The organism is Yersinia fenwicki (assembly GCF_043099325.1).
Lineage (GTDB): Bacteria > Pseudomonadota > Gammaproteobacteria > Enterobacterales > Enterobacteriaceae > Yersinia.
In genome coordinates this window covers 1,729,859-1,960,544 of sequence record NZ_CP170755.1, presented here as the reverse complement: position 1 = coordinate 1,960,544, position 230,686 = coordinate 1,729,859, and the positions used below count along the sequence as shown (strand labels likewise).

Genomic DNA, 230,686 nt, shown 5'->3' with positions numbered 1-230,686 from the left:
AGAAAGAGATGTGAGTATAATCTCTATTTTTTCAAATTCAGTACAATTATCGGATGGAGTTATCGTTAAAATTAATAATTTATATTTCCGCGTTAATTTAAGTGTTGATCAAAAAACTTACAGACTAGTAGAGGTCTCCTTAATAAATCCAGAAATAGAAATCATAAAAAATTAAGGCATAAAATGATTATTTATACACCTATTATCATAAAGTTGGGGTTAGGGATACTGTGTTTAATTGTCCAAATAAATCTCATGGGAAAAGGAAATCTGGCTCCGTCATCTGCAATGGATCAGGTTCAAAACTATGTCTTAGGCGGGATTATTGGTGGCGTAATTTACAATGAGTCGATAACTGTACTACAATTTGTGTTGGTGTTAATCATCTGGACCTTGCTTGTTTTTGTTCTGAAATTTGTAAAAGAAAACAATCGCTTCGTTAAACGAATTATTGATGGAAAACCTATTACTTTGGTTCATAATGGCAGCGTTAATGTCAAAGAGTGTTTAAGAAATGGTGTTTCTGCAAATGATTTGATGTTTAAATTGAGAGCAAATAGTATTTATGAAGTAGAGCAACTAAAACGCGTAGTTCTCGAACAGAATGGACAGTTGACTATTATTCAAAGTGGTGATGAAAACATACGCTATCCAATTATAGTCGATGGATTAGCTAACCATGACCTGCTTGAAATTATTAATAAGGACAGTGAGTGGTTAGAAGGTGAGATCGCGAAGCAAGGCTTCAATAAAATCAGTGAAGTCTATTTGGGTGAATATTTGTCAGGTAGGATTAATTTATACGGATATGAAAAATAATACCCAAATTTCACTCTCTCTTACTCGCTAGATGCAATTAATATGGTTTTTTTTCGAAATATTTGAATATAAACAGACAGTATTTCCACCAATGCCACGGTCAAGGATACTGACATGAACGCTGGCTTCTGGCACAGGGCTGCTATAGCAGCCCTGATAACCCTAGACTTCAATCGATTCTGCACGAAAAAACAGGATGGGGAGATTTGCCCCCACCCATGATAGATGCCTTGTATAGGAGATGCAGAATAACAGTCTATTGCCAACCCAGCTCCTCTCCACCACCGCCGCAATTTCATCCAGCACATCATGCATCAGTTGCACATCATCAATGGTGTAAGTGCCATCCAGCATATCTGCCCACCTTGCCAGTGACGATTTCTCTTAATTACTCGGTGTTGTGCCGCCAGCACCAATCAATAAGCTTGTCTGTTTTTATGATTCCACTAACATTTAAGCTCAAATCCCCCTTTCGCGTAACTCTTTACGCAATAGCCTTTTTATCCACGTCGCAGGGGAATCATCACCATCTTTATGGGCTTATTCTTCCAACTTCGCCACGCATGGTAGTGATATCGATAGCTGATATAGGGCGGGGTTTCCGTTAGGCATAAAAAAAACACTAAAGCGTGGGGACTTGCCCTCTTTGGGTAATTTAGCGCGTTAATTACTCAGTATTAATGGATATTGGATTTTTCAACTTTGTTCATCTTGACCAACAAAGTATCCAACAGGGATACCTATCAGTTGGACATATTAGTAATCTTCGATACTGTTCTCTGTAATCCAAAGATTATGGATAAAGAAAGATCACTTACAATACTCTATTAAATAAAAATTATTTAACGCTTAATTTACAAACTATATTTACCTCCATTTTATTTTCTTATAAAAAACAATAACTAACTTAATGGTTTTATTGCAAAAAATTATTGCACACAAATGTATGATTAATTATTTAACGGAAATAGGTATTGACATGCCATATATTCCCTATCAAAATAAAAAATTGCATATAATGTGCATCTTTTATTTTTGTTATCTCATCGATTGATGAAAACCATTATGAGGTTTTATACCTGCTTATATTCTTTTTAATTCAGGAGTTTATAAACATGTATCCTTGCTTGGCTACATCTAAATTATTTAAGCCGTTAACTTTATCTTTACTCGTTAGCAATATTTTATGGTCTGGGTATAGTCTTGCCTCCGATCGAGAACTATTTTACTCATCGAGCTCTTTACAACCTTCATCAGTAAACTTATCAGAAGCTATAGCTGGCGATGGCAATTACAATACAATGGTTAATGTAAATAACCCGGGCAGTCCCCTTGAAGTTTACATTGGCCAAACGGAAATCAGCAAAAAAACATATAATATCGGAAGTTATTCCGTTGATATTAGTGGGAAAGATACTACTGATAGTTCCTATACTGCTTTTTTTGGGTTAGCTGCCGACAAGAAAAATAACATTTTATTAAACAGCTTTAGTTATAAGAATAACATGACTATTGGCGGTAATAGCCATCATCATAATAGCACTGCAATGATGGTTTCCAATGGTTCAGGAGTGACTATTAATGGTGGGGTTTATATTAATTCACTTGTTGAATTAGATAATAACGATACCGGAACTGCTTCAATTGCAAACAATGGATTGTACGCAACAGGAGTAGGTTCGACAATTACTGCTAATAATGGCAATGTTTATATTAACACCTACGCAAAAAACTTTTTGGAATTATTGGGTGAAAATGCTTCCTACATTGGGGGGGGGGGCAAAAAGTGATGCTGTTAGTGCTAAACGTGGTGGTCATGTAACTATTAATGATACAGGTAATTATCAAGTTAATTTATTAGGGAATCTGGACCTAGGTAATGCATTTGGCGTAGGCAGCAGCATTACGGCCATATTAAAGGGTAGTAATTCATATTGGCATGGCACAGAGGTAAATGAATATGATAAGGATAGCAATACCTGGGCAGGTATATTGGATGTAACCTTAATGAATAAAGCTCAGTGGATACCTGATGCAATTAATGCTGAAATCAGTGCATTAACACTACAGGATGGCGGCACAGTAAATCTTCACGGCTTTAATCTTCATACTAATAAAAGCCAGAATGAAGGCGTCAAAATTTTTGATCTAAAAGGCAATAATGGTATTTTTCTAGTTGATGTTAACACCAATAAAACTGATGAAAGTCGTAAAAATGGTAGTGACTTTATTGAAGTGGTCAGGAGCAGTACCGGTGGTACTCACTATATTGAAGCTTTAAATGCCAATAAACTTGCTGATCTCAGTGAAGATATTTGGATTGCAGACGCGTCAAGTAATGTCAGCTTTAAAGCTTATGATCAGATTGATATTAACAACGAATATGTCTACGACTATACACCTATTCTTCGTTCAGATATTAAAGATGGTGACCCTGCCAGCCAGTATGGCACCAACTGGTATATCACAAGTGTCGAGAAAAAATTAAGTGCCGCTAGTGATACTGCGATGGCAAATGCTAGTGTCAACTATGTGACCGCCACTGCACGTATTGAAATTGATAGTCTTAATAAACGTTTAGGTGAATTAAGAAGTGACCAGCAGGAAAACGGAGTTTGGTTGCGTTATAAAGGTGGCGAAATGAAAAGTGACGAAGGGAGTTATTTTAAAAATCGATATAACTTCTATCAATTAGGTTATGATAATAAAGATGAATATGAGAACGGAATCTGGACGAAAGGTCTTGCCGTACATTATCTGAATGGTAGGTCAACCTTTGATCAAGGCTCTGGTGAAAATAAAAGTTTCGGTGGAAGTATTTATGGTTCATGGAATCGACCAGAGAAGCAAGACTATGTAGATTTGGTATTGAAATATAGTCACCTGAAAAGCGATTTCGACTATCAAAATACACTGGGTACTACTGGGCATGGTTCAACAAGTCATGGGGCTTGGAGCGCGAGTGCAGAGTATGGTCGTGAGTTCTCGATAGATAGAGGTAATTTCATCGAACCACAAGGACAACTGGTTTACACTCATATTAATAAAGCCAACTACACCACTAATAGTGGGTTACAGGTCAATCAAGGCAATGTTAACAGTGTTATTGGCCGCGCCGGAGTACGTGTAGGCCATCGGTTTGAGGAAAATAGCAACAATGACATTTATCTGAAAGCCGACTTACTACACGAATTTTCGGGTGATCGTAATGTAACTGTTCGAGGCAAAGATACCGTTCTGGTAAAAAACCAAGATGGGAAAGATAGCTGGATAACCTACGGTATTGGTACCAATATTCAATTATCAGAAGACAAAAACTCTCGCTTCTATCTCGATCTAGAGAAATCTTCAGGCGGAGATATCAACACTAACTGGCAAGTAAATGCTGGTATGCGTTGGGAGTGGTAATCTCCACTAACAAAACCGGGTAATTAAGCCCGGTTTTGTATTTTATACTTCTGCCGTTGGTGGCTCTATGTATTCAATCTATGGCATCTGAACTCGCAGATTAATAAAGTGCTCTGTTGGGATATCAATTGGAATATACCGTGGAATTTTTCTGGGTAATGAACCTATATTGGCGTAGCCCTTCTGATGGTCATCCGAATGCCAGATAATTATAGGTGCTTAGACCAAAGAATTATCGGTGAGCATTAAACCGGTGGAATACGATTGCAGCAGAATTATTACCGTTCGCTTTTTCTGATGGCGGCCTCGGTTAATTTTTAGAGAGAAGTCTGCGAACTCCAAATTTTCACCGCAACCCGCCAACTTCTCATAATCCACGGTTGAGTGTTTAGAGAGTTTATGGCCGTTCTGCATTTCCACTTCATCACCGTTCTGCTTTTACAGATCTGTGATACGAACAACCGGAGCATTGTGGCTGGTCTAGGTTGTCGCCCCCCGCTCTACCAGATTACTGACGGCAACCCTACTAGATTGATACTCCCCCCAGACACTCCAGCGCTGGGCGCGAATATCGGGTACAGCCAGGTGCGATTTATATTCAGCCTAAAAGTTATCGACTGGCAAAAGAAATACTTAAAACATCCCCAAGCACAAGTTCGTCACTGCTAGAGAGAATTAATCATGGCATCAAGGCCAATACGATATGATATGATGCCAATTTACCCCGCAACCTTACCTATCCTCATGCACGCAAATCATTTTATTGGCGCAATCCTATTACCGGAGAAGAAATAACCCTCGGACAAATTACCCGGAGGGATGCAATATCCCAAGCTATTCAGGCCAACAACTATATTGAATCAAACTTTCAGCCAGTAGCCCTCCTTGATAGTCAAGAGTAAAACCAAGATGCAGATAGCGAGATCGCTATCCCTGCGGCTGGAAATAATGAATACCACGGTTGACGAAATTATAGAAAAGTGCCTGAATAATAGTAAAAGTGAATATCTCATCAGCTCATCCAATAAAAGTTCAGACCGAGAACCCGGAGCTTTAAACGCGGACTCGCTTACCAAAGCATTTGTTAAAGCATTGAAGGCAACCGATCTGGTTTATGACATTTCCCCTCCCAGCTTTCACAAGATCCGCAGCTTGACGTCGCGTCTTTATGAAGCGGAATACGGTAAAGAATTTGCGCAGAAATTGCTTGGCTACAAGTCGATGAAAATGACGAATGTATATCTGGATTCACGTAAAAATGAGTGGGTTGAGATTTAGGCCGAGTACAGGATTTCGTGAAAATTTCGTTTACTTTCGTTTGCCTTAAAATAAACCATTTAAAATCAACAAGTTAAAAAGAGACCGAATACGATTCCTATATTCGGTCTAGGGAAATGGCTCTTGGGAGAGAGCCGTGCGCTAAAAGTTGGCATTAACGTAGGCTTGTTCAGCCATACTCTTTAAGAGTAGTCGAGGACATGTGTTTCGCCAACTTAGCAACAGAAGTAATTAATAACGGTTGCAAACTAATTTAATTGATACAAATTAGCCCACCAGTTAAGAAAGGTAATTATCTGTTAAATAGTAAATAAAGGCCGTAGCAACGCTTAAATTGTTGTGCTTACTTTTCGCATAAGGTCATCGCGCGCTGTTGAAAAGGTAGCAAATTCATTTTTTGACCAGGATTCTCACTATCATCTAATAATAAAATATCTAGCGGTTTCGCAAGGACATGGCCTGCTTTCATTTGTCCAGATGCAACATCGTTAAGTGGATATTGTGCTAATGTACTGGGATTTATCACAAACAAAGCACCGCCTGAACGACATTCCAACATCACCTCTTCTCGGGTAAATGCCCATTGCTTGCCAAACTCAAACTTACTGACAGTCACTATTTTCCCAGCGGCAAAAGCATTCACGGATAGCATCAGTAACGATAACGTCAGCACTAAACCTTTCATTTCAATCATCCTCAATTAACCGATTGTTTTAATTTTCTCGCATAAAGAGGAAGCGATGCAAGCTTAACGACAATAACTATTATGTATAATTTTGCACTATACTGGTGCCATCGTGGCAAAAATACTCACTAAAAGTAATACCGCAGCGCCAAGGACGATTTCAGCACAGCTGTTTACCACTAACCAATAGTGGGCTTTTACTGGCAATTTGCGCAGCATGGGAACAATCAGATAGCGGTTAATGATCGCTACAACAATCATAAACAGTACCAATATTGCCTTACTGAGTAATAGCATCTGATAGACAGATGTCAGCGTTAGAGAGGTCTCACGCAATATAATAATGCTGTTAATCATACCTGTGACCAATACCAACGCGACTGCCAAATGTCCCCAACTTGAAAACCGAATCAACGTCGTGATGGCTTCACGTTTAACATCATCACGACGTGTATATGCAAGGCAAACAAGTAACGGGGGCAAGCATCCCAACCAGTAGCCCGCACTGAGCAGATGTATGATTTGATTAGTCTGATGAATCCATCCCAGTGCGCCATCGTGCATTGCGGCATGCCCGGTAAATGCCAAACTAGCCAGTAGCAAGGTTGAGCAACCCACCATCAACTGATAGTAAAAACGGGTTGCGCCGAGTAATACTACCCACATGCTCAATATGGATAAGCCGAGATGCCATTGCCATATCTCGCCAAAACGAGTCCCCAACACTGCCCACCACACACTCAGCCTGTAAGTGTCAGACCAACCATCGCCCATCATGCCAGCTTGAATGGCTAAAAGCCCAATAGCCGAGGCTAGCCCCAGAAAGGTGCTGAACAGAAGGAGTGGCGATAAACGGTTTTTGAGTCTTGAAGAAAAGCAGTCTGGTGCGAGTAAGGCGGTGAAAATACTGATACCAAACATCAGCATCACCGCCAAAAAATGCAGAAAGCGACACAGAACGAATAGAGTCGCCAGTGACATATTATTTCACTGTGAAGCTGTATGTGCCTTTGGTTTTATGACCATCAACAGACACAACATGCCATGAAACATGATATTTACCTGCTTTCAATGCACTATCGATCGGCAAAATTAATTGCGTATTATTGGCTGGATCCAATTTGAGTTCGCCGGTTTTCACCACATCGTTATCTGGGCCTGTGACTTTCACGCCACTGAAATTCAACTCAATACCTTCAGAAAAACCCAGTGTCACGGCTTCAGGCGCTGAACCGATGGTGGCATCAGCAGCAGGAGATTCAATTTTCAGATGCGCGTGAGCCAGTGCTTGCTGGCTAGATAGCCCGACAAATAACACAATAAGTGCCGAAAGCATGCGGCAAGAAGAACGTACTTTATGAATAAACATAATATCCCTTAATCGATGGGGAGAAGAATCAATCTGCTACCAACCATATCCTATATTGGCAACGCGAACCCCTATCACTTCCAGTCAATTGCACTACCTGTGAGGTAGGGCACAAAATAAAACGCCGAATTATGAGTGGCGATTGAAATATAACCAATAGCTGAGCAGTAATTAACCTCACCCTGCCCATCACCTTTATCATAAATGATAACGATTTGAATATAGCAAGACAAGAAACCATAACTAAACAATATGTTATTAGCACAAAACAATAAAATTAAGGGGAAACGGTCGCGGTGAGTATGGCGTATATACAATAAAAAAACCGCAGTTTCCGGCTCCACTAAGCAGTGGATAGAAACTGCGGCAAGTTCAAATCAATCTCAAATATTAGGCCTGAACGTGGTTCTGTGCTGCCATTGTTTTTAAATCTTTATCGACGAAGAACAATGAATTGCCGCTATTACCCACCAATGCCAATTTATCCAGGATAGATTTGAACAGTTTTTCTTCTTCATGCTGTTCAGCCACATACCATTGCAGGAAATTGAATGTGGAGTAATCGTGTGTGGTCATTGCAACATGAGCGAGTTCATTAATTTGAGTCGTGATGAGTTGCTCGTGTTCGTAGGTCAGTTTGAATACATCAGCCAGTGATGCAAAATTGACCGGTGGTGCACTGATAGTGCCTAATATCGGCATGGAGCCAGTTCCACTCAGGTATTCAAACAGACGCTGCATATGCTGCATCTCTTCTTGAGAATGTTCTTTTAAAAATGCAGCAGCCCCTTCAAAGCCTTTATCGCTGCACCAGGCACTCATCTGCAAATAAAGATTGGCAGAGTAAAATTCCAGATTCAACTGCTCATTAAGCTTCTGTGCCATTTCTGTTTTCAACATAATAATTCCCTAAATTTTTACAATGCAGGTAAGCAACGATTAACTCTCGTATTATGCCAAGATAAAAACAAAATAAGAACACCCTATTCACATTAATATGTGACAAAAAATCAAATAACTTAGTTATCTGATTTTTAATGTAAAAACAAAAGATTAAGTCTTTAGATTAATTATTATAAGAATCATTAAGATTAACGTTAGAATACTAAAAAGAATGATTATTATTTGAGGTTTCCTTCAATAAATAACAACCCTAAATTTTGAGATTTATATTATTTCACAGAAAAAATATAATTAGGTATTGCTGGGCCGCATTACCCACTTGCCAATATCTACCCGCTGCATTACCTTTTGCACCATAACTGCCGCGCAGCACGAAGGAGAAGACAATGGGATATAATCTGGCTGAGCTTTCTGACTCAGAAACAGCAAAAATGAATGTTGATCTGGCCGCCTCTGGTGTCGCATTTAAAGAGCGCTACAATATGCCAGTCATACCTGAAATGGTTGCACGAGAACAACCTGAGGGGCTACGGGAGTATTTTCTGCAACGGCTGGCCCACTACCGTAGTGAATCTAATAAATTCTCTCGCTTGCCGTATGAGCCCAAAATGAAATCATGAGTAAAAAGGCTCCCGCACAAGGTCTGCGGGAGTTTGCCGCCGATAACGGCTAGAGTTTTCGGGCAAACTTGTCGGTTGTAAGAATCAATTGATGCAAGATACCCGGTTCGTCAAACGAGTGCCCTGCGCCTTCGACAATATGCAATTCAGCTTCCGGCCATGCTTTTGCTAAATCCCATGCATTCTGTAGCTGACAAGCCATATCATATCGCCCATGAATAATTACTGCCGGGATATGGCGAATACGCGTGACATTATCCAGCAATTGGTTATCGCTATCCAAAAAACCCAAGTGGGTAAAATAGTGATTTTCAATGCGGGCAAATGCCAGAGCAAAGTCATCTTCACCGAAGGATGCCGCGCTTTTAGTTGGCAGCAATGTGACAGTTTCGCCCTCCCATAGACTCCAAATTTTAGCCGCCTCTAATTGTACAGTCTTGTCGGGTGAAGTTAACCGCTTGCGATAAGCTGCAATAACATTGCCCTGCTCTTCTGGCGATAAGATAGATAACACGCGCTGCCATTTCTCAGGAAAGAAACGAGAAGCTCCGTCCTGATAATACCAATCCAACTCTTTTTTACGCAGCGTAAATATCCCGCGTAAAACCATCTCACTAACCCGTTCTGGATGGGTTTCGCCGTAGGCCAGTGCGAGAGTTGAACCCCACGACCCTCCGAATATCAACCAGTTATCGACATCGGCCATTTTACGTAGCCGTTCAATATCCTCGACTAAATGCCAGGTAGTATTGTTATCCAGGCTGGCATGAGGTTTGGATCGCCCACAGCCACGTTGATCAAACAGTAATACTTTGTATGAAGTGGTCAACAAAAATTGGCCACGGCTTTAGAGCTTTCCCAAAACAATCTTTCTGATTCATTGGGTGTTAATCCACCGTTATATTGGTGGGGTCTGAGCCGGCTGTAATAGCCAATGATATAACTCGTTATCGCTATGTTTGCGTCGCTAAAATTAGCGTAACCACTTTTCGGTACCCATTCTGATTTCAGGCTTCGGAAAAAGCGTTCCATTGGACTATTATCCCAACAATTTCCCCGCCGGCTCATGCTTTGCTTTATACGATATCGCCACAGTAACTGTCTGAATTTCCTGCTGGTATAGTGACTGCCCTGATCTGAATGGAACATAATACCCGCGGGTTTACCTCTTGATTCCCAGGCCATCGTTAATGCCTTTCCCGTCAGCGCACTGTCAGGTGAAAACGACATCGCCCAGCCGACTGGTTTGCGGGAGAATAAATCCAAAACCACCGCCAGATAAGCCCACCGTTTACCCGTCCAGAGATACGTCACATCACCGCACCATACCTGATTAGGCTCGGTCACCGCGAACTGACGCTCCAGATGATTCGGGATATCTACATGCTCTTTGGTGGCCTTTTTGTAGCGATGCGCGGGTTGTTGGCAACTGACGATATTCAGTTCTTTCATTAGCTTAGCTGCCCGCCAACGACCTAAAGGCATTCCCTTTGCGCTGACCATATCGGCAATACTTCGCGCCCCTGCGGAACCTTGACTGGCGTGGTGAACTTCACGGATCAACCCCAGTAAAAGGACACGCTCCGCATCAGGTAAACGTGGCCGATTGAACCAGTATCGATAGCTGCTGCGATGGATCCCGAACACCTTGCAAACAGTGGAAACAGAAAACCGCGTCCTGAGTTTCTCAACTAGCGAGAATTGTTCAGGGAGTCCGACATCAAGAGCGCGGTAGCCTTTTTTAAAATATCGTTTTCCATTTCAATACGTTGAAGTCGTTTCTTTAGCTCGCGGATCTCTATCTGTTCAGGCGTTATCGGTGAGGCTTTTGGGGATTTACCGATGCGTTCTTCTTTAAGCTGACGGACCCATTTATCCATGGTGGACTTACCGACATTCATTGCCGTGGCAGCAGCGGAAACGGTGTAATGCTGATCGAGGACCAACTGTGCGGCTTCAAGTTTGAACTCTGGGCTGAAATTACGTCTATTACTTCTGGTCATTATGTCACCTGTTTTGACTATGAGGCGATGATATCACCTCTATTCAGGTGGCCAAATTTAGTGTGCCACTTCAGTATTTCTTTGGGTTGAAAAGTTGTCGATGATAAGGCGCGATCCCACCACCAGGGCCGCCATGAATAAATACCGCGGGTTTACCCTCAGGATTACCACAGAGTTCCCAGTAAATCTGGTGGCCATCTCCCGTGTCTAGAAAACCACTATCGTAAGGTTCATACGCTGGATAAAGTCCACGTAATTGTTCCATTATTTTTCCATGTTTGTTAAGACACTAAAGTTATCAAAGCCTATACGGCCCTCAGGGTCAACGAGAAAGCATGACATTTACGCCAATCAGTCCATTAATTCCATCAACAGATGATAAATGCACCATAAGTTAATTGATTTTGGGGGGCTACGTCACAGCCATTAAGCAGTAATAAGGGCTATGAGTATTTAATAATTTGCATATTAAACAATAATCTAACCAGTTCTGCATTTTCTTCCCTTGCAACTCACCCTGATTAGGTGGTTAATGGGTGGGCATACCAACCTAACCAAAGGTAAAGAGAGGCAAGCCATGAGTAAGGGAATGGACAGCAAAAAGAACGCGAAGAAAAAGCCACTAAAAACGCCAGCTGAGAAAAAAGCTGAGAAACGCGCTAAAAAGTCATCTTCTACTAGCGCAGAATAACGGACTTTTCGTCTCGTCAGTCAACCCGCCACGCCAGGCGGGTTTTTTGTTGCTAAGATTTAAGGCGTCGTAAGGAGAATAAGAATGTATTTTCGTGTCATCGATACAGAGACTTGTGGCTTAGACGGAGGCATTGTCGAAATCGCGTCCATCGATGTGGTAGATGGCGCATTGAGTAACCCAATGAGTGACTTGGTTAGCCCAGACCGGCCAATCAGTTTCGATGCCATGGTGATTCACCATATCACGGAAGAAATGGTGGAAGGTAAACCACGTATTGCTGTTGCTGTGAGAAAGTATCAAGGCAGCCCTTACTATGTCGCCCATAACGCCCCCTTTGACCGTGGTGTATTACCAGAGATGGACGGTCAATGGATTTGTACGCTAAAACTGGCCCGCATGCTTTATCCAGATATTAAGCACAGTAATCAATATCTACGTTACGCTTTACAGCTCAATGTTTCAGTGCCAGATAATCTTTATCCACATCGAGCTTTGTATGATTGCTATGTCACTGCAGCACTGTTGCAACGTATCATACGTGACTCTGGGTGGAGCGCTGAGCAAATGGCGGAAATCACGCAGCAACCACAGTTGTTATCAACATTTAAGTTCGGCAAGTATCGTGGAAAAAGTATTGAACAGATAGCCCGACAAGATCCGGACTATCTGCGTTGGATGCTGGCCTCAATTACCGACCTTACATCTGATATGCGCCATACCCTGACACATTATCTGACCGAGTAAGCCTGTATTAATCAAGCCAGAGAGAGAATGAAGGCATATTCCAAAGCAATATCTTCATAAGCTTTGAAACGACCAGATTTACCTCCATGCCCCGAATCCATATCGGTATAAAGCAATAACTGATGGTCATCAGTTTTCATTTCCCGCAATTTCGCGACCCATTTTGCCGGTTCCCAATATTGAACCTGGGAGTCGTGCAACCCAGTGGTTACCAGCATGTGTGGGTAATCCTGAGCTTTAACCTGATCGTAGGGGCTATATTGCTTGATGTAATCGTAATAAACCTTATCGTTTGGATTACCCCACTCATCATACTCACCGGTCGTCAGGGGAATAGACTCATCCAACATGGTGGTGACGACATCAACAAATGGCACCTGCGCCACAACACCTTTGTATAATTCAGGAGCCTGATTAATTACCGCCCCCACCAGCAAGCCACCCGCGCTGCCGCCCATGGCGAAAACACGTTTCGTATCACCATAGCCCTTGGCAACTAATGTTTTGGTTACATCAATAAAATCATTGAATGTGTTGAATTTATTAAGCAACTTACCATCTTCATACCATTGCTGCCCCAACTCACCACCACCACGAATATGGGCCAAGGCGAAGACAAAGCCACGGTCTAGCAGACTTAAACGACTGCCACTGAATGCGGGATCCATACTGCTGCCATAAGAGCCATAGCCATAGACCAGCAACGGATTACCCCCGTGGGTAAAGTAGTCTCGGTGATAAACCAATGAAACAGGCACTTTGGCACCATCCGATGCAGTGACCCAAATCCGCTCACTACGGTATTTTTCTGGCGTGAAATTTTTGACTTCCTGTTGCTTGAGCAACTGACGAGCACCGGTATCCATATTCAACTCATACATTGAGCTTGGCGTGGTCATGGAAGAATAACCGTAGCGCAACAGTTCAGTTTCCGGCTCTGGGTTATACGCCAGCCAGGTCACATAGGTAGGGTCATCAAAAGTAATTGATTTTTCTTCGCGTGTGGCCCAGTGAATTTGGCGCAAATGCGTCAACCCTTCACTACGCTCTTCTACCACCAGCCAATCGCGGAATAGGCTGAATCCCTCTAACATAACCTCTGTTCTTGGCGCAATTAATGATATCCACTGAGATTCATCAGCGAAATCAGCTGTTGCTTTCCCGGCTTCAGCGACTTTATATAGGCCGAAGTTTTTGCCGTCTTTATTCGAACGAATGTAAAAATGCTGTTTATAGTGATCCAATCCGTATTCATGGTCTTTGCGGCGTGGTGCGAACATTTGCGGCAGCGGCTGATGCTGATCGGCATCCAACAGTAAAATTTCAGAGGTTGTGGTGCTACTAAGATGGATAACAATAAAGCGCTCAGACGTGGTTTTTTCCAAACCAACATAGAACGTATCGTCAGTCTCTTGATAAATCAGTAGATCTGTTGCCGGATCTGTTCCCACCACATGGCGATAGACCTGATAAGGTAGTAGCGTCTTTTCATGCTTACGCACGTAATACAGTGTTTTCGAATCATTCGCCCACTCAAAGCTGCCCGAAGTATTGCTGATCACTTCCTCCTGCCAGGAGTCGCTTTGTAAATGCTTTACGCGGATATCATATTGACGACGTGATAAAAAGTCCTCAGCGACAGCCAGTAGTTGATTATCCGGACTGACATCCAGCCCCCCCAAAGTGTAAAACTCGCTGTCAGTAGCACGTTGGTTGCCATCCAATAATGTTTCCCAGCTGCTATCAGCCCAAACCGGCTGACGCACGTAAATAGCATATTCATTACCTGGTTCGAAACGCGTTTGATAGCGGTAGCCATTACGGGTGTAGGGGACGGACTCTTCTTGTGGCGGAATACGGGAAACCATTTCCTGATACAAGGTTTCACGTAGCGGTTGCTGCGGCTTTAATACTGCCTCAGTGAACTCATTCTCAGCTTGCAAATAGTTCAGAACATCAGCGTCAGTACGCTCATCATCACGTAGCCAATAATAATCATCTGTACGGATATCACCGTGCATCGTCATCGGATAAGGGCGTTTATCTGCCTTTGGAGGTGTGGTCATTAGTTGAAGTATCCATCTGTGTTCGTTACCGCGAGAGTGACACGATTACATGGCGATGCCAAGCAGCGGCATAGGCTTATTATTGAGTTGAAGAGAGCTTATTCAAGGGGAAACAGAATGATAGGCAGGTGCAGGATATGTTATTACCAGCACCTGTTGGGCGTGATTATTAATTCCAGAGTTGCTGGGTCACGTTGGCAGGGTATAGGTGATAGTGCCTGCCTTGCAGTCGAGCACTACTTGGTAGGTTTTATCCCCTTTCTTGCCCCGAGCGGTCAGTGGTATCTGCCAAATATCATCTTTGCCAGTAATGTCTACCGTGCTAATCCAAACCACCGGACTATCAGTTCCTAACGTTTTTTTATCCGCTTCCCAACGCGTTATTCGGTTTTGTAGGAAATCCCGTTTAACTTGTGTGGCAACTTGTGATCGGTCTAACCCGGTACAAGCAGGGACTTTTGCTACCCGCGGTTCCTGAGCCTGTACATGACTGATGACACCAAGCAATCCGCTAACCACTATCAAGGCGAGTCCTGTCTTTCTCATCATTCCTCCAGATATTATTATTTCTATCCTATGGCTGGAACAATGACTGAAAAGGCGCTTACAGAGTGGATAGCGCTACGTAATCAAAGCATTAACACTCTTTAATTAACACCGAGTAAATTCAATCACGTAAAACTGCTCCAGCCCCGGATAGATATCCTTAATCACTTTTTTCAGTTCATCCAACAACATATTTTCTTGCTCAGCATGGCGTTCTGTCAGCGAATCCAAAGTGATTGGCGTGACCGACTTAACCAATATATTGCAGAAAAACACACCGTCTTCATTACGACATACGCGCAGGACTTCCCCTGGGCGAAAATCGGATTCACTGCTATCCCGGATGGTGATCGTTTTACGATCAGCCAGAATATCCGCCTCAAACCGGCGGAAGAAGGTGATTTCACGATTCATTTTAGATCCTTTTTTCACTTTCTGCCGAAATCAGGCAGATTAAGCTGCTTGATTTTCTTCAGATTTGGATTTTTTCTCTGCAGCGATTTTTTCAACTTTCGCTTTTGGCTGCCCCTCGGCGGAGGCCGCAGGATTGCCGCCACGTAGAATTTGCCCTAATGCGTCTTTGTTCTCTGCAAGGAAGAAACTCAAAGCCTCGCGTTGCTCTTCTTCAAGTGTTAAAGGTGACTGCGACAACCACTCAGACAGAGTGTCAGCCAAATCCAGCATTTTATCGTAGGCATCGGCTTCTTTTTTGGTTGTGAAAGTCATTTTTTCCTCACCCTGTCTTACCACGACGAATTTTATTTCAACGGCCATTGATACGCGTCCTTTTTACTTACAGATTACTGTACATAAACACAGTGTAGTGTGATTTATTTGAGCGATGCAACCACCATCGCTCTCCACTGCGATTATTTTAATAAACGAGCTTTACAGTTTTTGCCTTTGATTTTGCCTTGCTGTAACTGCTGTAGCGCGCGTTTAGCACTGGCCTTGCGAATAGCAACATAAGCATGGACGGGGAACATATCGATTTTACCGACGTCCGCAGCAGTCAGACCGGCTTCACCGGTTAACGCACCCAAAATGTCGCCAGGGCGAATTTTAGCTTTACGGCCACCATCAATGCATAACGTGACCATTTCAGGTTCCAACATGGTGTTGGCACTGCGGCTTACCTGCTCGGCTGGCGTCCATTTCAATTTCATTTGTAGATAATCTTCGATGGCATGAGCACGCGTCATTTCTTGTGGCGTGCACAGACTCACGGCAAGACCACTCATCCCTGCCCGACCAGTACGGCCGATGCGGTGCACATGCACTTCTGGATCAAACGCCAATTCGAAATTGACTACCAGTTCCAAGTCTTTGATATCCAGACCTCGTGCGGCAACATCCGTTGCAACCAGTACTCGACAACTGCGGTTGGCAAAGCGTACCAACACTTGGTCACGGTCACGTTGTTCTAAGTCGCCGTGTAATGCCAACACACTGATACCACGGGACTCCAAGGCTTCGTAGACGCTCTGGCAATCTTTTTTGGTATTACAAAACACCACGCAAGAGGCGGGCTGATAGTGACTAAGCACCGAGATCAACAACGGCAAACGTTTTTCACGAGTGGTTTCGAAAAATACCTGCTCGATAGTCGGTACTTCATCGCCATCATCAACTTCAACATTCACGGGTTGTCGCTGAACCCGCGCACTGATTTGTTCAATACCGGCCGGATAAGTGGCAGAAAATAGCAACGTCTGACGTTGTGGCGGGGTATAGGCAATCACATCATCAATGGCATCGGTAAAACCCATATCCAACATGCGATCGGCTTCGTCCAGCACCAGAATTTTGAGGTCATCCAGTACCAGCGTTTTCTTGCGCAAATGCTCCTGAATACGCCCAGGTGTGCCGACGACGATATGCGGGGCATGCACCAGAGAATCCAACTGATGGCCCATTGGCTGTCCGCCACACAGAGTTAGGATTTTAATGTTCTGAGTAAAGCGCGCTAATCGGCGTAACTCTTTGCTGACCTGATCAGCTAATTCGCGAGTTGGACACAGCACCAAGGCCTGAGTTACAAACTCACCGACGGCAATTTTGTCCAGCAAACCAATGCCGAATGCCGCAGTTTTACCGCTGCCGGTTTTGGCTTTTGCCCGAACATCCTGCCCATTGAGGATGGCCGGTAATGCTGCGGCCTGTGCCGGTGTCATCTCGGTATAGCCAAGTTCATTAAGATTGGACAACTGCTCAGCAGGCAGAGTCAGGGAAGAAAAGGAAGTTGTGCTCACGGCAGTAACTCTTATAACTGGATGGAATGGCAGCGATGGCCTGAAGGCGAGCGCAAGATTTTGCCGCGATAATACCAGAGATAGGGCGATTGCCGGAACTATACTGCATCGATACCGGAAAAATGACCTAACACTCTACCTCATCGCTTACACGCAATCGTTTTCGTCACTATTTTACCGTATACTTATGCCCGTAAAATTCACCAAGCAATAAGTGACATTGTCACTTATACATTGATATAGGTACCTAACTATGCTGACTATTGGAACCGCCCTGCGTCCGAACGCCACCCGTGTTATGTTGCTTGGCTCCGGTGAGCTGGGCAAAGAAGTGGCGATTGAATGCCAGAGACTGGGGCTGGAAGTGATTGCAGTTGATCGCTATGCCGATGCGCCCGCGATGCATGTTGCTCATCGTAGCCATGTGATTAACATGCTGGATGGCGCGGCACTCAAACAGTTGGTCGAGCAGGAAAAACCGCATTATATCGTGCCAGAAATTGAAGCTATAGCCACCGATATGCTGGTTGAATTAGAAAATATGGGCCAGAAAGTTGTGCCCTGCGCTGAAGCCACTCGCTTGACCATGAACCGTGAAGGTATTCGCCGACTGGCCGCAGAAACACTGCAATTGCCGACCTCCAGCTACCGTTTTGCGGATACCGAGAGTACATTTCGTCAGGCGGTCAGCGAAATTGGCTATCCGTGCATTGTCAAACCGGTAATGAGCTCTTCAGGTAAGGGTCAGAGTTTGATTCGCAGTGAACAGCAACTTCAGGCTGCATGGGATTACGCACAGCAAGGTGGCCGTGCCGGTGGCGGTAAAGTGATTGTCGAAGGATTAGTGTATTTTGATTTTGAAATCACTTTGCTGACCATCAGTGCTGTTGATGGCATCCACTTCTGTGCCCCTATTGGTCACCGCCAGGAAGATGGCGACTACCGTGAATCCTGGCAGCCGCAGACGATGAGTGATGTTGCAGTGGTACGGGCGAAAGAGATTGCCTCACAGGTTGTCAAAGCGCTAGGTGGCTATGGGTTATTTGGCGTGGAATTGTTTGTCTGTGGTGATGAGGTTATTTTCAGCGAAGTTTCGCCGCGCCCACATGATACCGGCATGGTGACATTGATTTCGCAAAATATGTCTGAGTTTGCCTTACATGTGCGGGCATTTTTGGGCTTGCCTATCGGCACTATTCGTCAGTATGGCGCGGCGGCATCGGCAGTTATTTTGCCTGAATTGACCAGCCACAATATTGCTTACCATGGGTTGGAAACTGCCCTGGTCGGTGACACGCAAATTCGTTTATTTGGTAAGCCTGATATTGCCGGTAAACGGCGGTTGGGCGTGGCGCTGGCGGTAGCGGATGATATTGACACCGCGATTGAAGTGGCAAAACGTGCAGCAGGCGCGGTCGTCGTGACAGGCAAGTCGTTATGACCGCTAAGTCGTTATGACAGTAAAGTCATCCATCATATTTGAATAACCCGCCATTTCGGCGGGTCAGACAGCTAACAAACCTCGATAACTCGATCTTACAAGGTGAAGACGGGTAGAAAAGTAAAGCGTCCGCGCCAAGGATGCTTGTTTTAACAAAAGAAGTACGGCGTCTTTACGATCTACCTGTTTTCACCGATACGAGCACTTTGTTATTAACCTCATCCGCCATTTAAGTGGGTTTCAGAGAATAGAACAGTTAAACGCTGGGGTTTACCCCTCGTACGGGTCTTCTATTTCGTCAGCATCCTGTTCATTATCGCGACGATAATCAGACTCATCATGTTCATCAAAGTCAGTATCTTCAAAGATAGCCATGGCTTGTGGATCATTTTGGTGCCGCTCACGGATCTCTGCGGCTACTAAGGCGATCGCCTCGCCACTACTCATCCCTTCCGACATGAATTGGTGAATACGTTCGACAGCTTCTTGCTGTTCCTCATGAGAAAGTGAAGGCATACCCGCTAACATTGATTCATCTCCTACATATAATTGATTCAGTATACCTGTTTATTGTTGCCTGAGGTGAATTGAGTGCCGCTGATCAGCGGCCACAAACATAGGGTAATTTATGCTAATCTTCCCCTCCGCGGATGGCGAAAGCGAAAATACCATTGCGTTCCCTAATATGGCTACCAGAAAGAAAAGAATAGTGACTCATGAGCGTGAAATCCCTGACCTTCAAAACCTTGCCTTATCAGCCGGATACCCTGATTCAACACTTTGCCCCGCTGGCTCATCAGGCCTGGGCCATGTTGTTGCATTCCGGATTTGCTGAACATACCCATAACCGCTTTGATATTCTGGTCGCCGATCCGCAAGTTACCCTCACCACGCGGGGCCAGCAAACAGAGATAATCAGTGCACAAGGCCAGGAATTCTCCTGTGAAGACCCTTTTTCTTTATTACAGCAACAGTTGGACCAATTTCTCCGCCCGATATCACCCCACCCTGACCTGCCGTTTTTGGGCGGAGCATTAGGGCTATTTGGGTATGATTTAGGGCGGCGGGTTGAAGTATTACCGGTGCTGGCCGAGCAAGATATCACCTTGCCTGATATGGCTGTCGGACTGTATGACTGGGCATTAATTGCCGATCATCATTTGCAAAAACTGACGCTGGTGTGTCACGGCGATCCAGAGCAGCGCCTACGTTGGTTACAGCAACAAAAATGTGCTGAAGTCACTCTGCCATTTAAATTAACCCGCCAGTGGCAAGCTAACATGTCGCGTGCGCAATATGGCGAAAAATTCCGTCAAATTCAGGAATATTTGCACAGCGGCGACTGTTATCAAATTAATTTAACCCAGAGATTCAGCGCAGAATATCAAGGTGACGAATGGGAGGCTTTCCTGTCATTGAGCCGCAGCAATAGAGCGCCCTTTTCGGCCTTTATTCGTTTACCACAAAACACCATTCTGAGTGTGTCACCAGAACGCTTTTTATGGCTGGAAAATCGTCGCATTCAAACTCGCCCTATCAAAGGCACCTTGCCGCGACTGGATGACCCTGAACAGGATAAGTTGCAAGCACAGCGGTTAACCAACTCTGAGAAAGATCGCGCTGAAAACCTGATGATTGTTGATTTGCTACGCAATGATATTGGCCGGGTGGCGCAAGCGGGAACCGTGCGCGTGCCTGAGTTGTTTGTCGTCGAGCCTTTCCCTGCGGTACATCACTTGGTGAGTACCATTACTGCGACTCTGCCCACCGAATCGTCGCCTACAGCACTATTGCGGGCCTGCTTCCCCGGTGGTTCGATAACCGGCGCGCCGAAGATTAGGGCTATGGAAATCATTGAGCAACTGGAACCCCAGCGCCGTAATGCCTATTGTGGCAGCATTGGCTATATTAGTTGCTGTGGCACAATGGACACCAACATCACCATCCGTACACTGCTGACTGAAAACGGCAAAATATATTGCTCAGCTGGCGGTGGCATTGTGGCCGACAGCCAGGAACAGGCTGAATATCAGGAAATATTTGATAAAATTGCCCGAATACTGCCTTTACTGGAAAGTGATGAATAAGTGAGCGATTTTGTGAGCGACCAATTTGTGAGTCAATCAGGGCAAACTTTGTCTGAATTTATCAGCCGATTCCAGCTACAACAGCCGCAACCTGGCAGTTTCTCTGCCAATAGCCACCATGCCGCGGTATTAATTCCTATTGTTTGTCGGCCTGAACCTACATTGCTGCTAACCCGGCGCTCAGACCATTTACGGAAACATGCCGGTCAGGTCGCCTTCCCCGGCGGTAAAGCTGATCCACAAGATAGCTCGCTGATTGAAACGGCTTTGCGGGAAGCCGAGGAAGAAGTGGCTATTCCGGCCTCCTCTGTACATGTATTAGGGCAACTGGCTCCACTGGACAGCTCCAGTGGTTTTCAGGTCACCCCGATTGTCGGTCTGGTTCCTGACAATATTACCTTTCATGGTAATGAAGAAGAGGTCGCAGGGCTGTTTGAAATCCCGTTGTACGAAGCACTCAGACTGTCGCGCTACTATTGGCTGGATATTCATCGTGGGGGAGTCAATCACCGGATCTATCTCTCATGGTATGAAAGCCAATTCATCTGGGGTTTGACGGCAGCCATCATTCGCCGTCTGGCACAGCAGGTCAATATTTGACGCTAAAGGCGTATGGTAAACATGGGAATGAGTGACCAGCCTCACAGCCTTAGGCTAAAAAAGCAGAATTACAGCATAAAGCGATCTCTATCACCCCACCACATCGATTTTTACTCTATTTTCCCCGCACAAGCATTTTAAAAAAAACTGTAAATTGCTCTGTCAGCGTTATGAAATACCTGTAAAATATCTTTCATCACTATAAACCACTAAAAATGTAAGGTTAAAATCCGGTAGTGATAATCATAAATTGATAGCGTTATGTCATTGTTGCGGTATCAAATTAATACCGCCAACACCAGTAGGACCCGAATTAACAGGCTCTGTGATAGCAATACTCAATACGAAGTAACCTGCGGCTATCAACAGAGTTCTTATACTTAATACAAATATTCTTTGGCGCATTCATATGCACCGAGAATAACAAAAAGCTTTGTTAAGGAGTTTTAGCGTGATTAGTGTTTTTGATATGTTCAAAATTGGCATTGGCCCATCCAGTTCTCACACGGTTGGACCAATGAAAGCCGGCAAAGAGTTTGCTGATTTACTGGTAACTCAAGGGTTAATGCCATCAGTCACGCGGGTAGCCGTGGATGTTTACGGCTCACTGTCACTGACCGGGAAAGGTCACCACACCGATATCGCTATTATCATGGGATTGGCTGGCAATATGCCGGATACCGTGGATATCGACAGCATTCCCGCTTTTATTCGTGATGTAGAATTACGCCAAAAACTGATGTTGGCCAATGGCTTGCACGAAGTGGATTTCCCCCGCGAAGGTGGGATGGTTTTCCGTAGTGATAACCTGCCATTGCACGAGAATGGTATGCAGATCCACGCCTTTGCCGGTGATGAGAAAGTACTTAGCAAAACCTATTATTCCATTGGTGGCGGTTTTATCGTGGATGAAGAGCATTTCGGCAAAGCTGCGGTGAACGCCGTTAGCGTCCCTTATCCTTTCCATTCAGCTGAAGAAATCTTGGCTAACTGCGAGCAAACCGGCATGTCTATCTCCGGTATGGTGATGCAAAATGAGCTGGCGATGCACAGTAAAGAAGAGATTGAATCCTACTTTACGGCAATTTGGCAGACAATGCGGGCCTGTATTGATCGTGGTCTGAACACTGAAGGCGTGTTGCCAGGCCCACTGCGGGTACCGCGTCGTGCCTCAGCATTGCGCCGTCTGTTGGTTTCATCGGATAAACTGTCCAGCGATCCAATGAATGTCATTGACTGGGTCAATATGTTCGCACTGGCGGTTAATGAAGAGAATGCCGCAGGTGGTCGCGTGGTGACGGCGCCGACGAACGGTGCTTGTGGCATCGTGCCCGCGGTTCTGGCTTATTACGACCACTTTATCGAGCCGGTTACCCCTGAAATCTTTATCCGCTACTTCCTGTCATCAGGGGCTGTCGGGATTCTGTATAAGATGAATGCTTCTATTTCTGGCGCTGAAGTGGGCTGTCAGGGTGAAGTGGGTGTGGCATGCTCAATGGCCGCCGCAGGTCTGGCTGAATTACTGGGTGCCAGCCCGGTTCAAGTCTGTATCGCTGCTGAAATTGGTATGGAGCACAACCTGGGCCTAACCTGTGACCCGGTTGCAGGTCAGGTGCAAGTGCCATGCATTGAACGTAATGCGATTGCCTCAGTAAAAGCGATTAACTCTGCTCGCATGGCAATGCGCCGCACCAGTGAGCCGCGTGTTTCACTCGATAAAGTTATCGAAACCATGTTTGAAACCGGCAAAGACATGAATGCTAAATACCGCGAAACATCTCGTGGTGGCCTGGCCATTAAGGTGCAATGTAATTAATTTATTGCATTGAAAGAGATATGATCATCAAGGGGAGCCGAAGCTCCCCTTTTTTATGATGCCGAATGCTACATTCAAATATAGTGAATCAAGGTTGACCACGCCTACGGATGTTCCGGCGGCTTACATCGCTTTCACCCCCAACGGCGTGCTCCCCTTGATTAAGCTTTCGCCACCCAATTCTTACTCTTCTAACTCATCATTCAGCTTGGTGATACGCACTAACTCAATACGGTAATCTGACACATCCATAATCTCGAAGCGTAAGTTATGCAGTTCAATCACATCACCCGCGGTTGGCATATGACCTGAATGTGAAAGTAGCATACCCGCTAATGAAGCATAGTCTGCCGTCGGGCTGACCAACTCCTGACAATCCAGCGCCTGCTCCAGAGAATGCAAATCTGCCCCCCCTTTCACCAACCAACTATCACCATCGGCAATAATATCTGGCGTTTCATCTTCATCAGGGAACTCCCCAGCGATAGCTTCCAGCACGTCCAGCGGTGTCACCAACCCTTGCACCACACCAAATTCGTCATTAACTACTACTAAGCGGCCTTTCGCTTTACGCAAGACACCCAACAGATTAATCACGTCCATGGTATCAGGCACGACTATGGGTGGTGTCGCCGCAGCAAACTCACAAATAGAATCTCCTCGTTCAATCGCCACTAACAGATCTTTGGCGCGAACCACACCGATTATCTGATCCAATGAGTCACGACAAACCGGGAACAAGCTGTGTGGCGTATCTAACAGTTGCTCACGGATCTCTTCCTGTGAGCGATGGCAATCTACCCAAGAGATTTCCGTGCGTGGTGTCATCACGCTACGCAATGAACGGGATGCCAATGTCAGCACACCACTTATCATATAGCGCTCTTCTTCCGCAAAAGCCTCTGCTGGCATGGCCAACTGCGGGTCACCGTTTTGTGGCTCCTGCTGCTGACGCCCCCCCATAAGGCGGATGATAGCTTCGGCTGTGCGCTGGCGTCGCGGCAAGCGAGACTCATGCTTAATAAAGTTACGACGCGCAATCTGGTTAAACAGCTCTATCAGGATAGAGAATCCGATAGCGGCATACAGGTAGCCTTTCGGAATATGGAAACCAAAACCTTCAGCAATTAAGCTCAAGCCAATCATCAGCAAGAAGCTCAGACACAGCACCACCACAGTTGGATGTGCGTTAACAAACCGCGTCAATGTTTTTGATGCCAACAGCATCACGCCCATAGCAATCACGACCGCGGTCATCATGATGGCCAAATCATTGACCATCCCCACGGCAGTAATCACCGCATCGAGAGAGAACACGGCATCCAACACCACTATCTGTGCAACAACGGCCCAGAAGCTGGCATAACCTTTGCTCGCACTGTCATCGTGCTGGTTTCCCTCAAGCCGTTCATGTAACTCGGTGGTAGCTTTAAACAGTAGGAACAGCCCCCCCACCAGCAAAATCAGATCTCGCCCGGAGAAGCTAAAGCTACCAACACTAAATAGCGGTGTGGTCAGCGTGACCATCCAGGAAATCACCGACAGCAGCCCCAAACGCATAATCAATGCGAGAGACAAGCCGATAATACGAGCTTTATCCCTTTGTTTTGGCGGCAATTTATCGGCCAGAATGGCGATGAATACCAGGTTATCGATACCCAGAACAATTTCCAGTACCACCAACGTCAATAACCCTGCCCAGATTGAGGGGTCCATTAGAAATTCCATGTCAGACTCCGATAATAGGAACACGATTCAGATGATGTGCGACCTGCAACCGACACAGCAAAACGCCGCAGTACGGTTGTCAGTATAGATACGCAGAAAGATCGGGTGAAATTATACGCAGCAACTGTGCGTGATTGGATAACCAGATGTAAACCCACTGGTGAGGTATTAACACTAGAGAAACAGTAACTTCGGTGACAGTCCATAGGGAGAGCTGAGGCCCTTAACTCCTGACAATTAATATAGCCGCTAACTTTATCAGGAATTTTTTTATCAGCATAGTCAGATTTATTACTCTACTGGCGATAAAGCGCGATCTCATCAAATTACACGCCTCAATAAACAGCATGCTTATTTTCATGACTAAAATTTGTTTCCTGCCCAAAGTGAGTTATCAGTCAATTTACATACAAATCGCGCAAATTTTAAACCCGAGAATCATATTCTAATGAATATGTTAGCGTTAAACTCATCAATATTACTCATATAAGTGCCCGTTTATTATCCAATTAAGCAAAATCATTTATAACATGTCCCAATAAATGAGCAGCGTCACATAATTTATTTTTTCACTGACTAAAATAAATCACATCCAGCACATTGCGATATGTACCTGAATCGATTCATTGGCATTACGAATAAATCATCAGCAGTACGCTGACATTGTGACTATCATAATAGATTCAATATGTACCGAAATGTGATGGAGAATTACTGGTTTTATGTTACGTGCGAGAACTCAATTCTGAGTTAACTGAGGGGGTAGCGAGTGAGTATAGCTATTATCATTGGCACACATGGGGTTGCAGCAGAACAACTGCTAAAAACTACCGAAATGCTCATAGGCGAACAAGAAAATGTCGCCTATATCGATTTCGTCCCAGGTGAGAATGCCGACACGCTAGTTGAGAAGTACACAGCTAAACTGGAAGGGTTGGAGACCAGAGAGGGAGTGATCTTCTTGGTTGATACCTGGGGTGGTAGCCCGTTTAACGCTGCTAGCCGAATTGTTTCTGACAAAGAAAATTACGAAGTCATCGCTGGCGTTAACATTCCAATGTTGGTGGAAACCTTTATGGCCCGTGATGATAATCCATCATTTGCCGAATTGGTTGGTATCGCATTGGAAACAGGTCGTGCGGGTGTTAAGGCTCTTAAAACATCTCAAGCCGAGTCCGAGACAAAACCTGCTGCTGTACGTAAAGCGGCTGCGGCTGCAGCTCCTGCCGTCGCTTTAGGCCCGAATGATCATATGAAGATCGGGCTGGCGCGTATTGATGACCGTCTGATTCATGGTCAGGTCGCGACTCGCTGGACCAAAGAAACTAACGTAAGTCGCATTATTGTGGTCAGTGACGAAGTCGCTGCTGACAAAATGCGTAGCACCTTGCTCAAACAGGTTGCTCCTCCGGGTGTCACCGCACACGTAGTTGATGTTGAGAAAGCTATCCGTGTTTACAACAACCCGAAATATGCCAAAGACCGAGTTATGTTGTTATTTACCAACCCAACCGACGTGGTGCGTATGGTTGAGGGGGGCGTAGATATTAAGTCAGTCAATATCGGTGGGATGGCCTTCCGTCAGGGTAAAACCCAGGTGAATAACGCCGTCTCCGTTGATGAAAAAGATGTTGAAGCCTTTAAAAAATTAAATGCTCGCGGTATTGAACTGGAAGTCCGAAAAGTGTCTTCGGATAGCCGGCTCAAAATGATGGACTTAATTAGCAAACTTGATAAATAGCTTTACTAAAAACTACGTAGCAAGGTTATGCCCTGTTCTGTTTTGGAACTTGGTTATTTTTACTCAGCTTTTTTGGTCATAGGAGAAGTACAATGGAGATCACAACTCTTCAGATTGTGCTGATTTTCATAGTTGCCTGTATCGCCGGGATGGGTTCCATTCTGGATGAGTTCCAATTTCACCGTCCCCTCGTCGCCTGTACTCTGGTAGGTCTGGTTTTAGGTGATATGAAAACCGGTATTATTATCGGTGGTACCTTAGAAATGATCGCGCTTGGCTGGATGAACATCGGGGCTGCTGTAGCGCCTGATGCCGCGCTGGCGTCAATTATTTCGACCATTCTGGTTATTGCTGGTGGTCAAGACATTGGCGCTGGTATCGCTCTGGCAATTCCGTTGGCAGCAGCCGGTCAGGTGTTAACCATTATCGTCCGTACAATTACCGTGGCCTTCCAGCATGCCGCAGATGGTGCAGCCGAACGTGGCAGCCTACGAGCGATAACCTGGATCCACATTTCTGCCTTGTTCTTGCAGGCGATGCGTATTGCTATCCCTGCCCTGATCGTTGCCCTGTCTGTTGGGACATCTGAAGTTCAGATGCTGCTCAGTTCGATTCCTGATGTGGTTACCAGTGGCTTGAATATCGCCGGTGGTATGATCGTCGTAGTCGGTTACGCCATGGTTATCAACATGATGCGTGCTGGCTACCTGATGCCATTCTTCTATTTAGGTTTCGTCACTGCCGCATTCACCAACTTCAACCTGGTGGCCTTGGGTGTTATTGGCGTGGTTATGGCCCTGCTGTATATCCAGCTCAGTCCGAAATACAACAAGTCCCAAGTTGTACAGTCTGGCCCGTCAAATAACGATCTTGATAACGAATTAGACTAGGAAAAGGTGAGAGAAATGGTTGATACAACGACTGTTGATAAAACAACTACTGGTGAAAAGAAACTCACGCCCGCCGATATTCGCGGTGTGTTTATCCGCTCAAACCTCTTCCAAGGGTCGTGGAACTTCGAACGTATGCAGGCGCTGGGTTTCTGCTTCTCTATGGTACCGGCAATTCGTCGCCTGTATCCGGAGAACTCGGAAGAGCGTAAGCAAGCAATCAAACGCCATTTGGAATTCTTCAATACCCAACCCTTCGTTGCTGCCCCGATTTTGGGTGTCACGCTGGCGATGGAAGAGCAGAAAGCCAACGGTGCTGAGATTGACGATGCAGCAATCAACGGGATTAAAGTCGGTCTGATGGGGCCACTGGCCGGTGTCGGTGACCCCATCTTCTGGGGTACTGTGCGCCCGGTATTGGCTGCTCTTGGTGCCGGTATCGCGATGAGCGGTAGTTTGCTCGGCCCGTTGCTGTTCTTTGTTCTGTTTAACCTGGTTCGTTTGCTGACCCGTTATTATGGTGTTGCTTACGGTTATTCAAAAGGCGTCAATATTGTCAGCGATATGGACGGTGGCCTGCTGCAAAAACTGACGGAAGGGGCGTCTATCCTCGGCCTGTTTGTTATGGGGGCCTTGGTTAACAAATGGACGCACGTCAATATACCGGTTGTAGTGTCCAAAATAACCAATCCGGCGGGTGAGACTACGGTCACCACAGTGCAAACCATTCTGGATCAGTTGATGCCTGGCTTGGTGCCGTTGCTGTTAACCTTCGGCTGTATGTGGCTGTTACGCCGTAAAGTTAACGCGCTGTGGATTATAATGGGCTTCTTCGCCATTGGTATCTTCGGCTACTGGATTGGCTTCCTGGCACCGTAATTTTCTGGTTAGATTTGGCCAAAACCGGGGGGTTACTCCCGGTTTTGGTTAAGGGCAAAGCTGCTGATAGCACAGAGAGTGAAGAGTTTACCGCACCTAGGGGCACTCCGGTCGCTAACGTGACTACGACCCCAACGGCACGATTCCCCCTTCATTTGATTTATCAGTAGTCTGAAACCGGGGGATTACTCCCGGTTTTTTATTTAGGAGTAAGTGCATGTCGGTTACTGATATTGTCTTAATTGTTTTTATTGCCCTGTTACTGGCTTATGCCATCTATGATGAATTCATCATGAACATGATGAAAGGTAAAACCCGGCTGCAAATTCAACTTAAACGTAAAAGCAAAATCGACTGTGCTATTTTTGTCGGGCTGATTGCTATTCTTATTTACAATAATGTCATGGCAAATGGCGAACCCTTAACCACTTATTTATTAGTGGGTTTAGCATTAATTGCGTTTTATCTCTCTTATATTCGCTGGCCGAAATTGTTGTTTAAAAATACAGGTTTCTTCTACGCTAATGCTTTTATTGAATATCGGCGAATAAAAAGTATGAATTTATCTGAAGATGGAATATTGGTGATTGATTTAGAGCAGCGCAGATTACTTATTCAGGTTCGACAATTAGATGACTTAGAAAAGATTTATAATTTTTTCGTTGAAAATCAATCATAAAGTAAAATTCAGGGAAATGAATCTATTGATTGTTCAGTTAATTGATTAATTTTCCAACACCTTCTCTCATCTCTCCCCTACTTATTTCCACACCATTGCTGATGCTTATATAGGCTATTTTTTATTAAAAATTCCGATAATGAAAATCATTATCAATAGCATTGACTTACCATATTATTTTTGGGGTTGCCGTTCCTGGAATTTATATGTTAAGGTTGCGCCGTTCATGGGGAGTAGCCGGTTTCTATCCGTTATATTGAATTGATATATCGATATATAGAGACGCTCGTATCAACATACTCGTTTCATTTATTGGAACGTGGTGCGAGTAGCCAGGTAAGGTTGGCGAGACCATAGACACGTAGCTCCGTCGTTAGGTTGGGGGTGGGTTACGTGTATATGGAGCCGCCCGGCCGAGACTATTTCTATGAATCTATCTGCAACATTAGTGCTTGCTTTTGCTATGTCTATGGATGCCTTTGCTGCATCTATTGGTAAAGGTGCCAGCCTACATAAACCCCGTTTTAGAGAAGCTATCCGCACCGGTCTTATCTTTGGTGTGATTGAAGCTATTACTCCACTAATTGGCTGGTGCATTGGCCTATTCGCTAGCCAATATGTTCTGGAATGGGACCACTGGATTGCTTTCAGCCTGCTGTTCATTCTGGGTTGCCGCATGATTTTTGAAGGTGCAAAACAGCAAGTCGAAGAAACCGAAAAAATGCGCAGTCACAGCTTTTGGGTTCTGGTGATGACAGCCATTGCCACCAGCCTGGATGCTATGGCAATTGGCGTTGGTTTAGCATTCCTGCAAGTGAACATTGTTCATACCGCAATGGCGATTGGGTTAGCCACCATGATTATGGCGACACTCGGGATGCTGATTGGCCGCTATATTGGCCCGCTGCTAGGTAAACGCGCTGAAATAATCGGGGGTATTGTGTTGATAGGTATCGGTTTTAATATCCTTTACGAGCACATCTATCGCGTCGCCTAAGCTGATAACCCTATCGTTAGTGCTTTTATTCTCGCCGTAAAATAAAGCGCGTAAGAAGAGCAAAAAGAAACCCCGCATTCGAGATGAATAGCGGGGTTTTTATTCTATCAACTATCAGCAAAGGTCAATTCAGTATTAGAAATCCATTGAGACTGATAACTTCAACGCCCGTGGATCGCCCTGATAGATGTAAGTGCCAGAATCTTCAACTGATTCCCAGTAACGTTCGTTAGTCACGTTCTCGATATTCGCACGCCATGTCAGGCTAGTATCTTTCATTGGCATGGTATAACGCACCCCCAGATCCAGACGCGTCCAAGGTTTCAGTTTCAAGGTATTGGCTTCGTTGGCATATTGGGAACCAGAGCGCACTACCGTACCGGTGGCGGTTAGGCCTTCAACAACAGGAATATCATATTCACCGCCAAACACTAACTGATAGTTGGCAACACCGACGGCATCATTACCATTATTGGCGCTGTCAGCCGCTTTGGTCAGTTTAGGGTCTAACCAAGTTGCGCTCGCTAACAGACGGGTACCAAATACCGGCTCGCCGAAGACATTCAGTTCAATACCGCGGTTACGCTGTTCACCATAGAAACCATAGACGTTAGACGCGGGGTCAACCATACCCGTTGGCCGAGTGATTTCAAACAGAGCCAACGTACCACCATAGCGTTGGTTATCAAACTTCACCCCAACTTCATTCTGTTTGGAATGAATAATGCCAGGAATTTGACCAGCATTAACCACTGGTTTGCCATTAAATTGATAAGGTGCAGACTTACCCGGCCCCAACGCTTCAATGTGGTTAGCATACAGGGAGACTTTCTCCCACGGCTTCACCATGATGCCGTAAATAGGTGTCACTTTCATCGCATCCAGTGAGCCGGCACTGTTGGGTACCCCACTGTCGAAGTTACGAATAGTGACATCCTGCCGACGAACACCCAGCATCAATGACACTTTATCGTCCATTATTGACAAGGTATCAGACAATGAGAGACCAGAAGCACGGACCTGACTATTCAGTTGAGGATCCTGACTGGTACTGCCCATTGTTGTTGCTGGGAAGCCAATCACGCCTGGATTATAGATATTAGTATCAACTGGATTCGACATATTCCAGGCTGATTTAGCCGTGCGATAATTGGCGGCATAACCCAGATTGACTTTATGGGTGATTGGGCCAGTATCAAAATGACCACGAATACCGCCCAGCCCCGCCACAGAGTCAGCGACATACGGCACATACAGACGAGAAATAGTGGCATCGCCATTATTCGCACTGGTCAAGGTCGGTGAACCATATTGACCGGTTTCTTCATTACGGCTGGCACCGACAGAGCCATAAATAGTCCAGTTCTGGCTGACATCATACTCACTACGCAGCATACCGAAGGTTGTTTCCATATCGGTATAAACCCACGACTGCCCATAGTTAAGGGTTGAAGATGGCGGTTCAGGAATGACAGTTGCACCGCCAATCGCCACATCAGTGCGCATATGATGAATAGTTTGCTTCTGGTAGCCCACATCTAATGAGGTACGGGCACGATCGCCACGGTAATCTAAACCGGTAGAAACTGCGGTCGTGCGCTCTTTCTGATCATGAATAGCTGAGTCACCTTCGCGGTGCAGGACATTCACTCGCACGCCGAACTGATCGTCATCACCATAGCGACGGCCGACATCCAACGCCCCACCCACTTGAGAAGCTGAACCATAATCTACCGTAACGCGAGTTAACGGAGTATCACCGGCACGTTTAGGCTCGAGATTAATCATCCCGCCCACACCGCTACCACTTGGTGAAATACCGTTAATGAAAGCATTGGCACCTTTGAACACCTCGACTCGCTCAACCATGCTGGTTGACACGATCTGACGCGGTAAAACACCGAATAGGCCACCAAAGGAGATATCGTCGCCGTCAAGGTTGTAACCACGAATACGATAGTTCTGTGACGGGTTGCCGTAACCGCGTACGTTTTGCACGGAAGCATCATTTTTTACGACATCAGCAATCGAGTTAGCTTGCTGGTCTTCAATCATTTTGGAGGTGTAGCTAATGACGTTAAATGGCACATTACGCGCGTCCTGCTGCCCGAGGAAGCCGATACGACCGCCATTCGCTACCTGACCATCTAAATAGGTTGGAATTAAATCATTACCACCGGCACGGAAAGTATCTTGCGTTCCGACAACGGTGATGGTGTCATTTTTTTTGCTGTCTTCAGCTTCAGCTGTAGCCGCTGTCGCGCTGGTTTTTTTGGCGTTTTCAGCGGTGCTATCTGTGGCCGTCGCTGCCCATGAGGAAGCGGATAGTGTCCCTAATGCGGCACCGATCATGACGCACAACAGGCGCGGAGCCAGCCGTTTCTGATGTGCGCGAGAAGAAATAGTTTTATTCATCGTGTTGATGCCCCTGAATTTCACAAAATGATTACAAATGAGAATGCTTATTATAAGGATTCGAAATTATCCGGATAACATCTACCGATGCAAGCATTTCTGCACTTTCAGAGGATTATTTTTCGTGTCGTGAATAAATTAGATGGGTTATGTAATAGACATGATCGATGGCAGTAACGTTATTGCCTGAGGAGATGCAAAAGAAACTAAAGTAAAATTATTCTAAAAATGTATTTATACAGCCCGAGATTAATTCCGCACTCCCCACTTAAGTCATTTATTTATACATTTCACCTTCACCTACCCATTTACCCTTATCATTAATAAGGTGAACTATTATTACTTATCCATATTGATCTCACCACGCCAGAAGCCCTGTAAACAGTGGTATTACTGCAATAACTAATCCTATAATTAGGCTTTTGAATTCTTTCACTTTATTACTGATAATAAAAATCTTATTACCTTATTTTCGGTGTTAGCGATAAACTAGCACATTACATTTATCGCGATAACAGATTTAAACCATCTGGGTTTAGTTCTGCGTAGCGCACAGTTTACTGAATAAAAATTCAAGGAACACAGGAATGGCTTTGCATCCGGCATCATTTGATGATCACATTTTTCGGCTATTAATTGAAGCCGTAGATGACTACGCCATATATATCATTGATGCCCAAGGACATATCCTTACCTGGAACAATGGTGCTGAGCGCAATACTGGCTACAACGCCGATGAAATCATTGGCCAATCTTTCGAGCTGTTTTACACCCCTGAAGATTTAGCAACCCAATTGCCAGCCAAAGGCCTGCTGCATGCCAACCAACTTGGTCACTATGAGAATCAGGGCTGGCGAGTTCGCAAAAATGGTAAACGCTTCTGGGGCCATATCACCCTTAGCGCATTGCATGACTCAGACCATAATTTGCAGGGTTTTGTGCAAGTTACCCGTGATCTTACCGACAAATGGCAGCGGGAAAATGCTTTGCGCAAAAGTGAAGAGCAGTTTCGCCATCTAATAAGTGAAGTCGAAGATTACGCTATCTACATGATAGACACTCACGGGCGCATTTTGACCTGGAATAAAGGCGGTGAGCGCAATGAAGGTTATACCAGTGACGAAATCATTGGCGAACATTTTGCTGTGCTGTTCACGTCAGAAGACATTTCCGCAGGTCTGCCAGAGAAATCACTGGCAAAAGCCATTGCCGAGGGTAATTTCCAGACCGAAGGCTGGCATGTGCGCAAAAATGGTATTCGTTACTGGGCCAGTGTGACCATTAACCCCATGCATGATGATAGCGGAAAGCTGTTGGGGTTTACCAAAATTGTCCGTGACCTGACTGAACGACGCCAGCGCGAAGAAGCATTACGCATCAGCGAAGAACGTTTTCGCCTGATGGTCGATACCGTCGAAGATTATGCCATTTTAATGTTGGATCCCTGGGGCCGCGTCAATACTTGGAACCACGGCGCAGAGCGTAATATGGGCTATGCCAGCAATGAAATAATCGGCCAACATTTTGGCTGATTCTTTCTGCCTGAAGATATCGCCGCCGGGCTACCCGAGAAATTACTGAAAACCTCCGCTTCGGCCAGTCGGGTGGAACGTGAGGGCTGGCTGGTGCGTAAAGATATGACCCGCTATTGGGCTATCGCCATTATTACCGTTATCCATGATAACAGCGGCAAACTGCTGGGTTATGCCAAAATAATCCGCGATATGAGCGAGCGAAAACAACGGGAAGACGCGCTGCGGGCTAGTGAAATTGCACGCTATGAAGAGCGGGAGCAACTGCATCGGGTGCTATCATCTATTCAAGAAGGAATTATCTCTCTTGATACTGAAGGTCGCATTGTATTAATGAATCCTAAAGCTGAAGAAATGACGGGCCGCAGTCAGAATGAATCTTGTGGTTTGCCCATTGAAGAAGTTTTTATTTTGTGGTCTCCGCTACAGGATAAAAACCAATTAGTTGCCATTAATCAGTGCCTGACCGAAGGCCGTCAGACCTTATTGCCCGAAGGCAGTCAGCTGTTATCGAGCCAGGGAGAGCGCCAAGAAATTCGTTGCTCCGCCTCACCAATTCGTGATCGTGACAATCTGCTTACGGGGGCTGTGGTGGTTTTCCAGGATGTCACACGCGCGCGCCATGAGCAACGAGAGTTACAATACCAGGCCAATCATGACATGTTGACCGGTTTGATAAATCGACGGAAATTGGAAGAACGCCTCAATCAGGCTATCAGCCAGTTGGGCCAGGATGAGCAGCATATCCTCTGTTATGTCGATTTAGATTACTTTAAGGATGTGAATGACAGCGCTGGTCACGAGGCTGGGGATATGGTGCTTCGAATGGTAGCGCAAACCATGCAGCAAGCTGTACGCGAAAATGACATAGTGGCACGTTTAGGCGGTGATGAATTCGCTATCGTACTGTTTAATTGTCAGAATAAACCCGCAACAGAAGTGCTGGAAAGAGTCGTCGCCGACATTGCCTCAATTCAATTCCATTGGCACGGTCAATCCTATTCCTTTACCGCAAGCCTTGGGGCGGTATCATTGAATCGGCAAACAGAAACGGCAGCACAAGCTATGCGTCAGGCCGATATTGCTTGTTACGCAGCAAAACATGCTGGCCGCAACCGCTTATCACTGCCGCTATAGCTCAGCCTCTCTTTTAGCAGGTGACTGTACTGTCACCTGCGCCCTTAATACACAATTTGTGTAAGGTTATACTGATAGCATGCCCAGCAATTAGACCCCGGTCAAAATATCGATTTCAGTAGTGTGATATACAAATATGATTACCTGATTAAATGGAAAATTAACTATGCCATACTTTACGGTCAGTATCGTTTTGCATAACGCCGTAGAAGGCGATTACGATTCTCTTAATAAGAAAATGATTGATGCCGGGTTTACATGCCTTATCGGCAGGGAGAAAGTCTATAAATTACCAGAAGGCGAGTTCAATTACGGCAGTGGCACATTAAATAAACAGGAAGTTGCTGATTTAGCACTGAAAGTTGCAGAACAGATACGATTTATTCCCTCTATTTTAGTCACTGAATCCGGTGGAAGAACCTGGCGAAACTTAGATATTAAATAAAAATCTCCATTATAAAAATAACACACTTAAAATTTAACTTAAGTTAATTGCTAATCCTCCACCAGGGATTATAACACTATCTAATTAAGATAATAATGTTTATCCCTAATGGAAATTATGCGCTCGACAGTTATTTAGGTATTATTAAATAACGAACAATCACTTATATTAGTTTCTCATCACGGCTTAATACAGCACGCTCAAGATCTTCTCTACGGCGATGAACGGCGATAACAAAATCGGTTTCACAGGTGAAGGACTGCCGGGCAGCGAGTTCTTGTCCCGTTTCAATGGAAGCACGCCAGGCAAAAGGCGTCATCTGCAATAAGTTGAAGCTTTGTTTACCGCTTAACTTCATTTCGTAGGCCAATTTTTCACTGCTGACCAGATCAAACCCATCCAAATGCTCTGCCGTATCGTCGTGAAATTGTACTTGAGCATAAATCAGGGCTTTTAACTGATAGAGATGACGTGGGCCAGGCGCAACAGTAACTACAATGCCACCGGGTTTCACAGTGCGAGCTAATTCAGTTGCCTTACATGGGGCATAAATACGTAATACAGCATCAAGAGCTTGATTAGCAAAAGGTAACCGATGGCTTGACGCCACACAGAAACTCACTTGAGGATAGCGCTTTGCTCCGTATCTGACGGCGATCTTAGCGACATCTAACCCGAAAATGGCCATCTGACGTTGCCGATTTAATCGGTCAGCCACTGCAGCGGTGTAATAACCTTCGCCACAACCGATATCCAACAACATAGCAGCATCCAGTGGTAGCGCCTTATCCAGAATATCGCAAACCTGCTGTTGCAAGGGTTGATAATAACCCGCATCCAGAAAAGCCCGCCGAGCTTGCATCATCTCTGGGCTATCCCCTGGCTGTTTCGAGCCTTTATGTTGCACCGGCATTAAATTGACGTAACCCTCTTTGGCGCAATCAAACTGGTGATTATTGCTGCAACGCCACTGTTGCGGGCTTTGCTGCAAGGCCTGATGACAAAGGGGGCACTGATAAGACATGGTTAAATCCCAGGTAACTGATTAATAACCGCCAGAAATACCGGCAGACGCGGCGTTAGTCTAAAGAAGCGCAGATACTGTTGCAAGCCACGGTTTCCCTTTGTGAATCAACCGAGATTAACTATGCCGAATCACATCGACGGGAATCGCATCGGGCTTCACATTCATGGTGCGTAAGATTTGTCCCATAATATCGCTAAATACCGGTGCGGATACTGCGCCCCCATAGTATTTGCCCCCCTGAGGGTTGTTAATCACCACCACCAAAGCAAAACGAGGCTGACTGGCGGGAGCAACACCGGCGGTATACGCCACATATTTATCAATATACTGACCATTTGGCCCAATCTTCTTAGCTGTCCCGGTTTTCACCGCCACCCGATATCCCCGCACTGCGGCTTTCACCCCACCGCCTCCAGGCAATGCCACACTCTCCATCATATGCTCAACCTGACGTACCAGCTCTTCGGGGAATATTCGCTGACCCAATACCGGTGGATCAACCTTAGTAATCGACAATGGCCGATAAATGCCGAAGCTGCCGATAGTGGCATAGACCCGAGCCAGTTGCAGCGGTGTCACCATCAAGCCATAGCCGAATGAGAACGTCGCGCGGTCTAAATCGCTCCAACGCTGCCGATTTGGCATTAACCCACTGCTTTCACCGGTAAGCCCTAACAGAGTTGGCTTGCCCAAGCCAAAAGCTGAGTAGGTTTGCATCAAAGCAGAAGCAGGCATCGCCAGCGCCAGTCGCGATACGCCAACATCACTGGATTTTTGCAACACACCGGTCAGTGACAAAGCCGGATAAAGCGCCACATCTTTAATAAGGTGCCCACTCAATATATAGGGGTGGGTATCCAACACCGCATCAGGCTTGACCAACTGACGCTGTAGAGCCGTCATGACCACCATCGGTTTCACTGTTGAACCGGGTTCAAAGATATCGCTGATCGCCCGATTGCGAAAATTCTCCTCAGGAGTGTCTACCCTATTATTGGGATTAAAAGTCGGATAGTTAGCCATCGCCAGTACTTCGCCAGTGTTCACGTCAATAACTACGGCAGAGCCGGAATCTGCTTTATTGAATATAACGGCATTGGTCAATGCATGGGAGGCTTCTACTTGCAGCCGCTCATCAATGCTGAGTTCAACATTTTGGCCCGGATGACTGTCGGTCGAGGAGATATCTTCAACCACGCGACCGAAGCGGTCTTTACGCACCACTCGGCTGCCGGCGGTACCACTGAGAAGCGCATTAAAACTTTTTTCTACTCCCTCAATACCCTGATCATCAATATTGGTGAAACCAACCAGATTTGCGGCAATATCTCCCGAAGGATAGAAGCGCCGTGACTCCTCTTTTATGGCAATACCAGGTAACTTCAGCCGTTGAATATATTCAGCAACATCGGGCTCCACTTGCCGGGCAAGGTAGATAAAGCGGGCATGCGGGTTTTGGTGGATACGGCTATTGAGTTGGTCGAGGGGGATATTAAGTTCCTGAGCCAATGCCTGCCAGCGCTCCGAAATACCGATTCCCCCTTTCTCCAATACCGTTGCTGGATCAGCCCAGATAGCCTCAACCGGCACACTCACCGCCAAAGGATGCCCATTTCTGTCGGTGATCATACCGCGCGTATTCGGGGTGGCGACCACGCGTACTGAACGCATATCCTCTTCTTTTACCAACGGATCAGGTTCAATAATTTGCAACCAGGCAACTCTGGCTATCAGACCAATAAATGAAATTAAAATACAGCCACATAGCAAACTAAAACGCCAACGGATAAAGCTGGAATAATCATTTTTTGGTTTAGAAATCACAAAGTTCATTCCTGGATGGTCGCTTGAATAACAGCAGCCATTAAAACCTATCCACTGTATCAATGGGTGCCAAAACAGTGATACAAGATGCGTTATTTTGCAACAATTCACTAACGGCGATTTAAAAGAAAAGGTGACTGGTCAATAAGTTAAAAAACGGCTTACACTGGATAGCGTCTTTTTTCTTCCTTAGGTAAGTCCCATGACTGATTTTTCACCTCATCTCAGCCGAATTAACACTATTTGCCATGGTTTTGGCAATAAATCTGCCCTATTACCTGACTGCCTCCAGCCTTATCAAGCATCACAAGCCAATAAGAAACAGGTTCATGGCACCACAATTATCGATGTAATAATACCGGGGCAAGAATGTCGCGAAGCAGATGGCCTGTATACCACTCAATCTGGCATTTTATTAACTGTCTTGACGGCGGATTGTCTGCCGGTGATTTTCAGTCAACGGGATGGAAAAGGTATTGCAGTGGTTCATGCCGGTTGGCGCGGTTTATTAGATGGCATTATCTTAAGGATGGTCGAACGCATTGCCCGCGATGATAATCCGGAAAATTGGGTGGCAGCCATCGGGCCAGCAGCCCGCTCCTGCTGTTATGAAGTCAATGAAGAACTGGTGGAACGGTTTATTAACGAATTACCGCTGGCAAAAAATATTATTTCGCCTCGTTTTCGCCACCTGAACTTAGCAGCCATAGCTGAGCACCAATTACGAGCTGCGGGCATTCATCAAGTTGATAGGGTCGGCAGTTGTACAATATGCACCACAACGCCAGATGGCGGGGATAATGCTCAGCCTGGTTTCAAATACACCAGTTTTCGCCGAACCAGCCAACAGCAAGCGATTGATCCAACCCATCCCGGCATTAAAGGCCGTAATCAGTATTCGGGGTTAATTATCTTGCCTTAACGGCCAGATTGAATTGATGTTGTTGCAGACACAAAAAAACCCGCACAAAGGCGGGTTTTTAACAGCAAAAGAGCTGATTAGATTGCAGTAACGTTTACTGCAGACGGACCTTTCTGACCGTCTTGGATTTCGAACTCTACGTTCTGGCCTTCAGCCAGGGTTTTGAAGCCATTACCCTGGATTGCAGAGAAGTGTACGAACACATCTTTGCTGCCGTCAGCTGGAGTGATGAAACCAAAACCTTTAGACTCGTTGAACCACTTAACTTGACCTTTGATCTTTGCCATCTTGAGTATTTCCTTTGGATTGTTTAACTCGCCCGTAGGCGTTTACATAGACAAACTAGAGTCGTTACTGCTTGAGGCACTAAGATAAGGATCGGCAGAGAAGCGGTATTCAACGCTAACGTCTTTACTCAGAACTTCTTTACTGAAAATGCCACACATATACAGAACTGTACCTCGTTTTACCCATATGCGTTATCACATACTCTGTATTCGATGGCAAGCCATTTTTAATCAAGGGTGAACCTGTCGCACATATTTGAAACGGTTGCTCATAAAGAATGCTTAAATATGCTAAAATTTGTTGAAGGTCATCGTATTTTCTGCTCTATTTTTTTATACTGTCCTATCCCGCTTTCTTACTGGTTTTTAACATTTAAGCTAACTCTTTTTATAATAATTCTTACGCAAACCCTTCTTGGTTTCCATCTCGAATGGATCGCTCAAAGCAGTACTGGTATAAAATTTATTGGTATTAAATATATAATAATTGAATATATCCCATGCTCAATCGCCCTCGTAGCATCCTTTCATCTAGAGGTTGTGACTTATCGATTCGTAAGACTAACCCCTTAGTTAACCTCAGATTATGTACGGAGAAATAATTGATCTAAAAATTAGAGAAATGATATTTCTCGATTTGAGATCAAGTGAACTCTCGCACGGTAAAACAAGCAGGAAAAGATCGATTTTCTCTTCGAGAAAAACCATTAAAAATATAGAACGCAACGATTAAATAATAACCCAATAAATAATGACTTAATGTGTCATATAGATGCAATAGGTTATCCATGTGAGAGAAAATGCATCATTTAAGTGCAATACCACTATATTTATTGTGTATAAATATACTAAAAAAAACGTCATCTTAGTCAGTTTAAGGTAATGAAAATGTCACTCATTTTGCCCACGAATTGTGCTATAGAAAATAAAATAAGACATTTCTTGATGCTCTATAATTAAATTTTTATTACTCTGACGCGCAGTTTAAAACTCTATATTACTTTCTCGTTATAGATTCGTTTAAGTTTGCGGTTATACTCTTTTCCTCATTTAAATATGCAGTATTAGTCATTAATTTTGATAGGTTTGAAGATTATCTGGTGCAAGGAAATCTTATTTCATCTTATCAGCATCAGAGAGCTATACCATGAGTTATAAACACCTTATTTCCGCATGTATTTTCAGTAGCCTGTGGCTGGGCCAAGCTAACGCGGTTCAGGCAGAAGACAAATCATCATCGAGCAATACCTCTACTGGCCAACAAAGCGAGCTGTCTGTAGATAATGACAACTTATGGCAACGGCTGTTGCGTAATATTTCGCTCGCGTGGGACTCGCCCAACCAAGAGCTGTATATTCCGCTGAACACGTGGCATAACCGTTGGACCTATGATGATGACAAGATAGAGTCATACAATGAGCGTCCTTGGGGTATCGGCTACGGCAAGTATCGCTATGATGAGAACAATAACTGGCACGCAGTCTATGCGATGGCCTTTATGGACTCACACAATGAAGTTGAGCCGATTATAGGTTATGGCTATCAAAAGATGTGGATCCCAGGAGAGATGGACGGCTGGCGTTTTGGGGTAGGTTTTACGGCCAGTATTACCGCACGCCATGAATACCATTACATTCCAATTCCATTACCATTGCCGCTTATCTCTATTGAATATAATAAGTTTGCACTACAAACCACCTATATTCCCGGCACTTATAATAATGGTAATGTACTGTTTACCTGGATGCGCTGGCAATTCTAATTGGATATATTATTCAATATATTTAACCATAATATAAAAGTGGTTATATAGGGTTGTTAAGAATAAATCTCAATTAGCGTTAATCACTTCAGAAAAAGACTATAGTCCTCACCTATTATAGAGCGGGAATTATCTTTCTTATTTATTGCTGATGATGTAAACGATGGATTACTTTTTAAGTAAAAAATAGCCGGTTTTCGCTGTTGCTCTCCGGCTATTTTTGCCCATATAACAATCTAATCAGACGGCGCTGGAATCCTTTAATTTCGATTGGTTATTCTTGCTTTTCCGGCGAGTCAGCATAAAGCCGCACCACAATAGTGCAATCCATGCCGGCATCATCAGTACTGAGATCTGAATCCCATCGGTAAGGTACATGATGACCAGAATCAGCATCAGGAATACCAGACACAGATAATTACCGTATGGATACCAAAGCGCTTTGAAACGTGGTTCTACACCTTCTCGCACTTTAGCGGCGCGGAATTTCAAGTGCGCCAGACAGATCATGACCCAATTGATAACTAATGTTGATACCACCAGTGCCATCAGTAATTCAAACGCCTTACCCGGCATGACATAGTTAATGACAACACCGGCAGAAGTCGCCAAGGCTGAAAGCGCAATTGATAAAATTGGCACTCCGCGCTTATTAACTTTGGTCAACACTTTAGGCGCGTTGCCCTGGGATGCCAGGCCGAACAACATGCGACTATTGCAGTACACACCGCTGTTATAAACCGACAGTGCCGCAGTCAACACGACTACGTTCAAGATTGTGGCGACCAGATTGCTATCCAAGGCATGGAAAATCATGACAAAAGGACTGCCGCCCTCCACTACCTTGCCCCACGGATAAAGTGATAAAAGCACGGCCAGTGAGCCGATATAAAAAATAAGGATACGATAGACAACCTGATTAGTTGCTTTAGGAATACTGTGATGTGGGTCTTCTGCTTCTGCGGCAGTGATGCCCACCATCTCTAGCCCGCCGAAAGAAAACATAATCACCGCCATCGCCATCACTAATCCGCTAAAGCCATGAGGCATGAAACCTCCCTGTGCCCAGAGGTTAGTGACTGAAGCATTTGGCCCGCCTGAACCCGATGCCAACAGATACGCACCGAATACAATCATACCGATAATGGCGGCGACCTTGATGATCGCGAACCAAAACTCAGTTTCACCATACATACGCACATTAACAAGATTGATGGCATTGATCAGAACAAAGAATATGGCGGCTGACACCCAGGTTGGAATTTCTGGCCACCAATACTGAATATAAATGCCTACTGCAGTCAATTCAGCCATTCCGACCAAGATAAACATGGCCCAGTAGTTCCAACCAGATAAAAATCCGGCGAAATCGCCCCAATATTTATAGGCAAAGTGACTGAATGAACCGGCAACAGGCTCCTCAACAACCATTTCACCTAGCTGACGCATAATGAGAAAGGCAATAAAACCACCGATGGCATAACCCAATATCACTGAGGGGCCAGCCATTTTAATAGTTTGCGCTATCCCCAGAAATAGCCCGGTGCCAATAGCTCCACCCAGAGCAATTAGCTGAATATGGCGATTTTTTAAACCGCGCTTTAATGTTGAATCCTGCAACTGCTGTTCCATCCTATCCTCTGCCGCACTGTTTCACACTAGCGTGGTAAAAAGCGCCTTTCGTAAATGAATCTGCGGCGGTTTTTTAACACTTAAACCTGCTTGCGGCAAGGATTAAGGTCATTAGTGGGTAGCAGGATGAAAATCCATCGGCTAGCGTTATATATGCCGAGTGTTCAATTAGCTGAGGCTCTGGATATCTCTCAGACATGTAACGCAGATATACTACATAGTTTGCTCAAATTTCGAGCGCCGATCATTAATGTAGCGACATAAGATTGACGCCGGGTGACAACTTCGACTGCAACTCGATTATTTTTATAGCGGATCAGATAAGTTGATGGCCAGCCTTGGCGGCGTTCACCATAGGACTTTTGATGGTGGTCAATTGCAGCGTGAGCAATAACCAAATGTGACAAATTTGAATCACCTTTAATGATACGTTTCATCATCAACTCCACGAAAGCAATCAAAAAACGCCTTACCGTTTGTCATTCCCGAGATTCGAGTTTCACAGAACATTCACTATTACTGAAAATTACTGGGGGATGATCACGCTTCCTGGCTGAGCAAATAACAGATCATCGCCGCGCGCAGCGGACTTTGGCTATAGGCTTGCCATTCTCCTTGCGGATTAGTAATTCTGGCATTCCACTGATTATTGTTATTAATTTCTGGGGAATAGAGACCAATTTTGTTGGCATAGATGATAGGCCATGCATCGGAAGGGTTCTTACAGTAATCTTTGCCTTTAATGCCGCCATACGGATACCACTTGTCGGGATCTTCACCGCTAAGTAACGCAATGCTTCTATTCACTTCGCTATCACTTTCTTCATACCATTTAATCATTTGAATCACCCTTCGCCTATAAAGTTCAGGCTACATTACGGCGAAATTAAGACAAATTTATGACAATCAACACGTTTGTTTTAGCCCAGTAAAAGAGTGATCAGGCGCCAGGGCGTAAAGCAGAACATCGGAGAAAGTGAAAGAAAAGAGGTATGAATATCACTCTGACACTGTCAACCCACAGCGCCAGAGTTGGTGAATTTATCTCTCCGGAATAACACCTTTAAAATCAAGAGGAGAAACGATGTCACTGTCACTTTGAAATTCACTGGTACCTGTTGCATTAGCCAGTAATGCTTTGAGTAATTCTGTTTGCTGTTTCTGTTGTTCGGAGATGTCTTGTAACAAGCGAATTTGTTCGTTTGCTCGCACGCTGGCACGGCTCAAAAAGAACCAAACTATCAAGAAAAAAATGACGGTAAACAGCGAAAAAGCGATTGGGACAATACCCATTGTGCCCATATTTGTATCTAACATTGACTACCCTATTACATGCGTGACGAAGGCACTATCTTATCACTCTCCTCATCACAAAGGTTAATCCGAGCAATCGATTAATACTTAATAACGATAACCATCAGAAATAGTTTTTACTAGTTATTATATAAATAGAAAATAGGTTATCCTTACCATGGAATAATCGAAGTAATGCTGCAAATGCCGGTAGAGAAAGTTCCCCCTTGGTCACAATAACTATCAAGGGCTAACAGATAAAACAAGCAACAAACGGCAATGATCCCTACCGTTGCAACAAGTTTCTTAATGTTCAAATCAGGCACCTTATCCAACATTTTCTTTTAATTATACTTTACTAAACATCAACCATTTATAGCCAAGATGTAATTACTCATGTTTGTCATCACGTTAGCTCCCCATTTTAGTGGCTATTTTACAATTTCACTCTATAAATCAATAGAGCTTAGGATTTTTGCTATTAACCCCCCTCATTATTACAAGTTAAACTGTTAAAATTATCTATTATATAATAAGTAAAACTAATTACAGGGAGTGACAATATGAGTTTATTCAGAATTCTCTTAGTAGTGGCAATCATATACTTAGGATTGCTCTTTTCAGGCTATGGCGTATTGATTGGCAGCGAGAAAAACGCCGCAGGTATCGGTTTGCAATGCAAATATCTGACGGCCAGAAGTATATCAACCGCTCAATTTATAAATGGAGAGAATGGCATCATCGGTGTTAGTAACTGCCCCTTAGTGAAAAAAATTGGCAATAATGTTTTTGAATAATCTATAACGAGTTTGTACTCATCCGCAGTTTGTCCAGCTCACGAGTTTTGGTCTGTGCTGAATGTACAGACCAAAACACAACCGATAGTGCGTTATTTCTGCGTGAACTTCATATCAATCAATGCAATAGCTTTCTCAATTGCACGCTTGGTTACCGGATCAGTTCCCGCAGGATGTGATGCAAAATCAATAGATTTAAGTTGATGAGACATTTTATCCCGCACTTCGGTCGGTGCAATAATATCAATCACATCAAGAATTTGTTTGATAACCAATTGGCAAGCAACCAGATCGGAGACCAGTTCTTGGTCATTAGTGAACATTTCAGACATGAATAATTCCTTCACAATAATATTGTACAAGGATATCACGCCCCTGGGCATATATCTTTAGCCGGCAGTGTCATACTCACGATTTTATCAGTAACAATTATCTTCGATTAATGAATAACCTACAGAGATAACGCGATGCATTAAGTCATTAACTGAAGCGTTTGTTGGGGGATAAAAAAGATCGGTACGAGGCGAGGACAGGGTTAATGATACCAAAGGCTAAAAATAGGTGTAAAAAAACCAGGTTTGATAGTTATCAATCGCCTGGTTCGGAAGATAAGTTATTACATATCTATTGATCACAATATTTCTAGTCTCACAGTTTATCACCCCCTATGCTTTTACCTTTGTGCAGAACCATTACTGGCATCTTTAGAAAGACGGTCACACCCACAACCGCTATCAGAGTCATAATCACTGTTATCAACATGCGATCACCTCATCGTTTTTAATTTCTATTTTTCCAAACTCAACCTTTTATCCTCGGGATATCCCCCTTTCAGATGACACTACCCTTTTACTATGGCACCAGAAAGTTCTTTTGCAAACACATCTTGAAAAGCCTCTATGATATATTTGCTACAATCAAAGCCAATTTGGTGTTTTGTGTTGTTAGATTCAACTTGTGTATACTGCACTTCTCCTAACCAGAAAAAACAGACTAAATAATGTCACAAGAAAATCATCTCGCGTTAGTCTGCGCCCTCAGTAAATGGGTAGAAACCCATCTGGGGAGAGTCATTTACCTTGAAGAGTTAGCCGCGTACTCAGGCTATTCTCTCTGGCATATGCAGAAAATATTTAAGGAAGTGACCGGGGTATCATTAGGTAAATACATTCGAGAAAGGCGCTTAGCGGGTGCTGTCTATCAGCTGCGTAGCAGTGACAGCACTATTTTTGATATTGCTTTAGATTTTGGCTTTGGTTCACAGTCACACTTTACTTACATGTTCAGAAAACGTTACGGCATAACCCCGTATGACTTCCGGCAAAATACCGATATTGACCTCAATATCGCTTTGCCCTTGCATACCACTCACCAGAAACTGGCGTAATACGCACAATACCATTATTCGCCTGAATGCTTATCGACGCTAACCGGCGAATATATTCTCAGTTTTTTTTGTAGCAATTCTGCACATCAATGTTTTGTATTTCATTACGCTGGCGATCCGCCACATAGGTCATCACAAACATAGTACTCACCACAATAAGTGCCGCCAGCAGTAAACCAATCAGTGCAATGACTTTATTGTCATCAAACAAGCTCTTGTCCATATATTCTCCCTAATGTCTATGGCACATCAAATTAACCATAGGATCACAATCAGCGTTATTGCGATCAGCAAACATGATGTTGTCAGTAAAACCACAAGCGCAAATTGCGCGTCGCCAATTCCCGTTGAATAATCGCTATTCTGGGTAATATTTTCTCGTTTTTTCAAAACAATACCTACTGGCAAAAAACCACCAGCCGTAACTCTGCATAAGAAAAATCGCGTTTTATTGGCGTATTTTTATCAAAAATCATACTAGCGCTAGCCTGACAGCTAGCTTTTCCAACGCGATCCTGTCGTAGTCTGTGTTATATATCAAGCCCACCCATTGTAAAGATAGGGAAATACTCCAAACACATTAAGATTGATAATGTATTTCACCTCATAGCCCCAGACTGAAGTTCACAGTCTATCCGTACTTAATATCGTCAAGCTTATCACACGATGATAATACCTGTCGCAAGGCTGTAGAGCGCCGCGACCGCAGCAATGAGTGCGACGACAAAAGCACATTTTTCAATAACCGAGAAGACTAGTTTCTTCTGCTCGCGTTTAGCGATAATAAACAACAAGGTTCCTGGACCGTATATCACTGCCGATAATAATATGTACTTCAAACCTCCGGCATACACCATCAATAGGGCGTAGAATGTTGCTATCAACGCAATTATAAAATCTTTCGTATGGTCTTCCGCTCCCACAGAGTATGTCTCTCGGGTCCAAGCCAACTTCAAGCCATAAGCTGCAACCAAGAGATAGGGAATCAAAACCAGTGAGCTGGTTAACTCAAGTGCGAGTTGGAAAGCATATTCAGTGAAAAGCGTAACAATTAAGAATAATTGGATAAAAATATTGGACATCCAAACCGCTGCGGAGGGTACCCCGTATTTATTCTCGGTTGCCAAGACACTCGGCATAATATGACTTTTGGCTGCACAATAAAGCGCTTCGGCCGCCAGTAGAGTCCATGACAAATAGGCGCCCATCACTGAGATGATTAATCCAATACTGATAAATATGGCCCCCCACCGGCCAACAATATGCTCTAACACCCCCGCCATTGAGGGTTGACGTAAAGCAGCCAGATCAGGGCGAAGCAGTACGCCATAAGAAAGCATGGCAACCAACACCAGCAGACATAAAACACCGATAAAACCTAAAACAGTCGCTATACCGACGTGTTTTCTTTCTTTGGCATAGCGGGAATAAACACTCGCCCCCTCAATACCGACAAAAACAAATACAGTCACCAGCATAGTGCTACGAACTTGAGAAAACAGAGATTCAGAACCAGTACCTATTTCCAAGGCCGCATGACCGGTATAACCATAATCGTCCAGATGGGAGAGATCGCCCACGGCCCCCAGAGGCTGAGTACCCCAGAAATTTAATGCGAAAGTATCGGAGTGGAAGGCAAATGCCAAGACAATAATAAAAATAAATATTGGAATAACTTTAGCAAAAGTTGCAATTGTATTAATCGTCGCCGCCTCTTTGATGCCCCGTAATACCATAAAATGAAAGCTCCACAAAATGAATGAGGCAATTAAAACAGCGGATAAAGTATTGCCATCTCCGAATAGTGGAAAGAATGCCCCGAGTGTTGATTTGATCAGTACAAAATAAGAGACACTGCCGATACATGCACCAGCCCAGAAACCGATAGCTGACGCAAAACCGGCATAGTCACCAAATCCGGTTTTCGCATAAATATAGACACCAGAATCGAGTTCAGGTTTACGTTGTGCCAACGTCTGGAAAACAAAAGCCAGAGTCAGCATACCTCCCCCGGCAATAACCCAAGCGATGATCGCACCAAAACCTCCAGTGGCACGGCCAAATGTCGCGGGTAAAGAGAAAATACCGGCACCTATCATTGAACCGACGACCAGCGAAGTTAATGACCAGAGTGATAACTTTTTATTTGAAGAGGCCGCCATATTTATGTCCCTTTACAAGAGTTAATCCGATGTAATTCACATTAACCAAATAAAAGCTTAAAACCCGCTGCTATTCAGCAATAGATGTGAGCTTTCATCAAAAACTGAATATTCATAACTTGAGTATAGCAAGCATAAATAATGCGCGTAGCCATCATGAAAATGGTGTCGTGCATTGGTGTATTGCAGAACTGAGTTGAACGCTGTTTTATTCCCACGGCGTCTGAGTGACATAAAAATTATCTATTTATGTCTATTGCGATGTACTTTAGCTCATCAGACTTTTCGTTAGATAATAACGATGATACTCATCCACGACATTTTCTAACGTCATCTGCAATTGATAACCATGCTTTTCATAGAAAGGCCGCGCTTGAAAACTGAATGTATCAACTTGGGCGAATTTACATCCTCGCTGTATTGCTTCCTGCTCAACTGCCTGCATCAGTTTACTGCCTGCCCCGGAATGACGTAATGTATCTGATACCCATAACAATTCTATACTCAGATAATGACCTAATGTATAGGCAGTGATACCCCCTAACTTTTCACCGTGCTCACCCGTTATAAACACCGCTAATGGTTTACGTCCATTATCACCGACAAAATTGCGGTTAAAAGCCTTCAATCCTGCCATTACTTCAGCCACATCTTCAGTTGTTGGAGTGTCCGTCATCGTCAGCTTCATTGTCATTGTTCCTCACTATGAAATCACTGGCACAGCTCGATTTTATCTTTGCTTCTGGATATTCTCACAGATAAGAATTTTATTATCTGTTAATAACTGGCAAAATAAACGCTATTAAGAACTATTTCGATTTATGGTGTCGCAAACCGATTTTCTTATTTTGTGTCGTCATTTCCCTCTGTAATTGTAAGGACTTCCAATGCTCCGCCGTTTCTTTTCTTATTACACCCCATACAAAGGGCTTTTCTATCTGGATTTTGGTTGTGCAATATTGGCTGGGCTGCTGGAACTGAGCTTCCCGATGGCAGTAAAACTTTTCATTGATAAGTTGCTCCCTAACCAAGACTGGGTGTTGATAGTCTGGGCTGCAACGGGCCTGCTAATGATTTATCTCCTGAATACAGCGCTCATGGCAATAGTTAACTATTGGGGCCATGCTCTAGGTGTCGGTATTGAAACTGATATGCGTCGCCAGGCATTTAGCCATCTGCAAAAGTTATCATTTAGCTATTACGACAATATGAAGACCGGCCATATCATCACCCATGTAACGAAAGATTTAGAAGAAGTCGGAGAAATTGCCCATCACGGCCCGGAAGATCTCTTTATTGCAGTGATGACATTTATTGGTGCCTTTATCTTGATGGCGTCCGTTCATCTGCCATTGGCGATGCTCACTATTGTTATTGTGCCGTTTATGACTTATCTGGTCAGCCGTTATGGTGCACAAATGACAGATACCTGGCGCCGACTGTTTGGCCAGGTAGGGAATTTTAATGCCCGGATCGAGGAAAGCATTGGCGGTATTCGGGTAGTAAAAGCGTTCGCAAACGAATCCCATGAGAAGAAATTATTTGCTAAAGATAACGAAGATTACCGTACGACGAAGCTGAAAGCTTACCGCATCATGACCACCAGCATGACCATGAGCTACCTTAGCACCCGTCTGGTACAGTTGATTGTGATGGTAGTCGGTACATGGTATGTGGTTCATGATCAGTTAAGCTATGGTGGTTTTGTCGGTTTTCTATTGTTAGTCGAAGTTTTTTTCCGCCCAGTTGCAAAAATAACCTCGGTGCTGGAAAGCTACCCGAAAGGAATCGCTGGATTTAAGCGGTTCACTCAATTGATTGATACCTTACCCGATATTGTTGATCAACCCAATGCCCGTGCGGTCGGTCATCTTAGAGGCGATATTTGCTACCAAGATGTCAGTTTCGGTTATTCACCGCAGAGCAAAATCTTTACTCACTTGAATCTACAAATCCGTGCAGGCGAAACTGTCGCATTCGTCGGACCATCAGGGGCAGGTAAGACCACATTGTGTTCATTACTCCCCCGCTTTTATGAGCTTGATGGTGGAGCAATCACCATTGATGGGATCAATATCCGTGATATGACTCAGCAATCATTACGTAATAATATTGGTATAGTTCAACAAGATGTTTTCTTATTCGGCGGTTCTATTCGTGAGAATATCGCCTATGGCAAATTGGATGCCAGTGATGAAGAAATTATGGCGGCAGCACGGCAAGCCCGCCTGGATGAGCTGATTGAAAGCCTGCCAGATGGCCTTGATACTGTGGTCGGTGAGCGCGGAGTAAAATTATCGGGAGGGCAAAAACAGCGCCTTTCTATTGCCCGTATCTTCCTGAAAAATCCGCCGATTCTGATTCTGGATGAGGCGACCTCTGCGCTGGATACGGCGACCGAACAAGCTATTCAGTTGGCATTGACTGAACTATCGCAAGGCCGCACTACATTGGTGATTGCTCACCGTTTAGCGACGATTCAAAATGCTGACCGCATCATTGTGGTCGATAAAGAAGGTATTGTTGAACAAGGTGACCACCACGAGCTCCTCGCCCGTAAAGGGGCTTATGCCAAACTGCATAATGCTCAGTTCAGTGCAGCTTGATAGACAGTAAAAACTCACCCGCAGATGGGCGCGAATGATAAACTGGAGGAAAATTCAGCCAAAGCCATTCCATCGCGGGCTTAAATAGGGTACAAGGACGCCATGAAAATTCCAAAACGAATCCAACCGCTGGTTGATGACGGCTTGGTTGACGAAGTCATCCGTCGTTTAAAAAGTGGCAAAGAAGCAGATGTCTATGTTGTCCGTTGTGGGCAGGATATCCGCTGCGCTAAAGTTTACAAAGAAGCCGAGAACCGCAATTTTAAACAAGCGGTTCAATATCAAGAAGGTCGCAAGATACGCAATAGTCGCGATGCGCGTGCCATGGCGAAGGGATCTAAGTTTGGCCGTAAGCAGCAAGAAGAAACCTGGCAGACAGCCGAGGTGGATGCATTGTACCTGTTAGCCAATGCTGGTATTCGCGTGCCACAACCCTATGCCTGCCTTGATGGTGTATTGCTAATGGAGCTGGTCACCGATGAAGATGGTCTCGCAGCACCTCGGCTCAGTGATGTCCCGTTTAGCAAGGAACAGGCCCTGATTGACCATGCAATAATGATCCGTTATGTCGTACGGATGCTGTGCGCAGGCTTAGTACATGGTGACTTATCGGAGTTTAATGTCTTAATCGATAAAGACGGCCCGGTAATTATCGATTTACCACAAGCCGTTAATGCTGCTGCGAATAACCATGCCAAGGCTATGTTGGAGCGGGATGTGGCGAATATGACACATTATTATGGTCAATATGCCCCTGAATTGCTTGGCACTAAATATGCCAAAGAGATGTGGGCACTTTATGAAGATGGCAAATTGCACCCTGAAACTCCATTGACCGGCGAATTTGCAGAAAGTACTCAAGCGGCGGATGTTGAGGGAGTACTGGAGGAGATCCAGGCAGTCATTGCTGAAGAACAAGAACGCCTGCGTGAAGCTCAGGACCCTTACTAGTCAGTCATAACATTACAATAGGAAATGAGGGGGTGAGTAGAGTACAGTGCAACGTTATTGACTTGCCCTGAATTGCCCTACCCCCTTCAGATATGATTAAATTACACACTGTTTAGTTATTTAAGCATATAACGTACTGCCATATGTTCAGATGCACAGGTGAGCAACGCAGCAATCAATGGCACGGTCAGCCGCGTCCCCCTTCCTTGGTCCAATCTTCCCATAACACCATAATCAATGATTCTATTCGACTGCTGCTGCCGATATTCCAGTTGGCATTGGCTTTCCAGTCTCCAAATAAATTGTGGGCACAGTCCAGTTCGGATGTATTGATTGTGGCTACAAATCAATGCACCATAATTAACATATTATTATTAGACTGGATTAAATCTGACAGTCATTAAATCTCCATTTCTGTCATATAGCGAATATTTGTGGAGCAGTCATTATCTCCCCCGCCCATATTTATTGATATCGTTGTCACCCATTAATTCAGTGCTACCGCTTCAACCCGGTTTTTCCCTGCGGTTTTCGCCCGGTATAGTGCTTTATCCGCAGCCTCTGACAAATCGGTCGCCGATAAATGCTCACCGAGTTCGGAGACTGATGCCACACCCACACTGATAGTCACTCGCCCATGGGGTGACATGCCGTGTGGAATATCCAGCTCTTCGATAGAATGTCGCATACGCTCGGCAACCGCCTTTGCATCTGACAAAGTGCTTGGCGCGAGCAAGACAATAAACTCCTCACCACCATAACGGGCAAGAATATCTGAACCACCACGAATAGATTTTGATAACGTTTCAACAATGGACTTCAGACAGACATCCCCCATAGCATGCCCATAAAGGTCGTTAAAGCTTTTAAAATTGTCAAAATCAATCATCAACACAGACAGAGCTCCGCCTTCCGTGTGATTTTTCTGCCAAATTTGTTGATAAATATCATCAAAGTGACGGCGATTTGCTACCCCCGTCAACACATCAGTTTGTGACAATGCTTTTAGAATAGATTCAGATTGTTTAAGTTCTGTAATATCAAAAAATGAACCATACCAAATGACAGACCCGTCATCCCTACTGGTTGGGAAAGACTCACCATGGAGCCAATGCGTTCCTTTTCCCGGCAAGATCACACGGAAATCACAACTCCAAACTGATAAATTTTGCTGGGACACGATAACAGCCTGTCTTAGCATCTCCCGATCGTCATTATGAATACGGCTAAATAGTTGGTTATTCTCTTGTGGCACGTGCAAAACATCGGCAGGCGTAAGGTCAAATATTTGCCTTATCCCTTCGCTACAATAGCTAAAATAAGATTCACCATCAGCATTTAAATAGTATGCATAGATCATCGCTGGCAAGTTTTTAGTTAACCTGTCCATCATCTGCTTACTTTTTTCTAGTTCCATCAGTAAGGATTTTCTTTCCGACACATCCGCAATCACACTGATGTACCCCATAGTGTTACCACTATCCGAGGTTATTTCATGCACACTCAGTGTGCCCCAGAAACGGCTGCCATCCTTACGTTGATAGCACCACTCATTAGCTTCCCGCCGATTAAGTAATAAATAGTCTAGATCAACTTGGGACTCGCCATTTTCAGGAATATATAATATGTTATATATAGGTTTCCCTAAGACTTCATCCTTCGAATAACCAAACATTCTCTCTGCGCCCACATTATATATCGTGATGCAATTATCTAAGTCAGTAGTAATAATAGCAATCTGCTTTTCAGCATTCAGCAACACGTCCAACTGAAGAGTAGATAATTCATTTTCCCTATTCTCTTTTCTCACTGGTCCACCTTTGGGGTGCTTACCAAATACTTTCTCGGAAATAAAATCCAAGCAGTTATGATAAAAAGAAAATAAAGACATAAATAAAAATCACCTATTATTTAGAGTAAAAATAAGATATAAAATTGCAATCAACTTACTTGACTAACCATATAATCACATAACTAATTATAACACATGATAATGAGTCGGTGTAGATCCGCTATGGCAGATATTTTTTAGGTGACTATCTGCCTATAAAGATAATATAGGTTTATTTATTATATTGTTATTATCTCGCGAATGACAATACCAGGGCATTTTTCATCGATTACTATTAGTCATTGATGGTGACACACCTATCCAAATGATTTGAGAAATAGTCAGGCCTCAACTTATTATAAAAATCAGCCACATAGCGCCCTCTCTATGTGAGCAAATTAACACTACGGTTTAAGTCGTATCATTTAAATAGTAACAAACCTGGAAAGATATAGCTTTATAGCCCATGCTAAATAACGAGAAAAACGCTCCCTCATACATTCATAATACCCTATGAAATATAACAAGTAGCTAAGGAAATAACCATGACCTATAAATCATTATCTAGTATTGCTATTGTAACTCTCTTAGTCACAACAATGGCTCCGGTATTCGCCGCTACCACAACGCCAAAGGATATGACTTGCAAAGAGTTTCTTGACCTTAATCCTAAAAGTATGACTCCAGTAGCGTTCTGGATACTGAATGAAGATACTCAGTATAAAAAAGGCGACAATGTCGACTTTCAGGAAGTCGATACTGTATATACTCCTAAAGTCATTGATATCTGTAAAAAATCACCTGATAAAAAGTTATCTGATATGAAAACGGATATTATGGCAGCGGCCAAGAAATAAATGTCATATTATCCAAAGCCCCACCTTACTGAGGAGGGGCTCCTGCTACTTTTAGTTATTATTCTGGAGTTATCATGCGAAAAAAGAAATTAATATTGGCAGTATTACTGACACTACCACTCAGCCAAGCTCTGGCCGTTGATTGTAAAAATGCAGTAACACAACAGGATATGAATCAATGTGCAAGTTCAGATTATAAAAAAGTGGATGCTGAACTTAATCGCACTTATAAAGATCTTCTCGCCAAAACAACTGTAGCCCAAAGGGCATTATTAAAAAGTGCACAACTGACTTGGATAAAATATCGTGATGCGGACTGTACTTTCCAGTCATCAGCTACCGAGGGAGGTTCAGTACATCCGATGATTATTGCGGCTTGCTTGGCTCATAAAACGGAAGAGCGCATCACCCAACTGAAATCATTCTTAAATTGTTCTGAAGGTGACTTAAGTTGCCCGCTATAGTATCACTCTGGCATAGGCGTTCGTTATGAGATGATCGCTATTATTAGCTTGTTCTGGCAAGATCTCACCACGACTCAAATATCGCCCTCATTACTGAAAAGAATTGGCCTGAGTTTACTTAGAACTTACAGTTTGTCTCTGGGTAACATGATAAGCAGTCGCCATCAGTGTCGAGGATTAAATATTCTATCAACTAATGCTTATGCTATGAGTTATGGTTCTGTTTTGATGGAATTTTTCAGCCTTATTCAGCATCAATCTCTCACTATTGAATTGACTTCAAGTTATCTTGGCTCTTTATTGTATTTAGCTATTTTTGGCTCTGCCTTTACCGCTTATTTCAGTTTGATTGGTCGTATCGGAGCCAGTCGCGCAGTATATTGTTATTCCCTTAGTAAATAAGCGTTAATATTTAATGATGAATAAATTCAATCCCATACAGCCCGCCAATGGCATTTATTATTTCCAGCAAATGCGCGCCATCAGCTTGTGACAAGCTGGTATCACCCTCGGACACAGCGGCAGGTTGCCACCAAGAATGTCCGGTAAACCATGCTGTCATCTTCGCCATCATTGCCTCCACGCTATTGAGTAAACCCAGTAGAACACCTGATTTAAGAGTAAACGCTGAACCAAACAATAAATGAAATAAGTATTATTGCTTTCAATATACAAAATTTAGCTATTAAAGAGCTCACTTGGCGAAATTATCATTTTGGGGATGCCACTCCAGCACCAAGACGTTATATTGGATAGACATTTATTTTAAATAGATAACGACCTTAAGGAGCTCCGCATGTTTGTTGTCAGCTTGACTTACCACCAACCTATAGACGTCGTAGAAGCACTGACTGAAAGCCATAAAGACTGGTTGAAAAAGTATTATGCGCAAGGTGTGTTTATCGCCTCAGGTCGTAAAGTACCGCGCACCGGGGGTATTATTTTGGCGAAAAGTATCAGACGTGAAGAGTTAGATAAAATATTGGCAGAAGATCCGTTTAATGCAGTAGCTGATTATAGTGTGACTGAGTTTGTTCCCTCCATGACTATTGAGTCAGTTGAGGCATTAAAAACGCTTTAATTTCTCGATATAAAATAAGTAAAACAGCCATGGTTATGCATGGCTGTTTTTGCGTATCGACAGGTTATGAAGCGGCCCGCTGTTGTCGTTTTTCCATAATTCGGTGCAAGTTTTCCTCAAGCCAGACCGCCAATCCTTCGACTTGCTCCTGAACTTCTTTTCCTAATGGGGTCAGTTGATATTCCACATGAGGGGGGACAACCGGATAGGCAATACGGTCAACGAACCCGTCTTCTTCAAGGTTTTGCAAGGTTTGCGCCAGCATTTTTTCACTGACACCACCAATCTTTCTTCTCAAAACACTGAAACGCAAAGTTTCATTACTCAAAGCAATGAGCACCAACACTCCCCAGCGACTGGTGACACGCTTAAGCACTTCCCTTGATGGGCAATCTACATTGAGTAACTCACCCCGCCGGACTTGCTCTGGAAATGAAATAGTGCCTGTTAAATTTTGCGACTCTATTATTTTCATACTAACCTTTTTGTGCGTACTTACTTAAAGTTAGTATATTGCATATGATGATCTTAAGGGCGAGTTTTTAGCGAAAATTGTTTCCTAAAAAATAGCTCGCCATCTTCCAACACTATTTGGAGCGTCATAATGATCGCAGTCACCGGTGCTACAGGCCAACTAGGCCGTCTTGTTATCAATGCTTTACTTAAAAAAGTTCCTGCAAATGAAATTATTGCCGCAGTCCGCAGCCCTGAAAAAGCGAGTGACTTGGCCGCATTAGGAGTTCAGGTACGTAAAGCGGATTATAGCCAACCCGCTACACTGGAGGCCGCATTCCAAGGCGTTGATAAGCTGTTGTTAATCTCATCAAGTGAAGTAGGACAACGTGTTGCCCAACATACAGCCGTCATTAATGCCGCCAAACATGCGGGCGTCAAATTGTTAGCATATACCAGCTTGTTACATGCCGATACAAGCACGCTGGGATTAGGGGAAGAACACCGCGCCACAGAATCACTTTTGCGTGAATCAGGTCTACCTGTGGTGTTGTTGCGAAACGGCTGGTACACCGAAAACTATGCCGCAAGTATTGCGCCTGCTCTGGCTCACGGCGCATTTATCGGGGCGGTTGGTGACGGGCGTATCGCTTCTGCCACTCGTGAAGATTATGCACAAGCCGCTGCCGAAGTGTTAACTCAAGAAAATCAAGCCGGTAAAGTGTATGAATTAGCCGGTGATGACAGCTACTCCCTGGCTGAATTCTCAGCAGAGATTGCCCGTCAATCGGGTAAGCCAGTAGTATACAAAAACTTGTCTGAAGCCGACTTTAAACAAGCACTGCTCAGTGCCGGTTTACCGGCGGTTTTTGCGAGTTTGTTAGCGGATTCTGATGCGGGTGCCGCTAAAGGCGGGCTATTTGATGATAGCCATACATTGAGCAAACTTATTGGCCGCCCAACCACGCCTTATGCGAAAGTCATTGCCACAACACTGGCTGCAAGCTAAATCTTATCGTCAGCGTTTTTAACCGGTATCCATTGAGTTACCGGTTTCATCCAACGATACCATTATGTGTCTTATGATTTGGCTGCGTCCAATGCCTGAGTCAAATCATTGAGAATATCGTCAATGTGCTCAATACCAATCGACAATCTCACCATATCCCGCGGCACACCCGCTTTGATAAGTTCCTCATCATTGAGCTGGCGGTGGGTTGTCGAGGCCGGATGGCACGCCAATGACTTAGCATCACCAATATTCACCAACCGCACGATCAAATTCAGCGCATCAATAAATCGTCCTCCCGCAGCCTGACCACCATGGATACCAAATGATAATATCGCGGCGGGCTTACCGCCAAAATAACGTTGGGCTAACTCATGCTCAGGATGGTCGGGTAAACCTGCATATTTAACCCAACTAACTTGCGGATGATTTTGCAGGAAATGAGCAACTTTCAGCGCATTTTCAGTATGACGCTCCATGCGCAAAGCCAAGGTTTCCAGCCCCTGTAAAATCAAGAATGCATTGAATGGCGACAGCGCTGCTCCCGTGTTTCTCAATGGTACGACACGGCAACGGCCAATATAAGCTGCTGCACCGAATTGTTCGGTATAAGTCACGCCGTGATAAGACGGATCGGGGGTATTCAATTGAGCAAAACGTTCCGGATATTGCGCCCAAGGGAACTTCCCTGAATCCACCACGATCCCACCAATACTGGAACCATGACCACCAATGTATTTAGTTAATGAATGAACTACGATATCAGCACCATGCTCAAATGGCCGACAGAGAATAGGTGTTGCGACTGTATTATCAACAATCAGCGGCACGCCATGCCGATGGGCAGCATCAGCTAATTTTTTCAAATCAACAATATTGCCTGCCGGGTTGCCTATTGATTCACAGAAAACCGCTTTGGTTCGGTCATCAATCAATGCTTCCAAAGCGTCAATATCATTATGATCGGCAAATCGGGTTTCTATCCCATAACGTGGCAAAGTATGGGCCAGCAGGTTGTAGGTTCCACCGTACAACTTCGCCACGGACACAATATTATCCCCAGTTTCGGCAATGGTTTGGATAGCATAGGTAATAGCCGCCATACCCGATGCCACCGCCAGTGCGGCTATTCCCCCCTCCAGAGCTGCAACCCGTTGTTCTAACACATCATTGGTCGGGTTCATGATCCGTGAATAAATATTGCCCGCGACTTTTAAATCAAATAAATCAGCACCATGCTGGGTATCATCAAAGGCAAAAGAAGAAGTCTGATAAATAGGAACAGCCACAGCCTTAGTAGTCGGATCTGGTGAATAACCTGCATGAATAGATAATGTTTCTAATTTCATTTTTATCCCTTCTAAAATGACGATATCCAGCCCACTGCGAGTACGTAACGCAATAGTAGCCGAATGTTACACAAGTAAGCGTGATGGACAGCGGACGCGACGTAGGAACTTACAATAGAGGAATTAGTGAGTAGCACATACCTCACAAAGTAATTATTTAGCTATTAATTATAATAAAACGATATCGATCACAGACTCAGTCAATCTCATGGCATGATTTATACGCTGTTTTAGCCTATCCCTATAGCGGAAACTAAATTTATTGTTTAGCTGATTATGTCGTCTCTTCCATCATATTAAGGACAACTGCAATAAGTTGTATTGTTTCTGGGTCATGACATTTTTTAAAATATATAATTCCAACTTTGGAAATAGACACCAAGATAACATTCCCATAGTGTAAGTGAACATTAATTACTCACGTAAGGAATGTATATTCAAATAGAACCGCACCTCTATTTTAAGCAATCAAAATTCAAACTCAATAAATAAGGAATTTCTATGTGTACTTTTTTTCATATTAAAGCAAAAAACGATGCTGTAATTGTAGGCCGCGCAATGGACTTCGGTATACCACTAAATCCTGCCTTTTATATTCATAAACGTGGTGACTCACTTGACTCTTCAGTTTCTTTAGATGGAGAATCAATTGACATGCCGGAACTAGACATCGGTAAAAGTCTTTACGGTTATGTTGGCGTTGGTGTTATCTATAAATTCATCCCCTTCACTAATCGTATTATTACGGATGGTATGAATGAGGCAGGACTAAATGCCAGTATGTTATTTATTGAAAATACCCAATATCAACATTTTGTTAATCCTAAAACCTCAATTCCAGCTTTCATTATGTGTAATTGGGTTTTAGGGCACTGTGGCAGCGTCCAGGAAGCTCGTGAAAAACTGCCTCATCATCAGTTCTATATGCCTGCATTAATTGCGTCCGACCTACCGCTTTATATGTCATTAGTTGATAAAACCGGGGAATCTATTGTTGTGCAGTTCCAAGATGGTGAAATGAAAATCCATGAAAACTCAATTGGGCTATCCACTAATGGTCCGTGGTTCCCTTGGCATTTAGATAATATCTCAAATTATGCCAATCTAACTAAAGACACGCCTGAACCCTTTAAAATGCACGATTTTGAAGTAAAACCCAAAGATGGGACAGGTTTATTAGGTATTCCTGGCGATTTCACTTCAGTCTCACGCTTTATTCGTGTCGCATATGAAAAACATTTCTTAGCGCAACCTACGGATAATGATCAAGCCTATGAACAAGCAACTCATATCCTGAATTCAGTTGATTTCGGCAGTGGTGTGAAACATGGTGGCAGAGAAGATTGGAACACCTATATTTTCACCCGTTGGGCAACAGTTAAAGATCTGGATAAAGGTATTATTGCTATACGCACTCATGATAACATGCAATTAAGAGCAATTGATCTATCGAAAATTGATTTTGGTGCCATCAAAAACCATATTATTCCTATCCCTAACCTGGAACCAATGACTTTTATAAAAAGCGCCATCACTGATAAATTTGAGAATGAAACTGGTTGTTAAATATTATAACTCACCAATAAATGGAGGTCCTTCTACGCTTCATGAAATGAATAGACCAACCAAGTAATAACTTATACTTATTATTAGCAAACCACTCAATACAGGTGGAGCGATCCGCCTGTATTGGACATTCGAAATAATAAACACTGGAACTTACAGTTCGATATATAAAGTGAAGATTACGCTATTATTGGCGACTTGAAATCCAATGATTATAATTTTTAAATAAAAATATCCGCTTAAGATAACTTGCACTGCATCACGAAAAATATAACCTAAGGATTTAAAATAAATAGATCATATTATAAAACTTCGGAGTTTTATGTTTTCGTCAAAAGAGTTAAAGGCCTTTATTGCAACAGCAGAAGAAGGCTCCTTAAAGAAAGCAGCTGATCGTCTTTTTCTGACAATACCACCAGTCTGTAGAATGATCAAAAAACTGGAAAGTCAGCTAGGGATGAAGCTTTTCCTAAACACCGCAGCGGGGTTAAAACTGACTCAGCGTGGAAAAGAGGTTTATAACGAGATATCTCCTGTATATTACCAATCAATAAAGGTTATTAAAGATATGTTACAAGATAGAGATACCATATTTTTGGCACTAAATAACCCTCATTGGACAACATCAAATATTATCAGAGATTTTTTTGTAAAAAATGAAGTCCGATTTTCATGTTTAGAGGGAAATGATATAAAACCTGATTATTGTGATATCTTTATCACAGATAAAATAGATAATATATCTGAATGTTATCACTGTGAAGTTATCAATGAAAATTTTTGTATTGTTTGCATTCCGTCAGTATTAGATAAGATAAAATCATTACCATTTGCACAAATAAAGAGTTTTTTATCTACTGATATTTGTTCAAGTCAATTAACTTATTTAGGAAAAAAAGGATTTAGTAAAAAAACAATTGAGTGTCTCAATTTCGATAATAACTTAAGTATGCTGATATCTGGTCATGCAGCATCCATTATGTCAAAGTATCGAGCCCGCCAATACCAAGAACTAGTGGGAAACAAAATTACCCTTATCGATGAGATACCAACAACTCGCCCTCTCTATATTTTGATCAATAAAAAATCAAGGCTCATTAATGACAATGTTTTTCGTGAGTATGTTGTGAGAATAAAAAACATGATAGACCGATGTTAGATAAGAGTAAATCATAAAACATGGCATATAAAACAAATTGTAATATTAGTTGAATTGATAAAACTCAGGAACTAAATAATGAGTAGGATGACAAGTTTTACTGCTTATGGTGCTTCTGCTGGCAGCATATTAAACGGATTATTGAGTTATTTTAACCCAGAGCAATGGAATACTATTGGTGTTCTCGGTGGAATAATTATTGCAATAATGACTTTCCTAACTAATTTATTTTTTAAAATTCGTGATGATAGGGATAGAAGGAGAATGATTGATGCATATCAATCTAAAGCTGAAAAATAAACTTGTGGGTTTATCTAGCTGTGGAGGTGCACTGGCAATTGCAATCAGTTTGTTGGGTGGGAATGATGGCTTCGAAGGGCGTATTTATTATCCCTATCATGATGTAAGTGGGATATTAACAGTCTGTGACGGCCATACTGGAGAGAATATAGAGGCCACCAAATACTACACTGATGAAGAATGTGATTACTTATTGCAACAAGACTTATTATGGGTAAAACATATCGTAGACAATATTGTCACTTACCCTTTGAATGACTATCAGAGAGCAGCACTTTACTCTTTTACTTATAATATTGGCCCACAACAGTTTACTCATTCAACGTTACTTAAAAAACTTAACAATAATGATCTGATCGGTGCTTGCAATGAGTTACAACGATGGGTCTATGCCGGGGGAAAACGTTGGAAGGGGCTGGTAAACCGCAGGGAAATAGAGAGGGAATTATGTTTGATCGTTTTAAAAAATTAATGACCTTCACTTCAATTATATTTTGCCTATTACTGTTGTTTTTGATTAGTCGTTTGCACTCGGCTAATCAAGAAAAGAAAAATGAAATCGCATACTTAGAAGTTCAACTAAACATAACACGCAAAGTTATTGAAACGAATATGAAAAATGAAACTGCCAATCGATTGATAACGCTTCGGCAATTAGAATATGAACGAAAACATTTGAGTGAAACGAATGAGCAAATTAAACGATTACAACAAGTGCTGGCCAATAACGCATGTTCTAAAGAACTTTTGCCTGATACTGCTATTAAGCTCCTGCGCGCAAACTGAGTGGATGCCAATATCTAATTTTCCCGCAGACAGTCTTTTGATCCCTTGCCATAAAAGTGTGTTTACTGGTCAAACTTGGCATGACAGCCTCGCTTACACTTTAGCACTGAAACAGGATCTGGATATTTGTGCTAACCGAATGGATGAGTTGATTAAATGGCATGTTCGACGGCTTGCGTCCCCGCTTTCTCACCATCAATAATCCCCTGCGCTGCAAGACCCACACTTTCCATCGACTTGCTTTATATTTCTACAAATCAACGTTCTATAAAAAATGCTCTAAAAGTGCTTTTCTCCCCATATCCTCCTCACGTATACTGTACAAATAAACAGTAGTATTGAATCGGCAACCTTGGGTTATCACCCTCTCCCTGTACCAATCATTTGGAGGCCTCATGAGTGCATTTGGTAATGCTGCACAAGACTATATTGAAAAGAGAATCGATATTAATGAGCACTGCATTGTGCATCCTGCCGCGACTTTTTTTATGACTGCCGAAGGTGAGTCGTTGGTCGAGGCTGGCATCCATCATGGCGCATTGCTAGTGATAGATCGCAGTTTACCGGCAAAGCACGGAGATATTGTGGTCGCCACCATTGGGGGCGAATTCAGTATTAAGCGCCTTTATTTACGGCCCACACCCCGTCTTGAAGCGCTAAGTGCGGGTGCTCCCGCGCTAATATTGTGTGAGGGAGATGAGGACTTGGTCATTTTTGGTGTTATTACTTTCTGTATCAACAAGTTAAGATAATGTTTGCCTTAGTTGATGTAAATTCTTTCTATGCCAGTTGTGAAACTGTGTTTCGCCCAGATTTATATGGTCGCCCAGTGGTGGTGCTCTCTAATAATGACGGATGCGTCATTGCCCGTAGCCGGGAGGCCAAGGAGGTAGGTATACCAATGGGCGCACCCTACTTTAAAATTCAACAAGTTATGCGACAACATGGTGTGATCGCATTCAGCAGTAATTATGCGCTCTACAGCGACATGTCCGCACGTGTGATGACTATCCTTGATCAACTGGCCCCCGGAATCGAGATTTACTCAATCGATGAAGCATTTCTCAATCTAAAAGGTGTCCAGCATTCCATCGCGCTGGAAGAGTTTGGTCGGTATGTCCGTGATCAAATACGGAGATTGACCGGTTTAAATGTTGGTGTGGGCATTGCTCCCAGTAAAACCTTAGCCAAACTGGCCAATCATGCAGCAAAGTTATGGCATAAAACACAAGGCGTGGTTGATTTATCAAGCCCAGTGCGACAGCGTAAATTATTGGCGCTGATGCCTGTCGCTGAAGTTTGGGGGGTGGGCCGTCGTACCGCAAAAAGACTTGAAATGATGGGGATAACGACCGCCCTGCAATTATCAGAAGCCAGTCCTCCCTTTATACGTAAAAATTTCAGTGTTGTATTGGAGCGAACAGTCAGAGAGTTACGTGGGGAAGCATGTTTAGCTGTTACAGAATTTGCCCCTACAAAACAACAAATAATCTGTTCACGGTCATTTAGTGAACGAATTACCGAATATCAAAACATACGTGAAGCTGTGTGCAGTTATGCCGAGAAAGCCGCGGAAAAACTGCGGAAAGAGCATCAATATTGCCGCCATGTCTCGACATTTATCAAAACCAGTCCCTTTGCGCTAAACGAGACATATTACAGTAATCATGCCAGTACCTATCTCACCTTCCCGACGCTGGATTCGCGGGACATTATCGCCGCCGCTCTTAAATGTCTGACGAGCATTTGGCGGCCCGGTCATCGTTACCTGAAAGCAGGAATTGTATTAGGGGAGTTTTCAAGCCAAGGGATCTCACAATTGGGATTGTTTGATGAAAGTAAACCACGCATCAACAGTGAACAACTCATGGCAGCTATCGATAAAATTAATCAATCAGGTAAAAGCAAAATCGCCTTTGTCGGACAAGGAATTAATCAAGAGTGGCAGATGAAACGCGAGATGCTATCACCGGCATATACTACTCGCGTTAGAGATTGCCCAATAGCAACCGTTAAATGACGTGCTTGACCGGTGTTTTGGCACGTCGTTTTCTCAATAATGAATATTTATCAGATTAATATATACAGCAACTGTAACAAATAATTATTTTTACATTCATAATTAACAAATATAACAAACTAAATACTCAACATTCTTCATACCATGCAACTTTCAAGCAAAAAATGCATGTTTAGTCTCAATAACAGAGAGATAGAAAAGAAAATAAACATTCATTTAAAATTCTCACCAATTAAGTGTTGTTCCGCTCAAAAGAACACGAATCAACAGATTGTTTTATAACAAGTAAATACAAAACCACATTGAGAAAAACAAACTTAAAGTTAAAATTAAATAATAGAATTAGCCAGGCTAATATTTTTCCAACATATAAAAATGCTCTAAATAAGTGCAATCAGAGTAATTAACGGCACCTTTATGGGGAATGAATAATTTAATTAATAAAGACATAAAGTTTCATCTATAGCTGCCGATGATTCTCAATAATTATTGTATTACGCTGTTATAAATGAAATCCCCCATTTACTGAGGTTATTATGCGAGTGAACAAGCCTGTCAGCCGACAGGAGTATCCCATTGGTCGCGATACCACCTTGCAATCAACAACTGATATTCAAGGTAATATCACCTACGCCAATGCTGCCTTTGTTCGTGCCAGTGGTTTTGAATATCAGAACTTGCTGGGCCAACCTCACAATGTGGTGCGGCACCCGGACATGCCCCCCGCGGCCTTTGCCGATATGTGGCAGACATTGAATGCAGGGTTATCCTGGTCATCATTGGTCAAGAATCGTCGTCAAAATGGTGACTATTATTGGGTGCGCGCTAATGCCACCCCATTACGCCATGATGGACGTCTAACCGGCTATATTTCGGTGCGAATTGCACCCACCCGCGAAGAAGTCAAGCAAGCAGAGGCGCTATATGGCGATTTCAACTCTGGCAAAGCCAAAGAACACCGCATTGCGCTGCATAGAGGGCTGATTGTCCGTACCGGCTGGCTCTCTTTCCTTTCATTATTTCAAACGCTGCCGCTACGCTGGCGTTTACGTGGTGCATTACTGATTGCAGCACTGCTGCCGACGATGGCAGCCAAAGGGATGGGTATTTTTGGTTTACCTTTACTCGGTCTGGGAACGACCACCCTTTTCAGTGGCCTGATCACCTCACTTTGGCTTGAGCGCCAGGTCTCACGGCCGATCGCGGCAATTTTACAGCAAGCTCAGGATGTCTCTTCCGGGCAAGCCGGTGACTATGTGCAATTGAACCGTGTTGATGAAATTGGCTATCTAATGCGTAGCGTCAATCAGCTAGGCTTGAATCTTCGTTCGCTGACAGACGACGTCAGCGGCCAGGTTGATGGAATTAACACTGCCAGCAGTGAAATTGCCGCGGGGAATCGTGAATTAAAAGTGCGGACAGAACAAGCCACTGCTAATTTACAGCATATCGTCAGTGCGACGGAGCAATTGGTAGCAACAGTACAAAATAGTGCTAACAGTGCCAATGAGACTACATCACTGGCCGCCATGAGCAGTCATGCTGCAGAACAAGGCAGTGAGTTAATGCATGAAGTTATAAAAACCATGGGCACGATTAATGATTCTAGCCATCGAATTGTCGATATTATCAGTGTGATTGAAGGTATTGCTTTCCAAACCAATATATTAGCGCTCAATGCGGCAGTGGAAGCAGCCAGAGCGGGGGAACAAGGCCGTGGCTTCGCTGTGGTTGCGAGTGAAGTTCGTCATCTGGCGCAACGTTCTTCCACGGCGGCAAAAGAAATTAAACACTTAATTGAAACCAGTGTGGAGCGCGTTCGTGATGGTAGCGCATTAGTCCAAAATGCCGGTGCCACCATGGACAATATCGTCAAACAGGCTGGGCAGGTTTCTACTTTAATCAGTGAAATCAGTACCTCAACTCATGAACAGACGCAAGCTCTTGGCCAGATTAGCCAATCTATTGGTCAGTTGGATCAAATGACGCACCAAAATGCGGCGATGGTAGAACAGTATGCTGGCGCGGCAGAGGAACTGGCTCACAGAACCTTACGTCTAACCGCTGCCGTTAGAATTTATCGTCCGGTGAATTAAAGCGCTTTGGGTATGATATTCCGTTGAAATAGCATCCATCAATCGAGAGACCAGGCACAACCATCGCATTATCTGTTATGGCTGCTATGGCAGATTATTCATCTGTCATAGCAATAAACAGAAACCCCGCTATAGTAGGTTAGTGGTTATTTAATTATTAAATAAGGAGTTTTATGTCATCACTTAATCAAACATCTGTTCGCGCTCAACAAGGTGAAACTGATGCAAACTTACCTGGTGAAGATCATTTGATCGCCCATGAAGCTTTGCTTGTCGCATTAATGGTTGAATGTGCTAACGAGTCAGATAATGATCAATTTCTGTTTAGTGTCAGAGAAACACTTAATGGGATCTTAAGCTCTTCGCGTTATCTTGATGCGAGCAACATAGCCAATGGTCTGCTCGATGAGGCTGATGATAAAGCCAACCGTTAGTCCCCTGCCCTCATTCATTGAGGGCTTATTATTGCTTGCGAAAGCTAACACCGCCGCATGGATTGATCCAGAATGGCAAGGTAACGATAATTAACCGATAAAAGCGGTAACATAACCCATGGAGGAAAGTAATGGCTTCACTGAAAGAAGTAGCAAATCTGGCGTCAGTTTCATTAATGACAGTTTCTCGGGCGATTAATAACCCAGACCAACTGCGTCCGAAAACTTATCAGCGAGTCATGCAAGCCATTGAGGCCCTCAATTATGTTCCCGACTTTTCCGCCCGAAAAATGCGGGGTAATACCACCAAAACCTCCACTCTCGCAGTGCTGGCTTGGGATACTGCAACCACTCCTTTTTCCGTCGAGATATTACTGTCTATTGAGTTGACAGCCCGTGAGTTTGGCTGGAATAGTTTTCTGGTCAATCTGACCTCACATGAAGATAGCGAGCGAGCGGTTAACCAACTGTTAGCCCAGCGCCCCGATGGTATTATTTTTACGTCCATGGGGCTACGGCAAGTCACCATCCCTGAACGTCTGCGAGATAAAAATATCGTGCTGGCTAATTGTGTCAGCGAAAACCATTCGATCCCGAGCTACATTCCTGATGACTTTGATGGTCAGTATCAGGCGATGAAAGTGGTGCTATGCCGAGGATACCAGCGACCACTGTGTATTTACCTTCCCGAATGCACTTTGGCAGGCAAAGCTCGGCGAGCGGGCGTAGAAAAAGCGTGGCAAGAATCCGCTTTGCCGATAGAGCAGTTACGTCAGTGCCATTTAGCGTGGGGGGATGAGCATTATCAGGATGTAATTTCACTGTTAGACCGCTACTGCCCTGAAGGAAAACCTGATTTTGATGTGCTTATTTGCGGTAATGATCGCATTGCTTTTCTGGCCTACCAAGTACTTTTAGCCAAAGGTATTGCCATCCCGCAACAGGTTGCCGTGGTGGGTTATGACAATATGGTCGGCATCGGAGAACTATTTTTGCCACCACTGACTACGGTGCAACTGCCGCATTATGATATTGGTCGGGAAGCAGCCCTTCATTTGATTGAAGGGCGAGAATCACGAGCAACACACCGGTTGCCATGCCCACTGCTGGGGCGGGCATCCATTTAATTTCAACGTGATGATTTAGACGCTAAGTGCCAGTATTCGCCGTGTAGTAGCTCGGCCTGGCCATTCTCCGAATACAGGGATAAACAGCGTTCATGCTCGGTTGGATAAATACGACTGCTCATACAAGCTTGCCCGTCATTGATAAATACCTCTAACGACGAGCTATCAATGAATATACGTAATGATAATAACCCCTGTTCTGGTAATGCCACACTGCGATACCCCGTCAGTCCATATTGTGGGTAATCTCTATCCAAAATGAGTCGATTAGCCTGATTATCGACATAAACCGAAACTTTACCCCCAGTTCCTTGGGCATCGGTTAACTGCACACCATATCTTTCTGCATGACTGGCTGTGGTATCCCACGTCAGTTGCAGTTCCAAACTCTGGCAATTTTCATGTAAACGTTGTTTCTCTTGGGCCAGCGTCATTGATGTGATGAATTGACCAGCTTGCCTTAGTGCTTCAACCTCCCGCACCGGTTTTATTAATAAATTACCATCACAATCAATGCTTAATTCTCGTGGTAAGGTTAAGCAGCCACTCCAATTATCGGCTTTGGTTGGCATAGGCGATTGCCACATATCCATCCAACCAATAATGACTCGCCGCCCATCAGCAGTAAGCAGGGATTGAGGTGCATAGAAATCATGGCCCAGATCCAGTTCAGTAAAAGGTTGCGATGGCTTAAAGTCGGCTCCTGGCTGCCATTTACCGCGTAAAACCCCACTTTGGAACAAATTGCGATTAAGGTAGCCTTTTGCTGCCAGCCCCTGCGGTGAAAACATCAAAATGAGCTCATTCCCTAACGGGAAGAAATCAGGACATTCCCACATATATCCCATGCTGTCGTCTGCACGTGCTAAAACTTGCATAAATTGCCATTGTTGCAATGAACTACCACGATACAACAAGACTTGCCCATGATCTTGCTCATCTCGAGCACCGACTACCATCCACCAATAGTCATCTTCAAACCACACTTTCGGATCGCGAAAATGCATGATTCCTTCAGGTGGGTTCAGTACCACACCTTGTTTATCAAAATGTATGCCATCCTGACTTGTTGCCAGGCACTGCACCTCGCGAATAGCGCTGTCATCACCCTCACCTTTAAGCCAAACATGTCCGGTATAAATCAGACTTAACACGCCGTTATCGTCTACCGCACAACCAGAAAAGCAGCCGTCTTTATCCCATAAATCACCCGGTGCTAAGGCAATGGGTTGATGTTGCCAACTCAACATATCGTGGCTGGTCGCATGGCCCCAATGCATCGGCCCCCAATTTTCATCATAGGGGTGATGCTGATAAAACGCGTGATACTGTCCGTTAAAAAAGATCAACCCGTTGGGGTCATTCATCCACCCTGCTGGCGGGGCCAAATGATAATGTGGATAGAATTTTTGGCCAACCTGAGAAGCTAAAGCTTGCAGTGCATCATTGGCCCGCTCAATTAATGGATTCATAGTGCTCACTTGGTAGTTAATTGCAAAGAAGGATCACCAGTCTGTGGCTCAGCGCGTAGCATAAAGCAGGAAATAATGGTCAATCCGAGGACAATAGCCCCCATAATCATATAAGTATCAGCGAATCCGATATGGTCGTAACTAATACCGGCCAGCGGTGAAAATATGCTGGCACAGACTTGGGTGACAAACTGGAAGCCCACTAAATACAGCGTCGCTGATAGACGTGGGTCGAAATTGGCAGCGATATACTTAAACATTGCAATCAGCAGTATGGGTAATTCGACCGCATGTAAGAGTTTCATCAGTGAAATAGTAGCGGCATCTTGGGCCAGCCCTGAACCAAATATCCGCATCGCCATGATCAATCCACTCAGCAATAAACCTTTCTTCGCACCAATACGGTTAACCAAAAAAGGTGCAAGGAACATACCGCCCGCTTCCAGGAATACCTGTAATGAATTAAGGAAGCCGTACATTTCATTGCCGTGGCGCGGATCGGCAAATAAAGAAGAGAAATACACCGGGAATTGCTGGTCATATACGTTATAAACACTGACCCCCGTGACAAACACCACCAACGCCCAGAAACGCGGAAGACGTAATAATGACAACGTATCGTGAAGCGTCAGGGCGCTACTCTTGCCATATTCCAATTGCCCCATTGCATCTGCTTTGACTTCATGCAGACGCCACAACAACAGTAAAAATATCGCAGCCGATACCGAAGCCATCCAGAAATTAATGTTGGGATTAATATTAAACAGCATACCTGCAAAGAAGGTCGCTCCCGCCCAACCCAGTGATCCCCACATCCGGGCTTTACCAAATTCAAACCCACTAATCCGACTCACTCGCTCGGTATAAGATTCCAGAGCGCCAATACCGGCAAAGAATGTCATCCCCATATACAAACCGCCCACTACTGCACCGGCGAGCATATTGATACGTAATAAAGGGGCATAGACATAAATAAAAAAAGGGCCACTGATCAGCAGCAAAATACCAATAGCCCATAAAAGATGTTTTTTAAGCCCCAGCTTATCTTGTATCACTCCGTATAACGGCTGTGCGCATAGCGCCGTTATGGCAATAGCAGAAAATGTTGCACCGGTTTCTGCTCCTTTTAACCCTACATATTGATTTAACCAAATCGAGAATAATGAAAATGCTGATGACCACGTAAAGAAAAACGTAAACAGTAAGCCACTTAATATCAGATATTGATTGCGGACAGAATGTTTCATGGCGATATCCGGTTGAAGATTTGCGCTCATTTTTAACGTTAAGTTTTTATTTTGGAAAGATCTACTTCGCTTGTTTCGTGATGTTAATCACTAATGTTAACGTTAACAAGTGTTTTTCGTGACGGGGGTCACATGATATTCTCTAGCTCACCTCATGTATTTTTTTTGGTTTTACGTTATCGTTAAACAGCAGCACCGGGTTGGCATAATGGGTCAATCTGGAATTACTTTTGGCCCAAATAATATAAGGAGGAAAAGTGCTACTGGATAAAATCCTACTGGTTGTCATTATGATTTTATTGTCGCTTTTTGCCTGGATGTTTTTCTCACCGTATCATATGTATTCAACAGCTTATGAGTTTTTTGAGTTGTTTGGTTTTCAAGAGGGATATAAAAATTTAGGTTTTGGTCCACCAACTGAACTATCTGATTAAGCAGATAAAAAAACAGGCGCTATTTATGCACCTGTTTTCTAGATTGACGAATTATCTCTCCGTGAACGGCCTTATTCGGTTTGTTCCATTTCTAATCGCTCTTTGGGCGCCATCACTGAATAACTGGCAACAATCGCGGTAAGAATGATAAATAAATGCCCTTCCGAGGAATCCAGTAAGAAGGAGTTAAACAGGTGACAAGCCAAATAAGCACAGAGTAAAGACACCAATATATTTCTAAGATGTGCGGGTAAACGCAAAGCTGAACGGCAATAGCACCACATCCACCCGAGGAATAAAGCCAACCCGACTATCCCAGATTGCACTGTTTGCATAAGATATTCATTGTGTGGATTTATACTGTACTCGCTTTCTGAATAGTTTAACCAGAACCCGCCGGCACCATGCCCCAAAATAGGCGCCTGTTCTATTAACTTCACAGACTCAAGCATGAATGCAGTACGCAACCCCATCGAGCTATCACAAGACTCTTTATCACCTTCATGAGTGACCGCCAGGCAGCTTTGAATCTCTGTCATACCTTGTTGCAGCCGTTCAACAGCGCGGTTTGGTACTATCGCCACTATGGCCGCAACGACAAGAACGCCAATCACCATTCCCAAACGCTGACGGTTTGATAGCGACAGTAAACCCCACATCCCAAAAGCCGTAGCCAAAGCGACATAGCCCGTTCTGCCCTGCACCATAAACACAATGTTATAAACAGCCAAGCACACCAGCAGAGCATATCCCCAGCATTTCAGGCCCTGGCTACGAAACGCCAAAGAGAGCCATATCACCGCCGCTAAGGCCATAAAAAAGTTATGCGTGATTTGTAATTTAAAAACATACGGATTTAATGGATCAATCTGACCCAGTGGCATATGCAGCACACCAACCCACAAGCTGGCGGCCAGGATGACAGCATTGGCCAGTAAAAAGCCTTTGGCAAAATAGCTAGCAAGTGAGCGCGAAAGAACAAAAAACATCGCTAATGGCAAGATATATAACAGTTTTGAGTACTTACCCACCATCACTTTACCGTACTGATTGTGATACCAAAGTAAAGATACAGCCAACAACAAAAACATGAGAGCTGGTAGCCAAATCAATGGATTTTTGGCTAAGGCTTTCACATAGCGCGTGTCGCGGCTTAGCAGTAAACAGATGACAGCCAATACCATCGACAAATTCATTATAAAATTTGAAGTAGGTAGACCAATGCCTAACAAAAATGCAGTGGCACAAGACAACATGCCAACATAGCGGTGCGTTGGCGGCGAGTCGGGCAAAGTAGCAGAAGAAATCATAAGTCGCTCACTTCAAAGTGATCACCAGAAGAGGCCGCATAACACGCGTTAACTAGCATAACCGGCCTCCATCTATGACATAGCCAACCAGTATACAATGGTTGGCTATGAAAATATTTTGGATAAATGCCGTTATGCCGCGAGTGAGCGGAACAGGTAGCGGAACCACCATAACGGCCGCCACCATACCTTACGTTCAGGTACTGTCGGCGGACGTGAATGCACTTTTTTAATTTCCCAATTAAAGTTAAGGAATATTCGGCTATGACCGTATTCCGCACCAAATCGGGCTATTTCATTTTTCTTACGATCATCGATAGGCGCGTTATGCGTCAAATCACGATCCAGTGAATGGTAACTTTTCTTCCTATCGACATTACGTTCAATACAGCGGTATTGCTTAGGCAAATAACGCGGTGTGGAACCATGGTCTTTATGGAGCTTCACAAAACGATAGTCTTCCGAACCGTAATGGCCGGCGAACTCTTCGTCATAACCATAAAGTCTGAAGAAGCGAGCTCTGGACATGAAGAATAAATTCGGGTGACCGCGATAGGCCTTGCCAGTTTTTTCATCGGTACGATAGATGCGATACAGCGAACGCCCTGGATTACGCGCATTAACCAGATAGCGCAGGGTATCTTCAGGCAGCAGGCAATCTAAATCGGTAATGATAATCTTGTCAGATTTGGCATAAGTCACACCAAGATTACGGGAGCCAGCCTGGTTCCACTGGATATCAGTGGTTATTCTTAACCACGTGAAATTCAAATCATAATCTTTTACTTCATATTCTAAAGGTGAGCAGTCATCTACGATGACAAATTCTACCGCATCCTTAATATCATCAGGGTAAGATTCATATTCCTTCAACAAAGATTCAACGGAATCCATATTTCCCTGATTACAGTAAAAATGAGTTACATAAGTCAGTTTGATGTGCTGCTTATCTAACGGATGCCGTGCTTTAACAATTTCTACATCCTTCGCCACAATATAAACCTCTGTTTTAAGAGAGAAAATAAAAAAATTAATAATTTACTGAGATCTGGTTATTAAATGATAAACACACGCTGGATAACATTGCCGTAAAGGATAAAGAGTTAACCTAATCAGTCAAATATTTTCTTCATATTATTATGGCGGGTCACAACTCCTTGATTGATATTCAAATTTACCTAACTGGCTGAATATACTAACAAAGCAGACAGAAATGCGTTTACTCGGATGGTGAACGCATTGAACGGCCTTCTACCCCTTTACTGCTTCTCGACTGAGCTTAAGGAGTAGCGCGTGCTGATATTAGTGCCAGAGACCTATTCTTGTTGATGCTGACACCTTGATGGATCACACGCACGGTGGCTGTGGGCGAGGTTTACGGCACACCTGATGAGGAAGATATTGACTCTGCGAGAAGGTTAAATGCAGAGCTTTCTTGTAGAAAATCTATTGTGTAGTAGATATACAGTCACACAGTTTTACTCAATGCCATAAGGAAATGGATATGAATCTTAGCTTGCCCGGAAACTATCTATACTACCTTTCAAGAGACAATCTCGCTCCCGAAGAGTATGAACGCATAATCAGCGCCTATGCTGCCTGGTCACGGATTTGTCGTGAGTATGAGTTTAATGATGGCTACAACGCCAGCCGTTACCTTATCAATATGCGCGAAGGCCGAACTTATCATACCCCGGCCACCTCTCGCGGGTCGCGTGAAAAAGAGAAACTGGAAAAAATGGTGTTTTCTGGTGAAATCGTGATGCTAAGTGATATCTGTCGCCCTGCTGGGCTTTTTCATATTAATGATGACGGTGAACTGATTTGTACCGATCCATTAGCTTTCCGCCTTGATGGCGCAGAAAAAATCATTCAGGAGTATACGGTTTCTGTAAAGCGCAGGGATTATCGACGCACAGGAGGAAAACCACGATCAACACAAATTCAGCGTTTAGTGCGTACTTCTGAACCTGATTTGCCAGTACAGCAAGCCCTCCGGACTATCAATACCAAAGCTGCGGGCCGCCTGCTAGCTGCTGGAGGGGTTTACAACGGAAATGTTGAAGGCTATGCGAAAGTAGCCAAAGATTTAGGTGGTGATGCGGATAAAGGATTCGAGCAGGTACTGAATGAGCAAACTGCCGGGGCCATGCTTGCTGCTGGCGCTCTACTGGGTGCCAAAAAAGGCGGAACAGCTTCGATAAAACAGATTGATAACTTGAAAGCCGCGTCAACGAAAGAATTAAAAGTGGTAGAAATAAAAGCTGGAGAAAAAGGCAATTGGAGTAAACCACTGAACAAGCCTAGCCCCAATACAATTTATAAAGTTGATGGGAATAAAGTATATCATACAGATGATCAGGGCCGGGTGAAGATGGTTGAAGCCGACCTTACAGCGATGACTAAAGATCGTAATACCTATCAACAGCGTAAAGCCGGGAAAAGTGGTGATTCTGGTGATGAAGGCGGACATTTGCTCGCTAGCATTTTTGATGGACCGGGAGAAAAACTCAATCTTGTTCCGATGGATGCAAACCTGAACAAGGGAGCATGGAAAAAGATGGAGAATAGCTGGGCTAAAGCGCTGGAAGATGGCAAACCAGTTAAAGTGAAAATAAATCCTATTTACACTGGTGACAGTAACAGACCTAGTAGCTTTGAAATAAAAAGTACAATAGGCAACGAACGACCTGTCGTGACTGGTTTTAAAAATGTGTCTGGAGGACAGTAGAATTATGAGAGACGAACAAAATATTTATCAAGACATAAGTCAAATCCTTTTAAATACATCACCTGATGATGCAGTTAAGGTCATAGTTAGAGCAAAACTTTTCCCTGAAGGTGATGGAGGAGAATACGAGTTCGATTATATTGACTCAGCAGGTACAAATGACTGGTTTGACCCCTATGATGGTGCCGTCAGTGACCTTACTCCGTTAATTGTAGAACTTAGAAAGTATTATTTGGAGCATGGACTGACAAATGGTCTACCTGGATGGATTGGTTGTGAATTGACGTTAGATTTAGAAAAAATGAAACTAAGTATTGAATTCGAATATGATAGCCAAGAAAGTTAACCAATAATTTCATCAATGAAGTTGCCTGATTGGCTTATATCGACGAAAGGGCCTTCTCGAGGTCTTTTTGCATATACTTTATAAGCATCGAGATCTGAAGGTAGTTACACAAAAACCGAAGCGGTCCGCGGGCGGTTTGATTGATGGATCCAACTCTACTCTAAACGCACAATTCTTCTCATTCAAGGCGTGGAGTAGCGGTAAACCAAACACAGTGCACTATCGTTACAACTTCATAGCTTATTTTTGTACCGTTTTGCAGAAGAGTTTTGCAGAGTAGCAATACAGATCAAAAAGCCAACATAATCACTACGATTATGTTGGCTAAGTATTATTGGCTACAACTTACATATGTTTAATAATGGCGTCGCCAAATTCACTACATTTCAGCAGCTTAGCGCCGTCCATCAGACGCTCGAAATCGTAAGTCACAGTCTTGGCTTGAATTGCGCCTTCGGTACCTTTGATAACCAGGTCTGCGGCTTCGAACCAACCCATGTGACGTAACATCATTTCTGCGGACAGAATAATAGAACCTGGGTTCACTTTATCCTGACCCGCATATTTGGGTGCTGTGCCATGAGTCGCTTCAAACAATGCACACTCATCACCAATGTTAGCACCTGGGGCAATACCGATACCGCCAACTTGAGCAGCCAGTGCATCAGAAATGTAATCCCCATTCAGGTTCATACACGCGATAACATCATATTCAGCCGGGCGCAGCAGGATCTGTTGCAGGAAAGCATCGGCAATAACATCTTTAACAATAATGTCCTTACCGTTGTTTGGATTCTTGATTTTAACCCAAGGGCCGCCATCGATCAGCTCACCACCAAATTCCTCACGCGCTAACTGATAACCCCAGTCTTTGAATGCGCCTTCGGTGAATTTCATAATGTTGCCTTTATGAACCAGGGTGACTGATTCACGATCGTTGGTAATTGCATACTCAATTGCAGCACGTACCAAACGCTTAGTCCCTTCTTCTGAACACGGTTTTACACCAATACCGCATTGTTCAGGGAAACGAATTTTCTTCACGCCCATCTCTTCACGCAGGAACTTAATCACTTTTTCAGCTTCTGGTGAACCGGCTTTCCATTCGATACCCGCATAGATATCTTCTGCGTTTTCGCGGAAAATCACCATATTGGTCAATTCAGGGTGTTTTACCGGGCTTGGAGTACCTTCGTAATAACGCACTGGGCGTAGGCACACATACAAGTCGAGTTGTTGGCGCAAAGCAACGTTCAGAGAACGAATACCGCCACCCACTGGAGTAGTCAATGGGCCTTTAATTGCAACGCGATACTCACGAATCAAGTCCAATGTTTCTTCTGGCAACCAAACATCTTTGCCATAGACATGGGTTGATTTCTCACCGGTGTAAATTTCCATCCAAGAGATTTTACGCTCACCGTTATAGGCCTTCTTGACCGCAGCATCTACCACGTTGATCATGGCTGGGGTCACATCAACGCCAATACCGTCACCTTCAATAAATGGAATGATCGGATTATGCGGAACAACCAGTTTACCCTGAGCATCGACAGTAATTTTCTTACCTTCTGCCGGAACAACTACTTTGCTTTCCATCAACCTCTCCTTCAGCGCAATTTTGTTAATGCCTTGTAAGATTCGTGTCAATACTACTTGAATATTCGTCCCACGCCAATCCGAAACAGATTGAGGTATAATGCGCTAATCATCCGAAATCGCAATAATCATGAATAAATTCTCTGTTAAAAATCACAAAGTTAACCGATTCAGCACTAAGACACAGGCTAAACAGGTGAAGTCCATTGCCCCTCGGCACGTACTGTTATTCAATAAGCCTTTTGATGTGTTACCCCAATTTACTGATGAGGCTGGGCGCCCAACTTTGAAGGAGTTTATCCCTTTTAACGATGTTTATGCGGCTGGGCGACTCGATCGGGATAGCGAAGGTTTACTGGTATTAACCAATGATGGCAAACTGCAAGCCAGGCTAACGCAACCTGCTCAGAAAACCGGTAAAGTCTATTTTGTACAAGTAGAAGGGTTGCCTGGCGAAGATGCAATTAGTCAGCTAAGAGTTGGGATTATCTTAAAAGATGGCCCTACTTTGCCAGCTGGTGCTGAGCTGGTTAGTGAACCAACGTGGTTATGGCCACGCCATCCACCGATTCGAGAGCGCAAAGCCATCCCCACAAGTTGGTTAAAAATAACACTTTTCGAAGGCCGCAATCGACAAGTGCGCAGAATGACCGCCCATATTGGCTTCCCTACCCTTCGTCTGATACGTTTTAGTATGGGTAATTTAAGCCTTGGCGATCTACAGCCCGGCGAATGGAAGGAGATAAACCATGTTTAAGCCCCATGTTACCGTGGCTTGTGTCGTGCATGCTCAGGGGAAGTTTTTAATTGTTGAAGAGACAATTAATGGAAAACAATTATGGAATCAACCCGCAGGTCATTTAGAAGCAGATGAAACTCTACTGCAAGCTGCGGAAAGAGAGTTGTGGGAGGAAACCGGCATTAGAGCCACACCGCAGTATTTTCTGCGTATGCACCAGTGGATCGCGCCGGATAAAACCCCATTCTTGCGTTTCGCTTTTGTTATTGAGCTACTGGCCCCATTGCCTACTCATCCGCATGACGATGATATCGACCGCTGTTTGTGGCTCACCGCCGATGAAATCCTGCAATCAGATAATTTACGCTCACCTTTAGTGGCAGAAAGTATTCGTTGCTATCAGCAACCCGATCGTTATTCACTTGATGTGATTGGTTCATTTAACTGGCCCTTATAAACGGCAGATTTAATTCACTCAGGTAATTTCATTAAGAGTGCGAATCTACCATGCAGCAACGCAGCCAACGTGATAAAATCCGGCGCTTGTTTTTATAATGCCCTGCCACACTGAAGAGTGAGTCGGATAATATCATCCGTCATAGCCTTTATTGGGGCTTTAGGTATTTACGTTAGTGAGACTCCCATGTCAGATAACAGCCAGAAAAAAGTAATCGTCGGTATGTCCGGCGGTGTCGATTCTTCCGTTTCCGCCTACCTGCTCCAGCAACAGGGCTACCAAGTTGCCGGTTTGTTCATGAAGAACTGGGAAGAGGATGATGGCGAAGAGTATTGCTCAGCAGCGACCGATTTGGCCGATGCTCAAGCGGTATGTGACAAACTCGGCATGGAGTTGCACACAGTGAATTTTGCCGCAGAATACTGGGATAACGTGTTCGAATTGTTCCTGGAAGAATACAAAGCCGGGCGTACTCCTAACCCCGATATTCTGTGTAATAAAGAAATCAAATTTAAAGCTTTCCTTGAGTTTGCCGCGGAAGATTTGGGTGCAGACTATATTGCTACCGGGCATTACGTCCGTCGTCAGGACGTTAACGGTAAAAGTCGCTTGTTACGTGGGCTTGATGGCAATAAAGATCAAAGCTACTTCCTCTATACATTAAGCCACGAACAGCTCGCTCAAAGCCTGTTCCCTGTTGGTGAGTTAGAAAAACCTGAAGTTCGACGGATTGCTGAACAACTTGACCTGGTCACTGCCAAGAAAAAAGACTCCACCGGTATCTGCTTTATCGGCGAGCGCAAATTCCGTGATTTCCTGGGTCGCTATCTGCCCGCTCAACCCGGCCCAATTATGACAGTAGACGGCCAGCATGTGGGTGAACATCAGGGTTTGATGTATCACACCTTGGGGCAACGTAAAGGTTTGGGGATCGGCGGTACCAAAGAAGGTGGCGATGACCCATGGTATGTAGTGGATAAAGATGTTGCGAATAACATCTTGCTGGTAGCTCAAGGACATGAACACCCGCGTTTAATGTCGGTGGGGCTGATTGCCCAGCAGTTACACTGGGTTGATAGAGAACCGGTCACCGCTGCCTTCCGCTGTGTGGTGAAAACGCGTTACCGCCAACAGGACATTCCCTGCACCGTGACACGATTGGATGACCAACGTGTCGAGGTTCGGTTTGATGAACCCGTAGCGGCAGTCACTCCTGGCCAATCTGCGGTCTTCTATCAAGGTGAAGTCTGTCTCGGTGGCGGTATTATAGAAGAGCGTTATCCACTGCCAGGTTCAGTCGCAAACTAATTCAACCTATACATAAACAAGGAAGTTTACAGGAGTAACCGTGGCGAAAAATTATTATGATATTACGCTGGCATTGGCCGGAATCTGCCAGTCAGCTCGCTTGGTTCAGCAATTGGCGCATGAAGGCCAATGTGATAACAGTGCATTAAATACTGTGCTCAGTGGGTTGCTACAAACCAACCCACCTTCCACTTTGGCCGTCTATGGCGGCAATGAACAATCCTTAAAAATGGGGTTGGAAACACTGCAAAGTGTGTTAAATGCCAACCGCCAGGGGCCAGCAGCGGAACTGACCCGCTACACTTTGAGCTTGATGGTGTTGGAACGAAAGCTCAATGCCAATAAGTCGGCGATGAATACCTTGGGTGAACGTATCAGTCAGCTTGATCGCCAATTGGCGCATTTCGATCTTGAATCGGAAACAATGATGAGTTCGCTGGCTGCCATTTATACGGATGTTATCAGTCCACTCGGTCCGCGCATTCAGGTTATTGGCTCACCCGCTATTTTACAAAGCACACTGGTGCAGGCAAAAATTCGTGCCACCCTACTGGCGGGAATCCGCTCAGCCGTGCTTTGGCAACAAGTCGGCGGAAGTCGCTTGCAGTTAATGTTCTCGCGAAATCGTCTGTTTAAGCAGGCGCAGAGTATTCTCGCTCATATTTGAAATCTTTTCTCAGGAGTTGCCACCGATGGAATTATCCTCACTGACCGCCGTTTCCCCAATTGATGGACGCTACGGCGACAAAGTCAGCGCACTGCGCCCAATCTTTAGCGAATTTGGTTTGCTGAAATTCCGTGTGCAGGTCGAAGTACGTTGGCTGCAAAAACTGGCCGCCTGTGCAGAAATCAAAGAAGTTCCGGCTTTTGATGCCAACGCAAACGCTTACCTTGATAAGATCGTGCAAGAATTCAATGAACAAGATGCCCAGCGCATCAAAACAATTGAACGCACCACAAATCATGATGTAAAAGCGGTCGAATACTTTTTGAAAGAGAAAGTAGAAAGTGTTCCGGCATTACATGCCGTCTCTGAATTTATCCACTTTGCCTGTACTTCAGAAGATATCAATAACTTGTCGCACGCTTTAATGCTGCAAACGGCGCGCCAGGATGTGATTTTACCTGAGTGGCGCAAGATTATTGACTCCATCAAAGCCCTGGCACACCAATATCGGGATTTGCCGCTGCTGTCGCGCACCCATGGGCAACCTGCAACACCTTCTACGATTGGTAAAGAACTGGCGAACGTCGCATACCGGATGGAACGTCAATTCCGTCAACTGTCGCAAGTTGAGATTTTAGGCAAAATCAATGGTGCAGTAGGTAACTATAATGCTCACATCGTTGCTTATCCTGAAGTGGATTGGCATCAGTTCAGCGAAAGTTTTGTCACGTCACTGGGTATCAACTGGAACCCATACACCACGCAAATTGAACCGCATGATTATATTGCCGAACTGTTTGACTGCGTGGCTCGTTTCAATACTATCTTGATCGATTTTGACCGCGATATTTGGGGTTACATTGCATTGAATCATTTCAAGCAAAAAACCATTGCTGGCGAAATTGGCTCAAGCACTATGCCACATAAAGTGAATCCAATTGATTTTGAAAACTCAGAGGGCAATCTGGGCCTGTCCAACGCGGTACTGGGCCATTTAGCCAGTAAACTTCCTGTTTCTCGCTGGCAGCGTGACCTGACGGATTCCACAGTATTACGTAACTTGGGTGTAGGCTTGGGTTATGCGTTGATTGCCTATCAAGCGACCATGAAAGGCATTAGCAAACTTGAAGTCAACGAAGCGCACCTGTTGGAGGAACTGGATCACAACTGGGAAGTTTTGGCCGAGCCGATTCAAACCGTTATGCGCCGTTATGGTATTGAAAAACCATACGAAAAATTGAAAGAATTGACCCGAGGGAAGCGTGTTGATGCGGCAGGCATGCAAGCCTTTATCGACAGCCTCGCGCTGCCGGAAGCAGAAAAAACCCGCTTGAAAGCCATGACACCCGCCAATTACATTGGTCGTGCCCCAACAATGGTCGATGAGTTGAAGTAATACGTTAGTCTCAACCTCAGGTGGCAAATCAACGCCACCTGAATAATTTCTTATCCTTTCGCGTACTACCCCTGTTTAGCCCCGGTTTAGTCATCGTCATTGATAATGCTGTTGATGTCAAAAGGACGTTACACTCGCTGGAGCTATTATCATTATGTTGAAGAAAACACTACTTTCTATCGCCCTAATGGGGACATGCACTGCCGCTATGGCAGCGGATTACACTTATGTAGCTGGTGGCCTGCAATATGGTTCAATCAGCAGCAACGAGCGTTTCGACAAACAATTTAATCAAAGTCAGTACAGTCATATCGGTAACCGCGATATGGGTGGTATCTACCTCAATGGTGGCTATGGTTTTGCTAATGACCTCTTTATTGATGGTCGTATAAGTAGCATCGCCAATAATGATCGTGGTCTTGCCGAAGCAGTCCTTGGGTTGGGTTACCATTTCGCCTTCTCACCCAATGTTGATTTCTATACCTTGGTGGGCGGCAGTCGCCATGCAATAGTATTTGATGCCAGCAAAAATGGTAAAAAAACCAACACTTATAATAGCGCTACTGGCGAAATTGGTATCAAAAACAAGTTATCGCAGGATATCGGTCTGGATGTTGCCTACCGCTTGGCAAACTATGATAGTCGTGCATTCCACGAAGCGCGCATAACAGCTGACTATGCTCTGACACAAAGCCTCTCTGCTGAAGTAGGTTATACCTACCATAACTGGAAAGTCAGTGACCAAGCGATGCAGGCAGGTTTACGTTACACTTTCTAAGTCACTTTTCTAATTTTTACTTGTCGGGTAATATTAGATTACCCGGTTAATGTCTTATCGAGGAATGTTGTATGCGGGTTTTAGTTGTTGAAGATAATGCTTTGTTGCGTCACCATCTTACGGTGCAAATGCGTGAAATGGGCCATCAGGTTGATGCAGCAGAAGATGCCAAAGAGGCAGACTATTTCTTGCAGGAACATGCCCCAGATATTGCCATTATTGACCTTGGCCTACCGGGCGAGGATGGCTTAAGCCTTATCCGTCGTTGGCGCAGTCATCAGACAAACTTGCCAATTCTAGTGCTCACTGCACGGGAAAGTTGGCAAGATAAGGTTGCGGTACTGGAAGCCGGTGCTGATGATTATGTCACCAAACCCTTTCATCTTGAAGAAGTTATAGCGAGAATTCAGGCGTTGATGCGACGCAATATTGGCCTGGCATCCCAGATTATTGAATTTCCGCCATTTCAAATTGATCTCTCTCGCAGGGAGTTGTCTGTCAATCAGCAACAGATTAAACTGACTGCTTTCGAATACACTATCATTGAAACCCTTATTCGTAATGCAGGAAAAGTAGTTAGCAAAGATACATTAATGCTGCAACTCTACCCTGATGCAGAATTACGTGAGAGCCATACTATCGACGTATTAATGGGCCGTTTACGTAAAAAACTGCTGGCAGAACATGAGGGTGAAGTGATTACAACTATCCGTGGTCAGGGATATCGTTTTGACGCCAACTAGACATTATGTTCAGGACAAATAGCAAGCCCTTCTCTCTTCGTGCTCGTTTTCTTATGGCGACAGCAGGTGTCATCCTAGCGCTGTCGTTATCATATGGTATGGTCGCCGTCGTCGGTTACATTGTCAGCTTTGATAAAAATATCTTCAGTGCCCATCGTGGTGAAAGTAATTTATTTTACAGCCTGGCCCAATGGCATGACAATAAGTTGAGCATCTCGGTGCCACCAGAGCTTGAGCTGAATATCCCGACACTGGTTCTGATTTACGATAAAGATGGCAATATACTGTGGCGTCAACGGCATGTGCCCGAACTTGAATCTCATATCGAAAAAAGCTGGCTACAAAAACCGGGATTCTATGAGCTGGATACCGGAACACATATAAGTAGCATGATGTTGGGTGATAACCCGAAAGCGCAAGATCAGCTAAAAAAGTATGACGATACAGATAACAGTGCCCTGACTCACTCGGTATCCGTGAATACTTACCCCGCAACATCCCGTTTGCCACAGCTCACGATTGTTGTTGTAGATACCATTCCACAGGAATTGCAGCGTTCTGATTTGGTTTGGAATTGGTTTAGTTATGTCTTACTCGCGAATTTGCTGTTAGTTGTCCCCTTACTTTGGCTCGCCGCCTATTGGAGCCTGAGACCCATCAAAGCACTCGTCAGTCAGATAAGTCAGTTAGAAAAAGGCGAGCGCGATCAGTTGGATGAAAATCCACCTCGAGAATTGCAGAGCTTAGTGCGTAATCTCAATATTTTACTCACCAATGAACGTCAGCGTTATACCAAATATCGCACGACACTTTCAGACCTGACTCATAGCCTCAAAACCCCGCTAGCGGTATTGCAAACGACGCTGCGTTCTTTACGCACCGGTAAGCAAACGACTATCGAGGAAGTCGAGCCTATCATGCTAGAACAGATAAGCCGCATCTCTCAGCAAATCGGTTATTACCTGCATCGTGCCAGTATGCGTTCCGAACATAATGTGTTAATTCGCGAGATCCACTCAGTTCCCGCTCTACTGGATAGCTTGTGCAGTGCATTAAATAAAGTTTATCAACGCAAAGGCGTTGTGCTGACGTTGGATATTTCGCCTGAGGTGACTTTCCTTGGGGAGCGGAATGACTTTATGGAGGTCATGGGTAATGTCCTCGAAAATGCCTGTAAATACTGTTTGGAGTTCGTCGAAATAACTGCCCTGCACTCAGAAAAACAGCTCACTATTGTCGTTGACGACGATGGACCGGGTATTCCAGAGAGTAAACGACAGTTGATCTTCCAGCGTGGACAGCGAGTTGATACTTTACGCCCTGGGCAAGGGCTGGGATTGTCTGTTGCTGCTGAGATTATTGAGCAGTATCAAGGCAAGATAACCATTACCGAAAGCCCCTTAGGTGGAGCAAGAATGATGGTAACTTTTGGCCAGCAGCATGATTATCACGCTGACTAATAAAATTTACCTGTCAATACCTGATACTCATAGCTGGCATCCGTTATAATCACCAGCAAGTTCCCCCCTATCCTGGAATAAACATGGATTACTCACTCAGTCTCGATTGGCCTGATTTTCTGCAACGCTATTGGCAGAAACGCCCCGTCATCCTCAAACGTGGCTTTAAAAACTTTATCGACCCGCTCTCACCTGATGAACTCGCTGGTTTAGCCATGGAAAATGAAGTCGATAGCCGTTTGGTGAGTCATGAAGATGGCCGCTGGCAAGTCGCCCATGGTCCCTTTGAAAGTTTTGATCATTTAGGTGAGAATAATTGGTCGCTGCTAGTGCAAGCCGTTGATCATTGGCATGAACCTGCGGCTGCATTAATGCGCCCATTCCGCCCGCTTTCTGACTGGCGCATGGATGACTTAATGGTTTCTTTCTCCGTCCCGGGTGGCGGTGTCGGCCCGCATTTTGACCAGTATGATGTCTTTATTATTCAGGGCTCGGGTCGTCGTCGCTGGCGGGTCGGTGAGAAAACGGAAATGAAACAGCATTGTCCTCACCCTGATCTACTGCAAGTTGGGCCTTTCGACGCTATTATTGATGAAGAAATGGAACCTGGTGATATCCTTTATATCCCGCCGGGATTCCCTCATGAAGGCTATGCGTTGGAAAATGCCTTGAATTATTCAGTCGGCTTCCGTGCGCCTAATGGCCGCGAGCTGGTAAGTGGCTTTGCCGACTATGTGCTGGCTCGTGAGTTGGGTAGTTATCGCTACAGCGATCCGGATTTACAATTACGCGATCATCCGGCGAAAGTGTTGCCACATGAAGTTGATAAACTTCGTGCCATGATGCTCGATTTAGTCCAGCAACCAGAGGATTTCCAAAACTGGTTTGGTGAATTTATTTCCCAATCGCGCCATGAGCTAGATATCGCGCTACCTGAACCCCCTTATCAGGCGGGTGATGTCTATGAATTATTGCAACAAGGCGAAAAATTACAACGCCTTAGCGGATTGCGTGTTCTTCGTATTGGTGATCAGTGCTTTGCTAATGGTGAGTTGATTAATACACCACACTTACAAGCCGCTGATGCATTATGCCAACACTTCAGTGTGGATGCCGAGCTGTTGGGTGATGCGCTGGAAGACCCTTCCTTCCTGGCAATGCTGACCGCGTTGGTGAATAACGGTTATTGGTATTTTAACGACTGATATTTCGAACTTATTACGCAAAAATGCCCCGATAAACGGGGCATTTCAGACTGCTGACAAAGTCAAATGAAGGGGAAACGTGCTGCAGGGGTCGTAGCGACGTAAGTCGCCGAAGCGCCCCTAGGTACGGTCAACCCTTAACTCACTGTGTTATAAATAGTTTTGTCATTAATTTCAACGTTTTGGGGTGATTGATAAACTTATGATTCTTTAGCGCGTTTCGCCGTCAATTCAGCAATTCGCAGGATAACCGACACCGCTTTTTCCATCCCTTCCAGCGTTATAAACTCATGTTTTCCATGATAATTATAGCCACCCGTAAAAATATTAGGGCAAGGTAAACCGAGGAAGGATAACTGCGCGCCGTCAGTGCCGCCACGTATCGGCTTCATGATTGGGGTAATATCACAATCATGCATCGCCTGCTCGGCTATCTCGATGATATGTGGATGTTTAATAATATGCTCTCGCATATTGTAATAACTATCATCTATAACGATTTCAATATAGCAATCACGGTGTAAACCTTTGCCTACCCGTTTAGCAATATTCACCATATTCTTCTTACGTGCTTCAAAACCATCGCGATTAAAATCTCGTACAATATAGTGCATTTCTGCACGTTCGACTGTGCCTTTAATACTTTGCAGATGATAGAATCCATCATAACCATCTGTATTTTCAGGGGTTTCATCCGTGGGTAATTCCTGATGGAAACGTGTTGCTAGTGATAGCGCATTGACCATCACCCCTTTGGCACTTCCGGGATGCACATTATTTCCGACAATCTTTATGGTCACTGATGCGGCATTGAAGTTCTCAAATTCCAGCTCACCGACACCGCCACCATCCACGGTATAGGCCCACTGAGCGTTAAATTCTGCCACATTAAAGAAGCGCGCACCTTTCCCCACTTCTTCATCTGGTGTGAAAGCGATACGAATATCACCATGCGGGATATTGCTATGCTTTAAGCGCACCATAGCAGTAATAATTTCTGCAATACCCGCTTTATCATCCGCACCCAATAAGGTTTTGCCATCAGTGGTAATCAAAGTATGCCCAAGCAATTGATGCAAGATGGGGAACATGACCGGCGATAAAACCTCGTCGCCTATCCCCAAAGCAATATCACCACCACGATAGTTTTCTACAATTTGCGGATTAACATTTTTACCTGAGAAATCAGGTGAAGTATCAAGATGGGCAATAAAACCAATGGTAGGAACCAACCAGGAGACATTGGCAGGCAAAGTTGCCATCACACAGCCGTGCTCACTCAAACTCACCTGAGAAAACCCCAGCGTCTGCAACTCATGTTGTAACGCCAGAGCCAGCTTGCGCTGCCCTTCAGTGCTCGGCACGGATTTTACATTGGCTTTTGCTTGTGTATCAAAAGAAACATAGTTGAAAAAGCGGTCGAGTAATTTGTCCATGGGCCCACCCTCATAATAGTGAATATCATTATGGGGAAGTGATCACCATCAAATATTGCGTCAGGTCAGTTTTAGACAAACTTAAGCCAGAATAAAAAAAGACAAACCAGGAACAGTGTCGAGTGAATAAGAGCCGCTAATCACATTGCGGCTCTTATTCAGCAAGGTAATTAGTCACCTTGCCGGTTTTCACCGCGCGTGGTTAAAAATTCGCGCACATATTCTGGCACCACTTTACTGGCTAAACCGTAGTGTTTTTCATCAAACTGACTCTCGACCTGGCTAGGCTCGAGATTCAACTCGACAGTATGAGCACCGTGCAAGCTCGACTCATGGACAAACCCGGCGGCAGGATAGACATGGCCAGAGGTGCCAATTGAAATAAAGAAATCAGCCTCAGCCAGCGCCTGATAAATTTCATCCATGCCCATCGGCATCTCACCAAACCACACAATATGTGGGCGCAGTGGCGATGGGAATTGGCAACAATGACAGCGCTCATCCGCACTGAGATCCCCCGGCCAATCCAGTACCTGGCCTGACTGGGTGCAGCGCACTTTCAATAACTCACCATGCATATGAATAACGCGCTTACTACCCGCTCTCTCATGCAAATTATCTATATTCTGAGTCACCAGTAAGAAATTATCACCCAGCACGGCTTCCAAATCAGCTAATGCGAAATGGGCGGCATTTGGCGCAATATCAGGCTGCTGTAACTGGTGGCGGCGTGCATTATAAAAAGCCTGAACCAGTTCAGGGTCACGACGATATCCTTCTGGGGTGGCAACATCTTCCACCTGATGCTCTTCCCACAAACCATCTGCCGCACGGAAAGTACGAATACCCGATTCGGCCGAGATACCGGCCCCCGTCAGAACCACCACAAACGGCTTCTTCATTTCGGATGTTGCGGCACTGTCTCGATGAAAGATACGAGAGCGAAAACGTTGATGCCGCAAGTGCTTATTCTTACGAAACCGACACAACCGATGACGAATGCGCATAACCTTTTGCCTCTATTTTATCTATTTTTATTTGCTATTGATTCACTAACGCTCAGACAAATGCAGGAACGCCGCCCCACGAACACCGCCCGCATCACCATAACGCGCTTTTTCAATGCGCGGCAATCGAGCTACTCGCAATAAATGCTGCGGTAGCCGTTTCGGCAGTTCTTGATAGATATGCTCGAAATTAGATAATCCACCACCGATTACGACGAGATGGGGATCCAGCATAGTCAATAAATTACCTAAGCAAACAGCCAGTACATCCATAAAACGCTCAACATGAGCTATAGCCTTGGATTCACCGATGTTATAGTTTGCAATAATTTCAGTTGCAGGCAAAGATTGCTGGTTGAAATGTTTGTACATCCATTCAAAACCACGCCCTGAAATATAATTTTCAATACAACCCTTATGGCCGCAACCACAAGGCACTCGTGGAGTATCGACACCCAGAATATCCAGCGCATCTACTGGCAAACGGAAATGACCGAATTCACCGGTAATATGGTTTCGCCCACTAACAATATTGCCGTTCACAATTAGCCCACCACCGACGCCAGTACCAAGAATCAGCCCTAGTACTGTTGGATAGCGGCGAAACTCAGGATCCCAGGCTTCTGACAATGCAAAACAGTTAGCATCATTATCGATTCGAACTTCGCGCCCGATTAACCCGGAAAGGTCACCTTGTAGGGATTGCCCCATTGCCGCGGGCACATTCGCCGTAAATACCGTACCATCATCAGCGTTGGGTAAGCAGGGAATGCCGATACCCACACTGCCTTTGATACCACAAAACTCATCGGCCTCCCGTGTCAGGTCATGTAATGTTTGCAGTAATAGCGAGTAGTCTTCGCGTGGTGTAGGGACGCGCTTATGCCAGATTCGTTGCAGGTTAGCATCAAAAACGCCTAACTCAATTTTGGTGCCGCCCATATCAAAACCGTAATACATAAAGTTATCCTTATATACCCTAAATAATACGAGTTGCAGGAAGCGGCAACTGAGTAACCCCCCAGGAGCTTACATGAGTAAGTGACTGGGGTGACAAATCGGTCTGGAACCGATTTGAACGCTGTTTACAGCGGCCTCGCAGAGGCGAGGCCCATGGACGGGCCGAGTAATGAAGGCAGCCAACGCACATGCAGCTTGAAATATGGCGGGGATAATTATTGCCCGCTCAGCACCCGCGCCGGATCAATACTACTGGCACGACGAGCCGGATACCAACTGGCAATTAAACTCAACACCAATGCGGTCGCCAGCACACAAGCCACATCAAACCAGTGCAGTTCTGACGGCAAAAAGTCGATGAAATAGATATCTCCCGACAAAAATTGATGCCCGATCAGTTTTTCCAACCCACGGATAATGTTGGTTAATTGCAAAGAGATAATCACTCCCGCGACCGCGCCGCTGACACTGCCGATCAGCCCTGCCATCAAGCCATACCAGATAAAGATGGCTCGTATCAGGCCATCTTTAGCGCCTAATGTGCGTAACACCGCGATATCGCTGCTTTTATCTTTAACCGCCATCACCAGAGTGGAAACAATGTTAAAGCTGGCAACCCCGATAACCAGTACCATCGCTAAGTACATGATGGTGCGAATCATTTGGATATCACGATACATATAGCCGTAGGTACCAATCCAACTACTGATATACACATAGGCATTCGAGACTTCACCGGCACTGCGTACCAGTTTGTTGGCGTTATAGACATCATCGACCTTGATGGCTATACCAGTAACGCTATCACCCATATCCAGATATTGCTGCGCATCCATTAAAGGTACTAATGCCAGACTGTGATCCAGTTGCCCACTCAATTGAAAAACACCCGCCACTTGCAAGCGAATTCGCTTGGGTTGCAGTAATTTCATCTCAGGGTCGCTATTAGGGATCATTACTGTCAGCCATGACCCCTGTTTAACACCCAAGGCATCGGCCAGACCTTTGCCCAAAATAATCTGCTGTTGACCGGCTTTGAAATTGTCCCAGGCATGATCAAGGACGAAACTCGGCAATGCGCTAAGTCGCTGTTCAGCCTCGGGATCAACACCTTTGACCTGTACGGCGCGCAGCTGGGTGCCGTTTTCAATCAAACCGGTGAAATTGATATAAGGTGCCGCAGCCACAATACCGGGCACTTTTTCAATCCGCTGTAAAGTTTGCGGCCAACCGCTAAATGGCTGATTGACCACCGCAATTTCGCCATGTGGTACCACCGCCAAAATACGGTTTTTTAGCTCACGTTCGAAGCCGTTCATTGCACTTAAGCCGACGATCAATACAGCCACACCCAATGCAATGCCCAAAGTGGATATCACCGAAATGAGTGACACCATTCCGCCACGACGGCGACCACGGCTAAAACGTAAACCGATTAACAATGAAAGTGGCGAAACGCCCATCCCGATTGCCACTATTGCGCCCCCACCAACGTCAAGTGCTGCTGTAGCTGGCCGTCACGCATTTCCAACTGACGACTCATACGTTTGGCCAATTGCAAATCGTGTGTGACCACTAAGAAGGCGGTTCCTTGGCGAACATTCAATTCACCTAGCAAATTAAAGATGCTGTCGGCATTCCGTTGATCGAGGTTACCAGTCGGCTCATCAGCCAACACCAGCGACGGGTTATTCACCAGCGAACGCGCAATCGCCACGCGCTGACGCTCACCACCGGATAGTTCAGATGGGCGATGCTTACTACGCTTTTCCAACCCCACAGCCACCAGCATCGCGCGAGCTTTATCCTGTGCTTCACTCGGTTTGGCACCGCCAATGAGGAGTGGCATAGCGACATTTTCTAATGCAGTGAAATCTGGTAGTAGATGATGAAATTGATAGATAAAACCTAACTCACGATTACGTAACTCAGCTTTTGCGGTGGAAGACATTTGGTTCAGCGAGCGCCCTTGATAAATCACTTCGCCGGAAGTCGGTGAATCCAGCCCACCCAACAAGTGCAATAGAGTACTTTTACCTGAACCTGAACTGCCGACAATCGCCATCAGTTCACCGACTTCGATAGTGAAGGACACATTGCGCAAGACGTCGGTATGTAGTTGACCTTCCTGATAGCGTTTGCACAGGTTTAAACACTGTAATAAAGGATGATTACTCATAGCGTAAGGCCTCGGCAGGTTGTGCGGCGGCAGCGCGCCAGGAAGGATAAAGCGTAGAAAGCAAAGCAATCGCCATTGCCAATAGGGCAATCACGGTCACCTGAACCGGATTAATTTCAACGGGTAAGGTCGCGCCATCAATCAATAAACCGAGAGCTGGGATAATGGTGTTCAATTGACTAGCAAGCAAAATACCCAAGCCGGCACCGAGCAATGCGCCAATAACCCCTGCGCTGGCGCCCTGCACCATAAACACCAACATAATTTGACGACGACTTAAGCCCTGAGTTTGCAAAATAGCCACTTCACCCTGTTTCTCCATCACTAACAGGCCCAGAGAGGTAATGATATTAAAGGCAGCGACAGCGATAATCAGGCTAAGCAGTAACCCCATCATGTTCTTTTCCATCCGCACAGCCTGGAAAAGCTCGCCTTTGCGCTCACGCCAATCTTTCCATACCGTGCCTTCTGGCAAGGTCTGTTGACTCAAACTATCCACGGACAGCGGTTGTGAAAGGAATAGACGCCAACCGGTAATATTACCTGCAGGATAGCGCATTAGACGTGATGCATCCTGCTGATTAACCAGCATTTGGTAGCCGTCAACTTCACTGTCAGCGGCAAATGTGCCAATAACATTAAACAGGCGCTGGCTAGGGATGCGCCCCATCGGGGTGAATTGGCTGGCACTTGGCACCATTAGACGCAGTGTTTCACCGCGCTTAACGCCCAATTGACCGGCCAGTTTTTCACCGAGAATCATATTGTAGCTACCCGGCTGTAAATCTTTCAGGTGCACATTAACCAAGTAGTCAGCCAGAGGTTCATGCTGATTGGGGTCAACACCTAACATCACTCCAGCAGAGAGATTGCGCGCGCTTTGCAGCACCACATCAGCGGTGGTTAACGGCACAATATCGGTAACGCCAGTCAGTGACTTCAGTGATGAAGCAGGAATTTTATTTGGGTCAAGGGAGCCTTGAGGCGTGGTAATCAGCGCCTGCGGCATCATCCCCAAAATATTATCCTGCAAATCACGCTCGAAACCATTCATCACGGATAGCACTGTGATCAATGCCATCACGCCGAGTGTGATACCAATGGTTGAAAGCCATGAAACAAACCGACCGAAACGGTCAGATGCACGCCCGCGCATATAACGCAGGCCAATAAATAATGCGACAGGTTGATACATGAAATCTGTTTAGATCCTGTTGCTAAAGCAAAGTGATCGAGGATAATAAAGGGTACTACCGCTTTATGGAACCATTAACCGCCTATATCCTTCATCTTTCAAGTTACAGGTGTGTTGGCCGCGCTCGTTAATCCGAATAACTTACTTGAGTAAGCTCATCAGGATTTTCTCGCTTGCCGCCTTCCTGCACCTTGAGATCTATTGGATATATCTCCGGATTTTATTCCAAATCAAAGCGTCAATCTGTGGCTATAGCTGTTCGCATGCTAGGATAGCCGCCGAGATGATTCGTCCTGATAAAGAGACTGTTTAACTGCTTATGTCCCAACAACATCGTTATTCATTGCCGACGCGCCGTGGCGACACCCGCCAGTTAGGCCAGTTGACTGGTTCCGCTTGCGCCGTCGAGTGTGCAGAAATCATTGAGCGTCATAATGGCCCGGTAATGTTAATTACCCCGGATATGCAAACGGCGCTGCGACTGCGTGATGAAATTCAGCAGTTTTCCCCCCGTCCGGTGAATACCCTTTCCGACTGGGAAACGCTGCCTTACGACAGTTTCTCACCCCATCAGGATATTATTTCGGCCCGCCTTTCTTGTCTGTACCACCTTCCGACAATGGAACGCGGTGTTATCATTCTCCCGATTAATACTCTGATGCAACGGGTTTGTCCGCACGAATTCCTGCATGGTCATGCGCTGGTCATGAAAAAAGGCCAGCACTTGTCGCGAGATAAATTACGCGCGCAGCTTGAGCAAGCGGGATATCGCAGTGTCGACCAGGTCATGGAGCACGGTGAATTTGCTACCCGCGGGGCTTTACTTGATCTGTATCCGATGGGCAGTGAAGAGCCTTATCGTATTGATTTTTTTGATGATGAAATTGATAGCTTACGCGTATTTGATGTGGATACGCAGCGCACCCTGTCCGAAGTTGATCAAATAAACTTACTCCCCGCCCATGAATTCCCGATAGATAAAAACGCCATTGAATTATTCCGCAGCCAATGGCGCGAACAGTTCGAAGTACGCCGTGATGCGGAACATATTTACCAGCAAGTGAGCAAAGGTATCTGGCCTGCCGGGATTGAATACTGGCAACCCCTATTCTTCAACCAGCCATTGCCGACACTGTTTAGTTACTTGCCTGAAAATACCTTATTGATTAACACCGGTTCGCTGGAAAGCTCTGCGGAGCGTTTCTGGCAAGATGTTAACCAGCGCTATGAAAGCCGTCGTGTTGACCCCATGCGCCCATTGCTGGCACCTGAAACATTATGGCTACGGGTTGATTCACTTTTCAGTGAGTTAAAAGAGTGGCCGCGGGTTCAGTTCAAGACCGAAGAATTACCGTCTAAAACCGCCAATACTAACCTACACTATCAGCCGCTGCCCGATTTGTCCGTACAGGCACAGCAAAAAGCGCCACTGGATAATCTGCGGCGCTTTATTGAGTCGTTCAGCGGTAGTATCGTGTTCTCGGTAGAAAGTGAGGGGCGACGCGAAACCCTGCAGGATCTACTAGCACGGATAAAAATCAGTCCAACCCTGATAACCGAGCTATCTCAAGCCACGGCACCCGGTCATTATTTGATGATTGGTGCTTCAGAACGTGGTTTCCTCGATACCGATAAGCAATTAGCGCTGATTTGCGAGAGTGACTTACTGGGCGAGCGCGTGAACCGCCGCCGCCAGGATAATCGCCGCACCATTAATACCGATACTTTAATCCGCAATCTGGCGGAATTGCGCCCCGGTCAGCCAGTGGTTCATCTCGAGCACGGTGTGGGCCGCTATCTCGGCCTTACCACATTAGAAGCTGGCGGCATTAAAGCTGAATACTTGATATTGACCTATGCCGGTGAAGATAAGCTATACGTGCCGGTCTCATCACTGCATCTGATCAGCCGCTATTCAGGCGGCGCTGACGAAAATGCACCATTGCATAAACTGGGTGGCGATGCCTGGAGCCGTGCACGGCAGAAAGCCGCCGAGAAAGTGCGTGATGTGGCGGCTGAACTGCTAGACATCTATGCACAGCGCGCCGCCAAATCTGGCTTTAAATTCAAGTTCGATCGCGAACAGTATCAGCTGTTCTGCCAAAGCTTCCCGTTCGAAACGACCCCAGACCAGGAGCAGGCCATCAATGCGGTGCTCAGCGATATGTGCCGACCGCTGGCTATGGATCGACTGGTATGTGGTGATGTTGGTTTCGGTAAAACCGAAGTGGCAATGCGGGCAGCCTTCCTGGCGGTGGCAAATAATAAGCAAGTTGCCGTTTTGGTGCCGACCACACTGCTCGCTCAACAGCATTTCGACAACTTCCGCGACCGCTTTGCCACCTGGCCCGTGCGAATTGAAATGATGTCGCGCTTTCGCAGTGCCAAAGAGCAGCAAGTGATTTTGGAACAAGCCGCCGAAGGCAAAGTCGATATTATTATCGGCACCCATAAATTGCTGCAAAGTGACCTGCGCTGGCAAGACCTCGGCCTGTTGATTGTCGATGAGGAACATCGTTTCGGTGTGCGCCATAAAGAGCGCATTAAAGCTATGCGCGCCGATGTCGATATTCTGACACTTACCGCCACACCTATCCCGCGCACACTGAATATGGCGATGAGCGGTATGCGGGACTTATCGATTATTGCGACGCCACCTGCGCGCCGTCTGGCGGTGAAAACCTTCGTGCGTGAGTACGATAGCTTAGTGGTACGAGAAGCGATTCTGCGCGAAATTCTGCGTGGCGGGCAAGTTTATTATCTCTATAACGATGTGGAAAATATCGAAAAAGCCACCCAGAAGCTGGCTGAGTTAGTGCCAGAAGCACGCATTGCTATTGGTCACGGGCAAATGCGTGAGCGGGATCTGGAGCGGGTGATGAATGATTTCCATCATCAACGGTTTAACGTTTTGGTCTGCACCACCATTATCGAAACGGGGATTGATATTCCGAGCGCCAATACCATTATCATTGAACGCGCCGATCATTTTGGTCTGGCGCAGTTGCATCAGTTGCGCGGCCGGGTTGGGCGCTCCCACCATCAGGCCTATGCTTACTTACTTACACCCAATCCAAAAGCAATGACCACCGATGCCAAAAAACGGTTGGAGGCTATCGCGTCGCTGGAAGATCTCGGTGCTGGCTTTGCTCTGGCAACTCATGACCTTGAGATTCGTGGTGCCGGTGAGCTATTAGGTGAGGATCAAAGTGGCCAGATGACCACTATCGGTTTCTCGCTATATATGGAGTTACTGGAAAGCGCGGTAGATGCACTGAAAGAAGGCAGAGAGCCATCACTGGAAGACTTGACCAGCAATCAGACCGAAATTGAAATGCGTATGCCGGTGTTGTTGCCAGAAGACTTTATTCCAGATGTGAATGTCCGGCTTTCGTTCTATAAGCGCATTGCCAGTGCTCGCGATGAAACTGAACTCGATGAATTGAAAGTCGAACTTATTGATCGCTTTGGTAAACTGCCGGATGCAGCCCGCTATCTGCTACATACTGCAGAATTACGCCAACAGGCTCAGAAACTGGGCATCAAACGTATTGAAGGTAATGAGCGAGGAGGCTTTATCGAATTTGGTGAGAAGAACAAAGTCGATCCGGTTTATCTGATTGGTTTGCTGCAACGCCAGCCGCAAATATTCCGACTGGAAGGACCAACCAAATTGAAATTTATGCAGGATCTCAGTGACCGTGCGAAGCGATTGACGTTTATCAGTGAATTGCTGGCCGCATTTGCTCAGCATCGCGTAGCTTAAGCCATTGATGACGCGGGTTTCAGATATGAGAAACCCGCGTCAATGTTAATGCCACTCGCTTATAAAACACGTTAAACGATCAGAATTAACACTAAACCGCGGGTTCTTAATGCAAGGTCTTGGACAACAGATTTTGTATTATGCTCGGTTGTTCAGTATCAGTTGACCATTTTTATCGATTGGGATCTGCGTGCCTGGATCACGATCCATGCGAATTTTTCCCTGCTGATCACCAATTTTGTAGGTTACGTCATACCCCAACATTTTCTGTGACTTATCGTAAACAGTTTGGCAACGTTGTTGGGTAGTCGTATAGGTATCATTATCCTGCATATTACTTTGGACACGATTACCTGCGTAACCACCGGCCAGTGCACCAGCAACAGTCGCGATATCTTTACCACGGCCGCCGCCTACCTGATGGCCCAGAACCCCACCAGCAACAGCACCCAATACTGAACCCGCAATTTGATTCTCATCCTGCACCGGTTTACGGTGAGTTACGGTCACATTACGACATTCCTGGCGAGGCGTTTTAATCGTCTCTTTAATCGGTGTCGCAGTAAGAACTTGTGCATATTGCGGTGCGCTCGAGAATACATTCATACTCGCGACAGCGGCAATTCCCAGAGCGGCCGCAATACCGATACCCACACCTGCTAACATTGATTTGTTCACAGGAAATCCTCCTGAAAGTGTTACCACGCATCTTCTGCCCCAGAGCTTCAAAATGAAAACAATGGCCTGACAGCATCCGGCATTCAGGGCTGCCCATTATTCCCGGATTACGGCGTGCGTGACTCGCCGTGTGTTTCTATCGAGAAGTCTGCACAATGTGCTTTAACCTAGCAATAAGACAAATGGACGAAACACCCAGATAATAGGTGTGAATGAATGTGTTTAGGAGGAATCTGACTGTGGTGATTTATTGCTGCAGAGTTTTATGCTAAAAATTTGACATTACGTGCGAATGACTTTAGCAAAACGTGCGCAGCTGTGAAGTTGATGACAAAGTACCCGTAGCGGTGAAAACAGGCAGATCGTAAAGACGCCGTAAACCCGTCCCTGGGGGCTCGAGCCGCGCCATACGTGGCGTGGACGCTTTACTCTTCTCCCTGTCCTCACCGTGCAAGATCGAGTCGTTGGCGTTTGTCTGCAACCAGAAACCGCCGCCATCATTAACTGGCAGCGGCAAATTTAAAGCTCTAAACATTCTCCAAAGTCATTGGCGTTACAGGTAGGCAGCCAGCAAATGCACCCCGATGAGCTGACCCTTGTCAGTGATTCGGGTAAGTGCGCGCAGCTAACACCCCTGTAGCGTCAAGGACGAAGGTGAATTAGTGGAGTTTCAGGCGCGGGCGAATAACCCGGTTAATCCCGCCCACCAGCATCATCAGGCCAGTTTTGGTATAGCCATGCAATGCGACTTGATGCATACGATACAATGAAATGTAAACAACACGGGCAACACGCCCTTCCACCATCATAGAACCGCGCATCAGATTACCCATCAAGCTACCGACTGTACTAAACTTCGACAGCGACACCAGAGAACCATGATCTTTATAAATGTATGGCTTCAGTGGTTGCTCATTGAGCAATGCTAAAATATTGCTGTAACAGCGGCTGGCCATCTGATGTGCTGATTGCGCGCGCGGCGGCACAAAACCACCACTTGGCTGTGGACAAGAAGCACAGTCACCGATAGCAAAAATATTCGGATCACGGGTTGTTTGCAGCGTTGGCTCAACCACCAGTTGGTTAATACGGTTGGTTTCCAGCCCAGCAATATCTTTCATAAAGTCCGGCGCTTTAATACCTGCCGCCCATACCATCAGATCAGCATTAATAAACTCACCATCTTTGGTATTCAGGCCCTTTTCATCAGCGCTAGTAACCATTGTTTTGGTCAATACACGCACACCCAGTTTAATCAGTTCCTGATGTGCCGCCGCCGAGATACGTGGCGGTAATGCTGGCAGAATACGCTCACCTGCTTCAACCAACGTGACATTTAATGCCTGGTTATCCAAACCCTCAAAACCGTAGCTATGCAGTTGTTTTACCGCATTATGTAACTCTGCAGACAGCTCTACACCGGTGGCACCGCCGCCAACAATCGCGATATTAACTTTGCCTTTCTCACCCGGTTGCGCTGAATACTTCAGGAACAGGTTAAGCATTTCATTATGGAAACGGTGGGCCTGATGTGGGTTATCGAGGAAGATGCAGTGATCCTTCACGCCTGGGGTACCGAAGTCATTCGACGTACTGCCCAGAGCGACCACTAAAATGTCATAAGACAATTCACGTTTTGTTACCAGCACATCGCCGTGTTCATCGCAAATCTCAGCCAGGCAGACAGTTTTGGTTTCACGGTTAATATCCGTTAACGATCCCAACTGGAAATTGAAATAATGGTTGCGCGCATGAGCCAGATAGCTCAATGCATCAACGCCATCATCCAGAGAACCAGTGGCCACTTCATGGAGCAAAGGTTTCCACAGATGGCTGTGGTTACGGTCAACCAGAACAATCTCAGCTTTTTTGCTGCGCCCCAACTTATGACCCAGACTAGTTGCCAGCTCAAGACCGCCAGCACCACCACCAATAATAACGATTTTTTTCTTCGGCGTTGTCAAAATGACCCCCTAAATGTGAACCAATTGTTAGCTAAGGGTAAAGGAATAATATCCTTAGATAACATAGGGTTCGAAGATACCAATTCAATAAACTTGAGTCAGAATATCATGCAGGGTTATTTGGTCATACCAAAATTGATATATATCAATTTTTTTTGATTAAAGTACCGGCGGGAGGATTTTTTCTGGAATAGGTTTCAAATAGTTAGCGTTTAGTCACGGTTTAGATTTTTTTTATTGGGTGGGAGATAAAGGTCAGTTTTGCCCTTTTTTGTCATAAAAATAGCTTGAAAAAAGCAGGCGAAACGCTTTTTTCAAGCCAAATTGCACAGAACAGCTGGCATTACAATTAACCAGTTTTTAACAAATCCCGATTAATTTGATTATTTACCCCAGAGTTTTAAACGCCTTGATGCGCTGCAGATGAGGGGAAAGATCTTTAAACTTATGGCTTTGTTTCTCATCCCAGACAATTTCATAATAAGGATGTAAGTCACCGGCAGTGCGCTTGCTATCGAGCATTTCATCATTGCGAGACAACACGACTAAACAACGATCGCGGTTTTTCTCGCGAAAATCACTAATACATTTACTGGCGATATCGACATACTCTTCCGGCCTGTCAATTTTACCGCTCATATTGTCTTGCGGATAAAGATTGGGATTGAAGGCAACCTGACGGATACCACACAGAAAACCAATTCGTTCGGCCCAAAATCCCCCTAACCCCACACCACAAATCAGTGACTTGGCATCTCCACTCTGCTGAATAGCCTTATCCACTTCTTTCAATAAATGCTGCATATCATGGCGAGGATGCAAAGTGCTGTAACTGATGAAACGCACATCGGGATCAATGAATTGCAGTTGCAGGACTTTCTCGTGATTGCCAGAGCTGTTGGAATCGAAACCATGTAGATAGACTATCATATTTATCCTCGCGACTTATGTGCATCCCAACGTTCGCTGAGTGCCGTTAATGCCTTATTCGCCTGCTGCCAACGCGGTGATGCCATCAACGCCTGACGGTCAAACTGCCCAGAATGATACAAGCATGCCAGTTGGTCTGCTTTGACTGGCGACAGATTATCCAACACACTTACCGCGCCCTGACGATTATTACACACCAAAATCATATCGCAGCCTGCATCCAAAGAGGCTTGCCCACGCTCGGCATAATTGCCCATGATAGCTGCCCCTTCCATCGACAAGTCATCAGAGAAAATGATGCCATCGAACCCTAACTCTTGGCGCAATATGGTTTGGAGCCAGTAAGACGAACCACTGGCCGGACGCGCATCAGCTTCAGTATAAATCACATGGGCAGGCATAATGGCATCCAGTAATCGCCGCGCAATCAGTTCGCGAAATATAACCATATCATGAGTGCGGATTTCTGCCAGTGATCGATTATCCCGAGGCGTCTCTTTATGCGAATCTGCCGTCACCGCCCCATGCCCGGGGAAGTGCTTACCGGTAGTTTTCATTCCCGCGCTGTGCATCCCGCGAATAAAACACTCCGCCATTTTCAGTGCTTGTTGCGGGTCACTGTGGAATGAACGCTCACCGATAGCCGCGCTGACATGACCGATATCCAGTACTGGCGCAAAGCTAATATCGATATCCATTGATATCATTTCGGCCGCCATCAGCCAGCCTGCATCTTGTGCTAACTGCGCCGCAGTGGCCGCATCATTAATCGCCGCGAAAGACTGAGCTGCAGGCAAGCGGGTAAAACCGTCACGAAAACGCTGTACCCGGCCCCCTTCCTGATCGACCGCCACCACCAGACGCTCGTGGGAGGCAGCCCTTACCTGACGGACTAACTCGCGCAGTTGCTCGGCATCATGAAAATTACGGCTAAATAAAATCAGGCCGCCCACCAGCGGGTGCTTTAAAATCTCACGTTCTTCTGCATCCAGCTCATAGCTGGCAACGTCTAACATCACTGGACCCACGACAACCTCGTAAATTTAATATTAAAAAATCAAAAGGACAGATTAAACCGCTGGCGCAGCGGCACCGTCCATTGCAAAAACTCGCTGTCCCCAGTCTGCTGCCAGCGCACCTCGAACCACATCAACATTAGATAATCAACCCACGGCAGCCAGCGCTGTATCTGACGGGATAAACGATCAACATCAGAGTAGCCCTGCTCATTCTGGCAATAGTGCTGTACAAAAGCCTGTTGCTGGGGCGCTGACCAACCATTGCCACTAAATAGCGCGGCAATATCAAGAGCAATATCGCCATCAGCCGCATATTCCCAGTCAATCAATTTCAGCCCGGAGGGAGTCGCCAAAAGATTACCGGGGTGAATATCCATATGCAGAGGTGCCAGTTTCACCGGTTGCGGCGGTGATCTACGCAAAAAATGCTGATGCAACCGTAACCAGCTCGGTGAAAGGCGTTTGGTATCAATCTGCCCGGCATAACGGATAAGCTGAGCACGCAAATCCAGGCGATAACCGCTGGCGGGCAGGTGATGCAACCGCGTCAGTAGCTGTGCCAGCTGCCCATTATTTGATAATTCAATGAATTGTGATTGAGTGACAACGTCACCTTCGATCCAGTTAACCACTAACCAGTGTTGATCTGCAGCGATAATAGTAGGTGCCAAATGATGGCCAGCCACATGTTGCAATAACTTGCGCTCCCGCCGCCGGTCCACTCCCAGTTGGGTTTTCTGAATCGATTGTTCACGCGCCAGGCAGTTAATACTCGCATTCGTCTTTGACGGGTAAGAAATACGCCAACTTTCACCGGTCAGGCCAGATACCGGGCTAATATGCCAATCTGCCTTAATAAAATCGGCTGCATGAATTAAACCGTCGGGCATAACATCTGCCGACGGCTTGATCCTTTCAATAAGTGCATACAGGGAAGGATCAGCGCTTAACTGGGCCATTACCTGACCAGATAATTTCGCCGGTTTGTGCCTGCATCAACTGCATTTCAATGGTGGGTGACTTCACATCACCACTCACATCACTGTATAGCACATATTGGGCACTGACGTAGCGAGCCAGACCAATGGCCTTACTACGTGAGCCCAGGCTATCTTCTTCTGATAGCCCCAATGTTTGCTTGGCAACCGCCAATTGCTGTGGCGAGATCAACACAAATTTTTTGTTTGATGACAGCACTTGGTGCAATGCCGAGGTGGCTTTCGCCGTTTGTAATCTGCCATTGGTATTATTTTTAACGCTATCGAGTAGCAATATGCTGCCATTTGCCACATCGTTACTGTTGACCATCTGTGCCACCAAAGGCTCAACACTGGCGGCCCAATCAATAGATTGCTCCATCTTTGGTGGCGGCGGTACGTTGTCTACCGGTGGTGGAGTTTCAGGAACCGGTGGGGTGACGGGTTCGATGGTCACGGGTGGTGTGGTTGGCTCAACGGGTGGCTTAGTGATACACCCCGTCAGCACAAGTGCCGCCAGAGCGACAGATAAATACCTTTTCATTGTCCCACTCCAATAGCACGATAATAAGAACCGCGCTGTTATAAAAATACAGGGTTATAAGAATAAATAAAGACGCGCACTACGCGCATTAAAATTATTATTAACTGATTGAATATCCACATCATCATTTGGCGCAATAACGATAAACCGTGGCGCTTCGAGCGGCGGCACATCCAAGCCCTGCGCATCATACCAATAAAAGCGGTAGTTTATTTTTATCGGTTTACTCTGGCTATTGGTTATCACCGAGCGCGCTACATTATTCCCGGATGATGTTGAAATTGCAGGTTGAGAAGCCAAAATGCCCGCCGTCAGCACAGACGAATCCATTACCACGGTTTGCTGCTTATTCACCGCAATCCCTTTCGGACTGCTGCACCCCAGCAATGTCGCAATACACGCGAGCGCTATCACCGGCAATAAAAACGCCTTCATAGGGCGCATAGGCTTACCTCAGTTATAGTCCTGCCATACTTCAAGCTATTTATGTGACAACAGCGAGCCCAACTCACGGCCACCGACCAGATGCATGTGAATGTGGTAAACCACCTGCCCTGCATGCCGATTGCAGTTGATGATCAGACGATAACCATCTTCAGCAATCCCTTCCTGCTCTGCAAGTTTAGCAGCCACAGTGATCATTCGACCCAATGTTGCTTCATGTTCTGCTGTGACGTCATTCACAGTTGGAATAAGAATGTTAGGAATGATTAAGATATGAGTTGGTGCCTGCGGGGCGATATCACGAAACGCGGTCACCAGTTCATCCTGGTAGACCACGTCGGCAGGGATTTCACGGCGGATAATTTTGCTGAAAATCGTTTCTTCGGCCATTACGCATTTCCTTGATCATGATAAAAATGAGGAATGCGTAGTATGAGCGACAATTTCTATTGATTTCAACCTCAATCATTGAGCGCGGGCATAAGCCGCTGCTTTTTCAAACAAAGCGGGCTCTGGACGAATGCCAGTATACAGCACAAATTGCTCAACCGCCTGAATAGCAAAGACTTCAGCGCCAGTAATAACGATTTTTCCTTGTGCTTTGGCGTAGCTTATCAACGGGGTCATCGCAGGCAGAGCCACCACATCAAAAATCACCTCGGCATGTTCAACCTCAGTTTCAGTAAAGGCCATGTTATCGGCCTCTTTCCCCCCCGACATCCCCACAGGGGTGGCATTGATTAATACATCGGCTTCAACACCCTGCATGTCAGGCTGATAGGTGTAACCGGATTGTTCGGCTAATTCTTTGCCGGTTTTTTCGTTCGTTGCAATAATAAAACCCTGCTTAAACCCCGCATTTTTCAGTGCAAAAGCCACGGCTTTCGCCATCCCACCACTGCCACGCAATGCAAATACTTTATCTGTAGACACCTGATAACCCTCCACCAACTTCGCGATAGCGATATAGTCGGTGTTGTACGCTTTCAGATAACCATGAGTGTTCACTAGGGTATTAACCGAATTAATTGCTGCGGCAGAGGCATCCAACTCATCTACCATCGGGATAACCGCCTCTTTAAACGGCATTGAAATAGCACAACCCCGGAATCCCAATGCCCGCACACCGCCGATTGCCGCGGCCAGATCCGTAGTAGTGAAGGCTTTATACAGGTAATCGAGGTTCATGGCATCGTACAAAAAATTATGAAAACGAGTACCAAAGTTGCTGGGTCTGGCGGCCAGAGAAATACACACTTGGGTATCTTTGTTTAAGTTACGGGTCATCTTCTTTCCTCAAATAATCATGGTGTTCTGTCTGCCGCCTTTTCCGATAAAAAGTGCTGAGGCACAAACGCTTGCTGTAGTGAAAATTATCGGCTAAAAAGATGATATATAAAACTGCTGAATTAGACTCAATTAGGTTCCTCTTTTATGGTCAGCCGGCGCCTTGAACAGCAATACTTACGCTTATTGAATCAGGTTGGGGTACAACCGGTTGAGATTACACTGCAAGAACTCGCGGATAAACTCTGTTGTACCAAGCGCCACATGCGGACATTACTGGTTCAGATGCAACAGGCTGGCTGGTTGAAATGGCAAGCAGAACCAGGTCGTGGCCGCCGGTCATATTTACAACTATTGCGGAACACTCATCAGCTTTTAATTGAAAAAGCGGAACAGTTATTAGATTCTGGTGGTTTTAATGAAGCCATTGCCCTATTGGGCGAAGATAAGCAGCTGATTACCCCCTTATTGCGGGCTAAACTGGGGTATCGGATACGCGATGACTATCAAGCTCTGCGCATCCCCTACTACCGCACCATGACAAATCTTTACCCCGGTACACCATTACGCCGCTCTGAGCTGCACTTAGTCCGACAAATTTTTAATGGCCTGACACGAATAAATGAGGAGAACGGTGAAGTCACCACCGATTTAGCTCACAAATGGCGAATGCTCGATCCATTGCATTGGCGCTTTTATTTACGCCCAGCGGTGCAATTTCATGATGGTCGAGAATTGTCCAGCCGCGATGTCGTCAGTTCACTAATGCGCAGTGCGGCTTTGCCCTTGTTTTCACATATTCAAAAAGTCAGTCAACACGGGCCACTCAGTGTGGTGATCGAACTTAACCAACCGGACCCACGCCTTCCTCTGTTACTTGCCCATCACAGCGCACTGATTCTGCCGGAAAATCATGCTGCGCAGCCAGATTTTGCCTCTCACCCGGTGGGGACGGGGCCTTATCGAGTGGCTAAAAATGATAACTGGCACTTGCAGATGAAATCCTTTGACCACTATTTTGGTTTTCGGGGTTTGTTGGATGAAGTTGAGGTACTTATTTTCCCTGATTTGGCGCGCCCGCCCTCTGACACACCTGCCGTGCTATCAGAGCAATTGAATATGGCGAATATACAAAGTGCCACCTGGCTCAGTTCCAGCATCAGTGATATTGATTATGTTTCTGGAAAAGCCGCCAGTCTGACCGGTAAGCCATCAGACTCAACACAAGAGATGTTTCTGGAACGCGGTGGATATTTTTTGCTGTGCGATAGTCGCTCACCGTACTGGCACGACATTAAACAGCGCCGCTGGTTGCGAAAAACGCTCAATCCTTATCATCTCATCCAACGTCTGATTGAACCCATTCGCCCCTTCTGGGTACCCGCCGGCAGTGTCCTACCCACATGGTTTCATGGCATTGATACAGGAGAAGAGTGCTCTCCTTTTTCGAGTAATATCGCGACAGAATCAGAGGGTATGCCAGTATTAACGCTGGCATATCATGCCCAGCATCCTGAATACCCGATGTTGGTAACTGAAATGACTCATATTCTCGCTGCTCAGGGTATTAAGTTGGATATTATCGAGCTGGATTACACCTCTTGGGCCGAGGGTGAGGCTAAAGCTGATTTGTGGCTTGGCACAGTAAACTTTGCCGTTCCTGAAGAGTGGAATGTTGGCGCATGGCTATTGGGCTCCCAGTTGCTGCGTCAATCCATCGCTGGCGGTGATGATGCTGATTTACAGAGCTATCTGCATGATTGGCGCAACCAACTCCTGGGTAGCGAGCAATTGATCCGAGAGATCATCGCCAATGGATGGTTGCAGCCGTTATTCCATCACTGGATGCGCCTAAAAGCTCCCGAGCAAGCCCAAGGCGCGCACTTAAATAATTTAGGTTGGTTTGATTTCAAAACCACCTGGTTAGAGCCGGAATAACGTAGACAAAACCTATTCAAGATGAACATTAATTACACAGAAGATAACGTGTGATTTTTATATAAACATCTAATATATAAAGGTTAATAACAAAGCACCCGTAGCGGTGAAAACAGATAGATCGTAAAAACACCTAAAATGATACTTATGAAATGATAAGAAACTGGCTTTTCTTGACACAAAAAAAGGGAGGCTTTCGCCTCCCCTTTGCACTCCCCACACCTGAATTAATGGTTACGAATGTACTCGTCCATATCAGTTTTCAGGTTATCAGATTTCGTCCCAAAGATAGCCTGAACACCTGAGCCTGCGACGACAACGCCCGCAGCACCCAATTTCTTCAGACCTGCTTGGTCAACCTTGGATACATCAGCCACGCTGACACGCAGACGCGTGATACATGCATCCAGGTTAGTGATGTTTTCTTTGCCACCAAATGCTTCAACCAATGCTGCTGACATTTCAGTGCCACCCTGTACAGTTTGCTCCGTCGTCGTTTCTTCACGGCCCGGTGTTTTCAAATTCAGCTTGGCGATCAGTACACGGAAGATGGTGTAGTAGACCAGACCGTAGCAAATACCCACCAGAGGGAACAACCAAATACGGCTGCTGTTGCCACTCAGTACGACGAAGTCAATCAGACCGTGAGAGAAGCTGGTACCGTCACGCATCCCAAGCAGGATACAGATTGGGAAGGCCAGACCTGCCAGAATTGCATGGATAACATACAAGATTGGCGCCACGAACATGAAGGAGAATTCGATTGGTTCGGTGATACCCGTCAGGAATGAGGTCAGTGCTGCGGAGATCATGATCCCGCCCACTTTTGCCCGGTTTTCCGGCTTAGCAGAATGCCAAATAGCGATTGCTGCTGCTGGCAGACCGTACATTTTAAATAGGAAGCCACCAGACAGTTTACCCGCAGTTGGGTCACCCGCCATGTAACGAGGAATGTCACCGTGGAATACCTGACCCGCTGCGTTGGTGTATTCACCAATTTGCATTTGGAATGGTACGTTCCAGATATGGTGCAGACCGAATGGAACCAGCGCACGTTCTACGACACCGTAGATACCAAAGGCGACTACGGAGTTTTGATAGGCTGCCCACTGAGAGAAAGTCTGGATAGCAGTCCCCACTGGCGGCCACACGAAGGACAGAATCACGCCAACGAAGATCGCTGTGAAACCAGAGATAATCGGCACAAAGCGTTTACCGGCAAAAAAGCCCAGATATTCAGGTAACTGAATACGGTAGAAGCGGTTAAACATGTAGGCCGCTATTGCACCTGCAATGATACCGCCTAAAACCCCAGTATCAGCTAAATGCTTGGCAGCAATTTCTTCTGCCGGCAAATGCAAGACCAGTGGTGCGACCACCGCCATGGTTTTCACCATGATGCCGTAAGCCACAACAGCCGCCAACGCGGATACACCGTCGTTGTTGGTAAAGCCAAGTGCAACGCCAATAGCAAAAATCAATGCCATGTTAGCAAAAACGGAACCGCCCGCTTCTGCCATTACGTGAGAGACTACCGTTGGTAGCCAGCTAAAATTCGCGGAACCGACACCCAGCAGAATACCTGCGATGGGTAACACGGATACCGGTAGCATTAGCGATTTACCGACCTTTTGCAGGTTTGCAAATGCGTTCTTAAACATAGTTGAGTGAGCTCCTGAGTAATAGTGCTTTTACTGCTTTTTCTCGCGTTTATTGGCATTACAAAGGGGGGAGTAAGCCTTTGCGAATCAGGGTGTCTAAAGCACCCCTTTAATTTTTACGAAGAGTAAAATAAATAGCCTGCTTAATGTTTGATGGCAGTCACGTTTCTTTCAAGAAAGCGCTTAACTTGCTTCAAATCGCGCATTTTTTGTAAAAAAACGTCAATGAGAGCCGCCCTCACCCACTAAATCGGGTGAGAACATTACTCGTTTCGACGATTAATTACGAGCTTAAAAAAAAGTATTATTAAGGAAGTTGGGGCGTTCTACTGGTCAGCCGCGCCGAGTCCAGATGAAATAGCCGACAGAAGTTGTCTGTAGTAGCTTGGGCCAGGGATTCAAGGCTGATCCCCTTCAGTACTGCCATATATTCTGCAACATCACGGACATAGGCCGGTTGGTTCTCTTTACCACGATGTGGAACCGGTGCCAAATAAGGCGAATCGGTCTCGACCAACAACCGATCAAGTGGCACGTAGCGCGCGACATCACGCAGTTGCTCTGCATTACGGAAAGTCAGAATACCGGAGAAAGAGATGTAAAAACCGAGATCCAACAATGTAGCAGCAGTTGCTTTATCTTCTGTAAAGCAATGTAAAACCCCACCACACTCTTGCGCCTGTTCTTCATGCAAGATTGCCAGCGTGTCTTCACGAGCATCACGAGTATGTACAATCACCGGTTTATTTAATTTGCGGCCGATACGGATATGCTCGCGGAAAGAAGCTTGTTGCAGTGGAATATTGTCTTGCTGATAGAAATAATCCAGCCCGGTTTCCCCCATGGCCACCACATTATCTGCCGCCGCAAGTTTTGCCAACTGCTCAAAATCATGGCCGCCCTCCAGATTGAGTGGATGAACGCCACATGAAAACGCCACATTTTCTCGCTCCCCGATCAGGGAGGTCATGGCTGAAAAGCCCGGTAATGTAGTGGCAACCGCCAGCACGAATCCGACATCACGCGCCTTCGCTTTAGCTAACACATCATCAACATTGCTGTGCAACGTCTGGTAATCAAGGCTATCAAGATGACAATGAGAATCTACTAACAACATAATTTTAAACCCAATTACAACGAAGATAAGGTGGAATAAGTGCCAGTGGTCAGCGCTGTTTCCCAGTGAAGCAGGAACTCAGTGAGTAATAACTCACGATTAACACCTACCACCGATAACAATTGATGACGGCAATGGCCAAGTGCCTGAACTGAATGTAGCAATATCGGTGTTGTCGCCATTCCAGCCAATTGCTGAACCAGAGGCAGTTGGTCCTGGTTAACGGCAAATTGACCCGCGCCTTGCTGCCATTTCAAAGCATCCAACACCAATGAAGAGATCCACTGTAAGCGTTCTGGGGCATCATCATGGTTAACTTGCGGTAATAACGACAGTAAATCCGAGCTGTGCAGTGCGCTATGCAATGCATGGCACAAAGTGGTTCTGGTGGCCCAGCGATCCGGTTGCAGCAAACGCTCAGCCGCTAACGGCGCGCCTTCACTCAATTTAAGTGCCGCTAGCATCGAGATAGGTTCTGCTGGAGTCTGCCGCTGAAGCCATTGTAGGCTAAGCGCGGTATCAGGGCAGGCCAGATGCCAGTAAAAGCAGCGGCTACGCAGTGTCGCGAGCAAGCTGGCGGGTTGATGGCAATCGAGCAGAAAATAGGTTTTCTCTGGTGGCTCTTCCAAGGTTTTTAATAACGCATTCGCCGCCGCATCTGTAAGCAACTCCGCGTGGGGAAGCCACACGACTTTTGCCCCGCCTTGCTGAGCATGGGAATAGAGTTTTTCAATCTGTTGACGTACCAGCTCAACGCCGAGACTGCTTTTACCTTTCTCCGGCGTCAACACATACCAGTCCGGATGATTGCCCGCCAACATCAAGCGGCAACTGTGACATTCACCACAGCTTTTCTCGCCTTGTCGTTGCTGGCACATCAACCAACGGCTAATACCGTAAATCAGTGCTTCTTCGCCATTTCCGGGCAAAGAGTGCAGCAGTAATGCATGATGGCCTCGCCCGGCAGTCTGCTGCCCTACCCACTGACGGTAAGGCGCAGTGAGCCACGGGTACCATTTCATTACGCTGTTTCTCGGCTGGTCAGCCATTGCTTCAGTACCCGGCTAATAGATTCACTGACTTGCTCAAGCGGTTGAGAAGCATCAATAGTTTTGATACTCGAATCGGTTGCAGCCAATTCGAGATAACGCTCTCGGGTGCGCTCAAAGAAAGCCAGTGACTCTTGTTCAATCCGATCTAACTCACCGCGGGCGCGAGCGCGAGCCAGCCCAATCACTGGCGGTAAATCGAGATACAGAGTCAGGTCGGGGCGGAACTCACCCAATACCGTGTCACGCAATGATGTCATCAGATTAATATCAATCCCGCGTCCGCCGCCCTGATAGGCTTGCGATGACAAATCATGACGATCACCCACCACCCAACTGCCGCGTGCCAGTGCCGGTTTAATCACATTTTCAACCAATTGCACGCGCGCAGCATACAACATCAACACTTCGGCTTTGTCCGTCAAGACTTCACCATCAATACCTTGCTTAATCAAATCACGCAGCTTTTCTGCCAGCGGAGTTCCCCCTGGCTCGCGAGTGAAAACAATATCGTTAATCCCCTGGGCGCGTAGTGTGGCAACCACAGTGTCTCTGGCGGTGGTTTTCCCTGCCCCTTCAAGCCCTTCAATAACGATAAATTTACTGTTCATTTTTATCCTTTAGCGATTGGCGATAGACCCGCACCGCTTGGTTATGACTGGCTAAATTGGTGGTAAAGGTATGACCGCCCTTGCCGTCGGCTACAAAGTAGAGGTAAGGCGTTTTAGCGGGATGAGCGGCAGCCGTAAGTGATGCTAGCCCCGGCATTGCAATCGGCGTCGGGGGTAAACCCGATATTACATAGGTATTATAAGGCGTTGGCGTATCTAAGTCTTTACGACTAATCGTGCCATTATAGCTATCCCCCATCCCGTAAATAACAGTCGGGTCCGTTTGCAGTCGCATACCAATACGTAAACGGTTGATAAACACCGACGCCACTTTGGTTCGCTCTTCATTGACCGCCGTTTCTTTTTCGATGATTGACGCCATAGTCACCAAGTCGCCTGGGGTTTGGTAAGGCAACGATTTATCACGGCCCTGCCAGATTTCATCGACTGTTTTTTCCATCTTCACATGGGCACGTTTGAGTAATGCCAAGTCAGTGGCTCCGGCAGTATATGAATAGGTATCTGGATAAAGCCACCCTTCGGGATGTTCGCTGTCCTTTAATCCCAATAATACCGCGATTTCGGCATCACTCTTCCCATCCAATACATGCTTTATATATTTTGATTGTTGTAATTCATCCATCCAATCACGCAGCCGCTTTCCTTCAATAAAGCGCACAGTAAATTGGGCTTCTTTACCGCTGGCGAGCAGTTCCAACATGCTGCGCACTGTCATCCCAGGAGTAAAGCGATAGGTACCTGCCTTGAATTTGGCTAACTCGGGTTCAAGCCGCAGCAGCCAGGGGAACCAGCGAGTATTTTTAATCAGGCCGTCGCGTTGCAGCAAATTCTCCAGTGCCACTCGCCCCGTCCCAGCAGGAAGTTTAAAGATGGTCTCTTGCTGGATAGCCAACGGCCTATCAGCAAAGTGTTGTACTCTCTGGTAACCCAACAGCAGCAATCCCAAACAGATAGCGACAAACAGGATTAATGCTTTGGTGCTTTTTATTTTCATCGGGCGGCCATCTTCATATTAAAGGTAGTCATAGGGGCAAAAATCAACATCCTCATGCAGCCTATACTTCGCAGCAATGAAGATTTAAGAAATCAAATAACTGGCGCGAGTGGTAAACCCACGGTTCAGCGCGATTTACCGGTTCAATCCTATTTACCGAGAGTAGTGGCATCAGCGCGTTACAAACGATAACTTCATCGGCATCGGCCAACACATCAACTGGTTGTGCCACAATTGTCACCTGCCGACCATGCGTAGACAGGCAGCTAATAATTCGTTGACGCATAATGCCATCTACACCTGATTGGCACAGGTCTGGGGTAAATATTTCATCCCCCTTGCGCCAGAATAAATTGGCCGCACAGCATTCCACCAGCATGCCTTCTGTGTCAAGCACCAGTGCCTCATCTGCTGCTGTCTGGTCAAGATGCGCGCGAATCAATACCTGCTCCAGGCGGTTCAAGTGCTTAACACCCGCCAGCAAGGGGCTGCGTGCTAGCGATATCGGGCTGAGTGCTAAAGAAATTCCCCGTTCACGCCAACTATGATAATGAACCGGGTAATCACTGAGAGAAATAATCCGTGTCGGATGCTGACAGGCCGTGCCACTGTAACCTCGTCCGCCGCTTCCCCGACTGATAATCACTTTCAGGACCCCGTCTTCAGTGTGGCTTGCGGCTTCAATCATTTCCTTGGTCAATGCATTCCAATTCACCGCGGGCATTAATAGCCGCGCAGACGCCAACTGTAAACGTAGTATATGTTTATCCAGCCACACAACGCGGCCGAGAGAGACTCTGGCGGTAGTAAAACAGCCATCGCCAAACTGCACAGAGCGGTCTGAAGCTGAAATCAAATTTTGTTCAACACCATTAATCCAGAACATTCAGATTCTCTTTAAATGGAAGGGGGTATTTACTCTATATTCAATTGGGAAAGAGGGATTGCCCATAAATATAAATTATACCTGCTGACAGTATCAGATTTAAACCAATGGCTGTTTTCGGATTTGTCTCTTAATGGGACAATTATTATTGAGGGATGTTATGAATAATGCAGGACAACGCTAATAAAAGACCCGGAAAACCGGGTCTTTTAAGCAGTTGAAGCGTAACGATCAACGTTATACCTTGCGGAAAACCAAGGAACCGTTAGTGCCACCAAAGCCGAAGGAATTACACAGGGTGTACTCCAAATCGTTTACCTGACGAGCTTCGTGCGGAACAAAGTCCAAATCACAACCTTCATCTGGGTTATCCAGGTTGATGGTTGCCGGAATGGCCTGATCACGCAGTGCTAAGACAGTAAAGATAGACTCAACTGCACCTGCTGCACCTAACAAGTGCCCAGTCATGGATTTGGTGGAACTGACCATCACTTTGGTGTCTCCACCAAATACAGACTTAACTGCCTGCGTTTCGGCTTTATCGCCAGCAGGCGTTGACGTGCCGTGGGCATTGATATAGCCGATCTGAGACGTGTTCACACCCGCATCACGTAATGCATTTACCATTGCCAGAGCTGCTCCAGAACCGTTTTCCGGTGGAGAGGTCATGTGGTAAGCATCGCTGCTCATCCCAAAACCAACAACTTCTGCATAGATTTTTGCACCACGTTTTTTCGCGTGTTCGTACTCTTCCAGCACCATCATGCCTGCGCCGTCACCCAGAACGAAACCATCACGGTCTTTATCCCATGGGCGACTTGCGGCTTGCGGATTATCATTACGAGTCGACAAAGCACGAGCTGCACCAAAACCACCGACGCCCAATGGCGTACTGGCTTTTTCTGCACCACCTGCGAGCATCACATCCGCATCATTGTAAGCAATGATACGCGCCGCGTGGCCGATGTTATGCACACCAGAAGTACACGCCGTTGCGATAGAAATGCTTGGCCCACGCATCCCACACATAATGGTCAAGTGGCCGGCAATCATGTTAACAATGGTTGATGGCACGAAGAATGGGCTAATTTTGCGTGGCCCACCGTTAACCAGCGCGGTGTGGTTTTCTTCAATCAGACCCAGCCCACCAATACCAGAACCTATAGCGGCACCGATACGGCTAGCATTGGCTTCGGTGACTTCAAGCCCTGAGTCTTGCATGGCTTGCATGCCAGCAACAATGCCGTACTGTATGAATGCGTCCATCTTGCGTGCATCTTTACGCGAAATGAACTCTTCACAATTAAAATCTTTCACTAAGCCAGCAAATCGAGTTGCATAGGCACTAGTATCAAAATGGTCGATCAGGCTGATGCCACTCTGCCCGGCAAGAACAGCTTTCCATGTGGATTCGACTGTATTACCGACAGGAGACAACATGCCCAGTCCAGTCACAACAACTCGACGCTTAGACACGGTTGTCCTCCAAGGAGGGAAAATTACACTAGGACAAAAAAAACTTAGGCGGTCGAGTGACCGCCTAAGTATCTAAACTTAAAGCATGTACGCTTACTGCTGGTTAGCGTTGATAAAATCAATAGCTGCCTGAACAGTAGTGATTTTTTCTGCTTCTTCGTCTGGAATCTCAGTATCAAATTCTTCTTCCAGAGCCATTACCAGCTCAACGGTGTCCAGAGAATCCGCGCCAAGATCTTCAACGAAAGAAGCACTGTTCTTCACTTCGTCTTCTTTAACACCCAGTTGTTCAACGATGATTTTCTTAACGCGTTCTTCGATAGTGCTCATACTCTTAAATTTCCTATCAAAACTCGCTTTCGCGATGGTTTTCGTAGTGTATAAAATGTTGAAAAAGATGCAACTAAATCTAGGCTGGTCAAACCACGATTTTACGCTATTTTGCGGTTTTTACCTCAAATAACGCAAATACTTTCGTGATTTTTAAATCATATACATGCCGCCATTGACATGTAACGTTTCACCAGAGATGTAGCTGGCCTCGTCAGAGGCTAAAAATGCAACAGCGCTGGCGATTTCTTTTGCTTGCCCAAGCCGGTTAGCTGGTACTTGGGCCAAAATGCCTGCGCGTTGATCATCTGTCAACGCCGTCGTCATGTCTGTCTCAATAAAGCCAGGTGCCACAACGTTGACAGTAATGCCACGTGAAGCAACCTCACGCGCCAAAGACTTGCTAAAACCGATCAGACCCGCTTTAGCTGCCGCGTAGTTAACCTGCCCTGCATTGCCCATTGTCCCAACTACAGAACCGATGGTGATGATACGCCCAAACCGCTTTTTCATCATAGCGCGCATTACCGCTTTTGACACACGGAATACAGAAGTCAGATTGGTGTCAATAACCTCTTGCCACTCTTCGTCCTTCATACGCATCAGCAGGTTATCACGCGTAATACCTGCATTATTCACTAAAATGTCGACTTCTCCAAATTCCGCACGAATCGTTGCCAAAACAGATTCGATTGACACGGGATCTACGACATTCAGCATTAAACCTTTACCCTGGTCACCCAAGTAGGCACTGATAGCTTCAGCGCCCTTTTCACTGGTCGCCGTACCAATAACACGGGCACCGCGCTCAGCCAATAATTCTGCAATCGCACGGCCGATACCGCGACTCGCGCCAGTTACCAGCGCAATTTTTCCTTCGAAGCTCATGTTACCCTCTTTCTTAGTTTTCAAGCGCGCTGGTCAGCGTAGCAACATCGTTTACCGGTGCTGCGGCCAGAGTATCCACGATACGCTTGGTCAAACCAGTCAAGACCTTACCCGGCCCAACTTCTAACAGCAGCTCAACACCTTCTGCTGCGATAAATTCAACACTCTCAGTCCAACGTACTGGATTATATAACTGGCGTACCAATGCGCTACGGATAGCCTCTGGTGACACTTCAGTTTTCACATCTACGTTGTTGACGACAGGGAATAGCGGAGCCTGGAATGCGATCTCTTCCAGTGCAACAGCTAACTTATCTGCCGCAGGCTTCATCAGAGCACAATGAGATGGCACACTAACAGGCAATGGTAGGGCACGTTTAGCACCCAACGCTTTACAAGCTGCACCAGCGCGTTCTACTGCCTCTTTATTGCCAGCAATAACTACCTGACCCGGTGAGTTAAAGTTAACTGGCGAGACAACCTGATCAAGTGCTGACTCTTCACAGGCTTGGGCGATAGATTCATTGTCCAAACCAATAATAGCGTACATGGCGCCGGTACCCTCAGGTACCGCTTCTTGCATCAGCTTGCCGCGTAATTCAACCAGACGAACCGCCTGTTTGAAATCGAGCACGCCAGCACATACCAGAGCGGAGTATTCACCCAAGCTATGGCCAGCCATCATCGAAGGCAGTTTACCGCCTTGATGTTGCCAAACACGCCAGATAGCAACAGATGCCGTCAGTAAAGCTGGCTGCGTCTGCCATGTTTTATTCAGTTCTTCAGCCGGACCTTGTTGCACTAGCTGCCACAGATCATAACCCAGTACCGATGAGGCTTCACTGAAGGTCTCTTCAACTATCGGAAATTGTGCGGCCAAATCGGCCAGCATGCCAAGGGATTGAGATCCCTGGCCTGGAAATACCATTGCAAATTTCGACATTTTGCTTTCCTGTTAAACCAAAAAAGGTTCTGTTAAATCAGAAGCGAACCAGCGCTGAGCCCCAGGTAAAGCCGCCGCCAAACGCTTCCAGCAGCACTAACTGCCCACGTTGAATTCGCCCATCACGGACTGCTTCGTCAAATGCCGCAGGTACGGATGCCGCAGAGGTGTTGCCATGACGATCGAGCGTGATCACCACTTTTTCCATCCCCATGCCTAATTTTTTAGCCGTTGCGCTAATTATCCGCAGATTAGCCTGATGCGGCACCAACCAATCCAGCGCAGAGCGATCCAGATTGTTGGCCTGCAAAGTCTCATCCACAATGCGAGCAAGTTCGGTTACTGCAACTTTAAAGACTTCATTGCCCGCCATAGTGACATAGGCAGGTTGTTCTTGGTGTTGGCGATCCTGATATGGCAGTGCCAGCAATTCACCGTACTTACCATCCGCATGCAAATGAGTAGAGAGAATGCCCGGCTGCTCCGACGCACCTAATACCACTGCGCCAGCACCATCGCCAAACAGAATAATCGTGCCACGGTCTTCCGGGTTCAGTGCACGCGAAAGCATGTCTGAACCAATGACGATGGCATGTTTGACAGCACCACTTTTCACGTACTGATCAGCAACACTGAGTGCATAGGTAAAACCGGCACAAGCTGCAGCCAAATCGAAAGAGGCCGCATCTTTGATGCCCAGCATTTGCTGCACCTGACAGGCCGAGCTTGGGAAAGCATGGCTTGAAGAGGTGGTAGCTACGATAATCAGCCCGATATCATTTTTATCAATACCGGCCATCTCCAGCGCTTTTTCAGCTGCCTGGAAACCCATGCTTGCAACTGTTTCATCCAGCCCGGCAATACGCCGCTCACGGATACCTGTCCGAGTGACAATCCACTCGTCCGACGTATCCACCATTTTTTCTAAATCAGCATTACTGCGCACTTGTACGGGCAGATAACTCCCCGTACCGAGAATCTTAGTATACATGTACGATCAGTCACTCTTGGGTAAAAACGCTTCAAGGCGCGCGGCAATCCGTTGTGGGACTTGCCGCTGCACCGCCTGCACAGCCTGCTCGATGGCAACAGCGAATGCGCGTTGATTCGCAGCGCCGTGGCTCTTGATTACGATGCCCCGTAATCCTAACAGACATGCGCCATTATACTGGTCGGGGTTCAAATGACCGAACCGCTTAGCCACACGTTTTTGCAGCCAACGGCCAATAAGTTTAAGCCACCATGACTGTTTTTTGCCTTCGCCCGATGATTTGAGCAGTGACAAGAACATTCTTATCACACCTTCCATGGTCTTTAGAGTGACGTTACCCACGAAGCCGTCACAAACCATCACATCAGTCTTGCCTGTCAGCAGATCATTGCCTTCCAGATAACCAATATAGTTGATAGTCGGTGTATTTTTTAATACTGCGGCGGCTTCGCGGATATTATCCAACCCCTTGGTTTCCTCTTCGCCAATATTGAGCAAAGCAACACGCGGGTTTGTTATACCAACAACTTCTTCTGCCATCACCGAACCCATGACAGCAAATTGCACCAACATCGTACTATCGCATTCGACGTTAGCCCCTAAATCCAGTACCACAGTTTTGCTGCGCTGCTGATTTGGGATGACCGTCATCAATGCCGGGCGCTCTATTCCATCCAGTGGCTTAATCATCATCTTCGCCAACCCCATCAATGCCCCAGTATTGCCTGCACTCACACAGGCTGCTGCGTCACCGTTTTTGACAAGCTCTAATGCAATACGCATAGAGGTACCACGGCTGGCACGAATCGCTTGTGAGGGTTTAGCATCGCTGGCAATAACATGCTCAGCGGGGATGACCTGTAACCTTTCCAGCAACAAAGGATCGGCATTAACAAGTAACGAATTGATGGTGTCGGGGTTCCCGACCAGCAGGAGTTTTAGTTTTGGATTAGAGGCCAGTGCCTGCAATGAAGCAGGCACTGTGACGTGGGGACCGAAATCCCCACCCATTGCATCTAACGCTAGGGTTAGACAAGTCAAGGTATCGCCTTGCTAAAGAAGATTAGCAAGTACTACTCAGCCGATAACCTTGCGGCCGCGGTAGAAACCGTCGGCTGTGATGTGGTGACGCAGGTGAGTTTCACCGGAAGTTTTGTCCACAGACAGAGTGGAAGTGGTCAGCGCATCGTGTGAACGGCGCATGCCACGTTTGGAACGAGTGGGTTTGTTCTGTTGTACGGCCATTGACCTTACTCCTTAATTACTTTCTTTAAACTGGCTAATACGGCAAATGGATTAGGTTTCTCCGCCTCTTCAGGCAGTTTGCCAAATACCATGTCCGCCTCGGACACTTCACAGTGTTCAGAATCATGTACCGGAACGACAGGCAGTGAAAGAATAATTTCGTCTTCAATCATAGCCAGCAGATCAACTTCGCCAAATTCATCGACTTCGATCGGCTCGTACGCTTCCGGTAATGCTTCAGCCTGCTCATCATTGACGATCGGGCTAAAACAATACGTTGTATGAACATGGTGTGCAAACGTGTTACCACAGCGCTGACACATCAATGTTACATCGACGTCCGCATGACCTGTAATAACCGCCAGACGCTGATTATCGATATTAAACGATAATGAGGCCACGACATCGCTGTCCACACTTACCACTGAGTCGGCTACTCGTGTAACCTGCTCAGGCGAATAGATACCTGCGTAATCTAAACGTTTCTGAGCGGTACGAACCGCATCAATGGTCAGGGGTAATTTTACCTTTTGCATAGGGCGCGCATATTAACTTTGTAACGACATAGAGTCAAAGAAAAAGGCCGTTTTACTGCACCTTTCACCAATATTCGCTTCCGAAGCGGCAGACAGTTTAAAATGCCTGATTAAATTACGCCACGATTTATGGAAAATATTATGCCGCAATTAGTGCTAGCCTCAACATCATCATATCGCCGCGCATTGCTGGAAAAATTGCAATTACCCTTTATCACTGCTGCGCCGCAAACTGATGAAAGCCCATTACAAAGCGAGAGCGCAAGCGCGCTGGTACAACGGCTGGCACGAGCAAAGGCCCAGGCGCTGGCCTCTGATTACCCACAACACTTGATAATCGGTTCTGATCAAGTGTGTGTTATCAACGGCGTAATCGTCGGCAAACCCCATAATCATGCCAATGCGGTTAAGCAGTTAGAACAAGCCAGCGGGCAATGTGTCACTTTTTATACCGGGTTGGCGCTGCTCAATACAGCAACTGGTAGCCACAATTGCCTCTGCGAAACATTTGATGTTTATTTTCGCAGATTAAATAGCGCAGAAATTGAGGGTTATTTAGTGCGGGAACAACCGTGGAATTGTGCTGGCAGTTTTAAAAGTGAAGGGTTAGGCATCACTTTATTTGACAAGTTATCGGGCCGTGATCCAAATACGCTCATCGGCCTGCCGTTAATCGCCCTCACCCAAATGTTAATTGAGCAAGGGGTCAATCCCTTACTTTAAAATAAAGATATCTTTAAAGCGGCTATCCGCATTTTAAATCGCGGCTTTCTTGCGTAATACCGCCAGGCAATGGCGCAATTGATTATCCAAAGGGGCTTCAATGCGCATTGTTTCACCGGTATTAGGATGTTCAAAACGTAGAGCGGCGGCATGCAGGAATAAGCGATGTAAGCCTGTCCCCTGCAATTGGCTATCAAATTCACGGTCACCATAACGATCATCAAACGCGATCGGGTGTCCGGCATGCAGTGCGTGCACGCGAATCTGGTGCGTACGGCCCGTTATCGGGCTGGCTTTAACCAATGTTGCATGTTCAAAACGCTCTTCTATTTTAAAACGCGTTTCAGATGGCTTGCCTTCACTACTGACTTTCACCATGCGCTCGCCACTTTGCATAATATTTTTCAGCAAAGGCGCCTGAACAGCTTTGCAATGGGATTGCCATTGCCCGCGCACCAAAGCCAAATAATCTTTTTGCATCCCTTTCAAACGCAGTTGCTCATGTAAAGAGCGTAAAGCCGAGCGTTTTTTGGCTACCAACAAAACACCGGAGGTATCACGGTCAAGGCGGTGAACCAATTCCAGGAAACGAGCTTCAGGGCGAAGTGCGCGTAATGCTTCAATTACACCGAAACTTAAACCGCTACCGCCGTGGACAGCCGTACCGGAAGGTTTGTTTAACACTAAGAGATAATCGTCTTCAAATAGAATGCAATCAGCCAGTGCAGCCACTTTATCAAGTTTAGCTGATACCTGAATCTCTTCGCGCTCGGCGACACGTACCGGTGGTACGCGTACCACATCACCGTCAGCCAGTTTATATTCTGGCTTAATTCGCCCTTTATTAACACGAACCTCACCTTTGCGGACGATGCGATAGATCATACTCTTTGGCACACCTTTCAATTTAGTGAGCAAAAAGTTATCGATCCGCTGACCCGCTTCGTCGGCAGAAATGGTGATTAATTGTACTGCTGGATTATTCGTTTTCATGGGGCGCGATTCTAATTACACCGAGGAATTAGCGCCACCCCTTTTTCTGTGCTTAACTGTCAATCTGACTATTTAAAGATAACGTTTGCGCGCATTTATTGTTTAATAAGACAACGATAGCCGCCAACACTGTGAATACAGTAAAAGAATCTTTACGTAGACAGGTAAAGTCATCTTGCTATATCAGTGTCAGCAATGGAATAATGTGGTTAATTCTGCGTTGATTCTCGTTAGACCAAGAGACTTGTGGAATAATAAACTTTGCCTGATCACACAAAAACGCAGCAATGGCGTAAGACGTAATGTGAAATCAAGCAATTAGCGGGCTGCGGGTTGCAGCTTGGTCGGCAAGTGGGTAAGGCTCTGTTGTCTTATATTCAGAAGCTACCCTTTATATAAAAAGCGCTGTTTTTCAGAAAGAAACGCAGGCTTACCGAAATAATGCGCCCCTATGCAGGCGACAACCGTGAGGTTGACGGCTTTGCTAGAAGACTCGGGGTCATCGGTTTACCCGACCATAGAGGTTATTTTGCCCGCAGTTCTAACGCCAATGTAAAAATAACGAGTAAGTTAAAGATGAAAAGAATGTTGATTAACGCAACTCAGCAAGAAGAGTTGCGTGTTGCCCTTGTAGATGGACAGCGGCTGTATGATTTGGATATTGAAAGCCCAGGTCATGAACAGAAAAAGGCGAATATTTACAAAGGCAAAATCACCCGAATCGAACCCAGTCTGGAAGCCGCTTTTGTTGATTACGGCGCTGAACGACATGGTTTCCTCCCGTTAAAAGAAATTTCTCGCGAATATTTCCCTAGTAATTATTCCTCTCATGGCCGCCCAAACATCAAAGATGTGCTGCGCGAAGGCCAGGAAGTTATTGTTCAGGTTGATAAAGAAGAACGCGGTAATAAAGGTGCCGCACTCACGACTTTCATCAGCCTGGCAGGTAGTTATTTAGTTCTGATGCCTAATAATCCACGTGCTGGTGGTATTTCTCGCCGTATCGAAGGTGATGACCGCACTGAGCTGAAAGAAGCCTTATCCTCACTGCAATTGCCTGATGGCATGGGCCTGATTGTTCGTACAGCCGGTGTTGGTAAATCTGCTGATGCGCTGCAATGGGACTTATCATTCCGTCTGAAGCACTGGGATGCGATTAAAAAAGCCGCTGAAGGCCGGCCTGCGCCGTTCCTGATCCATCAGGAAAGTAACGTAATTGTTCGTGCTTTCCGTGATTATCTGCGCCCGGACATCGGCGAAATCTTGATCGATAACCCTAAGGTTCTCGAACTGGCTAAAGAGCATATCGCAGCGCTTGGTCGCCCGGATTTCACCAGCAAAATCAAATTGTATAGCGGTGAAATCCCATTATTCAGTCACTACCAGATTGAGTCACAGATTGAATCTGCGTTCCAACGCGAAGTGCGTCTGCCTTCCGGTGGTTCTATCGTTATTGATACTACCGAAGCCCTAACAGCGATTGATATCAACTCCGCACGTGCTACCCGCGGTGGCGATATAGAAGAAACAGCATTCAATACCAACCTTGAAGCCGCAGATGAAATCGCTCGTCAGTTGCGCCTACGTGACTTAGGTGGCCTGATTGTTATCGATTTTATCGATATGACACCGGTACGCCATCAACGTGAAGTAGAAAACCGCTTACGTGATGCCGTTCGTCAAGACCGTGCGCGTATCCAGATTGGTCGCATCTCGCGCTTCGGTTTACTGGAAATGTCCCGCCAGCGCCTCAGCCCATCGCTGGGTGAGTCAAGCCACCATGTGTGCCCACGCTGCAGCGGTACCGGTACCGTTCGTGATAACGAATCTCTGTCACTCTCTATTTTGCGTTTGATTGAAGAAGAAGCGCTGAAAGAGAATACCCATGAAGTTCACGCCATTGTGCCGGTACAAATTGCGTCGTATCTGTTGAATGAAAAGCGTGAATCAGTTAATGCCATCGAAAAACGCCAGGGTGGTGTGCGAGCAGTGATCGTACCAAACGATCAGATGCAAACGCCGCATTACTCTGTACTTCGTGTGCGCAAAGGCGAAGAAGTCCCTTCTCTCAGCTATCTGCTGCCACAGCTGCATGAAGCTGAAATGGCGCAACCATTGGAAGAAGCGACCATCGAGCGTAAACGCCCAGAGCAACCTGCGCTGGCGACGTTCTCTCTGCCAACAGAAGTGCCACCCGAGTCAGCCCCTGCTGCTGCAAATGTTAAACCAACAGCCGCAGCACAGGTCGCAACAGCGGCGGTGGCAGAACAACCTGGTATCCTTAGCCGCTTACTCAGTGGGCTGAAAGGTCTTTTCAGTGGTTCGACAGAAACTGAAGTGAAGCCAGTTGAAGGAGAGAAAACTGAAACCAACGAAAACCGTCGTAATGATCGCCGTAATCCTCGCCGCCAGAATAATGGCCGCAAAGACCGTGGTGACCGCACGCCGCGTGAAGGCCGTGATAACAGTAGTCGCGACAACAATGCTCGTGATAACGGCAACCGTGACAATGCTAACCGCGATAATAGCAATCGCGAGGGCCGTGACGATCAGCGCCGCAATAATAGACGCCCGGCGCAACAAGCAACGGCACCACAGGCACAAACTGAAGTTGTTGAAGCAGATAAAGCACAGCGTGAAGAGCAGCCAGCGCGTCGCGGTGAGCGCCAACGTCGTCGTCCACAAGATGATAAACGCCAGGGTTCACAAGACGTTAAAGCTAAAGTTGATGCGGATATCGTCACAGCTGTAGTCGAAGAAGCACAACCTGAGCAAGAAGAACGTCAACAGGTGATGCAGCGCCGTCAACGTCGCCAATTGAATCAGAAGGTCCGTATTCAATCTGCGAATGATGAGCTGAATGTTCTGGAAACAGCTGTTAGTGAGCCAGTTTCACACATTGCTGCGCCAGCAGTGCAGGAAGAAGTGAAATTGCTGCCGCAAGCAACCTCTCAGGCCGATGATGAGGCAACAAACGATCGTAATGGCAACAATGAAAATGGCATGCCACGTCGCTCTCGCCGCTCACCTCGCCACCTGCGTGTCAGTGGTCAACGCCGTCGCCGCTATCGTGATGAGCGCTACCCAACCCAGTCCGCTATGCCGCTGGCGGGTGCTTTCGCCTCACCAGAAATGGCGTCTGGCAAAGTGTGGGTGCGTTATCCAGTAGCTCAGCCGTTTGAACCCGCCTTTGTGGAAAACCCGGTTGAAGAGCAACAACCCGTCGAATACGTGCAGGAAGTTACTGCTGTAGTAGAACAAGTTGCTGTTGTTACTGCACCCGTTGTCGCTGCTGCACCTGTTGTTGCCGCCGTAGCTGAAACTGTCGTGCAGACTCCAGTTTCACAACATAAACCAGGTGGTTCTTCGTCATCCGCTGCCGCCGTACCGGGCCGCGCTCCAGTTGTTGTAGACACCACGAAGGTAGAAACCACGACAGTAGAAACTGCAGTGGTAGAAGCGGTAGCTGTAGCACCCATCGCTGAAACCCTTGCTGTTGAAGAACCTACCCAGGTAACTGAAATTGCAACAGAAGCAGAAACTATCACTGCAGTAGAGCCAGTGATTGAAGACGTTGTGGCAACAGAAACTGTGGTTGAAGCGACAATCGAACCCGTCGCCGCCGTGGAAGAAACCGTGACACAAGAGCCTGTTGTTGAAGATGCTGCAGTTGAAGATGCTACAATTGAAGACGTTATAGTTGAAGACACAACAGTCACTGAAGAAACTGTAGTTGAAAAAGCTACAGTTGAAGAAACAGTGGTTGAAGCACCGATCGTGGCGGAAACAGTGGTTGAAGATTCTGTGGCAGAAGAAGCTACTGTGATTGAATCACCAACCGACACAGCTCCTGTCGCCGTTGCACCGCAGCAGCCAGTTGTTGCTCATCCTAAAGGTGTATTATTCAAGCACTATGCTTCAGCGCCAATGACTAAAGCCCCTGCGCCTGATTACGAACCAGTATCGCCAAACCAAGGCCATTGGGATCGCCCAGCCTTTGATTTTGCAGGTAAAGGTTCTGCGGGTGGTCATGCGGCAGCAACTCAAGCTACCGCTCCGGCGACAAAACCACAATCGGTTGAGTAATAACAATACTGTTCGGCCCTAATCGTGCAAAACCCGCCATTTGGCGGGTTTTTTTATTGTGCGAATATTATCATGCGATTTGTTTCACTTTCTTTATTTCAAGGCTTTCCAACTTGCCTTCTACAGCTTTGACAAACGCGTTGAAGTGCTCAGTTTTATTATGTTTTTCTAATGCATCCTCAGATGCCCAGCGTTCAAAAAATACAAAAGAGCCTTTTTGGTCGCTTTCAGCATGGAGATCATATTGCAGATTGCCCTTCTCTTCACGACTCGGTTCGATAACCTGATGAACGGCGGCTGTAACCTCAGCAATGAACTCAGGTTTCGCGACTAAACTGGCAATAACACGAACTTCCATAGTTATTCTCCCATCTGTACATTTAATTAGCGTATTTGACGATAAATTAATCGTTCACCCACTTGGGTAATTTTTTCGAAACCTCTCTATAAGAGCCCCTTTTTGCATTGTTTTCAACTTAGCCGTAACAATCAGATGCATCTGGAGCACTTTCCGCTTATCCTTAGACCCCGCCGGAAACAGTACAAAACCTCGATATCTCATCATGACTGCGGAGTCCGTTGAATGACTGCACAACCCCAAACTCTGAAAATTCGCCGCCCCGATGACTGGCATATTCATTTACGTGATGACGAAATGCTCAGTACCGTGCTGCCCTATACTTCCGAGGTATTTGCTCGGGCTATTGTCATGCCAAACCTGACACCCCCGATAACCACAGTTGCCAGTGCCATTGCCTATCGGGAACGTATTTTGGCGGCAATTCCAGAGGGCCATAAATTCACACCGCTAATGACGTGCTACCTGACCAATACACTGGACGTCAATGAGCTGACTCTCGGTTTTGAACAAGGCGTATTTACCGCCGCCAAACTATACCCGGCCAATGCCACCACCAACTCAACCCATGGTGTTTCTGATATTCCAGCAATTTATCCGCTGTTTGAACAGATGCAAAAGATAGGTATGCCGTTGCTGATCCACGGGGAAGTCACTGACGCGGCTGTGGACATTTTTGATCGCGAAGCGCACTTTATTGACAAAATCCTGGAACCAATACGACGTCAATTCCCGGAGCTGAAAATTGTCTTTGAGCATATCACCACCAAAGATGCAGCCGATTATGTGCTGGCAGGCAATCGTTTCCTTGGTGCGACCATCACTCCTCAGCATTTGATGTTCAATCGTAATCACATGTTAGTTGGTGGAATCCGCCCTCACCTATTCTGTTTGCCGATTTTAAAACGCAGCACTCATCAAGAAGCCCTGCGTCAAGCGGTTGCCAGTGGCTCTGAGCGCTTCTTCCTTGGAACGGACTCAGCACCGCATGCCAGACATCGTAAAGAGTCATCATGTGGCTGTGCAGGTGTGTTTAATGCCCCGTCGGCACTTCCAGCATATGCCTCTATTTTTGAAGAGATGAACGCACTGCAACATTTGGAAGCATTCTGCTCTTTGAACGGCCCACGTTTCTATGGTCTGCCCGCTAACGAGGATTTTGTTGAATTAGTTCGGGTTCCTTTCCAACAACCAGAAGAAATCTCACTCGGAAACGAATCTATTATTCCTTTCCTTGCCGGCCAGACCATCAATTGGTCAGTTAAAGCTTGATAGCTATGGCGGTAGAGCGCGTTTTTCTCTACTGCCAAAAATTTTTCTATCCGCCAGTTGCAGCATGAATATTAATACTGTATAAATAACCAGTATTAATATTCGGAGGGCTAAATATGCGTGTTGAAGTCAGTATTGATAAAAAAAATCAGTTACCCGCAGGTGCTATTGAAGCACTCACCAATGAATTGAGTAAACGACTGAATACTAAATTCCCGGATACCACTACCGCAGTACAAGTGCGTTATGCCGGGGCCAATAATCTTTCTGTTTTAGGCGGCGCCAAAACCGATAAAGATCTCATCTCTGAAATATTACAAGAAATATGGGAAAGCGCGGACGACTGGTTCGATGCGCAGTAACCCACTGCAATAAGCTGTTTGTAACGGCAATATGTTGTATGTCAATGCTGTTTTGCCGGGGAATCGCTCCTCGGCCTTTTTCATTTTAATCTTCGCTTAATTAATCATCAGAAAATAAATAATTTGTAAAGATCTGTGGATAATCTCCACATTCATCAGCGCTTGCGTATACTAAAAAAGTTCACTTAGTATTGAGTCGCATTGATCCTCATTAGTCACTCCAGTTAGTAACTACTATATAAGGGGTCTTTATGGACAGAAATGATGAAGTTATCCAGACTCACCCGCTCGTAGGTTGGGACATCAGCACAGTAGATGCATATAACGCGATGATGATACGTCTTCATTACCTGTCTTCCATGGATCAACCGCCTGAAGATGCGCTGGTTGATAGAACGCTCTGGCTGACGACTGATGTTGCACGCCAATTAATAAATATCTTAGAAGCAGGTATTGCTAAAATTGAGTCATCAGAATACCAAGATCTCGACCGCCGCAAGCATTAATTATTACCCACAATTAATTTATCAACGCTCATAAAAAGGCATCAGTGAATATCACTTGATGCCTTTTTATTAACCGCTTCCATCATAATATCGCTAACATCTCTTTTGCTCTCCCTGACCCCGTGCTATTACTATCGTTTTAATTTTTATCGCGACTGCTGCCTTTCATTTAAATCGTTCTGTTTATTACCAGCACAAAACTGCGTTACAAATCAAACAGTGTTAAATAAGGCTAGCGATGATATTCACCAAGGTGAAAAATATGGATTATGATTTGATTGTCATTGGTAGTGGCTCCGTCGGTTCCGCCGCGGGTTACTACGCCTCACAAGCCGGTTTAAAAGTGCTGATGATTGACAGTGCAATGCCCCCTCACCAAGCGGGTAGCCACCACAGCGATACTAGAATCATTCGCCATGCATATGGTGAAGGCGAGAAATATGTTCCATTAGTATTACGCGCACAAGCGCTGTGGGATCAACTCTCCGCTCAGACCGGTGAGAAATTATTTCAGGCCAGTGGTGTACTCAATTTGGGGCCTGATGATTCGATTTTCCTGAAAAATACACAACTCAGCGCGCAACAATATCATTTACCTGTCGACATTTTAAATGCTGAGCAGGTGCGTGAGAGATGGCCGGTATTTACTGTTCCTGATAATTATATTGGTGTGTTCGAACCACAATCGGGTTATCTGCGCTCAGAACTGGCGATAAAAACACTGATCAAAGCCGTCACTGAGGCTGGGTGTGGCATTTTATTTAACTGCCCGGTTACCGCGATTGAACCCTTAGATAATGGAGTGGATGTTGTGACCATTGATGGTACCTATAGCGCCAGGAAAGTGGTGGTCACCGCAGGAACCTGGGTGAAAGAGTTACTACCGCAATTGCCCATAACAGCCATTCGCAAAGTTTTCTCCTGGCACCATGCCGATGGTCGCTACAGTGAAGGGAATCATTTCCCGGCATTTACAGTAGAAACTCCAGACAATATCCATTACTACGGTTTTCCCTCACAAAATGATGAACTGAAACTGGGTAAGCATAATGGGGGTCAACCGATAGAATCAGCTGCACAGCGTAAGCCGTTTGGTGCTTATGCTGAAGATGGTACCGAAGTATTTGGCTTTTTACGTCATTTCTTACCAGGCGTAGGTGTTTGCCTACATGGCGCAGCATGCAGTTATGATATGAGTCCCGATGAAGATTTCATCATCGACGCCTTGCCGGATAACCCCCATATTATGGTGGTGACTGGCTTAAGCGGTCATGGATTTAAGTTTGCCACCGCACTGGGTGAAGTCGCCGCGCTCTTTGCGCAAGATAAAACGTCACCTATTGATATTTCTGCCTTTTCACTGGCGCGATTCACTCATTCTTAGGCCACGAATGATAACCCGCTGAGTAAATTGTTGCCAATATCCATTTGTATTCAAGATGAGTTATTGGCAATTAATTTAAATTGCATATATTTAAATTTCAGTATAAAACACTCTTAACTTTATAGTTAGCTGGAGATTTATTCGTTAAATCCGTCAAGAAACCTCGCAAATCCCGAATTGACGCATGAGTCGTCAGAGGATTACCTTATCCTTGTATGCAGTCAGGTATGGTTGCTATTAGACAAGGATGTATGTCACATGAAAATATTAATTATTGACGAATGTTTTTATACCCGTTCAGGGGTAAACACTTATTTAAATAACTCAACATCACTTAATTTAAGAGATGTACCTACGGTTGAACAAGCAACATCAACTATCCATGATTTTAAGCCTGAGATAATAATTGTTAATCTTACCCAATACTGTCGTTTTGGCGGTCATTGTCCGTTATTAGAACATTTTATACGTTGTTGTGATCAGGCAAAAGTATATATTTATCTGGATGCAGCCTATCCATTTAGTGAAACCCCCATCCCTCTGACTGGCTCTGTTTCTATTCTGGCTAAAAAGCATTTACCTGAACTGCTTCAAAGTTTATCCCGTGTTTCACACGATGTAGGTAAGTCACATCTGTTATGCCCCGCATCACTGTTCAGCCCACAAGAACATAAAGTCATGTGCTACTGGATGACAGAAATGCCCAACTACCGTATCGCTAAAAAATTGAACATCAGCGATAGCACAGTTTACTCACATAAACGTCATATTACTGAGAAAATAAAAGTCAGAAATCGCTTGGAGTTATGTTTTATTTACAACGTATTTAAATATCTATACTAGAAATTAGTCTGTATTTAGGAATAATATCGCCAAGTCCTACTCAAGACTGAGCCACGCCATATTTATATAATTTTAAATCATGAGTAATGTAGCCGGAACAATATAACGCGAAATAGCTTGCTGTTAGCAAGTATCGGTTACATTCTACTTTAGTTGCTTTATATAACCCACGGCCCTACTTTCATCTTTTACGCACATATCTGTAGATAAATAATTTGTTTTTATTATTCCTAAACACACTAATCTAACTTACAGATTATTGTTTATCCCATTAAAAACACCTATAATGTGCGATGATTTTAGCCGTAGGCAGTCAGCATGTTAAATAAATTGCTTTCAATGGTTATCAATAATGTTCGGGAGCATCTCATACTCTATATCTGTTTGTGGCTCACATTATTGGCACTGGATATTTATTTCTTTTTCTATTAGTTTACTGCCCGAACTATTCCCCTGCCATTGAGTGGGGCCAGCAGGTATAGAGTTTACCTGCCGCCCTCAGATTTTCAAATCAAGATATTGGCTTTTCCGCCTCAGTTTTGGCAGGCTTACCATCGCTCAGTAACACTGCAAACTTATAACCAGCAGGCGTTAACTCTAATGCGATTTTGGCAATAATAGTTAATGGCACAGAGAGCAACATACCTATCGGCCCCAATAGCCAACCCCAGAAAATTAATGATAAGAATACCACCAGCGTTGATAACCCCAAGCCGCGCCCCATCATCCGTGGGTCAATAATATTACCGCCAATCAAGTTGATGAGGATATAACCACCAGTTACGGCAAATGCGTCGGCAAAACCGTTAAATAGCAAAGCCTGAATAATAGGTGGGATGGCGGCTAATACTGACCCGATATTAGGAATGTAATTGAGAACAAAAGCTAATAACCCCCATAAGAATGCAAATCTGACCCCCATCGCGGCCAAAAATAGCCAAATAACAATCCCCGTCGCGATACTAATAATGGTCTTAATCACCAGATAATGTGTCACTCCATTCAGTGCGCGTCGTAAAATAGCGTTTCCTTGATCAGGATTATCAAACATCAATTGCATTTTATAAGGCAAACGCTCGACTTCAAACAACATGAAGACGACAGTCATTAATAGCAAGAAGGTGCTGGCCATGGCTCCAGAAAGGTGGCTAAGCAGACGGGTAATAAAATTCATCGCCATGCTGGGATCGACATGCTTCATGATGTCATCCACCGAGAATTCGATATTAAAGCGCATAGCAAACTCTTGCAGATCGCGCATTTTTTCCAGCATCATCCCGCGATATTGCGGTAATGAACGGGCAAATTCATTTAATGAAGAGCCTAAGCGGCTAAACAGTAATGCCATCAGTAAAACGATAATGGTTACCAGTAAAACGATAGCCAGTGTGCGAGGGATCTTTATTTTTTCGAGTAATTTCACCAACGGGTTTAAAACGATGGCGAGAAATATTGCCAGTAAAAAGGGAACCACAATAGGCGAAGCCGCCTTGATCCCAGCCATAATCACGACCAACATTGCCAGCATCGCAACTAAGCGTAACCCTTGGCCACTTACCACAGGTTTTGTCATTATCAATCCTTGTATTGGAACCGCCACGGCTCAAAATGGCAAAAAAAAGACGTTATCGGATAAAATAACCGACAACGCCTTATTTTAATAGCGCCAGATATTACTTCTCCGTGCCCTTTTCCGGCATGGGAATATGCATAGTTGTTTGCAGTAATCCCTTAGACTTATTAAATATCTTAATGCCGTTTTCACGTCCTGCCCGGCGGGCACGTTGCTCTTCTTGAGGTAGCTTCAATTCTTCCTGACAAATCGGGCTACAACAACCTTCAAATTTGACAGCACAAGCGGGGCACTGAATAAACAGCAAATGGCAGCCATCATTCTTACAATTCGTATGGGTGTCGCTTGGTGTGCCACACTGATGGCAATACGCGATAACATCATCAGAGATCCGCTCTCCCATCCGCTCATCAAAAACAAAGTTTTTACCAATAAACTTAAGTGGCAAACCTTGTTCTTTTGCTTTGCGGGCATATTCGATAATACCGCCTTCGACGTGATAGACGTTTTTAAACCCATTATGCAGCATATAGGCGCTGGCTTTCTCACAGCGAATCCCACCGGTGCAATACATAACAATATTCTTCTCTTTGTCATGTTGTAGCATATCAACTGCCATCGGTAACTGTTCGCGGAAAGTATCCGAAGGCACTTCTATCGCATTTTCAAAATGACCGACTTCGTATTCATAATGATTACGCATATCGACGAACAAAGTCTCGGGGTCATCAATCATCTGATTAACCTGATCGGCCTTTAGATAATGCCCGACGTTACTGGGATCGAAGCTGTCATCGTCGATGCCGTCAGCCACAATGCGCTCGCGGACTTTCATACGCAACACCCAAAATGATTTGCCGTCATCTTCATGCGCGACATTCAGCCGCACTTGGTCCAACGCAGGATGTGCGGCAAACAGCGCCACTTTAAATTCATCATAACGGTTGGCAGGAACACTAATTTGGGCGTTGATGCCCTCTTTGGCCACATAAACCCGGCCGAAAACACCGAGCTTAATAAATTGGCTATAGAGGTTATCTCGGAAGGCTTTCGCATCTTCCAATGTGAAGTATTTATAAAAAGAAACTGTGGTGCGCGGTTCGGTTTCAGCCAACATGCGCGCTTTAAGTTCCTCATTAGAAATTCGGTTATGTAACACTGGCATGGTGTACTTTCCTGTCTTTCAGAGAGGTTACTGATAAATATTTAATTACTGCTCAATGGGTTACATAAGTCATTCGACTGCTAACCACGGTAAATCATCGCGCAATAGAACTGATATTTTTGGCACTGGTCACCCTGTGCGGCGCATATAATACCTGAAACACCCACAGGGCACATCTTTAGCGGCAATCTCGATCGGTAAAAGCGGAGAGAACCGCACCGATGAGTAAAGCAACTCCAGCGGTAATCAGTAAAGTTTTGCTCTGCCAATCGGCACCGAAATAACCCAATATGCCCCCGACGACCAATAAGCCCGCACTAAATTTGGCAACTGTCATCTTCGGCTCTCCGATATAAATGAATAACATCACTTAAGTGACTAACCTATAAATACACCAGCCCCATCATAACGCAGAAATAAAAAATCCCTCTGCAAGTGAGAGGGGTTTATTTATCCATCGGTTAAAATTTTCGTGTATTAGCTTATTCGTTGTAATTTAGCCGGTAGCCCCTGTCGGACTGCCGCACCACTCACCCAATCGAGCCAAGTGTTGGGGACTTCTCTGGTGGGGTCGGTAAAACCGAGATCGTTCAAATTGGTTCCCTGGCCGATTCGTGGGTCTGACGCCATCACAACGCCATCCAGTGTGTGAGCTCTGGCCCCCATTTCGCGATGACCATAACCATGCTCAATGGCAACAACACCAGGCATAACGCCATCCAATAGACTGACTTGCACTTCCATCTGCCCTCCAGGGGTCATTAACCGCACAATATCACCATGTTGAATACCATTACGCTGCGCATCTTGTGGGTTGATCGCCACCAGATTGGTGGATTTGACCGCACGTAGGCGCTCAATCATCGCTGTTGAGCTGCTCATCAGATGAGATTTAAATGACATCAAGCGTAATGGCCAGTCGGTTGCCGGATAATGCTCAAACACGTCCGAGCCGTCCGACAAGCGCGGCGGATACCAGGTCGGGCAGCCGCTGTAGCGCTCACCAGTAATGGCATGGTGATGTTTCGCCACATTTTCATTCCAGATTTGCAGTGGTTTTTTCCATTGTGGCCCAGTGGCATTACCGTTCCAGCTTTTCTCATACGGCGCAAATCGCCCACCACGAGCCAGTAAATACGCCACACGCCGCTGCTCGTCTTGGTACAAACTGTGCTGAAGTGCAGGCCATAAACGATCAACGCCCGTTAGGCGCAATTCGTCATCAGCGGCCGCTGGCAGCGGCTTTTCGCCACCATAGGCAATATTAGCCGCCGCGCGTAAGTAATAATCTTCCGCGCGGTCCAGCGACAAGCTATTCCCCTCGCTATCCTGCATGGCATTGGCCCCAAATCCCGGTAACTTCATCGCCTTGGCAACAGCAATCAAGAAACTTTCCATTGCCACCGGTTCACCTTGCGCGGTGCGTGCCGTGCGTGGCTCTACTACTGGCCAACGAGCGGTGCTGGCCTTCACTAACACACCAGCCCACGGCGCACTGAACCCCCAACTTTCAAAATTATGCGTGTCCGGCACGATATAATCTGCCAACGCGGTGGTTTCATTCATAAAAGCATCGATAGCGATGAATAAGGGTAACTGACCGGGGTCTTGCAGCCGCTCTTCAATGAGATTGCGTAGGCCCGCCACCCCATACAGCGGGTTGGTCATATGGCTTATCCAGGCTTTCAGTGGATAGGGGTAACCCGCCAACGCTGGGGCTAATTGTTCGGTTAACTGCCCGCCAACAAACGGATACCACGGGCCACGGGCCGGATAACCTGATTGCCCTTGTTGGATTTTCTGCTGATATTCTTCTGACTTTTCATAAGGCTGTTTACTGCGCGATAGCGGTAGCCCCTTTGGCTTAACCATGCCGGCAAAGGTGGCTAACTGGTAACGCGGCCCATCAGCAAAACCATCAAACTTGCCACCGCCGACCGATACGCCGCCTTTAAGGTTGAGGTTACCCATCATGGCGTTCAACATCATGACTGCCCAAGTGGTGTAAAACCCGTTGCCCCCCATCATGCCGCCATGTGAAATCACCGCAGCCTGACGCTGATAGGCTGTGAACTCGCGGGCTAAACCAATAATTGTCGCTTCCGGCACGCCACATTGCTGGCTGTATTCGGCCAGCGTAAAGCGCGCGGCAGCTTGTTGCAGACATGTCATGCCCGATTGCACTTGTACGTTTTGACCATCATGCAAGGTGACGTCTTCGGTGACGAACAATTCGGCCTGTAACATCTGAGCCGCGGGTTGTAACGTCCCATCAATGGCTTTCGCTAACACCGGGCTTTCCTCTCCCTCAGCGACCGGTTCGCCACTCAACATATCGGCGCGTAAAAACTGCCCCGCCAACGGATGGGCTTCTGTGGTGATAACCAAATGGCTGGCATTAGTCCAACTGCGTTCCCCGGCGGCTTGCATCGCCATTTCACCAGGAATGGCAAGATAAGCGTGGTTAAATCGATGCTGTTCGATAATCCAGCAGATGATTCCCATCGCCAGTGCAGCGTCGGTTCCCGGTAGTACCGGAACCCAGCGGTTATGCTGATTGGCCAGCGTGGTAGTCAACGGTAAAGCAGGAGCGACTACCACATAATTGAAATCATCCCGTTGGCGGGCATTGGCTAACTGTCGCCCCTGACGTTTAAACGGGTTACCCGATTGCGCCGGTGAGGTTCCTAAAAACAGAGCGAAACGGACGTTATCCCAATCAGGCTTAACATGGGCATTTTTGTCCAAATCCCCCATCAACGCACCAGAACCGGCGCGGTAGGCCAGCCCACAATAGGCACCGTGGCTACCCAAATTTTTAGTGCCAAATGCCTGATGAGCAAAGCGCTTAATAAAAGTATCTCGCCCATCATCACCGGCATTGGTTACCAACAACTGGTTAGCTTTCGGGCCTAAAGAGGGCTGTTTAGCATCAATCGGTGTATCCAAATCACGGATAGCGCGCAGCCCCTCAACCGGCCCCTCGCCAAATAAATCGCCACCTTCGGTCACCTCAGCGACTAATTGTTCAAAACTGATACGCTGCCATTTACCACTACCGCGCGGCCCCACTCGCTTCATCGGTTCCGTTATGCGGTAAGGACTCTCGACGCCTTCTAACAAGGTTGCCCCGCGGGCACAAGCGGTTGAGCGCCCTGTCATGCCCTGCTCACCGCCAAGACGTTGCAGCGCTTCGCCTACCGGTAATTGATAAGGGAAGTGGTGGTCATGAGATAAGGGGTGATAAGGGTTACCAGCAATGCGCAGGATCTTGTTCTGCTGAGTATCGATCCGCACCCGCAAGCCGCACAGCGTCCAACAGCCAAAGCATTGTGTCATGGAAACAGCCTGCTGGGGATTGGCCTGCCAGTGTGACCCGACTCGCCCTTCTGTAGGCAAAGCATTACCACTGATGGGATCACGTGTCAGTTTGCCCGCACTACCATCTACCAATCCAGCCAATGTTTTGCGCGCGACCGCATGGTAGCTGGCACCAAACGCCAATACGCCACCCAAGGCTAAGCTGCTCTTTAACCATTGACGCCGTGTAGACTTAGCCATGATGTATTTCCCCTTCCACTCGGTTTGCACCTGTTACTTTTTGTTCAAGCCATTTGACACTTTCTCGGATAGCAATGATTGCTGCGACCCATAATCCGAAAGTACCAATAATTGCCAGCAATCCTTCGCTACCCAATGGCAAGGTGTAGGGGTTAGCTAACACATTGTATTTAGGCAAGTTTTGCGTTTGCATCAGTAGCAACCAGCGTACTGACCAGCACAGTGTCAGTGCGATCAATGCCTGAGTTACTATCACCGGAGTGGATAATGTTTTTCTGCCATTGAATAGAGCCAACCCGAATAGCAGCAACCACAGCGTCACCGGAAGTAGCGCGATTGATAGCGACTGAACAGCCCAATGGCGCAGGGCTTGGGCGGAAGGGTTATCGCCGCTGGCCCACAACTTATCACTATAGACCCACAACAAGGTAACCCATGCCAACACCACTAAACTGAACAGTTGCCAGCGCGCCAGCGGGCGTTGATATTGCGGTTCGCGCCACAGCCATAGCGCTAATAAAGAGGGAATGGCCTGACAGGCAGTCAGGAAAATAAACAGCGGTAACCACCCGCTAAACCATAGCGGTTGGGCGCGTAATATCGATACCTCTCGTCCGGTGTAAAGCAAAATGCTGATAGCGGAAAACCCACAAAGTAGTGCTAACCCGGCCAGCAACCGTGGTAAGGGTTTGGCCTTTAACCGGCTATAAATCAGCGCTAGAAAATAGCCCATCACCAACAGGCTAAACAGCGGCAAGAAGATGGAGCCCCATGACATCCACGACCACGGGGTGAAATGCGCATAAAAATGCCAAACACGGGCCGGTTGATGAAGATCTGCATTTAGTGCCAGAGGGGCAACCACAACGGCAGTCACCGCCAGCATCAGTGCTGCGAACTCAAATTGACTTTGCTGCGCGGACAACTTCCCTTGACGGGCGCAGATGCGCTGGCCGCCCGTAAACAGTACCGCGCTGAACGCCAGACCGATAAAGAAGAAATATTGCACGGCCCAGGGTAGCCAGGCGATATCCTGCGGGCGAGCCAGAATTTCACGAATCATCGTTTCATGGTTCATGCATGAACCTCCTGCCAGAGCGCTGGTTGGCCTTGTAATGGCTGAGTAAACACCTCGTTTAATCCGAGGTAAAACACCTGTGGATGGGTACCTTGCTCCGGTTTCAATACTTTGATGTCAGCGGTATGCTCCAATAGCATTTTGCGCAATATGCTATTGCTATCACGCAAGTCACCAATAATCCGTGCTCCACCGACACAGGACTCCACGCAGGCTGGCAATAATCCGGCATCAAGGCGGTGAACACAGAAAGTACATTTATCTGCCGTTTGAGTGCTGTGATTGATAAATCGGGCTTCATAAGGGCAAGCCTGCACACAATAGGCGCAACCTACGCAGCGGGTATTATCAATCACTACGATGCCATCTTGCCGCTGATAAGTAGCTTGTACCGGGCAGACCGGCACACAAGGCGGATTATCACAGTGATTACACAAGCGAGGCAGTAATACGTTAGTGACACTTTCTGCACCCGCTAGCGCAATCTGATATTGATTAACGGTGGTGCGGAACTGACCTTGCGGCAATTGGTTTTCTATGGCGCAACTGACGGTGCATGCCTGACAACCAATACAGCGGCGTAAATCAATCAACATGGCATAGCGCCGTTTGATATCACCTTGTTTGCGTACTGGTTCCATCTGCCAGCCCGCATCAGCTAATGGCGCCAGTGCGGCTCCGGCGGTTAACACCCCCAGACGCTGTAGAAATGCTCTCTTCCCTTGATCCATTTTTTCTCACCCTCTTCTTGATACAGGGATTGTAGAAATCGACGAGCAGAAGCCCTATTGTGGTTTTCCACATTCCCTTTAGGGACTTGATCCAGGACAATTACACCCTGCGACAGGGATCATAAAAAGGAACATGCATGTATTTCAGAGTGCTGGCGATAATGCTGTTTGGCTGTATTTCTGCCGCCCACGCCCGTGATTGGACGATTGGGGTGCTAGCGCTACGCGGCGATGCTCAGGCACAAGCACATTGGCAACCGTTGGTCGATAATTTGAATCGGCAACTGCCGGAGCAGCATTTTCAGTTATTGCCGCTGGACTTACATGCGATGAAAGACGCCGTCGCGCAGAATCGAATTGATTTTCTGCTCACCAATCCGGCGCAATATGTGCAGATTGATAGCCACTTCCCGCTGCGCTGGCTAGTGTCTTTGCGCTCAAGCCATGAGCCAGATGGCACTAGTCGCAATGTGATTGGCAGTGTCATTTTGGTGCGGGCTGACAGTGATATCCGCTCACCACTTGGGCTGACAGGCAAACGTGTCGGCGCGGTGTCACACGAGGCTTTTGGCGGTTACTTATTGGGATACAAAGCATTACGCGATGCAGGGCTACAACCTGAACAAGATTTCAAGCTGCATTTTTCTGGCTTTCCGGTAGATGCGCTAATTTATCTGCTACGTGATCGCGCCATTTCTGCGGCTATTGTCCCCACTTGCCTGCTGGAAGATATGCAAGCTGAAGGGTTGGTGCATGCCCGCGATTTTCGACCATTACTGGCAAAACAAGCCACTATCCCCTGCCTAACCAGCACCGAGTTGTACCCAAACTGGTCATTTGCCGCGCTGTCACATGTCCCAGATCAGTTAGCCGATAATGTAACGCGAATTTTGCTTAACCCCGCTGACAGCAAGGAACCGCAGTGGGGGGCACCCTCTTCGACCCGTCAGGTTGAAACCCTGTTGCGCTCGGTCAATCAGCACCCACAACAGCCCTATTTTTGGCAACAAATTCTCGATTGGGCGCAGCAGCACCGGCTGTTGATTGCCGCTATTGTGCTGATTCTACTGCTGCTCGGCGCTAATCATATTTGGGTTGCTTTTCTGGTGCGTCGCCGCAGTCGCCAGCTTGAACAACTACACCAGCAACTCAGAATCAAAGAGAGCGCATTAGAACAAGCCCAACGCCTAAGTATTCTGGGCGAAATGGCATCGGGCTTTGCTCATGAACTGAACCAGCCGCTTTCTGCCATTCAACATTATGCCGACGGCTGCGGCATTCGCCTACAACGAGAGCAAGCGGATCATCCTTTATTGCCCATTCTCGGGCAGATCAGCCAGCAGGCTCAACGCGGGGCCGATACCATTGCTAATTTGCGCTTGTGGGCAGGGAAATCCCCCACATCTGAAAGGGCGACCATCAGCCCGTCGCTGCCAGAACTGCTGTTGCATCTGTGGCAATTATTAGGAGCAGAGCAACAGCAACCGTCTTGCCAGCTACATACCGATATTGCCCCACAGATTGCGCTACATTTGCCGCCTACATTACTGGATCAGGTGTTGTGCAACCTGATAACCAATAGTTTGCAAGCAGGTGCGCGTCAGTTATGGTTTAGTGCTCATCAGCAAGCCAACGCAGTGACACTGACATTGCAAGATGACGCCGGAGGATTGACCATAGAGCAACTCAGCCAACCTTTTGCCCCTTTCCGCTCCAGCAAAAGTGAAGGCCTCGGCCTTGGTCTGGTAATTTGCCAACGGCTAATAAACAGCCAGGGCGGCAATCTGACATTACGCAATCAGGTTGCCGCCAATGGCCATATGGGGCTGCATGTCACCATGACGTTGCCACTTAACCCAAGCAAGGAGCTTAGTTTTGTCACTCATTCACCTGGTTGATGACGATATTGCCGTCACTGATGCCTGCCGTTTTTTATTGGAAAGCCTCGGCTACAAAGTGAAAGTGTGGCATGAGGGTGACCGCTTTCTGGCGCAAGCTGATTTATATCAGCCCGGCGCAGTGTTGCTCGATATTCGCATGCCATTGCTTGATGGCACTGAGATTTATGCCCAGATGCGCCAGCTAAACAGTACGCTGGCGGTGATATTTCTCACCGCGCACGGCGAAGTACCACAAGCGGTTGAACAAATGAAGTTAGGGGCCGTCGATTTCCTGCAAAAACCCGTCGCAACGTCGCCATCAATCGCGGCATTGCAACAAGGTTTTGTACAATCAAAACAGCTTGTCACCCGTCGACAGGTACAACTGCGCTATGCCTCACTGACCCCGCGGGAGCAGATGATTGCCCAATGGGTAATGCAAGGTTTGATTAATCGCGATATCGCAGATAGAGCCTGTGTTTCCGTTAGAACCGTCGAAGTCCATCGCGCCAAAGTAATGGAAAAAATGGCCGTCAATAGCCTTGCAGAGTTAGTCAGCTTATTAAATCCGATAAAATAGCCGAATCGACCTTGGTCACATAACAGTCAAACTGATATTTTTCTGATGAAAACTTCAACAAAAAGGCATAAAAATGATTTTTTGGTGCGGTCTTTTTTCCTGTAATCCCCTAAAAATGCCACAATAGTCTACCTTAAAACGGCAGATAAGCAGGTTGGTACAGGGCCTATTGAGGTTCTTTTATGAACTCTAGCGCACCATCAATAGCAAATATACTTTAAATAGTTCGCTGTCCGAACGAATGACAAGGACGATAAAAACAGATATGCAAGTTCCTTCTTTTAATCGCTCACTATTGCACCCTCGTTATTGGCTGACGTGGCTCGGCCTCGGTATTCTCTACCTGCTGGTGCTACTCCCGTACCCGGTGATTTATGCTATGGGTACCTCCCTTGGACGCTTTTCCATGCGATTTCTTAAACGACGCAAGCGTATTACACAGCGCAATCTGGAGCTGTGTTTCCCGGATATGCCCAAAAGTGAACGAGACAAACTGCTAGTGAAGAATTTTGAATCCGTCGGCATGGGGTTATTTGAAACGGGGATGGCGTGGTTTTGGCCTAATTGGCGCATTGAACGTTGGTGCAGTGTTAGTGGGCTGGAACATATCCAAAAAGCACGCGATGAAGGTAAAGGGATTTTGTTAATAGGCTTACATTTCCTGACGCTAGAGCTGGGTGCGCGTATTTTCGGTATCTACAATCCAGGGATTGGTGTCTATCGGCCACATGATAATAAAGCTATGGATTGGATGCAGACTTGGGGCCGCATGCGCTCCAACAAAGCTATGCTGGACCGCAAAGATCTCAAAGGGATGATCCGCAGCCTTAAACAGGGTGAAATTATCTGGTATGCACCAGACCATGATTACGGCCCACGCAGCAGTGTATTTGTGCCGTTGTTTGCTGTTGATCAAGCCGCCACCACCACCGGGACTTATCTGCTGGTACGCATGGGTAAACCGGCCATTATTCCTTTCACCCCGCGACGACTACCGGATGGGAAAGGCTATGAGCTGCTTTTACAGCCGGCGGTGGATAACTTCCCACTGGATAATGAAGTGGAAGCTGCGGCATTTATGAATAAAGTGGTCGAGAAAGAGATTGAGCGCGCGACGGATCAATACATGTGGCTCCACCGGCGTTTTAAAACCCGACCAGAGGGCACACCTTCGCTATATGAGTAACTAACTTAGATCAAAATAATATAACCAATGATAATGAGAATTAGTTTGCATCAGTTTTTTTGATACAATCTATCAGTATTATCCAATAGAAATATAGTACTAGTCTGACGATACTGAATTAATTTCTCTGAGTTATTTTCTGGTTATACCCTAAATAATTTGAGTTGCAGGAAAGCGGCAACTGAGTAAATCCCAAGAGCTTATATAAGTCAGTGACTGGGTGAGCAAAGGCAGCCAACACACATGCAGCTTGAAGTATGACGGGAATATTTTTCTTGATAAGGATATATCTATATATGCTGGCAACTCTCAATCTCTGGTTCACACGGCTTACAGATCACCCGAACGGCGGCAAACTGTTATTACGCCTGACGTTCGGTGTTTTAATGTTATTTCATGGTGTGGCAAAAATTCAGCACGGCACCAGTTGGATAGCCGCGTCTTTACAGGCACAGGGCATTCCAGGTTTTGTCGCTTATGGTGTTTACATTGGCGAGATTGTAACCCCTATTCTGATTATTCTTGGTCTGTTTACCCGCCCTGCCGCATTTATTTATGCGGTTAACCTGCTGGTTGCAGTGTTGATGGTGGGTACCGGTAAGTTCTTCACCCTGACTCAAGTAGGTGCATGGGGTTTGGAAAACGAAGCGATGTATTTCCTCGGTGGCGTCGCTATCATGTTGCTGGGTAGCGGTCGTTATTCCGTCACCAAGAATGAAGCTTATCGCTGATAACAAACATCACTCTGCTGATGTGATAAAAAAGCCGCTGCGCCGCTGGTGCTGTGGCTTTTTATTCCATTATTACCAAATGGAATAAGCATATCCCCGCATTTCAAACCCGCTTTCCATTTTAATAAAAACTAACATTCATCTCATTGATGTGAATGCTCTATAAGCGCATACTTACCAAGCTAACTGTTTTATTCTTGTGCTTTGCTGCCACTTCAAACGCCCCAATCGACGAATAAAGAGACGCAAAGCGATCAGCTTGTTGAGAAGCAATCCCTTGCTTAATCGGTAATTTATGACTTCGGGACCACAATCTGTTAACTGGAAAAGAAACCTATTTGTCACCTGGTTAGGCTGTTTTTTAACCGGTGCGGCATTTAGTTTGATCATGCCATTCTTGCCACTGTATGTGGAGGAATTAGGGGTGAGCGGCCACCAGTCGTTAAACATGTGGTCAGGTCTGGTGTTCAGTATTACATTCCTGTTTTCAGCCATTGCAGCACCTTTCTGGGGTAGCCTTGCTGACCGTAAAGGTCGGAAGATTATGCTACTGCGATCAGCGATCGGCATGGGGATTGTGATGGTGTTGATGGGAATGGCGCAAAATATTTGGCAGTTTTTGGCTCTACGCGCCCTGCTGGGGTTATTGGGCGGATTTATTCCTAATGCCAATGCACTGATTGCCACCCAAGTGCCGCGCAATAAAAGTGGCTGGGCACTGGGTACGCTCTCAACCGGCGGGGTCAGTGGTGCATTAATCGGGCCACTGATTGGTGGGTTATTGGCAGATAATTATGGATTACGGCCGGTGTTCTTTATTACCGCCGGGGTGTTACTCGCCTGCTTTGTCATGACCTGGCTTTATGTCAGGGAGCAGTTTGCGCCGGTATTGAAAAAAGATATGCTCAATGGGCGACAGGTATTTAACTCACTGAAAAACCCTAAGTTAATCCTTAGTCTGTTTGTCACCACCATGATCATTCAGATTGCGACCGGTTCGATTGCGCCCATATTGACTCTGTATGTGCGCGAACTGGCCGGAGACATTCATAATCTGGCCTTTGTCAGTGGCATGATTGCCTCAGTGCCCGGTGTGGCTGCATTGATAAGTGCACCTCGATTAGGCAAGCTGGGGGATAAAATCGGGCCTGAGCGCATTTTAATCGCCATGCTGGCATTATCTGTGCTGATTCTTATCCCGATGGCCTTTGTTCAAACCCCGCTACAACTGGGTATTTTGCGATTTTTATTAGGCGCAACAGATGGTGCGTTGTTGCCGGCGGTGCAAACTTTGCTAATTTATAACTGTACCAATCAGGTCGCGGGGCGAATTTTTAGTTATAACCAATCATTCCGTGATGTGGGTAATGTCAGTGGCCCATTACTCGGTGCGGCGGTGTCTGCCAGCTATGGCTTCCGGGCAGTATTCTGTGTCACAGCGGTCATCGTGCTGTTTAATGCCTTTTACTCTTACTGGTGTTTGCAACGCCAACCTATAAAGGCACAGCAACGTGCACTCCAACAACGGCAAGATAGTTAATCCCCACCACCTATTACTCTTGATAACAGCGCCATTACAGGGTTCTTTCTCAGCATAAAAAACCGAAAAACACTTATAAAAACAACGTAAATAGCCACCAAATTCGGTTTAAACTGATTGATAATTATAAAGTATGTCGACTTTTCATCTAAAAATACGATATAACCCCCGGTGGAAATTAAAAAATGACGTTATTATTGCGTTAAATTCTACTGTAACGCGTGTTAACTCCGACTATTGGCCAGTGCGCCAAAGAGATAACTCTCGATGATAATTACGCCCTAAATAATTCGAGCTGCAGGAAAGCGAAAACTGAGTAAATCCCGATGAGCTTACATAAGTCAGTGGCTGGGGTGCACCCAGGTAGCCAACGCACATGCAGCTTGAAGTATGATGGGCTTATTCGCTCATTTTAGGCGATTCTATGGGAAGACTTTATGCAAACCTCTATTAACACCCCTGGCGGTCGTACGTTCTTTGGGCATCCTTATCCGCTCAGTGGACTGTTTCTTTCCGAGATGTGGGAGCGTTTCTCGTTCTACGGCATCCGTCCTCTCTTAATTCTTTTTATGGCTGCCACCGTTTTTGATGGTGGTATGGGCCTGCCACGCGAACAAGCTTCAGCTATCGTCGGGATTTTTGCCGGGAGTATGTATCTGGCAGCGTTACCCGGCGGTTGGTTAGCTGATAACTGGCTGGGCCAACAGCGCGCAGTTTGGTACGGCTCAATTCTGATTGCATTGGGACATCTGTCCATTGCCCTCTCGGCCTTCTTCGGTAATGACCTGTTCTTTATCGGTTTGGTGTTTATTGTTCTGGGTACCGGCCTATTCAAAACCTGTATCTCGGTTATGGTCGGCACCCTCTATAAGCCGGGTGATGCCCGTCGCGACGGTGGTTTCTCACTGTTTTATATGGGTATCAATATGGGCTCGTTTATCGCACCGCTGCTCTCTGGTTGGTTGCTGCGTACCCACGGCTGGCATTGGGGCTTTGGTATTGGCGGGATTGGGATGCTGGTAGCATTACTTATCTTCCGTGGCTTTGCCATACCGGCCATGAAGCGCTATGACGCAGAAGTGGGTCTGGATTCAAGCTGGAATAAACCGACCAACCAGCGTCAGGGGGTGGGCAAATGGGTTACCGCCATTATGGCTGTGGTGGTAGTCATTATTGCGCTGATTTCACAGGGCGTGATCCCCATTAATCCGGTGATAATTGCCAGCTTGCTGGTGTATGTTATTGCCGCCTCCGTAACACTCTATTTTGTCTATCTGTTCGCTTTTGCCAAAATGAGCCGTAAAGATCGCGCCCGTTTATTAGTATGTTTCATCCTGTTAGTCTCTGCGGCCTTCTTCTGGTCTGCCTTTGAACAGAAACCCACCTCATTTAACTTGTTTGCTAACGACTATACCGATCGTATGGTGATGGGTTTTGAAATCCCGACAGTCTGGTTCCAGTCAATTAATGCACTGTTTATCATTCTGTTAGCACCGGTATTCAGTTGGGCGTGGCCAGCACTGGCGAAGAAAAAGATTCAACCAAGCAGTATCACTAAATTCGTCATTGGTATTTTATGTGCTGCGGCAGGTTTCGCCGTGATGATGTACGCCGCACAGCATGTCCTCAGCAGCGGTGGCGCGGGTGTTTCGCCATTGTGGTTGGTGATGAGTATTCTGCTGCTAACATTAGGCGAATTGTGCCTTAGCCCTATCGGGCTGGCGACGATGACCTTACTGGCGCCCGACAGAATGCGCGGTCAAATGATGGGACTGTGGTTCTGCGCCAGTTCACTGGGCAACCTGGCAGCGGGCTTGATTGGGGGTCATGTTAAAGCGGATCAACTTGATATGCTGCCAACCCTGTTTGCTCGTTGCTCCATTGCATTGGTTATCTGTGCAGCGGTATTGATATTGCTTATCGTGCCTATTCGCCGATTGATGAACAACACTCAGGGCCAGCAAACCGCCTGATAACCAAGACTTAATCTGTCGCATTTCTCAACCCGCCCCAGTGGCGGATTCAGACGGCTGAAAAAGCCTAACGACTCGATCTTGTAAGGTGAAAACAGGCAGAGGAGTAAAGCGTCCGCGCCAGGGATGGCGCAGCTCGAGCCTCCTGGGAAGGGTTTATGGCGTCTTTACGATCTACCGATACGAGCACTTTGCCATTAACCTCAACCGCTCCTGTAGCGGTTTTTTTCATTCAGGAAACAACCTGAACCTTACACAACCCACTCACGTTGCTGTAGTACCACTCGATACCCATCGATATCTTCGAAGGTTTTGCCGCTCACATCCCAATAGGGGTTATAAGACGCCACCTGACAAAAACCCGCAGTGCGCATTTGCTGACACTGATTGTGCCACTGCTTCTCGTCCGGCAGATAAAATACTAATAGGTTATCCGACGTCGGTGCCCGCCCTACCTGTGCACCACGATGATGAGTGAACTCCAGATGGTACGCGTGATGCGGGTGTCCCAAAATGACACCATCAAATCCCTGATGATCGGAAAAACTACCTAGTTCAGAAAAACCCAGACCTCGACAATACATTTCACTGATTAATTTAAGATTATCAGTAGGCCTGGCAACGCGCATCACTGAGGTTGATGGCAAAACGGATGAGTCAAACGATTTGGCGGGTTGAGATGGCATACAAAAGTCACCTACTGTTATTCATAGGGGCCGTGATGAGCGTCAATCGGCAGCATAAAGGTATCAACAATCATTGATAATGGGACATCAATAACCGTGACATATTTCCACGGCCCTGCGCGCATATCCCATTGCACACCGGGGTAATATTGATTTCCATGCCCTTGCCCCGGCACGGTGCGGCTGATAATACTGCCGCAGCCGGATAGCAACATAATCCCGCCCCCGAGGATGATAATGCGCATCAAGTGATGCCAGCGGTAGATCAAGGTAGACATGGAGTCAATTGGCTCTTTATATTCAGATAAAACTTCATATTTGCAGAAAAAAACGGGCCATCCCTGTGCCCGTTTTCCTATTTTGACCTATCCGCTATTTCGCGGCGGGGAAGGCCTTCAGATTATACGCCAGCTGGCGATAATGGTCGTTCCAAGTTTGGTACAGTTCCTGCTGCTGCCAAACCTGCTGGTGCAAGCGTGAGATCATGACCGGGTCGCTCAGCAATTCTAAGCGTTGCAATTTGGCCAATTTCGCCGGCCCTGCCTGAAGCGCTTGTGCCACCCGCTCGACACGATACTGTTCGATAATCGCACGAGAGTGATGACGAGCCGTTGCCATCGCGCTGACTAAGGCGTTATAGGATGGATTCATTACCGCATGGAAGAAACCGTCGCTAAGCGCTCGCTGATGGTTAAGTTTCAGATACTCTTCCGTCGCGACCAATTCCCGCGGCGGATTATATTCCTCAGGAATCAGGAATAATTTCGCTTGCTTGCTAGCCAATCCCAAGGTACGTCGGCTGGATAGAACCGAAACCACCGGAGATAAGATCAGCGAGAAAACGATGGGCGATAGCCACCACAAGAAACGCAGATCCAGCCAGGCTACACCACTGGCCCAAACCACACCTAGCATCAATTGTGGCCCGTGACGCACCATAGCTTCACTCCACGGCGTAGCATCATCATCGCGTTGTGGCGAATTCCACTGTACTGACCAGCCGAGGAAGGCACTCACCACAAATACTGTGTGGAAAAGCATTCGAACCGGTGCCAGTAATACTGAGAACAGCATTTCCGCCAGCATTGACAGCAACAAACGAATCGGCCCACCGTACTCTTTCGCCCCTTTGGCCCAGATAAGAATGATACTCAGTAACTTAGGCAAAAACAGCAATACTAAAGTGGTGGAGAACAGGCCAATCGCCAATTCCGGTCGCCACTGAGGCCATACCGGGAACAGCTGACGCGGTTGCAAGAAGTACTGCGGCTCCATCAGGGTATGCACTGCTTGCAGCGCAGTACATAGCACCAGGAACATAAACCACAACGGTGCTGATAAGTAGGACATGACGCCGGTCAGGAACACCGCCCGATGCACCGGATGCATGCCCTTAACCAAGAACAACCTAAAGTTCATCAAGTTGCCGTGACACCAACGGCGATCACGTTTTAACTCATCAAGCAGGTTAGGTGGCAATTCTTCATAACTGCCCGGCAGGTCATAGGCAATCCACACCCCCCATCCGGCACGGCGCATTAATGCCGCTTCGACAAAGTCATGAGAGAGAATGGCACCGGCGAATGAGCCTTCACCTGGTAACGGAGCCAGTGCACAGTGCTCGATAAACGGCTTCACCCTGATAATGGCGTTATGGCCCCAATAATGGGACTCGCCCAGCTGCCAATAATGCAAACCGGCAGTGAACAGTGGGCCATAAACACGGGTGGCAAATTGCTGGATTCGGGCATACAGCGTATCCATGCCTGATGCTTTCGGCGCAGACTGAATGATCCCGGCATTCGGATTGGCTTCCATCAGCCGCACCAGCCCGGTCAAACACCCACCACTCATCACGCTGTCGGCATCCAGAATCACCATATAGCTATACTGGCTACCCCAACGGCGACAAAAGTCATCAATATTGCCACTTTTGCGTTTTACCCGACGGCGACGGCGGCGATAGAAAATACGGCCATGCCCATCAACATCACGGCACAACTCCAGCCAGGCTTTTTGCTCCGCCACACAGATATCAGGGTCATAACTGTCGCTCAGCACATAAATATCAAAGTGCTCAAGCTGTCCGGTGGCCGCCACTGACTCATAAGTCGCGCGCAAACCAGCAAACACCCGCTCCACGTCCTCATTACAAATAGGCATAATCAGCGCCGTCCGATGTGCCGGGTTTAACGCTTCATCCCCTTTGATAGTGGAAGAAATGCTGTATTTGTCTTTACCAATCAGTAATTGCAGGAACCCCATCAGCGCGGTCCAGAAGCCAGCGGAGACCCAACAAAACAGCACAGCGAACAAAATAAGAATGCCGGTTTGCAGTAAGTAAGGCAGCAATTGCATGATCGAAACCTGCCAGTTCTGCTGCCAGATGGCGAAAGGATCGATCAATGCCCATCCCTGATAAGGCAGAATGGTCTTCATATAGCTGGTCGCAATGGTGGTTTGCAACACAATCAGTATCAACAAGATATAGCGGCGCAGAGAACCGACGCTGCGCCATTTCTTCTCGGCAAGAGCCTGTTCATGTGTTTGTGCACGTGAAACAGGGCTGCGGCCTAATAATGAATCCCAAAAACGCCCGACGGGATTGGTTCGCCAGGCCTGCGGCGCCATGCTGGTACGCTTGATCGGTGGCGCGGCATGAATAACCGTGCGCCCTTCGTCGTCTTGCACCAGTAACTTGCCATCGTCCAGCGCGTCAGGCCATGCCGCTTGCAAACGGGCATTGACCGAAGCCAATGCACTGTCTTGCTCACTGAACTCCACACCGTCAGCAGTGCCAGCAGCCAATTGTTGATGAACCCGAGGTATCGCATTAGGTGTGCTGGTCAGCAGCACATCCTCGGGTAAAGCATCGCGCAACGCCCCTTGCTGCTGCGCAGTCAGGGGCAAGTTGGCAATATAATCCTGTACAGGAGATGGATTTGACTTATTCATCGGCAGGTAGCTGATAGCTCCAGGTTTCAGTCAGGGTTTTATCGCCGTTAACCAGCGCAGCGCGCATTTCTATTGGTTTCTTGGCATCCTTAACTTTTAGCCGCAGTGTCAAACGCCAGCCTTTGGTCACTGGATTGTAACGAACACTGTTTTCAATCAATTCACCATTGTCATCGATACTGACCTGCGAAGCTAATGGCGCATTTTCATCGAGTGATTTCAGTACTGGGCCAACAAAATCAATCAGGAAAGCGACACTACCATCTGGCTCACGGATCAGATTAGACTGTTTCACATCACCGGTTGAACGCAGAGTTTGTTTTACATAAGCCACATCTGGTGAATGTAATTTCTCTTCATCACGGGTGAAATGCAGGCGGTAATTCAGATCAAGCGAAGTTTTGGCATCCGGCAGGACATCCGGAGTCCAGAAAGCCACGATGTTATCGTTGGTTTCATCTGCCGTCGGAATTTCCACCAGCTCGACTTTACCTTTACCCCAATCGCCGCGTGGTTCAATCCAGGCACTTGGGCGTAAGTCGTAACGATCGTCTAAATCCTCATATTGAGAGAATTCACGACCACGTTGCAGCAAACCAAACCCTTGCGGATTTTCAATAGTATAAGTGCTGACTGACAAGTGTTTAGGATTGTTCAGCGGTCGCCAAATCCATTCACCATTTCCAGCATGAATAGACAGGCCATTGGAATCATGCAACGCTGGGCGATAGTTCAGCACCGCAGATGGCTGGCTTGGGCCAAACAGGAACATACTGGTTAATGGTGCAATCCCAAGTTTCTCGACTTTGTCGCGCAGGAATACTTTCGCCTGCACATCAATAGTGGTGTCACGCCCCGGATAGATAATAAATTTATAAGCGCCAGTTGCACGCGGGGAGTCCAGCAATGCATAGATAACTAAATGTTTGTCATTAGGCTTTGGTCGCTCAATCCAGAACTCGCGAAATCGTGGGAACTCCTCACCGGAGGCCAATGCGGTATCAATTGCCAGCCCGCGCGCAGAAAGACCATAAACTTGGCCCTTACCAATCACACGAAAATAACTGGCACCCAACATACTGACGATTTCGTCATTTTTATCCGCTTTGTTAATGGGATATAGCACTTTGAAACCGGCAAAACCCAAATTCTTCACTGACTCAGGATCATGCTTGACCGAGCCAAAGTTAAAATAGTCTGGGCTGTAATTGATAGGTTTCACACTGGTGGCAGTGACTTCATTGATTTGCACCGGTGTGTCGAAGTACATACCTTGGTGATAAAATTCTAACTTAAATGGCGTGTCCAATTTATTCCAATACGATTTATCATGGTTAAACTGAATCTGCTGGTAGTCGGCAAACTTCATTTCACGAAATTGCGATGGAAGATTACTTTTCGGTGCTTCGAAACTTTTACCCGCCAGAGCTTGTGCCTGCTTAGCCACATCATCTAACGAAAAAGCCATGGCCTGAGAAGTGAATAATGACAGCAAGAGAGTAACCCCCAGCCATCTAACGCTGATCGCGCGTGACCCTTTTGACATTCTATTGACGTTCGACAAAATATTAACTCCCACATCTCCCCCTAAATCATAACAGCCAAATTATTGACGGTTTATCCAGCAGGTCAAGCAGATAAATCCCGGTTATTGTTTAACCCGAAGTTACACTGCAAGCTCATTGTTTAAACCAGTGGCTAAGCCACAAGCCAGACTAAAATACGCTATGGAAAATCATTAACCCTTATAGTAGTGTTTCTCGTCACAGTGATCCATTGATAACGTATATAGTTACCAATGAATAATTACGATAATAAAACATTCTGGGCAAAATCGGATGCGTTATTCTAATTCCGATAACAACTAGCGAATATGTATGAAAAAAAACACTAACCAGCGGGAGTACTTTTTAGATGCCATCCGCGCCTATTTGATGTTACTCGGCATTCCTTTTCATCTTTCTCTTATATACTCCAGCAATCATTGGGCAGTGAATAGCAGTCACTCTTCATTAGTATTTACCCTATTGAATGATTTTATCCATGCTTTTCGCATGCAGGTATTTTTTGTTATTTCCGGTTATTTTTCGTTCATGTTGTATCAGCGCTATGAGCGCCAGCGCTGGCTACAGGTCCGCATGGAGCGTGTGGTTATTCCGCTCGTCACTGCTATCCCCCTCATTACTTTGCCGCAATTCTTCTTACTAAAGTATTACACCAATAAATTACAAGATTGGAATTCATTTACAATTTATCAAAAAATAAATATTGCTATTTGGGAAGTTGTTTCTCACTTATGGTTTTTGTTAACACTCGCATTACTAACTGGGCTCTGTTTTTATCTGTTTCAAAAAATGAAAAATAAACAACACTCGATTCCTACTTTGATAAAAAGAATGAATAACATAGGAAAAATCTCACTATCATTGTTTGTATTCATATTCATTTATTCTGTAATACGCAGAATTATATTCCTTCTTAACCCCGAAATACTTTTTAATAGTGTCTTCAATTTCTTCGTTATGGAGACAGTTTTTTATCTGCCATTCTTTCTTCTGGGTGCTTATAGTTTTATCTATCCGCCACTGAAACAGGTTTTTCTCACATTTTCACCGGGGGCATTAATCGCCTCGATACTGCTGTTTGGCGCTTACTATTTAAACCAACATATTAATACTGCTGAGTTTTTTGCCTTTGAATTGGGGCTCGTCATCAAAGCATTGATCGGTGTGACCATGACAAACGTGGTCTATTCTCTTGGGTATCGGTTACTCAACTCCCCCTCGCTACGGGTGACTTATCTGGTCAACGCGTCTCTTTTCATCTATCTGGTTCATCATCCATTGACCTTAATTTATGGAGCCTTGGTAACACCACAAATTGATAACAACGGACTGGGTTTCATGCTAGGAATGGTCTTTGTGTGCTTGATTTCATTTATATTGTATGAGGTTCATCGTCGTGTTCCTTTGCTTAAATTCTTGTTTTCTGGCAAGCCGCAGAGGCAAACGGCGTAATTAAAGTATTAGCAAAGGAATAATGTTATTGCTAATCGATTGATTCATGCGCATACCGTTTTGGTCATAAAACCGCTACACTGTCAGACCATCATGTAGATGCGGGATGGCAAAAAGAGGAATTGTGATGAGTAAGCAAGAATCTATTGAGAAAAATCCCACATCTGATACTGCGCCAGTCACCGAGTACAGCACTTTGTTGGCCTTGGTTAATCGCCTCAGCAGTGCACTGGATAGCGCGATCACCGGCAAAGATCGCAGTGTATTAGTTAATGAACTTTCACAACTTTCTGTCGATAATCTTCCTGAGCAGGAAAAAGCAGTGACCCTTGAAGCCCTGAAAAGAGCTTTGACTGCACTAAAACGCGACTAGTTCTCATCCAACGCTCACCCTTGATTCCCCGCAGGGCAATGAAAGGTGAGCGATCTGGTTATACCTCAGTATCATCTCCTATATACCCAAAATAATTCGAGTTGTATGAAGGCGGCAAGGGAGTGATTTCGTAGAGGCGAGGCTCATGGATGGGCCGAGTAATGAATGCAGCCAACACACATACGGCTTGAAGGATGAGTGCATATAGCCTTATTTAACACATTGAATGTGGTCATATCTTCCCATCGCCTCCTCCAAATCTGTGTATAATATTTCGGCCTACCCGCTGCTATTTATTTTCACATCAGGAGATCTCCCACATTGGACGCCATCACTATTAATAGCCTTTTTTTGATTGGCGCAGTGCTGGTGGGAGCCAGTATCTTACTGAGCTCACTCTCTTCACGATTGGGCATCCCCATTTTGGTTATCTTTTTGGCCATTGGTATGTTGGCGGGCACCGACGGCATCGGTGGGATTGCCTTCGATAACTATCCTGCCGCGTATCTGGTCAGTAACCTGGCATTGGCCGTCATTCTGTTAGACGGTGGTATGCGTACCCGGGCATCCTCTTTTCGCGTCGCATTGTGGCCTGCCCTTTCGCTGGCAACCGTAGGTGTGTTGATTACTGCGGGCCTAACCGGTATGGCAGCTGCTTGGCTATTTGATTTAGATATCATTCAAGGCTTATTGATTGGTGCGATTATAGGTTCAACCGATGCAGCAGCCGTTTTCTCACTGCTAGGCGGTAAAGGTCTTAACGAGCGCGTCAGTGCCACTCTGGAGATAGAATCAGGCAGTAATGACCCAATGGCCGTATTTTTGACCATTACCCTGATTTCCATGATATCGGCCGGTGAATCTAGCCTGAGCTGGATGTTTTTGGTCCATCTGATTCAGCAATTTGGCTTGGGCATTATTATCGGATTGGGTGGTGGCGGCTTACTGTTGTCGCTCATCAACCGGATAGAATTACCCAGCGGTTTATACCCATTATTGGCAGTCAGTGGCGGGATTCTGGTGTTCTCCCTCACCACCGCGATGAATGGCAGCGGGATTTTAGCGGTCTATCTCTGTGGCCTGATGCTTGGCAACCGCCCCATCCGCAACCGCGCGGGTATTTTACAGACCTTCGACGGATTAGCGTGGCTCAGTCAAATTGGTATGTTCCTGGTATTGGGGTTATTGCTTAACCCAAGTGAGTTGTTGCCGATTGCTATTCCGGCATTAATTCTCTCATTGTGGATGATTCTATTCGCCCGACCACTGTCAGTGTTTATCGGCTTACTGCCCTTCCCCAGTTTTAATCTGCGTGAGCGCATTTTTATTTCATGGGTCGGTTTACGCGGTGCCGTTCCGGTTATTCTGGCGGTATTTCCCATGATGGCCGGCATTCCCCATGCGAATTTATTCTTCAATGTCGCTTTTTTTGTCGTGCTGGTCTCGCTGCTATTACAAGGTACCAGTTTGTCATTTGCTGCGCGCAAAACAAAATTAGTGGTACCGCCCGCGCTCGCTCCGGTGGCTCGGATTGGTTTAGACATTGATAAAAATAACCAGTGGGAACAGTTTATTTACCAGCTCAGCTCCGATAAGTGGTGTATCGGCGCAGCGTTACGTGATTTAAAGATGCCGCAGGAAACGCGCATTGCGGCACTGTTTCGTGGCAAAGACTTGTTACACCCCAACGGCAATACCCGCTTGAAAGAAGGCGATATTTTGTGTGTTATTGGTCAGGAACATCACTTGCCCGCACTGGGAAAATTGTTTAGCCAGTCACCCAGCATTCAGCTGGATGAGCGCTTCTTTGGTGACTTTATTTTAGACGCAGATGCAAAGCTAGATGATATCTCTCAGATTTATGGTCTTAATCTGGAACAGGGCGTCGATAAACAACAAACACTCGGTCAGTTCGTGCTCTATCTCTTTGGTGGTGAACCGGTTATTGGTGACCAGATTGAGTGGGATGGCCTAACGTGGACAATTGCCGAAATGGAATCTGACCGCGTGAGCCGGGTCGGGGTTAAAATAGTGACCGATAAAGCCTGATAATTACAGTATTCGTTATTATCATATGAGTGTGCTAACCAAAATTTACATGCCCGGTTAGCACACTACTATTATTGCCGCGCCAATATCTCATGCTGTCACAACATCTAGCTTCTGCCCCGCTTAATTCGATTAACTAACACAATACCCACACATACCAACACCAGTGCAATAGCATTTTTCCATTCCAAAATACTTTCATTCAGGAAAATAGCCGACAGCACCGCGCCAGAAACTGGGATAAGGAAATTGAATGGGGCCACCATGCCGACCCGGTTATATTTAAGCAATAAACTCCAAAGCGCAAACGCTGCGGACGATAACAGCACCAGATAGGCCAGTAGTAATAAAGCCTGCCAGCCAAAATCACTCAAATATCCACCAAACAGATAACCACCCAGAGTTAAAACTAACCCACCAATGGCTAACTGATAGCCTGTCATTACCGTGGTATCCATAGTTTGTGAAATACGTTTACCATAAATACTGGCGGCGGAAAGGATGAATGCAGCCAACACAACACAGCCCTCACCCATCAGGGAAAAATTGAAGTCCATTAAGCCCGAGCCAAAATTTACCACCATGACCCCGGCAAACCCCAAGGCACATCCAATGATTTTATTGAAGGTCAGCCGGTCATTTTTATAAATATAATGCGCCAACAGGACACTAAAAAATGTGCCTGTCGCATTCATAATAGAACCTTTAACCCCAGTGGTGTATGCCAGGCCAATATAGAAAAAAATGTACTGCAATGTTGTCTGAGTAAGCCCTAAAATAGCAATCTGCTTATATTGGCTCTTCTTAAGGCGACCAATAGCCTTACCGCTGGCGAGAGCAAAAAGCAATAAGACTAAACCTGCCAATAAAAAGCGATACCCGGCAAACACCATCTTGCTCGGAATATCACCAGCTGCAATATGAAACAGCGCATAGCCATTTTTTATGGCCGGATAGGCGCTGCCCCACAACAGACAACAAAATGTTGCGACGAGAAAAACAAATTTTTTATTAGTAAAAAGTGGAGGACTGCGATCCACGTCAGCATCCTTTTAGAGAGAAATGAAACATTGTTTCGTTATAACCATTTATTGTATAAAAATCTTGTCTGATCTCACTTTTCTCCTAAAAAGATCCCGACAATCCTATTACCCCGCATCTATAGCTCATAGTGAGCCAAAAATCTTTAAACAAGGCTCTCTGTTTGTAGAATAAACGTACGATGAAGAGAAAGTGAGTATGCTATTACTGCACTCGCTAAGTCTCGTTCAATGTTTGCACTCATAGATAGAGATCGTGTACGATGTTGTTTTAATTAAATAACTTTGGTTTTTATTATGTTAAAACTCTTTAACGTAAATTTTAATAATATGCCTGAAAGGAAGTTAGACGAGATCTTCTCACTTAGAAAAATAACATTTAAAGATCGACTGGACTGGAAAGTAACCTGTATTGATGGCAAAGAAAGTGACCAATATGATGATGAGAATACTAATTACATATTAGGAACAATAGACGACACGATTGTTTGCAGTGTTCGCTTTATTGATATGAAATATCCAACCATGATTACAGGACCATTTGCGCCTTATTTTTCTGATGTGAGCTTGCCTATTGATGGTTTTATTGAATCCAGCCGATTCTTTGTTGAAAAAACATTAGCGCGAGACATGGTGGGCAATAACAGTTCTCTTAGTACTATGTTGTTTCTTGCGATGGTGAATTACGCTAGGGATCGTGGACATAAAGGGATCCTCACGGTAGTCAGCCGAGGAATGTTTATACTACTGAAACGCTCGGGTTGGAGTATTACGGTATTGAACCAAGGTGAGTCAGAGAAAAATGAAGTTATTTATCTTTTATACCTGGGTATTGATAATGATAGCCAGCAGAAACTGATACATAAGGTATTGAAAATACATAAAGTTGAACCAACCACTCTCGAAACCTGGCCAATGGTCGTGCCTGGTATTGTTAAATAGGTTTAATTAATTTCAGTTCAATGCCAAGCCTTATTGCGTGCTTGGCATTTAAAACACCCAACTTTCTGACAACATTACCAATGTGGAATTTAACTGTGCTTCTTTTTATTCCCAATATAATTGAGATTTCGGCATAGGTTTTACCGACACTAGCCCAGTATAGAATTTCATTTTCCCTCGGCGAGAATATGTCTCGTTCTATTTGCGTACTTCGATTTTCATTTTTATCGCTATTGCTCTGGTAGAGGCCTAACATCTTTTCATGTGTAAGGATAAGTAGCATTTGAATTTTTTCTTTATTTATTTCAATACTTTCATCAAATGAGATACTGTCGTCGCTTCCATTAGAGATATTTAACGTTGCCATATTATTACTATTATCATGGAGTACGAAAGTATAGCCATTAACAATATTATATTCTCGAGCCAGCTTAAATACGGCGGAATCAGTAGATTTTTTATTGATAACGGAATTATCGTCCCATGCAAAAGGAGCGACTTTATCTTTCGCCGTCAAAATAACCGGATCAATAAGATGATAACTGTTCTTTTTATATTTCCTTACCCAATCTAATGGATAATTAGAGATGATAGTGGGATGCAGAGGGGTTTTCTTATTCATGACTAAATAAGAATAACGAAGATCACCATAGGCCTTTATTCTGCGTTGAATATAGTTCTTTATATCTTCATTAATACTTTCATTATCAAAATAGTCAATTATCATAATAGGCCAATTTTACTCTGTGTATAATGTAACAATACAATTTTATCGCATTGTTTTCAATAGAAAATACGGTATAACATATCCCCACAAAAATTTTTATATAAAATTGATGCCACATAAGATAAAACCTAGACCAAAGTATAGTTTAGATAACTAGACCTAAGGCTAGCTATTATTATACCCCTATGTTAATTAAACTGTTTTTGCTTTACAGAATTAGTTTTTAATATAATAGAACTAGTATCTTAGCGCACTGACGTTAAGAAAGTTAGTCTGAAAAGAATATATTTTCGCCAATACCAGGGCACTTCAGATCCACCAATAACAAGTTTTACTCTGCCATCTGGATGCATTTACATTCAGATGGCCATCCAACCAGACGTCATACTCCCATCCCTCAATGCATACTCTTTTCTGAGAAAAACCATCTCTGCTGATTTTATCAGCACATCATGCTGCTTATCTGACCACTTTTCGTCTTAATGGACTCACGTTATCCTTCCAAAGAGACTCATCACAAAAAAAAACTAAAAAATATTCTTCAAACACATATAAACATTAAACATATTAATGTAATGTGAGTAAAGTTGACTTAAGTCATGTCAGTAACCTAAATAAATCGTATGATAAATAAACGGTTATAATGTTTCCCTGGTGTTGGCCGAATTGGCATCCCTTACCAAATGAGATTGGTAAGGGTTTTTTTTACCTATTATTTGGACCACAACAGGGTTTATCTAAGATGACGGCTGCATCGCGCGGATAGTCACCGCACTATCCATTTCGAGATTATCGCTTTCAAGTAACTATTGCCAAATCGCGATGGCTTGCGCGTACCGTGCATCAGTCAAGTTAGCATTGGGTTCCTTGTAAGCGTTCTGTCTGCTATAAAGCCACCAGCACACTCTCAAACTCATTCTGAGACAAATAATGTGGTGCCAAACTAAACCACAGCTCGCTGTTATCAGGCGATTGACGGATGTACTGCTGTAAAAGAAATAATGTCGGATCACTGCTTTGTTTATCCACCACCAACCTCAGACGTGTAGCCTTTGTCGCACTGAGAAATAGTGACCCATTTGTTGATATCCTAATAGGATAAGTGTCTGAATCAACACACTCAATCCTAATGACTAGCGCCAACTCAGGCGGCCATATTGCCTCAGCCAAAGCCACTATAACCCGATCAAGACTAGCGCCAGCCCCATAGCCAATGCTAACCCCCCTTGCGGATCATAAAGATTCTTATAGGTTGCTGTAACTGTGGGATTGCAGCCCATTGGGCCAACATTTGGATTACTACGATCACAAGGTCAATATTCAGGATGACTTTATAATCAAATAAGAGTTTGGAGTGTTATAAGCAAGTTTATAATGCGGCTTCCGAATCGGATCATCATATCGCCTCTCACAAGCGGCTATTCGTGACGATTTTATTATTCGAAGCGACGGACAGTCTCATAAGACAACCCAATTGGCTCAATAACGTAAGCTAACAGACTGGAGAAAAGATGATACGAGGTTGTGTACTGAGAAGTAAGAAGTACTAAGAGAAGATGGCGGAGGAGGAGAGATTCGAACTCTCGAACGGTTTCCCGTCGACGGTTTTCAAGACCGTTGCCTTCAGCCACTCGGCCACCCCTCCGCAACGAGCCGAACTATAAACAGAGCTCTGCCGCTTGTAAAGCTAGTTTGTGCTTAATCGGGCAAAAAGCCACCATCTGATTATTGAATGATGAATTAATCGGCATGATGATGATTCACTGTACAACAGTCGCGCCCCCAGATCTCAATGACGATTCGGTCACTTTGCCAAGCGAAAGCATAGACTTCTTTGGGATGCAGGCAAAAACTTGCTAAATTAGCAGCCGTTTACGTTTAATTGATGGGATAACTGAGGTCATATGTTGGAGTTTGAAGGACGCACGATTGAGATCGATGCGCAGGGTTATCTGAAAGACAGCGCAGACTGGAGCGAAGCTCTGGCCCCAATACTGGCTGAACAAGAAGGCATCACACTCACCGAACCTCACTGGGAAGTGGTGCGTTTTGTGCGTACGTTTTATCAGGAATTCAATACGTCACCGGCTATCCGTATGCTGGTCAAAGCCATGGCGCAGAAATACGGTGAAGAAAAAGGCAATAGCCGCTACCTCTATCGTCTCTTCCCCAAAGGGCCAGCAAAGCAAGCAACAAAAATTGCCGGATTACCAAAGCCGGTGAAATGTATTTAATACTGACGCAACCTGCTGGTTGATCGGCTAATAGCGAATTTTGAATGTCTCAAATGGAGTGGATGGATGAGGCTCGGTCAGCAGACGATCAACCCTCGCCCCCCGAGGCCCCCCCTGCTTAATCCACTCCATCAATTGCTCGACCGCTTGTTGCTCGCCATAAGCCACAACTTCTACACTACCGTCATCACAATTTCTGGCATACCCTGTGACCCCTAATGCCAGTGCCTGGCGTTGCGTACTATAACGAAAACCAACACCTTGAACGACGCCATATACATAAGCAGCAGTGCAAACTTTTGCCATATCAGTTCCTCATCTATTGTTACCTTTCCCATGATGCGTAGTGGTATTTGCTTTAGTGGCGTTGTCAAAATTACTTTCTGCCAACTCTAACTCTTTGGATAAGAAGTAATTAAGGAATGTTCGTATCACAGCAATGATGGCCAGCTTGATCAATTCCTCCATGCTAGGATTAATTGTCGTAGCCAAGATATCAGCAGCTAATTGGAACTCTAGCGCCAATGCCAGCCAGGTACCAAAACGCGTTCTCATTAAGTGGAGTATCGACTGATTCTTAAAATTTGTTATTGCAGCGGGCAGCGACTTTACCAACCCAACAAAAACACAAATAACAGACAAGAACTCTAGGAAAAGCTGCAATGAATGAGAGAGATAAATGATGATTTCTTTTACGTTTTCCAACAAAGCTTACCTCTATTTCTCGCCGTTCTTTTGCTTCAAATGGAACGAAAAGCGCGACTTGAAATAGGATTTAACGTGTTCTTCCATCGAATGAATTTTTTGGTCAATAGTGTTACAAAGAAACTCGTCGCTATTCATAGCGTCAACCCGCTGTAGCGCAATTAAATCAATTTCTTCTTTTTGCTTTTCGGTAAGTTCTAAGTGAGTTTGCTTATTAGTCATATATGCTATTCCTGTGATGAAGAAAGTTTGAACTACGGAAGTAATTATAGCTCTATGAATATATTAGTAAAAATAATTTCGACCTTTCTTTTGAATCTGAGGAAACAGTTGATAAGAGGCTAAGTTGTCCAAGTGAGAGCCCGCTAGCAAGGCTAGTCATGGTAGTGAGTGGCATGATATTGCTATATCATTATGACCTTATTTTGATTGATAATAACTTATCAATTTCAACCATCTGATTTTAAAAGAATATTACAATGCGCCTATTTCTTGCTAGAGGACGTGAAAAATCCTTACTTCGTCGCCATCCGTGGATCTTCTCTGGGGCAGTGCAACGCCTTGAAGGCAATGCAAGCGCTGGTGAAACCATCGATATTCTTGATAGCCAGGGAAAATGGCTAGCTCGTGCAGCCTACTCGCCTGAGTCACAAATTGTGGCGCGAGTCTGGACGTTCAAACAAGATGAAGATATCGACAGCGAATTCTTTGTTCGCCGTCTACAGCAGGCGCAGAGCTGGCGGAACTGGTTGGCCCAACGTGATGGTTTGAATGGCTATCGTCTTATTGCCGGTGAATCCGACGGCTTGCCAGGCATCACTATTGACCGTTTCCAAAACTTTCTGGTATTGCAATTGCTGTCGGCAGGTGCTGAACATCAACGCGCAGCGCTGGTCAGTGCATTACAACAGTGCTATCCAGAATGCTCAATTTATGATCGCTCTGATGTTTCAGTGCGCAAAAAAGAAGGTCTGGAACTGACCCAAGGTACTATCTGGGGCGAGACGCCTCCGGCACTATTACCTATCACTGAGCACGGTATGAAATTGCTGGTAGATATTCAGCATGGGCATAAGACAGGTTTTTATTTAGACCAGCGAGATAGCCGCCTTGCTGCGCGTAATTATGCCGACGGCCGTCGGGTTCTGAACTGCTTCTCGTATACCGGAGCCTTTGCCGTTGCAGCGCTGATGGGGAATTGCCAACAAGTTATCAGTGTTGATACTTCACAATCCGTCTTGGATATCGCTAAACAAAATATTGAGCTAAATCAGTTAGATCTAAGCAAAGCCGAATTTATTCGGGATGATGTATTCCAATTGCTGCGCAGCTATCGAGCACAAGGGGAAAAGTTTGACATGATCATCATGGATCCACCAAAATTTGTGGAAAATAAAAGTCAGCTGGCCAGTGCTTGTCGCGGTTATAAAGATATCAATATGTTAGCGATACAGCTTTTACGCCCTGGCGGCATCTTATTAAGTTTCTCTTGTTCTGGTTTGATGCCTACAGATTTATTCCAGAAAATTTTAGCCGATGCTGCGTTAGATGCAGGCCATGATATACAATTTATAGAGCAATTCCGTCAGGCAGCGGATCACCCGGTTATCGCAACATATCCTGAAGGTTTGTATCTGAAAGGATTTGCGTGTCGGATAATGTGACTTGAAATGCCCTGCGTTGCCCTCATATGTAAAGCAGCGTAATAGTTTCCCAGGAGGTTATCATGATCGCGAGCAAATTCGGTATCGGGCAGCAGGTTCGCCACCGCCTCCACGGCTACTTGGGTGTAGTAATTGATATCGATCCTGAATACTCTCTTGAGCCACCAGCACCAGATGAAGTGGCAAACAATGATACTTTGCGTTTGTCGCCTTGGTATCACGTGGTGATTGAAGATGATGAAGGGCAACCGGTACATACTTATCTGGCTGAGGCGCAGCTGACTTATGAAGATATGGATGCTCATCCTGAGCAACCTTCATTAGATGAGTTGGCAGCCTCTATCCGCCATCAGTTGCAGGCTCCGCGTCTACGTAATTAGACGTTAAAACTTCTTGATAAGACCCGGCACTGGTTGCCGGGTTTTTTATAGGCGAAATTCACGACTATTGGTACCAAAAACATTACTCTTTCTCTAATCCTAATCGCGGAATCTCAATTTTAGGGCAGCGATCCATAACAACCTTTAACCCGGCATCTGCTGCTAATGTTGCAGCCAGCTCATTGATAACACCGATTTGCAGCCACAACACCTTGGCTTTGATAGCAATAGCTTCCTGCGCAACACCATATGCCGCATCAGCATTCCGGAATACATCTACCATATCAATAGAATAAGGAATGTCGGCTAATTCAGCATAAACCTGCTGACCCAATAATGTTTTTCCAGCCAGTTTAGGGCTGACGGGTGTGACCTGATATCCCTGCTCTAGCAGGTAATTCATTACGCCATAGCTGGGCCGCGCAGGGTTATCGCTGGCCCCCACTAAAGCAATTGTCTTTACCTGTTGAAGAATGTCAGCAATGTCTTTATCGTGCATTTTTCAGTTCCTCTGATGCGCTAAAAGAATACTCCAATCCATTTGCATCCGGATGGATTTATCAATATTAGGTGACATCTCAGTGTATATCATTCAGAAAACTACGGATAAACGCCGCCTAATTGATTTGGTTTAATAGTTATGGCAGTAATAGCTGTTAGATTGGCTCTTTTATCTTTAGAATTCATTAAGATAACAACAACATATTTATACCAGATGTTTCAAAAGGTAAATAAATATGGGCAAATGGAAAAACTTTGACACATAATCTAGCGTGTCTGACAATGTAAGTGGACATCATCCTCAGGAGTAGCACATGAAATTTGGTCTGGTGGTCGCAGGGATTTTGGCCGTTTGCTGTAGTACATCAGCTATAGCCACGACCTTAAAACTCGCTCCGGAAATTGATCTGTTGGTGGTCGATGGCAAAAATATGTCAGGTTCTTTACTCAAAGGGGCTGATAGCCTGGAACTAAATAGCGGTCAGCACCAAATTCTATTCAAAGTCGCTAAACCTCTCCCAACGGATCCAAAAGTATTGTATTCCTCACCGCCATTAGTGGTGGTATTCAACACCCGCAATATCCGGTCAGTGGCGATAAAATTACCCGTAATCGAGACTGAACGAGAGGGTAACATGTTTTCTAAAAACCCGTCATATCAGCTAATTGGCGATAATGGGCGGCCATTATCGGTACGCCACGATGTATTGCATCAGGATAATATCAATACTGCGGCAACGCTTGAAACAGCCATGGCAACTTATAACGTCGGGCAATTCAGTGCTTCGGTTCCCTCTTTTGCTACTATCCCACCCTCACCGGTGAGCGCTGTCCCGGGAACCACGATTGCAGTTGCAGGAACGAACTCTCCACAAAAAGCCACTAATTTACAAGGTGAAAACGTGGCAGAGCAGATGCTGCAATATTGGTTTTTGCAAGCCGACCCAGACACGCAGCAGCGCTTCTTATTATGGGCTAAAAAACAGCCAGTGAAGTAACCAAGCAAGCCTCAGCTCGTTCTTAAACATCAGGTTATGCTTGTTTCCTCGCATTTCTTTGCGTTACTGCTATGAACTAAAACATCACTTCAGTAATCTGTCTGCAAACCGCTGACACTTATTTGAAGGAAGGATTGATGGAACTCACCACCCGCACCATCGCGGCACGAAAACATATTGCCCTGGTTTCTCATGACCATTGCAAAAAATCTCTGCTCGAATGGGTCATGCACAACAGAGACCTTTTGTCACAGCACGAACTGTATGCGACTGGCACCACCGGAAACCTGGTACAGAAGGCAACAGGTATTAATGTTCACTGTTTACTGAGTGGCCCTATGGGCGGAGACCAAGAGGTGGGCGCGCTAATATCTGAGAAGAAAATTGATATCTTGATTTTCTTCTGGGATCCACTCAATGCCGTACCACATGACCCTGATGTAAAAGCCCTGCTCCGTCTTGCCACAGTCTGGAATATTCCGGTTGCGACTAACCGCTCTACCGCCGACTTCTTAATTGACTCCGCCTTGTTTAGCGGCGAAGTGACAATTGCCATCCCAGATTATGACCGTTACTTACAGCAACGCCTGAAATAATGATGAAACCCGGAGTGATAACATCTTCGGGTTTCATTTTTCACAAAAAAGCCCTACATTGCCTAAGGTTTACGTTGGGTCGGCACTCCTAACTCGCTAAGTTGATTAACAAAAATAGAAGGGTTAGCTGTATCTTGCAGTAACCAGACTTGATGTTTTGCTCGCGTCATAGCGACATAAAGTAAGCGCCTTTCTTCTGCATCAGGGAAATCTTCAGGGGCCGGTAGCAGCACATCTTCCAAAATTGACTCGCGCGCCACAGCAGGGAAACCATCATTTCCCTCATGTAATCCCGCAATAATCACATAATCAGCCTGCTGCCCTTTACTGGCGTGTATCGTCATGAAATCAATCGTTAACTTTGGCCAGCGCGTGGTTGCTTTTTGTAAAACTTCTGGCCGTAAATGATGATAACGAGCCAAAATAAGAATACGCTCATCATCTTTGACAAAGCCACTTAACTTGTCCAACAGAGATTCAAGCTGCTCACCCGGCAAAATGACAACCGATTTTTTATTCCCCTGACTCAAGCTATTCAGGGGTTTCTTCAGTTGATAGGGATTCTGCTGAATAAACCGGTTAGCAATCTCACCAATCCTGTCATTAAATCGATAGGTAGTATCCAATGCACATTCTGCACTCTCACCAAAATTCTGGCTGAAAGCGGTGGTGAGAGAAAGTTCTGCTCCGCTGAAACGGTATATCGTCTGCCAGTCATCCCCAACGGCAAACAGACAAGTCTGCTTATTTTGTTTGCGTAACGCCCTCAGCAGCATGGCACGCTGTGGCGAAATATCCTGAAATTCATCAACCAGAATATATTTCCACGGGCTGACAAAACGCCCTTTTTCCAGCAAATTGACGGCTTGATGAATCAGCCCGGAGAAATCAACAGCGCCCTCTTCTTTTAACGCTGTTTTCCATGCTTTCAATAACGGCGTCATTAGCCGTATACGTTTTTGGAAGAGAGCACGCACTTCTTCATCAGCCTGTTCAATCATTTCAGCCTGACTACCCCCATGCATGCGCATCAAACCTAACCAGCGCTCAAGTCGCCCAGCTAGCCGGGCTGCGAGCCGCGAATCACGCCAAAATTCGCCATCATCAATATCCCATTCAAGCTCGTCGGTTAACCACTCGCGCCACCCTTTAGCTTGTGCCTTTTTCTCACTGCACTGCTGTTGCCAATGCTTGATAAGCAGTGACCGTCTGGCTTGGCTGTCTGATTCCAGTTTGCTTATCACCGGGGTTTTACGGCTACCTTGCTGAATTATCTGCAACGCGAGCGCGTGGAAAGTTTTAGCTTGAATATCATCCACGCCAAGGCGTTGTTTGATACGACTGTTCATCTCATCTGCGGCCTGGCGGCCAAAAGCGAGCAGTAAAATCTGCTCAGGTAGAGCTTCATTGCGCCGCAGTAGCCAACCCGCTCGAGCAACCAATACAGAAGTTTTGCCACTGCCGGCACCGGCCAACACCAATACTGAATCCTCGCCGTTGACGACCGCCCGACTTTGCGACTCATTTAGCGGAGAAGTTTCAACGCTCTGGAAGAAATCCTGATGCTCCTCCAGCATGCGATGAGTCCATTGCTGATTGCGGCGGTCGACACTCCGGTTACCATGCTCCAGCCAGCGTAAGCAAAGCTCATAATCTGCGCGGCAAGAGTCAAATTCCATTAAGCGCTGAACAGGCATCGGCAGTGAGGTAAAAGCCTCACGGATAGATGCTTGTACCTGACTTAACTCACTGCGTTTGAACCACTTATCCTGCTGCTCAATTCGCTTAATCAGTTCAACTTGTTTATGCAAAACGTCAACACACACCCGGCTCATCTCCTCACTCCATTGTTGCCAGATGCCCAGTAAATGATGATAGAAACGCTGAGTTTCTTGCCATTCGGTGCCATGTAAACGCACAACTTGCTGATTAGGAAGCTCAAATTCCATTTCGCCCCAAACAATACCGCGTTTACATTGAATGTTAACCAACTGGTTAAAAGGAATCAGGTATTGATGTTTATCACCGCATACTTCGATGCCCGCATTGAGTAAGCGTACCCGATTATAAGGATGCTGAGCCAAATGCTTGCCAAAAGATGTCGCTTTAAGTTCCATATCCGCGCGCCATAACTCGTATTAAGTGAATTGAAATAACATGATGGAGTGTAAATAAAATAATTGAGTTTAAACAACAGGTATCCGATAGTTAACAAAGGAAACTAACCGGCGCCATGCGTATAGAATAGATGGCACCTGTTATCACTCATCCGCATTGCGGTTTTTTTATTCAGTTAGGCAGATTAATCACTATGCGTACTGTACTAAATATTCTTAATTTTGTTTTAGGTGGTTTTTTCACCACATTGGGCTGGTTATTGGCAACTGTCGTCAGCGTTATCCTAATTTTCACCTTACCATTAACGCGCTCTTGCTGGGAGATCACCAAGTTATCATTTCTCCCTTATGGCAATGAGGCGATCCATGTCAATGAATTATACCCTGAAAAAAGTAATCCTCTGCTAACCGCGGGTGGTTCTTTACTGAATATCGTTTGGTTTATTTTATTTGGTTGGTGGTTATGTTTATCACACATTGCAACCGGAATTGTGCAATGTATCACCATAATTGGGATTCCGGTGGGGATTGCCAATTTTAAGATCGCGGCTATCGCGTTGTGGCCTGTGGGCCGCCGTGTCGTTTCTGTTGAAATGGCACAACAGGCGAGAATGGCCAATGCTCAACGCCAGCATCAGCAACGCTGAATTTTCAGTTTTTAGAGGTTTTTTGTGCTCACTTTCGTCACTGGTTTACGCCGTTATATCTACAATAGCAGCCTGCTTTATCATGTTCGTATATTTATCGCGTTGATGGGTGTAACGGCGGTTCCTTGGTGGATTGATCAGCCAAAGCTAACAATCCCCTTAACACTGGGTGTCGTGGCTGCAGCACTAACTGATCTTGATGACCGCCTGGCTGGGCGGTTACGTAATCTATTCATTACGTTGATTTGTTTTTTTATCGCATCAGCCTCTATTGAACTTTTATTTCCTTATCCTTGGCTTTTTGCCCTTGGCCTGACCTTTTCAACTTGTGGTTTTATTCTGCTGGGTGCCTTAGGCCAACGTTATGCCACCATCGCCTTTGGTGCATTATTAATTGCCATTTACACCATGTTGGGTACTTCCATGTACCATATTTGGTACCAGCAACCCCTGTTACTGATACTTGGTGCCGTTTGGTATAATGTCCTGACCCTCTGTGGGCATCTTATATTTCCTATTCGTCCGTTGCAGGATAATCTGGCCCGTTGCTATCAACACTTGGCCCAATATCTTGAAGCAAAAGCCAATCTATTTGACCCGGATATAGAAGATGATGTCAATCAACCACTTATAGATGTGGCAATGGCTAACGGTACATTAGTCTCGACATTGAACCAAGCCAAAACCTCACTTGTTACGCGGCTAAAAGGTGATCGCGGTCAGCGCGAGACCCGGCGCACCCTCCACTATTATTTTGTTGCACAAGATATTCATGAACGCGCCAGTTCATCACACGTCCAATATCAAGTATTGCGGGAAAAATTTCGCTACAGCGACGTGTTATTCCGCTTTCAACGTCTGCTCAGCATGCAAGCCCGAGCCTGTATGAAGCTGTCGCAATCCATTCTGATGAGACAAAAATATCAGCATGACCCGCGTTTCGAACGGGCGTTTACATTTTTAAATGCTGCATTGGCTCGAGAGCTCGCACAAAATGAGAATGTACCGCAAGTTAAAGCACTGTCTCATTTGCTCAAAAACCTGCGCGCCATTGATGCCCAACTGGCTGGCATTGAATCAGAACAAGTATTAGCCGAAGGCCCACAACCAGAAAGTCGCTTATCCGATGATCGTCTCACCGGATGGAGTGATATCAAGTTGCGCATCAGTCGCCATCTGACCCCTCAATCCGCACTCTTCCGTCATGCTGTGCGCATGTCCGTTGTACTCTGCGTAGGCTATGCGTTTATTCAACTTACCGGCATGCGTCATGGGTATTGGATCTTGCTGACCAGCCTTTTTGTCTGCCAGCCCAACTACAATGCAACAAGACGCCGGCTCGCGCTGCGCATTATTGGCACCTTGGCAGGTATCCTTATTGGGCTCCCCATCCTGTATTTTGTGCCGTCTATTGAGGGTCAGTTAATCCTGATTGTCATTACTGGTGTACTCTTTTTTGCTTTCCGTAATGTTCAGTATGCTCACGCGACAATGTTCATTACTTTGTTGGTGTTGCTCTGTTTTAACTTGCTCGGGGAAGGATTTGAAGTTGCCGCACCGCGTGTGTTTGACACGCTACTTGGTTGCGCTATTGCCTGGGTTGCAGTGAGTTTTATCTGGCCTGACTGGAAATTCCGCCAACTTCCCGCGGTTGTTCACAGAACACTTAATGCGAATTGCCGTTATTTGGATGCTATTTTAGTGCAATATTATCAAGGTAAAGATAACAGCTTGCCCTACCGTGTTGCCCGGCGTGATGCACATAATTGCGATGCTGAATTGGCCTCTGTTATCTCAAATATGTCAGCGGAGCCAAAAAACGACAAGGAAACACAGGAGGCGGCATTTCGCTTACTTTGCCTCAACCACACCATGCTGAGTTATATTTCTGCATTAGGTGCTCACCGTGAAAAACTGACTAATACTGCCACGTTGAATTTACTTAACGATGCTATTTGTTATGTTGAAGGTGCTCTTGAGCAAGAACAACTCGATAGTCTAAAAATGACACAAGTATTAGTGAGCTTATTAACCCGGCTACAGAGCTGTAATCCTGAGCCGGAGAGCAAAGATCAATTGGTTTTACAACAGATTGGCTTATTGCTCGAATTATTACCTGAGCTTAGTGAACTGAATAAACGTATTGGCCAAGCTGGCTAATGAAATCTCGGGCCAGTTTCCATCAATGGCCCTTCTCTATATTGTTTCATATTGCGCGACACCGGCTGGCTGAATGTGCATTTCAAACCATTCAATCAGCTCGCTACGCAACATTAGAGGCAACACTGCACAGTGGTGACCACTGATTGCCCCCGCAAGTGCCAATAATACATTGACGCCTAATGTGCGTCGTAATGTGCGTAACTTCAGGTAACAACGCTTAGCCCCCTCAAGCTTAAGCTCTGCCGCGCTCTGGATACCCACTTTCCATAATAACCGCTCAAGGCTGGCACTGAGATTGGGTAAATCCTTCAAACGAACTGGGGGACTTCTTTTACTTAAAACTTCGGATTTAGCCCCTTGATATGACTGTTTTGCAAAGTGGCGTAATGCAAGATCATCGTCCCACAATGCTAAATCAACCCAATAATAACGCAGTGAAACAGGAAGACCGCGTTTAGCATAAACAAGATTAACCATCCCTCTGGTGCGGAATAAGTTTTCAACCAAGTCATTAGCACGCAGATACAACTCCCCTTCCGAAACGACTGCAAACATAATGTTATCGGCTAACAGGCCGTAACCACCAAATTGTGAGCGGACTGTGATTTGGCCCAAAAAATCAAAACGGCACCGAACCTGCATGATCTTGTTCTCTGATACTTTTTTCATCACTACTCCTTTAGTAAAAATCCGATCAAACGTCCCTTTTTAGTTGCAATAAGTGTAAGAGGAACAACTAATTAGAAAATACGCAATATGGATAACTGAGCCAAACACAAAATCAACTTTTGCGTATTTACATCGCAATAATGCGAAGCGTCTTGTAAAAATTTAGTTGATCTTCGAACAAACAGTGACTACTGTATATACATACAGGAAACCACAGGCGAGGTTCATCATGCGTACTCAATCACTAAAACCTTATAATGCTAATTATCATTCTCTTATTACCCGTGACACACAGGAAAGAGTTGATGTGCCAACAGATAGTGGCCTTATCAGTGAACTTGTTTACAGTGAAAATCAGCCTGCGGTAGCACAATTACTGCTTCCTTTATTACAACAGCTCGGTAAACAGTCCCGGTGGCTCTTGTGGCTGACCCCACAGCAGAAATTAAGTCGTTTATGGTTGCAGCAATCAGGCTTGCCAATGAGTAAAGTCGTTCAGGCGAGGCAGATCAATCCATTATCTACTGTTGATGCAATGGAAAAGGCGTTGTTGACGGGAAATTACAGTGTCGTTCTTGGATGGCTACCCGAGTTGTCAGAAAATGACCGCATTAGATTACGTTTAGCAGCAAAGTTAGGAAATGCTTATGGGTTTGTTATGCGTCCTCTGAATGACACAAAACTCGATCAAGGACAGTGCGCAACGTTAAAAATTCATTCTTCTTTGTATCATTAAGTAAATTTAGGATTTATCCCATGAATTATTACAATATTTAGGGCTTACTCCTGCAAAATCAGCATAAAGCGAGTCAGAATGCGGCTTGCGGCGGAAAATAAGGTCTAGGAAATACTATATTCCACGGCTAAATCGTTAAAGATTATGCACTATTTCGCTTTTTTTTCAGCCGGTTTATCACATCACACTTGTAACTTTCTCGCCACGTTGTAGACTTTACATCGCCAAGGTTGCTCTAAAACGCCAAATTATACTGGCAGCGTGATTAACGGGAGCGTTAAAACCTTGACGAAGAATTTTAACCAAGGGCTTAGCTTTTAAAGCTCATTGCCTATTTGGATGATAACGAGGCGTAAAATGAAAAAGACAGCTATCGCATTAGCAGTGGCACTGGCCGGTTTCGCTACAGTAGCGCAAGCCGCACCGAAAGATAACACCTGGTACACCGGTGGTAAACTGGGCTGGTCTCAGTATCAAAATACTGGCACTGGCGGTATCTATGGCGACCAAGGCAATGACGGTCCAACTCACAAAGACCAATTAGGTGCTGGTGCGTTCTTGGGTTACCAAGCAAACCAATACTTGGGCTTTGAAATGGGATACGACTGGCTTGGCCGTATGCCTTACAAAGGCGACCTTCGTAACGGCGACTTTAAAGCACAAGGCGTTCAACTGGCTGCAAAACTGAGCTACCCAATTGCTCAGGATCTGGACCTGTACACCCGTTTAGGTGGTATGGTTTGGCGTGCAGACTCAAGCGCGTTTGACGCAGCTTCTGGCGACCGTCAGAACAACCATGATACCGGTGTTTCTCCACTGGTAGCACTGGGTGCTGAATACGCATGGACCAAAAACTGGGCAACCCGTATGGAATACCAATGGGTTAGCAACATTGGTGATAAAGCTACCGTTGGTGCTCGTCCAGACAACGGCATGCTGAGCGTAGGTGTTTCTTACCGTTTCGGTCAGGAAGATGCAGTAGCTCCTATTGCTCCGGCTCCAGCTCCAGCTCCAGTTGTTGACACCAAGCGTTTCACTCTGAAGTCTGACGTGCTGTTTGCTTTCAACAAAGCAACGTTGAAACCAGAAGGCCAGCAAGCTCTGGACCAACTGTACGCACAACTGAGCTCTATCGATCCTAAAGACGGTTCTGTAGTGGTTCTGGGCTTCGCTGACCGTATCGGTCAACCAGCTCCTAACTTAGCTCTGTCTCAGCGTCGTGCTGATAGCGTGCGTGATTACCTGGTTTCTAAAGGTATCCCTGCTGACAAAATCACCGCTCGCGGTGAAGGCCAAGCAAACCCAGTTACTGGCAACACCTGTGACAACGTGAAACCACGTGCTGCTCTGATTGAGTGCCTGGCACCAGATCGTCGCGTAGAGATCGAAGTTAAAGGCTACAAAGAAGTTGTAACTCAGCCACAGGCTTAAGTTTACTGCTTCCGTAAAAAACCCCGCATTGCGGGGTTTTTTTTATCGTGAAATTAAGAAAATCAGATCAAATGACATTTTCTTGATTTCACTGTTCCTACCGTGTTGATATCGATTGATACCCGCTCAGCTCAACCATCCTTACCAAGAATATCTTGCAAGTCCTGCTTCAACGACGACATCTGATTCTGATACTTCTCTTTACGTTCAGCATCTTCAATTAACTGAACAACAGTCTCTGACAGTGTATTACCTCGACGCCTTGCCAGCGCTGCCAAACGTTGCCACACCAGAAATTCCAGATCGATTGATTTCTTGCGAGTATGTTGATGTTCTGCATTAAAATGGCGCTTACGCCTGGCCCGTATAGTCTGCTTCATCCGGGTAGCCAGTTGCATATTCATATGCGTATCAATCCACTCCAACACCTTCACGGGTTCACTTTCCAACTTCATCAGTTGCTCGACAGCATCCTGAGCAGCACTGTTTTCTATATGACGAGTAATGGCTTCACCTTCACGGTGTTTTTTAACCAAATACGCCCATTTCCAACCGCTTTCCAGATTTTCCAGTTGCTGATATTTCATCGTGAGCTCTTTAGTGACCGCGTAACTTAAGTTAAGCATAACAGTTTTACGCAGAATTTCACCCTACTAAAAGTGTATGTTTAGTTTGTTTTTTGTACGGAATACTGTCGATATCTTACTCCTTGCCCCCAACTGCTACTCTACGTATATGAAGTCTGGTTTATTCTTGTATAATCGCCCTTTCCCTTTTTGACGATTGCATCTATCACTTTGACCAATAACAGACTTGAATGGCAGTCACTGCTGCCGAACACAACGCCATATGAAGCGTTATTTGCTACTGCCTCCCAGTTGGAGCCTGTTTCTTTCGCGGCGATTCAAGCTCGGCTTGAGAATGGAATGACACTATTTTGTCATCCGCAATCACTGCCGCGTTTTATGTTAATCAAAGCACAGGAAAGCACTGAGTATCTGGCACTGATCGCTCAAGCTGTTAAAGAGCTCCAGCCTGAGGCCTCAGCCTTGTTTGGCGGAGACTACCTCGTGCATGGGCACCAAGTCAGTTGGCAACCGGCCCAACGCGGTGACGAGCCATTTGCGGCGATTTCACGCTGCCTCTATCAGGAATGGGTAGAACCAGAACAGCTGTTTGGCTGTGTTAGATGGCATAAAGATCAAATAAGTCTCCAGCCTGGCTTGGTTCATCAAGCTAATGGCGGTGTCTTGATCCTATCGGTACGATCATTACAAGCTCAGCCATTGATGTGGCTACGCTTGAAGCAGATGATAGTTCAGCAGCGCTTTGACTGGTTGTCACCTGACGAAACTCGCCCTTTACCGGTACATATCCCCTCAATGCCACTGGATCTGCGTTTGATGCTGATCGGTGATCGTCTTGGTCTGGGTGATTTCCATGATATGGAACCTGAGCTTGGCGAATTGGCTATTTACGGTGAATTCGAAGTTGAACTGCCGCTAGTCGATATTGATGGCATGACGTTGTGGTGCGGATATATCAATGCGCTGTTACAGCAAAAGCAGTTGCCTTCGTTATCCGCCGATGCCTGGCCGGTGCTATTCCGACAGGCGGTGCGTTACAGCGGCGACCAAGGGAGTCTGCCATTATGCCCGCAATGGCTCACTCGTCAGTTAGCTGAAGCTGCGCTCTATGCCGAAGAGGACGCGATTACCGCCAATGCGCTCGAAGTCGCACTAAATGCCCGCGACTGGCGTAATAGCTATCTTGCTGAACGGATGCAAGATGAAATTGAGTTAGGGCAAATTCTGGTTGAGACTGAAGGCCAGGTTGTCGGCCAAATTAATGGCCTGTCGGTATTGGAATATCCGGGGCACCCTTATGCTTTCGGTGAACCCGCACGTATCAGCTGCGTTGTTCATTTAGGCGATGGCGAATTTGTTGACGTAGAGCGTAAAGCTGAATTAGGCGGTAACATTCATGCTAAAGGCATGATGATTATGCAAGCATTCCTAATTTCAGAACTGGAACTTGATCAGCCACTGCCTTTCTCCGCCTCCATTGTTTTTGAGCAATCCTATGGAGAGGTTGATGGTGACAGTGCATCGCTGGCAGAGCTTTGCGCACTAGTCAGTGCCCTATCACAACAGCCTATCAATCAACAAATCGCCGTGACAGGTTCAGTTGACCAATTTGGCAACGTACAACCTATCGGTGGTGTAAATGAAAAGATTGAAGGCTTCTTTGAAGCTTGCCAACGTCGTGGGCTTACTGGCAGTCAGGGCGTTATTTTACCGACCACGAATGTCCGTCATTTATGCTTGAATCAAGCGGTGATTGAGGCGGTACAGCAAGGTCAGTTCCATTTGTGGGCTGTAGATACAGTCGCTGAAGCATTGCCTTTGCTTACGGGTATGGTTTATGCCGATGAGCAACAACCTAGCTTATTAGGTATAATTCAAGAGCGAATCTCACAAGTAAATCCGCAGGACAGACGCCGTTGGCCTTGGCCATTACGTTGGCTAAACTGGTTCAACCAGGGCTGATCGGACTTGTTCAGCGTACATGTGTACGCTATTCTGCGCACTTCATTAAAATAAGGCTTACTGAGAACATGGTAGATAAACGCGAATCCTATACAAAAGAAGACCTTGAAGCATCTGGCCGGGGCGAACTGTTTGGCGCTGGCGGGCCACCATTGCCAGCAGGCAATATGTTAATGATGGACCGTGTCGTTAAAATGACCGAAGACGGCGGTACCTATGGCAAAGGTTATGTGGAAGCGGAACTGGATATTAATCCGGATCTATGGTTCTTCGGTTGCCACTTTATCGGCGACCCGGTAATGCCTGGCTGCTTGGGCCTTGATGCCATGTGGCAGTTAGTTGGTTTCTATCTTGGCTGGTTGGGTGGCGAAGGCAAAGGCCGCGCACTCGGCGTCGGAGAAGTTAAATTCACCGGACAAGTTCTGCCAGATGCCAAAAAAGTAACATATCGAATTAATTTTAAACGCATTATTATGCGTAAATTGATTATGGGTGTGGCTGACGGTGAAGTGCTGGTAGATGGTAAAGTGATTTATACCGCCACTGACTTAAAAGTCGGTCTGTTTAAAGACACCAACGCCTTCTAATATCTAGACCCGTTTTCTCGTGCAGGGGCAGTTAACTCCCCTGCACATTAACTATGATGCCAGCGGCATTTTTTTTAGCATTAGTGACTACAATAAATGTAGCAACTAATGGATATTTAATTTTGGCACAGCTCGCTATGCCCACAAAAATCATCCGAGGAGTGGTATGCAAAGAACTCGCCTGCAAGATATGCCCTGCCCGGTGGCCCGTTCTCTTGAACGGGTAGGAGAATGGTGGAGCATACTGATTCTCCGTGATGCCTTTCAAGGGCTCACGCGGTTTGATGAATTTCAGCAAAGTTTGCAGCTTTCTCCCACCATCCTCACCCGCCGCCTCAAATACTTAGTGGAAAGCGGTATCCTGGAGAAACAGCCCTATCACTCTCGCCCTGCCCGCTATGAATACTTATTGACGGAGCGCGGTAATGATTTCTTCCCAGTGATTGCAGCCCTGTTTCACTGGGGTAATCAACATTTTGCGCCAGACGGCCCCGCAGTCATACTCACCGATCGCCGTACCGGTACTCCGGTCGATCCAATTTTGCTGAACAATGCCACTCAGCAACCTATTCGCGCAGAGGATGTCACCATCGCGGCAGGCTCGGTCAGGAGCGATATAATTAATAAACGGTTGGCATTGATGCATGAGAAAGATGTAGCCAATGTCAGGTATTCCCCCCATTCAATTGAGTCTTCAAAGGAAAAATAATGAACATGCGCCGTGTAGTAATTACAGGAATGGGTGTGGTTTCCCCATTAGGCTGCGGTATCGATATGGTGTGGCAACGCCTATTAGCAGGGCAGTCTGGTATCCGTGTTCTGCCCGATGAAATTGTCGGTGATTTGCCGGCAAAGATTGGTGGACAAGTGCCAACTCTCGCGACAGACCCCGAAGCTGGCTTCGACCCAGATAAAGCTGTCGCGCCAAAAGATCAAAAGAAAATGGATCGTTTTATCGAGTTTGCTATGGCCGCAGCAGATGAAGCCATTGCCCATGCCAACTGGCAAGCCGATAATTCAGAGAAGCAAGAGCGCACCGCGACCATTATTGGTTCTGGTATTGGTGGTTTCCCATCGATTGCAAATGCAGTACGTACCACGGATAGCCGTGGTCCAAAACGTCTGTCACCTTTTACCGTCCCCTCATTTTTGGTGAATCTGGCCGCAGGTCACGTTTCCATCAAACATCATTTCAAAGGGCCGATTGGCGCGCCGGTGACTGCTTGTGCGGCAGGTGTTCAGGCCATCGGTGATGCAGTTCGCCTTATCCGCAATAATGAGGCTGATGTTGCACTATGTGGTGGCGCTGAAGCTGCAATCGATAAAGTCAGCTTGGCTGGCTTTGCGGCCGCGCGTGCATTATCAACCGGTTCTAATGATGCCCCTGAAAAAGCTTCTCGCCCCTTTGACAGTGCCCGTGATGGCTTTGTGATGGGAGAAGGTGCTGGCTTACTGGTGATTGAAGAACTGGAACATGCTTTGGCGCGTGGTGCAAAACCCTTAGCCGAGATTGTCGGCTATGGCACCAGTGCCGATGCATATCATATGACCTCCGGTGCCGAAGATGGTGATGGCGCCTATCGCGCCATGAAGATTGCGTTGCGTCAGGCCGGTATTACACCCGAACAAGTTCAGCATCTCAATGCTCATGCAACCTCTACGCCAGTAGGTGATCTCGGTGAAATCAATGCCATTAAACACTTGTTTGGCGAGAGTGATACCTTAGCAGTCACATCGACTAAGTCAGCGACTGGACACTTGTTGGGAGCTGCTGGTGGATTGGAAACGATTTTCACCGTCCTGGCATTGCGAGATCAAATCGTACCCGCAACATTGAATCTGGAAAACCTGGATTCTGCCGCCACAGGGCTGAATGTGGTAGCAGGTAAAGCGCAGCCTCATGAAATGACTTATGCACTTTCAAATGGTTTTGGTTTTGGTGGGGTGAATGCGAGTATCTTGCTAAAACGTTGGGTTGATTAAAGTTACCAATAACCTCCGCATAAAGCGGAGGTTATCCCTTAGTCTGACAGAGAGCCGCTTAAGCGGTCACAGCCCTGTCCTCCATGGCTTGTCGCCAACCTCCTAACCAATGCGATCTGGCGTCTAAAGCTTGATAGGGGCAAATTTCCCTTGAACGCCCTGAAATACCTGCTTGATAACCACGTGACAACGCTCTTTCCAAGCGATCTCTTTTCTGTCTCTTCATGCCTCGTTTCCCTCATCTTTCGGTCTGGTGGAAATAAAACAGTGACTACTTTATGTTCAGTCACAGTTAAGTGATAGACCTTAGGAAACAGAAAAGCAATGCGCAAAATTCACGCCAATGTCATATTTGTGAGCTATGCACGCTGAATTTGCTAAGTGATTGATTTGGGGTAAGTGGTATTAATTAATTGATATATAATAAAAATCCTCTTTCACGATAAATTTATAATTATCGATGAAAGAGGATTAGACAGATTTGGAACAAAATATGACTTAAATCACCGCAACTGGGCAGCTATCGACTTGGCCTCTTGCTGCCAACCCTCAGCCAAAGTGCGAATCAGAGCATCATAACCATCTTCGCCCTGTTTTAGCTCTAAATCAAACGGCTGCTTAATCAGCTGCCCCTGACGTTTGAGTATCCAAACACCACGGATGATGGCTCGTCCATCATAGCGGCCATGGAACCCGGTGACAGTGACATTCAGGACATCCTGATCACTGTCTAGTGGTTGTGAGGAGACCAACCAGCCCGGCAGCGCATTGCTCAGATTAGTGACCAAGGTTTGCTGCAACTGTTGATCCAATGGGCTTGCCCACAGGTTATTGCTGGCAATCACGTATTGCACATCGTTGGTTTGATACACCACACCGGCCGCCGCCAGATAATCCGCCACACCAACATGCTCAACCCACAGCTGCCTTGATGCAACACTGCTCGTCGCGCCAGTAGGTGCACTGAGAGCTGGCAACTGATAGTACGTTTTGCTAGGTGTACTGTTGCAAGCACTGAGCAACAGTGCTGCGATAACTGCCATCCATTTCATCATTTTTTGGCCTTCTTAGGCTGAGGATCCTGACTTCCTGCCGCTTCAAACACCAGCGCATTGCTCTTTTCATTCAGCGTTCGTAACACCGGTTGTAACTCACGCAATACCTGATCTAACCGCTGCATATCACCCACCATTTTATTGTAGGCTGGCGAACCTGGCTGGAAACCTTTCATACTACGATTCAATTCATTCAAGGTTTTTTGCAGATCTTTCGGTAAACCCTGCATTGCCGGGCTTGAAGTCAGCGCCGTCAGTGATTCCAGCGTTTTTTGGGTTTCACGCATGGTTTTCTGACTTTCAGACAGTGTTTTGGTGACTTCTCTGACCATTGGATCCAGCGGAAGATTATTAATCTTATCCAGTGTTTGCATTACTTTTTGCTGAATCTGCGCTAAACCACCGCTGACGGTTGGCAATAAAGGATAACCCGCCACTTCCATTGGCCCTTTCCACGGTTTAGCGTCGGGGTAAAAGTCCAGATCGACAAACAGTGCGCCGGTCAACAGATTGCCTGATTTTAAGGATGCACGCAGACCACGTTCTTTGGCTGTTTTCAAGACTTGCTCAAAATTAGCATCCGGGCCTAAGTCCTCGCGAAAACGGCCAGGTTCAATGCGGATTAACACCGGAATACGGAAATCATTATCAACGCGCTGTCTCATCCCTTCAGCGAAGAAAGGAACATCCCCGACAGTCCCGATACGAATACCCCGGAATTCAACCGGTGCTCCAGCCTGTAAACCACGTACAGAATCAGAGAAGAACAGCAAGAAATCTTCATGTTCGGTGTACAGCGAATTTTCGATGCTACTACGGTTATCAAACAGTTTGAATTCAGCTCTAGCCTGGGTAATTGGCTTACCCGGCTCTACACCGTCGGGAACATCAAAGCTGACGCCTCCGCTGAATAAGGTCGCCAAAGAAGCCATTTCAACGCGCATCCCTTGGGAGGAGAGATCTACCGCCACCCCGCTGTCTTTCCAAAAACGCACATTGCTGGTGACCAAGCTGTCATAAGGTGCACCAATAAATAACTGATAATGCATCAGGCGTGATTTAGCATCAAAAGCACTGGTTTCCACAGAACCCACACGATAGCCATGGAATAGCACGGGATCGCCTGCATTCAACTGCCCGGCTTGTTCGCTGTCAAGTATGATGCGCAAACCTTTAGCATCCGGTGAAGCCAAGGGGGGGGAGTCCAATAAAGTAAACTCATTTAGTGGCTTACCTTTGCCACCTGGTTGCAGTTCAATGAAAGCCCCTGAAAGCAGTGTTCCCAAGCCGGAAACCCCTTCACGACCAATCTGCGGCTTGACCACCCAGAAAACCGTATCGCTGTGTAGCAAGGTATTCATGCCAGAGTTCAACCGTGCTTTCACGATAACATGGTTGAGATCTTCACTTAACGTGACCTGCTCAACGATGCCAACATCAACACTGCGGCTCTTTATTTTGGTTTTACCCGCTTCAATACCTTCAGCGTTCGAAGTGGTCATAACCACCTGCGGCCCCTGATGGCTGAAGTGATAAAACAGTATCCATGCGCCAATCAACGCAGTAACAATCGGAATGATCCACACAGGGGACCACCGCTTGATTTTTTCAATTTCTGCCACACCTTGGCTGGGATTATTGTCCGTCACCTTGCGGCTCCTTTTGGGTTGTTTCACTTATCCGATCCCAGGTTAAACGGGGATCGAAGGTTAATGCAGCAAACATGGTCAGGATAACCACCATGGCAAATAGCAGTGCACCAATCGCCGGATAGATACTCATTAGTTGCCCAATACGTACTAATGACGACAGCACCGCGATAACAAAAACATCAATCATCGACCAGCGGCCAACGAACTCCACAATTTCATAAATAAAATGCATCCGTTCAGTGTCGGTATTTCCTTTGCCTTTTGCATCCCAACATAACCAACCGATCGCTAACATTTTTAATGATGGCACCATAATACTGGCAATAAAAATCACCATTGCCACCGGATAAGAGCCTTCACTCCACAAGAAAATCACCCCAGCCATGATGGTGGAGTTCATCTGATTCCCCAAACTTTCGGTAATCATAATGGGCATAAGGTTGGCTGGGATATATAACATTATTGACGTGACTAATAATGCCATTGTCCACTGAAGGCTATTGCGCCGGCGGATATAGCCATAAGTATGGCAGCGAGGGCATTCGACCAAGTCTTGTGGCAAAATGGCCGTACAGCACGCACAAGAGCGCAGTCCTTGACGCAAACCGGTTCGGCCCGCAATCAATGGATGAGGTAACGCTGGTGCCGGGGCAATATCCTGCCACATCCAATGGCGGTCGACACATTGAAAAGCGCGTACTTGCAATAAACAGAATAAGCAATAAGGGACAAAACTGCTGCCAATGCCGATTTCGCCGTAAGCCATTAACTTAACAAAACTGACCAGCACACCAGCGAGGAAAATCTCTACCATGCACCAAGTTTTAAATTGAAAAAGTGCTTTTGCTATCAGTGCTTTCCAGCGGTGCGGCATACGCACTCGCAGACAAAGCAAAATGATGGCCACCATGCAGAAAGCCGGAATCAGCTGAACCAAAACCATAAATAACGTTGCCATGCTGGCATAGTCATCTGCCACCATCACTTTGGGTATTTGGATCAGGGTAATTTCGCTGGTGATCCCTGCTACGCGCATATTGACGAAGGGGAACATATTAGCCAGCAACAACATAAAGAGTGCGCTGATAGCATAACCCACTGGGCGCTTACGTGGTTCGTCCCACCGCGCGGTCAGTGTGGTTTTACAGCGCGGACATACCGCTTTGGTGCCATAAGGCAAGGAGGGTAAGGCCACTGACATATCGCACTGCCGGCACAGGATAACATTCCCTGACTGCCCTGTGTGCTCGCCGTGCTCAGGCTGAATTACAGAACACAATATCGAATCCCTCACGGCTGACTCCCCTTCAGATAAAGGGGATTGAACACCGTTCTATCAAGTAACTTACTATAACAATAGACATAATATCATCATAAAGTAGGATATCGCGTTACCTGACAGAACGGTGAAAACACGTTTTAACCGTTTTTCTGAGCTTCCAGCTCTTCCCAACGACTAAACGCCACTTCTAATGCCTGTTCAGCATCGGCTAATGCCTTCAAAACCTGTTGTGTTTCTTCGTGTGAACGGGAGAAGAAATCAGCATGACTCACCTCAGCCTGTAACCTACTGATTTCATGTTCTAGTTTTTCTAATTGTTGCGGTAACTGATCCAATTCACGTTGCAAGTTATAGCTCAGCTTGCCAGGGCGTTTTGCCGCTGGAGCCGTGTTTTTTAACGGGGCAGCCGGTTTGGTTTCTTCAACTTTTGGTGCCACCTGACGAATAGGTTTCGCCTCAGCGCGCTGCTGATGAGCATCATAATAGCCACCGACGAAGCTGCTGATTTGACCATTGCCTTCAAAGATCCAGCACTCTGTTACTGAGTTATCAACGAATTGACGGTCATGGCTAACCAACAAGACTGTACCCTGATAGCTATCCACCATTTCTTCCAACAATTCCAGTGTTTCCACATCCAGATCGTTGGTCGGTTCATCGAGGATCAGCAAGTTGCTTGGCTTAAGGAATAATTTAGCCAATAACAGACGGTTACGCTCACCACCAGACAACGCTTTTACCGGTGTCATAGCGCGTTTCGGATGGAACAAGAAGTCTTGCAGATATCCCAGAACATGGCGTGAACGACCATTGACCATCACTTCCTGCTTACCTTCAGCCAGGTTATCCATCACCGTGCGCTCTGGATCAAGCTCTGCACGATGCTGGTCAAAATAGGCCACTTCCAGTTTGGTGCCGCAATGGACTTTACCGCTATCGGCTTTAAGCTGACCGAGCATCAGTTTCAGTAAAGTGGTTTTACCGCAACCATTTGGCCCCACCAGCGCAATTTTGTCACCGCGCTGTACTTGAGCGGTGAAATCTTTCACCAGCACTTTGCCACCGACTTGATAGTTAACATTTTCCAGGTCGAAGACAATTTTGCCTGAACGCACGGTTTCTTCCACTTGCATCTTGGCCGTACCCATCACTTCACGGCGCTGCGAACGCTCCATACGCAGTGCTTTCAGGGCGCGAACACGGCCCTCACTACGGGTACGTCGTGCTTTGATGCCTTGGCGGATCCACACTTCTTCTTGCGCCAGTTTGCGGTCAAATTCAGCGTTTTGCAGCTCTTCGACCCGCAGCGCTTCTTCTTTGCTGGCAAGATACAGTTCGTAATTACCTGGCCATGACACCAATTTACCGCGGTCCAGATCGACAATACGTGTTGCCATCGCACGAATAAAGGAACGGTCATGAGAAATAAAGACAATGCTGCCCTGGAATTCTTTCAGGAAGCCTTCCAGCCAGTTAATAGTTTCAATATCTAAATGGTTGGTCGGTTCATCCAGCAGCAGCACTTTTGGCGAGCTAACCAGTGCGCGACCTAATGCCGCTTTACGCAACCAACCGCCCGACAGCGAGGAAAGCTCAGCATCAGCGTTCAGACCCAACTGTTTCAGCACTTCCTGAATGCGGCTATCTAATTGCCATAAACCCTGATGATCCAGAATTTCCTGCAATGCCGCCAGGCGATTGAGGTTTTTTTCGCTCGGATCAAGTTCAACCTGATGCAGCGTGGTATGGTAAGCTTTCAAATGCTCGGCTTGCTCCTGAACACCTTCCGCGACAAAGTCAAACACCGTACCGGCCACATTACGCGGTGGATCTTGTTGCAAACGTGCGACAATTAAATCCTGCTCATAAATGAGCCGACCATCATCCAAAGGCACTTCTTTGCTCAGAATCTTCAGCAAGGTGGATTTGCCCGCGCCATTGCGGCCCACCAGACAAACACGCTCGTTCGCCTCAATATGCAATTCAGTATTATCTAATAGAGGTGCATCGCTGAACGACAGCCAGGCACCGGACATGCTAATTAACGACATAGTTTCTACTTTTCCTCGTGGCTGTGAGTGACCAGCCAACAGTTGTGGATTTGACGATTGCGGGCAAAGTCTTCAGATTGTGTTTGCGCGGTGATCTCTTTCGCTTCCAACCCCAACGCCTTTATCCCGTCCAAATCCATCTGGAAACCGCGCTTATTGTTTGAGAACATGATGGTTCCCTTACGGCGCAGTAACCGTTTAAGTTCTTTCATCAGCACTAAATGATCGCGCTGAACATCAAAGGTAGTCTCCATACGCTTGGAGTTGGAGAACGTCGGTGGATCAATGAAGATCACATCGAATTGCTCATCGGTGTTACTCAGCCAGGAGAGACAATCGGCCTGAATCAAGCGGTGCTGCTGGCCCGTTAAACCATTTGCTCGCAGGTTTTTCTCCGCCCATTCTAAATAGGTGCGCGACATATCGACTGTAGTGGTACTGCGTGCGCCCCCCAGCCCAGCATGTACACTGGCAGTACCGGTATAAGCGAACAGGTTAAGGAAGTCTTTACCCTGACTCATTTTGCCCAGCATCTGACGGGCAATACGGTGATCCAGGAACAAGCCGGTATCGAGATAATCGGTCAGGTTAACCCATAACTTGGCATTATATTCACTCACCAATAAGAACTCGCCTTTCTGGGCCAACTTCTCGTATTGGTTTTTGCCTTTCTGCCGTTCGCGAGTTTTCAGTACCAATTGATTAGAAGGCAAATTCAACACAGCCAAAGTCGCATTAATCACATCAAACAGACGCTGACGTGCTTTTTGTGCATCAATCGTTTTCGGCGGCGCATATTCCTGTACTACGACCTTGCTGCCATAACGGTCAACGGCCACGTTGTAATCTGGCAAATCAGCATCATACAGGCGGTAACACTCAATGCCCTGTTGCTTAGCCCATTTATCCAATTTTTTCACATTCTTACGCAGGCGGTTAGCATAATCCTCAGCAACCTGAATACCCGCCGCACCTTGTGGATTTGCTGCTAATTGATAGTTTTTCTGCACGCAATCCAGTGGGCCATTTTTGGCTTTGAATTCGCGCTCTGCACGCAATTGTAGGCAGCTCAACAGTTCTGGCGAGGCACTGAACAGAGATAAACGCCAGCCACCAAATGATGTTTTCATAATGCGGCCGAGCATATTATGCAACGCAATCAATGCTGGCTCACTGTCCAACCGCTCACCATAAGGTGGGTTACTGATAACCGTACCTACTGGCCCTTCCGGTAATGGATTCACCAATTTGCTAACATCATTGGCATTAAAGGTAATCAGTTCTGTTACCCCAGCGCGACGAGCATTGGCTCGAGCCATCTCAATCACACGCCGATCAATATCAGAACCAAAGAAGCGAGATGTCGTCTCCTGCAAACCACGGCGCGCGCGAACTTGCGCTTCAGTGGTTAATTCACGCCACAGCTCTTCGTTAAAAGCACTCCAGGCTGTAAAGCCCCAATGCTCGCGATGCAGCCCCGGTGCGCGGTCAGATGCCATCATGGCAGCTTCAATCAGCAATGTGCCTGAACCACACATCGGGTCGACCATCGGTGTGCCCAACTGCCAGCCAGAACGATGAATAATCGCCGCAGCCAGATTTTCCTTCAGCGGCGCCTGACCGGTAAGGTCACGATAACCACGTTGATGTAAACCTTCACCACTGAGATCCAGCGCGACACTGGCCATCTCTCGTTGCAGGAAAACATTCACCCGGATATCCGGCTGTTGTTTAGCTACAGTTGGGCGCTGATCCAGCTTACGAGTAAAACTATCGACGATGGCATCTTTAACTTTTAATGCCCCATATTGGCTATTGCGGATTTCATCATTCACGCCGCTAAAATGCACGGCAAAGGTTTTATCCACACCAAAAATTGATGGCCAATCAATCGCCTGCACCCCAAGGTACAAATCTAAATCGCTGTAAACTTTAAAATCATTGAGCGGTAACAAAATGCGCGAAGCCAAACGGCTCCACAGCAGGCTTTGGTACATGAGTCGATCGTCGCCCTGAAAATGTACCCCGCCCTGCACTATTTTACAGTCGTGAGCGCCCAACGCTTCGAGTTCGCTTTTTAACAGTTCTTCCAGTCCACGCGCCGTGCTGGCAAACAGAGAGTTCATATCGCACTATCACCAAAAAGAAAATTGTTGCGCATTATAGCTAATCCCAGCAGCTTGTCATAAAGTTGCTCCCTCTTATTTAATACTCGCACGGAGACAATGGTGATTACCCTCTCCCGACTTTATGTTCATCCGGTAAAATCCATGCGCGGCTTGCAGCTTTCTCATGCACAAGTCAGCAGCAGTGGATTAGCCTTTGACCGCGTATTTATGATTACCGAACCGGATGGCACTTTTATTACTGCGCGCCAATATCCGAAGATGGTGATGTTTACTCCCGCCTTAATGTCAGACGGTTTATATCTCACTGCCCCTGACGGCGAAAGTGCCAGTATCCGCTTTAATGATTTTTTAGCCAATGCCGAACCGACAGAAGTTTGGGGGAATCATTTTACCGCGCTAATTGCCCCTGCGGCTATCAACAACTGGCTCAGTGGTTATTTTCAAAGAGAGGTGCAATTACGCTGGCTGGGGCCAGAATTAACCCGGAGAGTGAAACCCATGCCGGAAATTCCGCTGTCGTTCGCGGATGGTTTCCCTTATCTGTTAATTAACGAAGCTTCATTTAAAGATCTACAACAACGCTGCCCCGGCAGTATTAAGCTGGAACAGTTTCGCCCTAATTTACTGGTAACCGGCGCCAATGCATTCGCTGAAGACAGTTGGCAGGTTATCCGAGTCGGCGATATTACCTTTGATTTAGTTAAGCCATGTAGCCGCTGTGTATTAACTACTGTCAGTGTTGAGCGCGGTCGCAAGCACCCAACCGGCGAGCCATTACAAACACTACAGACATTCCGAACCGCCGAGAATGGCGATATCGATTTTGGTCAGAATATGGTGGCCAGGAATAGCGGTATTATTCGGGTTGGGGATGAAGTAGAAGTTCTGTCAACTAAGCTACCGCGCCCTTATGGCGCTGGAGCAATAGTTGAAAGTCTTGCCGCGCCAGAGGATAAATCCAAATCCGTAGCCATTGAATATAATGGCATTCGCTTTAACGGTAATAATCAGCAGGTATTATTGGAACAGCTGGAGCAACAAAATATCCGCATACCATACTCGTGCCGGGCAGGAATATGTGGCAGTTGCAGAATTACGTTAATCAATGGCGAGGTCGCACCGTTAAAACAAAGTGCTATTGGAAATGACGGAACGATTCTTTGTTGCAGTTGCATACCTAAAGGAGATATTACGCTTAGCGGCAAATAAGCTGCAACTGATTAACTAAACCGCCCGGTCAAGATTAAAGGCCGGTGCGGCATAAGGTTTTTCGATAACCAATGGTGTTAAGCGGTCATTCATTATCTTTATCGCATCGCCCAATACTAACTGACGCCCTGCTAATACTACCTGGGGTTGTGCTAATAAACACAAACTTGCCGTGTCACCGGACTCAACCACTAACAAACTAATATCTTCACCGTTCTCCAATACTTTTACTGTCGCCAGCTCTGCATTCTGTGGCAGCCACGTTTTAGGTCGTTGTGCAAAATACCAGCTTTTAGGCATTAATGGTTTAAGAAAACGAAAAGCAACCAACGCATTTAATATCAATTCCGAACGTTGCTCATACCCCATTTTAATTTGACGGCATTGATCTTCAAACTCAAAATAAAGCGCCGCATCGTCAACACAAAATGCACACTCATCAAATGCATCCGGGGTTAACATTTTAGACGGAAAGCGCGAGCGGAATATCATACCATTGGCTAAATCCAACATAAGTCGGTCATGTTCGGTATCAAAATACCAACGCCATTTATCGTCTGGTTTAATCCGCATATTTATCCTTCCCGCCACGCTCACCAATATTATTGACTCAACAATTGAGTTCCTACTCATCAAATTGCACTAAATCGTATATATCCGTCATACTTCAAGCTGCATGTTCGATGGCTGCTTTCGTTCACCAGAATCACTTACCTGAGTAAGCTCATTAGGATTCACTCAGTGGCCGCCTTCCTACAACTCCAATTATTAAGGATTAGGCTTTTGATGTATATTTAATCCATTGGGGTAAAATATAGACGAGCCGGAGGAATAAATAAACCCCCCGACCAATAATGAAGATAAATAATTAGATATGAGTAACGATATTCTTAATCAAACCTGGCCCACGGAAGATAAATCCGGAATAAATTTGAATCAATGAAGCACCCGCAGCCATTTTTTCCCGCGCGGCAGTGACTGAGTCAATTCCACCAACACCGATAATAGGTAAGCGACCTTGCAGCTCTTGCGATAAACGGCGAATCACTTCAGTGCTACGTAATTGCAATGGACGGCCACTTAACCCACCGGCTTGCTCGCAATAATTTAATCCCTGAATGAGGGAGCGATCTAAAGTTGTATTAGTAGCGATAACGCCATCTATATTATGGCGAACTAAACTATCCGCTATTTGGATCAATTCTTCTTCAGTAAGATCCGGGGCGATCTTTACTGCCACCGGAACATACTTATGGTGACGCTGATGTAATTCAGTTTGTTTATTTTTAATTGCTGCTAATAAATCATCCAGCGCTTCACCATACTGTAAAGATCGTAATCCTGGGGTATTGGGCGATGAAATATTAATCGCGATATATCCAGCGTAAGGATAAACTTTATCCATACAAATCAAGTAATCTTCTTTGCCTTGTTCTACCGGCGTATCTTTATTCTTGCCAATATTAATACCTAAAATACCGCCAAAATGTGATTTCTTGACGTTTTCAATTAAGTTATCAACCCCATGATTATTAAATCCCATACGATTGATCAAGCCCTCTGCCTCGACGATCCTAAACAATCTTGGTTTATCATTTCCTGACTGTGGCTTTGGTGTTACCGTCCCGACTTCAATAAAACCAAATCCCATCGCGCCAAGGGCATCAATACACTCGCCGTCTTTATCCAAGCCCGCTGCCAAACCTAATGGATTCTTGAATGACAGACCCATACAGCTTACTGGTTTAGTTGGCACTGATTGGCTAACTAAAAACTGAAGCGGTGTGCCGGTAAGACGTTTTAACTGACGAAAAGTGAATTCATGAGCACGTTCTGGATCAAGCTGAAATAGTGCTTTTTTGACGAGTGGATAATACATGTGATCTCCTGAGCGAGCGGTGACTAGCCGTTGATGCGGGAATGGTAAATTCATCTCTCAGGAAAGTAAACGTTTGCGACGTAAAGCCATGCAAAGACTGAAAGTATTTGTAGGGGTAAAAAACAGAGAGCATCGCTGCCCTCTGTTTACATAGTTAATAACCTATTTATGCTGCCAATGCTTTGGTTATCTTTTCGTATAAATCACCGGATAAGTTATCCAATGTTTTCAATTGTTCCAAAGCCTGACGCATCAGCGTTTGACGACCTGAGTCATAGCGTTTCAAACGAATCAATGGTTCAATCAAACGAGCGGCGACCTGCGGGTTACGGGTATTCAAATCGCTGAGTATCTCCACCAGGAATTGATAACCGCTACCGTCAGTGGCGTGGAATGCGGCCGGATTACCGGAGGCAAAGCTACCAATTAATGAACGGGTACGGTTGGGATTACTCAGACTAAATGCAGGATGCTTAAGTAAAGCTCGCACCTGTGTCAAAACATCTGCCGCAGGGCTGGTTGCTTGCAGTGCAAACCATTTATCCATCACCAAACCATCATGACTCCAGCGCACATCAAATGCCGCCAGTAATTCATCACGGCAAGGCAACTGAGCAGCAACTGCGGCGGCTAATGCTGCCAGTGAGTCCGTCATGTTATCAGCTTGATGATATTGAGAGGAAACAAGCTTATTGGCAAACTCTGCCTCGCCAAATGACAAATAATTCAGGCAAGTATTTCGTAATGCTCGCTTAGCAATATCACTGTGTTCAATACGATATTCAGGAGTTATATTCGCCACGTAGACAGCCAACAACTCGTCCGATAATTCATTTGCCAGACAGCGGGTAATAGCCTCATGTACCGCACTGATAGCTTGCGGATCAATGGTGGCAAACAGTTCCGCAATTTCATTTTCAGATGGCAATGTCAGAATCTGTGCCGCTAACGCGGGATCAAGTTTTTCATCAAGCAATATCGCGCGGAAAGCATCAGCGACGTGATTAGGCAGAGTCAGCGGCTGTTTTTGTTGATATTTAGCAACATTGAGCTTGATATAGGTTGCCAGCAAACTTTGCGCCGCATCCCAACGAGAGAATTCATTGCGCGCATGTTGCATGAGGAACGTGAGTTGCTGATCGCTGTAGGTATAGTCCAATTTAACCGGTGCAGAGAATTCACGCAGCAGAGACGGAATCGGAGTGTGCTCTACATTATCAAAGGTAAAGGTCTGTTCGGCCTCTGTCACATTCAGAACATGGTGAACGGGTAAACCATTTCGCTGCAATGTAATCACATTACCTTTACTATCATATAGCTCAATATCCAATGGGATATGCAAAGGCAGTTTTTCTGGTTGATCCGCGGTTGGTAACGTTTTCTGGCTAACGTGCAGATGATATTGCTGTTTTTCAGCATCATAATCATCACGTACCGTCAGTATTGGTGTACCGGATTGGCTATACCAGCGGCGGAATAAAGACAGATCGACATTAGATGCATCTTCCATTGCCTGCACAAAATCATCGCAAGTCGCCGCACTGCCATCATGGCGTTCAAAATAGAGTTGCATGCCAGCCTGGAATTGCTGTTCACCCAGCAAAGTATGCATCATGCGGATAACTTCTGACCCTTTCTCATACACAGTTAAGGTATAGAAGTTGTTCATCTCGATGACTTTATCTGGGCGTATGGCATGAGCCATCGGGCTGGCATCCTCGGCAAACTGCGCTGCACGCATAACTCGCACGTTTTCAATACGATTAACTGACCGCGAACCTAAATCAGAGCTGAATTCCTGATCTCTGAATACTGTTAAACCTTCTTTCAGACTTAATTGGAACCAATCACGGCAGGTGACTCGGTTACCCGTCCAGTTATGGAAGTATTCATGACCAATAACCGCTTCAATGTTCAGATAATCTTTATCTGTCGCCGTTTCTGCTTTAGCCAGAACATATTTTGAGTTGAAAACATTTAATCCTTTATTTTCCATGGCCCCCATATTGAAGAAATCAACCGCCACAATCATATAAATGTCGAGGTCATACTCCAGGCCAAAACGGGTTTCATCCCACTTCATGGAGTTCTTCAATGAAGTCATCGCCCAGTCAGCACGATCGAGATTACCGCGATCAACAAACAACTCCAGCGCAACTTCACGCCCCGAGCGGGTAATGAACTTATCACGCAACACATCGAAATCACCGGCGACCAAAGCAAACAGGTAACAAGGTTTTGGGAACGGATCTTCCCATTTCACCCAATGGCGACCATCATCCAGAACGCCCTGCCCCACACGGTTACCGTTGGAGAGTAAATAAGGATAAAGTGCTTTATCAGCAACAATGCGGGTGGTAAAACGTGCCAACACATCAGGGCGGTCTAGATAATAGGTAATATGGCGGAAACCTTCAGCTTCACATTGGGTACAAAGAGCCTCACCGGAAAGATATAACCCCTCAAGCGCGCTGTTAGTTGCAGGATGAATATCATTGACGATTGTCAGTGTAAAATGAGCGGGCAATTGCTCAATAACCAGCGAGTTATCCTGTAACTGGTAATGCGGCCATGGTTGCCCATCAACGCTGAGACTAACGAGCGTTAAATCCTCACCATCTAAAATCAACGGTGTCACGTCTGCTGTTTGACGTTTTATCAGACTGATCGCCGTTACTGTTGTTTTTTGCGCATCAAGTGCGAAATCCAGATTGATATCGGTGATAGTGTAATCCGGCGATTTATAATCGTGACGGTATTTAACTTGTGGCTGTTGTGTCATGGAAACCCTTTTGACGTCATCAGTGAATATGATTATCAAGTCTATATTTATGGTCGTTTTGGCTTAAAAGTTGAGCTTCAAAACCTTATCTTTAAAGTACGGCTGCCAGCGACTTCGTCTTAGACTCAGAGAGTTTTTTCAATGTATCACAATGCTCAAAAAAACCTAGGTAAGAGGCAGTGTTAATATAGCAAATAGTGCATTGAATATTCTTTTTTCGAGCTGCCTCGCAGGCCCATTACTTTAATTACATTTAGCTCAAAACCAAACGGAGAGTTGACGTTATCAAGAGGAGAAAGCTTGACGCATGTTTCATGTTATTTCAAATATACTCATGGCTATTGTCTATATTCTATTCAGATTAATAACCCTATATATTTTAATACAATTTTCTCCTTATTATCTAAATAGCTAAAAAACTGACCTTAATTGGATTGATCGTTTAGCAAAACAGCTTCTCTCTCGCTGATGGCACGTTTAATCCTAGACCTAGGATTAGGATTTATGGTGTGATGAGGCTTCTATAACAGGATAATACCGGTATACTTCTGCGACTTTAGATTATGCCGACTGTGGAAAATGCTCCTACGAGGATGCTGTATAGCGCCATGACCCAAGACGCCTCACCGATTTTGACTTCATTGCTTGATACCGATGCATATAAACTTCATATGCAACAAGCAGTGTTTCATCGTTATCGCCATATTACCGTTGCCGCTGAGTTCCGCTGCCGTGGTGATGAGCTGCTGGGCGAGTATGCCGACGAAATCCGCCACCAGATAACGTTGATGAGCCAATTGGCATTGACCGATGATGAGTATCAGTACCTCTCCGGTTTGCCCTTCTTTAAAAATGACTATCTTAATTGGCTACGAGCCTTCCGTTTTAATCCCGATCAAGTCACTGTATCTGATAATAGCGGTGAATTAGATATTCGTATTACTGGATTATGGTGCGAAACAATTCTGTGGGAAGTGCCACTATTAGCGGTAATTAGTGAAATCGTCCATCGCCGCCGTTCTGTACATGTCACTGCTGATCAAGCGGTTTCACAGCTACGTAGCAAGCTTCAGCAATTTAAAGCGCTCAGTGCTGATATTGATATAACTCACTTCAAGTTAATGGATTTTGGTACGCGTCGCCGTTTCTCGCGCGAAATACAACATGCCATTGTCAGTCACTTAAAAGATGAATTCCCCTACCTGGTGGGCACCAGTAATTATGATTTAGCACGGAAGTTGTCTTTAGATCCCGTGGGAACTCAAGCTCATGAATGGTTCCAGGCACACCAGCAAATTAGCCCAGTACTGGCCAACAGCCAACGCGTCGCCTTACAGGTCTGGTTAGATGAATATCCAAACCAACTCGGAGTCGCGTTGACGGACTGTATTACTATGGATGCATTCCTACGCGATTTTGATAAAACATTCGCGGATCGCTATCAGGGATTACGCCATGACTCAGGTGATCCAGTTGAATGGGGTGAAAAGGCTATCGCTCATTATGAAAAGCTGGGTATTGACCCAATGAGTAAGACACTAGTGTTCTCAGATAATCTGGATCTGGAAAGAGCGCTGTCGCTATACCGCCACTTCTACCAACGGGTTAAGTTAGTATTTGGTCTTGGGACGCGTTTAACCTGTGATATTCCAAGTGTCAAACCGCTGAATATCGTGATTAAACTGGTTGAGTGTAATGACAAACCGGTGGCTAAGCTTTCTGATAGTCCAGGTAAAACCATTTGTCATGATCCCGCTTTTGTTGATGAATTACGTGAAGCATTCGCTCTACCGCTGGTTAAGAAAGCCAGCTAATACGTCATTGCCGGGCAGCAGTTGTTTGCCCGGCTCGCCACGAATGTGACCTTTTTCCCTCGCTTTACTCTTCTATATTCTACTATTCAATCATTTCTCTGTTTGTGTCGTATCTTTTTATGACAATGTTGCACTGAACTGATGATTTCTACTTGTGTCCTGCACCGTCACAAGTAACATAGCAACATCCCCATTTCTTTGGGTTGTTAACTATTTCGATATCAAAATTATCCAAAACTATAAAGAGAGAAATCTATGAGCGTAGTGCCTGTAGTCGACGTACTGCAAGGCCGTGCTGCGGTTGACAGTGAAGTCACCGTGCGCGGTTGGGTGCGTACCCGGAGAGATTCTAAAGCGGGTATCTCCTTCGTTGCCGTTTATGACGGTTCCTGCTTTGACCCGTTACAGGCCGTCGTAAATAATACTTTGCCTAATTATCAGGACGAAGTACTGCATTTAACTACCGGCTGTTCAGTAGAAGTGACTGGCACCGTAGTGGCATCACCGGGTGAAGGGCAGAGTTTTGAAATTCAGGCAACCGCTATCAAAGTGGTCGGTTGGGTTGATGATCCCGATACTTATCCAATGGCTGCAAAACGTCACAGTATCGAATACTTGCGCGAAGTCGCCCACTTGCGCCCGCGCACTAACCTGATCGGTGCAGTGGCTCGTGTTCGTCATACTTTGGCTCAAGCTATTCACCGTTTCTTCGATGAAAACGGTTATTTTTGGGTGTCAACACCGCTAATCACGGCATCTGATACTGAAGGCGCGGGTGAAATGTTCCGCGTATCGACCTTGGATCTGGAAAACCTGCCGCGTACTGATACCGGTGCTGTCGATTTCAGTGAAGATTTCTTCGGTAAAGAAGCCTTCCTGACGGTATCCGGCCAGCTAAACGGCGAAACCTACGCTAGCGCGTTATCCAAAGTTTACACTTTCGGCCCGACTTTCCGAGCCGAAAACTCTAACACCAGCCGCCATTTGGCTGAGTTCTGGATGGTTGAGCCAGAAGTCGCCTTTGCATCATTAGATGATGTTGCTGGTTTAGCTGAAAAAATGTTGAAATACGTCTTCCAGGCTGTGTTGAACGAACGTGCAGATGACATGAAATTCTTTGCCGAACGTGTGGATAAAGATGCGGTTGATCGCTTGCAACGCTTTGTCACCTCAGACTTTGCTCAGGTTGACTACACTGATGCTATTGAAATCTTGGTGGCATCAGGCCAGAAGTTTGAGAATGATGTCTCCTGGGGCATAGATTTGTCTTCTGAGCATGAGCGCTATTTAGCAGAGAAACACTTTAAAGCACCCGTAGTGGTTAAAAACTATCCGAAAGATATCAAAGCATTCTATATGCGTATGAATGAAGATGGTAAAACCGTGGCAGCAATGGATGTTCTCGCACCGGGTATTGGCGAAATCATCGGTGGTTCGCAACGTGAAGAGCGTTTAGATGTGCTAGATGCGCGTCTTGCAGAAATGGGCCTCAATAAAGAAGATTATTGGTGGTATCGTGATCTGCGTCGCTATGGCACAGTGCCACATTCAGGCTTTGGCCTTGGATTTGAGCGTTTGATCTCATACGTAACAGGGGTTCAAAACGTTCGGGATGTTATTCCGTTCCCACGCACACCGAGAAATGCCAGTTTCTAAGTTTGTCATTTAGAAAAAAATTGTGATTTTGTATAAATAAAAGCCAGCCTTGCTGGCTTTTATCATTTTTTAAAGTTCGATCTGAGTCACAAAGTTCCCCAATATTTACATTTAGTAACACATAGTTGCTCAATGAAACATATTCAGGTAATTGGTAGCATTTTCGGTCTGGATTATAACCCTCGTGAATGGAACACTGCGTTCAGACACAGACGACACCAAACTCTCAACAATAGTTCCAAAAAAATTATTGGCGGCAGTGGCAGGTGTCCGAATAACACCAATGAGGGTAATAATAATGATGAAGCGCAATATTCTTGCAGTAGTAATCCCAGCACTGTTAGTAGCTGGCGCAGCTAATGCAGCAGAAATCTACAACAAAGACGGCAACAAACTTGACCTGTACGGTAAAGTTGACGCGCGTCACCAGTTCTCTGATAACGCTAAACAAGACGGCGACAAATCTTATGTTCGTTTTGGCTTCAAAGGCGAAACCCAAATTACTGACCAACTGACCGGTTACGGCCAGTGGGAATACAACGTTCAAGCAAACAACACCGAAGGTGCTGATGCACAAGATGGCAACGCAACCCGTCTGGGCTTTGCTGGTCTGAAATTTGCTGAATTCGGTTCATTCGACTATGGCCGTAACTACGGCGTAATCTATGATGTCAACGCATGGACTGACATGCTGCCAGTGTTCGGTGGTGATTCAATCTCCAACTCTGACAACTACATGACTGGCCGTTCTACTGGTCTGGCAACTTACCGTAACACCAACTTCTTCGGTCTGGTTGATGGTCTGAACTTTGCTCTGCAATATCAAGGCAAAAACGAACGTAATGGCAATGTTAAAGAGTCTAATGGCGACGGCTTCGGCATGTCTTCAACTTATGACATCGGCTATGGCGTGAACTTCGGTGCTGGTTACTCTACTGCAAACCGTACTACTCTGCAGAAAGATGCTTCTACCGCTCCAGGCAACCAAGCTCAAGCATGGAACGTTGGTGCTAAATACGACGCAAACAACGTATACTTGGCTGTTATGTATGCTGAAACTCAGAACATGACTCCATACGGCACAGTAGCTAACACCATCGCGAACAAAACTCGTGACCTGGAAATTACTGCACAGTACCAATTCGACTTCGGTCTGCGTCCATCTTTAGGCTACGTTCAGTCTAAAGGCAAGGATCTGAATGACGCAACTGGCGACAACCATGACCTGTTGAAATATGTTTCTGTTGGTTCTTACTACTACTTCAACAAAAACATGTCTACCTATGTTGATTACAAAATCAACTTGCTGGATGAAGACACCTTCACCGTTAAAAACGGTTTGAACACAGACAACGTTGTTGGTGTTGGCTTGGTTTACCAGTTCTAAGTCAAACTTAACCAAGCAGTTTATCTGCTGACGTAAGTTAAAAAAGACAGGGCTTCGGCTCTGTCTTTTTGTTTTTATCATTGTCTAAAATAGGGATATCGCGCTGCCGAATACACTATTTTGCCGATTTTTCACCTCGAATCCCCTCGCCTCACAACATTCATTTCTTTTTATCGCAAACGGTTGGCAAAGGCCGCAACTGGCGCTACCCTGATGGTTCTGTTTGCTTAACGCTAAGCCATGGAAGCCTCTGACATGTTTGAAAAAATCACTGCTGCACCTGCGGACCCTATTCTAGGCCTGACCGATATTTTCCGCGCGGATGTCCGCCCTAATAAAATTAACTTGGGGATCGGTGTCTACAAAGACGAAACTGGGAAAACGCCGGTGCTGACCAGCGTCAAAAAAGCTGAGCAGTATTTGCTGGAAAATGAAGTCACCAAAAACTATCTGGGAATTGAAGGGCTGCCTGCTTTCGCCCGCTGTACTCAGGAACTGCTGTTCGGTGCCAATAGCGCGATTATTACTGATAAACGTGCCCGCACCGCTCAGACCCCTGGTGGTACGGGCGGCCTGCGTATTGCTGCTGATTTTATCGCCCATCAGACTAACGCCAAACGTGTCTGGGTCAGTAATCCAAGCTGGCCAAATCATAAAAACATCTTCGCCGCGGCAGGGTTGGAAGTGGTTGAATATGCCTATTATGATGCCGCTAACCATGCACTAGACTTCGATGGGCTATTAAATAGCCTGTCAGAAGCCCAAGCAGGTGATGTGGTGTTGTTCCATGGCTGCTGCCATAACCCGACCGGGATTGACCCAACAGAAGCCCAGTGGAGCCAATTAGCTAAACTGTCAGCGGCTAAAGGTTGGTTGCCACTGTTTGACTTCGCTTATCAAGGTTTTGCTAAAGGTTTGGAAGAAGATGCTCAAGGCCTGCGTATTTTTGCCGCGCAGCATCAAGAACTGATCGTTTGCAGTTCTTACTCCAAAAACTTCGGTCTGTACAATGAACGTGTTGGCGCTTGTACCGTTGTTGCCGCAAACAGCGAAGTAGCTGATATCGCCTTTAGCCAAGTTAAAGCCGTTATCCGTGCTAACTATTCCAACCCACCTGCTCACGGTGCGTCAGTGGTTGCGACCATACTGAGTGACAAAGCGCTGCGGGCAATTTGGGAGCAAGAACTGACTGATATGCGTCAGCGCATTCATCGTATGCGTCAGTTGTTTGTTAACACCTTACAAGAAAAAGGTGCTAAGCAAGATTTCAGCTTTATCATTAACCAGAATGGCATGTTCTCTTTCAGCGGCCTCACCAAAGAGCAAGTGCTACGTCTGCGCAATGAGTTCGCGGTTTATGCAGTCAATTCTGGCCGTGTTAACGTTGCCGGTATGACGCCAGATAATATGGCTCCATTGTGTGAAGCTATCGTTGCAGTACTCTAATAAGCCACTGTGATTAATCTGTATAAAGGGTGCCCAGGCACCCTTTACTTTATCTATCAGGCCAAAAATGTTAATGAAATAAATACTTGGCAAATTCGTTCATCGGCATAGGTCGCCCATACATATAGCCTTGCAGATAATCCACATTGTGGGCTTGTAAATAACGCATTTGAGTCTCGTTTTCGACGCCCTCGGCAATAGTTTGCAGTCCCAACCGAGTCGCCAAATCAATAACATTTTCCACGATGTGGCTCGACAAAGCATCTGAACCAATCATACCGACAAAACTTTGGTCAATCTTGAGAAAATCAACTTTAAACTTCTGCAAATAAGTCAAACTAGAATGCCCCGTGCCAAAGTCGTCAATGGCAATAAAGACGCCTAAAGCATGAAGCTCAGCAAATAATTTATCTGTAGTGGCATCAGCAACAATTAATTTCCGTTCAGTTAATTCCAACGTGATATTTATTTTATTGCCGCCGAAAGCCTGAATAAAATTACGGCAGTCATCTACCAGACTAAGATCACGGCAATGATTAGCACTGATATTAAAGCCGAAGTGGAAACCTTCAGGTAATTGATTTACGTAAGGCGCAAATTTAGCACTGACTTGTTGCATAATAGAGCGAGTCATCGGCACGATAAGCTCACAGTCCTCTGCCATCGGAATGAATTGATTCGGTTGAATTAGCCCCTGCCCCGGATGTTGCCAGCGCATTAAGACTTCACAACCAATCCAGCATTGTTCTTTGCCACTGACAATCGGTTGCAGATAAGGAATAAACTCGTTATTTCCCAACGCGTGTTTTAATACCTGTGTAGGTGATGCCGCCCTACCAGATAACCAGAAAACAAGTGCAGCGGACCCAACACTCATTAATATGAAGAAAATTAAGCTGCCACGGGCATATTGCCACGCGTAAGCCAAATATTGTTGATTAGACAGTGCGGTGCTTAATGCATAAGCATACTTCTCTGAAGATAGATATAGCGGTTCCCCTCCGTTCGGCGGGTTACCAGAATGCACTATTCCAGCCGCATCCATCCATTTATCGCCAACTCTCAGTTGTAACGCTATATCGCTACTTAATAAATTAAGAATGCTACGTAAGTAATAGCCATCAACTGCAACCAGAATGCTGTAATTACCTCTCGCGTGGCGATAAACCATCAAAGCGCGATCAGGTGTCACATCATTGCCTTGCATTAATTCTAATTGCCCACCAACAAATACATCTAGATCAAAAGGGGTAGAGAGTGGGCCATATATTGAGGAGCAATAAATGTTACTGCCTTTGGCTAAAGAGACAGAGCGAACATCCGGAATCAATACCACCTGATCGCGCAAATTCTGTACGACTTGCAAACAAGGTTTTCCAAGCCCCGTTTCTACCTGAATAGCCGCATGCTGCAAATTATTAAATATCTGGTCGAAGCGCAACCTAGCCTGAAATAACTTGGCTTCGGCATTCTGATGCATATTGCTTTTTGTTTGTGCATAAATCACTACTGCGCCTAACAACAGGAATAGCAATAATACCATAGAAGAAAAGCCAAGCCGGGACAGGAATTTATTCAGTCTGAAACGACGAAGTGGCATAGTGGATTCCATTGAAAGGCGCTCGTTAATACTACAAACTCAAACGGCAGAAAATATCTACCGAGTCAGTATCAGTTACATCTTTCAGCCATGCTACGCCTTATAGATATCACAAAGGTAATGCTTACGTGATGAACGCCATCATTATCTTCATAGTTCACATAAATAGCTGATTATGACTTCACAAAACGCTCTCACTGCTCATTAAATATAATATAAAAAAGGCCCCGAATGGCGCCTTTCTTGTTATTCCGTCCTGTTACTCTGCTAAGAGCTATGACCCTAAACAGTTGCTGTTACCAAATAGCCGGTTCTTCGCGTATAAACGGATTAGTCTGCCGTTCATGCCCGATCGTCGACATTGGGCCGTGACCTGGAATAAAGGTCATATCATCTCCCAAAGGTAACAGTTTAGTTCGGATGGAATTAATCAGCTGCTGATGATCACCACGCGGAAAATCACTGCGCCCAACCCCGCCATTAAAAATAACATCGCCAACTAACGCTAAACGATCTTTTTGATCAATAAAGACAATATGCCCCGGCGTATGTCCTGGGCAATGCAAAACTGAGAGCTCGATTGCGCCCACAGTGATTTTATCACCCTCTTCCAGCCAACGAGTTGGCATAAAGGCTTCACATTCGCTCAACCCGAACATTCTGCTTTGAGCGGGCAGTCCCTCTAGCCAGAAGGTATCTTCTTTTTCTGGACCATAAATGGGCACCTGAAAATGCGCAGCTAATTCAGCGGCAGCACCCACATGATCCAAATGACCGTGAGTCAATAAAATCTGGCTAATTTTGATATCGTGACGAGCAACTTCTGCAATGATCTTGGCGGCGTCACCACCAGGGTCAACAAGGGCGGCCTGCCCTGTTTCTTCACACCAGATAAGTGTGCAATTTTGGCTAAAGGCCGTCACCGGAATAATTTGATATTTCATAGAACTCCAACCCCAGTGCCTTGGGTATAGATTCAAAGCACTGGCATAAAATGCGTGTTACCAGGATCGTGTTGGCCCAGTATCAATATGCACAAAGTTACTGCGAGGATAATATCCTACACCACCAGCGCGCATTTTTAATGCTGCTTTGCGGATATTACTCAATTGAAGCCCTTCAATATGGAAATCCATCGCCCGCCCTTGGGTGTGGAAACTGTGTTTGGCCACACCGCGGCTCCGTTCACGCAGTTCATTATTAGTATCAAGCGAGCGGTAACCTGAAATCAGCTGCACCGGTTTAGTAGTACCGAGAAGACCTTGCAGGCGGTATAGCTGATCGAAGAGGCGAGGATCAATAGTTTTGACTTTATTGGCCCGATAATCGCGGAATAAATGATTCAAGCGGGAAAGTTCATCTTTGTTATAGCTTCTACCGTCAAAAAACTCGGCTTTTATGGACTCACCTGTATTCAGGTTATTCAGGGTCAAGATGCGTGGCCGAGGAGTAGAAAGGGTAGCGAATGCTTGCCCTGGGAGCAGCGACATCCCGAGAGCTACTCCGCCTAACGCTAGCCATTTACGGCGATAATTATCAATTTTATCCATGATCTCTGTTAATACCTGGCAAGAATGTCAAAAGTAAGCACTGCCCCTTATTACTTGAAGCCGCAACTGTCTTGGCTGCAACCCAATTGCTTTGGGTATATATGTGCCGTCCCGAACCATAACCGCCTACGGAAAACCAGTCAACCCGCATTCGGCACGCATTCACTGTGCGTTGAGTCCAGGTTTATAGGGTGCCCGCTGAGGAGCACCCACAAGACAACCCGATATTGAGACCATTAGTTATTGAGTTTTACTGCATTTATTGCAGCAAAAGTTCGGCTTGATGGGAGATTTGTGAACCTGATCTCACCGTCATATCATAATTGTAAATATCTGTTCTAAACTGCGGTTTACCGTCATCAGCCACCCATGCCGTCAGGTAATAGAGCTGCACCGGAACGCGTTGGCGGATGTTGACATAAGTAGTATCGCCTTGTTTCAAGGTAGAAGATACCCGAGCATCATTCCAGCCAGCATCCTGCAATAGCATATTGGCTAAATCAGAGGCTTTATTCACCCGAACACAACCAGAGCTCAACGCGCGAATATCTTTCTGGAACAGGCCATGGTTCGGCGTGTCATGCAGATAGATTGCATCCGAACTTGGCATATTGAACTTGAATCGCCCCAATGAGTTGCTGGCACCTGGTGCCTGGCGTAAGCGGTACGGGAAATTATTCGGTGAAATCATGCTCCAGTCAATCATCGAAGGGTCGACAACTTCGGCATCATTACTCCAACCAGACAATACGGTATAGCCGTGGCGCTGGAAATAGCTGGAATCGTAACGTGCTTTCGGCACAATATCCTGGCGCACCAGAGAGGTCGGTACGTTCCACGGCGGGTTAACCACCACATTATTCAGCGCACTACTCATTAAAGGTGTTTTACGGCTTGGACGACCCACAATCACACGAGATGAAAGCACCTGCGTGCCATTTTTATAATAATTCAGCGAATAGTTTGGAATGTTAACCATGATGCCGTTATCCACCCGCCCAGGCAAAATGCGCAAACGCTGAATATTCAATGCCAACAATGTCGCCCTTGTCTGCGGAGAAACATTCAACCACTCACGCGTCCGGGCACCGATAACGCCATCATCACTCAGACCATGCCAACGTTGAAAACGTTTGACTGCCTCCATTAGCTCTGGCGTATAGACATTGTCGGTCACTGTAGCCGTCTCAGGGGCAGAAGATGGAGCAACCACGCCACGAGTCACCGGCGTATCTGCAACAGGTGCCGCTGATGGGCTAACTACCAAACTGTGGGCCTGGGCGCGGTTTTTCTCTTCATCGACGGAGAGATCATCATTCACCACCGCCACCGCCGGATTATCAATCGGAATAACTTCTGGAGTTTGTACCGGTGCTGACACAACCGGATGCAACATGCCGGTTCTGTCGAGGATCTCCCGTAAAGCAGGTATATCGTCGCTTAGCTGACCTGGGCGTAAACTCGGGCCATTGGCCATTTGTGGCCACGGGCGGCGGTCTGCCAACATCTCTTTCAGCGCCTGATGCATTTTTTCATATTGAGGATGCTGAGGTGCCAGGGAGGCCAGATAGGGGGCTGTGGTACCCTCATGTACCGCCTGCTGCCAGCGATTTAAAATCGTAGCAGGTGGCATCGCCATTTTGTACGGCACATTGCTGTACAACCAGACACTGCCATTCGCACCGACACCTGAGATAAAGTGTAAATACCCCAGCATCGCGTCGGACAGAATAACATCGCGCGCCAAGCCGGTAATGGCCGGATCACTGAGCCATTTCACCCATTGCATAAATTGTGGTTGGATACCGGAGAGTGCCAATTCCGCTAATTGTTGCTGGAAATTCTGAACAGCAGCCCTGTCTTGCCACATAGGTTGCATATGGTTTGCGGCATAGAGCAACGCCAATTCAGAAGAATAGAGTGGCGTGACGGTTTTCGGCAATACGGCCGATAATTGAGAGCGACTTTGTGCCACCGACATGCTTTGTGATGCGGGTGAACGCGCCGACGAGGCATCTACAGGCATGATAGGTGCTGTGGCTGATGCCGTAAATGTAGGCAACAGGCTACAGATTAAAGCACAATATAACGCGAATGCGCGTTGCGGATTTCTTTTCTCTACCGACATTCTATGCCCCCGGTATGCTCATCTAAGTACGTCATAGTTTGTCGTAACCCTTCTTCCTTGAAGTCGCAGCATGTTAGCGGCTCAGCACTTTTCACTGGTTAACTGCAACACTACTTTCTTTGAGTATTAACATTATTATACAAACAGAAATACCACTAAGTAGCCAATAATATAAATTTAACCATTTATGTACGCTAACAGATTTCCCTTGCTTATAAAATATAACCCTCAGATGTGACAACAAATAAAAATGGCCGCTAAGCGGCCATTTACGGGAATTAATTATTATTACGTTCTTATTGAACAATAATTAACCATCACGTCATTGCTCAACAGGTATCGATGGCAATGTTGGTATTTCATTTGCAAAACCGCGCAGACCCACCACGTGTACATGTTCATGGTTTTGGAAGACTTTTCGCACCAGTTTATAGGTTGTACCTTTTTCTGGGCTGATATTTTCTGGCGCAGCAATAATTAATTGCATTTCTAGCCGCTCACACAGTTCAAATAATGTCGCGATAGATTTTGCATCCAGACGCGCAGCTTCATCGAGGAACAGTAAGCGGCACGGCGAAATATCTTTACCGCGTAAGCGGCGCGACTCTTCTTCCCAGCTCTGTACCACCATCACCAGAATAGACATACCGGTACCGATAGCCTCACCGGTAGACAGTGCGCCACTCTCAGCACGTAACCAACCATCAGCGCCACGGTTAACTTCAACTTCCAGTTCTAAATAGTTACGGTAATCAAGTAACTCTTCACCAATGGTTTGCGGTAAACGCTGCCCCATATCCATTTGTGGGTTCAGGCGCTGATACAGTTTTGCCAGTGCTTCAGAGAAGGTCAGACGGTTACTGTTAAACAAGTCCTGATGTTGCTCTTGTTGTTCAGACAGCACATCAAGCAAGGTCGCATGAGCTTCGCGCACATTCACATTCAGCCGCACACTCTTGACCTGGCCGAATGATACCGCTTGCAAGCCCTGATTCAGCATACGAATCCGGTTCTGCTCGCGCTGAATGGTTTTACGAATGATATTCGACACACTTTTCGAACTGATGGCCAGCTTCTGCTCGCGGGCAGTCAATTCTTCGGTCAAACGGCCCAGTTCAATCTCCATTTGCTCAATGGCTTCGACTGGGTCATCAGTGCGGATAATATCCTGACGGATACGTTCACGCAGATGCTGATACACCGCAATATAGAACTGGATTTTGCGCTCAGGCCGTTTGGGATCTTCCGACATGCGCAGCACATCGCGCAAATGCTCATTATCTGCTACCGCCAGACGCAATGCCCCCAGCGCCTTATCCGACATAGAACGCAGCTCATCGCCATCCATATAGGCCAGCTCTCGGCGATGTAAGCGGCGCTCAACACCATTATCTTTCACCATGCGCATCACCGCGCACCAACCCGCTTTCGCATTAACGACCTGCTCGCGAATCTGGTGATAATCCCGCTCCAGTTTACGCAGTTTTTTCTGCAAGCTGTCCATCTCGGCTTCACAGAAGGTCAGTTGTTTTTCCAACTGATTACGGCGCGAACGGTTAGTACTGAGTGCGGCATGCAGTTCATCACGACGGGTACGGGCGCGGGCTTCAGCATCGGCATCGGCCTGAACGCCAATATCCACCAGCTCCTGACTCAACTCCTTGAGCATGTCACGTTTGGCATCATATGAACTTTTCAATGACGCCAGCACTTGATTGTATTGGGTAAACTGCGCCTGATATTGACGTAGCTGCTCACGAGCGCGAGTACGTTCCGCTTCTGCCTGTTCCAGACGCTGACGAAGCTTATCATTGAGATCAGAGTTTTCGGTCAACATCCCCGCAGAATCGGTGTAACCAAAGTGCGCGCGGCGCTGTACCACTTCAACTAAAGCAAATGCTTGCTGCTTGGCCTGACGCTGACTGTTCTGCGCCTGTGCATAGTTCTCTTTTAACTGCTCGTGTTGCTGCGGATCACTTTGCAATACCGCCAACAGCGGTTCAAGTTTTGTCAGGGACGCACCGTGTTTCTGAATATGGCGTGCCGCTTCTTGTGCTTCTGTCAGCTCTTCCGTAATTTCTTCAACACGGTCAGCCAGAGTATCGTCAAGCAGCAATGAAACTAGCGGGATCAAGCGATTAAGGGCTGAAATGCCCTCTTTGGCTTGTTCGAATTGCTGACATTGTTGCTGATTTCTTTCTTCATGTGCGTTCAGAGCGCGTTCGATTTCGCCACGGCGGGTATTCAGTAACCGAATTTCAGCTTCTGGATCAGAGTCGAATGCCACCCCCAGATGAGAACCAATAAACCGGCTGAATGCCTGATGTAGACGTTGCGTTTTCTGAACATCAAACGACAGCGTCGCATAGCGCTCTGCCAGGCTATCACGTTCTTGATACAGCGCTTCCAGCCGATTTTCACGGGCTGCGCGGCCAAACAGCGGCACTTCGGGATAACGGGAGTAACGCCATTGGCGATCGGCAATTTTTACCACTACCGCTTTTTCAAGCTCTTCGACGGCAAAGACACTGTCATCAAATGACTGCGGATCCCCTTCGATGAGATACAAATCTTCTGGGCAATCTTCCAGCCCTGCCAATTGATCGCGCACCAATGACAAATCCGGCACCACGATACCGTGGCGAGACGGGCCATACAGCGCGGAGAAGTATGGCGCATCATCAAGAGTCACATCGTCATAGATCTCGGATAGCAGCACGCCACCAAAACGCTCGGCCAGCGCAATCATCCGTGAATCTTCAGCGCCACTTGGCTGGCTCAGACGTTCAACTTGAGCATCAATAGCCCGTTTAGTCGCCGCCACTTCGTCACGCTCGACGGTAGTTTCGCGCTCACGCTCCAGCAGCTGCTGCATATATTCCGTCACTTGACGGCTGTCTTCCAGCGCTTCACCGCTCTGCTCACTCAGTTGGCTTAGGGCATCTTGTGCCGCCAGCCAAACCGGAGCACGCGCCGTTAACTCCTGAATTTTGAGCTTAATTTGCTCGAGTTCCTGACGCATTTCCATGCGCCGCTCACCGGCATCACTGACACTAAGAGAAAGCTCTTCAACCGTTGATTCCAACTCACGTTGCAGCTCTTCCAGCTCTTCCGGTTGATAGGCTTGCCCCTGACGTTTGCAGAACTCTTGCAACAATCGCTCGGCATCTTGCTGCGCGCGTAAACGCTGCTCCAACTCAGACAAACGCATGCGCAATGGCTGAACGCGTTCGGCCAAATGTTGCTGCGACGGCCAATCACGCAATAATTCGCGGGCAGTTTGCCAAGCCTCGCTGCGGCTAACCTGACCGGCAATACTCACCACTAACTGATAGGCTTGCTCAAATTGACTGTGCGCGGCATCAGCGACACTCAGCTTTTGCTCAAGTTGCAATAACGCCTCGGTGGCTTCCTGCTCTTTGGCCTGGAAAGTTTCCAGCCAATCTTCGGCGTTATCCGCCGTTAGTTCAGGTAACTGGCACAGCGCACGGGCACGTTCCAATGCTTGTAATGCTTGCTGATACTGAATAGCACGGGTCTGCTGAACATCCAGCGCTTGCTGATAATCAGCCAACTGGCTTTTCAGTTCATCTACTTCCAACTCAGCGGCTTCGGCACGCGCTTCGTTATCAGCCTGCTGTTCGCTGGCCTCCGCGACAACTTCATTTTGCTCTTCCAGCCGGTAAGTCAGCTCTTCCAAATCACTTTGGTAGCGCTCGATTTTTTCTTGCTGGCGCATCGCGGTTTGCACCAGACTCAAGTGGTCGCTGGCGGCCTGATAATCAGTTTCGAGATCAGACTCAGCCCCACTTTGCTCAGCCAGCTCACGAGACATCTCGACATGGCGATACTGCTCGGTCACCAGTTGTTTGCGGCTGGCCAGCAACTCACGACGCAATACCAAAGCGCCGTCAAGATGAATGCGCCGCTCATTGGCATGGCGCATATAGTCAGCGGCAACGTAGGAGGTCGCTTCGGAAATCAGATGCTTAAACAGGTCACGGTCAGACTGGGTAACACGTATAGCCTCAAGGGTCATACGGTTTTCACGTAACGCCGCTTCCATATCCTGGAAAGCTTTACGTACCCCACTGTTTTCTGGCAATAAATAGTCGCGCAGCGAGCGAGTAATCGCGCTGGAAATACCGCCGTACAATGAGGCTTCAATCAAACGATAGAATTTGCTGCGATCCGCGGAAGAGCGCAGACGTTTTGGAATCACACCCAAATCAAACATCAATGAGTGGTAATCGGTGATGGAGTTAAATTGTTTAAACTGCACCCCTTCCATTGCTTCAACACTTTCTTTCAATTCTTGCAGTGACAACACGCGCGCTTGGCGCTCACCGACAACTTCAGTGAGGATTTGTGTTGGTTGAATCGCCGTCGGAAGCCCTTGAATAGTGAAGGGTTTGATATCAACTTTGCGATCACGCCCTGCGACTTGTTGCAGGCGCACCCCAACAATCACCCGCTGATGGCGGGAGTTGACCACATCTAAAGTGGAGTAACACACGCCAGCACGCAATTTACCGTGCAAACCTTTATCACGAGAGCCGCTGGTGGCACCCGCTTCGGTGGTGTTACGAAAGTGCAGCAAGGTCAAGTCTGGGATCAATGCAGTGACGAAAGCCGCCATCGTGGTAGATTTACCCGCACCATTCCCTCCTGATAAGGTGGTGACCAGCTCATCAAGATCGAAGGTTCGGGCAAAGAAACCATTCCAGTTAACCAAGGTCAGTGAGCGAAATTTACCGCGTTCAATCATTCCTGTTCATCCTCTGCACTGTCCGTTGCATTTCTCATGGTGATGTCGCTTTCATCGATTTCATCATGGAGTGACAGACTGTTCTCAACTGCCATAGCTTCGCCATCGCGGATCATACGCAACTGAGCTTCGCGTGGGTCATCGCCACTGCGCACATCGGCACCGAAACGAAATACCGCCTCAGTGATACGAAACTTGCTGCTGTCATTGCCCATAAAGTAAATCATGCCCAAACGGCGCAGCCGGTTGAGTGAGGTGCGTACTTTTTCCTGCAATTTCTGCTTATCTAAATCCGAGCCGGTTGAGCGCTGGTTAACGAACTTCAGCAATTTGCTCTCATCGGCCAGGCTCAGCAGCTCTTCGTACAACTCGTGTTGGGCGAAAATACCTTCATGAGCCAGACGTTCCGGGCTGAGATACAGATAACAAAGAATTTTGCCCACCATCATATCCAGCTCAGATAACACTGAGCGCGGGATAAGAGTGGTAGAACGTGGGCGCAGATAGAAGAAACCCTCTGGTGCGCGAATTAACTCCACGTTATAGCGGGTATAGAACTCTTCCAGTTGCTCCTGAAAATCCATCAGGAAAGCATGATTATCCAGCTCATCAATCCCAATATGACGGCCCGCGCGCAACTGGCTATCCAGTGCCGGAAACAATGAGTTGGCCAATGCCTGAGCCAGCTTAACCGGCATTACTACTTCAATATTTGTTGATGACATGTGCCTGCACCTTGGCTCCGTAATCATTGATTGCCAGCCATTCCGCTGGTAATCCTGAGAAATCGGCTTCGGCCACACCAAGGCGAACTGCCTGGTCGACCAGGATACGAGCCACGTCAAAATGACGAGCACGCGGATATTGCGCGAGATAATCGCGCATAACTTCCCCCAGATTGAGCGGCAGTTTTTGCTGTTGATACACCAGCAGTGCCTGTTCAATCATGGCGGCCAACTGCTCACGGATGGCATTAAACTCTTCAAACTCCAGATCCGGTGGCAGTTCCCCTGTCACCTCTTCACTACGCAGCGACAATTCTTCATCGCGCATATCCAGCAAGCGATCTGCATTGGCGTAGGTTAAGGCCCAAGGGCTATCAAAATAATTTTGTACTGACTGGCGCAAACGCTGAGCGAATACTCGGTTTTTATCCATGTCAATCGCAGTACGAATAAACTTATGCACATGGCGGTCATAGCCAATCCACAGATCAATCGCCTGCTGGCCCCAGCTGATAATACGGTCAAGTTTACTTTGCAAATCAAAGACTAACTTATCAACCAGATCTAAACCCGCATTGCCAATAGTGGCTTCTTGAATACGCAATAAATTTGCTTGAAGCTTATCACCTGCCGCTTCCAGTGTATCTTGCAGCTCGCGCAGTGTGCCGGAGGTTTCTGACAGAAGCATTTCACAACTGGCAATCGCTGCACGCCAATCTTGATTCAGCAGCGCGGCGATATCTTCTTTGACGCTATGCTGCTGCTCGTCCATCAAGCGCTGTGTCATATCAATGCTGTCAAAGATTTCAGCAACTGAATATTTAAGTGGGGCAAAGACGTTACGGTGCCAGTGGAATTCGTCACCGCCCTCTTCTGCTGCCTCTGCTGCCCGTTGCAGCTCTTGCGCCACAATCGATAACTGCATCGACAACCGCAAAGTGGAAAACTCACGTTGGCGAATATAGTAATCGGTGATACCAATACCCAATGGAGTCAGGCGATAAATAGCATTGCCATCAGCCATTTCGCTGGTAAATCGGTTAAGCAAACGCTGGCGCACCATATCATTGATGGCGTTATTAGCGCGCACTGCCACAGTTTCTGTGGTCTGTTCAAAACCTTTGCTGACGTGACGAAATGCATCAACCAACTCGCCTTCGCTCATTTCGCCGTCCAGTCGCTCACCGTTTAAGGTAGCAATAGCCATAAGAAAGGCCAGACGCTCTGTTGGCAGAGTAATCGAAAAATCATTTTTCCGCGCCCAGGCGACCAGTTCGGGTACTGTCTGGGAAAATTCACTCATAATGGGTCCTTCAGATTCGGCTTAAACGCCATGACATGCACGTAGCGCCCCAAACTGATAAAAGGCTCCTGCCGGCAATAGCGCTGTTCCAACGCCAATAATTCAGCAAACTCATCAACTTGTTGCTGTTTATTTTTCATGTAATCGTGAAACACCCGCACTCCCGTCTTACCGCTAATGGATAAACCCATTTGCTCAAGCCAACCATATACCGTCGGGGGATCTAAAGGGTATTGCGGCGACAACGAGCGCTGCCGACGTCTTTTAACGCCCGGTATCGCCAATTGAAAGTTACCTAATACCGCATTACGCATCACCAGTCCATTGGCATTAAAAAACATCAACGATAGCGCGCCACCTGGGTTTAGCGCATTAAAAAGTATTTGCAGAACTTGTTGTGGCTCTGCAATCCATTCTAAAACCGCATGGAACAATATCAGATCAACGGGCTGTGCTAAATGTTGGGTGATGTCCTGAGCCGCACTTTGTACAAATTGCATGTTGTGGCTCACACCTTTTTCTTCAGCCGCAACTTTTGCACGCTGGATCATCTCGGCAGACAGATCACATAATAGAACCTGATGGCCTAATGCTGCCAATTGGCAAGCCATATGCCCTTCACCACCACCTGCATCTAAAATCCGTAACGGGCGTTGCGGTAACTGCGCTAACAGCCCGGTGATATCTTGCCACACCACCGCCTGACGGATCATTCCCTTCGTCGTACCGTAGATATTGCGCGAGAACTTCTCGGCAATATCATCGAAATTGCGATCCTGCATGGACACTTGCTCCGCTATCACTATTGATTTGCCGCCCTTGCTTGATAGAAACTCGCAAATCAATGGCTACAGCAAAAAGAATGGCTACCAACCTGCTATTTTGGCACAGCCTGACTTAGAATAAATCTTCTTGACCCGTAATCATCGTCAAATGCCGTTTTTTCAGCCAAAAGGTTCCCGTTTTTATGCTTTTTACCCTAAAAAAGTTTGTTGGCGGCTTATTAATGCCATTGCCCTTTCTGCTTATCGTTATGGGGCTGGCTTTAATCCTATTGTGGTTTACCCGCTGGCAAAAAAGCGGCAAAACGCTTTTTACACTAAGTTGGCTGGCATTATTGCTTATTAGCCTGCAACCAGTTGCCGATCGCCTGTTATTGCCACTGGAAAAACAATACGCCACATATCAGGGAAATGACCCGGTAGATTACATTGTTGTCCTCGGTGGCGGCTACACGTTTAATCCGAATTGGGCACCAAGTGCTAATTTATTCGCAAATAGTTTGCCGAGGGTAACGGAGGGGATCCGGCTATATCGCGCTCATCCCAACGCCAAAATGGTATTTACTGGCAGTGCGGGCCCGAACAGCCAAAGCAGCGCGAAAACGGCCGCACAGGTAGCGGAAAGTTTAGGGGTTCCGGCAGCAGATATTATTGCCTTGGAGCAGCCTAAAGATACGGTTGAAGAAGCGGCAGCAGTCGCAACGTTAGTGGGTGATAAACCTTTTTTGTTGGTGACGTCAGCCAACCATTTACCGAGAGCGATTAAATTTTTCACTGCCAAGGGGCTGCATCCTATTCCTGCCCCAGCCAATCAGTTAGCCATTACTACCCCATTACATAGCTGGGAGCGCACGATTCCGGCAGCAACCTATTTAGGCCATTCCGAGCGCGCCTGGTATGAAATATTGGGGCTACTATGGCAAAAGTTAACGGGCAACAAAAATGATGAATAGAATTAATTTAACCAAGGGAGAAGCTGTCTCGCGGCATTATCAAATAAAGCGCGATCCAGATTACCGGTATGAATAAAACGGGAAACCAGTTCCCAAAGCGTATAGAGCCAGCGGCGCGCCACAAAAGATTCAGAGACCGGCGCTTTGCTAAGATAGCGATAAAATAGCTGGCTCGGCATCCCCTCTTCACTGAGGCGGAATAAATCATACTCACGCGGTGCCCATAGCATCGGGCCAGGATTAAGCATCGCCAACAGTTGGTCACTGCGGGGATCTTTGAGCATACTGCGCAAAGTCAAATTGCCGTGAACCAATACAGAATTGTCGTCAAAACCGGCAAAAAGTCTATTTAGTGATGCCCGAGCACGATAAAGCACCGCCCGGTCCTCCAAAGTCATTAGCGGTGAATTCATATTAGACAGCGTCGCCCACAGCACTTCAACTCGTTGCTGATACCAACTAAACCAATCATTTTCTTGTGTGCTGTCAACATTACCGACACACCCGTGGCTATCAATCCGGTGCCAGGCTAATACGCCTTCAACTATCTGATCCATCAAGGCATTCCAACGCTCTCCCGTCCGAGTGGGTGCCTCTACCGACACACCACGTAAACGTTCCATCAGCAGAATTTCTTTATAAGGAGATTGGTGGGTCATGACTAAACCGTACACCGTCGGCAAGCGGATATCGCCTTCCCGCGAGAGCATTGACAGTTTATAGGCCTCTTGCTGCGCAATCCCCTGACAGACATAACTCTTTGCCAACAATGGGATTGCCTGCCCCTGCTGATTATACATTGCATACAAGTGGGCATAGGGCTGCTCGCTGATGCGTTCAAGGCGGGTAATCGACTCCCCAAGCACGACACTTAACTCAGCTTTCAGCTGTTCCATAAGGCTTTGTCCGATTATCTGACGAAATAGATAATTCATAATGAGATGATGGGCTGAATATTTCCAGAACGCAGATCAAATAACATCCACAATTAAAATCAAACTAGCAGGGCCGGAATAGAATGGGATAAAACGGCAGGAATAATGACGCCAGACCTTTTAAGCCTGGCGTATAAAACTGAACAATAATTACTTATTGAGCATAATCACTCTAACTCTGTCTAAATCTTCTTGAGTATCAACGCCAACTGCAGGTACTGCTTTCGCCACAGCAACGTGAATTTTCTCACCGTACCACAGCACTCGCAATTGCTCTAACAGCTCGATTTGCTCAAGTTGGCTCGGTGCCCAATTAACATAACGGCGAACAAATCCGGCGCGATAAGCATAAATACCAATATGGCGTAAGAAACAATCACCGATGGTTTCTTTAGACTGCGCAAAGCGCTCTCTTTCCCACGGAATGGCGGCGCGCGAGAAATACAGCGCATAGCCTTGTGCATCCATCACCACTTTCACGGCATTAGGATTAAAGGCCTCTTCACTGCTTTCAATCGGCACAGCCAATGTTGCCATACCCGCACTGGAGGCGGCCAAATTCTCCGCAACCTGGCGAATAATCTCTGGTGGCACCAGTGGCTCATCCCCTTGCACATTGACGATAATTTGATCATCGGCAAAACCATAACGCTCGATAACTTCCGCTAAGCGCTCAGTTCCGGATTGATGATCGGCACGGGTTAGACACACTTCGCCGCCCGCCGCTTCAACCGCTGTCACCACGTCCGGATGGTCTGTTGCCACAATCACCCGAGAAGCACCTGACTCCAACGCTCGCTCCATCACATGTACAACCATTGGTTTGCCAGCGATATCCGCCAGTGGTTTGCCTGGTAGGCGGGTTGAAGCATAACGGGCGGGAATTATAGCAATGAAACTCATGCGTGTTTCTCATCAATTGACAGTGGGCGGGCTTCGTTTTCTAACAATACCGGGATGCCATCACGCACCGGGTAAGCCAGATTGTCAACTTTGCATACCAATTCAAGATTTTCTTTATTGAAGTACAACTTACCGTTGCAGACAGGACAGGCAACGATTTCGAGTAAACGGTGGTCCATACAACCTCCAAAATGGAGTTTAGCCAGCAGGAAAGTGGTCGAGGATACCATATCCGCCGATGCAGGTTAACTGCGTCGATGCCATCACGCAGATCAGGTATTGATAACAAAGAGTTATGTTAATCAATCTCAAGATAAGTCAATACAACCCACAATCGGGGTGATAAATGTTGGTTTTGTTATTGATATGTTGAATTGCGAGGAGTAATATTTTGTGACTGGCATCACACAATTATGTACATCGAGTAAGAAATGAAAGTATTCCATAAAATCATTGCGCTGTTTGCTAACTTCAGCAACTAAATCGCAAATAACAAATAGAAGCACCTGCAAAAAAGGCCCGGCGACAGGAAAACTGTCGAACAGAGGCAAAAAAACTAACGGCTACCCTAGGGTAGCCGTTTCTTTAGAAGCGATTATCTCACCGCTTACTTAGAAAGCGATCACATCTGCTGCTGACGGCCCGTGAATACTACGATAAGTCGAGAATTCTACGTCCTGCCCTTCACTCAGTGATTTGTTTTTGGTGTTGGCGATGGCTGTCTTGTTGACATACACATCCAAACTGCCGTCGTGTGGTGAAATGAAGCCGTAGCCTTCGGACTGATTGAACCATTTCACGCGACCCATTTTTAACGTCATAATAAATTTCCTTTTACTGGGCATCCTAACAACTCATTTTTATTTATTGTTTAGATGCAGTTGCCCATCCTAAAGTTTTCTGATTAAACCTCTATGAGCTTGATTATATGAAAAAACCCGCATAAACGCGGGCTTTAGAATTTTGCTATCCGGAGAGATGATTAACACATCAGCATCATCAATTTCCAAGATCATTCAAACATTATATTTCTGTATTACAGAGCAACAACGTTTGCAGCAGCCGGCCCGCGCGGGCTGTCTTGGATGGTGTATTCAACACGCTGGCCTTCAGCCAAAGTCTTGAAACCATCAGTTGCGATTGCGGAGAAGTGAACAAACACATCTTTGCCGCCATCATGCTGTTCAATAAAACCAAAACCTTTAGCTTCGTTGAACCACTTAACCTGACCCGTTTTCTTAGACATAATTCTTACCTTTACTATCAAATACAAATACTAATAAATCTGCCATAAGGCACTCAACGCCATTGGAATAGCGGGTCTGCAACAGGAACATTACTTATGGGAGTTACTTATCGGAGATACTAGGAGGTTCGTCTTTGAAGCGGCATCAAAAGATAACGTCTTGGGAGGAACTGCTTTGCTTTACTCTCGTACACTCTTACACATAAATAGGTCTGTAACACAGGCCGGCGGCTATTTACTCACAAAACAAATCGCCATGCAACTTATTTTATCTGGGAACATGTTTTTATCTGGGAATATGTAGCAAACAGTAGCATCAATGAGATGCCACGCATAAAAAACCAATATTATCCGCGAGATCTCCGCACTTTACCGATATCAACCTAAAATAAAAACTGAACATCTACGCCATTACTTGGCAATTTTGTGCCTGAGCTGGCCCAAAGGAGCAACCTGATTATGAACCATCAGCCATTTGTCCCACCCGACGAGATTCGCGCCAGATTCTCCAGTGCAATGTCGGATATGTATCAGGTTGAAGTTCCGTTGTACGGGGCTTTATTACAACTCGTCGCCGAAACAAATAGCCAAACTATGGAGCAACAACCAGAACTGAGCCGCCATTTACGTCAAACCGGTGAAATTGAAAGGTTAAATCTGGAACGACATGGCGCAATCCGGGTGGGAACCGCCGCCGAGCTTGCAACCTTGCGCCGTTTGTTTGCTGTTATGGGTATGTTTCCAGTTGGCTATTATGACTTGGCCCCCGCAGGGGTTCCCGTTCACTCTACAGCATTTCGTGCTGTGCATGAGGCTTCACTACAAACCAGTCCATTCAGAATTTTTACTTCTTTACTGCGTTTAGAATTGATTGAACAACCGCAATTACGGCAACGGGCTGCGGATATTCTTGCTAAAAGAAACATTTTCACACCCCGTGCTATTGAATTGATTGTTAAGCATGAAACCGCCGGGGGGCTGAGCAACCAGGAGGCAGATGATTTTATTATTCAGTCACTGGAAACATTTCGCTGGCATAATCAGTCAACTGTCAGTGCAGAGGTTTATCAGCAACTACATGATCAGCATAGATTAATTGCAGATGTCGTTGCTTTTAAGGGGCCACATATTAATCACTTGACCCCAAGAACACTGAATATAGACGCAGTGCAAGTTGCCATGCCAAAGCACAATATTACCCCTAAAGCGGTAATCGAGGGCCCGCCCCCACGCCATTGCCCAATACTGCTGCGACAAACCAGTTTCAAAGCCTTGGAGGAAAAAGTCGCGTTCGTATCATCTGATGGCAAAATTGTTCAAGGGCAGCACACGGCTCGTTTTGGTGAAATAGAACAGCGCGGTGCGGCGCTGACGGCGAAAGGTCGCCATCTCTATGACCGTTTGCTGCAAGCGGCACAAGATCAACTGCATGTTCCGGCGGATGAGAAAAATGCGGCGCAATATATGGCTATTCTTAGCGAGCAGTTTAGCCAATTTCCGGATGATTATTCGACAATGCGGGCTGATAAACTTGCTTTTTTCCGCTATTTCCCGACAGAGAAAAGCCTTAAAGCCTCAGTAGACCTAATGCAAGATTTAACCTTAGATGAGTTAATTGATGCCGGATTCATCCAATTCGAGCCTTTGGTTTATGAAGATTTTCTGCCCGTCAGTGCTGCAGGTATTTTCCAGTCAAATTTAGGCAATAAAGGAAAAAGTCATTTTACGGGGCATTCTAGCAAGCAGAATTTCCAACACGACTTAGGGGCTGAAGTTATCGATGAACTGCAATTATATGAAGAAACTCAGCAACGTTCGCTCACCGCATGCGCAGCAGCCCTGAAGCTCGCATCCCTGAGTCTCTAAATGAGATTACGCAGAACGGCGGGATAGTACCTGGATCTTCAGCAGTAATTGTTCAGCTTGATCAGGAGGTAACTGTGCATCTACCGGCAAATACCACCAGTTGGGCTGAGCAAAAGCTCGACATTTAACAGCATCTTTTTCAGTCATCAGCAAAATTTGTGGCCCGGAAGTCAGCAAACTAAGTTGGACTAATGAATAATCCTGATGATCAGCGAAGGCATATTCCTTTTTGGGAGCAATACCAAGCAGATCCAATGTAGCGAAAAAACGTGGGGGATGGCCAATACCGGCCATCGCAACAACATGCTGTAGTTGCTGTGCTGGACAACGTTCCCCCGTCGCTAAATTGACAGCTTCCCGTGCAACCAGTTGCATCGGTATCTCGCCAGTTGCAGCGGCACCACCATTGGTTATTACTGCATCGACTGAGCGCAATCGTCCAGCTCGTTCGCGCATCGGGCCAGCCGGTAACCACCAGCCATTGCCAAAGCGTCGCACCCCGTCAACTACCACCAGCTCAAAATCTCGCTGTAACGCATAATGCTGTAAACCATCATCGGTGATAATGAAATCCAGATCATGAGATTTCAGTAATGCTTTGACTGCATCAGAACGCTTTGGCGAGACAGCAACTGGGGCAGCGGTACGCTGATAAATCAGAACTGGCTCATCGCCAGCTTGAGATGTTGTGGTGCTGTTCGAGAGCAGTAATGGATACACCTTTGACTTACCACCGTAACCACGGGATACAACTCCAACGCGATAACCCCGCTGTTTAAGCTGTTCCACCAACCAAATAACTACCGGCGTTTTGCCATTGCCGCCCGCAGTTAGGTTACCCACAATGATAACAGGCACGGGGGCGCGCCACGCTGAGCGCAGCCCTAGAGTATAACTAATGCGGATAAGCCAAGTGATGGCACCATATAGCCAGGACAGCGGTAGCAGGAGCAAATATAGCCAAGACTTTCCCGACCAGATACGCTCAATCATTGGCCAAACTGCATACGGTTAAGCTGAGCATAAACGCCCTTTTTCGCTAGCAATTCAGCATGCATACCGCGTTCCACAATGCGCCCGTCCTCAATAACCAGGATCTCATCGGCTTTTTCAATCGTCGACAAGCGGTGGGCGATGACCAGTGAAGTCCGGTTTTTCTGCAACTCATCCAATGCGGCTTGAATTGCTCGCTCAGATTCAGTATCCAGCGCCGAAGTAGCTTCATCCAAAATCAATATTGGGCAATCCCGTAACAACGCTCGCGCAATCGCAATACGCTGGCGCTGGCCACCGGAGAGCATGACACCATTTTCACCAATAACAGTGTCCAAGCCATTTTCCATTTTATTGATAAAGTCCATCGCATAAGCCATGCGGGCAGCTTCTTCAATTTCAGCACGGCTGTACTGCTCATCACGGGCATAAGCAATGTTATTAGCAACCGTATCATTGAACAGATGAACATTTTGCGACACCAGTGCTACCTGGTTGCGTAATGCCCCTAATCGGTAATCACGTAAATCATGACCATCCAACAATATACTGCCCTCGCTGACATCATAGAAGCGAGTCATTAAATTGGCGATAGTTGACTTACCCGAGCCTGAGCGCCCCACTAATGCAACCGTTTTACCGGCTTCAATATGCATATTGATGTCATTCAGTGCTGGAGTATCTTTGCCTGGATAGTAGAACGTCACATGGCGAAATTCTATTTCGCCTTTAGCACGATCAACTTCCAGTTTACCCTCGTCTTTTTCCTGCTCCATATCCAGAATGGTGAACAATGTCTGACATGCGGCCATCCCACGTTGGAATTGAGCATTCACATTGGTCAGTGACTTCAACGGACGCATCAGCGCAATCATGGCTGAGAACACCACGGTAATAGTACCGGCGGTCAGCGTTTCCATCACACTTGGGAAGCTTGCGGCATACAATACAAATGCCAGAGCAAAAGAGGCAATCAACTGAATGATAGGGTCTGAAATGGAAGACGCAGAAACCAGTTTCATCCCTTGCTGACGCATACGGTTACTCACCGCTTCAAAGCGCTCGGTTTCAACTTTTTGACCGCCGAAGATCAAGACTTCTTTATGCCCTTTCAGCATTTGCTCTGCACTGGTGGTGACTTCTCCCATAGTGCTTTGCATATTTTTGCTGATATTACGAAAACGCTTAGAAACCAGTCTAATAGAAACCGACACGATTGGTGCAATGACGATTAAAATCAGCGACAACTGCCAGCTGTAATAAAACATCATAATAAACAAGCCAATAATAGACGCGCCTTCTCGCACGACTGTGACCAGTGCGCCAGAAGAAGATGCAGCTACCTGCTCGGAATCATAAGTAATACGCGATAACAGCGTACCAGTTGATTGCTGGTCAAAAAAGGAAACCGGCATCCCCATCATATGGCTGAATAAGCGGCGACGGATATGCATCACCACTTTGCCAGATACCCATGATATGCAATAGCTAGAAACAAAACCGGTGATGCCACGAACCACCATCAAGCCAATAACAGCCAGAGGCATCCATTTTAATATTGAGCTGTTAGCCTTACCAAAACCATCATCGAGCAAGGGTTTCAGTAACGACAGCATAAATGTGTCACTGGCAGCATTAAGGATTAATGCTATCGCCGCAACAACGAGACCGGTCTTATAAGGAGAGATCAATGGCCAGAGGCGACGAAACGTCTGCCAAGTGGATAGATCTTTATCATTCATCATGCAAATACCAGCACCAGAAGAAATAGCGGCCCATTCTACTCATTATGGCCTCCAACGCCAAATTGCTGGTGATACCAGCGAGGCATTAATTGTTCCCTATAACCATTAATTTGCCAACCATCGCTGTAAAAATAAACACTTAGCTGCCCAGACACCGATGTATCACGCCAAATAATGTTATTTTTTTGATAGCGCTGTGTCACTTTTCTCGCCGGAAGATGCCATTGGTTATAGCGTGCAACAGAAGCAAAAGCCAATTCCGGATTTACAGCTCGCAGAAAAGGTGGTGTTGAAGATGTATTACTCCCATGATGAGGAACTTGTAGCAATGTTGAGGCTAATTTAGCTCGCAAACTTTTAATCAACGCTTTTTCACCTCGCATCTCAAGATCACCAGTCAATAATAAACTGTGTTTTCCATCATCAATACGGATAACACAAGAATCGTCATTTTGAGCATTAATAATCTGCTCACGAGGCCATAAAACTTCGAAGTTCAAACCATGCCATTGCCACACCAAGCCTTGCTTACAAGGCAAAGCATTTTCATCGTCTTTTAAGGGAAAAGATGCACGAATCGTAGCCATAGGAAAAGCGGCCTGAATTTCAGCTAACCCTCCGGTATGATCCTGGTGATCATGGCTGAGAATAATTTGCTCAATAGTAATACCCCGCCAGCGTAAATAGGGCAAAATCACCTTGGACGCCATGCTGCCGGTTCCCCAGCGATTACCGGTATCAAAGATAATTGCCTTCCCCTCTCGTTCAATTACCACCGCCAGGCCATGTCCGATATCCAGCATATCAACACGCCATTGATATTCATCACGACGCTGGGTGAATAATACTAAATTCACACAAAGCACCATGACCCCGATGGAGTAGTTGCGCCACCATGCAAAGCGCCAGATAAGCATAGCCAGCCAACCACTAAACCCGATAGCAACTGATGCCGAGCCAGTATAAAGCCAACCTATTCTCATTGGATTCAGCGGCAATAACACCGCAGTTAACGATAGATCAGCCAACGACCAGAACACCCCAGCAACCGAGGGAAGTAGTGTGAAAATTAGCGCTAGCAAGATACAAGGGACAGTGATTAGAGAGACAAGAGGTACTGCCCACAGATTTGCAGGTATCGAAAATAAACTCATACCATGAAGCAAAACTATTTGCAGTGGCATCAGCAGTAGCATCATACCTAATTGTAAATGAAGACCACGAATAGCTAGCCCCTGCCAACCTATTCTAAAACGCGGTGCAAGCGGGACCCAGTAAAACCAGCATATCAAACTAAATACCGCCAGACAGGAGAGCCAGAAACTGTCCGAAAGGATCGCGAGAGGATCGCAAAGCAAAATTAGCGCTAATGCCCATAGCCATATTTGCCATGCACTACAGGAGACACTAAATAGCCTAAGTAGCAACAATAATGTTAATGCCGTCACAGCTCTAACTGCCGGTGGATTCGCCCCCGCTAGCCAAGCGTAAATGACTGCAATAAGCCAACTGGCGATTAACGGAAATAGAGGCCCAACACAGCTGGCGGGAAGTAAAAACTGAACCCCACGAGCCAATATTCCGCCAAATAACGCCGCCATAGCTATGTGTAAACCTGAAATTGCCATCAGATGGGCCGTCCCGGTATCACGCAACAGCGCCCAATACCGCGGATCCAGTTGGCTTCTTTCACCAAAAGCCAATGCTAGCAAGATATGCCGCTGACTATAGGGTTCAAGTTGTTGTTCAGCGATACGGATAGTTTGCTGGCGAGCATTACAGGACGCATCCAGTAATTCAGCTCGAATAATTCGCCCCTGCAATGGGCGACGGTTTGCTATAGCCCAGCGCTGGCTATCAAAGCTACCTTCATTGAGTAAACTATGCACCCCTCGCATTCGTAACCAAAGCTTCCATTGCTGCCCGGCGCAGTAATTTAGGCCCTTTTGCCATGTTACAGTAACCTTTATCGTCGGGAATACCCTCTTCCCATTGACCTGTTGGATATCTAATAAAACCCTATTACCTTCCACCCATGCCAAGTGTGAGGTATTTATTGTGGCGACGACTTGCTGTTCTCTGTGGGTGAGTTGATCAATCTGCATCAACAGGTTATCCCCCTGCCAGCATCCCCATATAAAGCTCACCAGAGCCAATGTCAGCCACTGACAATAGACATTGCCGCTAACCCATAGCAGAGCTCCCACTATCAGCAATATGCTAATAATCCTAACTCCAGGCAGCTGAGGAAGCACAATAAGGGGCAAAAGTCCGGTAATAACAGCGAGTGCTGCATGATCAATTGATAAAGTGATAAACAACCGTCCGTTTTATGACTCTCGAATAGCCTCATTGCCATCCGTTCACCCTATGGGTAACAAGCTGATTTTCGCAATGGAAGGGTTATAGAGCCAGTGTCAATGACAGGAGTTCCGAGCAGGTTCGCTAACAGTTTTAGCTTGTTACAGCATCAGCAGTAGAAATGCGGGATGTATCTAAAATAAGCGAGAACGTGCGGGAGTATTATTGAGGAGAGAGTTTTTTTATAACGAATAGCTTAGAAGGGATAAAGAATGAAACGCCAAAATAAAAACGGTGCCCTCAAAGGCACCGTTTCGTATCAGCTTTATATAATAACGCGATTAGTTGTAAACAACTTAACCGTAGATATTCGCACGATCACGTAACTCTTTACCTGGCTTAAAGTGTGGAACGTACTTACCTTCCAACTCAACTTTAGCGCCGGTCTTTGGATTACGGCCAACACGCGGAGCACGGTAGTGAAGAGAAAAACTGCCAAATCCGCGGATCTCAATGCGCTCACCTTCAGCTAGTGTTCCAGCCATATGTTCAAGCATTTCTTTCACTGCATCCTCAACGACTTTAGTCGGTACGTGAGATTGCTGGCCAGCAAGTCTTTCAATAAGTTCAGACTTGGTCATATTACCTCCAAGCTTTGCAGCTAAACTACCGTATAGGGGCGGACAAAACCGCCCCCGTTATTATTACTCGCCTTTTGCAGCTTTGAACGCTTCTGCCATTGCGCTAGAGAAGTTACCTTCTTCTGGCTTGTTGTTAACTGTAGCAATAGCATCTTTCTCATCAGCTTCGTCTTTAGCACGAACAGACAGGCTGATTACGCGGTTCTTGCGGTCAACGCCAGTATATTTGGCTTCGACTTCATCACCAACGTTCAGAACCAGCGTCGCATCTTCAACGCGGTCGCGAGTTGCTTCGGAAGCACGCAGATAACCTTCTACGCCGCCTGCCAATTCAACTGTAGCACCTTTAGCGTCAACTGCAGTTACTTTACCAGTAACAATAGCACCTTTCTTGTTAACAGACAGGTAGTTATTGAACGGGTCTTCTGCAAGTTGTTTCACGCCCAGGGAGATGCGCTCACGTTCTGCGTCAACTTGCAGAACCACAGCTGCGATTTCGTCGCCTTTCTTATATTCACGAACTGCTTCTTCGCCTGCAACGTTCCAGGAGATGTCAGACAGGTGAACCAGGCCGTCGATGCCGCCGTCCAGGCCGATGAAGATACCGAAGTCAGTGATAGACTTGATTTTACCTTCAACGCGGTCGTTTTTGTTGTGGGTTTCTGCAAACAGCTGCCATGGGTTAGATTTGCACTGTTTCAGGCCCAGAGAAATACGACGACGTTCTTCATCGATGTCCAGAACCATAACTTCCACTACGTCGCCAACGTTAACAACTTTAGACGGGTGAATGTTTTTGTTGGTCCAATCCATTTCTGAAACGTGTACCAGACCTTCAACGCCTTCTTCGATTTCTACGAAGCAGCCGTAATCAGTCAGGTTAGTTACACGACCAGTCAGCTTGGTGCTTTCTGGGTAACGTTTAGCGATAGCAACCCATGGATCTTCGCCCAGCTGTTTCAAGCCAAGGGATACACGAGTACGTTCGCGGTCGAATTTCAGAACTTTAACAGTGATTTCGTCGCCCACATTGACGATTTCGCTTGGATGTTTAACACGTTTCCAAGCCATGTCAGTAATGTGCAGCAAGCCATCAACGCCACCCAGATCAACGAATGCACCGTAGTCAGTCAGGTTCTTAACGATACCCTTAACTTCCATGCCTTCTTGCAGGTTTTCCAGCAATTGATCACGCTCAGCGCTGTTCTCAGATTCGATAACTGCACGACGAGAAACAACCACGTTGTTGCGTTTCTGATCCAGCTTGATGACTTTGAACTCAAGCTCTTTGCCTTCCAGATGCAGAGTATCGCGAACTGGACGCACATCAACCAGAGAACCAGGCAGGAACGCACGGATACCGTTCAGTTCGACTGTAAAGCCGCCCTTCACTTTGCCGTTGATCACACCAGTAACGGTTGCAGCTTCTTCGTAAGCCTTTTCCAGCATCAGCCATGCTTCGTGACGCTTAGCTTTCTCACGGGACAGCAGAGTTTCACCGAAGCCGTCTTCAACAGCGTCCAGTGCAACGTCAACTTCGTCGCCGACTTGAATTTCCAGTTCGCCTTGCGCGTTCTTGAACTGTTCTGCTGGAATTGCTGACTCAGATTTCAGACCGGCGTCAACCAGTACGATATCTTTATCGATAGAAACAACAACACCACGGACGATAGAGCCCGGACGTGTTTCAATTGTTTTCAGGGATTCTTCAAAGAGTTGAGCAAAAGATTCTGTCATGTTTATAATCTTCAGGATTCTTAAGTTTAACGTCCATCTAGCATCCCGCCGGATGGGGTTGTTTCACATGCCTCGCCACACATCCTTGCAGCAAGGTTAAAGTGCTCATCAAAAATAATTTTATTTAAAAAATAAATCGTTGAGAGCTCAGAACTGACCGCATTGTCGTTATTTTTTTAACGGCAATGCCAGAATTCGTTGGGCATAAGCCAGCGCCTGTTCGATCACCTGCTCGATGGACATACTGGTTGAATCCAGTACCAACGCATCTGTAGCAGGGACTAAAGGTGCAATAGCCCGATTACGATCGCGATCATCTCGCTCCTGTATCTCGGACAAAAGACGTTCAAAGTTAACATTAAACCCCTTTTCCTGCAACTGTAGCATACGTCTGTGTGCACGTTCTTGCGAACTTGCATCAAGAAATATTTTCACCGGCGCGTCTGGAAACACTACGGTTCCCATATCACGACCATCAGCAATCAGACCGGGCGGTTCACGGAAAGCGCGCTGGCGGCGCAAAAGTGCTTCACGCACCCGAGGAAACGCTGCCGCCTGAGATGCCGTATTCCCCACCGTTTCGGTGCGGATCTCATTACTGACGTCCTCACCTTCTAAAATCACTTTTAACTGCCCATTCTGTGAAACAAAACGAACATCGAGATGTGCGGCAAGTGGAACTAATGCCTCTTCGGTGCTGATATCAACTTGATGATGCAGCGCAGCCAAAGCTAAAACACGGTAAATCGCACCAGAATCCAGCAAACGCCAGTCCAACGATTCAGCCAATGCTTTGCAAAGCGTACCTTTACCTGCACCACTTGGTCCATCAACGGTTATCACCGGGGCTGACGCCGTCATTTCTCTCTCCTTTCGGTAGGCAAAACCTCTTGTCCACCCAGCAGGGCAAACACAGGAGCCGTATTATACGCTGCATCGGAGTGAACTGTTACCCTGCGGTGTTTAGTTGCTGAAAATAAAACCATCGGCGGTAGCAGAAGTGTAGAAGAGATGGGAAAGATAGACAGGAAATATTTATTTTCTAACCGATATGCCCCATAAGAAAGGGGTGCCGAGCGACACCCATCTTAAGCGGCTGATTAAGCCATCCGGCTCAATCGGGCCAGTTGTTCAAAGTAGTCAGGGAATGTTTTCGCGGTACATTTGGGATCAAGGATAGTGACCGGCGTGTCAGATAAAGCCACCAGCGAGAAACACATTGCCATACGGTGGTCATTATAAGTCTCTATTTCGGCTGCGATTAGCTGCGCAGGCGGCACTACCCGAATGTAGTCTTGCCCCTCTTCCACTTCCGCGCCCACTTTTCTCAACTCTGTTGCCATCGCAGATAAGCGGTCGGTTTCCTTCACTCGCCAGTTATAGATATTACGAATAACCGTCGGGCCGTCGGCAAACAGGGCGGTAGTTGCAATGGTCATCGCAGCATCAGGAATATGATTCATATCCAAATCGATACCCTGTAATTCACCACGGCTGCACTCGATATAATCATCACCCCAACTGATTTTAGCGCCCATTTTCTCCAGTACATCAGCAAATTTGGTATCACCTTGCACACTTTTTTTGCCGATACCCGTTACGCGTACTGTTCCACCTTTGATAGCAGCAGCGGCGAGGAAATAAGATGCAGAAGATGCATCACCTTCAACCAGATAGGTACCTGGTGAGCGGTAAATCTGCCCGCCTTTAATATGAAAAATCTGATAATTTTCATGAACGACATCCACACCGAAGGCTTTCATCAGATGCAACGTAATGTCGATATAAGGCTTAGACACCAACTCCCCTTGGATCTGAATTTCAGTATCTTGTTCAGCTAAGGGAGCAGTCATCAAAAGTGCCGTGAGGAATTGGCTGGAAACACTGCCATCTACGGTTAGTTTACCGCCGCGAAAGCCCCCGTTTATGCGCAACGGCGGATAGTTTTCTTGCTCCAGATAATCAATCTGTGCTCCGCCCTGGCGCAATGCATCAACCAAATGACCAATTGGCCGTTCTTTCATGCGTGGTTCGCCGGTCAATACAATGTCATTTTTCCCCAGGCACAGTGCCGCAGCCAATGGGCGCATGGCCGTGCCTGCATTACCCAAAAACAATTCTAATGGCTGTTCAGCAACCAACTTACCGCCCAATCCATCAACCTCACAGCGGGTACGATCAGCAGACAGGCGATATTTCACCCCCAATGCCTGTAGAGCATTGAGCATATGGCGAATGTCATCACTGTCTAACAAGTTATTCAGCTGAGTTGTCCCCTCGGCCAGCGCTGCCAGAAGAAGTGCACGGTTAGAAACACTTTTAGAACCGGGTAAATTAACGGTGCCATTAATCAGGGCAATGGGGTGTAAAGTCAGGGATTCCAGCATGGGAAAAGCACTCTCCAGTCTTTTATGAGCAACAGCCCCGCACAGGACGGGGCTGTTGTTATTCCAAATAAATACATTTAAATCATTATGATAAATAAAGCTGAACAGATAGATATCTACTCAGAGCAATCAACCGTGGCGACGCTCAAAGTCAGCCATAAAATCGGTTAATGCTTTTACGCCTTCAATTGGCATCGCGTTATAGATAGAGGCACGCATTCCCCCGGCAACACGGTGGCCTTTTAAGGCTTGCAGACCTTGGGCCTCTGCTTCACTCAAGAACAATTTGTCCAGTGAAGGATCAATCATTTGGAACGGTACATTCATCCAGGAACGATTCGCGGTCGCGACCTGATTGCGATAGAAATCAGTGCGGTCTATGGCGCCATACAGCAATTCAGCTTTCGCCTGATTACGTTTCTCCATTTCGCCTAAACCGCCCTGCTCTTTCAGCCATTTAAATACCAAGCCGGACAGATACCAGGCGAAAGTCGGCGGCGTGTTGAACATAGAGTCGTTTTCTGCCAAAACCTTATAATCAAGGATAGATGGCAGCTCAGTGCGCGCTTTACCAAGCAAGTCTTCACGCACGATAACCACTGTCAGACCGGCTGGGCCGATATTCTTTTGGGCACCGGCATAAATGACACCATAACGGCTGACATCAATCGGGCGAGAGAGAATGGATGAGGAGTAATCGGCAACCACAACTTTGTTACCAAAGTCAGGTGCTTCGTTGATAGCCAGTCCGTCAATGGTTTCATTCGGGCAATAATGCACATAGGCGGCATTATCACTCAATTTCCATTGTTTCATCGGAGCAATGCCTGTCACGCCGTTATCATGCGTCGTCACATCAATCACATTCGGCGTGCAATATTTCTGAGCTTCTTTGACCGCACTGTGTGCCCAATAGCCCCCGTCGATGTAATCAGCGCTGCGGCTGTCACCCAGCAAGTTCAGTGGAACTGCGGCAAACTGCGCGCGTGCTCCGCCATGGCAAAATAACACTTTATAATTGGCGGGGATCTGCATCAGATCGCGCAGATCTTTTTCTGCCTCTTCAGCTACCTGCATAAATTCTTTACTGCGATGGCTGATCTCCATGACCGACGTACCCAGACCATGCCAGTTACGTAATTCCTGTTCCGCACGACGTAAAACTTCGACCGGCAGCATTGCAGGCCCTGCGCTAAAATTATAAACCTGTGTCATTTCCCCTCACCACACTCAACTGAGATTGCCATCGTTATAAATCCTCACTCGGTTTTATCATTCGACTCCGCCTGCTGCAACGGTTATTCGCCGGCAAGGGAGAAACACTTGACCGCTACAACAGCAGTCTGTGCGCTAAGCTGCCATTAATTTGAAGTTATTCACCAAAAGCAGTGCAATTATGACCTTGTTGCATGATAGATAACTTATTTTTCCCGTTGAAGACGCAATGCCTCGACCCAGTGGTGGTGACCACAGCGTTGACAAGTCGCACTGGAATTATTGGATAACGTAATAATCAGGCTACATTGACTACAGGCGTACTCACCCGGTTTTTCTATATTAACTAAGGGTTTAATACAACATTTAGGGAGTACAGGCAGGCCGGGCTTAACCTTATCTTTGCTAAAGAAAAAGACACTAATAGCGCCATTGACCTCCAGAATAGCCAGCCGCACTTGACCAAGATGTTCGACACCTTGCTGACGCAATTCCATAAAAAACTCGTCGTGCGTAATATTTTCCTGTTGCATGGTTTCCCAAACGAATATTCCATCACTGATAATGATGAGTGGCTTCCCTTCCATCCATTGCTGGATTTTTTCGCTGCGCGACATTAGAAAAGTGGATAAGCGATACAAAAACATAATACTGACAAATACCATGATCACCGGTAGCACCGGCACATCTTCATAAAAAGTGACATCACCGGCGGCTGAGCCAAGAGTCAGAATGATAACCACTTCAAATAGCGACATCTGCCGCACACCACGGCGACCACTCAGTTTGAGAAATAAAAAGACCAATACAAAGGTGAATAAACACCGGATACCCACCTCAGCTAAAAATTCGATAGGGAATTTATCCAGTGCCATCCGGTTGAAATCGAAAGTTTTCATTTATTGTTATCCTGCCATCTAAGAGAAACAAAGCATTGCCGTACTCCCATTAAAGGTAGCGGGTTGATGGAGTTAGCATTTTTATTTCAGATTACAGGTAATAAATAGATACGGAGGCCGAAGCCTCCGTCAAAGATTGAATCTATCAATACGCGTGGAACAACTTTTGAATTTCTTGTGGTTTTTGCGTTTGGGTTAATGCCAATTGCAGCAGTACCCGTGCTTTTTGTGGATTAAGTGAGCCAGAAGCAACAAAGCCATATTGGGTATCATCAACTTCAGCATCTTCGGTCGTTGAGCCAGTGGGTACGCGGGATGAACGCACTACTGCGACGCCATTATGTGCCGCTGTTGCCAGTGTATCGAATACTGTTTTGTACAAGTTACCGTTACCCACACCGGCGCTGACAATTCCCTTATAACCATCTTCAATCAATGCCTTAGCGGGTAAGTCAGAGGCATTGGCATAGTTATAAATAATGCCCACTTTCGGCAACTCATTTAGCTTACTGATATCAAAGGCTGGCTGGCGTGGTGCAGGTTGATGAAGATAATTCACTTTACCATCATAGATATAGCCTAGTGGGCCAGTGTTAGGTGACTGGAAAGTTTGCACCGAAGTGGTGTTAGTTTTCATGACATCACGGCCGGTTAGCACCGTATCATTCATCGCCACCAGCACGCCGCGTTTAGCAGAATTAGGATCACTGGCAACCACTACGGCATTGTAGAGATTCAGTGGGCCATCAGCACCCAGAGCCGTGGCAGGGCGCATTGCACCAACCATCACCACAGGCTTATCACAATTGACAGTTAAATCGAGGAAATAGGCGGTTTCCTCCAATGTATCAGTCCCATGAGTGATGACGAATCCGTCGGTTTTGGCACAATCAGCATTAATTTTTTTCGCCAATTTCACCCAAACTTCATCATTCATATCCTGAGAACCGATATTGACCACTTGCTCACCCTGAATATTGGCGAGTTTTTTCATTTCTGGCACGGCGTTAACCAGAGCATCAACCCCTAGTTTGCCCGCTGTGTAGTTAGATTTAGTGGCTGAATCACCGCCACCGGCGATAGTTCCCCCGGTCGCCAATAAGGTAATATTGGGCAGAGCAAAGGCTGAACCGCTGATCCCTGCTAAGATTCCGGCTAAGACAGTTAGCTTTATAGATTTCATATTATGACTCCATTATTTATAAGCTAGTGAATTATCCGGAATATCCATACGAAAACTGTGACATTTGCTGTGCTTTAGGAATACATGGAGCTATTAACTAAAAGCCCGTATGATTGCGCGTTTTTAGTACCGCCAAAAAGTGAAGACAATGACCCAAACCTTTATTCCCGGTAAAGATGCCGCGCTGGAAGACTCCATCTCCCGCTTTCAGCAAAAACTGAGCGACCTCGGTTTTAATATTGAAGAAGCCTCCTGGCTGAACCCAGTTCCTCACGTTTGGTCGGTACATA

At 46.1% G+C, this 230,686-nt stretch carries 207 protein-coding genes, 1 tRNA gene and 6 pseudogenes (2 of these 214 cut by a window edge); 93 read left to right on the top strand and 121 right to left on the bottom strand.

Translation table 11 applies throughout. From position 1 onward, the window contains the following. Positions 1-175, top strand: the 3' portion of a protein-coding gene (locus tag ACF3VQ_RS08850) for a DUF3290 domain-containing protein (protein WP_392434805.1). The gene continues 272 nt to the left of window position 1, outside the view; 175 of the gene's 447 nt are visible here — the last part of the coding sequence; its start codon lies beyond the left edge, outside the window; the stop codon is at positions 173-175. 8 nt (positions 176-183) lie between these two features. Beyond that, a complete protein-coding gene (locus ACF3VQ_RS08845) occupies positions 184-819 on the top strand; it encodes a DUF421 domain-containing protein (protein WP_392434803.1) in 636 nt (211 codons plus the stop codon). A 162-nt stretch (positions 820-981) separates the two neighbouring features. Here ACF3VQ_RS08845 and ACF3VQ_RS08840 read toward each other — a convergent pair whose 3' ends face one another. Continuing rightward, positions 982-1,173, bottom strand: coding sequence for a hypothetical protein (locus tag ACF3VQ_RS08840; RefSeq protein ID WP_392434802.1), 192 nt, complete (start codon positions 1,171-1,173; stop codon positions 982-984). A 761-nt stretch (positions 1,174-1,934) separates the two neighbouring features. On the opposite strand from ACF3VQ_RS08840, the pseudogene ACF3VQ_RS08835 reads away from it, so the two are divergent. Further along, positions 1,935-4,227, top strand: a pseudogene (locus ACF3VQ_RS08835) (autotransporter outer membrane beta-barrel domain-containing protein). 707 nt (positions 4,228-4,934) lie between these two features. Next, a pseudogene (locus ACF3VQ_RS08830) lies at positions 4,935-5,505 on the top strand (tyrosine-type recombinase/integrase); the annotation flags it as partial. A 343-nt stretch (positions 5,506-5,848) separates the two neighbouring features. Here ACF3VQ_RS08830 and ACF3VQ_RS08825 read toward each other — a convergent pair. The 4 genes from ACF3VQ_RS08825 to ftnA all read right to left on the bottom strand — a co-directional run bounded on the left by ACF3VQ_RS08825 (position 5,849) and on the right by ftnA (position 8,459). Beyond that, positions 5,849-6,190 carry a YebY family protein gene (locus ACF3VQ_RS08825; protein WP_392434800.1) on the bottom strand — a complete coding sequence of 114 codons (342 nt, stop codon included), beginning with the start codon at positions 6,188-6,190 and terminating at the stop codon, positions 5,849-5,851. 96 nt (positions 6,191-6,286) lie between these two features. After that, positions 6,287-7,171, bottom strand: coding sequence for a copper homeostasis membrane protein CopD (copD, locus tag ACF3VQ_RS08820; RefSeq protein WP_392434798.1), 885 nt, complete (start codon positions 7,169-7,171; stop codon positions 6,287-6,289). A gap of 1 nt (position 7,172) precedes the next feature. Continuing rightward, positions 7,173-7,559 (bottom strand): CopC domain-containing protein YobA, encoded by a 387-nt coding sequence (gene yobA, locus ACF3VQ_RS08815; RefSeq protein ID WP_392434796.1) that lies wholly within the window; start codon positions 7,557-7,559, stop codon positions 7,173-7,175. A gap of 390 nt (positions 7,560-7,949) precedes the next feature. Then, complete coding sequence (ftnA, locus tag ACF3VQ_RS08810) at positions 7,950-8,459, bottom strand: non-heme ferritin (protein WP_392434794.1); 510 nt, start codon at positions 8,457-8,459, stop codon at positions 7,950-7,952. A gap of 389 nt (positions 8,460-8,848) precedes the next feature. Here ftnA and ACF3VQ_RS08805 point away from each other — a divergent pair, with 389 nt between their 5' ends. After that, the gene (locus tag ACF3VQ_RS08805; RefSeq protein ID WP_392434792.1) at positions 8,849-9,082 is read left to right on the top strand and encodes a DNA polymerase III subunit theta; all 234 of its coding nucleotides are present in this window, start codon (positions 8,849-8,851) and stop codon (positions 9,080-9,082) included. 49 nt (positions 9,083-9,131) lie between these two features. Here ACF3VQ_RS08805 and pip read toward each other — a convergent pair. From pip to ACF3VQ_RS08790, 3 genes and pseudogenes are all read right to left on the bottom strand, one after another. Then, positions 9,132-9,899, bottom strand: a pseudogene (gene pip, locus ACF3VQ_RS08800) (prolyl aminopeptidase); the annotation flags it as partial. A gap of 8 nt (positions 9,900-9,907) precedes the next feature. After that, a protein-coding gene (locus ACF3VQ_RS08795) for an IS3 family transposase (RefSeq protein WP_392432225.1) occupies positions 9,908-11,085 on the bottom strand; the annotation gives its coding sequence in 2 pieces (ribosomal slippage) (positions 9,908-10,827 and positions 10,827-11,085; 1,179 coding nt in all). A gap of 73 nt (positions 11,086-11,158) precedes the next feature. Further along, positions 11,159-11,350 (bottom strand): annotated as a pseudogene (locus ACF3VQ_RS08790) (prolyl aminopeptidase); the annotation flags it as partial. Between the two features lie 267 nt (positions 11,351-11,617). Between ACF3VQ_RS08790 and ACF3VQ_RS08785 the strand changes: the two are divergent. Together ACF3VQ_RS08785 and exoX are read left to right on the top strand one after the other, a co-directional pair. Beyond that, positions 11,618-11,776, top strand: coding sequence for a hypothetical protein (locus ACF3VQ_RS08785; RefSeq protein ID WP_392435780.1), 159 nt, complete (start codon positions 11,618-11,620; stop codon positions 11,774-11,776). A gap of 84 nt (positions 11,777-11,860) precedes the next feature. Continuing rightward, positions 11,861-12,523 (top strand): exodeoxyribonuclease X, encoded by a 663-nt coding sequence (gene exoX / locus ACF3VQ_RS08780; RefSeq protein WP_392434790.1) that lies wholly within the window; start codon positions 11,861-11,863, stop codon positions 12,521-12,523. 11 nt (positions 12,524-12,534) lie between these two features. On the opposite strand, the gene ACF3VQ_RS08775 is transcribed toward exoX, so the two are convergent. From ACF3VQ_RS08775 to dbpA, 5 genes are all read right to left on the bottom strand, one after another. Then, positions 12,535-14,589 carry a S9 family peptidase gene (locus ACF3VQ_RS08775; protein WP_392434788.1) on the bottom strand — a complete coding sequence of 685 codons (2,055 nt, stop codon included), beginning with the start codon at positions 14,587-14,589 and terminating at the stop codon, positions 12,535-12,537. A gap of 189 nt (positions 14,590-14,778) precedes the next feature. Then, entirely contained in the window at positions 14,779-15,135 is a 357-nt protein-coding gene (gene yebF / locus ACF3VQ_RS08770) for a protein YebF (protein ID WP_392435499.1), read from the bottom strand. Positions 15,136-15,240: 105 nt separating this feature from the next. Then, positions 15,241-15,549: a N(4)-acetylcytidine aminohydrolase gene (gene yqfB / locus ACF3VQ_RS08765; protein ID WP_392434786.1), complete on the bottom strand. Its 309-nt coding sequence runs from the start codon at positions 15,547-15,549 to the stop codon at positions 15,241-15,243. A 39-nt stretch (positions 15,550-15,588) separates the two neighbouring features. Continuing rightward, entirely contained in the window at positions 15,589-15,909 is a 321-nt protein-coding gene (locus tag ACF3VQ_RS08760) for a YebG family protein (protein WP_392434784.1), read from the bottom strand. A 95-nt stretch (positions 15,910-16,004) separates the two neighbouring features. Continuing rightward, positions 16,005-17,387, bottom strand: a complete 1,383-nt coding sequence (dbpA, locus tag ACF3VQ_RS08755; RefSeq protein ID WP_392434783.1) for an ATP-dependent RNA helicase DbpA — start codon at positions 17,385-17,387, stop codon at positions 16,005-16,007. Positions 17,388-17,640: 253 nt separating this feature from the next. Here dbpA and purT point away from each other — a divergent pair, with 253 nt between their 5' ends. Further along, on the top strand, positions 17,641-18,828 hold the full coding sequence (gene purT, locus ACF3VQ_RS08750; protein WP_392434781.1) for a formate-dependent phosphoribosylglycinamide formyltransferase: 1,188 nt from the start codon (positions 17,641-17,643) through the stop codon (positions 18,826-18,828). 270 nt (positions 18,829-19,098) lie between these two features. On the opposite strand, the gene ACF3VQ_RS08745 is transcribed toward purT, so the two are convergent. Next, positions 19,099-19,356 carry a YoaH family protein gene (locus ACF3VQ_RS08745; protein WP_005163637.1) on the bottom strand — a complete coding sequence of 86 codons (258 nt, stop codon included), beginning with the start codon at positions 19,354-19,356 and terminating at the stop codon, positions 19,099-19,101. A 188-nt stretch (positions 19,357-19,544) separates the two neighbouring features. Between ACF3VQ_RS08745 and pabB the strand changes: the two genes are divergently transcribed. From pabB to ACF3VQ_RS08730, 3 genes are all read left to right on the top strand, one after another. Continuing rightward, entirely contained in the window at positions 19,545-20,915 is a 1,371-nt protein-coding gene (gene pabB, locus ACF3VQ_RS08740) for an aminodeoxychorismate synthase component 1 (protein WP_392434779.1), read from the top strand. Further along, positions 20,916-21,515 carry a CoA pyrophosphatase gene (locus ACF3VQ_RS08735; protein WP_392434777.1) on the top strand — a complete coding sequence of 200 codons (600 nt, stop codon included), beginning with the start codon at positions 20,916-20,918 and terminating at the stop codon, positions 21,513-21,515. 451 nt (positions 21,516-21,966) lie between these two features. Further along, positions 21,967-23,331, top strand: a complete 1,365-nt coding sequence (locus ACF3VQ_RS08730) for an L-serine ammonia-lyase (RefSeq protein WP_005170488.1) — start codon at positions 21,967-21,969, stop codon at positions 23,329-23,331. 183 nt (positions 23,332-23,514) lie between these two features. Here the strand turns inward: ACF3VQ_RS08730 and ACF3VQ_RS08725 are convergent, their stop codons facing one another. Next, positions 23,515-25,059, bottom strand: a complete 1,545-nt coding sequence (locus tag ACF3VQ_RS08725; RefSeq protein ID WP_392434775.1) for a TerC family protein — start codon at positions 25,057-25,059, stop codon at positions 23,515-23,517. Between the two features lie 769 nt (positions 25,060-25,828). On the opposite strand from ACF3VQ_RS08725, the gene manX reads away from it, so the two are divergent. The 5 genes from manX (at position 25,829) to mntP (ending at position 30,245) form a co-directional block, all read left to right on the top strand. Then, positions 25,829-26,800 (top strand): PTS mannose transporter subunit IIAB, encoded by a 972-nt coding sequence (gene manX / locus ACF3VQ_RS08720; protein ID WP_392434773.1) that lies wholly within the window; start codon positions 25,829-25,831, stop codon positions 26,798-26,800. Positions 26,801-26,892: 92 nt separating this feature from the next. Next, entirely contained in the window at positions 26,893-27,690 is a 798-nt protein-coding gene (locus ACF3VQ_RS08715; protein ID WP_004701713.1) for a PTS mannose/fructose/sorbose transporter subunit IIC, read from the top strand. Positions 27,691-27,705: 15 nt separating this feature from the next. Then, entirely contained in the window at positions 27,706-28,569 is an 864-nt protein-coding gene (locus ACF3VQ_RS08710) for a PTS mannose transporter subunit IID (RefSeq protein ID WP_005163650.1), read from the top strand. Between the two features lie 217 nt (positions 28,570-28,786). Then, complete coding sequence (locus tag ACF3VQ_RS08705; RefSeq protein ID WP_392434770.1) at positions 28,787-29,248, top strand: DUF986 family protein; 462 nt, start codon at positions 28,787-28,789, stop codon at positions 29,246-29,248. 427 nt (positions 29,249-29,675) lie between these two features. After that, positions 29,676-30,245: a manganese efflux pump MntP gene (mntP, locus tag ACF3VQ_RS08700; RefSeq protein WP_392434768.1), complete on the top strand. Its 570-nt coding sequence runs from the start codon at positions 29,676-29,678 to the stop codon at positions 30,243-30,245. A gap of 135 nt (positions 30,246-30,380) precedes the next feature. Here mntP and ACF3VQ_RS08695 read toward each other — a convergent pair whose 3' ends face one another. Beyond that, the gene (locus ACF3VQ_RS08695; protein WP_392434766.1) at positions 30,381-32,660 is read right to left on the bottom strand and encodes a TonB-dependent receptor; all 2,280 of its coding nucleotides are present in this window, start codon (positions 32,658-32,660) and stop codon (positions 30,381-30,383) included. A gap of 587 nt (positions 32,661-33,247) precedes the next feature. On the opposite strand from ACF3VQ_RS08695, the pseudogene ACF3VQ_RS08690 reads away from it, so the two are divergent. Both ACF3VQ_RS08690 and ACF3VQ_RS08685 read left to right on the top strand, forming a co-directional pair. Then, positions 33,248-35,329: pseudogene (locus tag ACF3VQ_RS08690) on the top strand (PAS domain S-box protein). A 166-nt stretch (positions 35,330-35,495) separates the two neighbouring features. Then, positions 35,496-35,774 carry a hypothetical protein gene (locus ACF3VQ_RS08685; RefSeq protein WP_392434765.1) on the top strand — a complete coding sequence of 93 codons (279 nt, stop codon included), beginning with the start codon at positions 35,496-35,498 and terminating at the stop codon, positions 35,772-35,774. 163 nt (positions 35,775-35,937) lie between these two features. Here the strand turns inward: ACF3VQ_RS08685 and rlmA are convergent, their stop codons facing one another. Together rlmA and ftsI are read right to left on the bottom strand one after the other, a co-directional pair. Further along, positions 35,938-36,798, bottom strand: a complete 861-nt coding sequence (rlmA, locus tag ACF3VQ_RS08680; protein ID WP_392434763.1) for a 23S rRNA (guanine(745)-N(1))-methyltransferase — start codon at positions 36,796-36,798, stop codon at positions 35,938-35,940. Positions 36,799-36,915: 117 nt separating this feature from the next. Next, positions 36,916-38,634, bottom strand: coding sequence for a peptidoglycan glycosyltransferase FtsI (gene ftsI / locus ACF3VQ_RS08675; RefSeq protein WP_392434762.1), 1,719 nt, complete (start codon positions 38,632-38,634; stop codon positions 36,916-36,918). A gap of 193 nt (positions 38,635-38,827) precedes the next feature. Here ftsI and pgeF point away from each other — a divergent pair, with 193 nt between their 5' ends. Next, the gene (pgeF, locus tag ACF3VQ_RS08670; RefSeq protein WP_392434760.1) at positions 38,828-39,547 is read left to right on the top strand and encodes a peptidoglycan editing factor PgeF; all 720 of its coding nucleotides are present in this window, start codon (positions 38,828-38,830) and stop codon (positions 39,545-39,547) included. A 77-nt stretch (positions 39,548-39,624) separates the two neighbouring features. Here pgeF and cspE read toward each other — a convergent pair whose 3' ends face one another. Both cspE and ACF3VQ_RS08660 read right to left on the bottom strand, forming a co-directional pair. Beyond that, positions 39,625-39,834, bottom strand: a complete 210-nt coding sequence (gene cspE, locus ACF3VQ_RS08665; RefSeq protein ID WP_002221949.1) for a transcription antiterminator/RNA stability regulator CspE — start codon at positions 39,832-39,834, stop codon at positions 39,625-39,627. Positions 39,835-39,876: 42 nt separating this feature from the next. Next, positions 39,877-39,993, bottom strand: a complete 117-nt coding sequence (locus ACF3VQ_RS08660) for a DUF2627 domain-containing protein (protein ID WP_002211058.1) — start codon at positions 39,991-39,993, stop codon at positions 39,877-39,879. Positions 39,994-40,981: 988 nt separating this feature from the next. Here ACF3VQ_RS08660 and pagP point away from each other — a divergent pair. Further along, a complete protein-coding gene (gene pagP, locus ACF3VQ_RS08655; RefSeq protein WP_392434758.1) occupies positions 40,982-41,596 on the top strand; it encodes a lipid IV(A) palmitoyltransferase PagP in 615 nt (204 codons plus the stop codon). A 240-nt stretch (positions 41,597-41,836) separates the two neighbouring features. On the opposite strand, the gene ACF3VQ_RS08650 is transcribed toward pagP, so the two are convergent. The 5 genes from ACF3VQ_RS08650 to ACF3VQ_RS08630 all read right to left on the bottom strand — a co-directional run bounded on the left by ACF3VQ_RS08650 (position 41,837) and on the right by ACF3VQ_RS08630 (position 44,838). Then, entirely contained in the window at positions 41,837-43,228 is a 1,392-nt protein-coding gene (locus ACF3VQ_RS08650; protein WP_392434756.1) for an amino acid permease, read from the bottom strand. Positions 43,229-43,419: 191 nt separating this feature from the next. Continuing rightward, entirely contained in the window at positions 43,420-43,665 is a 246-nt protein-coding gene (locus ACF3VQ_RS08645) for a DUF4060 family protein (protein WP_392435497.1), read from the bottom strand. A 103-nt stretch (positions 43,666-43,768) separates the two neighbouring features. Continuing rightward, a complete protein-coding gene (locus ACF3VQ_RS08640; protein WP_392434754.1) occupies positions 43,769-44,068 on the bottom strand; it encodes a phage protein NinX family protein in 300 nt (99 codons plus the stop codon). Positions 44,069-44,269: 201 nt separating this feature from the next. After that, on the bottom strand, positions 44,270-44,545 hold the full coding sequence (locus ACF3VQ_RS08635) for a YebO family protein (RefSeq protein WP_392434752.1): 276 nt from the start codon (positions 44,543-44,545) through the stop codon (positions 44,270-44,272). A 149-nt stretch (positions 44,546-44,694) separates the two neighbouring features. Further along, positions 44,695-44,838, bottom strand: coding sequence for a PhoP/PhoQ regulator MgrB (locus tag ACF3VQ_RS08630; protein WP_392434750.1), 144 nt, complete (start codon positions 44,836-44,838; stop codon positions 44,695-44,697). Between the two features lie 246 nt (positions 44,839-45,084). On the opposite strand from ACF3VQ_RS08630, the gene ACF3VQ_RS08625 reads away from it, so the two are divergent. After that, positions 45,085-45,318: a YobH family protein gene (locus ACF3VQ_RS08625; RefSeq protein WP_392434748.1), complete on the top strand. Its 234-nt coding sequence runs from the start codon at positions 45,085-45,087 to the stop codon at positions 45,316-45,318. 92 nt (positions 45,319-45,410) lie between these two features. Here the strand turns inward: ACF3VQ_RS08625 and ACF3VQ_RS08620 are convergent, their stop codons facing one another. Continuing rightward, on the bottom strand, positions 45,411-45,650 hold the full coding sequence (locus ACF3VQ_RS08620; protein ID WP_392434746.1) for a DUF2766 family protein: 240 nt from the start codon (positions 45,648-45,650) through the stop codon (positions 45,411-45,413). Between the two features lie 668 nt (positions 45,651-46,318). On the opposite strand from ACF3VQ_RS08620, the gene ACF3VQ_RS08615 reads away from it, so the two are divergent. Then, positions 46,319-46,705 carry a helix-turn-helix domain-containing protein gene (locus tag ACF3VQ_RS08615; protein ID WP_005158136.1) on the top strand — a complete coding sequence of 129 codons (387 nt, stop codon included), beginning with the start codon at positions 46,319-46,321 and terminating at the stop codon, positions 46,703-46,705. A gap of 58 nt (positions 46,706-46,763) precedes the next feature. Here ACF3VQ_RS08615 and ACF3VQ_RS08610 read toward each other — a convergent pair whose 3' ends face one another. The 3 genes from ACF3VQ_RS08610 to ACF3VQ_RS08600 form a co-directional block, all read right to left on the bottom strand. Then, entirely contained in the window at positions 46,764-46,928 is a 165-nt protein-coding gene (locus tag ACF3VQ_RS08610; protein WP_392434744.1) for a hypothetical protein, read from the bottom strand. Between the two features lie 436 nt (positions 46,929-47,364). Then, the gene (locus tag ACF3VQ_RS08605; RefSeq protein ID WP_392434742.1) at positions 47,365-48,867 is read right to left on the bottom strand and encodes an amino acid permease; all 1,503 of its coding nucleotides are present in this window, start codon (positions 48,865-48,867) and stop codon (positions 47,365-47,367) included. Positions 48,868-49,135: 268 nt separating this feature from the next. After that, a complete protein-coding gene (locus tag ACF3VQ_RS08600) occupies positions 49,136-49,555 on the bottom strand; it encodes a GNAT family N-acetyltransferase (RefSeq protein ID WP_392434740.1) in 420 nt (139 codons plus the stop codon). Between the two features lie 199 nt (positions 49,556-49,754). On the opposite strand from ACF3VQ_RS08600, the gene ACF3VQ_RS08595 reads away from it, so the two are divergent. Together ACF3VQ_RS08595 and ACF3VQ_RS08590 are read left to right on the top strand one after the other, a co-directional pair. Continuing rightward, positions 49,755-51,473 carry an ABC transporter ATP-binding protein gene (locus ACF3VQ_RS08595; RefSeq protein WP_392434738.1) on the top strand — a complete coding sequence of 573 codons (1,719 nt, stop codon included), beginning with the start codon at positions 49,755-49,757 and terminating at the stop codon, positions 51,471-51,473. Between the two features lie 102 nt (positions 51,474-51,575). Beyond that, positions 51,576-52,424, top strand: coding sequence for a PA4780 family RIO1-like protein kinase (locus ACF3VQ_RS08590; RefSeq protein WP_392434736.1), 849 nt, complete (start codon positions 51,576-51,578; stop codon positions 52,422-52,424). Positions 52,425-52,911: 487 nt separating this feature from the next. On the opposite strand, the gene ACF3VQ_RS08585 is transcribed toward ACF3VQ_RS08590, so the two are convergent. Then, the gene (locus ACF3VQ_RS08585) at positions 52,912-54,315 is read right to left on the bottom strand and encodes a diguanylate cyclase (protein WP_392434735.1); all 1,404 of its coding nucleotides are present in this window, start codon (positions 54,313-54,315) and stop codon (positions 52,912-52,914) included. 485 nt (positions 54,316-54,800) lie between these two features. Between ACF3VQ_RS08585 and hdeB the strand changes: the two genes are divergently transcribed. The 3 genes and pseudogenes from hdeB to ACF3VQ_RS08570 all read left to right on the top strand — a co-directional run. Next, positions 54,801-55,112 (top strand): acid-activated periplasmic chaperone HdeB, encoded by a 312-nt coding sequence (hdeB, locus tag ACF3VQ_RS08580; RefSeq protein WP_392434733.1) that lies wholly within the window; start codon positions 54,801-54,803, stop codon positions 55,110-55,112. A 74-nt stretch (positions 55,113-55,186) separates the two neighbouring features. Beyond that, a complete protein-coding gene (locus ACF3VQ_RS08575) occupies positions 55,187-55,576 on the top strand; it encodes a lysozyme inhibitor LprI family protein (protein WP_392434731.1) in 390 nt (129 codons plus the stop codon). A gap of 30 nt (positions 55,577-55,606) precedes the next feature. Next, positions 55,607-55,957: pseudogene (locus ACF3VQ_RS08570) on the top strand (EamA family transporter); the annotation flags it as partial. A gap of 31 nt (positions 55,958-55,988) precedes the next feature. Here ACF3VQ_RS08570 and ACF3VQ_RS08565 read toward each other — a convergent pair. Beyond that, complete coding sequence (locus tag ACF3VQ_RS08565; protein ID WP_392434729.1) at positions 55,989-56,147, bottom strand: hypothetical protein; 159 nt, start codon at positions 56,145-56,147, stop codon at positions 55,989-55,991. 225 nt (positions 56,148-56,372) lie between these two features. Between ACF3VQ_RS08565 and ACF3VQ_RS08560 the strand changes: the two genes are divergently transcribed. Continuing rightward, positions 56,373-56,657: a YciI family protein gene (locus ACF3VQ_RS08560; RefSeq protein WP_392434728.1), complete on the top strand. Its 285-nt coding sequence runs from the start codon at positions 56,373-56,375 to the stop codon at positions 56,655-56,657. Positions 56,658-56,721: 64 nt separating this feature from the next. On the opposite strand, the gene ACF3VQ_RS08555 is transcribed toward ACF3VQ_RS08560, so the two are convergent. Further along, on the bottom strand, positions 56,722-57,132 hold the full coding sequence (locus ACF3VQ_RS08555; RefSeq protein ID WP_392434727.1) for a winged helix-turn-helix transcriptional regulator: 411 nt from the start codon (positions 57,130-57,132) through the stop codon (positions 56,722-56,724). 129 nt (positions 57,133-57,261) lie between these two features. Between ACF3VQ_RS08555 and ACF3VQ_RS08550 the strand changes: the two genes are divergently transcribed. After that, entirely contained in the window at positions 57,262-58,119 is an 858-nt protein-coding gene (locus ACF3VQ_RS08550) for an SDR family oxidoreductase (RefSeq protein ID WP_392434726.1), read from the top strand. A 71-nt stretch (positions 58,120-58,190) separates the two neighbouring features. Here ACF3VQ_RS08550 and ACF3VQ_RS08545 read toward each other — a convergent pair whose 3' ends face one another. After that, positions 58,191-59,468 (bottom strand): bifunctional O-acetylhomoserine aminocarboxypropyltransferase/cysteine synthase, encoded by a 1,278-nt coding sequence (locus tag ACF3VQ_RS08545; RefSeq protein WP_392434725.1) that lies wholly within the window; start codon positions 59,466-59,468, stop codon positions 58,191-58,193. Positions 59,469-59,969: 501 nt separating this feature from the next. Here ACF3VQ_RS08545 and ACF3VQ_RS08540 point away from each other — a divergent pair. From ACF3VQ_RS08540 to ACF3VQ_RS08495, 10 genes are all read left to right on the top strand, one after another. After that, complete coding sequence (locus tag ACF3VQ_RS08540) at positions 59,970-61,034, top strand: linear amide C-N hydrolase (protein WP_392434724.1); 1,065 nt, start codon at positions 59,970-59,972, stop codon at positions 61,032-61,034. Between the two features lie 322 nt (positions 61,035-61,356). Then, positions 61,357-62,193, top strand: coding sequence for a LysR family transcriptional regulator (locus ACF3VQ_RS08535; RefSeq protein ID WP_392434722.1), 837 nt, complete (start codon positions 61,357-61,359; stop codon positions 62,191-62,193). 78 nt (positions 62,194-62,271) lie between these two features. After that, complete coding sequence (locus ACF3VQ_RS08530; protein WP_392434720.1) at positions 62,272-62,493, top strand: phage holin; 222 nt, start codon at positions 62,272-62,274, stop codon at positions 62,491-62,493. After that, the gene (locus tag ACF3VQ_RS08525; protein ID WP_392434718.1) at positions 62,465-62,965 is read left to right on the top strand and encodes a lysozyme; all 501 of its coding nucleotides are present in this window, start codon (positions 62,465-62,467) and stop codon (positions 62,963-62,965) included. The genes ACF3VQ_RS08530 and ACF3VQ_RS08525 overlap by 29 nt, the downstream gene beginning before the upstream one ends. Continuing rightward, on the top strand, positions 62,941-63,279 hold the full coding sequence (locus tag ACF3VQ_RS08520; protein WP_392434716.1) for a hypothetical protein: 339 nt from the start codon (positions 62,941-62,943) through the stop codon (positions 63,277-63,279). The genes ACF3VQ_RS08525 and ACF3VQ_RS08520 overlap by 25 nt, the downstream gene beginning before the upstream one ends. A gap of 395 nt (positions 63,280-63,674) precedes the next feature. After that, entirely contained in the window at positions 63,675-64,031 is a 357-nt protein-coding gene (gene umuD, locus ACF3VQ_RS08515) for a translesion error-prone DNA polymerase V autoproteolytic subunit (RefSeq protein WP_392434714.1), read from the top strand. Next, on the top strand, positions 64,031-65,299 hold the full coding sequence (gene umuC / locus ACF3VQ_RS08510; protein WP_392434713.1) for a translesion error-prone DNA polymerase V subunit UmuC: 1,269 nt from the start codon (positions 64,031-64,033) through the stop codon (positions 65,297-65,299). The genes umuD and umuC overlap by 1 nt, the downstream gene beginning before the upstream one ends. A gap of 536 nt (positions 65,300-65,835) precedes the next feature. Beyond that, a complete protein-coding gene (locus ACF3VQ_RS08505; protein ID WP_392434712.1) occupies positions 65,836-67,395 on the top strand; it encodes a methyl-accepting chemotaxis protein in 1,560 nt (519 codons plus the stop codon). 173 nt (positions 67,396-67,568) lie between these two features. Further along, the gene (locus tag ACF3VQ_RS08500) at positions 67,569-67,829 is read left to right on the top strand and encodes a hypothetical protein (RefSeq protein ID WP_392434710.1); all 261 of its coding nucleotides are present in this window, start codon (positions 67,569-67,571) and stop codon (positions 67,827-67,829) included. 131 nt (positions 67,830-67,960) lie between these two features. Further along, positions 67,961-68,956 carry a LacI family DNA-binding transcriptional regulator gene (locus ACF3VQ_RS08495; RefSeq protein ID WP_392434708.1) on the top strand — a complete coding sequence of 332 codons (996 nt, stop codon included), beginning with the start codon at positions 67,961-67,963 and terminating at the stop codon, positions 68,954-68,956. A 2-nt stretch (positions 68,957-68,958) separates the two neighbouring features. Here ACF3VQ_RS08495 and ACF3VQ_RS08490 read toward each other — a convergent pair whose 3' ends face one another. Together ACF3VQ_RS08490 and ACF3VQ_RS08485 are read right to left on the bottom strand one after the other, a co-directional pair. Further along, positions 68,959-70,428: a glycoside hydrolase family 32 protein gene (locus tag ACF3VQ_RS08490; RefSeq protein ID WP_392434706.1), complete on the bottom strand. Its 1,470-nt coding sequence runs from the start codon at positions 70,426-70,428 to the stop codon at positions 68,959-68,961. A gap of 5 nt (positions 70,429-70,433) precedes the next feature. Beyond that, positions 70,434-71,675 carry an MFS transporter gene (locus ACF3VQ_RS08485; protein ID WP_392434705.1) on the bottom strand — a complete coding sequence of 414 codons (1,242 nt, stop codon included), beginning with the start codon at positions 71,673-71,675 and terminating at the stop codon, positions 70,434-70,436. Positions 71,676-71,932: 257 nt separating this feature from the next. Between ACF3VQ_RS08485 and ACF3VQ_RS08480 the strand changes: the two genes are divergently transcribed. Then, positions 71,933-72,109 (top strand): hypothetical protein, encoded by a 177-nt coding sequence (locus ACF3VQ_RS08480; RefSeq protein WP_392434703.1) that lies wholly within the window; start codon positions 71,933-71,935, stop codon positions 72,107-72,109. Positions 72,110-72,180: 71 nt separating this feature from the next. Here ACF3VQ_RS08480 and waaL-os read toward each other — a convergent pair whose 3' ends face one another. Both waaL-os and ACF3VQ_RS08470 read right to left on the bottom strand, forming a co-directional pair. Continuing rightward, on the bottom strand, positions 72,181-73,401 hold the full coding sequence (gene waaL-os / locus ACF3VQ_RS08475; RefSeq protein WP_392435495.1) for an outer core oligosaccharide ligase WaaL-os: 1,221 nt from the start codon (positions 73,399-73,401) through the stop codon (positions 72,181-72,183). Between the two features lie 150 nt (positions 73,402-73,551). Continuing rightward, a complete protein-coding gene (locus ACF3VQ_RS08470; protein ID WP_392434701.1) occupies positions 73,552-74,412 on the bottom strand; it encodes a glycosyltransferase family A protein in 861 nt (286 codons plus the stop codon). Positions 74,413-74,923: 511 nt separating this feature from the next. On the opposite strand from ACF3VQ_RS08470, the gene ACF3VQ_RS08465 reads away from it, so the two are divergent. Together ACF3VQ_RS08465 and ACF3VQ_RS08460 are read left to right on the top strand one after the other, a co-directional pair. Continuing rightward, positions 74,924-76,150, top strand: a complete 1,227-nt coding sequence (locus ACF3VQ_RS08465) for a DNA/RNA non-specific endonuclease (protein WP_392434699.1) — start codon at positions 74,924-74,926, stop codon at positions 76,148-76,150. Between the two features lie 4 nt (positions 76,151-76,154). After that, on the top strand, positions 76,155-76,496 hold the full coding sequence (locus tag ACF3VQ_RS08460; protein ID WP_392434697.1) for a hypothetical protein: 342 nt from the start codon (positions 76,155-76,157) through the stop codon (positions 76,494-76,496). 345 nt (positions 76,497-76,841) lie between these two features. Here the strand turns inward: ACF3VQ_RS08460 and icd are convergent, their stop codons facing one another. After that, on the bottom strand, positions 76,842-78,095 hold the full coding sequence (gene icd / locus ACF3VQ_RS08455) for an NADP-dependent isocitrate dehydrogenase (protein ID WP_392434696.1): 1,254 nt from the start codon (positions 78,093-78,095) through the stop codon (positions 76,842-76,844). Positions 78,096-78,225: 130 nt separating this feature from the next. Here icd and rluE point away from each other — a divergent pair, with 130 nt between their 5' ends. From rluE to ACF3VQ_RS08410, 9 genes are all read left to right on the top strand, one after another. After that, on the top strand, positions 78,226-78,852 hold the full coding sequence (gene rluE, locus ACF3VQ_RS08450) for a 23S rRNA pseudouridine(2457) synthase RluE (protein ID WP_392434694.1): 627 nt from the start codon (positions 78,226-78,228) through the stop codon (positions 78,850-78,852). After that, complete coding sequence (locus ACF3VQ_RS08445; protein ID WP_392434692.1) at positions 78,845-79,291, top strand: NUDIX hydrolase; 447 nt, start codon at positions 78,845-78,847, stop codon at positions 79,289-79,291. Before rluE ends, ACF3VQ_RS08445 begins: the two co-directional genes overlap by 8 nt. A 186-nt stretch (positions 79,292-79,477) precedes the next feature. Further along, entirely contained in the window at positions 79,478-80,599 is a 1,122-nt protein-coding gene (gene mnmA, locus ACF3VQ_RS08440) for a tRNA 2-thiouridine(34) synthase MnmA (RefSeq protein WP_392434690.1), read from the top strand. Between the two features lie 40 nt (positions 80,600-80,639). Continuing rightward, positions 80,640-81,266 carry a high frequency lysogenization protein HflD gene (gene hflD / locus ACF3VQ_RS08435; protein ID WP_392434688.1) on the top strand — a complete coding sequence of 209 codons (627 nt, stop codon included), beginning with the start codon at positions 80,640-80,642 and terminating at the stop codon, positions 81,264-81,266. 25 nt (positions 81,267-81,291) lie between these two features. Then, the gene (gene purB / locus ACF3VQ_RS08430; protein ID WP_392434687.1) at positions 81,292-82,662 is read left to right on the top strand and encodes an adenylosuccinate lyase; all 1,371 of its coding nucleotides are present in this window, start codon (positions 81,292-81,294) and stop codon (positions 82,660-82,662) included. Between the two features lie 154 nt (positions 82,663-82,816). Further along, complete coding sequence (locus ACF3VQ_RS08425) at positions 82,817-83,440, top strand: outer membrane beta-barrel protein (protein ID WP_392434685.1); 624 nt, start codon at positions 82,817-82,819, stop codon at positions 83,438-83,440. Between the two features lie 71 nt (positions 83,441-83,511). Continuing rightward, a complete protein-coding gene (gene phoP / locus ACF3VQ_RS08420) occupies positions 83,512-84,183 on the top strand; it encodes a two-component system response regulator PhoP (RefSeq protein ID WP_392434683.1) in 672 nt (223 codons plus the stop codon). A 5-nt stretch (positions 84,184-84,188) separates the two neighbouring features. Beyond that, a complete protein-coding gene (phoQ, locus tag ACF3VQ_RS08415) occupies positions 84,189-85,643 on the top strand; it encodes a two-component system sensor histidine kinase PhoQ (RefSeq protein ID WP_392434682.1) in 1,455 nt (484 codons plus the stop codon). An 83-nt stretch (positions 85,644-85,726) separates the two neighbouring features. Next, positions 85,727-86,848: a JmjC domain-containing protein gene (locus ACF3VQ_RS08410; RefSeq protein ID WP_392434680.1), complete on the top strand. Its 1,122-nt coding sequence runs from the start codon at positions 85,727-85,729 to the stop codon at positions 86,846-86,848. 200 nt (positions 86,849-87,048) lie between these two features. On the opposite strand, the gene pepT is transcribed toward ACF3VQ_RS08410, so the two are convergent. The 6 genes from pepT to lolC form a co-directional block, all read right to left on the bottom strand. Next, positions 87,049-88,284 carry a peptidase T gene (gene pepT, locus ACF3VQ_RS08405; protein WP_392434679.1) on the bottom strand — a complete coding sequence of 412 codons (1,236 nt, stop codon included), beginning with the start codon at positions 88,282-88,284 and terminating at the stop codon, positions 87,049-87,051. Between the two features lie 170 nt (positions 88,285-88,454). Beyond that, on the bottom strand, positions 88,455-89,291 hold the full coding sequence (gene cobB, locus ACF3VQ_RS08400) for a Sir2 family NAD+-dependent deacetylase (protein ID WP_392434678.1): 837 nt from the start codon (positions 89,289-89,291) through the stop codon (positions 88,455-88,457). Positions 89,292-89,336: 45 nt separating this feature from the next. Further along, entirely contained in the window at positions 89,337-90,251 is a 915-nt protein-coding gene (gene nagK / locus ACF3VQ_RS08395; protein WP_392434676.1) for an N-acetylglucosamine kinase, read from the bottom strand. Positions 90,252-90,466: 215 nt separating this feature from the next. Next, a complete protein-coding gene (gene lolE, locus ACF3VQ_RS08390; RefSeq protein WP_392435493.1) occupies positions 90,467-91,714 on the bottom strand; it encodes a lipoprotein-releasing ABC transporter permease subunit LolE in 1,248 nt (415 codons plus the stop codon). Positions 91,715-91,725: 11 nt separating this feature from the next. Continuing rightward, complete coding sequence (gene lolD / locus ACF3VQ_RS08385) at positions 91,726-92,430, bottom strand: lipoprotein-releasing ABC transporter ATP-binding protein LolD (protein WP_392434674.1); 705 nt, start codon at positions 92,428-92,430, stop codon at positions 91,726-91,728. Continuing rightward, positions 92,423-93,625, bottom strand: coding sequence for a lipoprotein-releasing ABC transporter permease subunit LolC (lolC, locus tag ACF3VQ_RS08380; RefSeq protein ID WP_392434673.1), 1,203 nt, complete (start codon positions 93,623-93,625; stop codon positions 92,423-92,425). The genes lolD and lolC overlap by 8 nt, the downstream gene beginning before the upstream one ends. A 319-nt stretch (positions 93,626-93,944) precedes the next feature. Here lolC and mfd point away from each other — a divergent pair, with 319 nt between their 5' ends. After that, positions 93,945-97,391, top strand: coding sequence for a transcription-repair coupling factor (gene mfd / locus ACF3VQ_RS08375; RefSeq protein WP_392434671.1), 3,447 nt, complete (start codon positions 93,945-93,947; stop codon positions 97,389-97,391). Positions 97,392-97,529: 138 nt separating this feature from the next. Here the strand turns inward: mfd and ACF3VQ_RS08370 are convergent, their stop codons facing one another. The 9 genes from ACF3VQ_RS08370 to ACF3VQ_RS08330 all read right to left on the bottom strand — a co-directional run bounded on the left by ACF3VQ_RS08370 (position 97,530) and on the right by ACF3VQ_RS08330 (position 105,234). After that, positions 97,530-98,069 carry a glycine zipper 2TM domain-containing protein gene (locus ACF3VQ_RS08370; RefSeq protein WP_392434670.1) on the bottom strand — a complete coding sequence of 180 codons (540 nt, stop codon included), beginning with the start codon at positions 98,067-98,069 and terminating at the stop codon, positions 97,530-97,532. 659 nt (positions 98,070-98,728) lie between these two features. Beyond that, complete coding sequence (locus ACF3VQ_RS08365; protein WP_005170669.1) at positions 98,729-100,033, bottom strand: NAD(P)/FAD-dependent oxidoreductase; 1,305 nt, start codon at positions 100,031-100,033, stop codon at positions 98,729-98,731. A 387-nt stretch (positions 100,034-100,420) separates the two neighbouring features. Further along, on the bottom strand, positions 100,421-100,963 hold the full coding sequence (ycfP, locus tag ACF3VQ_RS08360) for an alpha/beta hydrolase YcfP (RefSeq protein WP_392434668.1): 543 nt from the start codon (positions 100,961-100,963) through the stop codon (positions 100,421-100,423). Between the two features lie 2 nt (positions 100,964-100,965). Further along, a complete protein-coding gene (nagZ, locus tag ACF3VQ_RS08355; protein WP_392434667.1) occupies positions 100,966-101,991 on the bottom strand; it encodes a beta-N-acetylhexosaminidase in 1,026 nt (341 codons plus the stop codon). Between the two features lie 29 nt (positions 101,992-102,020). Next, entirely contained in the window at positions 102,021-102,941 is a 921-nt protein-coding gene (gene thiK, locus ACF3VQ_RS08350; RefSeq protein ID WP_392434665.1) for a thiamine kinase, read from the bottom strand. Next, on the bottom strand, positions 102,922-103,503 hold the full coding sequence (gene lpoB, locus ACF3VQ_RS08345; protein WP_392434663.1) for a penicillin-binding protein activator LpoB: 582 nt from the start codon (positions 103,501-103,503) through the stop codon (positions 102,922-102,924). Before lpoB ends, thiK begins: the two co-directional genes overlap by 20 nt. 54 nt (positions 103,504-103,557) lie before the next feature. Beyond that, entirely contained in the window at positions 103,558-103,947 is a 390-nt protein-coding gene (locus ACF3VQ_RS08340) for a YcfL family protein (RefSeq protein WP_392434661.1), read from the bottom strand. A gap of 36 nt (positions 103,948-103,983) precedes the next feature. Next, on the bottom strand, positions 103,984-104,337 hold the full coding sequence (gene hinT, locus ACF3VQ_RS08335; RefSeq protein WP_004873877.1) for a purine nucleoside phosphoramidase: 354 nt from the start codon (positions 104,335-104,337) through the stop codon (positions 103,984-103,986). Between the two features lie 75 nt (positions 104,338-104,412). Next, the gene (locus ACF3VQ_RS08330) at positions 104,413-105,234 is read right to left on the bottom strand and encodes a shikimate 5-dehydrogenase (RefSeq protein WP_392434659.1); all 822 of its coding nucleotides are present in this window, start codon (positions 105,232-105,234) and stop codon (positions 104,413-104,415) included. 147 nt (positions 105,235-105,381) lie between these two features. On the opposite strand from ACF3VQ_RS08330, the gene ACF3VQ_RS08325 reads away from it, so the two are divergent. Beyond that, on the top strand, positions 105,382-107,172 hold the full coding sequence (locus tag ACF3VQ_RS08325; RefSeq protein WP_392434657.1) for an SgrR family transcriptional regulator: 1,791 nt from the start codon (positions 105,382-105,384) through the stop codon (positions 107,170-107,172). 227 nt (positions 107,173-107,399) lie between these two features. Here the strand turns inward: ACF3VQ_RS08325 and ptsG are convergent, their stop codons facing one another. From ptsG to yceD, 14 genes are all read right to left on the bottom strand, one after another. After that, positions 107,400-108,833 (bottom strand): PTS glucose transporter subunit IIBC, encoded by a 1,434-nt coding sequence (ptsG, locus tag ACF3VQ_RS08320; RefSeq protein ID WP_392434655.1) that lies wholly within the window; start codon positions 108,831-108,833, stop codon positions 107,400-107,402. 307 nt (positions 108,834-109,140) lie between these two features. Continuing rightward, positions 109,141-109,950 carry a metal-dependent hydrolase gene (locus ACF3VQ_RS08315; protein ID WP_392434653.1) on the bottom strand — a complete coding sequence of 270 codons (810 nt, stop codon included), beginning with the start codon at positions 109,948-109,950 and terminating at the stop codon, positions 109,141-109,143. Between the two features lie 14 nt (positions 109,951-109,964). Continuing rightward, the gene (holB, locus tag ACF3VQ_RS08310) at positions 109,965-110,972 is read right to left on the bottom strand and encodes a DNA polymerase III subunit delta' (RefSeq protein WP_392434651.1); all 1,008 of its coding nucleotides are present in this window, start codon (positions 110,970-110,972) and stop codon (positions 109,965-109,967) included. Beyond that, positions 110,972-111,610 (bottom strand): dTMP kinase, encoded by a 639-nt coding sequence (gene tmk / locus ACF3VQ_RS08305; RefSeq protein WP_050078795.1) that lies wholly within the window; start codon positions 111,608-111,610, stop codon positions 110,972-110,974. Before tmk ends, holB begins: the two co-directional genes overlap by 1 nt. After that, the gene (gene mltG, locus ACF3VQ_RS08300; RefSeq protein ID WP_392434649.1) at positions 111,600-112,625 is read right to left on the bottom strand and encodes an endolytic transglycosylase MltG; all 1,026 of its coding nucleotides are present in this window, start codon (positions 112,623-112,625) and stop codon (positions 111,600-111,602) included. The genes tmk and mltG overlap by 11 nt, the downstream gene beginning before the upstream one ends. Positions 112,626-112,686: 61 nt before the next feature. Next, positions 112,687-113,511 carry an aminodeoxychorismate lyase gene (gene pabC, locus ACF3VQ_RS08295; RefSeq protein ID WP_392434647.1) on the bottom strand — a complete coding sequence of 275 codons (825 nt, stop codon included), beginning with the start codon at positions 113,509-113,511 and terminating at the stop codon, positions 112,687-112,689. Positions 113,512-113,748: 237 nt separating this feature from the next. Beyond that, complete coding sequence (gene fabF, locus ACF3VQ_RS08290) at positions 113,749-114,987, bottom strand: beta-ketoacyl-ACP synthase II (protein ID WP_392434645.1); 1,239 nt, start codon at positions 114,985-114,987, stop codon at positions 113,749-113,751. A 93-nt stretch (positions 114,988-115,080) separates the two neighbouring features. After that, positions 115,081-115,317 (bottom strand): acyl carrier protein, encoded by a 237-nt coding sequence (gene acpP / locus ACF3VQ_RS08285; protein WP_002220787.1) that lies wholly within the window; start codon positions 115,315-115,317, stop codon positions 115,081-115,083. Between the two features lie 153 nt (positions 115,318-115,470). Continuing rightward, positions 115,471-116,205, bottom strand: a complete 735-nt coding sequence (fabG, locus tag ACF3VQ_RS08280; RefSeq protein ID WP_392434643.1) for a 3-oxoacyl-ACP reductase FabG — start codon at positions 116,203-116,205, stop codon at positions 115,471-115,473. Between the two features lie 13 nt (positions 116,206-116,218). Then, entirely contained in the window at positions 116,219-117,148 is a 930-nt protein-coding gene (gene fabD / locus ACF3VQ_RS08275) for an ACP S-malonyltransferase (RefSeq protein WP_392434641.1), read from the bottom strand. Between the two features lie 37 nt (positions 117,149-117,185). Further along, complete coding sequence (locus ACF3VQ_RS08270) at positions 117,186-118,139, bottom strand: beta-ketoacyl-ACP synthase III (RefSeq protein WP_392434640.1); 954 nt, start codon at positions 118,137-118,139, stop codon at positions 117,186-117,188. A gap of 6 nt (positions 118,140-118,145) precedes the next feature. Next, positions 118,146-119,180, bottom strand: coding sequence for a phosphate acyltransferase PlsX (plsX, locus tag ACF3VQ_RS08265; RefSeq protein ID WP_392434638.1), 1,035 nt, complete (start codon positions 119,178-119,180; stop codon positions 118,146-118,148). A 36-nt stretch (positions 119,181-119,216) separates the two neighbouring features. Then, positions 119,217-119,384: a 50S ribosomal protein L32 gene (rpmF, locus tag ACF3VQ_RS08260; RefSeq protein ID WP_013576249.1), complete on the bottom strand. Its 168-nt coding sequence runs from the start codon at positions 119,382-119,384 to the stop codon at positions 119,217-119,219. 5 nt (positions 119,385-119,389) lie between these two features. Continuing rightward, the gene (gene yceD / locus ACF3VQ_RS08255; protein WP_004709643.1) at positions 119,390-119,920 is read right to left on the bottom strand and encodes a 23S rRNA accumulation protein YceD; all 531 of its coding nucleotides are present in this window, start codon (positions 119,918-119,920) and stop codon (positions 119,390-119,392) included. A gap of 141 nt (positions 119,921-120,061) precedes the next feature. Between yceD and ACF3VQ_RS08250 the strand changes: the two genes are divergently transcribed. Beyond that, the gene (locus ACF3VQ_RS08250; protein WP_392434635.1) at positions 120,062-120,643 is read left to right on the top strand and encodes a Maf family protein; all 582 of its coding nucleotides are present in this window, start codon (positions 120,062-120,064) and stop codon (positions 120,641-120,643) included. A 33-nt stretch (positions 120,644-120,676) separates the two neighbouring features. On the opposite strand, the gene rluC is transcribed toward ACF3VQ_RS08250, so the two are convergent. After that, positions 120,677-121,636, bottom strand: a complete 960-nt coding sequence (gene rluC / locus ACF3VQ_RS08245) for a 23S rRNA pseudouridine(955/2504/2580) synthase RluC (protein ID WP_005157930.1) — start codon at positions 121,634-121,636, stop codon at positions 120,677-120,679. A gap of 576 nt (positions 121,637-122,212) precedes the next feature. Between rluC and rne the strand changes: the two genes are divergently transcribed. Continuing rightward, entirely contained in the window at positions 122,213-125,722 is a 3,510-nt protein-coding gene (gene rne / locus ACF3VQ_RS08240; RefSeq protein WP_392435492.1) for a ribonuclease E, read from the top strand. Between the two features lie 70 nt (positions 125,723-125,792). Here the strand turns inward: rne and ACF3VQ_RS08235 are convergent, their stop codons facing one another. Continuing rightward, on the bottom strand, positions 125,793-126,080 hold the full coding sequence (locus ACF3VQ_RS08235) for a putative quinol monooxygenase (RefSeq protein ID WP_392434633.1): 288 nt from the start codon (positions 126,078-126,080) through the stop codon (positions 125,793-125,795). A 225-nt stretch (positions 126,081-126,305) separates the two neighbouring features. On the opposite strand from ACF3VQ_RS08235, the gene pyrC reads away from it, so the two are divergent. The 6 genes from pyrC (at position 126,306) to ACF3VQ_RS08205 (ending at position 130,879) form a co-directional block, all read left to right on the top strand. Continuing rightward, complete coding sequence (gene pyrC / locus ACF3VQ_RS08230; RefSeq protein WP_392434631.1) at positions 126,306-127,352, top strand: dihydroorotase; 1,047 nt, start codon at positions 126,306-126,308, stop codon at positions 127,350-127,352. Positions 127,353-127,468: 116 nt separating this feature from the next. Next, positions 127,469-127,714 carry a DNA damage-inducible protein I gene (gene dinI / locus ACF3VQ_RS08225; RefSeq protein WP_172654061.1) on the top strand — a complete coding sequence of 82 codons (246 nt, stop codon included), beginning with the start codon at positions 127,469-127,471 and terminating at the stop codon, positions 127,712-127,714. Between the two features lie 251 nt (positions 127,715-127,965). Then, on the top strand, positions 127,966-128,220 hold the full coding sequence (bssS, locus tag ACF3VQ_RS08220) for a biofilm formation regulator BssS (protein WP_392434629.1): 255 nt from the start codon (positions 127,966-127,968) through the stop codon (positions 128,218-128,220). 262 nt (positions 128,221-128,482) lie between these two features. Next, positions 128,483-129,604 carry an N-methyl-L-tryptophan oxidase gene (gene solA, locus ACF3VQ_RS08215; protein WP_392434627.1) on the top strand — a complete coding sequence of 374 codons (1,122 nt, stop codon included), beginning with the start codon at positions 128,483-128,485 and terminating at the stop codon, positions 129,602-129,604. A gap of 258 nt (positions 129,605-129,862) precedes the next feature. Next, positions 129,863-130,447 (top strand): response regulator transcription factor, encoded by a 585-nt coding sequence (locus tag ACF3VQ_RS08210; RefSeq protein WP_392434625.1) that lies wholly within the window; start codon positions 129,863-129,865, stop codon positions 130,445-130,447. A 318-nt stretch (positions 130,448-130,765) separates the two neighbouring features. Further along, positions 130,766-130,879 (top strand): DUF2770 family protein, encoded by a 114-nt coding sequence (locus tag ACF3VQ_RS08205; protein ID WP_174847128.1) that lies wholly within the window; start codon positions 130,766-130,768, stop codon positions 130,877-130,879. Between the two features lie 79 nt (positions 130,880-130,958). On the opposite strand, the gene ACF3VQ_RS08200 is transcribed toward ACF3VQ_RS08205, so the two are convergent. The 6 genes from ACF3VQ_RS08200 to ttrB form a co-directional block, all read right to left on the bottom strand. Further along, a complete protein-coding gene (locus ACF3VQ_RS08200; protein WP_392434623.1) occupies positions 130,959-132,020 on the bottom strand; it encodes an AI-2E family transporter in 1,062 nt (353 codons plus the stop codon). 100 nt (positions 132,021-132,120) lie between these two features. Further along, positions 132,121-133,185 carry a rhodanese-related sulfurtransferase gene (locus tag ACF3VQ_RS08195; RefSeq protein WP_392434621.1) on the bottom strand — a complete coding sequence of 355 codons (1,065 nt, stop codon included), beginning with the start codon at positions 133,183-133,185 and terminating at the stop codon, positions 132,121-132,123. Positions 133,186-133,363: 178 nt separating this feature from the next. Continuing rightward, positions 133,364-133,522 (bottom strand): hypothetical protein, encoded by a 159-nt coding sequence (locus tag ACF3VQ_RS08190; RefSeq protein ID WP_392434619.1) that lies wholly within the window; start codon positions 133,520-133,522, stop codon positions 133,364-133,366. 140 nt (positions 133,523-133,662) lie between these two features. Then, positions 133,663-136,746, bottom strand: coding sequence for a tetrathionate reductase subunit TtrA (gene ttrA, locus ACF3VQ_RS08185; protein WP_392434617.1), 3,084 nt, complete (start codon positions 136,744-136,746; stop codon positions 133,663-133,665). Then, positions 136,739-137,824 (bottom strand): tetrathionate reductase subunit TtrC, encoded by a 1,086-nt coding sequence (gene ttrC / locus ACF3VQ_RS08180; RefSeq protein WP_392434615.1) that lies wholly within the window; start codon positions 137,822-137,824, stop codon positions 136,739-136,741. The genes ttrA and ttrC overlap by 8 nt, the downstream gene beginning before the upstream one ends. Next, entirely contained in the window at positions 137,821-138,555 is a 735-nt protein-coding gene (gene ttrB, locus ACF3VQ_RS08175) for a tetrathionate reductase subunit TtrB (RefSeq protein ID WP_392434613.1), read from the bottom strand. The genes ttrC and ttrB overlap by 4 nt, the downstream gene beginning before the upstream one ends. Positions 138,556-138,692: 137 nt before the next feature. Between ttrB and ttrS the strand changes: the two genes are divergently transcribed. The 6 genes from ttrS (at position 138,693) to ACF3VQ_RS08145 (ending at position 146,445) form a co-directional block, all read left to right on the top strand. Further along, complete coding sequence (ttrS, locus tag ACF3VQ_RS08170; RefSeq protein WP_392434611.1) at positions 138,693-140,453, top strand: tetrathionate respiration histidine kinase TtrS; 1,761 nt, start codon at positions 138,693-138,695, stop codon at positions 140,451-140,453. Next, positions 140,431-141,015 carry a tetrathionate respiration response regulator TtrR gene (gene ttrR / locus ACF3VQ_RS08165; protein ID WP_392434610.1) on the top strand — a complete coding sequence of 195 codons (585 nt, stop codon included), beginning with the start codon at positions 140,431-140,433 and terminating at the stop codon, positions 141,013-141,015. Before ttrS ends, ttrR begins: the two co-directional genes overlap by 23 nt. A 265-nt stretch (positions 141,016-141,280) precedes the next feature. Then, positions 141,281-142,201, top strand: coding sequence for a Kdo(2)-lipid IV(A) acyltransferase (locus ACF3VQ_RS08160; RefSeq protein WP_392434608.1), 921 nt, complete (start codon positions 141,281-141,283; stop codon positions 142,199-142,201). A gap of 296 nt (positions 142,202-142,497) precedes the next feature. Continuing rightward, positions 142,498-142,932 carry a DoxX family protein gene (locus ACF3VQ_RS08155; protein ID WP_392434606.1) on the top strand — a complete coding sequence of 145 codons (435 nt, stop codon included), beginning with the start codon at positions 142,498-142,500 and terminating at the stop codon, positions 142,930-142,932. A gap of 295 nt (positions 142,933-143,227) precedes the next feature. Continuing rightward, on the top strand, positions 143,228-144,472 hold the full coding sequence (gene mdtG / locus ACF3VQ_RS08150) for a multidrug efflux MFS transporter MdtG (protein ID WP_392434604.1): 1,245 nt from the start codon (positions 143,228-143,230) through the stop codon (positions 144,470-144,472). Between the two features lie 437 nt (positions 144,473-144,909). Next, the gene (locus ACF3VQ_RS08145) at positions 144,910-146,445 is read left to right on the top strand and encodes a peptide MFS transporter (protein ID WP_392434602.1); all 1,536 of its coding nucleotides are present in this window, start codon (positions 144,910-144,912) and stop codon (positions 146,443-146,445) included. Between the two features lie 251 nt (positions 146,446-146,696). Here the strand turns inward: ACF3VQ_RS08145 and ACF3VQ_RS08140 are convergent, their stop codons facing one another. The 4 genes from ACF3VQ_RS08140 to ACF3VQ_RS08125 all read right to left on the bottom strand — a co-directional run bounded on the left by ACF3VQ_RS08140 (position 146,697) and on the right by ACF3VQ_RS08125 (position 151,632). Beyond that, a complete protein-coding gene (locus tag ACF3VQ_RS08140; protein WP_392434600.1) occupies positions 146,697-147,131 on the bottom strand; it encodes a VOC family protein in 435 nt (144 codons plus the stop codon). 17 nt (positions 147,132-147,148) lie between these two features. Then, positions 147,149-147,409, bottom strand: coding sequence for a YceK/YidQ family lipoprotein (locus ACF3VQ_RS08135; protein WP_392434598.1), 261 nt, complete (start codon positions 147,407-147,409; stop codon positions 147,149-147,151). A 94-nt stretch (positions 147,410-147,503) separates the two neighbouring features. Beyond that, positions 147,504-150,086, bottom strand: coding sequence for a glucans biosynthesis glucosyltransferase MdoH (mdoH, locus tag ACF3VQ_RS08130; protein ID WP_392434596.1), 2,583 nt, complete (start codon positions 150,084-150,086; stop codon positions 147,504-147,506). Next, positions 150,079-151,632, bottom strand: a complete 1,554-nt coding sequence (locus tag ACF3VQ_RS08125; protein ID WP_392435490.1) for a glucan biosynthesis protein G — start codon at positions 151,630-151,632, stop codon at positions 150,079-150,081. Before ACF3VQ_RS08125 ends, mdoH begins: the two co-directional genes overlap by 8 nt. Before the next feature lie 331 nt (positions 151,633-151,963). On the opposite strand from ACF3VQ_RS08125, the gene mdoC reads away from it, so the two are divergent. The 3 genes from mdoC (at position 151,964) to ACF3VQ_RS08110 (ending at position 155,525) form a co-directional block, all read left to right on the top strand. Next, positions 151,964-153,103, top strand: a complete 1,140-nt coding sequence (gene mdoC / locus ACF3VQ_RS08120) for a glucans biosynthesis protein MdoC (protein WP_392434594.1) — start codon at positions 151,964-151,966, stop codon at positions 153,101-153,103. A gap of 127 nt (positions 153,104-153,230) precedes the next feature. Next, complete coding sequence (locus ACF3VQ_RS08115; RefSeq protein ID WP_392434592.1) at positions 153,231-153,476, top strand: hypothetical protein; 246 nt, start codon at positions 153,231-153,233, stop codon at positions 153,474-153,476. 321 nt (positions 153,477-153,797) lie between these two features. After that, a complete protein-coding gene (locus ACF3VQ_RS08110; RefSeq protein WP_392434590.1) occupies positions 153,798-155,525 on the top strand; it encodes a potassium/proton antiporter in 1,728 nt (575 codons plus the stop codon). Positions 155,526-155,632: 107 nt separating this feature from the next. Here the strand turns inward: ACF3VQ_RS08110 and ACF3VQ_RS08105 are convergent, their stop codons facing one another. After that, entirely contained in the window at positions 155,633-156,565 is a 933-nt protein-coding gene (locus ACF3VQ_RS08105) for a DMT family transporter (protein ID WP_392434588.1), read from the bottom strand. 297 nt (positions 156,566-156,862) lie between these two features. Here ACF3VQ_RS08105 and ACF3VQ_RS08100 point away from each other — a divergent pair, with 297 nt between their 5' ends. After that, positions 156,863-157,507, top strand: coding sequence for an acyl-homoserine-lactone synthase (locus ACF3VQ_RS08100; RefSeq protein ID WP_392434586.1), 645 nt, complete (start codon positions 156,863-156,865; stop codon positions 157,505-157,507). On the opposite strand, the gene yenR is transcribed toward ACF3VQ_RS08100, so the two are convergent. Then, on the bottom strand, positions 157,500-158,234 hold the full coding sequence (yenR, locus tag ACF3VQ_RS08095; RefSeq protein ID WP_392434584.1) for a LuxR family transcriptional regulator YenR: 735 nt from the start codon (positions 158,232-158,234) through the stop codon (positions 157,500-157,502). The two genes, ACF3VQ_RS08100 and yenR, sit on opposite strands and share 8 nt — an antisense overlap. Positions 158,235-159,791: 1,557 nt before the next feature. After that, a tRNA-Ser gene (locus tag ACF3VQ_RS08090) sits at positions 159,792-159,879 on the bottom strand. Positions 159,880-160,138: 259 nt separating this feature from the next. Between ACF3VQ_RS08090 and tusE the strand changes: the two genes are divergently transcribed. Then, entirely contained in the window at positions 160,139-160,468 is a 330-nt protein-coding gene (gene tusE / locus ACF3VQ_RS08085; protein ID WP_392434582.1) for a sulfurtransferase TusE, read from the top strand. Between the two features lie 27 nt (positions 160,469-160,495). Here tusE and yccX read toward each other — a convergent pair whose 3' ends face one another. The 3 genes from yccX to ACF3VQ_RS08070 are packed head-to-tail and all read right to left on the bottom strand — an operon-like array spanning position 160,496 to position 161,395. Beyond that, positions 160,496-160,774 (bottom strand): acylphosphatase, encoded by a 279-nt coding sequence (yccX, locus tag ACF3VQ_RS08080; RefSeq protein WP_174847106.1) that lies wholly within the window; start codon positions 160,772-160,774, stop codon positions 160,496-160,498. 9 nt (positions 160,775-160,783) lie between these two features. Next, entirely contained in the window at positions 160,784-161,173 is a 390-nt protein-coding gene (locus tag ACF3VQ_RS08075; protein ID WP_392434580.1) for a DUF1622 domain-containing protein, read from the bottom strand. Positions 161,174-161,185: 12 nt separating this feature from the next. Beyond that, a complete protein-coding gene (locus ACF3VQ_RS08070; protein ID WP_392434578.1) occupies positions 161,186-161,395 on the bottom strand; it encodes a hypothetical protein in 210 nt (69 codons plus the stop codon). Positions 161,396-161,646: 251 nt separating this feature from the next. Here ACF3VQ_RS08070 and rlmI point away from each other — a divergent pair, with 251 nt between their 5' ends. Both rlmI and hspQ read left to right on the top strand, forming a co-directional pair. Continuing rightward, a complete protein-coding gene (rlmI, locus tag ACF3VQ_RS08065; RefSeq protein ID WP_392435488.1) occupies positions 161,647-162,837 on the top strand; it encodes a 23S rRNA (cytosine(1962)-C(5))-methyltransferase RlmI in 1,191 nt (396 codons plus the stop codon). Positions 162,838-162,899: 62 nt separating this feature from the next. Further along, on the top strand, positions 162,900-163,217 hold the full coding sequence (gene hspQ / locus ACF3VQ_RS08060) for a heat shock protein HspQ (protein ID WP_005160102.1): 318 nt from the start codon (positions 162,900-162,902) through the stop codon (positions 163,215-163,217). An 82-nt stretch (positions 163,218-163,299) separates the two neighbouring features. Here the strand turns inward: hspQ and ACF3VQ_RS08055 are convergent, their stop codons facing one another. After that, positions 163,300-163,716, bottom strand: a complete 417-nt coding sequence (locus tag ACF3VQ_RS08055) for a CoA-binding protein (protein ID WP_392434576.1) — start codon at positions 163,714-163,716, stop codon at positions 163,300-163,302. Positions 163,717-164,032: 316 nt separating this feature from the next. Here ACF3VQ_RS08055 and ACF3VQ_RS08050 point away from each other — a divergent pair, with 316 nt between their 5' ends. Together ACF3VQ_RS08050 and ACF3VQ_RS08045 are read left to right on the top strand one after the other, a co-directional pair. Further along, positions 164,033-164,716 carry a DUF2057 family protein gene (locus ACF3VQ_RS08050; RefSeq protein ID WP_392434574.1) on the top strand — a complete coding sequence of 228 codons (684 nt, stop codon included), beginning with the start codon at positions 164,033-164,035 and terminating at the stop codon, positions 164,714-164,716. A 137-nt stretch (positions 164,717-164,853) separates the two neighbouring features. Then, entirely contained in the window at positions 164,854-165,312 is a 459-nt protein-coding gene (locus ACF3VQ_RS08045; RefSeq protein WP_392434572.1) for a methylglyoxal synthase, read from the top strand. Positions 165,313-165,374: 62 nt separating this feature from the next. On the opposite strand, the gene helD is transcribed toward ACF3VQ_RS08045, so the two are convergent. Further along, complete coding sequence (gene helD / locus ACF3VQ_RS08040; RefSeq protein ID WP_392434570.1) at positions 165,375-167,429, bottom strand: DNA helicase IV; 2,055 nt, start codon at positions 167,427-167,429, stop codon at positions 165,375-165,377. Between the two features lie 194 nt (positions 167,430-167,623). Between helD and ACF3VQ_RS08035 the strand changes: the two genes are divergently transcribed. Together ACF3VQ_RS08035 and yccS are read left to right on the top strand one after the other, a co-directional pair. After that, on the top strand, positions 167,624-168,076 hold the full coding sequence (locus ACF3VQ_RS08035) for a YccF domain-containing protein (RefSeq protein ID WP_392434569.1): 453 nt from the start codon (positions 167,624-167,626) through the stop codon (positions 168,074-168,076). A gap of 24 nt (positions 168,077-168,100) precedes the next feature. Beyond that, on the top strand, positions 168,101-170,236 hold the full coding sequence (yccS, locus tag ACF3VQ_RS08030; protein ID WP_392434567.1) for a YccS family putative transporter: 2,136 nt from the start codon (positions 168,101-168,103) through the stop codon (positions 170,234-170,236). A 36-nt stretch (positions 170,237-170,272) separates the two neighbouring features. On the opposite strand, the gene ACF3VQ_RS08025 is transcribed toward yccS, so the two are convergent. Continuing rightward, a complete protein-coding gene (locus tag ACF3VQ_RS08025; RefSeq protein WP_392434564.1) occupies positions 170,273-170,908 on the bottom strand; it encodes a TfoX/Sxy family DNA transformation protein in 636 nt (211 codons plus the stop codon). 229 nt (positions 170,909-171,137) lie between these two features. Here ACF3VQ_RS08025 and sulA point away from each other — a divergent pair, with 229 nt between their 5' ends. After that, a complete protein-coding gene (gene sulA, locus ACF3VQ_RS08020) occupies positions 171,138-171,644 on the top strand; it encodes an SOS-induced cell division inhibitor SulA (RefSeq protein WP_392434561.1) in 507 nt (168 codons plus the stop codon). A 357-nt stretch (positions 171,645-172,001) separates the two neighbouring features. After that, positions 172,002-173,075, top strand: a complete 1,074-nt coding sequence (gene ompA, locus ACF3VQ_RS08015) for a porin OmpA (RefSeq protein WP_392434558.1) — start codon at positions 172,002-172,004, stop codon at positions 173,073-173,075. Positions 173,076-173,206: 131 nt separating this feature from the next. Here ompA and matP read toward each other — a convergent pair whose 3' ends face one another. After that, positions 173,207-173,662, bottom strand: coding sequence for a macrodomain Ter protein MatP (matP, locus tag ACF3VQ_RS08010; protein WP_392434556.1), 456 nt, complete (start codon positions 173,660-173,662; stop codon positions 173,207-173,209). Between the two features lie 210 nt (positions 173,663-173,872). Here matP and ACF3VQ_RS08005 point away from each other — a divergent pair, with 210 nt between their 5' ends. The 4 genes from ACF3VQ_RS08005 (at position 173,873) to fabF (ACF3VQ_RS07990) (ending at position 178,194) form a co-directional block, all read left to right on the top strand. Then, a complete protein-coding gene (locus ACF3VQ_RS08005) occupies positions 173,873-175,624 on the top strand; it encodes an AAA family ATPase (RefSeq protein WP_392434554.1) in 1,752 nt (583 codons plus the stop codon). 68 nt (positions 175,625-175,692) lie between these two features. After that, positions 175,693-176,211 (top strand): bifunctional 3-hydroxydecanoyl-ACP dehydratase/trans-2-decenoyl-ACP isomerase, encoded by a 519-nt coding sequence (gene fabA / locus ACF3VQ_RS08000; protein ID WP_005160035.1) that lies wholly within the window; start codon positions 175,693-175,695, stop codon positions 176,209-176,211. Positions 176,212-176,377: 166 nt separating this feature from the next. Next, entirely contained in the window at positions 176,378-176,920 is a 543-nt protein-coding gene (locus tag ACF3VQ_RS07995; RefSeq protein WP_392434550.1) for a winged helix-turn-helix transcriptional regulator, read from the top strand. Then, a complete protein-coding gene (fabF, locus tag ACF3VQ_RS07990; RefSeq protein WP_392434547.1) occupies positions 176,920-178,194 on the top strand; it encodes a beta-ketoacyl-ACP synthase II in 1,275 nt (424 codons plus the stop codon). The genes ACF3VQ_RS07995 and fabF (ACF3VQ_RS07990) overlap by 1 nt, the downstream gene beginning before the upstream one ends. 58 nt (positions 178,195-178,252) lie before the next feature. Here fabF (ACF3VQ_RS07990) and rmf read toward each other — a convergent pair whose 3' ends face one another. From rmf to rlmKL, 6 genes are all read right to left on the bottom strand, one after another. After that, positions 178,253-178,420 (bottom strand): ribosome modulation factor, encoded by a 168-nt coding sequence (gene rmf, locus ACF3VQ_RS07985; protein ID WP_005170911.1) that lies wholly within the window; start codon positions 178,418-178,420, stop codon positions 178,253-178,255. Between the two features lie 277 nt (positions 178,421-178,697). Then, positions 178,698-179,249: a membrane integrity-associated transporter subunit PqiC gene (gene pqiC, locus ACF3VQ_RS07980; protein WP_392434544.1), complete on the bottom strand. Its 552-nt coding sequence runs from the start codon at positions 179,247-179,249 to the stop codon at positions 178,698-178,700. Next, positions 179,246-180,898, bottom strand: coding sequence for an intermembrane transport protein PqiB (gene pqiB, locus ACF3VQ_RS07975; protein WP_392434541.1), 1,653 nt, complete (start codon positions 180,896-180,898; stop codon positions 179,246-179,248). Before pqiB ends, pqiC begins: the two co-directional genes overlap by 4 nt. After that, entirely contained in the window at positions 180,885-182,180 is a 1,296-nt protein-coding gene (gene pqiA / locus ACF3VQ_RS07970) for a membrane integrity-associated transporter subunit PqiA (RefSeq protein ID WP_392434538.1), read from the bottom strand. The genes pqiB and pqiA overlap by 14 nt, the downstream gene beginning before the upstream one ends. A 140-nt stretch (positions 182,181-182,320) precedes the next feature. Then, entirely contained in the window at positions 182,321-184,234 is a 1,914-nt protein-coding gene (locus tag ACF3VQ_RS07965; RefSeq protein ID WP_392434535.1) for an ABC transporter ATP-binding protein, read from the bottom strand. Positions 184,235-184,239: 5 nt separating this feature from the next. Beyond that, the gene (gene rlmKL, locus ACF3VQ_RS07960) at positions 184,240-186,360 is read right to left on the bottom strand and encodes a bifunctional 23S rRNA (guanine(2069)-N(7))-methyltransferase RlmK/23S rRNA (guanine(2445)-N(2))-methyltransferase RlmL (RefSeq protein ID WP_392434532.1); all 2,121 of its coding nucleotides are present in this window, start codon (positions 186,358-186,360) and stop codon (positions 184,240-184,242) included. Positions 186,361-186,459: 99 nt separating this feature from the next. Between rlmKL and ACF3VQ_RS07955 the strand changes: the two genes are divergently transcribed. Next, on the top strand, positions 186,460-187,572 hold the full coding sequence (locus tag ACF3VQ_RS07955; RefSeq protein WP_392434530.1) for a YcbX family protein: 1,113 nt from the start codon (positions 186,460-186,462) through the stop codon (positions 187,570-187,572). Between the two features lie 15 nt (positions 187,573-187,587). Here the strand turns inward: ACF3VQ_RS07955 and ACF3VQ_RS07950 are convergent, their stop codons facing one another. From ACF3VQ_RS07950 to pepN, 3 genes are all read right to left on the bottom strand, one after another. Beyond that, positions 187,588-188,145, bottom strand: a complete 558-nt coding sequence (locus ACF3VQ_RS07950) for a cell division protein ZapC (RefSeq protein WP_392434528.1) — start codon at positions 188,143-188,145, stop codon at positions 187,588-187,590. A gap of 295 nt (positions 188,146-188,440) precedes the next feature. Continuing rightward, positions 188,441-189,451, bottom strand: a complete 1,011-nt coding sequence (pyrD, locus tag ACF3VQ_RS07945) for a quinone-dependent dihydroorotate dehydrogenase (RefSeq protein WP_005159993.1) — start codon at positions 189,449-189,451, stop codon at positions 188,441-188,443. Positions 189,452-189,617: 166 nt separating this feature from the next. Beyond that, positions 189,618-192,233 carry an aminopeptidase N gene (gene pepN / locus ACF3VQ_RS07940; RefSeq protein ID WP_392434525.1) on the bottom strand — a complete coding sequence of 872 codons (2,616 nt, stop codon included), beginning with the start codon at positions 192,231-192,233 and terminating at the stop codon, positions 189,618-189,620. Positions 192,234-192,841: 608 nt separating this feature from the next. Here pepN and pncB point away from each other — a divergent pair. The 4 genes from pncB to ACF3VQ_RS07920 all read left to right on the top strand — a co-directional run bounded on the left by pncB (position 192,842) and on the right by ACF3VQ_RS07920 (position 198,536). Beyond that, positions 192,842-194,047 carry a nicotinate phosphoribosyltransferase gene (gene pncB / locus ACF3VQ_RS07935; RefSeq protein WP_392434523.1) on the top strand — a complete coding sequence of 402 codons (1,206 nt, stop codon included), beginning with the start codon at positions 192,842-192,844 and terminating at the stop codon, positions 194,045-194,047. Between the two features lie 255 nt (positions 194,048-194,302). Continuing rightward, entirely contained in the window at positions 194,303-195,703 is a 1,401-nt protein-coding gene (gene asnS, locus ACF3VQ_RS07930) for an asparagine--tRNA ligase (RefSeq protein WP_392434520.1), read from the top strand. Positions 195,704-196,004: 301 nt separating this feature from the next. Continuing rightward, positions 196,005-197,090, top strand: coding sequence for a porin OmpF (gene ompF / locus ACF3VQ_RS07925; protein WP_392435487.1), 1,086 nt, complete (start codon positions 196,005-196,007; stop codon positions 197,088-197,090). Between the two features lie 255 nt (positions 197,091-197,345). After that, positions 197,346-198,536: an amino acid aminotransferase gene (locus ACF3VQ_RS07920; RefSeq protein WP_392434517.1), complete on the top strand. Its 1,191-nt coding sequence runs from the start codon at positions 197,346-197,348 to the stop codon at positions 198,534-198,536. Between the two features lie 70 nt (positions 198,537-198,606). On the opposite strand, the gene ACF3VQ_RS07915 is transcribed toward ACF3VQ_RS07920, so the two are convergent. The 8 genes from ACF3VQ_RS07915 to cmoM all read right to left on the bottom strand — a co-directional run bounded on the left by ACF3VQ_RS07915 (position 198,607) and on the right by cmoM (position 211,392). Then, entirely contained in the window at positions 198,607-200,136 is a 1,530-nt protein-coding gene (locus tag ACF3VQ_RS07915; RefSeq protein ID WP_392434514.1) for an EAL domain-containing protein, read from the bottom strand. Between the two features lie 296 nt (positions 200,137-200,432). Continuing rightward, positions 200,433-201,080 (bottom strand): MBL fold metallo-hydrolase, encoded by a 648-nt coding sequence (locus ACF3VQ_RS07910; RefSeq protein ID WP_392434513.1) that lies wholly within the window; start codon positions 201,078-201,080, stop codon positions 200,433-200,435. A gap of 57 nt (positions 201,081-201,137) precedes the next feature. Next, on the bottom strand, positions 201,138-201,686 hold the full coding sequence (locus tag ACF3VQ_RS07905) for a YcbK family protein (RefSeq protein ID WP_392434510.1): 549 nt from the start codon (positions 201,684-201,686) through the stop codon (positions 201,138-201,140). A 259-nt stretch (positions 201,687-201,945) separates the two neighbouring features. After that, positions 201,946-203,814, bottom strand: a complete 1,869-nt coding sequence (gene ldtD / locus ACF3VQ_RS07900; RefSeq protein WP_392434508.1) for a L,D-transpeptidase — start codon at positions 203,812-203,814, stop codon at positions 201,946-201,948. Between the two features lie 322 nt (positions 203,815-204,136). Further along, on the bottom strand, positions 204,137-208,582 hold the full coding sequence (gene mukB, locus ACF3VQ_RS07895) for a chromosome partition protein MukB (protein ID WP_392434506.1): 4,446 nt from the start codon (positions 208,580-208,582) through the stop codon (positions 204,137-204,139). Beyond that, a complete protein-coding gene (gene mukE, locus ACF3VQ_RS07890; protein WP_392434504.1) occupies positions 208,579-209,307 on the bottom strand; it encodes a chromosome partition protein MukE in 729 nt (242 codons plus the stop codon). Before mukE ends, mukB begins: the two co-directional genes overlap by 4 nt. Continuing rightward, complete coding sequence (mukF, locus tag ACF3VQ_RS07885) at positions 209,288-210,610, bottom strand: chromosome partition protein MukF (protein ID WP_013650084.1); 1,323 nt, start codon at positions 210,608-210,610, stop codon at positions 209,288-209,290. The genes mukE and mukF overlap by 20 nt, the downstream gene beginning before the upstream one ends. After that, positions 210,607-211,392, bottom strand: coding sequence for a tRNA uridine 5-oxyacetic acid(34) methyltransferase CmoM (cmoM, locus tag ACF3VQ_RS07880; RefSeq protein ID WP_005159950.1), 786 nt, complete (start codon positions 211,390-211,392; stop codon positions 210,607-210,609). The genes mukF and cmoM overlap by 4 nt, the downstream gene beginning before the upstream one ends. Here cmoM and ACF3VQ_RS07875 point away from each other — a divergent pair. Together ACF3VQ_RS07875 and elyC are read left to right on the top strand one after the other, a co-directional pair. Next, the gene (locus ACF3VQ_RS07875; RefSeq protein WP_392434501.1) at positions 211,391-211,516 is read left to right on the top strand and encodes a hypothetical protein; all 126 of its coding nucleotides are present in this window, start codon (positions 211,391-211,393) and stop codon (positions 211,514-211,516) included. The two genes, cmoM and ACF3VQ_RS07875, sit on opposite strands and share 2 nt — an antisense overlap. A gap of 61 nt (positions 211,517-211,577) precedes the next feature. After that, a complete protein-coding gene (gene elyC / locus ACF3VQ_RS07870; protein WP_392434499.1) occupies positions 211,578-212,345 on the top strand; it encodes an envelope biogenesis factor ElyC in 768 nt (255 codons plus the stop codon). A 2-nt stretch (positions 212,346-212,347) separates the two neighbouring features. On the opposite strand, the gene ACF3VQ_RS07865 is transcribed toward elyC, so the two are convergent. From ACF3VQ_RS07865 to ACF3VQ_RS07845, 5 genes are all read right to left on the bottom strand, one after another. Continuing rightward, positions 212,348-213,241 (bottom strand): YcbJ family phosphotransferase, encoded by an 894-nt coding sequence (locus ACF3VQ_RS07865; RefSeq protein WP_392434497.1) that lies wholly within the window; start codon positions 213,239-213,241, stop codon positions 212,348-212,350. A 189-nt stretch (positions 213,242-213,430) separates the two neighbouring features. Further along, positions 213,431-214,183 (bottom strand): 3-deoxy-manno-octulosonate cytidylyltransferase, encoded by a 753-nt coding sequence (gene kdsB, locus ACF3VQ_RS07860; RefSeq protein WP_392434495.1) that lies wholly within the window; start codon positions 214,181-214,183, stop codon positions 213,431-213,433. Beyond that, positions 214,180-214,362, bottom strand: coding sequence for a Trm112 family protein (locus tag ACF3VQ_RS07855; protein ID WP_002211315.1), 183 nt, complete (start codon positions 214,360-214,362; stop codon positions 214,180-214,182). The genes kdsB and ACF3VQ_RS07855 overlap by 4 nt, the downstream gene beginning before the upstream one ends. A gap of 432 nt (positions 214,363-214,794) precedes the next feature. Continuing rightward, complete coding sequence (locus ACF3VQ_RS07850) at positions 214,795-215,004, bottom strand: cold-shock protein (protein ID WP_392434492.1); 210 nt, start codon at positions 215,002-215,004, stop codon at positions 214,795-214,797. Between the two features lie 215 nt (positions 215,005-215,219). Continuing rightward, complete coding sequence (locus ACF3VQ_RS07845; protein ID WP_005159934.1) at positions 215,220-215,429, bottom strand: cold shock domain-containing protein; 210 nt, start codon at positions 215,427-215,429, stop codon at positions 215,220-215,222. Positions 215,430-215,888: 459 nt separating this feature from the next. On the opposite strand from ACF3VQ_RS07845, the gene ACF3VQ_RS07840 reads away from it, so the two are divergent. Next, the gene (locus tag ACF3VQ_RS07840) at positions 215,889-217,295 is read left to right on the top strand and encodes a VOC family protein (protein WP_392434490.1); all 1,407 of its coding nucleotides are present in this window, start codon (positions 215,889-215,891) and stop codon (positions 217,293-217,295) included. 6 nt (positions 217,296-217,301) lie between these two features. Here the strand turns inward: ACF3VQ_RS07840 and lpxK are convergent, their stop codons facing one another. From lpxK to ansB, 10 genes are all read right to left on the bottom strand, one after another. After that, entirely contained in the window at positions 217,302-218,288 is a 987-nt protein-coding gene (gene lpxK, locus ACF3VQ_RS07835) for a tetraacyldisaccharide 4'-kinase (RefSeq protein ID WP_392434488.1), read from the bottom strand. Then, the gene (msbA, locus tag ACF3VQ_RS07830) at positions 218,285-220,033 is read right to left on the bottom strand and encodes a lipid A ABC transporter ATP-binding protein/permease MsbA (protein WP_392434485.1); all 1,749 of its coding nucleotides are present in this window, start codon (positions 220,031-220,033) and stop codon (positions 218,285-218,287) included. Before msbA ends, lpxK begins: the two co-directional genes overlap by 4 nt. 35 nt (positions 220,034-220,068) lie before the next feature. Continuing rightward, complete coding sequence (locus tag ACF3VQ_RS07825) at positions 220,069-222,354, bottom strand: ComEC family protein (RefSeq protein WP_392434482.1); 2,286 nt, start codon at positions 222,352-222,354, stop codon at positions 220,069-220,071. A gap of 336 nt (positions 222,355-222,690) precedes the next feature. Then, entirely contained in the window at positions 222,691-222,975 is a 285-nt protein-coding gene (ihfB, locus tag ACF3VQ_RS07820) for an integration host factor subunit beta (protein ID WP_005159907.1), read from the bottom strand. A gap of 63 nt (positions 222,976-223,038) precedes the next feature. After that, positions 223,039-224,712, bottom strand: a complete 1,674-nt coding sequence (gene rpsA / locus ACF3VQ_RS07815) for a 30S ribosomal protein S1 (protein WP_004391091.1) — start codon at positions 224,710-224,712, stop codon at positions 223,039-223,041. Between the two features lie 168 nt (positions 224,713-224,880). Continuing rightward, positions 224,881-225,573 (bottom strand): (d)CMP kinase, encoded by a 693-nt coding sequence (gene cmk / locus ACF3VQ_RS07810; protein WP_005159905.1) that lies wholly within the window; start codon positions 225,571-225,573, stop codon positions 224,881-224,883. A 239-nt stretch (positions 225,574-225,812) separates the two neighbouring features. Beyond that, on the bottom strand, positions 225,813-227,099 hold the full coding sequence (gene aroA / locus ACF3VQ_RS07805; protein WP_392434478.1) for a 3-phosphoshikimate 1-carboxyvinyltransferase: 1,287 nt from the start codon (positions 227,097-227,099) through the stop codon (positions 225,813-225,815). A gap of 129 nt (positions 227,100-227,228) precedes the next feature. Continuing rightward, positions 227,229-228,314 carry a 3-phosphoserine/phosphohydroxythreonine transaminase gene (gene serC, locus ACF3VQ_RS07800; protein ID WP_392434476.1) on the bottom strand — a complete coding sequence of 362 codons (1,086 nt, stop codon included), beginning with the start codon at positions 228,312-228,314 and terminating at the stop codon, positions 227,229-227,231. Positions 228,315-228,520: 206 nt separating this feature from the next. Continuing rightward, positions 228,521-229,213 carry a DUF421 domain-containing protein gene (locus tag ACF3VQ_RS07795; protein ID WP_392434473.1) on the bottom strand — a complete coding sequence of 231 codons (693 nt, stop codon included), beginning with the start codon at positions 229,211-229,213 and terminating at the stop codon, positions 228,521-228,523. A 145-nt stretch (positions 229,214-229,358) separates the two neighbouring features. Next, positions 229,359-230,396, bottom strand: coding sequence for an L-asparaginase 2 (gene ansB / locus ACF3VQ_RS07790; RefSeq protein WP_392434470.1), 1,038 nt, complete (start codon positions 230,394-230,396; stop codon positions 229,359-229,361). Positions 230,397-230,544: 148 nt separating this feature from the next. On the opposite strand from ansB, the gene ycaO reads away from it, so the two are divergent. Further along, positions 230,545-230,686, top strand: partial view of a 30S ribosomal protein S12 methylthiotransferase accessory factor YcaO gene (gene ycaO, locus ACF3VQ_RS07785; protein WP_392434468.1) — the 5' end (the start) only. 1,625 nt of this gene lie beyond the right edge of the window; the window shows 142 of its 1,767 coding nt (coding positions 1-142); the start codon lies at positions 230,545-230,547; the stop codon falls past the right edge of the window.

Coding starts and splice junctions, on each gene's coding strand:
- rmf (WP_005170911.1), bottom strand. CDS start 178,420: ATGAAGAGACAGAAAAGAGATCGCTTGGAAAGAGCGTTGTCACGTGGT.
- cmoM (WP_005159950.1), bottom strand. CDS start 211,392: ATGCAGGATCGCAATTTCGATGATATTGCCGAGAAGTTCTCGCGCAAT.
- matP (WP_392434556.1), bottom strand. CDS start 173,662: ATGAAATATCAGCAACTGGAAAATCTGGAAAGCGGTTGGAAATGGGCG.
- ACF3VQ_RS07855 (WP_002211315.1), bottom strand. CDS start 214,362: ATGGACCACCGTTTACTCGAAATCGTTGCCTGTCCTGTCTGCAACGGT.
- elyC (WP_392434499.1), top strand. CDS start 211,578: ATGCTTTTTACCCTAAAAAAGTTTGTTGGCGGCTTATTAATGCCATTG.
- exoX (WP_392434790.1), top strand. CDS start 11,861: ATGTATTTTCGTGTCATCGATACAGAGACTTGTGGCTTAGACGGAGGC.
- ACF3VQ_RS08045 (WP_392434572.1), top strand. CDS start 164,854: ATGGAACTCACCACCCGCACCATCGCGGCACGAAAACATATTGCCCTG.
- ACF3VQ_RS08845 (WP_392434803.1), top strand. CDS start 184: ATGATTATTTATACACCTATTATCATAAAGTTGGGGTTAGGGATACTG.
- ACF3VQ_RS08520 (WP_392434716.1), top strand. CDS start 62,941: ATGTTTGATCGTTTTAAAAAATTAATGACCTTCACTTCAATTATATTT.
- yenR (WP_392434584.1), bottom strand. CDS start 158,234: ATGATAATTGACTATTTTGATAATGAAAGTATTAATGAAGATATAAAG.
- ACF3VQ_RS08425 (WP_392434685.1), top strand. CDS start 82,817: ATGTTGAAGAAAACACTACTTTCTATCGCCCTAATGGGGACATGCACT.
- ACF3VQ_RS07905 (WP_392434510.1), bottom strand. CDS start 201,686: ATGGATAAAATTGATAATTATCGCCGTAAATGGCTAGCGTTAGGCGGA.
- ACF3VQ_RS08485 (WP_392434705.1), bottom strand. CDS start 71,675: ATGAAACATTCTGTCCGCAATCAATATCTGATATTAAGTGGCTTACTG.
- fabA (WP_005160035.1), top strand. CDS start 175,693: ATGGTAGATAAACGCGAATCCTATACAAAAGAAGACCTTGAAGCATCT.
- rlmKL (WP_392434532.1), bottom strand. CDS start 186,360: ATGAACTCTCTGTTTGCCAGCACGGCGCGTGGACTGGAAGAACTGTTA.
- ompF (WP_392435487.1), top strand. CDS start 196,005: ATGAAGCGCAATATTCTTGCAGTAGTAATCCCAGCACTGTTAGTAGCT.
- solA (WP_392434627.1), top strand. CDS start 128,483: ATGGATTATGATTTGATTGTCATTGGTAGTGGCTCCGTCGGTTCCGCC.
- ttrA (WP_392434617.1), bottom strand. CDS start 136,746: ATGGCTAAGTCTACACGGCGTCAATGGTTAAAGAGCAGCTTAGCCTTG.
- ACF3VQ_RS08635 (WP_392434752.1), bottom strand. CDS start 44,545: ATGTTAGATACAAATATGGGCACAATGGGTATTGTCCCAATCGCTTTT.
- ACF3VQ_RS08610 (WP_392434744.1), bottom strand. CDS start 46,928: ATGGACAAGAGCTTGTTTGATGACAATAAAGTCATTGCACTGATTGGT.
- pepN (WP_392434525.1), bottom strand. CDS start 192,233: ATGACACAACAGCCACAAGTTAAATACCGTCACGATTATAAATCGCCG.
- mukF (WP_013650084.1), bottom strand. CDS start 210,610: ATGAGTGAATTTTCCCAGACAGTACCCGAACTGGTCGCCTGGGCGCGG.
- ACF3VQ_RS08540 (WP_392434724.1), top strand. CDS start 59,970: ATGTGTACTTTTTTTCATATTAAAGCAAAAAACGATGCTGTAATTGTA.
- ACF3VQ_RS08575 (WP_392434731.1), top strand. CDS start 55,187: ATGCGAAAAAAGAAATTAATATTGGCAGTATTACTGACACTACCACTC.
- ACF3VQ_RS08505 (WP_392434712.1), top strand. CDS start 65,836: ATGCGAGTGAACAAGCCTGTCAGCCGACAGGAGTATCCCATTGGTCGC.
- mltG (WP_392434649.1), bottom strand. CDS start 112,625: ATGAAAATAAAAAGCACCAAAGCATTAATCCTGTTTGTCGCTATCTGT.
- ACF3VQ_RS08585 (WP_392434735.1), bottom strand. CDS start 54,315: ATGTCTTTATTTTCTTTTTATCATAACTGCTTGGATTTTATTTCCGAG.
- ACF3VQ_RS08525 (WP_392434718.1), top strand. CDS start 62,465: ATGCATATCAATCTAAAGCTGAAAAATAAACTTGTGGGTTTATCTAGC.
- pabC (WP_392434647.1), bottom strand. CDS start 113,511: ATGTTCTGGATTAATGGTGTTGAACAAAATTTGATTTCAGCTTCAGAC.
- ACF3VQ_RS08590 (WP_392434736.1), top strand. CDS start 51,576: ATGAAAATTCCAAAACGAATCCAACCGCTGGTTGATGACGGCTTGGTT.
- lolD (WP_392434674.1), bottom strand. CDS start 92,430: ATGAGTAATCATCCTTTATTACAGTGTTTAAACCTGTGCAAACGCTAT.
- ACF3VQ_RS08620 (WP_392434746.1), bottom strand. CDS start 45,650: ATGTCTGAAATGTTCACTAATGACCAAGAACTGGTCTCCGATCTGGTT.
- ftsI (WP_392434762.1), bottom strand. CDS start 38,634: ATGAACTTTGTGATTTCTAAACCAAAAAATGATTATTCCAGCTTTATC.
- ACF3VQ_RS08545 (WP_392434725.1), bottom strand. CDS start 59,468: ATGAAATTAGAAACATTATCTATTCATGCAGGTTATTCACCAGATCCG.
- ACF3VQ_RS07995 (WP_392434550.1), top strand. CDS start 176,378: ATGCAAAGAACTCGCCTGCAAGATATGCCCTGCCCGGTGGCCCGTTCT.
- ACF3VQ_RS08615 (WP_005158136.1), top strand. CDS start 46,319: ATGTCACAAGAAAATCATCTCGCGTTAGTCTGCGCCCTCAGTAAATGG.
- ACF3VQ_RS08640 (WP_392434754.1), bottom strand. CDS start 44,068: ATGATTAAATGGTATGAAGAAAGTGATAGCGAAGTGAATAGAAGCATT.
- ACF3VQ_RS08270 (WP_392434640.1), bottom strand. CDS start 118,139: ATGTATACTAAGATTCTCGGTACGGGGAGTTATCTGCCCGTACAAGTG.
- ACF3VQ_RS08145 (WP_392434602.1), top strand. CDS start 144,910: ATGCAAACCTCTATTAACACCCCTGGCGGTCGTACGTTCTTTGGGCAT.
- ACF3VQ_RS08825 (WP_392434800.1), bottom strand. CDS start 6,190: ATGAAAGGTTTAGTGCTGACGTTATCGTTACTGATGCTATCCGTGAAT.
- ACF3VQ_RS08605 (WP_392434742.1), bottom strand. CDS start 48,867: ATGGCGGCCTCTTCAAATAAAAAGTTATCACTCTGGTCATTAACTTCG.
- rpmF (WP_013576249.1), bottom strand. CDS start 119,384: ATGGCCGTACAACAGAACAAACCCACTCGTTCCAAACGTGGCATGCGC.
- ycfP (WP_392434668.1), bottom strand. CDS start 100,963: ATGATAGTCTATCTACATGGTTTCGATTCCAACAGCTCTGGCAATCAC.
- ACF3VQ_RS07795 (WP_392434473.1), bottom strand. CDS start 229,213: ATGAAAACTTTCGATTTCAACCGGATGGCACTGGATAAATTCCCTATC.
- pqiC (WP_392434544.1), bottom strand. CDS start 179,249: ATGATGAAATGGATGGCAGTTATCGCAGCACTGTTGCTCAGTGCTTGC.
- pagP (WP_392434758.1), top strand. CDS start 40,982: ATGAGTTATAAACACCTTATTTCCGCATGTATTTTCAGTAGCCTGTGG.
- ACF3VQ_RS08660 (WP_002211058.1), bottom strand. CDS start 39,993: ATGTGTGGCATTTTCAGTAAAGAAGTTCTGAGTAAAGACGTTAGCGTT.
- hspQ (WP_005160102.1), top strand. CDS start 162,900: ATGATCGCGAGCAAATTCGGTATCGGGCAGCAGGTTCGCCACCGCCTC.
- lpxK (WP_392434488.1), bottom strand. CDS start 218,288: ATGATTGAGCGTATCTGGTCGGGAAAGTCTTGGCTATATTTGCTCCTG.
- rlmA (WP_392434763.1), bottom strand. CDS start 36,798: ATGTCTTATCAGTGCCCCCTTTGTCATCAGGCCTTGCAGCAAAGCCCG.
- ttrC (WP_392434615.1), bottom strand. CDS start 137,824: ATGAACCATGAAACGATGATTCGTGAAATTCTGGCTCGCCCGCAGGAT.
- thiK (WP_392434665.1), bottom strand. CDS start 102,941: ATGGCCCAGTTAAGCGCTGATCCTTCCCTGTATGCACTTATTGAAAGG.
- ftnA (WP_392434794.1), bottom strand. CDS start 8,459: ATGTTGAAAACAGAAATGGCACAGAAGCTTAATGAGCAGTTGAATCTG.
- sulA (WP_392434561.1), top strand. CDS start 171,138: ATGCGTACTCAATCACTAAAACCTTATAATGCTAATTATCATTCTCTT.
- acpP (WP_002220787.1), bottom strand. CDS start 115,317: ATGAGCACTATCGAAGAACGCGTTAAGAAAATCATCGTTGAACAACTG.
- tusE (WP_392434582.1), top strand. CDS start 160,139: ATGTTGGAGTTTGAAGGACGCACGATTGAGATCGATGCGCAGGGTTAT.
- ACF3VQ_RS07920 (WP_392434517.1), top strand. CDS start 197,346: ATGTTTGAAAAAATCACTGCTGCACCTGCGGACCCTATTCTAGGCCTG.
- hinT (WP_004873877.1), bottom strand. CDS start 104,337: ATGGCCGAAGAAACGATTTTCAGCAAAATTATCCGCCGTGAAATCCCT.
- rne (WP_392435492.1), top strand. CDS start 122,213: ATGAAAAGAATGTTGATTAACGCAACTCAGCAAGAAGAGTTGCGTGTT.
- ACF3VQ_RS08645 (WP_392435497.1), bottom strand. CDS start 43,665: ATGAAACGTATCATTAAAGGTGATTCAAATTTGTCACATTTGGTTATT.
- yqfB (WP_392434786.1), bottom strand. CDS start 15,549: ATGAATCGTGAAATCACCTTCTTCCGCCGGTTTGAGGCGGATATTCTG.
- ihfB (WP_005159907.1), bottom strand. CDS start 222,975: ATGACCAAGTCTGAACTTATTGAAAGACTTGCTGGCCAGCAATCTCAC.
- ACF3VQ_RS08805 (WP_392434792.1), top strand. CDS start 8,849: ATGGGATATAATCTGGCTGAGCTTTCTGACTCAGAAACAGCAAAAATG.
- ACF3VQ_RS08465 (WP_392434699.1), top strand. CDS start 74,924: ATGAATCTTAGCTTGCCCGGAAACTATCTATACTACCTTTCAAGAGAC.
- mdoH (WP_392434596.1), bottom strand. CDS start 150,086: ATGAATAAGTCAAATCCATCTCCTGTACAGGATTATATTGCCAACTTG.
- ACF3VQ_RS08785 (WP_392435780.1), top strand. CDS start 11,618: ATGGGTGGGCATACCAACCTAACCAAAGGTAAAGAGAGGCAAGCCATG.
- holB (WP_392434651.1), bottom strand. CDS start 110,972: ATGAAATGGTACCCGTGGCTCACTGCGCCTTACCGTCAGTGGGTAGGG.
- ACF3VQ_RS08050 (WP_392434574.1), top strand. CDS start 164,033: ATGAAATTTGGTCTGGTGGTCGCAGGGATTTTGGCCGTTTGCTGTAGT.
- ACF3VQ_RS08445 (WP_392434692.1), top strand. CDS start 78,845: ATGTTTAAGCCCCATGTTACCGTGGCTTGTGTCGTGCATGCTCAGGGG.
- yccX (WP_174847106.1), bottom strand. CDS start 160,774: ATGGCAAAAGTTTGCACTGCTGCTTATGTATATGGCGTCGTTCAAGGT.
- ttrS (WP_392434611.1), top strand. CDS start 138,693: ATGTATTTCAGAGTGCTGGCGATAATGCTGTTTGGCTGTATTTCTGCC.
- ACF3VQ_RS08070 (WP_392434578.1), bottom strand. CDS start 161,395: ATGACTAATAAGCAAACTCACTTAGAACTTACCGAAAAGCAAAAAGAA.
- mnmA (WP_392434690.1), top strand. CDS start 79,478: ATGTCAGATAACAGCCAGAAAAAAGTAATCGTCGGTATGTCCGGCGGT.
- rpsA (WP_004391091.1), bottom strand. CDS start 224,712: ATGACAGAATCTTTTGCTCAACTCTTTGAAGAATCCCTGAAAACAATT.
- mfd (WP_392434671.1), top strand. CDS start 93,945: ATGTCCCAACAACATCGTTATTCATTGCCGACGCGCCGTGGCGACACC.
- ACF3VQ_RS08410 (WP_392434680.1), top strand. CDS start 85,727: ATGGATTACTCACTCAGTCTCGATTGGCCTGATTTTCTGCAACGCTAT.
- purB (WP_392434687.1), top strand. CDS start 81,292: ATGGAATTATCCTCACTGACCGCCGTTTCCCCAATTGATGGACGCTAC.
- ompA (WP_392434558.1), top strand. CDS start 172,002: ATGAAAAAGACAGCTATCGCATTAGCAGTGGCACTGGCCGGTTTCGCT.
- ACF3VQ_RS08330 (WP_392434659.1), bottom strand. CDS start 105,234: ATGACCCGTAACTTAAACAAAGATACCCAAGTGTGTATTTCTCTGGCC.
- icd (WP_392434696.1), bottom strand. CDS start 78,095: ATGGAAAGCAAAGTAGTTGTTCCGGCAGAAGGTAAGAAAATTACTGTC.
- yobA (WP_392434796.1), bottom strand. CDS start 7,559: ATGTTTATTCATAAAGTACGTTCTTCTTGCCGCATGCTTTCGGCACTT.
- ACF3VQ_RS08685 (WP_392434765.1), top strand. CDS start 35,496: ATGCCATACTTTACGGTCAGTATCGTTTTGCATAACGCCGTAGAAGGC.
- msbA (WP_392434485.1), bottom strand. CDS start 220,033: ATGATGAATGATAAAGATCTATCCACTTGGCAGACGTTTCGTCGCCTC.
- ACF3VQ_RS08140 (WP_392434600.1), bottom strand. CDS start 147,131: ATGCCATCTCAACCCGCCAAATCGTTTGACTCATCCGTTTTGCCATCA.
- ptsG (WP_392434655.1), bottom strand. CDS start 108,833: ATGTTTAAGAACGCATTTGCAAACCTGCAAAAGGTCGGTAAATCGCTA.
- pyrC (WP_392434631.1), top strand. CDS start 126,306: ATGACTGCACAACCCCAAACTCTGAAAATTCGCCGCCCCGATGACTGG.
- aroA (WP_392434478.1), bottom strand. CDS start 227,099: ATGCTGGAATCCCTGACTTTACACCCCATTGCCCTGATTAATGGCACC.
- fabD (WP_392434641.1), bottom strand. CDS start 117,148: ATGTCGAAATTTGCAATGGTATTTCCAGGCCAGGGATCTCAATCCCTT.
- serC (WP_392434476.1), bottom strand. CDS start 228,314: ATGACACAGGTTTATAATTTTAGCGCAGGGCCTGCAATGCTGCCGGTC.
- ACF3VQ_RS07875 (WP_392434501.1), top strand. CDS start 211,391: ATGGACACTTGCTCCGCTATCACTATTGATTTGCCGCCCTTGCTTGAT.
- lpoB (WP_392434663.1), bottom strand. CDS start 103,503: ATGAAAAGGTATTTATCTGTCGCTCTGGCGGCACTTGTGCTGACGGGG.
- ACF3VQ_RS08035 (WP_392434569.1), top strand. CDS start 167,624: ATGCGTACTGTACTAAATATTCTTAATTTTGTTTTAGGTGGTTTTTTC.
- ACF3VQ_RS07955 (WP_392434530.1), top strand. CDS start 186,460: ATGGTGATTACCCTCTCCCGACTTTATGTTCATCCGGTAAAATCCATG.
- ACF3VQ_RS08625 (WP_392434748.1), top strand. CDS start 45,085: ATGAGTTTATTCAGAATTCTCTTAGTAGTGGCAATCATATACTTAGGA.
- hdeB (WP_392434733.1), top strand. CDS start 54,801: ATGACCTATAAATCATTATCTAGTATTGCTATTGTAACTCTCTTAGTC.
- ACF3VQ_RS08775 (WP_392434788.1), bottom strand. CDS start 14,589: ATGACCACACCTCCAAAGGCAGATAAACGCCCTTATCCGATGACGATG.
- umuD (WP_392434714.1), top strand. CDS start 63,675: ATGAGTGCATTTGGTAATGCTGCACAAGACTATATTGAAAAGAGAATC.
- ACF3VQ_RS08745 (WP_005163637.1), bottom strand. CDS start 19,356: ATGTTAGCGGGTATGCCTTCACTTTCTCATGAGGAACAGCAAGAAGCT.
- ACF3VQ_RS07950 (WP_392434528.1), bottom strand. CDS start 188,145: ATGCGGATTAAACCAGACGATAAATGGCGTTGGTATTTTGATACCGAA.
- ACF3VQ_RS08495 (WP_392434708.1), top strand. CDS start 67,961: ATGGCTTCACTGAAAGAAGTAGCAAATCTGGCGTCAGTTTCATTAATG.
- bssS (WP_392434629.1), top strand. CDS start 127,966: ATGGACAGAAATGATGAAGTTATCCAGACTCACCCGCTCGTAGGTTGG.
- ACF3VQ_RS07965 (WP_392434535.1), bottom strand. CDS start 184,234: ATGTCGTTAATTAGCATGTCCGGTGCCTGGCTGTCGTTCAGCGATGCA.
- ACF3VQ_RS08725 (WP_392434775.1), bottom strand. CDS start 25,059: ATGGAATTTCTAATGGACCCCTCAATCTGGGCAGGGTTATTGACGTTG.
- ttrB (WP_392434613.1), bottom strand. CDS start 138,555: ATGGATCAAGGGAAGAGAGCATTTCTACAGCGTCTGGGGGTGTTAACC.
- pncB (WP_392434523.1), top strand. CDS start 192,842: ATGACCCAAGACGCCTCACCGATTTTGACTTCATTGCTTGATACCGAT.
- ACF3VQ_RS07910 (WP_392434513.1), bottom strand. CDS start 201,080: ATGAAATATCAAATTATTCCGGTGACGGCCTTTAGCCAAAATTGCACA.
- ACF3VQ_RS07915 (WP_392434514.1), bottom strand. CDS start 200,136: ATGCCACTTCGTCGTTTCAGACTGAATAAATTCCTGTCCCGGCTTGGC.
- ACF3VQ_RS08595 (WP_392434738.1), top strand. CDS start 49,755: ATGCTCCGCCGTTTCTTTTCTTATTACACCCCATACAAAGGGCTTTTC.
- ACF3VQ_RS08600 (WP_392434740.1), bottom strand. CDS start 49,555: ATGAAGCTGACGATGACGGACACTCCAACAACTGAAGATGTGGCTGAA.
- ACF3VQ_RS08710 (WP_005163650.1), top strand. CDS start 27,706: ATGGTTGATACAACGACTGTTGATAAAACAACTACTGGTGAAAAGAAA.
- ACF3VQ_RS08205 (WP_174847128.1), top strand. CDS start 130,766: ATGTTAAATAAATTGCTTTCAATGGTTATCAATAATGTTCGGGAGCAT.
- ACF3VQ_RS08135 (WP_392434598.1), bottom strand. CDS start 147,409: ATGTCTACCTTGATCTACCGCTGGCATCACTTGATGCGCATTATCATC.
- mdtG (WP_392434604.1), top strand. CDS start 143,228: ATGACTTCGGGACCACAATCTGTTAACTGGAAAAGAAACCTATTTGTC.
- ACF3VQ_RS08650 (WP_392434756.1), bottom strand. CDS start 43,228: ATGGAACAGCAGTTGCAGGATTCAACATTAAAGCGCGGTTTAAAAAAT.
- ACF3VQ_RS07850 (WP_392434492.1), bottom strand. CDS start 215,004: ATGACGTTAAAAATGGGTCGCGTGAAATGGTTCAATCAGTCCGAAGGC.
- ACF3VQ_RS08190 (WP_392434619.1), bottom strand. CDS start 133,522: ATGACAGTTGCCAAATTTAGTGCGGGCTTATTGGTCGTCGGGGGCATA.
- copD (WP_392434798.1), bottom strand. CDS start 7,171: ATGTCACTGGCGACTCTATTCGTTCTGTGTCGCTTTCTGCATTTTTTG.
- mntP (WP_392434768.1), top strand. CDS start 29,676: ATGAATCTATCTGCAACATTAGTGCTTGCTTTTGCTATGTCTATGGAT.
- ansB (WP_392434470.1), bottom strand. CDS start 230,396: ATGAAATCTATAAAGCTAACTGTCTTAGCCGGAATCTTAGCAGGGATC.
- pepT (WP_392434679.1), bottom strand. CDS start 88,284: ATGGACAAATTACTCGACCGCTTTTTCAACTATGTTTCTTTTGATACA.
- ACF3VQ_RS08055 (WP_392434576.1), bottom strand. CDS start 163,716: ATGCACGATAAAGACATTGCTGACATTCTTCAACAGGTAAAGACAATT.
- lolC (WP_392434673.1), bottom strand. CDS start 93,625: ATGTATCAACCTGTCGCATTATTTATTGGCCTGCGTTATATGCGCGGG.
- helD (WP_392434570.1), bottom strand. CDS start 167,429: ATGGAACTTAAAGCGACATCTTTTGGCAAGCATTTGGCTCAGCATCCT.
- ACF3VQ_RS08340 (WP_392434661.1), bottom strand. CDS start 103,947: ATGCGCCCTATGAAGGCGTTTTTATTGCCGGTGATAGCGCTCGCGTGT.
- ACF3VQ_RS08210 (WP_392434625.1), top strand. CDS start 129,863: ATGAAAATATTAATTATTGACGAATGTTTTTATACCCGTTCAGGGGTA.
- ACF3VQ_RS08025 (WP_392434564.1), bottom strand. CDS start 170,908: ATGAAAAAAGTATCAGAGAACAAGATCATGCAGGTTCGGTGCCGTTTT.
- cobB (WP_392434678.1), bottom strand. CDS start 89,291: ATGCGCATTCGTCATCGGTTGTGTCGGTTTCGTAAGAATAAGCACTTG.
- tmk (WP_050078795.1), bottom strand. CDS start 111,610: ATGAACAGTAAATTTATCGTTATTGAAGGGCTTGAAGGGGCAGGGAAA.
- nagK (WP_392434676.1), bottom strand. CDS start 90,251: ATGTATTACGGTTTTGATATGGGCGGCACCAAAATTGAGTTAGGCGTT.
- ACF3VQ_RS08695 (WP_392434766.1), bottom strand. CDS start 32,660: ATGAATAAAACTATTTCTTCTCGCGCACATCAGAAACGGCTGGCTCCG.
- ACF3VQ_RS08195 (WP_392434621.1), bottom strand. CDS start 133,185: ATGCCAGTGTTACATAACCGAATTTCTAATGAGGAACTTAAAGCGCGC.
- fabF (WP_392434547.1), top strand. CDS start 176,920: ATGAACATGCGCCGTGTAGTAATTACAGGAATGGGTGTGGTTTCCCCA.
- ACF3VQ_RS08100 (WP_392434586.1), top strand. CDS start 156,863: ATGTTAAAACTCTTTAACGTAAATTTTAATAATATGCCTGAAAGGAAG.
- ACF3VQ_RS08555 (WP_392434727.1), bottom strand. CDS start 57,132: ATGAAAATAATAGAGTCGCAAAATTTAACAGGCACTATTTCATTTCCA.
- fabG (WP_392434643.1), bottom strand. CDS start 116,205: ATGAGCTTCGAAGGAAAAATTGCGCTGGTAACTGGCGCGAGTCGCGGT.
- phoP (WP_392434683.1), top strand. CDS start 83,512: ATGCGGGTTTTAGTTGTTGAAGATAATGCTTTGTTGCGTCACCATCTT.
- ACF3VQ_RS07865 (WP_392434497.1), bottom strand. CDS start 213,241: ATGGAACAGCTGAAAGCTGAGTTAAGTGTCGTGCTTGGGGAGTCGATT.
- kdsB (WP_392434495.1), bottom strand. CDS start 214,183: ATGAGTTTCATTGCTATAATTCCCGCCCGTTATGCTTCAACCCGCCTA.
- ACF3VQ_RS08840 (WP_392434802.1), bottom strand. CDS start 1,173: ATGCTGGATGGCACTTACACCATTGATGATGTGCAACTGATGCATGAT.
- ACF3VQ_RS08490 (WP_392434706.1), bottom strand. CDS start 70,428: ATGAATCCATTAATTGAGCGGGCCAATGATGCACTGCAAGCTTTAGCT.
- mukE (WP_392434504.1), bottom strand. CDS start 209,307: ATGTCATCAACAAATATTGAAGTAGTAATGCCGGTTAAGCTGGCTCAG.
- ldtD (WP_392434508.1), bottom strand. CDS start 203,814: ATGTCGGTAGAGAAAAGAAATCCGCAACGCGCATTCGCGTTATATTGT.
- mdoC (WP_392434594.1), top strand. CDS start 151,964: ATGAAAAAAAACACTAACCAGCGGGAGTACTTTTTAGATGCCATCCGC.
- ACF3VQ_RS07840 (WP_392434490.1), top strand. CDS start 215,889: ATGAACCATCAGCCATTTGTCCCACCCGACGAGATTCGCGCCAGATTC.
- ACF3VQ_RS08760 (WP_392434784.1), bottom strand. CDS start 15,909: ATGGCCGTTGAAATAAAATTCGTCGTGGTAAGACAGGGTGAGGAAAAA.
- purT (WP_392434781.1), top strand. CDS start 17,641: ATGCTGACTATTGGAACCGCCCTGCGTCCGAACGCCACCCGTGTTATG.
- lolE (WP_392435493.1), bottom strand. CDS start 91,714: ATGGGCGTTTCGCCACTTTCATTGTTAATCGGTTTACGTTTTAGCCGT.
- ACF3VQ_RS08315 (WP_392434653.1), bottom strand. CDS start 109,950: ATGTTGTTAGTAGATTCTCATTGTCATCTTGATAGCCTTGATTACCAG.
- phoQ (WP_392434682.1), top strand. CDS start 84,189: ATGTTCAGGACAAATAGCAAGCCCTTCTCTCTTCGTGCTCGTTTTCTT.
- pabB (WP_392434779.1), top strand. CDS start 19,545: ATGAGCGTGAAATCCCTGACCTTCAAAACCTTGCCTTATCAGCCGGAT.
- ACF3VQ_RS07845 (WP_005159934.1), bottom strand. CDS start 215,429: ATGTCTAAGAAAACGGGTCAGGTTAAGTGGTTCAACGAAGCTAAAGGT.
- ACF3VQ_RS08325 (WP_392434657.1), top strand. CDS start 105,382: ATGGTCAGCCGGCGCCTTGAACAGCAATACTTACGCTTATTGAATCAG.
- ACF3VQ_RS08250 (WP_392434635.1), top strand. CDS start 120,062: ATGCCGCAATTAGTGCTAGCCTCAACATCATCATATCGCCGCGCATTG.
- dinI (WP_172654061.1), top strand. CDS start 127,469: ATGCGTGTTGAAGTCAGTATTGATAAAAAAAATCAGTTACCCGCAGGT.
- ACF3VQ_RS08535 (WP_392434722.1), top strand. CDS start 61,357: ATGTTTTCGTCAAAAGAGTTAAAGGCCTTTATTGCAACAGCAGAAGAA.
- yebF (WP_392435499.1), bottom strand. CDS start 15,135: ATGAGAAAGACAGGACTCGCCTTGATAGTGGTTAGCGGATTGCTTGGT.
- ACF3VQ_RS08160 (WP_392434608.1), top strand. CDS start 141,281: ATGCAAGTTCCTTCTTTTAATCGCTCACTATTGCACCCTCGTTATTGG.
- yceD (WP_004709643.1), bottom strand. CDS start 119,920: ATGCAAAAGGTAAAATTACCCCTGACCATTGATGCGGTTCGTACCGCT.
- asnS (WP_392434520.1), top strand. CDS start 194,303: ATGAGCGTAGTGCCTGTAGTCGACGTACTGCAAGGCCGTGCTGCGGTT.
- ACF3VQ_RS08235 (WP_392434633.1), bottom strand. CDS start 126,080: ATGGAAGTTCGTGTTATTGCCAGTTTAGTCGCGAAACCTGAGTTCATT.
- ACF3VQ_RS08500 (WP_392434710.1), top strand. CDS start 67,569: ATGTCATCACTTAATCAAACATCTGTTCGCGCTCAACAAGGTGAAACT.
- ACF3VQ_RS08200 (WP_392434623.1), bottom strand. CDS start 132,020: ATGACAAAACCTGTGGTAAGTGGCCAAGGGTTACGCTTAGTTGCGATG.
- cspE (WP_002221949.1), bottom strand. CDS start 39,834: ATGGCAAAGATCAAAGGTCAAGTTAAGTGGTTCAACGAGTCTAAAGGT.
- cmk (WP_005159905.1), bottom strand. CDS start 225,573: ATGACGGCGTCAGCCCCGGTGATAACCGTTGATGGACCAAGTGGTGCA.
- rluE (WP_392434694.1), top strand. CDS start 78,226: ATGAATAAATTCTCTGTTAAAAATCACAAAGTTAACCGATTCAGCACT.
- rluC (WP_005157930.1), bottom strand. CDS start 121,636: ATGAAAACGAATAATCCAGCAGTACAATTAATCACCATTTCTGCCGAC.
- umuC (WP_392434713.1), top strand. CDS start 64,031: ATGTTTGCCTTAGTTGATGTAAATTCTTTCTATGCCAGTTGTGAAACT.
- ACF3VQ_RS08155 (WP_392434606.1), top strand. CDS start 142,498: ATGCTGGCAACTCTCAATCTCTGGTTCACACGGCTTACAGATCACCCG.
- ACF3VQ_RS08550 (WP_392434726.1), top strand. CDS start 57,262: ATGATCGCAGTCACCGGTGCTACAGGCCAACTAGGCCGTCTTGTTATC.
- ACF3VQ_RS08565 (WP_392434729.1), bottom strand. CDS start 56,147: ATGGCGAAGATGACAGCATGGTTTACCGGACATTCTTGGTGGCAACCT.
- mukB (WP_392434506.1), bottom strand. CDS start 208,582: ATGATTGAACGCGGTAAATTTCGCTCACTGACCTTGGTTAACTGGAAT.
- ACF3VQ_RS08125 (WP_392435490.1), bottom strand. CDS start 151,632: ATGTCAAAAGGGTCACGCGCGATCAGCGTTAGATGGCTGGGGGTTACT.
- ACF3VQ_RS08115 (WP_392434592.1), top strand. CDS start 153,231: ATGAGTAAGCAAGAATCTATTGAGAAAAATCCCACATCTGATACTGCG.
- pyrD (WP_005159993.1), bottom strand. CDS start 189,451: ATGTATTATCCACTCGTCAAAAAAGCACTATTTCAGCTTGATCCAGAA.
- ACF3VQ_RS08560 (WP_392434728.1), top strand. CDS start 56,373: ATGTTTGTTGTCAGCTTGACTTACCACCAACCTATAGACGTCGTAGAA.
- ACF3VQ_RS08715 (WP_004701713.1), top strand. CDS start 26,893: ATGGAGATCACAACTCTTCAGATTGTGCTGATTTTCATAGTTGCCTGT.
- ACF3VQ_RS08705 (WP_392434770.1), top strand. CDS start 28,787: ATGTCGGTTACTGATATTGTCTTAATTGTTTTTATTGCCCTGTTACTG.
- ACF3VQ_RS08460 (WP_392434697.1), top strand. CDS start 76,155: ATGAGAGACGAACAAAATATTTATCAAGACATAAGTCAAATCCTTTTA.
- ACF3VQ_RS08530 (WP_392434720.1), top strand. CDS start 62,272: ATGAGTAGGATGACAAGTTTTACTGCTTATGGTGCTTCTGCTGGCAGC.
- pgeF (WP_392434760.1), top strand. CDS start 38,828: ATGACTGATTTTTCACCTCATCTCAGCCGAATTAACACTATTTGCCAT.